At 59.6% G+C, this 192,078-nt stretch carries 164 protein-coding genes, 2 tRNA genes and 1 pseudogene (1 of these 167 only partly in view); 84 read left to right on the top strand and 83 right to left on the bottom strand.

From position 1 onward, the window contains the following. The first annotated feature begins 18 nt into the window (after positions 1-18). Positions 19-95 (top strand) — tRNA-Met (locus ACQZ5M_RS18335). Here the strand turns inward: ACQZ5M_RS18335 and ACQZ5M_RS18330 are convergent. The 3 genes from ACQZ5M_RS18330 to ACQZ5M_RS18320 all read right to left on the bottom strand — a co-directional run bounded on the left by ACQZ5M_RS18330 (position 52) and on the right by ACQZ5M_RS18320 (position 3,834). After that, on the bottom strand, positions 52-1,899 hold the full coding sequence (locus tag ACQZ5M_RS18330; protein ID WP_449080471.1) for a recombinase family protein: 1,848 nt from the start codon (positions 1,897-1,899) through the stop codon (positions 52-54). The genes ACQZ5M_RS18335 and ACQZ5M_RS18330 overlap by 44 nt on opposite strands. A gap of 157 nt (positions 1,900-2,056) precedes the next feature. After that, positions 2,057-2,854 (bottom strand): hypothetical protein, encoded by a 798-nt coding sequence (locus ACQZ5M_RS18325; protein WP_449080465.1) that lies wholly within the window; start codon positions 2,852-2,854, stop codon positions 2,057-2,059. A gap of 644 nt (positions 2,855-3,498) precedes the next feature. Further along, positions 3,499-3,834 carry a hypothetical protein gene (locus ACQZ5M_RS18320; RefSeq protein ID WP_449080464.1) on the bottom strand — a complete coding sequence of 112 codons (336 nt, stop codon included), beginning with the start codon at positions 3,832-3,834 and terminating at the stop codon, positions 3,499-3,501. Between the two features lie 833 nt (positions 3,835-4,667). Between ACQZ5M_RS18320 and ACQZ5M_RS18315 the strand changes: the two genes are divergently transcribed. The 11 genes and pseudogenes from ACQZ5M_RS18315 to ACQZ5M_RS18265 all read left to right on the top strand — a co-directional run bounded on the left by ACQZ5M_RS18315 (position 4,668) and on the right by ACQZ5M_RS18265 (position 21,201). Next, on the top strand, positions 4,668-5,840 hold the full coding sequence (locus ACQZ5M_RS18315; RefSeq protein ID WP_449080463.1) for a hypothetical protein: 1,173 nt from the start codon (positions 4,668-4,670) through the stop codon (positions 5,838-5,840). Positions 5,841-6,139: 299 nt separating this feature from the next. Then, on the top strand, positions 6,140-7,210 hold the full coding sequence (locus tag ACQZ5M_RS18310) for a hypothetical protein (protein ID WP_449080462.1): 1,071 nt from the start codon (positions 6,140-6,142) through the stop codon (positions 7,208-7,210). A 116-nt stretch (positions 7,211-7,326) separates the two neighbouring features. Next, positions 7,327-7,863, top strand: coding sequence for a hypothetical protein (locus tag ACQZ5M_RS18305; RefSeq protein ID WP_449080461.1), 537 nt, complete (start codon positions 7,327-7,329; stop codon positions 7,861-7,863). Next, positions 7,856-9,826: an AAA family ATPase gene (locus ACQZ5M_RS18300; RefSeq protein ID WP_449080460.1), complete on the top strand. Its 1,971-nt coding sequence runs from the start codon at positions 7,856-7,858 to the stop codon at positions 9,824-9,826. The genes ACQZ5M_RS18305 and ACQZ5M_RS18300 overlap by 8 nt, the downstream gene beginning before the upstream one ends. After that, positions 9,823-10,593 (top strand): ATP-dependent Zn protease, encoded by a 771-nt coding sequence (locus tag ACQZ5M_RS18295; RefSeq protein WP_449080459.1) that lies wholly within the window; start codon positions 9,823-9,825, stop codon positions 10,591-10,593. The genes ACQZ5M_RS18300 and ACQZ5M_RS18295 overlap by 4 nt, the downstream gene beginning before the upstream one ends. 42 nt (positions 10,594-10,635) lie before the next feature. Continuing rightward, the gene (locus tag ACQZ5M_RS18290; RefSeq protein WP_449080458.1) at positions 10,636-11,574 is read left to right on the top strand and encodes a DUF429 domain-containing protein; all 939 of its coding nucleotides are present in this window, start codon (positions 10,636-10,638) and stop codon (positions 11,572-11,574) included. A 319-nt stretch (positions 11,575-11,893) separates the two neighbouring features. Beyond that, on the top strand, positions 11,894-12,208 hold the full coding sequence (locus tag ACQZ5M_RS18285) for a hypothetical protein (protein WP_449080457.1): 315 nt from the start codon (positions 11,894-11,896) through the stop codon (positions 12,206-12,208). 238 nt (positions 12,209-12,446) lie between these two features. Continuing rightward, positions 12,447-14,784 (top strand): annotated as a pseudogene (locus ACQZ5M_RS18280) (hypothetical protein). Between the two features lie 173 nt (positions 14,785-14,957). Further along, positions 14,958-16,169: a DUF6361 family protein gene (locus ACQZ5M_RS18275; RefSeq protein WP_449080456.1), complete on the top strand. Its 1,212-nt coding sequence runs from the start codon at positions 14,958-14,960 to the stop codon at positions 16,167-16,169. Further along, entirely contained in the window at positions 16,166-18,019 is a 1,854-nt protein-coding gene (locus ACQZ5M_RS18270; RefSeq protein ID WP_449080455.1) for a hypothetical protein, read from the top strand. Before ACQZ5M_RS18275 ends, ACQZ5M_RS18270 begins: the two co-directional genes overlap by 4 nt. Further along, positions 18,016-21,201 carry a helicase-related protein gene (locus ACQZ5M_RS18265; RefSeq protein ID WP_449080454.1) on the top strand — a complete coding sequence of 1,062 codons (3,186 nt, stop codon included), beginning with the start codon at positions 18,016-18,018 and terminating at the stop codon, positions 21,199-21,201. The genes ACQZ5M_RS18270 and ACQZ5M_RS18265 overlap by 4 nt, the downstream gene beginning before the upstream one ends. Positions 21,202-21,267: 66 nt before the next feature. Here ACQZ5M_RS18265 and ACQZ5M_RS18260 read toward each other — a convergent pair whose 3' ends face one another. From ACQZ5M_RS18260 to ACQZ5M_RS18245, 4 genes are read right to left on the bottom strand one after another with little or no spacing between them, the layout of a single operon-like run. Then, positions 21,268-24,609 (bottom strand): DEAD/DEAH box helicase, encoded by a 3,342-nt coding sequence (locus ACQZ5M_RS18260; protein WP_449080453.1) that lies wholly within the window; start codon positions 24,607-24,609, stop codon positions 21,268-21,270. A 14-nt stretch (positions 24,610-24,623) separates the two neighbouring features. Next, entirely contained in the window at positions 24,624-28,019 is a 3,396-nt protein-coding gene (locus tag ACQZ5M_RS18255) for a UvrD-helicase domain-containing protein (RefSeq protein ID WP_449080470.1), read from the bottom strand. Further along, positions 28,019-30,673, bottom strand: coding sequence for a PD-(D/E)XK nuclease family protein (locus ACQZ5M_RS18250; protein WP_449080469.1), 2,655 nt, complete (start codon positions 30,671-30,673; stop codon positions 28,019-28,021). Before ACQZ5M_RS18250 ends, ACQZ5M_RS18255 begins: the two co-directional genes overlap by 1 nt. A 22-nt stretch (positions 30,674-30,695) precedes the next feature. After that, on the bottom strand, positions 30,696-30,839 hold the full coding sequence (locus tag ACQZ5M_RS18245; RefSeq protein WP_021240092.1) for a hypothetical protein: 144 nt from the start codon (positions 30,837-30,839) through the stop codon (positions 30,696-30,698). A 129-nt stretch (positions 30,840-30,968) separates the two neighbouring features. Here ACQZ5M_RS18245 and ACQZ5M_RS18240 point away from each other — a divergent pair, with 129 nt between their 5' ends. Genes ACQZ5M_RS18240 through brxL form a run of 9 tightly spaced genes read left to right on the top strand, consistent with a single transcriptional unit; the run spans position 30,969 to position 46,475 of the window. Then, a complete protein-coding gene (locus ACQZ5M_RS18240; protein WP_449080452.1) occupies positions 30,969-31,892 on the top strand; it encodes a helix-turn-helix transcriptional regulator in 924 nt (307 codons plus the stop codon). Between the two features lie 29 nt (positions 31,893-31,921). Next, positions 31,922-32,512 carry a DUF1819 family protein gene (locus ACQZ5M_RS18235; RefSeq protein ID WP_449080451.1) on the top strand — a complete coding sequence of 197 codons (591 nt, stop codon included), beginning with the start codon at positions 31,922-31,924 and terminating at the stop codon, positions 32,510-32,512. Continuing rightward, entirely contained in the window at positions 32,512-33,123 is a 612-nt protein-coding gene (locus ACQZ5M_RS18230; protein ID WP_449080450.1) for a DUF1788 domain-containing protein, read from the top strand. Before ACQZ5M_RS18235 ends, ACQZ5M_RS18230 begins: the two co-directional genes overlap by 1 nt. Before the next feature lie 7 nt (positions 33,124-33,130). Next, on the top strand, positions 33,131-36,661 hold the full coding sequence (brxC, locus tag ACQZ5M_RS18225; protein ID WP_449080448.1) for a BREX system P-loop protein BrxC: 3,531 nt from the start codon (positions 33,131-33,133) through the stop codon (positions 36,659-36,661). After that, positions 36,661-37,833 (top strand): AAA family ATPase, encoded by a 1,173-nt coding sequence (locus tag ACQZ5M_RS18220; protein ID WP_449080447.1) that lies wholly within the window; start codon positions 36,661-36,663, stop codon positions 37,831-37,833. The genes brxC and ACQZ5M_RS18220 overlap by 1 nt, the downstream gene beginning before the upstream one ends. Next, on the top strand, positions 37,830-38,381 hold the full coding sequence (locus tag ACQZ5M_RS18215) for a hypothetical protein (protein WP_449080446.1): 552 nt from the start codon (positions 37,830-37,832) through the stop codon (positions 38,379-38,381). The genes ACQZ5M_RS18220 and ACQZ5M_RS18215 overlap by 4 nt, the downstream gene beginning before the upstream one ends. Next, complete coding sequence (gene pglX, locus ACQZ5M_RS18210) at positions 38,327-41,893, top strand: BREX-1 system adenine-specific DNA-methyltransferase PglX (RefSeq protein ID WP_449080445.1); 3,567 nt, start codon at positions 38,327-38,329, stop codon at positions 41,891-41,893. The genes ACQZ5M_RS18215 and pglX overlap by 55 nt, the downstream gene beginning before the upstream one ends. Positions 41,894-41,895: 2 nt before the next feature. Next, complete coding sequence (gene pglZ / locus ACQZ5M_RS18205; protein WP_449080444.1) at positions 41,896-44,397, top strand: BREX-1 system phosphatase PglZ type A; 2,502 nt, start codon at positions 41,896-41,898, stop codon at positions 44,395-44,397. Between the two features lie 11 nt (positions 44,398-44,408). Beyond that, a complete protein-coding gene (gene brxL / locus ACQZ5M_RS18200; protein WP_449080443.1) occupies positions 44,409-46,475 on the top strand; it encodes a BREX system Lon protease-like protein BrxL in 2,067 nt (688 codons plus the stop codon). Between the two features lie 115 nt (positions 46,476-46,590). Here the strand turns inward: brxL and ACQZ5M_RS18195 are convergent, their stop codons facing one another. The 4 genes from ACQZ5M_RS18195 to ACQZ5M_RS18180 all read right to left on the bottom strand — a co-directional run bounded on the left by ACQZ5M_RS18195 (position 46,591) and on the right by ACQZ5M_RS18180 (position 49,978). Further along, positions 46,591-46,788 carry a hypothetical protein gene (locus ACQZ5M_RS18195; RefSeq protein WP_449080442.1) on the bottom strand — a complete coding sequence of 66 codons (198 nt, stop codon included), beginning with the start codon at positions 46,786-46,788 and terminating at the stop codon, positions 46,591-46,593. Between the two features lie 219 nt (positions 46,789-47,007). Next, complete coding sequence (locus ACQZ5M_RS18190) at positions 47,008-47,541, bottom strand: lipocalin family protein (RefSeq protein WP_449080441.1); 534 nt, start codon at positions 47,539-47,541, stop codon at positions 47,008-47,010. A 477-nt stretch (positions 47,542-48,018) separates the two neighbouring features. Then, complete coding sequence (locus ACQZ5M_RS18185) at positions 48,019-48,594, bottom strand: DUF6030 family protein (protein ID WP_296077940.1); 576 nt, start codon at positions 48,592-48,594, stop codon at positions 48,019-48,021. A gap of 562 nt (positions 48,595-49,156) precedes the next feature. Beyond that, a complete protein-coding gene (locus ACQZ5M_RS18180) occupies positions 49,157-49,978 on the bottom strand; it encodes a MurR/RpiR family transcriptional regulator (RefSeq protein WP_296077942.1) in 822 nt (273 codons plus the stop codon). 271 nt (positions 49,979-50,249) lie between these two features. Between ACQZ5M_RS18180 and ACQZ5M_RS18175 the strand changes: the two genes are divergently transcribed. Next, complete coding sequence (locus tag ACQZ5M_RS18175) at positions 50,250-51,005, top strand: sulfate transporter family protein (RefSeq protein ID WP_296014461.1); 756 nt, start codon at positions 50,250-50,252, stop codon at positions 51,003-51,005. Here the strand turns inward: ACQZ5M_RS18175 and nth are convergent. Then, positions 50,979-51,749, bottom strand: coding sequence for an endonuclease III (gene nth / locus ACQZ5M_RS18170; protein ID WP_449080440.1), 771 nt, complete (start codon positions 51,747-51,749; stop codon positions 50,979-50,981). The genes ACQZ5M_RS18175 and nth overlap by 27 nt on opposite strands. A gap of 44 nt (positions 51,750-51,793) precedes the next feature. Between nth and ACQZ5M_RS18165 the strand changes: the two genes are divergently transcribed. Next, positions 51,794-52,276, top strand: a complete 483-nt coding sequence (locus ACQZ5M_RS18165; protein ID WP_296014458.1) for a DUF2244 domain-containing protein — start codon at positions 51,794-51,796, stop codon at positions 52,274-52,276. A 73-nt stretch (positions 52,277-52,349) separates the two neighbouring features. Next, positions 52,350-53,222: a bifunctional helix-turn-helix domain-containing protein/methylated-DNA--[protein]-cysteine S-methyltransferase gene (locus ACQZ5M_RS18160; RefSeq protein ID WP_296039413.1), complete on the top strand. Its 873-nt coding sequence runs from the start codon at positions 52,350-52,352 to the stop codon at positions 53,220-53,222. Here the strand turns inward: ACQZ5M_RS18160 and ACQZ5M_RS18155 are convergent, their stop codons facing one another. Beyond that, positions 53,223-54,221 carry a sugar-binding transcriptional regulator gene (locus tag ACQZ5M_RS18155; RefSeq protein ID WP_449080439.1) on the bottom strand — a complete coding sequence of 333 codons (999 nt, stop codon included), beginning with the start codon at positions 54,219-54,221 and terminating at the stop codon, positions 53,223-53,225. A gap of 51 nt (positions 54,222-54,272) precedes the next feature. Next, positions 54,273-55,310 carry a hypothetical protein gene (locus ACQZ5M_RS18150; protein WP_449080438.1) on the bottom strand — a complete coding sequence of 346 codons (1,038 nt, stop codon included), beginning with the start codon at positions 55,308-55,310 and terminating at the stop codon, positions 54,273-54,275. Positions 55,311-55,596: 286 nt separating this feature from the next. On the opposite strand from ACQZ5M_RS18150, the gene tal reads away from it, so the two are divergent. Then, complete coding sequence (tal, locus tag ACQZ5M_RS18145) at positions 55,597-56,556, top strand: transaldolase (RefSeq protein WP_449080437.1); 960 nt, start codon at positions 55,597-55,599, stop codon at positions 56,554-56,556. 119 nt (positions 56,557-56,675) lie between these two features. Here the strand turns inward: tal and ACQZ5M_RS18140 are convergent, their stop codons facing one another. Continuing rightward, positions 56,676-57,440 carry an IclR family transcriptional regulator gene (locus tag ACQZ5M_RS18140; RefSeq protein ID WP_449080436.1) on the bottom strand — a complete coding sequence of 255 codons (765 nt, stop codon included), beginning with the start codon at positions 57,438-57,440 and terminating at the stop codon, positions 56,676-56,678. Between the two features lie 113 nt (positions 57,441-57,553). On the opposite strand from ACQZ5M_RS18140, the gene ACQZ5M_RS18135 reads away from it, so the two are divergent. Continuing rightward, the gene (locus ACQZ5M_RS18135; protein ID WP_296014449.1) at positions 57,554-58,285 is read left to right on the top strand and encodes an SDR family oxidoreductase; all 732 of its coding nucleotides are present in this window, start codon (positions 57,554-57,556) and stop codon (positions 58,283-58,285) included. A gap of 155 nt (positions 58,286-58,440) precedes the next feature. On the opposite strand, the gene ACQZ5M_RS18130 is transcribed toward ACQZ5M_RS18135, so the two are convergent. The 5 genes from ACQZ5M_RS18130 to ACQZ5M_RS18110 all read right to left on the bottom strand — a co-directional run bounded on the left by ACQZ5M_RS18130 (position 58,441) and on the right by ACQZ5M_RS18110 (position 62,338). Next, positions 58,441-58,614 (bottom strand): DUF1328 domain-containing protein, encoded by a 174-nt coding sequence (locus ACQZ5M_RS18130; RefSeq protein WP_296014448.1) that lies wholly within the window; start codon positions 58,612-58,614, stop codon positions 58,441-58,443. A gap of 169 nt (positions 58,615-58,783) precedes the next feature. Beyond that, a complete protein-coding gene (locus tag ACQZ5M_RS18125; protein WP_449080435.1) occupies positions 58,784-59,647 on the bottom strand; it encodes a metal ABC transporter permease in 864 nt (287 codons plus the stop codon). After that, the gene (locus ACQZ5M_RS18120) at positions 59,644-60,504 is read right to left on the bottom strand and encodes a metal ABC transporter permease (RefSeq protein ID WP_449080434.1); all 861 of its coding nucleotides are present in this window, start codon (positions 60,502-60,504) and stop codon (positions 59,644-59,646) included. The genes ACQZ5M_RS18125 and ACQZ5M_RS18120 overlap by 4 nt, the downstream gene beginning before the upstream one ends. Beyond that, positions 60,501-61,394, bottom strand: coding sequence for a manganese/iron ABC transporter ATP-binding protein (locus ACQZ5M_RS18115; RefSeq protein ID WP_449080468.1), 894 nt, complete (start codon positions 61,392-61,394; stop codon positions 60,501-60,503). Before ACQZ5M_RS18115 ends, ACQZ5M_RS18120 begins: the two co-directional genes overlap by 4 nt. A 53-nt stretch (positions 61,395-61,447) precedes the next feature. Continuing rightward, a complete protein-coding gene (locus ACQZ5M_RS18110) occupies positions 61,448-62,338 on the bottom strand; it encodes a metal ABC transporter substrate-binding protein (protein WP_449080433.1) in 891 nt (296 codons plus the stop codon). 382 nt (positions 62,339-62,720) lie between these two features. On the opposite strand from ACQZ5M_RS18110, the gene ACQZ5M_RS18105 reads away from it, so the two are divergent. After that, positions 62,721-63,836, top strand: coding sequence for a hypothetical protein (locus ACQZ5M_RS18105; RefSeq protein ID WP_449080432.1), 1,116 nt, complete (start codon positions 62,721-62,723; stop codon positions 63,834-63,836). A gap of 195 nt (positions 63,837-64,031) precedes the next feature. Here the strand turns inward: ACQZ5M_RS18105 and lysS are convergent, their stop codons facing one another. The 5 genes from lysS to ACQZ5M_RS18080 all read right to left on the bottom strand — a co-directional run bounded on the left by lysS (position 64,032) and on the right by ACQZ5M_RS18080 (position 70,907). Next, on the bottom strand, positions 64,032-65,534 hold the full coding sequence (gene lysS / locus ACQZ5M_RS18100) for a lysine--tRNA ligase (protein ID WP_449080431.1): 1,503 nt from the start codon (positions 65,532-65,534) through the stop codon (positions 64,032-64,034). Positions 65,535-65,606: 72 nt separating this feature from the next. After that, complete coding sequence (gene gltX / locus ACQZ5M_RS18095) at positions 65,607-67,064, bottom strand: glutamate--tRNA ligase (protein ID WP_296078443.1); 1,458 nt, start codon at positions 67,062-67,064, stop codon at positions 65,607-65,609. 222 nt (positions 67,065-67,286) lie between these two features. Next, positions 67,287-69,059 carry an SLC13 family permease gene (locus ACQZ5M_RS18090; protein WP_449080430.1) on the bottom strand — a complete coding sequence of 591 codons (1,773 nt, stop codon included), beginning with the start codon at positions 69,057-69,059 and terminating at the stop codon, positions 67,287-67,289. Positions 69,060-69,322: 263 nt separating this feature from the next. Further along, positions 69,323-70,075: a TerC family protein gene (locus ACQZ5M_RS18085; protein WP_449080429.1), complete on the bottom strand. Its 753-nt coding sequence runs from the start codon at positions 70,073-70,075 to the stop codon at positions 69,323-69,325. A 160-nt stretch (positions 70,076-70,235) separates the two neighbouring features. After that, on the bottom strand, positions 70,236-70,907 hold the full coding sequence (locus tag ACQZ5M_RS18080) for a TetR/AcrR family transcriptional regulator (RefSeq protein ID WP_296014435.1): 672 nt from the start codon (positions 70,905-70,907) through the stop codon (positions 70,236-70,238). A gap of 145 nt (positions 70,908-71,052) precedes the next feature. On the opposite strand from ACQZ5M_RS18080, the gene ACQZ5M_RS18075 reads away from it, so the two are divergent. The 5 genes from ACQZ5M_RS18075 to xylA all read left to right on the top strand — a co-directional run bounded on the left by ACQZ5M_RS18075 (position 71,053) and on the right by xylA (position 78,200). Then, positions 71,053-72,279, top strand: a complete 1,227-nt coding sequence (locus ACQZ5M_RS18075; RefSeq protein ID WP_296082536.1) for an HlyD family secretion protein — start codon at positions 71,053-71,055, stop codon at positions 72,277-72,279. 33 nt (positions 72,280-72,312) lie between these two features. Further along, the gene (locus tag ACQZ5M_RS18070) at positions 72,313-73,896 is read left to right on the top strand and encodes a DHA2 family efflux MFS transporter permease subunit (protein ID WP_449080428.1); all 1,584 of its coding nucleotides are present in this window, start codon (positions 72,313-72,315) and stop codon (positions 73,894-73,896) included. A 390-nt stretch (positions 73,897-74,286) separates the two neighbouring features. Continuing rightward, positions 74,287-75,309, top strand: a complete 1,023-nt coding sequence (locus ACQZ5M_RS18065; RefSeq protein WP_296014431.1) for a LacI family DNA-binding transcriptional regulator — start codon at positions 74,287-74,289, stop codon at positions 75,307-75,309. Positions 75,310-75,390: 81 nt separating this feature from the next. Continuing rightward, positions 75,391-76,845, top strand: coding sequence for a xylulokinase (gene xylB, locus ACQZ5M_RS18060; RefSeq protein WP_449080427.1), 1,455 nt, complete (start codon positions 75,391-75,393; stop codon positions 76,843-76,845). 44 nt (positions 76,846-76,889) lie between these two features. Next, on the top strand, positions 76,890-78,200 hold the full coding sequence (xylA, locus tag ACQZ5M_RS18055; RefSeq protein ID WP_296014428.1) for a xylose isomerase: 1,311 nt from the start codon (positions 76,890-76,892) through the stop codon (positions 78,198-78,200). A gap of 296 nt (positions 78,201-78,496) precedes the next feature. Here xylA and ACQZ5M_RS18050 read toward each other — a convergent pair whose 3' ends face one another. Further along, positions 78,497-79,513 (bottom strand): GlxA family transcriptional regulator, encoded by a 1,017-nt coding sequence (locus ACQZ5M_RS18050; RefSeq protein WP_449080426.1) that lies wholly within the window; start codon positions 79,511-79,513, stop codon positions 78,497-78,499. A gap of 268 nt (positions 79,514-79,781) precedes the next feature. On the opposite strand from ACQZ5M_RS18050, the gene ACQZ5M_RS18045 reads away from it, so the two are divergent. The 6 genes from ACQZ5M_RS18045 (at position 79,782) to ACQZ5M_RS18020 (ending at position 86,734) form a co-directional block, all read left to right on the top strand. After that, positions 79,782-80,618 (top strand): alpha/beta fold hydrolase, encoded by an 837-nt coding sequence (locus ACQZ5M_RS18045; protein ID WP_296014484.1) that lies wholly within the window; start codon positions 79,782-79,784, stop codon positions 80,616-80,618. 203 nt (positions 80,619-80,821) lie between these two features. Further along, positions 80,822-81,454: an NAD(P)H-dependent oxidoreductase gene (locus tag ACQZ5M_RS18040; protein WP_111849305.1), complete on the top strand. Its 633-nt coding sequence runs from the start codon at positions 80,822-80,824 to the stop codon at positions 81,452-81,454. 337 nt (positions 81,455-81,791) lie between these two features. Beyond that, complete coding sequence (locus ACQZ5M_RS18035) at positions 81,792-82,835, top strand: methionine ABC transporter ATP-binding protein (protein WP_449080467.1); 1,044 nt, start codon at positions 81,792-81,794, stop codon at positions 82,833-82,835. Further along, positions 82,825-83,493 carry a methionine ABC transporter permease gene (locus ACQZ5M_RS18030; RefSeq protein WP_111849307.1) on the top strand — a complete coding sequence of 223 codons (669 nt, stop codon included), beginning with the start codon at positions 82,825-82,827 and terminating at the stop codon, positions 83,491-83,493. The genes ACQZ5M_RS18035 and ACQZ5M_RS18030 overlap by 11 nt, the downstream gene beginning before the upstream one ends. Before the next feature lie 60 nt (positions 83,494-83,553). Then, positions 83,554-84,330 (top strand): MetQ/NlpA family ABC transporter substrate-binding protein, encoded by a 777-nt coding sequence (locus tag ACQZ5M_RS18025; RefSeq protein ID WP_111849309.1) that lies wholly within the window; start codon positions 83,554-83,556, stop codon positions 84,328-84,330. 169 nt (positions 84,331-84,499) lie between these two features. After that, a complete protein-coding gene (locus ACQZ5M_RS18020) occupies positions 84,500-86,734 on the top strand; it encodes a putative bifunctional diguanylate cyclase/phosphodiesterase (protein ID WP_449080425.1) in 2,235 nt (744 codons plus the stop codon). 75 nt (positions 86,735-86,809) lie between these two features. Here ACQZ5M_RS18020 and trhO read toward each other — a convergent pair whose 3' ends face one another. Further along, positions 86,810-87,796 (bottom strand): oxygen-dependent tRNA uridine(34) hydroxylase TrhO, encoded by a 987-nt coding sequence (gene trhO, locus ACQZ5M_RS18015; protein ID WP_296078462.1) that lies wholly within the window; start codon positions 87,794-87,796, stop codon positions 86,810-86,812. A 230-nt stretch (positions 87,797-88,026) separates the two neighbouring features. On the opposite strand from trhO, the gene ACQZ5M_RS18010 reads away from it, so the two are divergent. Together ACQZ5M_RS18010 and ACQZ5M_RS18005 are read left to right on the top strand one after the other, a co-directional pair. Next, a complete protein-coding gene (locus ACQZ5M_RS18010) occupies positions 88,027-88,221 on the top strand; it encodes a hypothetical protein (RefSeq protein WP_296078464.1) in 195 nt (64 codons plus the stop codon). A 48-nt stretch (positions 88,222-88,269) separates the two neighbouring features. Further along, a complete protein-coding gene (locus ACQZ5M_RS18005; RefSeq protein WP_296078466.1) occupies positions 88,270-88,695 on the top strand; it encodes a type II toxin-antitoxin system HicB family antitoxin in 426 nt (141 codons plus the stop codon). 81 nt (positions 88,696-88,776) lie between these two features. On the opposite strand, the gene ACQZ5M_RS18000 is transcribed toward ACQZ5M_RS18005, so the two are convergent. Then, positions 88,777-89,685 (bottom strand): CHAD domain-containing protein, encoded by a 909-nt coding sequence (locus tag ACQZ5M_RS18000; RefSeq protein WP_296078468.1) that lies wholly within the window; start codon positions 89,683-89,685, stop codon positions 88,777-88,779. After that, positions 89,669-90,157, bottom strand: coding sequence for a CYTH domain-containing protein (locus ACQZ5M_RS17995; protein WP_296014416.1), 489 nt, complete (start codon positions 90,155-90,157; stop codon positions 89,669-89,671). Before ACQZ5M_RS17995 ends, ACQZ5M_RS18000 begins: the two co-directional genes overlap by 17 nt. A 154-nt stretch (positions 90,158-90,311) precedes the next feature. Here ACQZ5M_RS17995 and ACQZ5M_RS17990 point away from each other — a divergent pair, with 154 nt between their 5' ends. From ACQZ5M_RS17990 to ACQZ5M_RS17965, 6 genes are all read left to right on the top strand, one after another. Next, on the top strand, positions 90,312-90,950 hold the full coding sequence (locus ACQZ5M_RS17990; protein WP_296014414.1) for a 2-dehydro-3-deoxy-phosphogluconate aldolase: 639 nt from the start codon (positions 90,312-90,314) through the stop codon (positions 90,948-90,950). Between the two features lie 105 nt (positions 90,951-91,055). Continuing rightward, positions 91,056-91,757, top strand: coding sequence for a tellurite resistance TerB family protein (locus tag ACQZ5M_RS17985; RefSeq protein ID WP_296078474.1), 702 nt, complete (start codon positions 91,056-91,058; stop codon positions 91,755-91,757). A gap of 86 nt (positions 91,758-91,843) precedes the next feature. Next, positions 91,844-92,539: a GNAT family N-acetyltransferase gene (locus ACQZ5M_RS17980; RefSeq protein ID WP_296078476.1), complete on the top strand. Its 696-nt coding sequence runs from the start codon at positions 91,844-91,846 to the stop codon at positions 92,537-92,539. After that, positions 92,536-92,742 carry a hypothetical protein gene (locus ACQZ5M_RS17975; RefSeq protein WP_296014411.1) on the top strand — a complete coding sequence of 69 codons (207 nt, stop codon included), beginning with the start codon at positions 92,536-92,538 and terminating at the stop codon, positions 92,740-92,742. The genes ACQZ5M_RS17980 and ACQZ5M_RS17975 overlap by 4 nt, the downstream gene beginning before the upstream one ends. Positions 92,743-92,877: 135 nt before the next feature. Continuing rightward, a complete protein-coding gene (locus ACQZ5M_RS17970) occupies positions 92,878-96,894 on the top strand; it encodes a Pls/PosA family non-ribosomal peptide synthetase (RefSeq protein ID WP_296078478.1) in 4,017 nt (1,338 codons plus the stop codon). After that, entirely contained in the window at positions 96,891-97,547 is a 657-nt protein-coding gene (locus ACQZ5M_RS17965) for a 4'-phosphopantetheinyl transferase family protein (RefSeq protein WP_449080424.1), read from the top strand. Before ACQZ5M_RS17970 ends, ACQZ5M_RS17965 begins: the two co-directional genes overlap by 4 nt. Positions 97,548-97,576: 29 nt before the next feature. Here ACQZ5M_RS17965 and ACQZ5M_RS17960 read toward each other — a convergent pair whose 3' ends face one another. Further along, the gene (locus ACQZ5M_RS17960) at positions 97,577-98,422 is read right to left on the bottom strand and encodes a diguanylate cyclase (RefSeq protein WP_296014407.1); all 846 of its coding nucleotides are present in this window, start codon (positions 98,420-98,422) and stop codon (positions 97,577-97,579) included. 385 nt (positions 98,423-98,807) lie between these two features. On the opposite strand from ACQZ5M_RS17960, the gene ACQZ5M_RS17955 reads away from it, so the two are divergent. Next, positions 98,808-100,199, top strand: coding sequence for a histidine kinase dimerization/phosphoacceptor domain -containing protein (locus ACQZ5M_RS17955; RefSeq protein WP_449080423.1), 1,392 nt, complete (start codon positions 98,808-98,810; stop codon positions 100,197-100,199). Next, a complete protein-coding gene (locus ACQZ5M_RS17950) occupies positions 100,166-100,567 on the top strand; it encodes a response regulator (RefSeq protein WP_296078484.1) in 402 nt (133 codons plus the stop codon). Before ACQZ5M_RS17955 ends, ACQZ5M_RS17950 begins: the two co-directional genes overlap by 34 nt. Before the next feature lie 39 nt (positions 100,568-100,606). On the opposite strand, the gene ACQZ5M_RS17945 is transcribed toward ACQZ5M_RS17950, so the two are convergent. Further along, on the bottom strand, positions 100,607-101,110 hold the full coding sequence (locus tag ACQZ5M_RS17945) for a PAS domain-containing protein (protein WP_449080422.1): 504 nt from the start codon (positions 101,108-101,110) through the stop codon (positions 100,607-100,609). 205 nt (positions 101,111-101,315) lie between these two features. On the opposite strand from ACQZ5M_RS17945, the gene ACQZ5M_RS17940 reads away from it, so the two are divergent. Beyond that, a complete protein-coding gene (locus tag ACQZ5M_RS17940) occupies positions 101,316-101,519 on the top strand; it encodes a DUF4287 domain-containing protein (protein ID WP_296014400.1) in 204 nt (67 codons plus the stop codon). Between the two features lie 183 nt (positions 101,520-101,702). Continuing rightward, complete coding sequence (locus ACQZ5M_RS17935) at positions 101,703-102,053, top strand: HNH endonuclease (protein WP_296014399.1); 351 nt, start codon at positions 101,703-101,705, stop codon at positions 102,051-102,053. Between the two features lie 58 nt (positions 102,054-102,111). Here ACQZ5M_RS17935 and ACQZ5M_RS17930 read toward each other — a convergent pair whose 3' ends face one another. Together ACQZ5M_RS17930 and ACQZ5M_RS17925 are read right to left on the bottom strand one after the other, a co-directional pair. Continuing rightward, positions 102,112-102,582 carry a hypothetical protein gene (locus tag ACQZ5M_RS17930; protein ID WP_449080421.1) on the bottom strand — a complete coding sequence of 157 codons (471 nt, stop codon included), beginning with the start codon at positions 102,580-102,582 and terminating at the stop codon, positions 102,112-102,114. A 178-nt stretch (positions 102,583-102,760) separates the two neighbouring features. Beyond that, positions 102,761-103,153, bottom strand: coding sequence for a winged helix-turn-helix transcriptional regulator (locus ACQZ5M_RS17925; protein ID WP_449080420.1), 393 nt, complete (start codon positions 103,151-103,153; stop codon positions 102,761-102,763). A gap of 81 nt (positions 103,154-103,234) precedes the next feature. On the opposite strand from ACQZ5M_RS17925, the gene ACQZ5M_RS17920 reads away from it, so the two are divergent. Beyond that, positions 103,235-103,966 carry an SDR family oxidoreductase gene (locus ACQZ5M_RS17920; protein ID WP_112360736.1) on the top strand — a complete coding sequence of 244 codons (732 nt, stop codon included), beginning with the start codon at positions 103,235-103,237 and terminating at the stop codon, positions 103,964-103,966. 96 nt (positions 103,967-104,062) lie between these two features. Here ACQZ5M_RS17920 and nhaA read toward each other — a convergent pair whose 3' ends face one another. After that, the gene (gene nhaA / locus ACQZ5M_RS17915) at positions 104,063-105,277 is read right to left on the bottom strand and encodes a Na+/H+ antiporter NhaA (protein WP_449080419.1); all 1,215 of its coding nucleotides are present in this window, start codon (positions 105,275-105,277) and stop codon (positions 104,063-104,065) included. Positions 105,278-105,453: 176 nt separating this feature from the next. Further along, entirely contained in the window at positions 105,454-106,398 is a 945-nt protein-coding gene (locus ACQZ5M_RS17910) for a bile acid:sodium symporter family protein (protein WP_449080418.1), read from the bottom strand. 119 nt (positions 106,399-106,517) lie between these two features. Here ACQZ5M_RS17910 and ACQZ5M_RS17905 point away from each other — a divergent pair, with 119 nt between their 5' ends. After that, positions 106,518-106,691 carry an SDR family oxidoreductase gene (locus ACQZ5M_RS17905; protein ID WP_449080417.1) on the top strand — a complete coding sequence of 58 codons (174 nt, stop codon included), beginning with the start codon at positions 106,518-106,520 and terminating at the stop codon, positions 106,689-106,691. A gap of 132 nt (positions 106,692-106,823) precedes the next feature. On the opposite strand, the gene ACQZ5M_RS17900 is transcribed toward ACQZ5M_RS17905, so the two are convergent. Then, entirely contained in the window at positions 106,824-107,624 is an 801-nt protein-coding gene (locus tag ACQZ5M_RS17900; RefSeq protein WP_343107673.1) for a hypothetical protein, read from the bottom strand. Between the two features lie 410 nt (positions 107,625-108,034). On the opposite strand from ACQZ5M_RS17900, the gene ACQZ5M_RS17895 reads away from it, so the two are divergent. Continuing rightward, positions 108,035-108,739, top strand: coding sequence for a hypothetical protein (locus ACQZ5M_RS17895; RefSeq protein WP_313058170.1), 705 nt, complete (start codon positions 108,035-108,037; stop codon positions 108,737-108,739). 50 nt (positions 108,740-108,789) lie between these two features. After that, positions 108,790-108,930, top strand: a complete 141-nt coding sequence (locus ACQZ5M_RS17890; protein ID WP_162743375.1) for a hypothetical protein — start codon at positions 108,790-108,792, stop codon at positions 108,928-108,930. Between the two features lie 107 nt (positions 108,931-109,037). Here ACQZ5M_RS17890 and ACQZ5M_RS17885 read toward each other — a convergent pair whose 3' ends face one another. The 3 genes from ACQZ5M_RS17885 to ACQZ5M_RS17875 form a co-directional block, all read right to left on the bottom strand. After that, positions 109,038-110,186 carry a nickel/cobalt transporter gene (locus ACQZ5M_RS17885; protein WP_449080466.1) on the bottom strand — a complete coding sequence of 383 codons (1,149 nt, stop codon included), beginning with the start codon at positions 110,184-110,186 and terminating at the stop codon, positions 109,038-109,040. Positions 110,187-110,455: 269 nt separating this feature from the next. Next, a complete protein-coding gene (locus ACQZ5M_RS17880) occupies positions 110,456-111,103 on the bottom strand; it encodes a DUF1007 family protein (RefSeq protein ID WP_296101247.1) in 648 nt (215 codons plus the stop codon). Between the two features lie 75 nt (positions 111,104-111,178). Beyond that, positions 111,179-112,072 (bottom strand): LysR family transcriptional regulator, encoded by an 894-nt coding sequence (locus ACQZ5M_RS17875; protein WP_296080937.1) that lies wholly within the window; start codon positions 112,070-112,072, stop codon positions 111,179-111,181. 542 nt (positions 112,073-112,614) lie between these two features. Between ACQZ5M_RS17875 and odc2 the strand changes: the two genes are divergently transcribed. Both odc2 and ACQZ5M_RS17865 read left to right on the top strand, forming a co-directional pair. Further along, positions 112,615-113,748, top strand: a complete 1,134-nt coding sequence (gene odc2, locus ACQZ5M_RS17870; protein WP_113180914.1) for an ornithine/lysine decarboxylase — start codon at positions 112,615-112,617, stop codon at positions 113,746-113,748. 286 nt (positions 113,749-114,034) lie between these two features. Next, positions 114,035-114,601 carry a GNAT family N-acetyltransferase gene (locus ACQZ5M_RS17865; protein WP_113180913.1) on the top strand — a complete coding sequence of 189 codons (567 nt, stop codon included), beginning with the start codon at positions 114,035-114,037 and terminating at the stop codon, positions 114,599-114,601. 123 nt (positions 114,602-114,724) lie between these two features. On the opposite strand, the gene ACQZ5M_RS17860 is transcribed toward ACQZ5M_RS17865, so the two are convergent. From ACQZ5M_RS17860 to ACQZ5M_RS17850, 3 genes are all read right to left on the bottom strand, one after another. Beyond that, the gene (locus tag ACQZ5M_RS17860) at positions 114,725-114,943 is read right to left on the bottom strand and encodes a GyrI-like domain-containing protein (protein ID WP_449080416.1); all 219 of its coding nucleotides are present in this window, start codon (positions 114,941-114,943) and stop codon (positions 114,725-114,727) included. Beyond that, entirely contained in the window at positions 114,894-115,550 is a 657-nt protein-coding gene (locus ACQZ5M_RS17855) for an AraC family transcriptional regulator (protein ID WP_449080415.1), read from the bottom strand. Before ACQZ5M_RS17855 ends, ACQZ5M_RS17860 begins: the two co-directional genes overlap by 50 nt. 225 nt (positions 115,551-115,775) lie before the next feature. After that, the gene (locus ACQZ5M_RS17850; protein ID WP_449080414.1) at positions 115,776-117,590 is read right to left on the bottom strand and encodes a methyl-accepting chemotaxis protein; all 1,815 of its coding nucleotides are present in this window, start codon (positions 117,588-117,590) and stop codon (positions 115,776-115,778) included. Positions 117,591-117,929: 339 nt separating this feature from the next. Here ACQZ5M_RS17850 and ACQZ5M_RS17845 point away from each other — a divergent pair, with 339 nt between their 5' ends. Both ACQZ5M_RS17845 and ACQZ5M_RS17840 read left to right on the top strand, forming a co-directional pair. Then, the gene (locus tag ACQZ5M_RS17845; RefSeq protein ID WP_449080413.1) at positions 117,930-118,613 is read left to right on the top strand and encodes an OmpW/AlkL family protein; all 684 of its coding nucleotides are present in this window, start codon (positions 117,930-117,932) and stop codon (positions 118,611-118,613) included. Positions 118,614-118,864: 251 nt separating this feature from the next. Beyond that, a complete protein-coding gene (locus ACQZ5M_RS17840; RefSeq protein ID WP_449080412.1) occupies positions 118,865-119,311 on the top strand; it encodes a glyoxalase superfamily protein in 447 nt (148 codons plus the stop codon). 56 nt (positions 119,312-119,367) lie between these two features. On the opposite strand, the gene ACQZ5M_RS17835 is transcribed toward ACQZ5M_RS17840, so the two are convergent. From ACQZ5M_RS17835 to ACQZ5M_RS17825, 3 genes are all read right to left on the bottom strand, one after another. Further along, entirely contained in the window at positions 119,368-120,357 is a 990-nt protein-coding gene (locus ACQZ5M_RS17835) for a WD40 repeat domain-containing protein (RefSeq protein ID WP_449080411.1), read from the bottom strand. 200 nt (positions 120,358-120,557) lie between these two features. After that, positions 120,558-121,709 (bottom strand): CobW family GTP-binding protein, encoded by a 1,152-nt coding sequence (locus ACQZ5M_RS17830; protein WP_449080410.1) that lies wholly within the window; start codon positions 121,707-121,709, stop codon positions 120,558-120,560. A 310-nt stretch (positions 121,710-122,019) separates the two neighbouring features. Continuing rightward, positions 122,020-122,811, bottom strand: a complete 792-nt coding sequence (locus tag ACQZ5M_RS17825) for a creatininase family protein (RefSeq protein WP_449080409.1) — start codon at positions 122,809-122,811, stop codon at positions 122,020-122,022. Positions 122,812-122,890: 79 nt separating this feature from the next. Between ACQZ5M_RS17825 and ACQZ5M_RS17820 the strand changes: the two genes are divergently transcribed. The 3 genes from ACQZ5M_RS17820 (at position 122,891) to ACQZ5M_RS17810 (ending at position 125,675) form a co-directional block, all read left to right on the top strand. Beyond that, positions 122,891-123,400, top strand: coding sequence for a MarR family winged helix-turn-helix transcriptional regulator (locus ACQZ5M_RS17820; protein WP_296040103.1), 510 nt, complete (start codon positions 122,891-122,893; stop codon positions 123,398-123,400). 122 nt (positions 123,401-123,522) lie between these two features. Further along, positions 123,523-124,545: a LacI family DNA-binding transcriptional regulator gene (locus ACQZ5M_RS17815; protein ID WP_296014373.1), complete on the top strand. Its 1,023-nt coding sequence runs from the start codon at positions 123,523-123,525 to the stop codon at positions 124,543-124,545. Between the two features lie 167 nt (positions 124,546-124,712). Beyond that, the gene (locus ACQZ5M_RS17810) at positions 124,713-125,675 is read left to right on the top strand and encodes a 2-hydroxyacid dehydrogenase (protein ID WP_296074979.1); all 963 of its coding nucleotides are present in this window, start codon (positions 124,713-124,715) and stop codon (positions 125,673-125,675) included. 23 nt (positions 125,676-125,698) lie between these two features. Here ACQZ5M_RS17810 and ACQZ5M_RS17805 read toward each other — a convergent pair whose 3' ends face one another. Further along, positions 125,699-126,454: a gamma-glutamyl-gamma-aminobutyrate hydrolase family protein gene (locus ACQZ5M_RS17805; protein ID WP_296040108.1), complete on the bottom strand. Its 756-nt coding sequence runs from the start codon at positions 126,452-126,454 to the stop codon at positions 125,699-125,701. A 413-nt stretch (positions 126,455-126,867) separates the two neighbouring features. Between ACQZ5M_RS17805 and ACQZ5M_RS17800 the strand changes: the two genes are divergently transcribed. Further along, on the top strand, positions 126,868-127,974 hold the full coding sequence (locus tag ACQZ5M_RS17800) for a TRAP transporter substrate-binding protein (RefSeq protein WP_449080408.1): 1,107 nt from the start codon (positions 126,868-126,870) through the stop codon (positions 127,972-127,974). Between the two features lie 637 nt (positions 127,975-128,611). On the opposite strand, the gene ACQZ5M_RS17795 is transcribed toward ACQZ5M_RS17800, so the two are convergent. Then, on the bottom strand, positions 128,612-130,114 hold the full coding sequence (locus ACQZ5M_RS17795) for a TRAP transporter large permease (RefSeq protein WP_449080407.1): 1,503 nt from the start codon (positions 130,112-130,114) through the stop codon (positions 128,612-128,614). 27 nt (positions 130,115-130,141) lie between these two features. After that, complete coding sequence (locus tag ACQZ5M_RS17790) at positions 130,142-130,681, bottom strand: TRAP transporter small permease subunit (protein ID WP_113327415.1); 540 nt, start codon at positions 130,679-130,681, stop codon at positions 130,142-130,144. Between the two features lie 429 nt (positions 130,682-131,110). Between ACQZ5M_RS17790 and ACQZ5M_RS17785 the strand changes: the two genes are divergently transcribed. Both ACQZ5M_RS17785 and ACQZ5M_RS17780 read left to right on the top strand, forming a co-directional pair. Further along, positions 131,111-131,332, top strand: coding sequence for an aa3-type cytochrome c oxidase subunit IV (locus tag ACQZ5M_RS17785; protein WP_296014365.1), 222 nt, complete (start codon positions 131,111-131,113; stop codon positions 131,330-131,332). Between the two features lie 84 nt (positions 131,333-131,416). After that, positions 131,417-131,950, top strand: coding sequence for a hypothetical protein (locus ACQZ5M_RS17780; RefSeq protein WP_296080952.1), 534 nt, complete (start codon positions 131,417-131,419; stop codon positions 131,948-131,950). 39 nt (positions 131,951-131,989) lie between these two features. On the opposite strand, the gene ACQZ5M_RS17775 is transcribed toward ACQZ5M_RS17780, so the two are convergent. Together ACQZ5M_RS17775 and ACQZ5M_RS17770 are read right to left on the bottom strand one after the other, a co-directional pair. Then, on the bottom strand, positions 131,990-132,145 hold the full coding sequence (locus tag ACQZ5M_RS17775) for a hypothetical protein (RefSeq protein ID WP_296014362.1): 156 nt from the start codon (positions 132,143-132,145) through the stop codon (positions 131,990-131,992). Then, positions 132,146-132,649 carry a hypothetical protein gene (locus ACQZ5M_RS17770; protein WP_449080406.1) on the bottom strand — a complete coding sequence of 168 codons (504 nt, stop codon included), beginning with the start codon at positions 132,647-132,649 and terminating at the stop codon, positions 132,146-132,148. Positions 132,650-132,867: 218 nt separating this feature from the next. Here ACQZ5M_RS17770 and ACQZ5M_RS17765 point away from each other — a divergent pair, with 218 nt between their 5' ends. Continuing rightward, the gene (locus ACQZ5M_RS17765) at positions 132,868-133,080 is read left to right on the top strand and encodes a hypothetical protein (RefSeq protein WP_449080405.1); all 213 of its coding nucleotides are present in this window, start codon (positions 132,868-132,870) and stop codon (positions 133,078-133,080) included. Next, positions 133,052-134,050, top strand: coding sequence for a GGDEF domain-containing protein (locus tag ACQZ5M_RS17760; protein ID WP_449080404.1), 999 nt, complete (start codon positions 133,052-133,054; stop codon positions 134,048-134,050). Before ACQZ5M_RS17765 ends, ACQZ5M_RS17760 begins: the two co-directional genes overlap by 29 nt. 23 nt (positions 134,051-134,073) lie before the next feature. Here the strand turns inward: ACQZ5M_RS17760 and ACQZ5M_RS17755 are convergent, their stop codons facing one another. Continuing rightward, positions 134,074-134,736, bottom strand: coding sequence for a TetR/AcrR family transcriptional regulator (locus ACQZ5M_RS17755; protein ID WP_449080403.1), 663 nt, complete (start codon positions 134,734-134,736; stop codon positions 134,074-134,076). Between the two features lie 206 nt (positions 134,737-134,942). On the opposite strand from ACQZ5M_RS17755, the gene ACQZ5M_RS17750 reads away from it, so the two are divergent. From ACQZ5M_RS17750 to ACQZ5M_RS17740, 3 genes are read left to right on the top strand one after another with little or no spacing between them, the layout of a single operon-like run. After that, the gene (locus ACQZ5M_RS17750) at positions 134,943-136,019 is read left to right on the top strand and encodes an efflux RND transporter periplasmic adaptor subunit (protein ID WP_296014355.1); all 1,077 of its coding nucleotides are present in this window, start codon (positions 134,943-134,945) and stop codon (positions 136,017-136,019) included. After that, a complete protein-coding gene (locus ACQZ5M_RS17745; protein WP_296014353.1) occupies positions 136,016-137,098 on the top strand; it encodes an efflux RND transporter periplasmic adaptor subunit in 1,083 nt (360 codons plus the stop codon). Before ACQZ5M_RS17750 ends, ACQZ5M_RS17745 begins: the two co-directional genes overlap by 4 nt. Then, positions 137,095-140,184: an efflux RND transporter permease subunit gene (locus tag ACQZ5M_RS17740; protein WP_449080402.1), complete on the top strand. Its 3,090-nt coding sequence runs from the start codon at positions 137,095-137,097 to the stop codon at positions 140,182-140,184. Before ACQZ5M_RS17745 ends, ACQZ5M_RS17740 begins: the two co-directional genes overlap by 4 nt. A 579-nt stretch (positions 140,185-140,763) precedes the next feature. On the opposite strand, the gene ACQZ5M_RS17735 is transcribed toward ACQZ5M_RS17740, so the two are convergent. Beyond that, positions 140,764-141,588, bottom strand: coding sequence for a tetratricopeptide repeat protein (locus tag ACQZ5M_RS17735; RefSeq protein WP_296014480.1), 825 nt, complete (start codon positions 141,586-141,588; stop codon positions 140,764-140,766). A gap of 183 nt (positions 141,589-141,771) precedes the next feature. Next, on the bottom strand, positions 141,772-141,999 hold the full coding sequence (gene rpsU, locus ACQZ5M_RS17730; RefSeq protein ID WP_296014350.1) for a 30S ribosomal protein S21: 228 nt from the start codon (positions 141,997-141,999) through the stop codon (positions 141,772-141,774). Between the two features lie 305 nt (positions 142,000-142,304). Between rpsU and ACQZ5M_RS17725 the strand changes: the two genes are divergently transcribed. From ACQZ5M_RS17725 to ACQZ5M_RS17705, 5 genes are read left to right on the top strand one after another with little or no spacing between them, the layout of a single operon-like run. Continuing rightward, entirely contained in the window at positions 142,305-143,558 is a 1,254-nt protein-coding gene (locus ACQZ5M_RS17725) for a sarcosine oxidase subunit beta family protein (RefSeq protein WP_449080401.1), read from the top strand. Continuing rightward, positions 143,555-143,962 (top strand): hypothetical protein, encoded by a 408-nt coding sequence (locus ACQZ5M_RS17720; protein WP_296074460.1) that lies wholly within the window; start codon positions 143,555-143,557, stop codon positions 143,960-143,962. The genes ACQZ5M_RS17725 and ACQZ5M_RS17720 overlap by 4 nt, the downstream gene beginning before the upstream one ends. Positions 143,963-143,971: 9 nt before the next feature. Continuing rightward, positions 143,972-144,286, top strand: a complete 315-nt coding sequence (locus tag ACQZ5M_RS17715) for a sarcosine oxidase subunit delta (RefSeq protein ID WP_062439490.1) — start codon at positions 143,972-143,974, stop codon at positions 144,284-144,286. Next, a complete protein-coding gene (locus tag ACQZ5M_RS17710) occupies positions 144,283-147,243 on the top strand; it encodes a sarcosine oxidase subunit alpha (protein ID WP_449080400.1) in 2,961 nt (986 codons plus the stop codon). The genes ACQZ5M_RS17715 and ACQZ5M_RS17710 overlap by 4 nt, the downstream gene beginning before the upstream one ends. Continuing rightward, a complete protein-coding gene (locus ACQZ5M_RS17705) occupies positions 147,236-147,784 on the top strand; it encodes a sarcosine oxidase subunit gamma (protein ID WP_449080399.1) in 549 nt (182 codons plus the stop codon). The genes ACQZ5M_RS17710 and ACQZ5M_RS17705 overlap by 8 nt, the downstream gene beginning before the upstream one ends. 110 nt (positions 147,785-147,894) lie before the next feature. Here ACQZ5M_RS17705 and ACQZ5M_RS17700 read toward each other — a convergent pair whose 3' ends face one another. From ACQZ5M_RS17700 to ACQZ5M_RS17635, 14 genes are all read right to left on the bottom strand, one after another. Further along, the gene (locus tag ACQZ5M_RS17700; protein ID WP_449080398.1) at positions 147,895-148,527 is read right to left on the bottom strand and encodes a LysE family translocator; all 633 of its coding nucleotides are present in this window, start codon (positions 148,525-148,527) and stop codon (positions 147,895-147,897) included. A 76-nt stretch (positions 148,528-148,603) separates the two neighbouring features. Continuing rightward, the gene (locus ACQZ5M_RS17695) at positions 148,604-149,974 is read right to left on the bottom strand and encodes an APC family permease (RefSeq protein ID WP_449080397.1); all 1,371 of its coding nucleotides are present in this window, start codon (positions 149,972-149,974) and stop codon (positions 148,604-148,606) included. Positions 149,975-150,272: 298 nt separating this feature from the next. Further along, positions 150,273-151,310: a DUF2332 domain-containing protein gene (locus ACQZ5M_RS17690; protein ID WP_449080396.1), complete on the bottom strand. Its 1,038-nt coding sequence runs from the start codon at positions 151,308-151,310 to the stop codon at positions 150,273-150,275. Positions 151,311-151,334: 24 nt separating this feature from the next. Further along, entirely contained in the window at positions 151,335-151,817 is a 483-nt protein-coding gene (locus tag ACQZ5M_RS17685; protein WP_296014335.1) for a MaoC family dehydratase, read from the bottom strand. Positions 151,818-151,874: 57 nt separating this feature from the next. After that, positions 151,875-153,833, bottom strand: coding sequence for a glycogen debranching protein GlgX (gene glgX / locus ACQZ5M_RS17680; protein ID WP_449080395.1), 1,959 nt, complete (start codon positions 153,831-153,833; stop codon positions 151,875-151,877). Positions 153,834-154,124: 291 nt separating this feature from the next. Beyond that, positions 154,125-155,756 (bottom strand): alpha-D-glucose phosphate-specific phosphoglucomutase, encoded by a 1,632-nt coding sequence (locus ACQZ5M_RS17675; RefSeq protein ID WP_296101222.1) that lies wholly within the window; start codon positions 155,754-155,756, stop codon positions 154,125-154,127. Then, entirely contained in the window at positions 155,757-157,199 is a 1,443-nt protein-coding gene (gene glgA / locus ACQZ5M_RS17670; RefSeq protein ID WP_296014331.1) for a glycogen synthase GlgA, read from the bottom strand. A gap of 5 nt (positions 157,200-157,204) precedes the next feature. Then, on the bottom strand, positions 157,205-158,467 hold the full coding sequence (gene glgC / locus ACQZ5M_RS17665; protein ID WP_296014330.1) for a glucose-1-phosphate adenylyltransferase: 1,263 nt from the start codon (positions 158,465-158,467) through the stop codon (positions 157,205-157,207). 120 nt (positions 158,468-158,587) lie between these two features. Continuing rightward, the gene (glgB, locus tag ACQZ5M_RS17660; RefSeq protein WP_449080394.1) at positions 158,588-160,795 is read right to left on the bottom strand and encodes a 1,4-alpha-glucan branching protein GlgB; all 2,208 of its coding nucleotides are present in this window, start codon (positions 160,793-160,795) and stop codon (positions 158,588-158,590) included. Continuing rightward, entirely contained in the window at positions 160,795-163,257 is a 2,463-nt protein-coding gene (locus ACQZ5M_RS17655) for a glycogen/starch/alpha-glucan phosphorylase (protein WP_296085928.1), read from the bottom strand. Before ACQZ5M_RS17655 ends, glgB begins: the two co-directional genes overlap by 1 nt. Positions 163,258-163,589: 332 nt before the next feature. Beyond that, a complete protein-coding gene (locus ACQZ5M_RS17650) occupies positions 163,590-164,831 on the bottom strand; it encodes a vWA domain-containing protein (protein ID WP_296014325.1) in 1,242 nt (413 codons plus the stop codon). Positions 164,832-164,992: 161 nt separating this feature from the next. Next, the gene (locus ACQZ5M_RS17645) at positions 164,993-165,874 is read right to left on the bottom strand and encodes a transglutaminase family protein (protein WP_296101219.1); all 882 of its coding nucleotides are present in this window, start codon (positions 165,872-165,874) and stop codon (positions 164,993-164,995) included. Positions 165,875-165,876: 2 nt separating this feature from the next. After that, positions 165,877-168,294 carry a circularly permuted type 2 ATP-grasp protein gene (locus ACQZ5M_RS17640; RefSeq protein ID WP_296014322.1) on the bottom strand — a complete coding sequence of 806 codons (2,418 nt, stop codon included), beginning with the start codon at positions 168,292-168,294 and terminating at the stop codon, positions 165,877-165,879. A 1-nt stretch (position 168,295) separates the two neighbouring features. After that, positions 168,296-171,625, bottom strand: a complete 3,330-nt coding sequence (locus tag ACQZ5M_RS17635) for a transglutaminase family protein (RefSeq protein ID WP_449080393.1) — start codon at positions 171,623-171,625, stop codon at positions 168,296-168,298. A 408-nt stretch (positions 171,626-172,033) separates the two neighbouring features. Here ACQZ5M_RS17635 and ACQZ5M_RS17630 point away from each other — a divergent pair, with 408 nt between their 5' ends. Continuing rightward, positions 172,034-173,800: an ABC transporter ATP-binding protein/permease gene (locus tag ACQZ5M_RS17630; RefSeq protein WP_449080392.1), complete on the top strand. Its 1,767-nt coding sequence runs from the start codon at positions 172,034-172,036 to the stop codon at positions 173,798-173,800. 63 nt (positions 173,801-173,863) lie between these two features. Here ACQZ5M_RS17630 and ACQZ5M_RS17625 read toward each other — a convergent pair whose 3' ends face one another. Continuing rightward, on the bottom strand, positions 173,864-174,070 hold the full coding sequence (locus ACQZ5M_RS17625) for a hypothetical protein (RefSeq protein ID WP_296014319.1): 207 nt from the start codon (positions 174,068-174,070) through the stop codon (positions 173,864-173,866). 342 nt (positions 174,071-174,412) lie between these two features. Between ACQZ5M_RS17625 and ACQZ5M_RS17620 the strand changes: the two genes are divergently transcribed. Continuing rightward, on the top strand, positions 174,413-174,796 hold the full coding sequence (locus tag ACQZ5M_RS17620; protein WP_296014318.1) for an acyl-CoA thioesterase: 384 nt from the start codon (positions 174,413-174,415) through the stop codon (positions 174,794-174,796). 67 nt (positions 174,797-174,863) lie between these two features. On the opposite strand, the gene ACQZ5M_RS17615 is transcribed toward ACQZ5M_RS17620, so the two are convergent. Both ACQZ5M_RS17615 and ACQZ5M_RS17610 read right to left on the bottom strand, forming a co-directional pair. After that, on the bottom strand, positions 174,864-175,232 hold the full coding sequence (locus tag ACQZ5M_RS17615) for a hypothetical protein (RefSeq protein WP_449080391.1): 369 nt from the start codon (positions 175,230-175,232) through the stop codon (positions 174,864-174,866). 233 nt (positions 175,233-175,465) lie between these two features. Further along, on the bottom strand, positions 175,466-176,065 hold the full coding sequence (locus tag ACQZ5M_RS17610; RefSeq protein ID WP_448746489.1) for an XRE family transcriptional regulator: 600 nt from the start codon (positions 176,063-176,065) through the stop codon (positions 175,466-175,468). A gap of 84 nt (positions 176,066-176,149) precedes the next feature. Here ACQZ5M_RS17610 and ACQZ5M_RS17605 point away from each other — a divergent pair, with 84 nt between their 5' ends. The 5 genes from ACQZ5M_RS17605 to ACQZ5M_RS17585 are packed head-to-tail and all read left to right on the top strand — an operon-like array spanning position 176,150 to position 178,438. Then, on the top strand, positions 176,150-176,638 hold the full coding sequence (locus ACQZ5M_RS17605; protein WP_449080390.1) for a hypothetical protein: 489 nt from the start codon (positions 176,150-176,152) through the stop codon (positions 176,636-176,638). Next, positions 176,601-177,188 (top strand): lysozyme, encoded by a 588-nt coding sequence (locus ACQZ5M_RS17600; RefSeq protein WP_296075358.1) that lies wholly within the window; start codon positions 176,601-176,603, stop codon positions 177,186-177,188. Before ACQZ5M_RS17605 ends, ACQZ5M_RS17600 begins: the two co-directional genes overlap by 38 nt. Beyond that, positions 177,185-177,619, top strand: a complete 435-nt coding sequence (locus ACQZ5M_RS17595) for a hypothetical protein (RefSeq protein WP_296075356.1) — start codon at positions 177,185-177,187, stop codon at positions 177,617-177,619. The genes ACQZ5M_RS17600 and ACQZ5M_RS17595 overlap by 4 nt, the downstream gene beginning before the upstream one ends. Continuing rightward, the gene (locus tag ACQZ5M_RS17590; RefSeq protein WP_296040267.1) at positions 177,582-177,812 is read left to right on the top strand and encodes a hypothetical protein; all 231 of its coding nucleotides are present in this window, start codon (positions 177,582-177,584) and stop codon (positions 177,810-177,812) included. Before ACQZ5M_RS17595 ends, ACQZ5M_RS17590 begins: the two co-directional genes overlap by 38 nt. A gap of 14 nt (positions 177,813-177,826) precedes the next feature. Beyond that, the gene (locus tag ACQZ5M_RS17585) at positions 177,827-178,438 is read left to right on the top strand and encodes a hypothetical protein (RefSeq protein WP_449080389.1); all 612 of its coding nucleotides are present in this window, start codon (positions 177,827-177,829) and stop codon (positions 178,436-178,438) included. A gap of 33 nt (positions 178,439-178,471) precedes the next feature. Here ACQZ5M_RS17585 and ACQZ5M_RS17580 read toward each other — a convergent pair whose 3' ends face one another. Next, a complete protein-coding gene (locus ACQZ5M_RS17580; RefSeq protein ID WP_449080388.1) occupies positions 178,472-179,044 on the bottom strand; it encodes a DedA family protein in 573 nt (190 codons plus the stop codon). A 187-nt stretch (positions 179,045-179,231) separates the two neighbouring features. Between ACQZ5M_RS17580 and ACQZ5M_RS17575 the strand changes: the two genes are divergently transcribed. Then, entirely contained in the window at positions 179,232-179,372 is a 141-nt protein-coding gene (locus tag ACQZ5M_RS17575) for a DUF2256 domain-containing protein (RefSeq protein WP_296013939.1), read from the top strand. A 42-nt stretch (positions 179,373-179,414) separates the two neighbouring features. On the opposite strand, the gene ACQZ5M_RS17570 is transcribed toward ACQZ5M_RS17575, so the two are convergent. From ACQZ5M_RS17570 to cpdR, 11 genes are all read right to left on the bottom strand, one after another. Then, positions 179,415-179,801 carry an ACT domain-containing protein gene (locus ACQZ5M_RS17570; RefSeq protein WP_449080387.1) on the bottom strand — a complete coding sequence of 129 codons (387 nt, stop codon included), beginning with the start codon at positions 179,799-179,801 and terminating at the stop codon, positions 179,415-179,417. A 14-nt stretch (positions 179,802-179,815) separates the two neighbouring features. After that, positions 179,816-181,069 carry an acetylglutamate kinase gene (locus tag ACQZ5M_RS17565; protein ID WP_449080386.1) on the bottom strand — a complete coding sequence of 418 codons (1,254 nt, stop codon included), beginning with the start codon at positions 181,067-181,069 and terminating at the stop codon, positions 179,816-179,818. 193 nt (positions 181,070-181,262) lie between these two features. Further along, positions 181,263-182,582 carry an ABC transporter substrate-binding protein gene (locus tag ACQZ5M_RS17560; RefSeq protein WP_449080385.1) on the bottom strand — a complete coding sequence of 440 codons (1,320 nt, stop codon included), beginning with the start codon at positions 182,580-182,582 and terminating at the stop codon, positions 181,263-181,265. Positions 182,583-182,677: 95 nt separating this feature from the next. Beyond that, positions 182,678-183,526 carry a carbohydrate ABC transporter permease gene (locus ACQZ5M_RS17555; RefSeq protein WP_296076324.1) on the bottom strand — a complete coding sequence of 283 codons (849 nt, stop codon included), beginning with the start codon at positions 183,524-183,526 and terminating at the stop codon, positions 182,678-182,680. Next, positions 183,526-184,449, bottom strand: coding sequence for a carbohydrate ABC transporter permease (locus ACQZ5M_RS17550; RefSeq protein ID WP_449080384.1), 924 nt, complete (start codon positions 184,447-184,449; stop codon positions 183,526-183,528). The genes ACQZ5M_RS17555 and ACQZ5M_RS17550 overlap by 1 nt, the downstream gene beginning before the upstream one ends. Continuing rightward, positions 184,442-185,542 carry an ABC transporter ATP-binding protein gene (locus tag ACQZ5M_RS17545; protein ID WP_449080383.1) on the bottom strand — a complete coding sequence of 367 codons (1,101 nt, stop codon included), beginning with the start codon at positions 185,540-185,542 and terminating at the stop codon, positions 184,442-184,444. Before ACQZ5M_RS17545 ends, ACQZ5M_RS17550 begins: the two co-directional genes overlap by 8 nt. 44 nt (positions 185,543-185,586) lie before the next feature. Beyond that, positions 185,587-187,098 carry an arabinosylfuranosidase ArfA gene (arfA, locus tag ACQZ5M_RS17540; protein ID WP_449080382.1) on the bottom strand — a complete coding sequence of 504 codons (1,512 nt, stop codon included), beginning with the start codon at positions 187,096-187,098 and terminating at the stop codon, positions 185,587-185,589. A gap of 172 nt (positions 187,099-187,270) precedes the next feature. Next, positions 187,271-188,197 (bottom strand): ArsR/SmtB family transcription factor, encoded by a 927-nt coding sequence (locus tag ACQZ5M_RS17535; RefSeq protein WP_449080381.1) that lies wholly within the window; start codon positions 188,195-188,197, stop codon positions 187,271-187,273. A gap of 59 nt (positions 188,198-188,256) precedes the next feature. After that, on the bottom strand, positions 188,257-188,517 hold the full coding sequence (locus ACQZ5M_RS17530; protein ID WP_296102138.1) for a hypothetical protein: 261 nt from the start codon (positions 188,515-188,517) through the stop codon (positions 188,257-188,259). Between the two features lie 227 nt (positions 188,518-188,744). Next, positions 188,745-188,819, bottom strand: a tRNA-Val gene (locus ACQZ5M_RS17525). Positions 188,820-188,900: 81 nt separating this feature from the next. Next, positions 188,901-189,263, bottom strand: coding sequence for a cell cycle two-component system response regulator CpdR (gene cpdR / locus ACQZ5M_RS17520; RefSeq protein WP_027675545.1), 363 nt, complete (start codon positions 189,261-189,263; stop codon positions 188,901-188,903). Between the two features lie 180 nt (positions 189,264-189,443). Between cpdR and ACQZ5M_RS17515 the strand changes: the two genes are divergently transcribed. Together ACQZ5M_RS17515 and hisN are read left to right on the top strand one after the other, a co-directional pair. After that, positions 189,444-190,328, top strand: coding sequence for an N-formylglutamate amidohydrolase (locus ACQZ5M_RS17515; protein ID WP_296040327.1), 885 nt, complete (start codon positions 189,444-189,446; stop codon positions 190,326-190,328). Between the two features lie 348 nt (positions 190,329-190,676). Then, complete coding sequence (gene hisN / locus ACQZ5M_RS17510; RefSeq protein ID WP_449080380.1) at positions 190,677-191,453, top strand: histidinol-phosphatase; 777 nt, start codon at positions 190,677-190,679, stop codon at positions 191,451-191,453. An 18-nt stretch (positions 191,454-191,471) separates the two neighbouring features. On the opposite strand, the gene ACQZ5M_RS17505 is transcribed toward hisN, so the two are convergent. Next, positions 191,472-192,078, bottom strand: the 3' portion of a protein-coding gene (locus ACQZ5M_RS17505) for an alpha/beta fold hydrolase (RefSeq protein WP_449080379.1). It continues 335 nt past the right edge of the window; the window shows 607 of its 942 coding nt (coding positions 336-942); its start codon lies beyond the right edge, outside the window; the stop codon is at positions 191,472-191,474.

The raw sequence follows: 192,078 nt of genomic DNA, 5'->3' as shown, positions 1-192,078 counted from the left end.
GACATCGCTCAAAATCAACGCGGGGTGGAGCAGCCCGGTAGCTCGTCAGGCTCATAACCTGAAGGCCGCAGGTTCAAATCCTGCCCCCGCAACCACTGAGACTTGAATGTTTTGCCATTCAAGTCGTCTCTCAGAAAGCTCCTCCGCGTAAGCGTCGAGGAGCTTTTTGCGTTTCGGCTCCGTCTCAAGCTCGCCAGCGCGCAGCTTCTCCAGATAATCGTGCTGCTTCAGCGTCTCGAACTGCTTCTCCAGGATCGTTGCCGCTTCCATCGCCGCGAGGATACTGGCGATCCGGCCGTGGACTTCAAGCGATGCCGGCTGGTGGCCTGGGGTCTTGCCGATGACCACCTTCTGGATGAACTGGCGGACGATGTTGATGAAGGGCTGCTTGGTCTCGGTATCGGCGTGCTCGCGTATGTAATAGAAGGCCGAATTGATGACCCGCTCCACGGCCTCGGGACTGACCTCCGCCTTCAGCTTCCTGATCCTCCCCCCGAAATCCTCCTCCGCCGGCTCTTGCTTCAGCCGGGCCTCGAGGCCGGCCCGGCGCTCTTCAAGATTGTCGAGCATATCGTCGAGCGCAGCCAGACGTGGGCGGCCCTCGGCGGCACGGTCGCTGATCTGCCGAATAATCTGGCGCTGTTCCTGCTCGGCGGCCTTCAACGCCCCGGCAATCTGCTGGCGTTCGTCGGGTTCGTTGCGGATCGAGGCTGCGATAGTCCGGCGAACCTCCTCGGCGATATCGTCGAACACGCCCATCCCGAAAAAGGCAGCGGGGAGGCAGGACAGAACCCGATCCTCCAGATTCTTGCGCAGAATGGTCTTCTGGTTGGAGCAGCAGGCGCCGCCGAGGCCGTCGACCGGCAGCTTGCTCTTGTGGTTCGAGCAGCCGTAGCGCTCCTTGGCCATGATGGCGTAGGAGCCGCCGCACTCGGCGCATTCCAGCATGCCGCTCAGCAGGTAGCTCGGTCGATGCGTCCGGTTCAGCCGGTTGGTGGTCGTGCGGGAGAAGTTCTCGAGCGTCGTCAGTTGCCGTTCCTTTACGCGCGCCCAGAGTTCGTCGCTGACGATGCGCATGGCGGGAACTTCCGTCACGACCCAGTCGCTTTTGTCGTTGAGACGGGCGGTTCGTCGTTCAGTCTCCGGGTTCTTGCGGTAGTTCTGCTTGTTCCAGACGATCCGGCCGACATAGAGTTCGTTGTGAAGAATGCCGGTCTGGCGTTTGCCGTCGCCGCGGATCGTGTCGTCGCGCCAGTATTTGTGCTGCGGCGCGGGCACGCCGCGGGCATTGAGGCTCTGGGCAATTGCGGCCGGGCTGACCCCGTTTGCATATTGCTCGAAGATCCAGCGCACGATCTCTGCCTCGGCCGGTTCGATCTCGCGCAGGCCCCTGATCCGGTCGCCGTTGGCGTCGCGCTGCTGGCCGAGGCGGTAGCCGTAGCACAGGCGGGTCGTCGCCTTGCCCTTGCGCGCCGCCGTCTTCATGCCTTCGCGGGTGCGATAGCGGATCTGTTCGACCAGTTCATGGCTGAGCGTGGAGCGCATATGCAGCTCGATATGGCTGATCGGCTGGCCGGCCTGCACCGTCCAGATCGCCGTGTCGTGGTAGTTGAGTTCCTTCAGGATCTTCGAGCTGTGCTCGACGTCGCGCGACAGGCGATCGACGGTGACACAGAGCACGACATCGATCCGCTCGCGCTTCACATGGGCCAGGAGCTGCTGGATGCCGGGGCGTGATGTGAAGGAAGTTCCGCTGATCGCGGAATCGGCATAGGTCTCGACCAGCTTCCAGCCCCTGTCGGCGACAAACGTCTTGCCGAGCTCGACCTGGGTCTCGATCGACACTTCGTTCTGGCGGTCGGTTGAATAGCGCGCGTAAAACAGGACGGTCTTGGCCATGGAGTGATCTCCGTTCGAATGGGCGAAGTGGGGGACATGGTAGCCGGCAGCGGGGGACTTGAGAGCCCCCGCTGCGATACCGGGCCGTCATGGCCGCTGGTCCACTGGGGCTGGCGGCAATTATTGCCGCCAATGAAGAGCTGTTCGTGAGCGCTGGCTAGTAGCCCATCGCGGTGCGATAGGCGGCGGCCGCATCGGTGTTGCCGCGAATCCAGCCATGCTCCTGAAGCTTGAGCAGGCTGTCGGCGACGCCATCGCGCGCGCCGCACCACGTCCAGCCGGTATCCGCGGGGCGGATAATGAAGACTTCGGTGGAGGTCACCATGATCCGCGTTGCACCGGTCTCCGCCTTGACGGCTTCGCGAAACAGGCGGTCCCGTTCCTTGATCATGCGCTTCTCCTCTGCCGTATGATGGTCCGGCTTTTTGCGTGAGGGCACTTTCGAAGGGATGTGGGCCGCGCCGATGCGGTGGGTGACGACGAAGACGCCGTTCACCCGCTTGCGACGCTCCGGAGCCCTGTCGATGTCGACCATCACGCCATTATTGGCAGGGCCGCAAAACAGGCCGCCGCAAACGGCGACGCAGTGCGTGGTCAGGAAAACGATACAGGGGTGGCTCTTCTGAATGCCCGTGCGATGCTTCAGATAGGCCGCAAGGGTCGGATAGCCGGCAACGTCGTGCCACTCGCCGACATAGCCCAGGGCCCGCATCGTCTCCTCGATGTCGGTATCCGACATATAGTTGATGATCGGAGACCGCGAACGGTGCACCCAGCCTGCACCGAAGCGAACAAGCCGGACGGCGTCTCGTACGCGCGAAAGCGGCTCGCCGGTAATCGAGGCGATCGCGCTCGGGGCAGCATACGGGTAGGTCCTGGTGTCGTTATCGACGTCGTGGAGGTGGTGGGTCTTGATCGCACCGAGTGCGGACGGGAGGTAGATGATGTTGGGCACGTTCGGATCCTTCGTATCCAGGGTGGAGTTGAAGGAATGCGCTTACCACTCTGGATCCCTCAGGCGTCCGTTCGCCCTCGATCCCATCTCTTTGTGCCTGTAAAGCCACCACACGGATAAGGTGACACAGGCTGGGCAATGCTCTGCAGGACGGTCCGCACCGGCCAGAGCCTCTGTAAAAAATCGGTACGCCACTCGATCATCGGTGTCACGAGCGCGCCAGGAGTCCTCCCTTGCAAGATTGTCCCGGTTAGCAAAAAGCAAATCAAAAACCAGTTTCCGCCATGCAAGGGCTTCCGCTGGTGCGCATTCCGGCCGAGGCGTTCACCTCAGCCGCCGGCGACATTATCCATACCCTTTGCGAAATCAACGCGGCGGCCTGGAGGGAGCCAAGTTTATTTCAAAATCTGGCTGACCAGAGCTTAATCAGATCGATAGCATTTTAGCTAATCGGATGGATGCTGGTGAGCTGATCTTGGGCGATCTGTCCCCCCCAGCACTCTGTAAATCCGATTCAGCAATCAAACGGCGTTTAACCGAGTAATGGGGGGAGAAGTCGTAAACTGTGCAAACGCCGTCAGGCGTTCCATCGGCAGCGTGGGATAGCGAAGGCCGGAACCCGCAGGCAGGTAGAGCGGAACTGCTCAGTCGCCTTGATCGGCGCCATCAGGATAGAGCAGGTGGAGCTTGCGCCGGAACGGCCAGTCGCCATCCCGGTACTTCTCGACAAGCCCATCGAAGACGGTGTGGGATTCGTGCTCGTCGAAGCCCTGCTTGACCAGCATCCTGACCACCCGTTTTTTAAACTTTCCCAGCGTTTCCGTTGCTCCCTCGGCTGCCATGGCGGAGATCGCCATGAACAGTGCCGTCCGTGCAACGTCGTCGCGTCCGGGGCGTTTGGCCTTGCGATCCGCGTCGCGCAACTTCTGCTGCCGCTCGCGCTGCTTGCGGTTGCGGATCTCCTCGGACTTGGCTGGCATAAACTCTTCCCTATCAATCCCCGCCACCGATGCCAGACCACCGTCCGCCCGGCAACGCCGTTTGCAAGGAATCGGAAATCCCGGTTTATGAATCGTTTGTCCGCGGTTCTGAGCGAATGAGCGCAACTTGAGATGCATTGCGGGCACGTTGAGACACGTCGAGGTGACTTGGCGAGGGGCAAACGGCGTTCGTGAATCAAATGACCAGCGTTCGGAATCAAAAATCTCGAAGCCGGAATCAAATGACCGCAATTTGTTTTAACGTGCGGATACGTTGAGATGACGTGTGCGCAACCTGACTGGACTTGCCAGCCGTTTCCGGCTGCGGGTGCCCGCCGCGGGGCATGTCCGCCATCTTGGCTACCGGCCACGGTCCATCCGCGGAGACGGGTTCCGTCTATCCTCCGCGCGGGTGTGCCGCGGCGTGATCGGCTTCGCGGATGACGGAGAACGGACGTTGCACATGGGCGAGGTGGAGATAGCCATATTTACTTGGCGCTCCGTTTTTTGTCCCCGACACGTCTTCGGCAAAGCCGTTCAGGCAGGTGGTCGCGTGATCCCGCTTCGCGCTTTGATTTGAGATATAAGTAATATTGTTCATTTATAATTAATAAATCTCCGAAATAATAAATGAAATAAGTTTATATCGGTAAATGTTTAGATAACTGGAAACGATAATCGCTTAAGCGCAGTCAATTATAAAGAATTAATGCGGCTCTATATTGAGTTCTGTTTTTACTTGAATTTGCATGGCGGTAATATTGGCGCGATAATAGTGTAATTCGATGAGTAGTTCATCGGATATTATAGTATCTCGTCACCCGGAGACTTCCATGCATAGAAAGACCAACAAGACGACCGCGACCGCCGCCTTCTCCTATGAAGACAACGGCATCGGGCAGACGCTGCGCGATCAACTCGAAACCAGCGCTGCCCATATCTTCGACCTCGGCCGCCGTACGACCGAGCAGACTTTCGAGCTTGGCGATCATCTGGCCCAGGCCGCGGACCTCCTGGCCGACGGCCGGTTCGACACGTGGGTGAAGATGCGCTGCGGCCTCGCACCGCGCAGCGCCCGCAATTACACGGCGGTGTTCCGCAATCTCACGCCCTACCGTGACGAACTGGTCGATCTGTCGGTCGGGGCGACGGTGCTGTTCCATCTGAGTTCGGCAACGGACGACCAGGTTAAGGCGGCCATCTCCTTCGCGGAGGAGAACGGGCGTCTGCAGGTCGCCGATGTGAAGGCCATTCTGGCCGGCGGCGAGGAGGGCGGCGACAAGCCGGAGACGGGCGACCAATACCGCGTCGGCGGTGTTGGCGGACTGAAGGCACTGATCGCCACCAAGGTCCGCGAGGGTCTGAAGGCGTTCATCGCCCATGTCGTCGCGATCTGCCAGGCGATCGAGACTGCGTTGGCCAAGAGCCGGGTGATCAAGGAAGCGCTGGCGAAGGAAATCCAGGACATCGCCCGCGTCGCCCGTCAGGAGCTCGAAAGCCTGGCCCTGTTCATCGAGCCGGATCTCGATTGGGGCCGCAACACCAAGCCAACGAAGTTCCCGAAGAAGACCGGCTGGGCCGAGGTCAATGACACGCTCTACACATTGGGCGGGGTCGATGCCTGGCCGAAGTCGAAGGAGATGCGGGACTGGCTTGCGCTGCATGTGCTTCCGGTCCTCGGCTGGGCGGTGTCGAAGGAGCGGGCGCCGGATTGGCCGCTCGCGGCGCCGGCTGTTCCGGTTTCCGAGCCGATGGTTTTGGAAGAGGCGGACGGCGCCGGCGATCGTCAGGATGCAGAACCTGCAATGCCGGACGCGGTCTGGAATGATGCCGATGTCCCGGATGAGGCGATCGAGCGGTTCGGCGCGGCGCTGGAAGAGGCGACTGGTGGCTTCATGACGGTCAGCCGTGAGGCGCCTCGGGGACGCAAGCCGTTTGCCAAGGTGCCGTCGCTTGCGGAGGACGCTGTCGTCGAGATTGAACCGGCGCCGGCGCTCGTCCGGTAGGATGCAGCTTGCTCGAAGGCCTCGGCCTCCCGAACTCAAGAGGGCCGCGTTGCGGCCCTTTTCCTTTTGGCTTCGGATGCCGAGGCTCGTCGGAGCCGACTGTCGGCAATGGGCCGTGTGAGCCCGGCGTTAACCTTGTACCGGCTTTGTTTTGATTTTGCGCTCCGGGTCCTTGAGCCCGCCCGCCGGTCCTGCCAGGTTGGGGCCGTTCGGAAGACCGGACACGAAACGGCCCAAGCCAGTGTTTGCACCACTGACAAGGGCCTGACCCTCAGCCTTCTCGTAAAAGGAATCGGGCTATGACCACGCATACTCTCTCTGTCCCCGCCGGGGAAGTTCTCCGTTCGACCGCAGCAGCGGTACCCATGTTCTCGCAGCGCTCGTTCGGCCTTGCCGCCCGGAGCAACATCAGCGAACCGGCGGTGCTGCGCCGCCATCCCCACATCGTTCGCTTCGCCGAGGTCGAGGCCGATCTCGATCTGCTGATCGATCGCGCCATCGCGGCTATCGCCGACGGCGAACCGGTCGAGGACGAAATCCTCGGGCACTATGTTCACATCGCCTCGCTCGTCCGTGCCGTGTCCTTCCGCGAAGGCAAGCTGCTCGAGCAGGCGGTCGAGCGGCTGGCGAAAGCCAATTCCAACATCGTTGTCCTGACCCAGTCGCTGAAACTGCCGCTGGTCAAGGCGGCGCTCGAAGCCGTCTCCGGAAACGACTGGCAGAGTCTTGATGGTGTCAAGCTCGACTGCGAGGCATCTGCCAAAGGCAGCTATACGCCGGACCTGATTCTTGTGAACCGGGTGCGGCACACCGCCTACATCCTCGACCTGAAGCGTTCGCTTGCCTCATACGGCGACACCAGCCGCCTCGAGGAGTTGAAGCTGAAGATGATGGCCTCGGCGATGGTGCTGCCGGACTGGCTGTACAAGAACCACAAACGCCTGATGGTCGACACCGTCGAAGTGGCGATTGTCGATGGCGCCAGCCGCCCGAGCGATCATGCCACCGGCATCTGGGCCCTGTCCGAGATCGACGACCTCTTGGAAATCGATGGTGTCGCCGTCTGCATGGCGGAACTGCGTCTCCGCTTCGGCCGCCGCGTGCAGCAACTTCTTGAGGCGGAAGCCCGTAAGGCGCTCGGTGTTCTGGCGGCGGTTGCGTCGGGGGCGATGCGTGCATCAACCGTTTCCGGTAAGCCGCTGGTCGCGCTGAACGGCCCGTCTCGCGCTTACGAGGAAGAGCAGGCGATGGCCGCGCTGGACGATGACGATGGTCACTATGATCTCGGCTGCTTCGACGAGGATCAGGGCGACGAACCGGAACCGGTCCGTATCCGGATCGGCTTCGCCCGCCGTCCGCGCCGGCACTAATGAGCCGCTAGCCCGACGGCACTGACAGCGGCCGCGCCGATGTGCGTGGCCGGCTTCCCTCATCCTTTCCATTCCACGAACGCCGGATGCCGATGCGCTCCGGCGAGGAGACAGTCATGTCCATCGATAACTACAGCCCGTCTGTGGTCGGCTTCCGTTGCGAGCCAATCACGACCGATACCGTTGCGTTGCCCTGCGTTCGCAACAGGCTGATGTCCGGTACTGAACCCTCTGCCGTGAGCCGTCGCGGCGATCCTAGGGGCGATCCAGCCGTTCTCATCGGCCTGGCGCTCGCCTGCGTCCAGCAAGGTTCTCTGCTGGGTGGTCTTGTACCGGAACCGCTTATGCTGCGGCTGAATGCGCTTGCCGACGGCGGCAATGCGGCGTGCCGCCTGCTGCTCGATTGGCTGCGGAACCGCAATCAGGATTTTGTTCGGTCAGGCAACGCGCGGCTGACTCTGCCGACGACTGTCAGTGTTCCGGCTGACATCCATCGGCCACGCCGCTCACCGCGCGAACGTGTGTTGGCGACGATCCCGAAACCCGGTCCCATCGACGGGCTGCGGCGTGGTCGGACGCGGCCGCGCGATCCGGTACAGAGCGCCAAAACGGCAATTATTGCCGCGGAGACTGGAGGCCGGATTGATGGATAAGCTCGCTCATCTGTTCGTTCGCCGGCTTCGGCATCTTGCCCGTCGCGATGCGCGCCGGGCCGCACTGCGCAATGGTCTGCTCGAGGCCAGGACGGTCGATGTCGATGGTCACATGCTCTGCCGCTACAGCCCTGCCTTCGACACGACAAGGCTGACCGGCGACCCGGTACGGGATGATGCCTGGTTCCGGCGGAATTTTGGTGACTGGCTTATCCCACCGAAGGAGACCAGCAATCCGACGACCGGCTCTGGTGGCGATGGTGTCCAGACCGCCGGGATCATTCATCCGCCGTTCGCTTCGCAACTCATGGTCTTGCCTCGGGCGCGTCGCGGCGCAATCGCGCAAGACGCAGTGCTGAGTAACGGAGTTGATCGGCGCACCTATGCCGTCGGTCTTGTGGATCGGGCAACGGCGATGCCGCTGGTCAGTCATGTCGTGTCTGCCCTGGTACTGGCACGCGCAGCCGAGAATGGAAGCCTATCTCTTCGCGAGATCGTATATGCGCTGACCCGTGTGACGCCGGTCGTCACCCTCCATGCGCCACTTGCAGGCTTCGAGCGGGAGGTGCTGCGGCTCCTGGAGAAATCCCGGCTGGTGCCTAGTGGCCCATTCGCGATCCTTCAGTCGGATCACATGTACGACGACAATCACTTCGATGTCGTGGAAGGAGAGACACGCCGGCGTCTTATGACGTTCTCGGGCGCCGGCGTGCATCGCGTCACCGGCAATGCCTTGCGGCGACGAATGATCAGCGCGCTGTCGCGCGACTTTCCGATCCTCGCCATCGCGGAAAAGCGCTCGGACATTCCCTCGCTGCTGCGCATCTCCGCCGATCTGTCGCTGGAAACGGGAAAGCTTGATCGGAGGTTCGTCGCTGATCTGGTCGAGGTGCTCCATCCGGACGCGGCAATCGAGACGGTGGGCTTGCCGGCGGATTCCGATGCGCGATGGCTGTCGCTGGAGGATCTGGTTCTTGCCTTCCGTCCTGGGCGGCATCTTCGCGACGTGCTGCATGTTCTTGCAGTGCTCATTGAGCGCAATCGCGGTGACTTCGAGGAAGAGGAGGGCGGTGGTGGCGACAAGGCATCCGGATCGGCATCCTCCAGCACATCCACCGAGAAACCCCAAGGCTCGCACGAGAAACCGAAATCGACCGACACTGATAGCAACGGCCGCTGGAAGAAGGACAAGCCGTCCGGCGCTGAAGTGGTCCAGCCGGAGGCTTTGCCGACGGTGGGCGAGATCGGCCATAAGCCGCCATTGACCGTCGAAACGCTATCCGGATATGGCCGAGCGAAAGACTGGGCGCTCGATCTGAAGGCAGACCTGGATGATTACCGCGCCAGCATCCTGGCTTGGTCGGAGATGAGCACCAAGCTGCTGCTGTCCGGTCCGCCCGGAACCGGCAAGACGACCTTTGCCCGTGCGCTCTGCAACAGCCTGCAAATCCCGTTGGTCGTCACGTCCGTTTCTACCTGGCTGCAGGGCGGACATTTGAACGACGTCATCGACAGGATGAGCAAGACATTTGTCGAAGCGCGGGCCATGACGCCGGCGATCCTGTTCGTCGACGAGATCGACGGCATCGGCAAGCGGCAGCCGGCTGAGCGGGAACATGCCGACTACTGGAATACCGTCGTCAACAAGGCGCTGGAACTGCTTGATGGCGCTATCAAAAACGAAGGGCTGATCATCGTCGGCGCCACCAACCGACCTGATCATATCGACGAGGCCATCAAACGATCCGGACGATTGGAGACCCATATCGAAATCCCGAAGCCGGATGTGCCGACGCTGGCCGAAATCCTGGCTCATCATCTCGGCAACGATGTGATGGCGCTGGTTTCCAAGCCGGCAACGGACGTCCAGTCAGAAGACGATGCCGGGTTCTCGCTGATGAAGATGGTCGCCGATCATCTGGAGCGAGAGGCGGAAGAGGAACGAAAAGGAGCCAGCCGATGACCGAGCCGCAGAATGGCAACACGGCGGTAGCCGACGGCCACCATGCCCACTCCGTCAACGAAATTCTGAAGCGTCTCGCCACGCGGGCTATGGGGCTGACCGGCGCTGATATCGAGCGCATCGTCCGGGAGGCGCGACTGAAGGCACGCCGCGGCAAGCGGGCGATCCGCTATGAGGATATCGAAGACGGCATCCGCGGCAATCGTCCGCCGGTGCCTTATAATCTGCGCTGGCGCTTCGCGTTTCACGAGGCGGGTCACGCTGTCGTCCATCATGCGCTTGATCTCGGACCTGTCCGCGGCCTCAATATCGATACCGGGCAGGGCGGCTACAATCTCGTCGGCTTCCACGTCTGGGCCACCGATGCCCATGACTGGTACGAAAACATGCTCACCATGCTCATGGCCGGGCGGTCTGCCGAGCAACTGATGCTCAAGCGTGTCTCGAGCGGTTCTGCCGGCACCGACGATAGCGATCTGGCGCGGGCCACGCGGCTTGCCTTCGACATGGAGCGGACGCTCGGCTTCGGAACCGAGCATCCGTTGCTCTATCGACCCCATCGCGACCCGGGCACGGTTCTCGACCGTGACGCCGACCTGGCCTCTCGCGTTCACGCCAAGCTGGAAGGGGCACTCGACCGGGCGGCGGCAATCCTCAGGAGGCGCAGACCTACCTTCAATGCCCTCGCCAAGGCGCTGTTCGATGCCCTGGCCCTGGATGAGACGGCGGTGCTGCAAATTCTGACAGACGGTGATCTGCCGCCCTAAGCCTGATAGTCATGCGGCCGATGAGGAGAAGAGGAGTGCAGGATGAGCGTCACGGTTGTCGCCCATTGTGATTGGAGCATGGAGCAGAAAAAGCGCTGGATGGCTGTGGCCATCAAGCGTGGCGGACAATGGCATTTTCAGCCTCCGGAACTCGTCGGTGACGCGTCCAGCTTGTTCGACCGGCTGCTGCGTCGCGCCGTCGATCCTGGCGCGCTTCTCATCGGCTTCGACTTCCCGATCGGCCTGCCGGAGGCCTATGCACGAGCAGCCGGCATCGGTTCTTTCCGGGAGGCACTCACGTCATTCGGCTCCGGGATCTGGTCGGATTGGTACAACGTCGCTGATCATCGCAACCATATCTCGCTGCAGCGCCCGTTCTATCCCGTCCGCCCAGGTGGCACGGCACGTATCCATCTCTTCGATGCCCTTGGGATTTCTGGTGCGTCATCGCTCCTGCGTGTCTGCGAACGGGCGACCGCCGATCGGCAGGCTGCCTGCATTTTGTTCTGGACGCTTGGCGGCAATCAGGTCGGCAAAGGCGCAATCTCGGGATGGCGGGAAATCATCGTCCCGAGACTGGACGAGATTGGGCTGTGGCCGTTCGATGGAAGCTTGGCGGAGCTCTCCAACAGAAAGCCTGTCATCGTTGCAGAAACCTATCCTGGTGACGTGTACAGGCAGATCGGTATGCCCAGGAGTGGCTGGAGCAAGCGGCGTCAGGCAGACCGGACACGGATGGGACAGAGTATATTGGCTTGGCTTGCAGGGCGACCGAACCTCGATATCGGTCTGCTTCAGCCGTTCATCGACGATGGCTTCGGCTCGGACAAGTCAGGCGAGGATCGCTTCGATGCCGTGGTTGGACTGCTGGGGATGCTCGATGTAGTCGATAGGCGGCGCGGTGAAGGCATCGCTGCAATCGATGCCGTTCAGAAATGGGAAGGCTGGATCCTCGGACACCATCGCGATGAAGTGACGTGATTTGAGATGTGGTGTGGCACGTTGTCGGCAACTCAAAGCAAGTCTCCGGCAAACTGAAACAAATTGCGCTCATTTGATTCCGAATACCGGATTTTTGATTTGGAATTCGAATACGACGATTCATCAACGCCGTTCGAGACCGATTGTGTTGTCTCGGGTTGAGATAACGTGCCCGCAACTCGAAACAATTTGCGATCATTTGATTCATTGTTCGGCGCCGCCGATTCAAAGGTCGATATTTCCGATTCCGCCGAACACGGCTTGCGCCGGCACGCCGGTCCCCTGACCATTGAAGTGGTCGAGGATCGGGAGGAGCGGTATGAACCTAAAGGCAGCAAGGCAGCGACAGAAGGCGCTTCGCGACGCCAACAGAAGGGCGAAGCGGCCTGACCGAGATGATGTGGCTCGGGTGGCGCTCTTCTGGCTGATCCGGCGTGCGATTGAGAAGGGGCAGCAGATGGAACTGGAGAAGTTCCAGAACAAGATCGTCTCGATGCTGACGGATCAGGGTTTCGATGAGCGCGAATGCGACGTAGTGTTCGACGATCTGGTCGCCAAGTGCCGGATGGGCGGCTCGCCATTTCGCAGGAAAATCCACCTGATCTATCCCGACGGTCCCGTCCATGAGGTCTGAGCGCGTCCGTGTCCACTTGGTCTGTTGTTACCGGATCTGCTTGCTCGACGAGGCCGACCAACGCCTAACGGCGTTTGCTTCTTTTACGACTTCTCCCCCCATTACTCCCGAAAACGCCGTTTGATTCTGAATCGGATTTCTGAAGATGCAGACGGCTCCAATCCTTCGTTAATCCGCTTCGCTTAGCTCGGCCGGCCCCTCGCATAGAGGGGCCGAGCAACGAACATGATGAAGTGAAATGACCAAGCTAACTGCAATCAAAGCCTTCCAACGTAAGATCGACGCCTATTGCGAACTGCGTCTCTCGACCACCTTCTCCAGCGGCGAAGCCGAAGCCCTCAGGGCCTACATGCGGCGGCTTATCGAGCGGAGGTGTGGGCCGCCTAGGACGGGAGGCCGCACCGAATGGAATGTCGTTGCCTGCATGACCGGGATCGATGCTCGATCGCTTGCATTGCATCGCCGTTTGATCGACCCCGGTTTTGATGCCATCGTTCGTTGGAACAGAGACGGCGGGAAAACTGCTGGAGCGACGCAAGAGGGTTCTCGGAAGCCCGGAGGCTCGACGAGAACAAAAAACGCCAGCGCCGAGAAAACGAAACCGACAATCAAGTCGGCGCATCCGAAAATTGCGCGTTCCCAGGTTGCCCCCGCGGTGGATAAGGCTGGCGTGACAGTCGAGTTTCCGGAGCCTTTGTTTCGCGAGTGGGATGATCCCGCGGATTTCGCCGAGGCACTCCATCTCCACATGCGTCGCCACGGTGAGACCTACTGGGTTCTCTATCGATCGGTCGTGCGACCTGATGAGCCAATGGACAAGAATACGCTGCTGAGTTGGATCGAAGGCCGGCGCGTGCCGCGGAGCACTGATAGCTTCGACGTGCTTGGACGTATCGAGCGCCGTTACCGCCTCCCGGAAGGCTATTTCAAAGCGAAGCTGCCACATCAGGCGCGATCGGCGTCCGGGTTCAATCTCTCGGGCATCGAGCCTGCGGAGCGACGCAGGATCGCGTGGCATCTACCCGATGACTTCAATTCGCTTCCCTTCGCCAAGCGCGAGGAGATTTTGGATTGGGTCCGGCGTGTCATCATTAGTGGGTCGACAGACTACCGCAAGTTCCAGGCTGCCGCGGCGAAGCAGCGGTACGCCATCCGGTTTCCCGGCGTATCCTATGGTGGACGCGCGCCGCGTGATGGAAAGATCGCGGTACCGGCGAATTTTGAAGAAACCTGGATTGAGGATCCCGACCTCCTGTCCGGCGTTATCGATGCGCCGCCGACGCTTGCCATGGAGATGGCTGATCTAGTCCGCTTCAAGACATCCGCACTGACCTCGATTGGATTTCAGCGAAACGGTGTCTGGGGCGAGGAAACCACCTCCCAAAAGATTGAGCATCTCGGCCTGATGTTTGGCGCACTTGCGGCGTCAAAGGCGGGAGAGATCAGGGGATATGGGGTGCCGCTGCGCCAACTGACCTTCGGACTGCTTATCTTTCCGGGCGTCTGGGACTGGTATCTGCAATGGCGCGAAAACCGCCGGGGTTTCTATACGGCGTGGGAAGTCGACATGCTGCGGATCGCCTTGGCAATCACTAAGGAAAGCACCGGGTGGCTTCGGCAGCATCCGGAACTCCTGGCGCGTGTGCAGCCTATTGCCGGTCTCGTCTCGCAGAACGAGATCGATTATGCCCGGGAGGATTGGCACGGCGCCTGCGAGGATTTTCACAAACACGCATCCCACCGCGTGAAAGAGATCCAGCGCATCGCCCGGGTCCATCGTGATCCCTTCGAGCCGATCATGCCGGTGCTTGAAGCCGACAGCCCGGTCGGCGAATACCGGAAGATTACCGAAGAGATCATCAGGCTGATGCCTGACGAGGAGCGCTATCCGCGTCCGGCTGCCGAGGCGGTTCGCTCGTTCCTCATGCTGCGGCTAGGGCTGCATCTCGGGCTTCGCCAGAAAAATCTGCGGCAGTTGATGCTATGCCCACGGGGACAGATGCCGCGTCCAGAACGGGTGCTCGAAAAGCTCAAGCGCGGAGAAATCCGCTGGAGTGACCGAGACGGTGGCTGGGAGGTGTTGATCCCGGCGGTGGCTTTCAAGAACGCCCATTCGTCGTTCTTCGGAGACAAACCATTCAGGCTGGTGCTCCCCGATCTGCTCGATCTGTACCGCCGCATTGATGATTACGTCGAGCGCCACCGCTCGGTCCTTCTTTAAAGGTGCTGCCGATCCCGGAACGTTTTTCGTGAAGACGGTCAAGACGACGAGTACCGACGCAGCCTACGACATCACGAGCTTCTATGAGGCATGGCGGCTCACTATCCAGCGCTACGGCATCTACAATCCATACACAGGTCGTGGGGCGATCAAAGGCCTGCTGCCCCATGGTCCTCACAACGTTCGTGATGTTCTCGCAACCCATATCCTGAAGCAGACCGGCTCATACGAACAGGCAAGCTACGCCGTCCAGGATACAGCGGACATGGTGGCCAAGCACTATGGCCGTTTCCTTCCGCAGGACAAGGCGGCGCTGGCGGCCCGTATTCTCAATCAAGTCTGGGAAGCGGCGTAAGCTATAAATAGACGCCGGAAATTATTTCCGGCGTCCACTCCATTACGGGTTGTCAACCGGTCTTGGTTAAATCAATAATTGATTAACTGCTTTGAAACGTTTGGGGTAATCAGTGGAATCAGTCGAGATTTTGGAAACCGCCCTAGTTTACCGATCGGTATGAGGGCTGGTGCTTGCTTCCTGCCGTTAAGAAGGCATCTGTTGAGCCCGCGCTGGGCTGGACCTATCTCTCGCGCGAGGCGCTCGCCCGCGCGAAGGCGCAAATGGACGAAGAATCCATGGGCGTGCGCGATGAGATCGGATTTCTGACTATCCATCAGCGTTATGCCGATCGCTTCTTTCCGGGAACGTCGGTGTTGCACACGCGCGCCCGCTACGTCCTGTTCGTGCCCTGGCTGTTCGAGGATCTGGCAGGCCTGACGGGACCGGCGGCCGTGCGCGCTCTGCGCGAACGTGAAAGAGAGCTTGCAGGCCGGCTCAAGGACGCGGGCGAATCCCAAGTGATCGGAGGGCGCGTGTTTCCCAAGCCGTCGAGCCAGCCACCGTCGATTGTTTATTGGAATGCGCTCGCGGTCTGGGGAATATTGCGTCCGCGCATCAACGGGCGAACCATTTCGCGAGCGCAGGCGCATCGGCTTTTGAAGAACGCAGGCGCGGCGACCGACGACGATGGTCATCCGCTTGTCAATATCGACCCGCCGTTCGTGCCACTCCTCGATCGACCGGATAATTGGCGTGGCGGCCACATCACACTTCGGATGGCGACCGCAGAGGCGGTTTTTCTGCGCGAGCATCTCGCACAGTTGCGTCGCAATGGTAGTCATGAGCTGTCCCTGCTTGCGAGACTAGCGCGTACCGAGGCTGCGGCGCCATCCGGGATGTGGGGAGCCGAGGTTCGCGCGGTCGCCGGTCCCGATCATACCGCGCTTGCCAGGGCGCGACAGGCCGCAAGTCTCGCGGGTATCGGCCGGGCCATCTATGACGCACTTTTGGAACGTGTCGTCGAGACCGACGACAAGCGGGAGATATCGACTCGACATCGTGATCATCTCGTCGCGCTCATCGAAGAGCACGGTTCCGTCGCGGCCAAGCTTGATGTCGATGCGATCGAAACGGACATTGGCACGCTGCCGTCGAAGTTGCGCGCTGTTTTGACGGGCACGAAGGATTGGATAGCATCCAAGTCGGACAATCCCGCCCCGCTCTTTAACGTCTATGCTGCGGCTGAAGCCCGCAAGGGACCGCGCGCACGGCTTGCTTTGACTGCCAATGGACGTGCGCGGCGCCTCGAATGGTCGAGTGACGAACATGGTCTTGCTGGACCGCTTCACTATCGATGGGGGCAAGTCAGTACGCTCCTCGCAGATCTGGCGGACGCCGAATGAGCGAGGTGGTCGAAAGCTGGCCGGCGCTCTCGTTCCTCGAGGGGTTGCGTCCTGGCCCCGATGAGAGCGTCGAGCTTGCCTTGCTGGCGTCCTATTCGGCGGATCTGGGATCGATCGGCGCAACCTTGCTCGCGCTGGCGGGCAAGGACACCGATGCTGGCCGAGGCACTCCGTCCGATTTCGCCGATGCGGTCGAGAGGTTGCGCGGGAAAGTGCGCATTGTGATCCAGCGCGGCCGTCTCGCAAGAATGCGGCGTACCCCGCGCATCGCGGCCGTGCTGGATCAGTTCGTTCGCGAAGTCGATTTCGATGAGGCGACGCATAGCTGGCACCCCAAGGCCGCTCTGGTGCGAACGTGCGGCGCGGACGGCGAGATTGGCTGGCGGCTTTGGGTCGGGAGCCGGAACCTGACCGAATGCGTAAATCGCGACATTGGGCTGCTGCTTGTTTCTGGTGGCAAAGGTGGTGCTCGGATCCCTGGTGCGGAAGATCTGGCGCGTGGACTGGCCGAGAAGGCCGAGCTGAAAGGCGCGCGTACCGCTTCCCTTGCGGCGACGATTGCGAAGGTGGCCTGGCGTGCGCCAGCGGGCGTGCGCGTCGAGCGGATTCGCTGGTCGGCCGGGACGGGAGACCAGGCCGTTCCTGTCCCGCCACCGGGGACTGACGAGGTTGTAGTGGTGAGCCCCTTTGTCGACAAGAACTTTCTCGCCAGACAGACACTGAAGGGAACGAACTCATCACGAAGCGTACTGCTGACGACAATGCGGGAGATCGAACGGGTTGGCCCGTCACTGGCGGCTTTCGACGATCTGCTCGCACTCGATGCGCCCGACTATCCCATTGGTGATCCCGAACCTGCATCACAGCCTGCGGCGCTGGCGGTCGATGCTGGCGCGGCCGACGATGAGGAGGAGGAAGTCGGGCGTGGCCTTCATGCTAAGCTGTTGTTCATGCGGTCCGGGCGCAAGCGGACGCTGTGGCTGGGCAGCGCGAACGCAACGCTGCGGGCCTGGACCGGGCGCAACGCCGAGGTTACCGCCGAGCTGGCGGTTTCCGAGCCGGTCGAGAAAGGTTTGAGGGCGCTTCTCGGTTCGGCCCGTCCTGTCGCCGCCCCCGGCATGGAGTATTCGCCCGACGCGGCGGCCCTGGAGGAGGAGGCGCTTGAACTGGCGCGCGCCCAAGTGGCGGCGCGATGGGCGGCAGAACTCAGCATCGACGATGAACGGATGCGCCTCACCCATCACTCCGATCTCCATCCCGGCGGGCCGCATCCTGACGAAGCCGACATCTTGCTTGAAGTGGGGGCGCTTCATGGCGAGCTTTTGGTCTGGCCGGCACAGCAAACCGACATGCTTCTGGGGCCTGTCGCGGCCGCGGAGCGAAGCGAGTTCGTGCGCTTGCGAGTGAGCCGTGGAGACAAGGGGCTTTCGTGGCTTCAACGTGCGCCTGCCGAGCCGCCATTCGGAGAGGATCGCGACCGCGCTGCATTCGTGCGCTTTCTTGGCGCCAGAGGGTTCCTCCTTTGGGTGGCCGGGTTGCTCGCCGATGACGATCGGAAGGGCGAGGGCGACTGGACGAGTGACGAGGCGCAGGAACGGGCTGGCTTGGCAGCGAACCCGGCGGCCGACGATTCGCTGCCGACCTTGGAAGAGATGTTGGCGGCATGGGCGCGCGACCCGGAGAGGTTCCGTGAAATTGAGCGACGGGTCTCTCAATATCTGCCAGCCGTCCTTGAGCAGGCTGGACAGGAAGACCCGCAAACCGTGGAGATGCTGAGGCGCTTCGATGCGTTGTGGGGCAAGCTTCGAAGCGGGCTCGGCGCGTCTGCAATCAAAGGCGGACGCCAATGAGCGCGCCCAAGCCTTTTCAGGAAGCCGCCGTGAATGCGGCGCTTGCGGCCTTCACGGACCAGACGGGCCGCCGCCGTTTTCTTGTGGCTGATGAAGTCGGTCTCGGAAAGACGGTCGTGGCGAAGGAATTGGCTCGCCGCATGTCCGGGGACGGCTCCCAGCCTTTGGTGATCTATTACATCGCCAACGGCCATGCGGTTTCGCATCAGAACAAGGGGCGCGTTGTCGGTTTCCTGGGCGATTCACAACGCAAGGCCGCAACCGCGACACCGGACCGACTCTCGCTGATCGCGATCACCAAGCGACCGGACAATCCCGTTCTAATCTATGCGCTGACACCAGCGACCTCCTTTCCAGGAGCGCGTGCGCGCCTCACGGGAGGACGCAAGGAAGAGCGAGCATTCCTCAAGGTGCTGCTCGAACAGACCTATCCCGCATTCGCCCGCAATCTTGATCCGGCCATATTGCGGCTGAGCGCGCGAGGTTCGTGGGACTGGGCCGTCAAGGACGCGGAAGCCAAATTCGCGGTTTCGCCGTCGCACCTCCGCCAGCGGTTTCGCGAGGCCCTGGCGGCAGAATTCGGTGAGCCGGTGCGCGCGATGCTCGATTTGGCGGTTGATGGTGATGCGAACCGAAAGATCCATCCCCTCAAACCGACCACCTTCGTTGGTCGCCTCCGGCGCGCCCTTGCGCTGGCGACGTTGCGCCATCAGCCGCCCGATCTGGTCGTTCTCGACGAGTTTCAGCGCTACCGGCAGATTCTTGATGAAAAGGCCACCGATCCGCTTCTTCAGGCGCTTCTGGAGCCTGAAGACTCCGTTGCTCCGCCGGCGATCCTCCTGCTCAGCGCGACGCCTTATCGGCTTCTGAGCACACGCTGGGAGGAGGCGCGCGGCACGCTTGCCCATGCGGAACTCCTAGAACTGATCGAGTTCCTTGCCGGCCCAGTCGTTCGTGAACGGGCGAAGACGCTCTTTTCCGATTTCGGTGACAAGCTGCGAGACATCGCGGCGCATTCCGATGCGAGCCATCCTGAGTTGGAGCGTGACGTGGCGGACGCTGCCAGGATCAGGGATGAGCTTCGCACATTATTGATCCCGGTAATGTCGCGGACAGAGCGGGACAGTGTGGCGCTGGCCGATCCGCTCGCGGCAACGCAATTTCTTGATGCGGACCCGTCGCCCGAGGATTTTCAGGTCTATCGGCATCTTGTGGAGAGTTTCTCCGTGCAGATGCGTTATGAGGCGCTGCCATATTGGTCCTCAGTTCCACTGCCCGCACAGGCCCTTGGTCCTCGCTATGCGGCCTGGAAGCGCGCTAAGATCAAGGCAGCGCCGAAGCTCACGCGAATGACGCGCGATCGTCGCAATAAACTCGATGCGCCAGCCGCATGGCCCGACGCGAAGCTTCGGGCGCTCAGCAGCGTCGCTCCGCCGAAGCTGCTGTCGCTTCCCTGGGTGGCGCCATCGTTCCCTTGGTGGCCGCTCGACGGTGGTTGGAAAAGCACTACGGCTGACCCCAAACTCCTGATGTTCAGTCGTTTTCGGGCAACTCCGCCCAGCGTGGCGGCACTCCTGAGCTTTGGTGTAGAGGCGCACTGCCTTCCCAAGAAGCATGGCGGCTATGAGAAGGCGTACCGACGGCGGCGCTTCAAGTTGGCGGCCGCCCCCGGCCCTGTGATGGCGGCGTTCCATCCGTCACCATGGCTGATCCGCAATACGGACCCGCTCGTGAAGGCTGGGATGACGATCGGCGCCGTTCGCAAGGAGGTTCGGCGGCAGATTCTCGCCGCTTTGCCCAAAGGCATCATTGAGCGGGATACCGTGAAGGCCAGGCGACGGCACAGGTCAATTGCAAGGACGATGGCGGCGATCGAACGGATGGCAGGTGTTGCCGACCTGTCCGCCGCGGGCTGGAGCAGCGCGATCGGTGACGACCGTGCCGCGCAGTCCGCTGTCCGGAAGTGGCGTCAGGCGCAGCCGATCGACCGGCTGTCCCCAATCGAGCTTTCGGACCTCGTGGATTATGCGATTGGGGCGCCGGGCGTCGCGCTCGGCCGAGCGTTGCTGCGGCATGACCCGACGATCCTTGACCCGGCACGCTATCCGGAACTGGTCCAACTCAGTTGGCAGGGACTGCGCGCCTATCTCGACAATCCGGTGATCCTGTCATCGTTGTCGGGGAAGAGCGCGGTCGAGCAAGTCATGGGCGCGGTCGTGGATGGTGGCTTCGAGAGTGTTCTTGACGAGCATTGTTGGCTACGTGCTCAAAACCTCCATGAAGGCGTCGCGGGTCTCGCCAAGGATTTGCAATCGTCGCTCGGGCTACGCGCGGGCAGCTTCAGCTTTCACGGAATTGGCGGGGCGCCGCACAAGATCCCTGTTCGTTGCCATGTCGCCGTGCCGTTTGGCGATGCCGAGACCGAGCCTGTCGTCAAGGTGGAGGGCGGCGTGGCACAAACCGCTCCAGCCCGACCTGATGAAGTTCGCAGGAGTTTCAACACGCCTTTCTGGCCGCATGTCCTGGCGACGACATCCGTTGGGCAGGAGGGCCTGGATTTTCACCCGTGGTGTTCGCATGTGGTTCATTGGGATCTCTCGTCCAATCCGCTCGATCTCGAGCAACGTGAAGGGCGCATCCAGCGCTATGCTGGTTTGGCTGTCCGACGCCGGCTTGCCGCAACATTGCGAGACGAAGTGCTGAGGGATTCTACGATGGCGGAAGGCTCACCTTGGCGATGCGTGCAGAGACATGCGGAGCGTTCCGTCGATGCGAGCGGCCTTCGTCCATGGTGGGTGCTCGATGGCGCCGAAATCAGCCGCCATGTTTTCGAGCGTCCCTTTGGAAGGGATGTCGCGCGCTTTGCCCAACTTCGAGAGCAGCGCATGATTTATCGTCTGGCTCTTGGACAGCCCAATCAGGAAGATTTCATTGATGTGTTGTCGCGGGGCGGCGAGGCAACGCGCAGGCTGCTGCAACCGCTCGTTCTCGATCTTTCCGCAATGGGCCTGCGCCAGACCCCGATGACTGCCCGTGCAGCACCGACCGATGGCGACGGGCGACCGATGGCGATTGCCCCTTCGATAATGAATGGCGGGGATATGTTGGCGGCGACGACTGAGGGGATGCCGATTGATCCCAGACCAGCCGACCCGATCCCTCCCGGCGCTGATCCGGGCTGATCGGCGAGGGGCGACGATCGCCCTTCATTTCGAACGGAGCACCGGGGGTGAAGGCTTGCCGGGAGATCACGCGCTGTCGATAATCCGCAACTTCATCGCCCGGGTTTCCAGCAAATACGTCTCGACTCCGGCCAACAGGTGCAAGCCTTCTTCGGTGACGGCCGCGCGGGAGAGGCCGGGCTGCACTATCCTGACATCGAATTCGTAGCGATAGTCCTGCCAACTCGCTTTTAGCTTTTTGAGAAACGCTGCCGTCCCTTGCTCGAAGCGCGAAGTCTGGCCTTTATCCAGACGCAGCTTCTCTCGCTTCAGCATGTGCGTGAGCATGCGATTGGGACGGTCGCGCCGCCGGGCGGATTTCTGGGCCTGGCCGCAGACCTCGTAGAGATCCTTGACGCGGGCTCCGGGCGTGTCCGCGCTGGAATATTTGCAGTGATGCAGGGTTACCTGCACAAGGCCTTCCGTCACCCGCAGGGTGACGACGTCAGCGATTTCGCCGGCGCCGTCGTCGTCGAAGATGAGGTCATAGGCATTCTCGTCGGCGAGCAGCACGTCGATCACCCGCCGTTGCACCGAGTCCGGGCGCTTATCATGTCCTTGCGCCTCGGCCCTGATATTTGTCCGGGACCAGTCCCAGATCTCGATCTGATCTGAGGGGTAGGGGGCGGAAGCAACACCATCTGGCAAAGCGTAGAGGTGGCTGTAGATCAGCAGTGATCCGTCCCCGAAATCGATCTGCGGGGAATCCTCGCCGAAGGATTCCGACAGGGTCTTCACTTTGCCGCCAACCTTGATGGTCGTTTTCGCTCCCGACCGCTGGGGATAGCGGGCGCCGCCCTCGGCGAACACGATCTCGAACTCAGCGGCATCAACATCGCTGCGTACCGAGAAGCGCAGCGGTCCGGTACGTTCATGATCGAGCAGTTCGATGTCACATTCGGCAAATGGCACGGCCCGGTCGCCGAAACTGATCTCTACACGGTCTTCGATCTGCGTGAGCAGCGACTCCGGCCAATGGATCGCGACTGGCGGTACGGCTGGCCGCTCGCTGATCTGTCGGGGTCGCATGGCGCTCTTGAACACGCCATCGGTAGTGATTCCAGGATCATTCACAGCCTTGCCGATATCGGCGCACCATTCGACCCAGTCGGTGAGATCGCGAACTGGAGAGATCGACCAGAATTTGCCTTTGGCCGAACAGCCGCGCGAGGCGGGCACCCCATCCAGGAAGCCGGTGGCGAAGACATTGTTCTTGATGCGGGACTGCGACTTGGCGGTATCGAGACCGTCGGCGACGTCGACGCCCATATACATCGAGTAGCGAACGCCGCGGCCCTGATGATGGGTCAGGCCAAGATTGCGCAAGATGAGACGGTTGAATCCGTGCAGGCTGCGGAAGACTTCCTCGCCTTCGACGCGGCGCGCCGTGTCGCCACATATGGCTTTGGCGAGCCGGTCGTAGGGGCCTTTGGCCGAACTGCTGATATAGAGAAGCTGTCGGTCGGGATCCCAGTGCATCATGTGCAGATCCCAGATGACGTTGGTTGCGTGTTGCGCGGTCGTCCAGCCGGCCTGCTCCTCAGAGCGCGTGACGAAGATGGCAACGCGTTGGTGCAGGTTGATCTTCATGCCGAGATAGACGCCGGGATTGTATAGATCTTCGGCCCGGAGCGGTTCCCAGGCGTCGCACGACGTCCGATAGACCACGGCGTTCATCTTCGGTTCGAGTGTCTGAAGAGGGATGTTGCTGAGATCGCCGACGAAGCCCTTGAACATTTCGGCGCGCCGAACCTGCCGGTCGATCTTCGCGGTGCTGAGCGCCTCGACCAGCGCGTTCCAATCGGCGTCCTCTGCGTAGAGCTTGGCAAGCGACCGATCAATGTCGTCCACGCCGGTATTCGCGATGACGGTGGCATCGCCCAGGCGCGGATCTTGCCGGGTGAAGCGGCCGACGAACTGGATGGTGACGGCGATGCTCTTGTGCGGATCATGCAGGCCCGCGATCTTCAACTCCGGGAGATCGAAACCTTCGCCCAGCATATCGACGCAGATGATAACCCGGCTGTCGAAGCGCCTGAGTGCAGCGAGGTTCGCACGGCGCTCGCGGATAGACTGCTGGCTGTGAACGATAACCGGCCGGAATTCCGGGAACATCGCGCTGTAGAGCTGGTGGAGGTCCTTGGCGCGGTCGATCGTCTGGCAACGTGCCATTGCAAGGTGATTCAGGCCCGCATTCAGATCGCCCTGCAGGACCTCGCCGAGCTTTTCGGCGATGGCCAGGTCAGCATCGGCCTGGTCGAGTCCGAACACAGCCTCGAAACGGATCGGTTTGAAATAGCCTTCGGCCTGCGCCTTTTTCAGCGGATAGGTGTAGATGAATTCGCCATCGACGCGCCGGCCGTCCTCACGGAAGGGGGTGGCCGTGAACTGGACGATGGGTAAGGGCGGTTCCCGATCGATAAAGAGGCCGCGGAAGCGAGCCCAAGTCGGAGCGCCGATATGATGCGCCTCGTCGATGAAGAGCGCCGAAGCGCGCGCCGCCATCTGCTCCTGAACGGCCGCGTCCGCACGCCCGGCGATCTGCATCGTGGTGACGACGACATTGGCGCTGTCGAAGATTTCATCGACCTCCGCCGGGCTCGTTGGAATATGGGACAGCCGCATGACAAGCGGAAAGGCTGCTGCATCAGCGAGACATTGCTGTTGCCTGAGAACGCCGAAGGTCTCGAACTTGCCGGCGATCTGCTCGCGCAAAGCGTCGGTCGGCACCACCACCAGCAGCCGCTCGAAATTCTGGTGGGCGTTGAGCGCGAGCATGGTCTCGGTCTTGCCCGTGCCGGTCGGCATGACCACGGTTGCCGGATCGGTTGACCTGGTTGCGTGGGCCAGCGCGGCGTGAAGCGCGCCGATCTGAGGACGCCGCAAACCCGGTCGCGCCGGCTCGCCAGTCTCGGCGGCACGTCCTTCGCGCAAGTAAACTGCGTCCGTCCAGGAGGCGGAGACGGCAGCTAGTCGAACGGAACGCTCGGCACGATCCAGCGTGGCGATATTGGCCGGCAACACGTTGACCCATTGGCCTTCGGGCAGTTCCAGCGCTTCGGCGATTTGCACTGCCTCCGTTGCGCCGGGCACAAGGAGAATGAGATCGGCCTCCAATGGTGTTGCCGTCTTCGCACTGATGATCTTCAGCGTCTCGCCCGATTTGAGGGTGGCCTCATAGCCGGTGACACGGCGGATCGCGAAAGGACGTAGTTTGCAGCGCACGCGGTGCGCTGGAACCGCCAACTGACGCACGGGGCTTCCCAGCACCTTGCCGTCTACGGCAAGGCGAGGAGGCAGTAGCAGCTCGACCTCGGGATTGAAGAGATCGTCCTGGCTGGAATTGGTGGCACGCTTGCGGGTGGCCATCGGGGCGTCCTCCGTCAGGCCGCCATCGTCTGCAGCGAGGGCGAAACGGAGATCACCGTCGCGCTCGTCATCAGGACGATCAGGCCCTGCTCGGCACCGGTCATGTCGAGATAGGCACGCACCTGCGCGCGGTAGTGGTCGAGCGTCTGCGGATCGGGGGCCACGTCGCTCTTCCAGTCGACGACGACGACCGGCCGGCCTTCCGCACTGACTGTCAGCGCGTCGGCAATGCCTGCCGTCGCTGCCAAGTCGGTTTCTTCGCCACGAAGGGCATAGATGGGGAACTCCGCGAGTAGCGCGGGCCGGAGGGCCGCGATTTCCGGCAACGCCAGCGTCCGCGTGACACAGCCAGTCAGTTCTTCCGGGGCGAGCCCAGCCGCCGGATCAGTGACGGGAACCTTGCCGAGCGCACGGATAAGTTCCTCGGCGCGCCTCGTGAGTGCCACAGAGGCGTCGTCGGTCTCGCCGGTCAGCACCTCTTCCATGAGCTTGTGCAAGACGAGCCCGCGCTCACGTCCACCTTGGACGGCCAAGGGCACCTCCAATTCGCTCGGATTGTCGTCGTCCGACCCTGCCCAGATGTCGGCTTCCTCTTCCTGCAATACCGTGCCGGTCGCATTCTCGTCGCGGCTCGGGGCGAGCCAAGTCAGTCGCATCTGCCTGTCCGCGATTGCGCCGGCCTCCGCGGCAAAACCCTCGCGGGTCTGATTATTGGTGGCGCTGCCGGCTGTGACGATCGCATCGAGCGGCAAGTGCGATGCATCAAAAGCCGGAAGTGCCGCCAGCGTCAGGTCAACAAGGCCAATCCAGGCGGACTTGGAGGGCGTCACATCGAGCCGTGGTAGAAGCAGCAATTCCCGGGCGCGTGTTGCTGCGACATACCAGAGGCGCACGCGTTCGCGATCCAGTTCATCCTTTTCGGCCTGGCGCGCAACGTCGTAGCCAGACGGCGCGACGCCGAGAACGGGGCAATAGAAGGTGTCGGTCTGGCGATCGATCACCGCGCTATCGGGCGCCATCACACCGGTCATGGTGTTGATGGGAATGACCACCGGCCATTCGAGGCCCTTGGCGGCGTGCATCGTGAAGAGCGCGACGGCTTCCTCCTGAGCGTCGGGCCGACCTTCGACCGCGCGAGCTTCATCGGTCCAAGCCGCTGTCATCGCCTCGGAGAACGCCCGCAGGCCACGCACCGCGTAGCTCGTCGAGAGGCTGATATAGAGATCGACATTGGCGAGCGCGCGTTCGGCCTGACCGCGATGCCGATCGAGCAGAATGGGACGCAACCGCAGGACATCCACGGCTTGCGAAAGCAGTTCGTGCGGCGTCGTACTGTTGCCGCGCCGATAAAGCGCCTGCAGCTTTTCGACCACATCGCGCGCGAGCGGATGGACGATCGCCGTCGGGTCGACGCCGAGATCGAGGCGGGGGATCCGGTCAGGCTCGTCCTCGGTGCGCGGAAGCGCCCAGACGATGTCCAGCAGCTCCTCTTCGCTGAGCCCGACCAGCGGGCCGCGCAGCAGTGCGCCGAGCGCCAGGGTGTCACGGCGATCGGCCAACACCCGGGTCAGCGCAATGAGGTCCTGAACCTCCTGTCGGCGAAACAGGCCCTTGCCGGCCTGCGTCGCCACCGGAATGCCGCGCCGCTCGAGGGCTTCCTCATAGCGCCAGAGATCCGCGCCAGTCGGCGCAAGGAGAGCAATGTCGCCCGGCTGGCAGGGGCGTTCGGTGCCGGCTTTGCGATCCAGAACCGGATGGCTGCCGATCAACCGGGCGCACAGGTCGGCCACGGCATCGGCTTCAGCGTCGCGTTGCCGTTCGGCGCTGGCCTTGCCATTGTCATCGGCGACAGCAATGTCGATCGCGGCGACGCAGATGCCTTCGCCGCGATCGTCATGGAAGGGATCAAGCGACGTAAAGCCGGGTTGGCCATCCGCCGACAGGATCGCCTCGAAACGCTCGTTGACGAAGGTGAGGATCGAGGCGCAGGAGCGGAAATTGGTCGAGATCGACACGAGGCCGTCTGCATCCTGCACCGTGAAGGCGGTGCGGGCCTGAACATAGGCACCGACGTCGGCACCGCGGAATCGATACACGGCTTGTTTAGGATCGCCCACGAGGAAGAGTGCGCCCGGCCGAATCCCGAAGCCTGTCCAATCCTGCGGATCGTCCCCGGGCTCGCCGCACAAGCGCCAGAAGATTTCAGCCTGAAGCGGGTCGGTGTCCTGAAACTCGTCGACGAGGACCTTCGCGAACCGCTGGCCAAGCGCCTGCCGTACCGCCTCATGATCCCGCAGCAGATCGCGGGCTGCATAGATGAGGTCGTCGAAGTCAAGCTGGGCACTGGCGCGCTTGTGTTCGTGATAACGCTCCAGGATCGGCCTGGCTTCGCCGATCAGCGCCGCGAGAACCTGACCGGAAACTGCCTGGAAAAGGGCGTCCCAGGCCGAGCAGCACGCTTCGAAATGGGCTTGAGCAGCATCGTTCAGTCGCTCGCCGTCCGCCTTGGACAGACCCGCCTGCTTGGCCGCGGCGGCCCATTTGCCCTTCTTTCGATAGGAGGAAAAGGTGCCGGCCTTGGTGCAGAGATCAGGATGGGGGCGCGAGACGAGCAGTCCGACCAGGACTGCAGGCGCGGCAGCGTCTGTAGCGGTCGGCAGCATTGTTGCCATTTCGGAGAACCGTGCCGCGTAGACTTCCGTTTCCGGTTCGCTTGCGGTGGTTGCCTGCATGAAAGCGGAGAAGTCGTCGGCCGTCTGCCGAAATGCCAGAAGATGGCCGGCGAGCGGTGACACCGCTGGGGCCACGAGGCTCCGGCGACGGCGCAGAGCCTCGGCGATCTTGTGCATCAGTGCCACGGTCTCGCCGGGGCTGTGCAGCACCATCTCAGCCAGGATTCCACCTTGGCCGCCTGACAGGCGCTCGCGCAGCCAGCCATCGACGATTTCGAGAAAGGCGAGATCGGCCTGGTTGCGGTCCATAACGGCCGCGCCCGGATCGATATCGGCCTCGGCGGGATAGGGTTTGATGAGACGCTGACAGAAACCATGGATGGTCGAGCAGGTGATCTCGTCGATGGCGGTGGTCGCTGCGATCAGATTATCGCGCTGCGCTTGCGACAAACCATCGGGTAGCCCGACTGCAAGCTCGGGTGCGATGTGACCTGCAGCGAGGTCGGCGACGAAATCCCGGACGCGGGAGAGGAGCTCGCTCGCAGCCAGTTCGGTGAAGGTGACAGCGGCGATCGCGCGTGGTGCAACGCCCTGCGCCAGCATGAGGGCGATTCGCCCGGCCATAACCGCGGTCTTGCCCGACCCAGCACCGGCCTCGACGAGGATGGAACGATGGTGATGGCTGATCGCGTCACGCCGAGCGCCATCGTCCTTAAGAGTCTTCGACATCATGTTCATCATTCCGCCTCCCAGACCTGAGCGACATCGCCGAGCCGCTCGGTTGCGGCGGCTTGTTTACGTTTGCAGTAGGTGGCGCCGGCATTGGCCGGCAGCGCAAAAGCGAGATCGTCATAGTCACCGCCTGTATCCGGACCCGGCAGTGCCGCGCCGCTCGACAACGCAATCCGTGCGGCCTGTAGATAGCCCGTGATTTCCGCCAGCACTGCCGCTGGATCGTTGAGTTGAAGGTCCAGCGGTTCGCGCGGGTAGAGCAGGGAGGCCCTGATCGCGACATGGTCGCCCAGGAGCGCCTTGACCGCGAAGGCGTAGAGACAGCGCTGAAGCTCACGCCCTCCGTTCAGGCGGATATCGCTCTTTGGGGGCTTCCCGGTTTTATAGTCGCGCACCAGTGCGCGGCTGCCGTCGCCGGCGATGTCGAGCCGGTCGATGTAGCCAGCGATCTGGAAGTCTGTGCCCGGGATAGTTACGGGCAAGCTTGCATCCCAGGGGAGTTCCGCCTGCGATTTGGGTTCGGACCCGCCGAAGGGCACTTCGCCATAGGAACGGCAGCCGGGCAAATGGTCGTCGCCGTATGCGAGAGCTTGGCTGGAGAGAAGACGTGCATCGCCAAGGGTCCGGCCCCAGATGACGTTGGGCGGGACGGGTCGTTCGCTTTCCCATTCGGCAGCTACCGCATCCGCAGCTTCGGCCACGGCAGCGTCAATGGCGGACGCGTCGGCGGAAGCCAGCCCTCCGGCCGCTTCGAGATTCCGCAACGCGCGATCGAGCACCAGATGGATGAGATCGCCTGCCGCAAGCGCGTCGAGCACGAGGGGGTCGGCGCTACTTTGCGGGGATTTCCATCCGAAGGCATAGCGCCAGAGGAAGCCGAGCGGGCTGCGCAGCAACGTCTTGAGCGAGCTGGCCGACTGAGTTCGCGCAAGAATCGCGAGAACGAGCGGATGGTCGGGCCGGATGAGGCCGTCATGCGGTGTGACCTCGGCCTGGCGCCACTCGCTCCAGCAAGTACGTGCGCTGATAGCCTGGGGATCGCTGGCGAACTCCTGCGGTCGGGCCATAAGCCGATCGGTTTCGCTGAAGGCGTGGGTGGGGATCGCGTTGCGGCGCAAATAGATTTCGTCGCCATGGCCGGCGAGCAAGGGGCTCCGGCCCAGCAGCCGTCCGTCACTGTCGCGCCGGGCGCGTGACAGGACCACCTCGCCAGAGGTTGTCGTGAGGATCGTTTCGAAATCACGGCGGTCGGCCAGGCTCACGGGAAGCGGGTCGAGTTCGCCGGTCGGGACAATATGGTCCGGGATCAGCCGGTCCTCGGCGATTCCGCGTGGCCAGCGCGAGGAGTTGAGGCCGACCAACCGGACGAAACGACGAGGCCAGGCCGCAAGGGCGCTGGCCGGCATCCAGGCGACCGACACGCAGGCTTCCAGCCCGTCATCCTGTTTCAGCGTTTCGAGCGTGACATCGATCGAGGCGGCAGGCCCGGCGAGCAGCGCCTTGCGCCAGATCGACAAGGCACGTCCCTTGAGAAAAGCTTCCCCGATGTCCTGCGCGGCATCAGGCCCCTTCACCAGAAGGTCGACCGCCGCGCGCAATGCTGGGGCATGGTCCATGCCATCGGGCCAGTCGTCCGGTTTGAGGCGTGTCAGCAGGCGGTTCCAAGCCGTAGAGGTGGACAACGGCGCATCGCTCGGGAGGACACGCAACCACCCGTCGGGAAGCGAGACTAATGGTGCCGAATCCCGGCACAAAGCTGAAAGGCGGCGCAGGCGCGATTGCGAGAGGCCGCGCACGACGATATCCGCAAGTGCTGCGGCGGCCTGTCCTTCGCGGGTCGCGGCGGTCCGGACGCCGTGAACGAAATGCAGATTGACATTGGCGTCGGCGCGCAACGCCAGGAAATGGTCATCATAATCGGCCGGCGACGCCGTGGCGATCGCGACGTCGGAAGGTGCGACGCCTGACGCAAGCAACGCGCGCGCCCAGCGCATCGCCTCAATGGCTTCGTGATAGGCGGTCGCGGCGCTGACGGAACTAATCGTCGGCCCTTCGGCCTTCGTTTGCACGACAACGACGCCGCTATCGCGGAGCCAGTCTGGGACGAAACGGGGGCCTGCGGTCCATTGCACCGGAATGCGCGCGGCGAGTTCCTTCACCAGAGGGCGCCAGCACGGAGAAAGTTCGGTCAGCCCGGCGATTTCCATTGTGCCGAGAACGGCTGGCGCGTGGGCGATACGGTTGCTGGCTGCAGCGACAATATCGACCGGACGCATCATCCCGTCGGGAAGTTGGGTGAGAACGGCCGCTTCCAAGCGAGCGATAGCGTCGAGACGGGGATGATATGTCGACCGGGCAGCCAAATCGATGCCCGAACGCCAAGCCTTATGCAGCGTGTCCGAGGCCGCGCCAATCATGCCCGGCAGCATCTTGATGCCTTCCAGTTCCCCCATAGGCGTGGCGGGAAGAACGGCCTGGATCGCCGCGCGGAGGCTTTCCTCATCGATCGGCCGGACGAACCCGCCCGCGAGCCGCACGGCGGCTTGCTCGAAAGACATGATCTGGAGGCCATGGCGGCTGCTGCGCGCGGCTGCGAGGCGGGCCTCCCGCATCGCGAGGCGACCATGGACGATAAGAGTGGATCGACTCGCGGCTGTCATCGCCATTCCCCCTTTTTCCGGACTACTTCTTGTTCGGGCGCTGGGTTAGCGCCGAGGCTGCCGCGGTTTTCGCGGCCTTGCTACTCTTGGGATCCCGCAAAACCTTCGACGCGGCGCTTGCCGCTTTCTTGCTGGTCACTTCGCGGTTGGGACTACGCTTGGGCATTGCCGTTCCTCACGAATTGCGCGCTCGCCGCCATTGACGAGTTGTGCAGATGAGAATAATAGTTACACGGATAGATCGGATATGTCCATATACTTTTTATTCCCATCTTGGATTTTAGGGTGAGCGGCGATGAAAGAAGGCTTTACGGCGTTGAAATGGGGTGTGGGGCGCCGGCTCGAATTCATTGAGTTCCGGTTGTTCTGGGAGGGCGGCGTCAACCGCTCGGACATCATCGAGATGTTTGATGTCTCCGTGCCGCAGGCATCGAAAGACCTGACACTCTATCAGGAGCGCGCTCCGCAGAACGCGATCTATGACAAGAGTGCGAAGCGCTATGTCGCTGCGCCTGATTTCTCGCCAATTTTCCTGAGGCCTGATCCCGATAGTTATCTTTCCCGGCTACGGTCATTGGCGGAAGGGCTTGCCGATCCAAGCGAGTCGTGGATCTCGCATGCTCCTGAGATTGACGTTGCGCTGACGCCCCACCGGGCGGTGGACTCAGATGTGTTGAAGGCCGTTCTTGAGGCGGTGCGAGAAAGACGCTCTATCGAGGTCTACTACCAATCAATGGGAAGCCGTCGGACCGATCCGGTGTGGCGGCGTATGACGCCGCACGCTTTTGGGTATGATGGTTTCCGCTGGCATGTCCGCGGCTATTGTCACATTGATGAAAAGTTCAAAGACTTTCTGCTGCCGCGCATTCTCCAGGTTCGAAACTTGGATGCGCCCGGGCCTGCTGGTGATCAGGATACACTTTGGAAGAAGACGTTTGACATCGAAATCGGCCCTCATCCGGGGCTAACCCCAAGTCAGCGCACAGTCGTAGCCAAGGATTACGGGATGACAAATGAGCGGGTGGTTCTGACTGTCCGGTACGCGATGCTGTTTTACGTGCTGAAGCGGCTAGGACTTCTCGGGGATGCGAGCCAGCAGAACCCGCGCACTCAGCACATCGTTGCGCTCAATCCGCATGAGACGGAACGAGCGTTGAGGCGTGCAGATTTCGAATTTGGGGAAGTTGAGAAGGCCCCCAGCGATTCTGGGAGCGCGTGATGCCGGATTCGCGGGATCAGCCCTACCTTATGTCCTTCGGAACCGGTGGGCTGTACATCAACGAAAGTGCTGCCGTTGCCGAATTGCACGATGACGTCGGAGACTGGGATGCGACGCTCGGTGCCGCGCTGCAGCGCGGCGTGTTTCCGGTGCGGAAAGCGAGCTCAGCGCGGCGTTCCGTTCGGGAAATCGTGAACCGCCTGAGATGTCTGACGCCGGCAGAGTTGACTTTACTGATTGAAGGAGAGCGCAACGAGCAATGCGCTCTCCTCTGGCTAGCCATCTGTCGAGCCTACAGGTTCATCCGCGAATTTGCGATCGAAGTGCTGAGCGACAGATTTCTGACGTTGAGGACAGAACTCACCTACGATGATTTCGATACGTTCCTGTCGGCGAAGGAGGAATGGTCCCCTAAGCTTGCGACACTATCGGCCTCGACCCGTGCCAAGCTTCGCACGGTGCTATTTCGCCTGATGCGCGAGTCAGAGATCCTGTCGCAGGATGACCGGATACGCGCGGCAATGTTGTCGCCGCGCGTATTGGCTATAATCCAGGCCGAAAATCCCAATGAATTACGATACTTCCCTGGTGCCGAGCGGCAGGGGGGAGGGAAGAGATAATGGCGCGTTTGAGTAAGACGACAACCCCCAATGACCGCTTCGACCACCTTCTCAAGGTTATCATGAGCGAGAGATTCCTCAAGAAGCAGGGTCTCGGGAACGAAGTGCCATTCTTTATCTTCCCCTATCCGGCCGAGGAAGCGGTCGGCATCGATGCGATGCGCACCAGCCTAGTGAAACAACTCGAGAATCGCGGCGTGCGCGTGGTTGAAATCAACCTCTACGACCTCAGCATCTCCCTGCTGCACGATCGCGGCATTTGGGATGACGTTCTCGTGGCTGAGCCAAGCATCGGAAAGGACGAGCTCAAAGAGCTTTTGCAAGGGGTTCTCGATCCAGAAACCCATCTTATCCCCGCTATTGGGGCGATTCTCGCGGGCCAGCAGTTCGATGTCTTGTTCCTGTCGGGTGTCGGTGAGGTTTACCCCTACATCCGGTCCCACAATGTGTTGAATAACCTTCAGAGCACCGCCAAAGAAAAGCCGACGGTGATGTTCTTTCCAGGAAAATATACGCACAGTCTGGCTAGCGGTGCGTCGCTCGATTTGTTTGGAACCATGCATGACGACAAATACTACCGAGCGTTCGATATAACGCACTATGAGATCTGAGGGGGCCATGACCACATTTCGTGATATCTTCGAAAAACCTGTCGATCGTGCGATTGAAGGGGTTATCAAGGCCGATGATGAGGCCAGCCTCCGGGTCGAACTCGAGGAGTATGTCATCACAAATGAGATCGAGCGTCAGCTCGAGAAGTTCCTTGATGCTTACAATAATTACGGCTCGGCCAACGGGGTCTGGATCTCCGGCTTCTTCGGCTCGGGCAAATCGCATCTGCTGAAAATGCTGGCGCTCCTTCTGGAGAATCGGGATATCGGCGGAAGCCCAGCCTATGAGCTTTTCAAACAGAAATGCGCGCACAATGAGATCCTCGCGGCCGATCTGCGCAAGGCCGTGTCGATCTCGTCGAAGAGCATCCTGTTTAATATCGACCAGAAGGCCGACGTCATTTCGAAGGGGCAAACCGACGCGCTGCTTTCGGTTTTCCAGAAAGTCTTCGACGAAATGGGAGGCTACTATGGCAAGCAGCCGCACATCGCGCAGTTCGAGCGCGATCTGGACAGTCGCGGGGTGCTCGAGGCGTTCAGGAAGGCGTATCAGTCTGTCGCCGGGAAGCCTTGGGAGCGCGGACGCGAGCAGGCGCTGTTGGAGAATGCGAATGTCGCCAAGGCCTATGCCCAGACCACGGGCGCCAATCCCTCCGAGGGCGAAGGCATCCTGACGCGGTATCGTCAGGATTTCCGGTCATCGATCGAGGACTTCGCCGAGAAGGTCAAGGCCTACATCGAAACGCAGAAGCCGGGCTTCCGCCTGAATTTTTTCGTCGATGAGGTGGGCCAGTACATCGCGGACAACGTCAAGCTTATGACGAATCTCCAGACCATCGCGGAGAGCTTGAATACCAAGTGCCGCGGCCGGGCCTGGATCATCGTCACGGCGCAGCAGGATATGGCGTCCGTCATCGGCGATATGAACCAGCGGCAGGAGAACGACTTCTCAAAGATTCAGGCGCGCTTCGCCAATCGCATGCCGCTCAACAGCGCCGATGTCGCCGAAGTGATCCAGAAGCGGCTGCTCAAAAAGACCGAGTCCGGCATCGGTAGCCTGTCCGATCTCTACCATCGCGAATCGAATAGCCTGAAGACGCTTTTCGACTTCACGGATGGCTCAATCCGGTTGGAGAACTTCCGCGACCGCGATCATTTCATCCACAGCTATCCCTTTGTTCCCTACCAGTATCCGCTGTTCCAGTTGGCGATCCAGAACCTGTCCCAGCATAACGCTTTCGAGGGAAAGCACAGCTCGGTCGGCGAACGGTCCATGCTGGGGGTTTTTCAGGAAGTTGCGGTGCGGCTCGCCGATATGCCGGTCGGCGGACTTGCGACCTTCGATCAGATGTTCGAGGGCATCCGCACCGCGCTCAAATCGAATGTCCAGCAATCGATCCTGATTGCCGAGAAGAACCTCGGCGACGAATTCGCCACACGGATTCTGAAGGCGCTGTTTCTGGTCAAATACGTCAAGGGCTTCAAGTCCACGGCCCGCAATGTCGCCGTCCTGATGCTGGAAAGGTTCGACATCGACCTGACCAAGCATAAGCGGCGGATTGATGAGGCGCTGAGCCTGCTTGAGCAGAACACCTACATCCAGCGCAATGGCGAGTTGTTCGAGTTCCTGACCGACGAGGAGAAGGACGTCGAACAGGAAATAAAGGCGATCGAAGTTGACACTGCTGAAATCGCCAAGGAACTAGAGACGCTGATTTTCGATGGCGTCATAAAGAGCCGCAAGATTCGGCACGAAGCGTCCTCGCAGGACTACGCCTTTGCGCGGTATCTCGATGATCGGCTGCTCGGTCGCGACTACGAACTGGCGATCAACGTCATCACGCCCTTTCACGAGCAAAGCGGTAATGCCGAGGCGACCGCGATGCGTACGATGTCGAGGGACGAACTCGCCATTGTGCTGAATGCCGACAACCGCTTCGTCAGCGATCTGATGACGTACAAGCGGACGGACAAATACGTTCGCCAGGCGCGTTCAGTGACGCAGCAGCCGAGCATTGAGCGTATCGTCCGCGAAAAGGGTGAGCAGAACAACGGTCGGCAGCGCGATCTTACCCTCAAGGCCCGTGCTCTGGTGGGCGATGCCCGTCTTTTCGTGCGCGGCGCGGAAATTGAGGTTCGCTCAGAAGACGCTCAAATGCGGATCGAGCGTGCGTTCCAGACTCTTGTCGACAAGGTTCACGTCAATCTCGGGATGCTGCGCGGCTTCGCCTATTCCGAAAGCGAGATTGGCAGGTTCCTGACACATGGCAACGACAGCCTGTTCGGTGAGGACGGAGCTAATATCACTGAGGTTGAGCAGGAAATCCTCAACTTTGCGCAGTCGAACGCGCGCAATGGCATCAGGACGACCGTGAAGGCCGTTATCGAGCGCTTTGAGCGTAAGCCTTACGGCTGGTCTTATGCCGCGATCCTCTGCACCGCAGCCGGCCTTCTCGGCCGCGGCAAGATCGAAGCGCGTTCGGACGGCAGCCCGTTGGAAGGTGATGCCTTGCTGCGGGGGCTCCAAAATGCCCACGCTCTCGGCAATATCGTGCTCGAGCTTCAAGTGGAGTTCACGCCAGCCCAGGCGCGCAAGCTCAAGGAATTTTACCGCGAGTTTTTCGATGCGCAGCCGGCAGGCGCCGAGGGCAAAGCTCTCGGAATTGAGACAGCCGAAGCCTTTGGCGCGCTCAAGACAGAACTCGCGATCCTTGAAGGACAAGAGGCGCGTTATCCATTTCTGTCCGCGTTGGGCCAACTCCAGGGCGCGCTCCATGAGGTCACGGGCAAATCCTATGCCTGGTATCTTCAGGATCTCGGCCGCCACGAGGATCGGCTGTTCGACCTGAAGGAGAGCGTTCTCGATCCGATCCGTCGCTTCATGGGGGGGGCGCAGAAGGCGATCTACGACGAGGCGCGAGGCTATCTGGCCGATCAACACGCCAATTTCGGATATGGCGGCGAAGATCAGGCCCGAGTCATCCAAGAGGTCTTGGACGATCCCAATTGCTTCAAGGGCAACGCCATTCAGCAGATCAAAGGCGCTCTTGACGCATTGAGGGCGGAGGTCGAAGAGCGGATTGCTGCAGAACGCAAGACGGCGATTGCCGATGTCGAGGCGATTCGCTCCAAGCTGCGGGGGCTTCCCGAATTTCCCTCCTTGGGAGAGCCTGACCGCCGCGAAATTGAAGCCGCCTTCTCGACGCTTGTGAATGCCATCGAGACCAGCAAACTGATCGCGGTGATCCGGGAGCGTGTGAGCGGATTCCGGGCGACGGGCTATCCTGCGTTGCTCGGTCGGGTAACGGCGCCGCGCCCCGTCAAGACGGACGGTGGGCCCGGCGAGTCGGATCGCTCCGGAGACCGCGTGAGCAGAACGCCGCCGCCGGCTCAGCCGGTATATGTGGCTGCCAGTGCGCTGCGCGTCACCTACGCAAAACCATATCTGGCCGACGAGCAGGACGTTGACGCCTATCTGGAAACCCTGCGCGAGACGCTGGTCGCTGAAATCGTAGCGGGAAAACGGGTGACTGTGTGATGATCGCTGGCGTCGAGATCGAAAATTTCACAGTGTTCGGGAGCCTGCAGCTATCGCTGTCTCCACGGCTGAACGTCATCATAGGCTCTAACGGAACTGGGAAAACCCACCTGCTGAAGGCAATCTATGGCCTGGCGCTGGCGGGCCTGCCACCATCCGAGGAGCATCCGGCCAACGAGATCGCCGCCGACGTATCGAAGAAACTGCTGCGACTCTTCTCGCCTGAAGAAGGCCGTATAGGCGCTCTGCGTGCCAATGGCGCGGAGGCTCCAACGCGGCTCAGCCTGGTGAGTAGCGATGACACCCGCGTGACGATCTCGTTCGGAGGCCGCTCTCAATCCGTGCAGATCAAGGTTGATGCCGGGGGCGCGGGGCATGAACTGCAACCCGTGTTTATCCCGACGAAGGAGGTGCTGTCGCTCGTCCGCGGCATGCGTCACCCGCGCCACGACCGCGCCACCGTCGAGATGATCTTCGATGATGGCTATGTCGACCTCGCTGAACTCCTCGTCCGTCCGGGATTCGAGGACGAGGCTTCAAGTCTTATTGAAGATCCGAGGCTCTCGAGCGTAGTCCGCGAATTGGTCGACCTTGTCGGCGGGCGGTATCGCTGGACGAGCGAGGGCGCTTTCCGTTTCGAACCTGGTCACTACGAGGAAAAAGCGGATCCGGGGAGGTCGAAGTCAAAGGCAGCGCAGGCCTACCAGGATTCGACCGTCACCCGTTTTGTCCCTAAAGACGGGCATTCGCTGTCAAGCGGCATGACCGCCGAGGGGTACAGGAAGATCGGCGTACTGCATCGCTTGCTTTGCAACGGCTCGATCAGTCCCGGCACCACCGGTCTTCTGCTGTGGGACGAGCCCGAGGCGAACCTCAATCCGAAGCTGATGAAGAAGCTGGTGCAGGTTCTTTTGGAGCTGTCGCGCAACGGCCAGCAGATCGTCTTGGCCACGCATGACTATGTCCTTCTGAAATGGCTGGACCTGCTGATTGACAAGGGCAAGGAGGACCATGTCCGGTTTCACGCCCTCTATCGCGACGCAGAAACTCAGAAATTGGCGGCGGAGAGTACTGACAGCTACTCGCTGATTTCAAAGTCTGCGATCTCCGACACTTTTGCAGAGCTGTTCGATGAGGATATGGCGCGGGCTCTCGGCGGTGCAAAACCATGAAGTCTTACAAGGCTGAACCAAACGCCGATTTGGAATTCTCTTTTCCAGACGAGCTCGTTTGGGAGGAACTGGACCGCCAAGGCGTTAAGCTACCGATACAAATGAAGTTCGTAGATCTCGTGATCGAGAGAGACGAGGACATCCTGCTGGTTGAGATCAAGGACCCGTCCAACAAACGGGCTCCAACTGAGGAACAGCAGGCGTATTTCAAGCGTCTGTCGGACAATTCAATTTTGACGCAGGAACTGACGCCTAAGGCGCGCAGCTCCTACACGTTTCTTCACCTGATGGAGCGTGACGCCAAGCCGTTCATATATGTGGTCCTGCTGGGTTTGGATGCCTTCGATCCAGAGCAACAGAAGGCGCTCCTGACCGGCTTCAAGGATCGACTGCTGGCCGACATCCGATGCGAAACGGACACGCCTTGGAGGCGACAGCACATTGCGGACTGCGTCGTGCTTTCCGTGGATATCTGGAACAAGAAATTTGCCGAATGGCCCGTGACCAGGGTTACTGCGGCGGCGGCAAATGGGGAGGCAGGCGCCTGATGGATACCTCGAAGCTTAAGAAATTCGCACAGTTCGCCCGCCGCAACCTAATGGGACAGGTGAGTGCCAAGCTGGACTCTGTGCTCGCGCCGGGCGCCGCTGCGCGCCGCGAGCATCCGGAGGCGATCAAGAAACTCGAGGCGGCCATCGCGCGTGACAGCAAAGGCCAGGTAATCGAGCGCGTGGCCTATATCTGGTTCAACCGCTTTTCGGCCTTGCGCTACATGGACGTCAACGACATCAATCCCGTCCGCGTGGTCTCGCCCTTGTCGGGCCAGTTCCAGCCGGAAATTCTGGCTGAGGCGAAAGCGGGGAACATCGACGAGGACCGCGTCCCGAAGAGGATACGCGCTGAGGTTCAGGCGTTGCTCGATGGCCGAACTCCGAGCCCCGACGCTCAGGCCGAGGCCTATCGGCTATTGCTCGTCGCAATCTGTAATGACTGGCATCGGAACATGCCGTTCCTGTTCGAGCGGATCGACGACTATACCGAGCTGCTGCTCCCCGAGGACCTGCTTTCGAATGCCTCGATCCTCTCCTATTTGCGCGAAGCGATGACACCTGACGTCTGCGAGGATGTCGAGGTCATCGGCTGGCTCTACCAGTTTTACATTTCGGAGAAGAAGGACCAGGTTTTTGCGGGGCTGAAGAAGAACCAGAAGATCACGACCGAAAACATCCCGGCGGCCACGCAGCTTTTCACCCCGCACTGGATCGTCCGCTACCTGGTCGATAACTCGCTGGGGCGGCTGTGGCTGCTCAATCGGCCGGGATCGAAATTGGCCGAGCGGATGGACTATTACCTCGCGCCGGAAGAGTCCGAGACGGACTTCCTGAAGATCACCAATCCCGAAGAGATCAAGGTCTGCGATCCGGCCTGCGGATCGGGGCACATGCTGACCTATGCCTTCGACCTGCTCTACGCGATATACGAGGAAGAAGGGTACGAGACCGAGAAGATCCCGGCGCTGATCCTGGCCAACAACCTGACGGGAGTGGAGATCGACGACCGCGCGGGGGCGCTGGCAGGTTTTGCGCTCGCGATGAAGGCGGCGGCAAAGCTGGGGCGGCGGCGGTTCCTGCGGATGGAGGCCAAGCCCGACATCTGCGTGTTGCAGGACGTGAAGTTCACCGAAGCAGAGTTGCGAGACGTGGCCGCCGTGGTGGGCAAGGAACTGTTCACCGAGGAGCTGCGCGAGACTCTGGGACAGTTCGAGCAAGCCAAGAACTTCGGCTCGCTGATCGTGCCGAAGCTGCGTGATCCGGCCGAAACGCTGCGGGTTGTCAGGGCGAGGGATTTTGACGCCGACCTGCTGCTGCGCCCGGTTCTGGAGCGCCTCGCGACTGTCCTGCGCTTGGCCGAGGCGCTGTCGCCGAAGTATCATGTGGTGGTGGCCAATCCGCCTTATGCAGGAGCCAAAGGCCTGAACAGTGCGCTTGGTTCTTGGATTAAGGAGAATTTTCCGCGCAGCAAATCAGACCTGATGACGTGCTTTATGGAGCGCTCGAGTAGGCTAACGGTTTCAAATGGCTTTTGGGGGATGATAAACTTGCCCTCTTGGATGTTCCTGGGGTCATTTCAATTGTGCCGGGCTTGGCTCCTTGAAGAACACAAGATTGACACGCTACTACAGCTTGGACGAGGTATTTTTGGCTCTGACTTTGGTTCCGTTGCCTTCACAGTGCAGAAGCGTATAGCCAAAAGCAGCGATGTCGGGATCTATCGACGCCTATTTGAACAGCATGTCCAAGTGCGAAAGCCGGATGAAATTGAGTGCCTGTTCCGAGATCGTGAATATGGGGCTTTCAGATTTCTCCAGAAAGATTTTGAGAAGATACCCGGCTATCCAATTGCGTTTTCGTTGAGCAAATCCGTAATTGAAGATTTCGCGAATATGCCTTCGTTAGCTGAATATGTTGAGCTGAAAGCAGGTCTCCTAACGGGTGATAACGTTCGGTTTCAGCGCGAATGGTTTGAGGTCTCATTCGAGAACTCCGATTACGATTGCGCTTCTTCTGGAGAGAGCGACGCGCGTTGGTTTCCCTGCCACAGCGGCGGCGATTTCAGAAAGTGGTACGGAAACCATGAAGTTGTCGTGAACTGGGAGAATGATGGTCAAGAAATTCGGAACTTTAAAGATGGTGCCGGGAAGTTGCGCTCGCGACCTCAGAATATCCAGTATTTCTTTCGCGAAGGCATTACCTACTCAAAGATCAGCGCTGGCAAATTCGACACCCGATACCGGCCGCCAGGTTTCGTTTTTGATGATACAGGAAGGTCAGGGTTTAGTTCTAGCGCAGCGACTGAAAAATCGGCCTTGGCGTTTTTGTGCTCGAACGTTGCCGACAGCTTGCTCGCAGTTCTCTGCCCCACCCTAAGTTTTAATACTGCCGAGCTGAATAGCCTGCCTTTCGATGCTGAAGCGATCAATCGCTCTCCAATAGCTGTGGAAGAGCTGATCAATCTCGGAAAATCGGACTGGGACGCCTACGAAACCTCTTGGGATTTCACCAGCCTCCCGCTGCTCTCGCACGACCATCGGGCTGGAACACTGAGGGCCACCTATGCCCGCCTGCGCACCCATTGGCAGGGCATGACGGACGAAACGCAGCGGCTGGAGGAAGAGAACAACCGCATCTTAATCGACGTTTATGGTCTGCAGGACGAGCTGACCCCCGAGGTGCCGATCGAGGAGATCACGCTGACCTGCAACCCCGCCTATTCCATCGGAACGGGCAAGACCGACGCAGACCGAGAGAAGGCGCTGCTGGAACGGACGCTGGCCGAGTTCCTCAGTTATTCCGTGGGCTGCATGTTCGGCCGCTACAGCCTCGACGCGCCGGGCCTGATCCTCGCCAACCAGGGCGAGACGCTGGCCGATTACCTTGCTCGCGTGCCGGAGCCGAGCTTCCTGCCCGACGAAGACAACGTCATCCCCGTGCTGTCGGAGAAATTCGAGAACTGGTTCCCCGATGACATCGCTGACCGCTTCCGCAAGTTCCTGCGCGTGACTTTCGGCGAGGCGCATTTCCGCGAGAACCTCACCTTTATCGAGGCGCAGATCGGTGACATCCGCAAGTACTTTGCCAAGGGGTTCTACGACGATCACGTCAAACGCTACAAGAAGCGCCCGATCTACTGGATGTTCTCCAGTCCCAGGAGCACGTTCCAGGCGCTGATCTACATGCACCGCTACCGCCCCGACACGGTGAGCGTCGTGTTGAATGACTATCTACGCGAGTTCCGATCCAAGCTTGAGGCTCACCGCCGGGCGCAGGAAGCGCTTAGCATCAGTGGGGATGCTTCGCCTGCGCAGAAAACCAAGGCTTTGAAGGAGATCGAAGCCACAGCTAAGGAAATTGAGGAGCTTGATGCCTGGGAGCGTGATGTCTTATTCCCGCTAGCGACCCAAAAGAATGAGATCGACCTCGATGACGGGGTGAAGGCCAATTATCCGAAGTTCGGCGCAGCTTTGAAGCCCATTAAGGGCCTCAGTGACTCGGATGATTGAGCATGGAGGATCGGATCGTTAAAGGGCTTGAAGCCCAGTTCGACAAGCAGCGGATCGTCTTTTGGTACGATCCTGCGCATGAATTCCGGCAGGCGTTCGAGGCGTTGTTTATCCAGGGTGTGGAAAAGATTGAGGTCGCGAACACTGAGTTCGCGGTTAAGCATCGTGTCCTGCGGGAGGAGCCGAAGCAACGCTTTCTGCTCTATCGGGACGGCCCGCGTCCGGCCGACATAGACAACTGGCTGCTCGACGTTGAGCTGGCGCATGGAGTGTTCAAAAGCGACCAGGTCGCGATCTGGCTTGCGGAGCTAGGGTTGCCTATTGGTTTCGAGGACGTCATTCGGGAGCATCAGGAATTCTTTCGTTCCGGGCGCAGGCTGGAGAAGCTTAAGGCAGCCGTTCGTGGTGATGACACGAAGACAAAGCTGCGCCTACGGATGCTCAGCGTATGCGCAGCCGCCGACGGCGATTTCGATACCGTCGTCGAAGTGCTGTTGGGAGAGCTGGCAGCCGGGAAGGATGACAGCCTACGGTTGATCGACCGCGTTGGCCTGAGTGGCTTCCTCTGGGATCAGATGGAGCGGTTCTTCGGCTATCGCGCAAACAAGGCGAGTATCGGCGACTTTGCTATCGCCCTGTTCAAGTCCTGTTACCAGAGCGCGGTCGGCGGCGAAGCGATCCTGGCTCCGGAAGCCGTGGTGTTCTTCCGTCGCTGGAAGAACAACCGGAATGCGGAGGAGGCGTTCGCTACACTCTCGGCCGAATTTGCCGAGGCGTTAGGCGTTGCCCACGATCTCACTAAACGCGACTTCCGGACCTTGATCGAAGTGGATTTCTTCGAGGAAGTCGACCGGGCAATCATACGAGCATTGGTCCGCGAGGTAGGCAATCAGACGGTGGCGCAGGGCGAAGTCCCGAACTGGATCCGTCAGCGTCGGCAGAGCCATTGGTACAGCTCTTATCGCGACCTCTACGAAGCGATCGGGTTCGCCGCCGAATTCCAGCAAGCGATGGCACAGGTCACGCTCGGTATGACCAGCCTCACCGAAGGCGTGGAACGTTATGCGAAGAGCTGGTTCAGGATCGATCAACTCTACCGGAAATTCATCTGGCGCATGCAGAAGTCTGGGCAGGCGACGCTGATGCGCGAGCTGTTCGAGCAGGTCGAGAACCACTACGTCAACAGCTACCTGATGCGCCTGAACGATGCCTGGCAGACTCATGTCGACGGGGCTGAAACCTGGTCGGCGACTCCGATCCCCGCGCAGCGTACTTTCTACAGGGAGCATGTGGGCGAATTTCGCCGGCGCGATCAGAAGGTGTGCGTCATTATTTCCGACGCGCTTCGCTACGAGGTGGCGGAGGAGCTGCGGGGACGCATTCTCAGCCTTGACCGCTACGAGGCCGGCATCGATCCGATGTTTGGCTGCCTTCCGAGCTACACCCAGTTAGGGATGGCGGCACTTCTGCCCAATGGTGAGTTGCAGATTGCGGACAACGACAGCGGCACCGTGCTGGTGGATGGCCAGAGTTCACAGGGAATAGAGAACCGCAAGAAAATCCTGGCGACCGGAAGGACGGGAGACAGGACAACGGCCGTAAAGGCGGAGGATCTCATGGCATTGGACAAGGATGAGGCACGAGCGCTCGTCCGCGATCATGATGTCGTTTATGTCTATCACAATTTGATCGACGCGATCGGCGACAAGCGGGATTCAGAAGAGCGCGTTTTCGAAGCCGCCGAAGACACGATCGAGGAGATCGTGCGGGTCGTAAAAAAGCTCAATGGCGCGAACGCTAACAACATGATCGTGACGTCCGATCATGGCTTCATCTACCAGCACCGGCCGATCGAAGAGAGCGACTTCTCTTCTGCGCAGGTCGAGGGAGACGTGATCCTTTTCCGAGACCGGCGTTTTATCCTCGGACACGGTCTGAAGGACAATCATGGCCTGCGACACTTCGCGCCGGGGCAGGCTGGTCTCGAAGGTTCGGTGGAATTTCTCATCCCCAAATCCATCAACCGGCTTCGTCGGCAAGGATCGGGGAGCCGGTTCGTGCATGGCGGCGTGACCCTTCAGGAGATTGTCATTCCCGTCGTCAAGATCAACAAGAAGCGGCAGAGCGACACAACTGCGGTTGAGGTGGAGATGATCGGAAGCTCCAACCAGTTGATCACGTCTAGCCAGATCTCGGTCCGCTTCTACCAAGTGGAGGCCGTCACGGAGAAAACCCAGGCGCGCACGCTTAAAGCAGGGATTTATGCACAATCGGGCGAATTGATCTCGGACAGCCACGAGCTTGTGTTCGACTTCAGATCTGAAAACGCGCGCGAGCGCGAAGTTCCGGTCCGGTTCCTTCTGCTCCGCCAAGCTGACGAATTCAACGGCCAGGAGGTGATCCTGAAGCTGGAAGAGCGGCACGGTGATACGTCCCACTTCAGGGAGTACCGCACAGCTCGCTACACGCTGCGCCGCAGCTTCTCGATTGATTTCGATTTTTGACGGGGGGAGCGATGACCGCGCTGGATGATAAGATCAATGAATGCTTCCCGGGCCTCGTAGTTCGCAAGGACCTGGTCAAGGCGGTAAAGGGCAATGCCATTGTCCCGTCCTACGTGTTGGAGTTCCTGCTCGGCCAATACTGCGCCACCAATGACGAGAGCTCGATCCAGTCAGGGATTGAGACCGTTAAAGAAATCCTCCGCAAGCACTACGTCCATCGCAATGAGGCGGGGCTGATCCGCTCGAACATCCGGGAAAAGGGCCGATGGAAGGTGATCGACAAAGTCAGCGTTGATCTCAACACTGACAAAGATGCCTATGAGGCGACCTTCGCCAACCTGAGCATCAAGAAGGTAATCATCGACTCCGACACTGTGAAGGCTCATCCCAAGCTGCTGGTTAGCGGCGTCTGGTGTATCGCCGACGTCGAGTACGAGCACAGCGAAGACAAGAGCGTCGAACCGTGGATACTAGGGGGCATCAAGCCGATCCAGCTATCAAAGTTTGACTATGAGGCATTTCTCGGCGCGCGCGCGCGATTTACGACCGATGAATGGATCGACCTGTTATTCCAAACGGTCGGCTTCGATCCCGAGATGTTCGGTCGCCGTAGCAAGCTCCTGCAATTGATGCGTCTCGTGCCCTTCGTCGAGCGAAACTACAATTTGATCGAGCTGGGACCGAAGGGCACTGGCAAGTCGCATATCTTCTCGGAGTTCTCGCCGCATGGCATCCTGATATCAGGGGGCGAAGTGACGGTGCCCAAGCTGTTTGTCAACAACAGCTCGGGAAAGATCGGATTGGTCGGCTACTGGGATGTCGTCGCCTTCGACGAGTTTGCCGGTCGGCAGAAGCGTGTCGACAAGGCACTTGTCGACATTATGAAAAACTACATGGCCAACAAGAGCTTCTCGCGAGGAGTGGAGACGCTTGGCGCCGAGGCGTCGATGGTCTTTGTCGGGAACACCAAGCACAACGTTCCATACATGCTGAAGCACACCGACTTATTTGAGGAGCTTCCCGAGAAATACTATGATTCTGCCTTTATCGACCGGCTTCACACCTATGTCCCGGGCTGGGAGATCGACGTTATCCGTGGGGAGATGTTTGCGTCCGGTTATGGTTTTGTCGTTGACTACCTCGCCGAAATCCTTCGGCACATGCGTAATGACGACTACTCCAATCGCTATCAGGCCCTTTTTACGCTTTCAGCGGATATTTCGACTCGTGATCGCGACGGCGTGAATAAGACCTTTTCGGGCATGATGAAACTGCTCTTTCCAGCGGACAACGCAACCGAGGTTGAAGTCGAAGAGATCCTGCACTTGGCTGTGGAAGGGCGGAAACGGGTAAAGGACCAACTCCTTCGGATAGACAGCACATATCCGGAGACGGACTTCTCGTTCATGGCGCAAGATGGGCGGAAGGTCGTCGTCAAGACGCTCGAAGAGACAGAGTACCCACAATATTATCACAAGCGTGCGGCGGCCCACGACGGCTCAACGCCCGAGAGCGCAGGTGATGTCAAAGGTGCGTCCACCTCAAACGTCGTGCAGTACGCGGGTGAAGCAGAAACAGATGTCGTTGGTCCGCGTGAAGGACACAAAGTCTTTAGTGAGAACCAAAAAGGGGTCACGTTCGCCGATATCTTCTGGCCCTGGCTTAAAGGGGCCACAAATATCGTCCTCACTGATCCCTACATCCGAATGTTCCATCAGCTAAGGAACTTGATGGAATTCATAGAAATGATCGCTCAGCATAAAGCGCCGGAAGATGAGGTGACAGTTCACCTGGTAACCTGTGCAGACGAGGCTTATCCAGAAAAGCAACAAACTAACTTAATTGCCATTGAGGCTGCGGCGGGCGCGGCAGGAATCAAATTTTCTTGGGAGTTCGACGGGACCAACAGGATTCACGCTCGGCATCTTGTGACGGATCGAGGTTGGAAGATCAGCCTAGATCGGGGCCTCGACATATTTCAGAAATTTGAGATGAACGATGCGTTTAGTCTTGCGAACCGATTGCAAACGTATCGGCAAGTAAAGGCGTTCGAGATTACTTATCTACGGTCCGTATGAGAATTACGCTTTCCGTTGCACCCGAGATTCTCGTTCTTCGATGTCGTTCGATCGTTGAAAAGACACTTTCTCTCCTCCAGAGCGCGGAGTATCAAATAGGCAAGCCTCGGTGCCATCAGGCCCCCGCAACCAAAAATACAATATGCAAAAGCCCCTTGGCATAAGCCTTGGGGCTTTTTTTGTATTTAGGCCTGCGCCGAGCGCTGTGGAAGCTGAATTGTACAAATGGCGCCTTGATAGGCTCTTTCGATTCACAGAGATCGTTAAATCGGAGCAGGCAGGCGATGCGGAGTGCAATTTGGGTAGCGGCCATGGACGCGTCTTCGTAATTGCTCGAAAAGCAGTCCACGCGCCGGGTGGCTGAAAAAGACGGGCGTTCGTGAGGCGTCATAGGAACGGCTACGGGTTCCTATGTCAGCAATGCTCGGGATGTTTGTCGTCATAGCTTGGCTGAGGCGGGGCCGCGATCGACGCCTAACGGATGAGCCTCAGCCTGATATATCTCGGCTGAGGCTAAGATTTTGCGGCGCTACTAGTGCTTGGTCCAGCGGAGCAGGCCCACGTCGTAGCCCAGAGCCTTTGCTTTGTTGACGAGCATCTTGCGCGTTTGCTCGGAAGGCTTGGGTGTACGCGTGAGGATCCAGAGATACCTGCCGGAGGGTTCGCCTACGATCGACCATGAGTAGTCGTTCGCGTGGTCGAGGACCCAGTAGTCGCCATAGAATGGACCGAAGAACGACACTTTGAGTTTGGCATTGCCGCTGTCAGGAACGATTTTTGCGCGGCCCTCAATGTCTTTCTTGCTGCCCTCAGGGCTGCCTTTCCGGCACGTGTTGATGACCTTGATCATCCCGTCATCTCGAAGAGAGTATCGCGCTGTGACGCCCTCGCAATTCGTTTCGAAGGCGTTTTCATAACGGGCGAGTTCGAACCAGTCGCCGAGATACCGGTTCAGCTGAACCGTTTTGCTCGGCTGGGGGACGGATGCATTGCCGACCGGGCCAACCGTGGTGCAGGCTGCCAACAATCCGCTAGCGATGATGGGGAGAAAGAGTCTGAGTTTCATGCTCGTTTAATGAGGCTTCGCGCTGATAGTTCCCAGGCGCATGTCGGTCGGTCTCAACATTTTTCACCAGCGTCGAGTTATAAGCGAAAAGCGACTTAGCTCTCGGGTCGCTTCGCTGTTTGCGCAAACATAGTTGCGTTTGTACGGGGAGGGTGGCTTCGACCCAGGCCAGCGGTAGCCATCATTTCTCTCTTTCAGAGTCCATGCGTCGCTGCAGCTTGTGCCGCAGGTGATAAGTTCGACCATGGCGCGGTCCAGACATTGCTCCTCAAATTTGGGGCATGGCTCTCTGCGGTCCGATGGTCGTCAGACATGGCGGCTTCAAGCGTAGGATCGGTCCAAGCTTAAAAGCAGCGTGGTAAGCGAAACTAAAGAAGCTTTGGCGGATCCTCGGATGTCAACGCGCTTCGACGCATTGAAGGCATGACCGCAAACTTCCACGGCTCCCCTAACGTTGCGCATCGGCAGGGAGAACCGTCACTGTCTCGCCGACGACCGAGCAGGTAACGTTCCTCGCAGAGGCGGAATGTTGTTACCAAAAAGGTTGAAGCGTGTCGGGTCCATGCCTTCCTGCCGGTAGCGAAGGCCGATGCCAGCAATGGAGGACTCAAACTCCTGGCGGGCCGCAAGCCTTATCCTCAACTCTTCCAACTGCGTCCTGTCGCCTATGAGCGACTCGATGATGGCAACGGCTCTTTCGCTCAGCGACTGGCGTGAGAGCGGCGAACCGAAGTTAAGTTTCAGGCGAAACGTGCTCCAGCTCTCTCCTTTGGCACCTCGTATCTGGATAAAGATCGATGGGTCGTGACTGGTCTCGGGGAACTCAAGAAAGCTTGTGCACTCCCACTCCCCGTTCGCGCCCTCCTGAAACACCGGCGGATTTTTCTGCGACAGGTCCGACATTCCCCGGCAGCGGCCTGCATCAAACGTCTTTGCCGGAAGTCGAGCGCCCTTCGACACAGCCTGAATATGGGGAGGGGAAGCGATCCGGAGCGTTGCCTTCACCGTGTCTATCGGCATCAGCGCGAAGGACAGGATTGAGATCATGAGCATCCCGGAAAGCTCCGCTTCAAGATCAGTTCGACGACGATTGGCTGCCGTTCATGGTTCGGTATTGGTACAGCGACAGTTCTATCATTGATGCCTCAACAATCCGTATAGATGAGACTGGTCATAGCGAGAGCATGTCGCATGAAGCGTAATTGCTTTAGCGTTCAGACAATGGGTCAAAAAACAAAGGCATAAAGCATCGCAGGCGGTCCGGTGATCGGCACGAATGCTCTGGGGATATGAAGACGCATGTCCTCAGTTTCCCCGCAACGTAATAACACGTTTCCCTGACAGTCTTAAGGTCTGTTGCGCTGGCTCTTGGACTGTGATGAACAGCTTCGAACCAGTCCTTTCTCTCTAGGAAGACATTCCAGTTAAGCGCGGCTTGCCAGGCGCAAAGATCCTGGCGCAGACAGGACAAGCGCATCGATATCCGCAAGAGGCATTCACAGCGCCCAGGTCTGCGTTCTATTGTAGATCCGCGTCACGTCTTGGCACGATATAGCGAATGGACAGTGCATAGCCCCATGAAGCAGCACGCAGCGCTGATCGTCATTGCTTACGCTTACCCGGTCAAACCGCGTTGCAGCTCGCCTATGCGCTTGAACCGTTGCCTGCGGGCGGAGCCGGTATTTTCTGACAGCGACTGAAGCATGAACTCGGTCATGGCGACCAGGTGCAGCATGCTTTCGCCGCCATTCTGGTTCAGCGGGATGGTGAGGCAGATATCTGCGCTTTCCGGGCCCCATTCATAGAAGCGGGTGGTGATCAACAGGGTCTTGTAGCTGCCCTGTTTCGCCATCTTGGCAAGACGCTGGAGAGCAGGAAGGTCGCCGCCGCAATCGATCAAAATCAGCAGGGTATTGTCCGGCTCCTCATCCATCAGCTCGATGTAGGTCGAACCGTCGCTCTGGAGATAATGCACGCGCTCGCGGCACTCCAGCAGCTTCATATAGAAGTAGCGACAGAGCCCGAAGGTTTCGGCGGAGGAGGCAACAAAGACGTTACGGCTTTGGGCGATGGCATCCAGTGCGGTCTTCCAGACCGCCTGGCCTGCCAGATCATAGACCGCCTGGACTGCCTGTATCTGTTGCAGCATCAGCGCCGAGAGCGGGGATTGGCGCGGATCCCTGCTTTCAGGTACAGCCGCTGCAGGCGCGGGATTTCTTTCGCGCAGGTGTTCGCGAATATCGCTCAATTGCCGATAGCCGAGAGATCGCAGAAATCTGCCGACCGTCATCGGGCTCAGCCCCAGTTTTTCCGCAAGCGTCGCAGCTGTCTCGAATGGCAACTCGGTCAAGTGCTCCATGAGATACTTGGCGATGCGCCGCTCCGCAGGCGTACCGGACTTTATCAATCGAGAAAGATCGATCAGTAGCTTTTCCAACAATGCCTCTTCACGTTTCTATCCGGTGACGCTTCGAAGCCTTCTATCTTCGAACGCCAAGAGAGTGATTTGCGACACACCTTATCGCTTTTGAGAGGAAAATACTATTTCTCCCCCGTTCTTTTTAATAGTTTAGGCATGCCTTTTATGTCAGGTAAAGATGGCCGCAATCACATTATTCAGAAAAATGTCATAAAATGGTGTCCTTGTGGAAGGTGCATCGTCGCCCTATGTCTCCATCTCCAACATATTGGAGTGGATGGAGAGTCTTTTGATCCTGAACGCAGCTAGACGCGCATTTGAAAACCTTTTCGCGTCTCAGACACGCTCCGTGTTCTGGAAGGTGCTGGGGCTTACCATTCTTGTTTTGATCGGTCTGTGGTTTGCCATTCGTGGGCTTTTCCTCTGGCTTGCCCTGCCGTGGCTCGATTCTCTTGTTCCGGGCATGCCGGATTGGGCAGGGTGGATGAGTGTCGTGCTGGCGGTGCTGGCAGGCATCGGCCTGGCGCTGGCGCTTGCTCTGTTGATCTCGCCCGTCACGGCGGTCATCGCCGGATTGTTTCTCGACGATGTGGCAGAGGTTATCGAGCAACGGGACTATGCGACCGAGCCTGCCGGTCGCGCCATGCCGCTTGGGGAGGCGGTGGTGTCCTCCGTCAAGTTCTTCGGCATCGTCATTCTCGGCAATGCCATCGCGCTTCTTCTGCTTCTCGTGCCGGGCGTGAACCTGATCGCCTTCTTCATGGTCAATGGATATCTGCTGGGGCGAGAGTTCTTCGAATTCGCGGCGATGCGTTTTCGCTCGCCGGCCGAGGCGCGCGCTTTCCGCTCCAAGCACGCGTCCACCGTTTTCATGGCGGGGCTCGTCATCGCGGCCTTTCTCGCGGTTCCGTTCCTCAACCTGCTGACACCGCTGTTTGCCGCATCCTTCATGGTGCATCTGCATAAATCGATCAGCCGGAAAGACCCGTCATTTACGGCGGTGTCTACAGGGGCTCGTTCAGGCACCAATCAGCTGGGCCGGTAGCTCCACCAAAGGCGCCGGTACATCCCAGGTCTTTTCGGGCGATTTGCAGATATCGGCGATCACACATCGCTCGCATTCGGGTTTTCGCGCTTTGCAGCAATAGCGCCCATGCAGGATCAGCCAATGGTGGGCGTGGAAGAGGTACGGCTCTGGAATGATCCGCACCAGCCTGTCCTCGACCTCGTCCGGGGTTTTGCCAGGTGCGAGCAGAATGCGGTTGGCGATGCGGAAGACGTGCGTATCGACGGCGAGCGTGGGAATGCCAAACGCCATGGACATGACCACATTCGCAGTCTTTCGGCCAACACCGGGCAGCATCATCAGCTCTTCGCGGCTTTTGGGAACCTCACCGCCGAAATTATCGATCAGCATCTGAGACAAGGCGATGACGTTCTTGGCCTTGTTTCGGTAAAGTCCGATGGTCTTGATATGATCGATCAGCCGCTCTTCGCCGAGCGCCAGCATTTTTTGCGGTGTATCGGCAATGGCAAACAGCGCTCGTGTCGCCCGGTTGACGCCGACATCGGTGGCCTGGGCAGAAAGCGCTACGGCCACCACCAACGTGAAGGGATTGGTATGTTCCAGCTCACCCTTCGGCTCCGGCCGCTGGATGGAGAAGCGGCGAAAAATCTCGTTCAGTTCCTCTTGCGAATAGGCGGTCTTCACGCGTTTTTGCCTTGGCTTCGCCGTCGAAATTGACTTTTTCAACGTTTGGGTGCTGGATCGTTTCTTGTCGATTGTCATAACAGATCTACATGCGCGTTGATCAGCCGTATCGAGGAAGGCAGATGGAAATGCTCAACGATCAGCCGGTTTTTTCTGCCGAACTCATTCCCTATCGCTCGTTGGGGCGCAAGGGTTTTCGTGTGTTGCTGCTGATCAGCGCGCTGGTGGCGGTCTTGTATGGTGGCTTTTTCCTCGTGACCGGCGCCTGGCCGATCGGCTTTTTCCTGGGGCTCGATTTTCTGCTGCTCTACGTGGCGTTCCGGGCAAATTACCGTGCGGGGCAGGTCAAGGAACAGGTCGTTGTGTCGCGCACCAGCCTGTCGATCCGCAAATTTTCCCCCAAAGGCGATATGGTGGAACATCGATTCAACCCGTTCTGGGCGCGCTTTCGTGTGCGCCGGCACGAGGAATTCGGCATATTGTCCATGCATGTTTCCGGGGAAGGACGCGTGACCGATATCGGCTCCTTCCTCAATCCCGATGATCGCGAGAGTTTCGCCAAAGCCTTTCGCAACGCACTTGCCACTGTGCGGCTGAAAATCTGATAGGGACTGGCGCAAGAAACGGGTGGAGACGGGCGACGTGTCATGGTCTTGTGCTCACCAAGGAGACACGCCCATGACTGCCAATATCATGCTGAAAGAAGATATCACGCCGGTCGGCAGCGATTACGACACTGTGCGACAGGTGATCGAGATTCTGACGCTGGATTATCGTGACCAGCCATCGCTTGAAGAAATCGCTGCCCGCCTCGACCAGTCGCCCACGCAGTTGCAGAAGACCTTTACCCGTTGGGCCGGACTTTCACCGAAAGCCTTTTTGCAAGCGGTGACACTGGATCATGCCAAGCGGCTGCTGCGCGAAGAGAACCTTCCTCTCCTGGAGACTGCCATCGAAGTGGGCATGTCCGGACCAAGCCGACTGCACGATCTGTTCGTGACGCATGAAGCCATGTCGCCCGGCGAATGGAAGATGAAGGGCCGCGGGTTGCAGATCCGCTATGGGTATCATCCATCACCCTTTGGTCTTGCGCTGGTGATGATCACCGATCGCGGACTTGCAGGCTGTGCCTTTGCCGATCCAGGTGAAGAAACCGCCTGCTTCGAGGACATGGCGAGACGCTGGCCGAACGCCATCTATGTGGAAGACCAGGCGGCGACTGCGCCCTATGCGGAGCGCATCTTCGATCCCGCCCGCTGGACCAGCGATAAGCCCTTGCGCGTCGTGCTGCTTGGCACGGATTTTCAGGTGCGGGTGTGGCAGAGCCTGTTGAAAATCCCGATGGGCCGGGCAGTGACCTACTCGCATGTAGCCCAAGATATCGGCCAGCCGACGGCATCGCGTGCGGTGGGTGCCGCTATCGGCGCCAACCCCATTTCCTTTGTCGTGCCCTGCCACCGCGCGCTTGGCAAAAGTGGCGCGCTGACCGGCTACCATTGGGGGATTACCCGTAAGCGTGCGATGCTGGGTTGGGAGACAGGGCGGGTGTGATCAGTCCTGTCTGGCAGTAGCCTGTGCACTCTCCAAGTCCATCAACGCCCGTGCCGCTGCCTCGTCAGTAATCAGCGTGTTGCAGCCAATGCGTTTGATCGTGGCGCGGATGGCGGTGGCGCGGTGGGCGCCGCCGGAGGCCAGCACGATGTGTTTGGCCTTTTTCAGCGTGTCGAGATCGATCGCCATGGCGTGATTGTTGATCGGATGATCGACGGAGCGGCCTTCGGCATCGATGAAGTTGAACATGGTGTCGCAGACGCAGCCTGCCGCCACCAGCTCTTCCAGCGTCTGTTTGGAAATGAAGCCCTCCGATAGCGAGGTGGAGTGCGGGCCGATATCGCCGCAGCTGACGATGGCGAGATCGAGGTTTTCGGCGAGCGCGTAGAGTGTGCTCAGTCCGCATTTCTCAATCAGCGCCCGCTTGGTTTCACTGGAGTCGACCAGAAGCGGGGCGAGAAACATGTAACATTCCGCACCGAGTGCGCTTGCCAGCCGCCATGTGTAATCAAGCGGATTGGTCTGATGTACGGCGACAATCCCGCCGAGCAGCGAGACGACCTTGCAGTTTTCCCGCCGCGGCGGGCGAAAGCTGGAGAGAGAGGCGGTCATGGTGCGGCCCCAGCCGACGCCGATGGTGGCATTGTCCGGCACGACCTCAGAGAGAAATTGGCCGAGCGCCAGGCCCACCCCCTTGGCGATATCCTCGGCTTTGTTCGAGCCTGTCGGAATGATCACCGCCTCATCCAGGCCATAGGCTTTTTCGAGCGCGATCGAAAGTTCGACGTAATCCTCGATGCCTTCATTGATCCAGATCTGCACGTCGGAGCGCTTCATCGCCTCATCGAGCAGGCGGATGACAGTGGAGCGGCTGATCCCAAGTTTCTCGGCCACATCCTTCTGCGTCATGCCCTGATTGTAATACAGCCATGCGGCGCGCAACCGTAGTGAGGCAGCTTCGGAATAGGCCGTATGGGTTTCTCTACGCAGTTTTACCACTGTCTTATGCCATGTCCTGGTCTGAGTGTGCTTTAAATACGGGTGTGGCGCTCAAGGCTCTCTAGGTTGAAGCAGAGCCTGTAGAGAGGCGCGCGTTTTATCGCTGCATTTTTCCGCCTTAAGCATGGCCAGGCGGAGGGTTTGTCTGTCCTTATCGGATATCACGGGAGATGCTACCTCTATAAGCGAGGTCAGCGGCGCTAAGCGAGCCTCGCACCAGCGCTGCTCCATGCCATCCAAGCCGATCGCCTCCAAGCCGCCCTCGATGACCGTGGCGACGTTCGAATATGTTCGCACACGTATTGCCGTCGCCTCTGGATCGTTGGAGAGCGCAGGTGTCGCAGAGAAGATTTTATGCATGTTGGCCAAGACAGCGCGCGTAGACCACAGCGCTGCGTCCAGACAAGCACCGAGTTCTCGCATGTTGACGTTGATATCCTTCTGCGTGCCTCCGGCAGAAATGGCGTCATAGACGTCCATGACGACGCTGACCGAGCGTGTATAGCTGGAGAGTGCTCGATAGTCTTCAGCGGAGAGTTCTACCAGCTTTTCCGCCTCCTTCGGGCGGCAGAGAATATCGAGCATGGTCGAAATCTCTGGCTTGGTGGGCCTCATAGCTGCCTGCGAGCGACCATTGCGCGCAGCAAAATCCTTCAAGCTTCGTGCAGCGTTGTGCATATCCTCCAGTCGCTCGGAAGACGGTACCGATGCCGGGTCCTCCATCGCGTCTGACGGCGGCGGCGCAAATCTAAACCGGACCTCGCCTTTGATGCCCATGGCGGCAAGTTGCGGCTGGCATCGAAGGATTGCCCTTATTCCCGCAGTGGCGAATGCTTCATTCAGCGCCCCTTCGCCTTTTTCGATGACGGCTGGCCTTTGATCGAGCGATCCATCCGAAAGGAACGTTGCGGAAATGACGACCGGACCGGTTGCCCCCATGGGCGGAGCGAAACACGCCTCGACTGCACGCTGAAGCTCGGAAGGATCGACAGGTTTTTGCGCATCCGCCAGCGCTTCCTGATGGAAAACCGCCAGGGCGAGCATCGTCCCGGCAATCCGCAGCAGGCTTTTGGGTCTTAGTCTTTGCATCCGCGCTGGGCTCATCAGTCAGAGGTCTACAGAACGATCGTCTTCACGGTCATTTGTCGCTTGCCGGATGCACGACAGCGTCATGACTTTGTCCGGCCTCATGGTGTTCGAGTATTGCAGGGTTGAAACTTATGTCAATTGCGATGGGCAAATGTCTTGACTTTCGTCCGTCGCCTGCGCGATACTCAGGGTGAACAAACGCCCTTGTCGCCGTCTGTATGCTCACCCGTGCGGAACGAAATTCGATAGCGATGGTTTCCGAAAAAAATCACAAGGATTATACGGCATGACTTCCAAGCTTGATCAACTTCGCGCCATCACCACTGTGGTTGCCGATACCGGCGATATTGAAGCGGTGGCCCGTCTGAAGCCGGTGGATTGCACCACCAACCCTTCCATCGTGCTCAAGGCGCTTGGTACGCCGGCCTTTGCCGACACGGTGAAGGAAGCGGTGTCCTGGGGCCGCAAGCAGGGCGGAAGCTCCGAAGGTGTAATTGCCGCCGTGGCCGATCGTCTGGCGATTTCGGTCGGTGCAGCCCTTGTCGATCTCGTTCCCGGTCGCGTTTCGACCGAAGTGGATGCCGATCTCTCCTTCGATACGCAGGCATCGATCGCCAAGGCGCACAGCATCATTGCTGCCTATAAGGAGCGCGGCATCGAGCGTGAGCGTATTCTCATCAAGCTGGCCTCCACTTGGGAAGGCATCAAGGCGGCGGAAGTGCTGCAGGCTGAAGGTATCGACTGCAATCTGACGCTTCTCTTCTCCCAGGCCCAGGCGATCGCCTGCGCCGAGGCGAAGGCCTTCCTCATCTCGCCCTTCGTCGGCCGCATTCTCGACTGGTACAAGAAGTCGACCGGTGAAACCTACACGGCTGAGACCGATCCGGGCGTCATCTCGGTGCGCCAGATCTACAATTACTACAAGGCGAACGGCATTTCGACCGTCGTCATGGGCGCATCCTTCCGCAATGTCGGCGAAATCGAAGCGCTTGCTGGCTGCGACCGCCTGACGATCAGCCCCGCACTTCTGGAAGAGCTGCACAAGGACACGGGCACGCTGGAGCGCAAGCTTTCTCCGGATCATGCCAAGGCAGAGCCGCTGCAGTCGCTCGACGAGAAGAGCTTCCGCTGGCAGCTCAACGAAGACGCCATGGCGACGGAAAAGCTGTCCGAGGGCATCCGCCTGTTTGCCAAGGATCTGGTGTCGCTACGCGAAATCGTCCGCAAGGAACTGGCAGCCGCGTAACGGCAAAAAGCCGGGAACTGAATGGGCGCCCGGTCGTTTTATTCTCATAAGATCTCCAGTCTTGAAGCGCGGCTGCTCCCCCTGGCAGTCGCGCTTTCCCTTTCCTACATCGTCTGTCGTTACTGTCCGGCCACGACCTCGGAAATCGCTTTTGCAGTCTGACGGATCAAGTCCAGACAGTCGTCTTCCTTTGGCGCCGCTTCGTTGAGTGAACCGATGAAGGGGCAGGTGACGACAGCGAGCGCCGTACCATCAAGCGTCAGGATGGGCGCGGAAATGTTGCGTACGCCTGCCGTCTGCAGGCTGTTCATGCTCTCATAGCCTTGGGCCTTTACCTGTTGGAGTCGTTCGCGCAGGCCTTTAGGCAGTTCCCTCTCGTTGCCGCGCAACTGTTCGGCAATCATCAACTCTCGTTGCGTCTCGTTCTGGAAGGCCAGAAGGACGTGGCCGGAGCCGGTGTTGAACAGGCTCATCTGGGCGCCGACGCGAATGGAGAGCGCCCAATAGGTTGATGAATCCTGCTGCGCAATGACGACGACCGATCCGCGGTCATAGACTGCCAGGTGGCAGGCCTGCTGCGCCTTTGCGGAGAAATCGCGCATCATTGGTGCTGCAAAGGAAACGAGACGCCTGATCGGCTGATGGAAGTGGGCAAGGCCAAACATCTTCAGGGTCAGGGCAAAGCGATCGCCGTCCTGACGCTGCACATAGCCGCGGCGCACCAAGCGATCTAGCATCCGATAGAACTCGTTCGGGCTCTTGCCGAGCGCCTTGGCGATCTCCACCTGCGTCAGGCCGCCATCGGTGCGTGCCAGAAGCTCAAGGATATCCAGACCCTTGTCGAGCGCGGGAGCGCGGTATCTGTCGCTATCGTCGTCCGTCATAGGGCCTCTATCGATTGCATGCTGGCTTGACGGTCTGTGAATACACCGTTTACATATGAATTGTCGATGCATATTTGAGATATAGCGCATAGAGCGCCGGGAGGAGAGCCATCATGGCCCAGGATTTTTCAGGACAGACCGTTGTCATTACCGCAGCGGCGCAGGGTATCGGCCGGGCAACGGCGGAACGCTTCATCGCGCTCGGTGCGCGCGTTATCGCCACCGATATCAACGAAGCTGCGCTCGCAACCCTTGAAAATGCCGAGACCCGCGTTCTCAACGTTCTCGATGGCGCTGCCGTCCAAGCCTTTGCCGCCGAGATCGGCTCTGCGGATGTGCTCTTCAACTGCGCAGGCTTCGTGCATGCCGGCACCATCCTCGACTGCGAGGAAAAGGACTGGGATTTCTCCTTCGATCTGAATGCCAAGGCCATGTATCGCACTTGCCGCGCCTTCTTGCCCGCCATGTTGGAAAAGGGCAAGGGCGCGATTGTCAACATGTCGTCAGTGGCCTCCAGCGTGAAAGGCGTGCCAAACCGCTTCGCCTATACGGCTTCCAAGGCTGCAGTCGTCGGCCTGACCAAGTCGATTGCCTCTGATTTTGTCACCAAGGGTATCCGCTGCAATGCGATCTGCCCGGGTACCGTGGACAGTCCCTCGCTGCATGAGCGTCTGCGCGCCACGGGCGATTACGAGAAGGCGCTCTCCGACTTCATCGCGCGCCAGCCTATGGGCCGTATCGCCAAGCCGGAAGAGATCGCAGCGCTGGTCACTTATCTCGCTTCGGACGAGGCAGGGTTCACCACCGGTCAGATTCACGTGATCGATGGTGGCTGGACGGCTTAAGTCCGGATATTGCGTCTTTCTCGACTTAAAGGTCGAGGAGGGCGGTGAAAGCGGATAGGCCGATCTTTGCCAATCTCCACTGGTCATTGATATCAGCAAACAAAAACGGTCGGGGGCGGCCCGACCGTTTCTGCATTAAAGGGATCGCATGATCCTTAGAGGATAGCCTGGCCGGCCATCAGCGCCAGCACCAGGAAGATGACGAAGACAACGACCGCGATGAAGAACAGAATTCGGGCGATGCCTGAAGCTGCCGCGGAAATTCCGGTGAAGCCGAAAACACCGGCGATGATCGAGATCACGAAAAATATCAGGGCCCACTTCAGCATGGTCGTTCCTCTTACGTCAGATTTGAAACGGGCAAACGCTTGAGGGTCTGGACTCACTCGTTTGTCATCAGGTCGTTGTCGTAAGAGCGATTTTAACGCTCGCGCGACATGCAATAATGACGCGAAAGTGAGGGAAGAGGTTCCAGGGTACCGAAAATCTTTTTGAGGTTCACGGTCCGAAGCCTTCTGCCGCGGTGGAGGCGGAGATCTTTCTCGCTGCCATCGTCGTGCGCAGGAAGGCGAGGACGAAGAGGCCGCTCATGATCATGACGATGGTGGGTGCCGGTGCGCTATCGATCATGAAACTCAGCCAGATGCCGAGCGTGGCGGAAATAAGCGCTATCGACATTGCAGCGACCAGCATGGCAGAGAAGCGTCGCGTGATGAGGAAAGCGATGGCGCCGGGGGCTACGAGCATGGCGACGGACAGGATGATGCCGATCGCCTGAAGCGCGCCGACGACCGTCAGCGACAGCACGGCAAGCAGACCGTAATGCAGGATGCGGACCGGCAGGCCGATGGCCTTGGCGTGCTGCGGATCGAAGGCATGCACCAGCAAGTCCTTTCTCAAGATGGCGAGAAAGAGCGTTGCCGCAAGCGCGATTGCGCCCGTCTCGATGATATCCGCCACCGAAACGCCGAGCATATCGCCGAAGAGAATATGATCGAGATGCACGTCGCTTTGCACCTTGACGTAGAGCACCAGTCCCAGCCCGAACATGCCGGAGAAGACGATGCCGAGCACCGTGTCCTCCTTGATGCGGCTGTTCTCCTTTAAGAATCCGGTGCCGAGCGCGCAGATCATGCCGGCGATAAAAGCGCCGATGGAGAAGGGGATGCCGACGATGTAGGCGACGACGACGCCGGGCAGCACGGCATGGGAGACCGCATCGCCCATCAGCGACCAGCCTTTGAGCACCAGCAAACAGGAAAGCATCGCCATCGGCACGGCAATCATCAGCGTGATGATGAAGGCGTATTGCATGAAGGGCACCTGGAAAGGCAGGAATGCCAGCTCGAGAAACGCGCTCATGCGGGCTCCTCGAGTGCGGCGCGGGCCTTGGCGCGCGACGCCAGATAGCCGTGCTTCGGGGCAAGCAGGAAGGCGGTGAGGAAGATCAGGGTTTGCAGCACCACGATGATGCCACCGGTTGCGCCGTCCAGGAAGTAGCTCAGATACGCGCCAACGAAGCTGGTGATGGCGCCGATGCCGAAGCTCATGCCGATCAGCCGCTCGAACCGGTCGGTCAGAAGATAGGCGGTGGCGCCCGGCGTCACCACCATGGCGACGACCAGAAAGGCGCCGACGGTTTGCAGCGCCGCGACGGTAGAGGCGGCAAGCAGGGTGAAGAAGATGACCTTCAGCACGTCCGGCTTCAGGCCGATGGTGCGGGCGTGGTTCTCATCGAAGAAGACGACCATGAAGTCCCGCCATTTCAGCGAAAGGACCAGAAGGCTGATGCCGCCGATCAGCGCCAGTTGGATCGTGTCCTCCGTGGTGATGGCAAGGATATTGCCGAGAACGATGGTCTGGATGTTGATGGAGGTGGGCGAAAGCGACACCATGAAGAGGCCGAGACCGAAAAAGGAAGTGAAGATCAGGCCGATAATGGCGTCTTCCTTCAGCTTTGTCTTCTGGTTGAGAAAAAGCATCGATGCCGCTGCCAGGCCGCCGGAAAAGAATGCGCCGAGTGCGAAGGGCAGACCCAGCATATAGGCGCCGGCCACACCCGGAACGATGGCGTGGGACAGCGCGTCGCCGATCAGCGACCAGCCCTTCAGCATAAGATAGGCGGAGAGAAACCCGCAGACGCCGCCGACAAGGGCACTGACCCAGATGGCGTTCAGCATATAGGAATAGGTGAATGGCTCCAGAAGGGTGGAGATCATCGCTCCTCGTCTCCAGCCTTGGCCTCATGAGTGGTGTCTGCACCATTCTGGCCGTAGATGACGAAGGGACGCTCGTCATCGGTGATAACTTTCAGATGCCGCGGATCGGCATCGTCATGCAGATCGGCCCCACCAAGAATGAAGTGGCGCAAGCTGCCGCCAAAGGCGGCCTGGAGATTAGCTTCGGTGAAGGTGTCTTTCGTCTTGCCCGAGGCAATGACCGTGCCCTTGACGAAGACGGCGCGATCGCAGAAATCCGGAACGCTGCCGAGATTATGGGTGGAGACCAGCATGATGCGGCCTTCGTCGCGCAAGGCCTTCAGGAGCGCGATGATCTGCTCCTCGGTCGTTACATCGACGCCGGTAAAGGGTTCGTCGAGCAGGATGACCTTGCCTTCCTGGGCGAGCGCGCGAGCGAGAAAGACGCGCTTCTTCTGTCCGCCGGAAAGCTCGCCGATCTGGCGCTTGCGATAATCCAGCATGTTGACGCGGGCAAGCGCCTCTTCCACCATACGGTGGTCGCGTTTGGTCGGAATGCGAAAGAAGTTCATGTGGCCGTAACGGCCCATCATCACCACATCTTCGACGAGAACGGGAAAGCTCCAGTCCACTTCTTCTGCCTGCGGCACATAGGCGACGAGGTTCTTTTTCAGCGCGGCGGAAGCGGGTTCTCCGAAGATGGAGACGGTGCCGGCGGCAAGCGGCACGAAGCCCATGATGGCTTTGAAGATGGTGGATTTGCCCGCACCATTGATGCCGACAAGGGCCGTGATCGTGCCCTTCGGGATGGAGAAGCTGGCGTTGCGAAGTGCTGTGTGGCCATTGCGGTAGGTGACGGTCACACCGTTGACGGTCAGACCCTTCTCGTCATTCGGGAGCATCCGGTCCATTTGGCCGAGGCTGACAGTTGGCGCTTTCGCCGCGCTTCTCTTGCTGCCCATCATCATTGGCTCAGACCTTTCACGATCGTACTGGTCGTGGTGCGCAAGAGATCGAGATAGGTCGGCACTGGACCGTCTGCCTCGCTCAGAGAATCTACGTAGAGCACGCCGCCATAGGCAGCGCCCGTTTCCTTCGCCACCTGCTTTGCCGGATCGGGAGAGACGGTGCTTTCGCTGAAGATCACGCGGACATCGTTGGCACGCATCGCGTCGATCACGCTACGCACCTGCTGCGGTGTACCTTGGCTATCGGCATTGACCGGCCAGAGGAACAGCTCCTTCAAGCCAAAATCGCGCGCGAGATAGGAGAACGCGCCCTCGCTCGTGACCAGCCAGCGCTTGTTCTCGGGCAGTGCTACGATGGCATCGCGCATCGGCTGGATTTCCTCCCTGATCTTGTCGGAATAGGCCTTGGCATTGGCGGCGTAAACGTCGGCATGATCGGGATCGATCTGGGTGAGTGCTTTGCGAATATTCTCCACATAGATCAGCGCATTGTCTGGCGACATCCAGGCATGTGGATTTGGCTTGCCGCTATAGGCGCCGCCGCTGATCGAGATCGGGTTTACGCCATCACTGACGACGACATTGGGAACACCGGAGAGGTTGGCAAGAAACTTCTGAAACCAGAGTTCGAGATTTAGCCCGTTCCACAAGACCAGATTGGCATCGCGGGCTTTGAGAATATCGCGCGGGGTGGGCTGGTAATTGTGGATTTCAGCACCCGGCTTGGTGATGCTCTCGACGTCGGCGGCGTCCCCGGCCACGTTGCGGGCCATATCGGCAATGATGGTGAAGGTTGTAATCACCTTCGGTTTTTGCGCCGCGACAGCGGAGAAGGGCAGCAAGGCTGCGACACAAAGGGCGAGAAACGTCGAGTGGGTCAACTTCATGACGATGATCAAACCTTTTTTGCGATTAATTCGCAATAGCAATGTGGGAGACCTCGCCCTGATTGTCAATGCTATTGCAAATCGTTCGCATTAAAAGGAAAGCGGGACGCAAGCTCGAACGCCCGCCCTCTCTTTTAGAGGTGTCGCAAAGCTGCGACGCTTGAAGCCTTTCGATGGAAGCGGAAGAGCGTTAGCCCAAAAATGGTCCAGGTGCGGACCGGCGTTTCCGTTGGTGATTAAACCTTCCTCAATAACAAACCTCCAGAATTGGACCCTGCATGGATGGGGCATATCGCCATCCGGCCTTTTGCTCCGGTTGCGCGACGAGGCGCAGCGGGAGGAAAAGGCGTTTGACGAGGTTGTCGATGTCGGGACGTTTGACGTGAAAGCAGTGTTCAAAAGAATACGGTTTTCCCGCAAATTGGTGTTGATTGGCGGTGGTATTCTCCTCTTGGGAGGTGCTTCCGGCGTCGCGGCTATTATTGTCGGCAAGGATCAGCTCTTCGGGCCCTCCGAGGTCGTGCTGAATGGTCTTGAGTGCAAGACGGCACAAACGGTCAAGATCAAGAAGAATGGCTCGGTCTGGATTCGCAAATTCGTCCGGACAGAGGGCGGCGACGGGCAGGAGCGGGTAAAAACGGCGCTTCGCGTCGCCAAAGCTATCTACGACAAGGAGCATCCCGATCTCGTTCAGGTTTCGGTGCTTGACCAAAAGGGTCCTCAGATGCGCGCCGACATGCGCGGTCGCTCGATTGCCGCTCAGGCGATCTACATTGCCGATCTCGCAAAGCTGCCGGAAGGTGCCGCGAGCGAGAATTATTCCGCCTATTATTACGATAGCAATGCTGCCGATGATGGCCAGTTCTACGGGCTGCGGATCGATCTGCCGGCTGAAGACGCCAAGGCAATGACTGCATCGCTGACTGAGTTTACCGATTGCGCCGATCCCGTTGCGGCAGTTCCTGCGGATGGCCATGGTGCGCCTGCCGGTGGCCATGGTGCGCCTGCGGGTCATGATGCGCCTGCGGGTCATGGAGCCGAGGCCTCGGGCGGGCACGGGTCGGACGCACATGGAGGCGATGCCAAGCCATCCGACGGGCACGGTTCCGAAGGTGGCGTGAGCGACGGGCATGGCGGTGGCGAGACGCCCGCCGAAGGTGGCCACGACGCGCCTGCGAGCGCGCAGGGAGAGGGTCACGGTACGAGCGAGCCTCTGCTGACGTCGACGCCCGAAGGCAAGAGCGAAAGCATGTTCAGCTTCGGCTACATCAAGTCGCTGCTGTTCGGCAAGGGTGAGACCAACGCCCAAGCTGCGGAACAGCCTGCGGCAGCAGGCCACAGCGCGCCAGCCGTGGCGGAAGAGCCTGCGGACGCACATGGCAAGCCTGCCAGCGAGGCGACTGGTGGACATGACGCGCATGCCGCACCAAGCGCGGATGGACATGAGGCTGCTTCTGGTGGCGAGCACGCGGCAGAGACGCCAAAGCCTGAGCACTGATTGGCTTGTCCGAGCGAGATAGGTCTTCAGACCGAGATCGAAGCTTGCCACGAAAGGCAGGCACCATCATCCCCTCATTCCTGTCCTCGGTCCACGTTCGAGGACAGGAATGAGGGGGAATGAGAAGGCGGCTCCAAACAAACCACCGTTCCTAGACCGCCGCTCACCGCGACGGTCTTTCGCGCATCTCAGACCTTAGTCAGCCTTCTGGCGACGGGCCGGGAAGAGGATGACGTCGCGGATGGAAGGGGCGTTGGTGAGCAGCATCACCAGTCGGTCTACCCCGATGCCGAGGCCACCTGCTGGCGGCATGCCCTGGTCGATGGCATCGAGGAACTCGTCGTCCAGCTGCTTGTCCTTTTCGCCGCGGGCGTGGGCCTGTTCCAGCTGCTCCACCATGCGGCGGCGCTGTTCTTCCGGGTCGTTGAGTTCGGAGAAGGCGTTGCCCACTTCCCAGGCATTGCAGTAGCTCTCGAAACGCTCCACGAGGCGCGGTTCGCCCGGCACTTCCTTGGCAAAGGGCGAGATGTCCTTTGGGAAATGCGTCACATGGCTTGGCTGGATCAGTGTGCCTTCGACCTTTTCTTCGAAGATGAAGGCGAGGCACTCGCCCCAGGTCCAGTCCTTCTCGACTTCGAAACCGGCAGCCTTGGCGGCGGCGCGGGCTTCTTCGTCAGTCTTGATCGCCAAGAAGTCGATGCCGGTCGCTTCCTTGACGGCATCTGGCATCGGCACGCGCTTGAACGGACCCTTGAAGGAAATCGTCTGGCCCTGGAAGTCCAGCTCGGTGGTGCCGTGGATAGCGATTGCCAGCGTTTCGAACATACGCTCGACGAGGCTCATAATGTCCTCGTAGTCGGCATAGGCCCAGTAGCATTCCAGCATGGTGAATTCGGGATTATGCCGGGTCGACACGCCCTCATTGCGGAAGTTGCGGTTGACTTCGAAGACCTTGTCGGACAGGCCGGACACCAGCGTGCGCTTCAGGAACAGTTCCGGCGCGATGCGCAGATACATGTCCATCTTCAGCGTGTTGTGGAAGGTCTTGAACGGATCGGCGGTGGCGCCGCCATAGACCGTCTGCAGCATCGGCGTTTCGACTTCGAGGAAGCCTTCGGCCTCCATGAAGCGGCGGATACCGGAAATGATCTTGGAGCGCTGCTGGAAGCGCAGCTTGGATTCCTCGTTGGAGAGGATGTCCAGATGGCGCTTGCGATAGCGGATTTCGACGTCGGAAATACCGTTCCACTTCTCCGGCATCGGCAGAAGCGACTTGGTGAGCATGGTGATCTCTTCGGCATTGATCGTCAGCTCGCCACGCTTGGTGCGGCGCACCTTGCCGGTAACGCCGATGATGTCGCCAATGTCGATCATCGGCAGCATCTCGCGTGCCACTTCCGGCGTCGTATCCTTGTGGGAGAAGATCTGCACCTTGCCCGACGCATCATGGATATCCATGAACATGCCGGAATTGCGCGAGGAATAGACGCGACCGGCAACCGTGACCGTATCGCCCGTTTCGACATCCGGCTCGATATCGGCATATTTTTCCGCAAGCTCGGCATTGGTCAGCGTGCGGTGGAAATGGGCCGGGTAAACGTCGCCGATCTTGTCGCGCAGGATCGCCAGCTTCTGGCGACGCACTTCGGTGGCGTCGGAGGACAGGGCAGTGGTTTCGGTCGTCTTGGTGTCGGTCATGGTCTCAAAGCCTTTTTCGGGCGTGTTGTTCTTGTGTCTGTGGCGGCCACCTCTTGTGCCCGCACTGTCCTGTCAGCCCGCAGCGCCGACCATCGTCGTGACGACGGCAATGGCTGCCTTCAGGCGCTGGCGCACGACGGAGCGGCCGAGCAGCGCCATGGAATCGAAGAGCGGCAGCGAGCGCGAGGAGCCAGACATGGCGACGAAGAGCGGCGGGGTGACGACGCGCAGCTTCTTGCCGGTGCGTTCGGCCACATCGCGCAATTCCGCCTCGATGGCTTCGACGTTCCAATCCGGCATCTTTTCCAGATCGGTGGCGACCGTCGTCAGGATCTCGAGGATCTCTTCCGGCTTGCTCTTCAGCCCGGCGAAGGAGGCCGGTGTCAGGCCGACATCGCCGGAGAGCAGGAAGCCTGCGAGATTGGGCAATTCGCCGAGCTTGGAGACGCGGCTTTGGGAGAGCTTCAGGCCTTCGGTCAGGCGCTGGTTTTCCATCGCCCATTCCAGCGTGCGGGCAATGAACTCTTCCGGCGAAAGCTTTTCGCGCAGCCAGCGACCGTTCAGCCAGTCGAGCTTCTGAATGTCGAAGATCGCGCCCGCCTTGGAGAGTGCTTCCGGGTCGAACTTGGCGGCGAGCTCGTCCATCGACAGCAGCTCTTCGCCTTCAGCGATCTGGATGAAGAACAGGCCGAGGAAGTTCATCAGCGCCTCCGGCAGATAGCCCAGCGCGGAATAATAGGAGATCGAGGTCGGGTTCTTGCGCTTGGAAAGCTTGGACTTGTCGGCGTTGCGCATCAGGGACAGATGCATGAACACCGGCTCCTGCCAGCCGAAGTAGCGATAGAGCAGGATGTGCTTGGGCACCGATGCCAGCCACTCTTCGCCGCGCGCCACATGGGTAATCTTCATCAGATGGTCGTCGATGACGTTAGCCATGTGATAGGTCGGCATGCCGTCGGCCTTGATCAGCACCTGCATGTCGACCGATTCCCATGGGATCGAGACATCGCCATAGACGCCGTCATGGAAATCGCACGAACCTTCGGTCGGGATCTTCATGCGCACGACGGAAGGCTCGCCCGCTTCCATCTTGGCGGTGACTTCTTCCGCCTTCAGATGCAGGCAGAGACCGTCATAGCCCGGCGGCTTGCCAGCCGCGCGCTGGGCTTCGCGCATTTCTTCCAGCCGCTGCGGCGTGCAGAAGCAGCGGAAGGCGTGGCCCTTGTCGAGAAGTTCCTGCGCGTAAGGCCAGTACATGTCCTTGCGCTCGGACTGGCGGTAGGGGCCGTAAGGACCGCCGACATCCGGGCCTTCCGACCATTTCAGGCCGGTCCATTTCAGCGCTTCCAGAACCTTCTCTTCATATTCGCGCGTGGAGCGCGTGGCATCGGTATCTTCGATGCGCAAAATGAACTCGCCGCCATGCTTCTGGGCGAAGAGATAGTTGAAGAGGGCGATATAGGCTGTGCCGACATGCGGCTCGCCGGTGGGGGAAGGGGCAATACGGACGCGGACGCCGGAAGTGGTCATTGGAATTCACTCGTCGTGACGTTGCAGCGACGCAAGGCTCAAAATCAGCCTGTTGTCAGCGAAATTGACGTTGGATGCGAAAGAAAGGGTGAAAAGAGACGCAGGCTCAAGCGCCATTTCACACCATCCCATTGGGCATGGCTTAGGCCATATTCCACCGCAGGCGTCAAGGAAATTAGGACAGGATACGCTCTGGGTGGGCCTCTCCCGCCGAGCGAGCGGTCAGGAAACGGGCCAGACGTAAAGCAGCATGGGGATGCTGACGATGACGATCATGATGGAGAGCGGAAATCCAAGGCGCGGGTAGTCGCTGAAGCGATAGCCGCCCGGTCCCATGACCAGCGTATTGCACTGGTGGCCGATGGGGGTGAGGAAATCGCAACCCGCGCCGATCGCCACAGCCATCAGGAAGGCTTCCGGTCGAAAGCCGAGCGTGGTGGCAAAGCCCGCTGCGATCGGCCCCATGACCAGCACGGTCGCAGCATTGTTGAGGAAGGGGGTTACGGCCATCGCCGTCAACAGGATCAGCCCGAGCGCTGCAAATGGCGGCAGGCCCTGTGCCACGCCTCCGAGCCAGTGGGAGATCAACTCGCTCGCACCACTGGTTCTGAGACTATCGCTCACGGGAATGAGGGCAGCCAGCATGACGAGGATCGGCCCATCGACGGATTTGTAAACCTCCGTCAGAGGAATGGCGCCCGCGACGATCATCATGAAGGCAGCGGCGAAGAAGGCGACGGAAACCGGCACCAGTCCGCTGCCGGCCGCCGCCATGGCCGCAGCAAGCACGAGGAGCGGCACGAAGGCCCGGCGCTGGACACCGAGCAGGATCTCGCGCTGCGCCAAGGGCAGCAGCGAGAATTCCTGCAGCATCAAGGGCACGTTCTTGCGGTTGCCCTGCAACAGAAGCACATCTCCGGTCTGGAGCGTCAGATCGCTCAAGCGCTCGCTGACGCGGTGGCCGCGACGCGACACGGCGATAAGGTTGACGCCGCGGGTATAAGACAGCGCCAGTTCACGCGCCGACATGCCGTTGAGCGGAGAGACGTTGCTGATGACGGCTTCCATGGAAACGAGATCGACGACCTTCTCGCCCCTTTCGGTAAGCGGTTTGCCGGACAGGATGAGCTTTGCCTGAGACACCATGCGGTCGAGCCCTTCCGGGCTCCCTTCCAGCATCACCGTATCGCCGCTCTTCAGCTTCACATCGGGAAAGGGTGAGATGCGGCGCGGACCGCGCAGAATGGTCCTGGCAATCACGTCGCCATCGCCAAGTCTCAGGAGTTCGCGCAGCGGCTTGTCGACGAGCACGCTGTCAGATGCCAGCGTGGCTTCGGCGGTGTAGCTTGCCTGGTCGAGAATATCTTCAACAGACGCCTGCTGCTTTGCCCGGACCGGCAGAAGACGATAGCCAAAGGTGAGGAAGAGAATGCCGACCACGGTCAGCGCAAGACCGACAGGGGTGAAATCGAACATGGAGAAGCTCTGCCCGGTCATTTCCTCGCGAAGGCGCGAGACGACGATATTGGGAGAGGTGCCGATCTGCGTCATCAACCCGCCGAGCAGGGCGGAGAAGGCCATCGGCATCAGATAGTAGGAGACGGGGCTGCCGGATTTGCGGGCGAACTGAAACGCCACCGGCATCATGATGGCAAGCGCGCCGATATTCTTGATGAAGGCCGACATGACGGCAACGGTCAACATCAGGAAGGCGAGCTGCAAACCCTTGGAGCGCATTTCCGGCAGGTAGCGCTTGATGACGAAATCGACGATGCCGGAGCGCGCCACGGCGGAGCTGACGATGAGCGCGCTGCCGACAATGATGACGATGTCGTCGGAGAAACCGGAAAAGGCCTTGTCGAAGGGAACGACGCCGACCGCGACGGCCACAAGAAGTGCGCTGCATGCCACGATATCGTAGCGGAACCTGTCCCACATGAAGGCCACCATCATCCCTGCGATCACGGTGAAGGCGAGGATCTGCTCTGTGGTCATGCGGGGCACTTTCAGGAGGGCATTGCTGTTTCGCAATGACGGGATGACCCGGGAAGGGGTGCATCAAGAACGCTGGCGATATGACACTTGTTCCTGCCGCCGCGACGGGTTTTACGGCATGTGGCTCAGACGCCATCCGGGGCTGGCATGGGCAAGTGGTTGAGGTTGCTTGCCCTTCAGCTGTCGCGAGGCAGCGCCTTGCGAGAGCTTCAGGCTTTGCCGGAGCCCGCAGCGATTGCGGGCTCCAGCCAGTCTTCAAAGCGTCAGTGCAGGGTGCCGCTCTTCTTGCGCCTGGAGTTGCGCGCAACGATGTTGAGCACTTCCACCAGCGCCGAGAAGGCCATGGCGGCATAGACGTAGCCCTTCGGCACGTGGAAGCCCATGCCTTCTGCAATCAGCGTGGTGCCGATCATCAAAAGGAAGGCGAGCGCCAGCATGACGACGGTCGGGTTGCGCTCGATGAAATTGGCAAGCGGTGTTGCTGCCAGCAGCATGACCGTAACAGCGACGATGACGGCAACCACCATGATCGGCACATGCGGGGTCATGCCGACGGCGGTGATGATGCTATCCACCGAGAAGACCAGATCGAGCAGCAGAATCTGGACGATGGCCGACGAGAAGCTGCCAATTGCGGCCTTGCCGCCGACCATGTCTTCCTTGTGGTCGATCGGATCGACATTGTGGTGAATTTCCTTGGTGGCCTTCCAGACGAGGAAGAGACCGCCGACGATGAGGATGATGTCCTTCCAGGAGAAGGGCTGGCCGAAGACTTCGAAGACCGGTTCTGTCAGCTGTACGATCCAGGCAACGGTTCCGAGCAGACCAAGACGCATGATCAGCGCCAGGCCAATGCCGATGCGACGCGCCTTTTCGCGCTGGTTCTCCGGCAACTTGTTGGTCAGGATCGAGATGAAGATCAGGTTGTCGATACCAAGCACCACCTCCATGACGATGAGGGTGACGAGCGCCACCCATGCGGTGGGATCTGACAAGAGAGGGACGATGGACTCCATCGGGCCGGACTTCCTTTTCAACTAAGGGTTATTTTTCCACGTAATTAGCGCAGATAATGGCGATTTATAACTAAAAAGTTGCGACGCCGGTATGTCAAAAGCGCCGTCGGAACCAAGGTCCAGCGGCGCTCATGACAATAGTGCGGAAGAATGAATGGTCTCAGGCGGCTTTGGTTCCATAGGCGGCCATGAAGACGCGGATGGCGCTGGATATCACGCGCTCCAGTTCCTCGTCGGGCACCGGACCTTCAAGCTCACCGAACAGGCGATATTTGAAAAAGGTACCAGTGGAGAGTTCGATAAACTGGCGTGCGGCCAGTTCCACATCATCGATCTCGAGACTGCCATTGGAAATATGGTGGCGGATGAACTCTTCCAGAACGATGCGGACATTGTTTGGCGCCGAGCTGAAGAAACGGCGCGAAAGTTTCGGCATGCGGTCGATTACGCCAAGCAGTGAGCGCATGGCTGGTATCATGTCAGTACATACCAGGCGATTGGCAAAGGCCGTTCCAAACTGCCTCAAGCCTTCGCGCACCTCTTCGGTGCCGGCGAGAATATCGCGCATGGAATCGGCAAATTCGCGTCTGTGGCGATCGATGAGCGCTTCGAACAGTTCTTCCTTGTTGGAAAAGTAGACATAGATCGTACCCTTGGAAACGCCTGCTTCCCGGGTAATATCGTTCATGCTGGCGGCATCGAAGCCCTTCTGCCGGAACATGCGCCACGCGCCGTCGAGAATCTGTTCGCGCTTGGAGGGGTCCTCGCCCGCTGCAAAGCGCCCACCCGCTGCAGCGGTCGAACATGCGTCCTCGATAGCTCTCTCCGTCATCGTCTTCCGTCCGGTTGCGATTAACACTCAATTCAACATATCGAACCGGGTGGTTCGATGGCTCTTGATATGTGCGTTAGAACGGACTATGTCAATCGAACCGAACGGTTCAGTTCAATAAATTTCATATAACCAGGTGTCTACCATGTCGTCTCAAAAGAGTGGCGCAGTGCGAGCGATCAATTCGTCCGATGCAGCAGAAGCCCAGACAACAGTTCAGGCTGAAGCCCGCACTGAAGAAAACCGTCCAGCAGATGCCGCAAAGGCCGCAGCGCCGGTGCAGCCGCCAGTCCAGAAGAAAAAGGGCAAGTCCTTCCTTCTTCCGATCATTGGACTTGCGCTGTTGGCCGGTGCCGCCTGGTATGGATACGACTACTGGACGACGGGCCGCTTCATGGTGTCGACCGACGACGCCTATATACATGGCGATATCGCTGTCATTTCGCCGAAGGTTTCGGGCTATGTCGCGAAGGTGGATATCGTCGCCAACCAGCAGGTAAAGGCTGGCGATCCGCTGGTGACGCTGGACGATGGCGATTACCGCAATGCGCTGGAACAGGCTGAGGCGCAGCTTGCCACCCAGCAACTGTCCCTGAACCGCATCGACGCGCAGATATCAGGCGGTGAAGCCGCATTGGCGCAGGCCGTGGCCCAGAAGGGCGCGCTTGACGCAGCGCTTCAGGGTGCCGAGATCAACAACAAGCGCGCTACCGAGCTCCAGTCCAAGGATGTCGGCACCGCCGCATCCGCCGACAATGCCCGCATCGCGCTGGAGCAGGCCAAGGCCAACCTTGCCGCCGGTCAGGCGAATGTGGTTGCGGCTCAGGCCAATATCGAACTTTTGAAGGCGCAGCGCAAAGAGGCCGAAGGCTCGATCCGCACGCTGGAACTGGCGCGCGACAAGGCCGCCCGCGATCTCTCTTTCACCGTTCTGCGTGCGCCTTATGATGGTGTGATCGGCAATCTCTCGGTTCAGACGGGCGATCTGGTTTCGGCCGGCAAGCGCCTGGCCTCTCTGGTGCCGATGAACCAGCTTTATGTCGATGCCAATTTCAAGGAAACGCAGCTCGCGCGCATCGTTCCCGGTTCCAAGGTGACGGTGCATGTGGATGCCTTCGACGACGACCCCATCGAAGGCACGGTGCAGTCGATCTCGCCAGCATCCGGCTCGGTCTTCTCCATGCTGCCGCCGGAAAACGCCACGGGCAACTTCACCAAGGTGATCCAGCGCGTGCCGGTGCGTGTCGTTCTGTCCAAGGAAGATATCGACAAGCATCATCTGCGCGCGGGCTTGAGCGTCGTTGTCGATGTCGACACCCGCACGGCGCCCAAGGCGACCGATACGGCCGCAGCGCAGAACCAGTCCAAGTAACCGGCGGCCCGGATCAAAGTAAGGATCACTACGATGGCGGCTACAGCCAGCATGAGCGGCGGCACCACAGCCGCCGTCGATCCGCCGATGGACCGCAGACGCCTGATCGCGTTCTTCGCCATGGTCTTCGGCATGTTCATGTCGATCCTCGACATTCAGATCGTCTCGGCCTCGCTGGCTGAAATTCAGGCGGGTCTGGGTGCCGGGTCTGATGAGATTGCCTGGGTGCAGACATCCTACCTGATTGCGGAGGTCATCATGATCCCGCTGTCTGGTACACTTGCGCGCATTCTCTCTACCCGCGTGCTGTTTGCCACCTGTGCGGCTGGCTTCACCATTTCCAGTGCGCTTTGCGCCACCGCGACGAATATCGACCAGATGATCGTCTACCGCGCCATTCAGGGCTTTATCGGTGGCGGCATGATCCCCTCGGTTTTCGCTGCAGCCTTCACCATCTTCCCGCCGTCCAAGCGCCCGATCGTTTCACCCATTATCGGCCTTGTCGCAACGCTTGCGCCCACCATCGGTCCGACGGTCGGCGGTTATCTTTCCAACGCCTTTTCCTGGCACTGGCTGTTCCTCGTCAACATCATTCCCGGCATCATCGTCACCATCCTGACCTGGAGCCTGATCGATTTCGACAAGCCGGAAACCTCGCTTTGGAAGAAGTTCGACTGGTGGGGCCTGATCTCCATGGGTGTCTTCCTCGGCTCGCTGGAATATGTGCTGGAAGAGGGTAACAATAACGACTGGTTCAATGACGAGAATATCGTCATTGCCGCGATCGCCATGACGATTGGCGCGGTGGTGTTCTTCTGGCGGGCCTTCAAGGTGGATTTCCCGGTGGTGGATCTGCGCGCCTTTGCAGACCGGAATTTCTCCATCGGCTCGCTGTTTTCCTTCGTCATGGGCATCGGTCTTTATGGACTGACCTATCTCTACCCGCTCTATCTGGGGCGCGTGCGCGGCTACGATGCGCTGATGATCGGCGAGACGATGTTCGTCTCGGGTCTCACAATGTTCTTCACCGCGCCGATTGCAGGACGGCTTTCGGCCAAGCTCGATCCGCGCGTGATGATGGCGATCGGCTTCATCAGCTTTGCATCCGGCACCTGGATCATGACCCATGTCACGGCGGATTGGGATTTCAACGAACTCCTGATCCCGCAGATCCTGCGCGGTTTCGGCCTTATGATGTGCATGGTGCCGATCAACAATATCGCGCTTGGAACCCTTCCGCCCGCCCGCATCAAGAACGCATCCGGTCTCTTCAACCTCACGCGTAACTTGGGCGGTGCGGTCGGTCTTGCCATCATCAACACCGTGCTCAGCCAGCGCACCGACGACCACTATTTCCGCATTGCCGACCATGTGAATTACGGCAATCCGGCAGCGCTGGACTGGCTGAGCAGCGTTGGCGGCAACTACGATTCCTACGGGCTCGACGGCTCGTCGGTCGCGATCAAGAAGCTTGTCGGCATCGTTTCGCAGCAGGCGTGGATACTGGCGTTTGCCGATGTGTTCCTGCTTTTGACCTTCCTGTTCAGCGGCCTGATTTTCCTCACGCTGTTGATCAACAAGCCCAAAGCGGCGGCGCCGCCAGACGCCGCGCACTGAGTTTCATCCATCCACCGCAGCGCATGCAGGGGTCACCGGAAACGGTGGCCCCTTCTTGGTTTCGTGTGGGTGTTTTCTTCGGGGCAGCGACACGCTTGAGATATTGCCGCGGCTCTGTCCCTGCAAGCGCTCCACACTCTGCCGTCATCCTCGGGCTTGACCCGAGGATCCACGATTTTCCAACAGCGTCAATGGTTTATGGATCCTCGGGTCAAGCCCGAGGATGACGCAGAGTGTGTGGCAAGCTGCCTGCAACGAACCGAAACGCAGCAGAACAAAGAACGCCGGCCGCTCAAGCGACCAACCCGCAACCCCTTCATGAGGTACGTACATCATTTTATGATTTACGTACCTCAGAAACTCCTCTATGACGTTGCGCCGGGAGGAAGCATGAAGCCGACAGTTCACGATATCGCATCGAAGGCAGGGGTCAGTTTGGCGACCGTCGACCGGGTAATCAACCTGCGTCCGGGCGTGCATCAGTTGACCCGCGCCAAGGTGGAGGCCGCAATTTCCGAGCTTGGCTATGTGCGCGATATCGCGGCCGCCAATCTTGCCAAGGGGCGCAGCTATGCGCTGGTCTTCATTCTTCCCAATAACGACAATTCCTTCATGGCCGGGCTTCGCAACGAGGTTCGGTGTGCGGCCTCGCGCTCCTATGTGGAGCGCACGTCGATCCGCATCATCGAGGTGCCGCCTTTCGATCCGGCAGCGCTGACCCAGGCGCTCGATGTGGCGCGGCTGGAAAAGCCGTCCGGCGTTGCCTTTGTCGCCATCGATTCCGAGGATGTGTTGGAGGCGACCGATCGGCTCACCCATAGCGGGATTGCAGTCGCAACGCTGGTGTCGGATCTGACAGGCTCGAAGCGCGATCATTTCGCCGGCATCGACAATCATGCTGCGGGGCGTACGGCGGCGAGCCTGATGGGGCGTTTCTTGCCGAAGCAGAAGGCAGAGATCGCGGTTCTGGCGGGCTCCATGCTGGTGCAGGATCACCGCCAGCGTCTTGCCGGTTTTGAAAGCGTGATCGAAGCCGAATTTGCGCATCTCTCCATCCGTCCGGTTCTGGAAGGGCGAGACGATGCCGAGAGGGTCGAAGCGCTCGTCGCAGACACTCTGCGCGACAATCCAAAGCTTGCCGGGCTCTATAGCCTCGGTGCGGGAAACCGCGGTCTGATCCGGGCGCTGAAAGCGCATGATGGTCTGCGGCCCTGCGTCATCGCGCACGAGCTGAACGACACGACCGCCGCAGCCCTTCGCGATGGCACGCTGGATGCCGTGCTGAACCAGGATTCCGGCCATGAGGTGCGTAGCGCAATCCGCGTGCTGAAAGCCCGCGCCGATGGGCTTGCCGTCATCGAGGCGCAAGAGCGTATCCGTATCGACATATTCTTGAGGGACAATCTCCCTTGAGCGCCTATCGCTTCAACTTCATTCGGGCGCTGCCCGGCTGGAACTGCTCCAGCACAATCACATCCAATCGTGGAGGACGACATGTATCTCGGTCTTGATCTTGGAACATCCGGCGTGAAAGCGCTGCTGATCGATGGCGATCAGACGGTCGTCGGTTCGGCCAATGGCGCGCTCGACGTTTCGCGCCCGCATCACGGCTGGTCGGAGCAGGACCCGGCCCACTGGATCAAGGCGACTGAAACAGCCATTGCCGGATTGAAGGCGAAGTTTCCCGCCGAGCTTTCGGCAGTCAAGGGCATCGGCCTCTCCGGCCAGATGCATGGTGCCACGCTGATCGATGCGGGCGGCAACGTTCTTCGTCCTTCTATCCTGTGGAACGACACCCGCTCTTACGCCGAAGCCGCCAAGCTCGATGCGGACCCACGCTTTCGCCAGATTACCGGCAATATCGTCTTTCCAGGCTTTACCGCGCCAAAGCTCGTCTGGGTGAAGAACAATGAGCCGGAGATTTTTGCCAAGGTGGCCAAGGTGCTGCTGCCGAAGGATTATCTGCGGCTTTGGCTGACGGGCGAATACATCTCCGAAATGTCCGACTCTGCCGGAACCTCCTGGCTGGATACGGGCGCGCGCAAGTGGTCTTCCGAGCTGCTTGCGGCAACCGATCTCGGCGAAGACCATATGCCTTCGCTGGTGGAAGGCACGGATGAGGCGGGCGTGCTGCGCGCCGAACTGGCGTCTGCCTGGGGTCTCTCCGGCAAGGTCGTCGTGGCCGGTGGTGCTGGGGACAATGCAGCGTCGGCCTGCGGCATGGGCACGGTTGCCGAAGGCCATGCCTTCGTGTCGCTTGGCACCTCCGGCGTACTCTTTGCTGCCAATGCCTCCTATTTGCCGAAGCCGGAGAGTGCCGTTCACGCCTTCTGCCACGCGCTGCCCAACACCTGGCACCAAATGGGCGTCATCCTGTCGGCCACCGACGCGCTCAACTGGTATTCCGGCATTGCCGGTAAATCCGCGTCTGAACTTTCGAGCGAGTTGGGCGACAACCTGCAAGCGCCGACCGGCGTCACCTTTGCGCCCTATCTTTCCGGCGAACGCACCCCACACAATGACGCGGCCATTCGCGGCTCCTTCATCGGCCTTTCCCACGAAAGCGACCGCAAGGCGCTGACGCAGGCCGTGCTGGAAGGCGTGACCTTCGCCATCCGCGACAATCTGGAGGCGCTGAAATCGGCTGGCACCTCGATCTCACGCGTCACTGCCATCGGTGGCGGCTCGCGCTCGCGCTATTGGCTCGCCTCGATCGCCACCTCGCTTGGCGTGCCGGTGGATATTCCGGCGGAGGGCGATTTCGGCGCGGCCTTTGGCGCGGCTCGTCTCGGCCTGATTGCCGCGACCGGCGCCGATCCGCTTGAGGTCTGCACCCAGCCGGAAACGGAAGAAACCATCGAGCCGGTGGCAGCGCTCAGCGGTTCCTACGAGGAAGCTTATGCGCGATACCGCGCGCTTTATCCGGCCATCAAGCCGCTGTCGCACTGACAAACTTTCGAACACCATTTTCGATCATCAAGGGAGAAGAAATCATGAGCACTGGATTTTTCGGCAATATCGCCAAGGTCAAATATGAAGGCCCGGACAGCACCAATCCGCTGGCCTTCCGCCACTATAACCCGGATGAAGTCGTTCTCGGCAAGCGCATGGAAGACCATCTGCGCTTTGCTGTCGCCTACTGGCATTCCTTTGCCTGGGAGGGTAGCGATCCCTTCGGCGGTCGTACCTTCGATCGTCCGTGGTTTGGCGATGACATGCAGAAGGCCAAGCTGAAGGCCGATGTGGCGTTTGAAATGTTCAGCCTGCTCGGCGCGCCATACTACTGCTTCCACGATGCGGATGCGCGTCCTGAAGGCCAGACATTTGCCGAGAGCACCAAGAACCTCAACGAGATCGTCGATTACCTGCAGAAGAAGCAGGAAGAGACCGGCGTCAAGCTGCTGTGGGGCACGGCGAACCTCTTCTCCAACCGTCGCTTCATGTCGGGCGCTTCCACCAATCCGGATCCGGATGTGTTTGCCTATTCGGCAGCCACCATCAAGACCTGCATGGACGCCACGATGAAGCTCGGCGGCGAGAACTATGTTCTGTGGGGTGGTCGCGAAGGTTACGAGACGCTGCTCAACACCGATCTCTCCAGAGAATTCGACCAGATGGCGCGCATGCTGCATATGGTGGTGGAGTACAAGTACAAGATTGGCTTCAAGGGCACGATCCTTGTCGAGCCGAAGCCGCAGGAGCCGACCAAGCACCAGTATGATTACGACGTCGCAACCGTCTATGGCTTCCTGAAGAAGTACGGCCTCGAAAACGAAGTGAAGATGAACATCGAGCAGGGCCATGCGATCCTGGCTGGCCATACCTTCGAGCATGAGCTGGCGCTTGCCAACACGCTCGGCATCTTCGGCTCGATCGACATGAACCGCAACGACTACCAGTCCGGCTGGGATACCGACCAGTTCCCCAACAATGTGCCTGAAATGGCGCTGGCCTATTACCAGGTTCTGCAGGCGGGCGGCTTTACCACCGGTGGCACGAACTTCGATTCCAAGCTGCGTCGCCAGTCGCTCGACCCGGAAGACCTGCTGATCGGCCACATCGGCGGCATGGATTGCTGCGCTCGTGGCCTGAAGGCTGCGGCAAAGATGGTGGAAGACGGCGCGCTTTCGAAGCCGCTCGCAGAACGCTACGCCAAGTGGGACCAGCCGGAAGCGCAGAAGATGCTGCGCGGCGAAATGAAGCTGGAAGAGATTGCGGCCAAGGTGGAGCGGGAGAATATCAACCCGCAGCCGAAGTCCGGCCGCCAGGAATATCTCGAAAACGTGGTCAATCGCTACGTCTGAGGCGTTGTGCCGGTGAGAGCCGGCTGTTGCGACTGTTTCACCCCGGACTTGCGTTCGGGGTGAAGTGCTTAGGAGAATGTTTAGTGCCTGTGGCTGTCTTCCAAAGGGCTCAGTTATTGCGCACTAACCTCTCCTCCGTCATCCTCGGGCTTGACCCGAGGATCCATAACCCCTTGAAAACATGGATCCTCGGGTCAAGCCCGAGGATGACGGAGATTGGGGTGGGCTTGCCGCCCTATAACTAAGCTCAGGCGTGCGCCGAACCAATCTCTTCACGCAAAAAGCTGTCCACCCTGTTACACCCGCACATCCCCCCGATAGACATTCGGCGTCGTCCCGGTCAGCCGCCCGAAAATCTTGCGGAAGGCGGCGGGGTCGGTATAGCCGACGGACCAGGCGATGGATTCAATCGAGCCGTTGGTGGTTTCGAGCAACTGCCGCGCCTTCATGATGCGGACATTCTGATGATACTCTGTCAGCTTCAGTTTTGTGGCGCGGAAGAAGCGGCGTTGCAGGGTACGCTCGGAGAGGTTGACGCTGTCGGCCAGTTCGCTGACGCTCTTTTGCAGTTCCGGCGTGGCGTGGAACTGGTGCTGGATTTGCAGCACCTCGCGGTCGCCATGATCGAAGCGCGGCAGGAAGGCCTTGTAGCGGGCTTGGCTGGCACGCGGCGGATCGACGATCAGGAAGCGGGCCGTCTCCAGCATCACCGTCTGGCCGAGAAGCTTTTCGACCAGCAGCAGTCCAAGATCGGCCCAGGCGAGAATCCCGCCCGCGGTGATCACGTCGCCATCATCGATGATCATGTTGTCAGGCGCCACATCGATCCCCGGGAAGCGCTCCGACAGCGTATCGGCAAAGGCCCAGTGGGTGGTGGCGCGCCGTCCGTTGATGAGGCCGGTTTCGGCCAGCACGAAAGCGCCCGCGCAGATCGAGCAGACCGTGACACCCTGCGCGTGTTGCTCTGACAGCCACTGCGAGGCAGGCGTCATGCTCTGCATCTTCTCCGGCATGACGATGCTGGGCGGTGCGATGACGTAGCGCAGCGCATGGGGTTCGCCCGGATGGGAGTCCCAGATGCAAGCGACCGTCTCATCGTCCATCTTCCAGTGGCTGATACGGATGCTACCTTCACCGGCGCGGCCTTCCAGCCTCATGGCCCAACTGGAGGCGATGCTGAAGAGATCGGTCAGTCCGTAGATCGCGGCCAACTGACAGTCGGGATAGATGAGTAGCGCAATTTCGATTGTGCTGATATTCGTATCGACGGTCTTCGGCGCCTCCGTCTCATCACCCATTTCCAGTTTTTGCATTCTTGTCACTTTTGCCTTTTATAAAGTCATTTGCGCCACGTGTTTTGTGTAGAGCATGGCGCTAGGTTGTTCAAGTCAACAGCAACAAGACAGGCACTGACAGGAGAGTGTGATGACGGACTTGAAGACGACCACCGATGCCCACCGCCTTTCTGTGTCAAGACGTTCGGTCTTGATCGGAAGCGCGGTCCTTGCAGGTGCCGCACTCTCGCCATTCGCTTTTTCACCCGCTTATGCAGCAACCAATACAGCACAAGGAGATATCACCATGGGTTATGTTACCACCAAAGACGGCGTGCAGATCTTCTACAAGGACTGGGGTCCGAAGGACGCGCAGCCGATCGTTTTCCACCACGGCTGGCCGCTGTCTTCCGACGACTGGGACGCGCAGATGCTTTTCTTCCTCTCCAAGGGTTACCGCGTCGTGGCGCATGACCGTCGCGGGCATGGCCGCTCCGAGCAGGTGTCCGAGGGTCACGATATGGACCACTATGCAGCCGACGCCTTTGCCGTCGTCGAAGCGCTGGACCTGAAGAACGCCATCCATATCGGCCATTCCACCGGCGGCGGCGAAGTTGCCCGTTACGTTGCCAAGCATGGCGAACCGGCAGGGCGCGTTGCCAAGGCGGTTCTGGTTTCCGCAGTTCCGCCGATCATGGTCAAGACCGCCGCCAACCCGGAAGGTCTGCCGATGGAGGTCTTCGATGGTTTCCGTTCCGCGCTTGCCGCCAACCGCGCGCAGTTCTTCCGCGATGTTCCGGCTGGTCCCTTCTACGGCTTCAACCGCGACGGTGCCGAGGTGCATGAAGGCGTGATCCAGAACTGGTGGCGTCAAGGCATGATGGGTGGCTCGAAGGCCCATTACGATGGCATCAAGGCTTTCTCCGAAACCGATCAGACGGAAGACTTGAAAAACATCAGCGTCCCGACGCTGGTTCTGCATGGTGAAGACGACCAGATCGTTCCGATTGCGGATTCGGCCCACAAGTCGATCAAGCTTCTGAAGAACGGTGAATTGAAGACCTATCCTGGCTTCTCGCATGGCATGCTGACGGTGAACGCCGATGTCTTGAATGCCGATCTTCTGGCATTCGCCAAGAAGTAAACAAGCTCAAAAGCCGCTGGCCGGGCGCAAACGCTCGGCCAGCGGCTTTTTCACTCATGGGCTGTCTGCCACAGAAAGATTTCCGATAGTTACATTTCTGTGCCTTCTTGTGTGCGCCGCAACAAAACCTATCTGTGTTGGCGTTTCAAAAGGGGCTTCAGACCGCGCAGTGACGCGCATGGCTGGCCCGCCAAGGAGTTTTTATGCTGATCGATAAATTGAACTGGCGTTATGCCACGAAGAAGATGGACCCTGCCAAGGCTGTGTCCGAGGACAAGGTGGACCGCATCATCGAGGCGGCGCGTCTGGCTCCGACGTCCAGCGGCCTGCAGCCCTTCGAAATCATCGTCGTCACCAATCCGGACGTTCGCGCCAAAATCCAGGAGATCGCCTGGAACCAGGCGCAGATCACCGATGGTTCGCATCTCTTGGTCTTCGCCGCCTGGGACAATTACACGCCAGAGCGCATCAACCACATGTTCGATCTGACGAACGAAGAGCGCGGCTTCAAGAACGAAGGCTGGGAGAAGTACCGTCAGTCCCTTCTCGACAGCTATCCGAAACGCGACCCCGAGGTTAATTTCGAGCACGCCGCTCGTCAGGCCTATATCGGCTTCGGCATGGCCGTCGCACAGGCTGCCTTCGAAGGTGTGGATGCAACGCCGATGGAAGGCTTCGATCCCGCCAAGCTGGACGAGATCCTCGGTCTTCGCGAAAAGGGTCTGCGCTCGGTGACGATCCTGCCGCTCGGCTATCGTCAGGAAGAGGGCGACTGGCTGGTCAATCTGAAGAAGATCCGCCGTCCGCTGGATCAGTTCGTCTCGAAGGTAGAGTGACCGGATTTCGGCTTTTCGGGCAGATTTTTCCGCCATTCGCGGATAATTGAAATATCCTGCCTATAAAATGGTATCGCATACGGGCATGTATGCGATACACAAATGGCTTACACGCTATGTCCTCCACGGACTTCGGCGGAAAGCCATCACCCTTGGAAAGTCGACCATGCTCTCAGATGTCTTTCATTGTCGAATGTGCCAGATGGCGGCATGACCGGTTGTGGCCCGATGGGCCGTTTGCCGCAATGAAAAGACGCAACTCCTCAAGAGCAATGGCATGAATTCCGAAATTTCAAAGAGCGCAGAGCGCTCGGTCCCGACATCGACAGCCGACCCGATGGTGGTCTTCGATGCCGTCACCAAGACCTTTGGTGGCAGCGGCAGCCAGCCTGCCTTTACGGCGCTGGCGGGCGTCGATTTCATCGTTCCGCGCGGTGGCATATCCGGCATTATCGGCCGTTCGGGTGCCGGCAAATCCACCATGATCCGCCTCGTCAACGGGCTGGAACGCCCGACGTCGGGCAAGGTGGTGGTGGATGGCGTCGATGTCGGCGCGCTGGACGAGAGCGGCTTGCGCACCCTTCGCCGTTCCGTCGGCATGATCTTCCAGCATTTCAACCTGCTGTCGTCGCGTACCGCTTATGACAATGTCGCGCTGCCGCTGGAAATTTCCGGCGTCTCGAAGGAGGACATCAAGCGCAAGGTCGGGCCGCTGCTCGATCTGGTCGGGCTGGGTGACAAGGCAAAGCGCTATCCGGCGGAGCTTTCCGGCGGGCAGAAGCAGCGTGTGGGCATAGCGCGTGCGCTTGCCACCGAGCCGAAGCTGCTGCTCTCCGACGAGGCGACGTCCGCGCTCGACCCTGAGACGACACAATCGATCCTGGAACTGTTGAAGCGCATCAATGCCGAACTCGGACTGACCGTGCTGCTCATCACCCATGAGATGGAAGTGGTGAAGACCATTGCCTCGCAGGTTGCCGTCATCGACAAGGGCCTGATCGTCGAGCAGGGCTCCACCTTCGATATCTTCACGAACCCGCGCCATGAAACGACCCGCAGCCTGTTGTCGTCCGCCGTCGGCGTCAAGCTGCCGCATTGGGTGACCTCCGGCCTGAAGAGCGAACCGGGGGGCCTCAGTGACCGCATTCTGGTGCGCCTCGTTTTCTTCGGCGATACGGCCTTCCAGCCGCTTACCGCCCGTCTCGTCAACGAGATCGGCCCGGATGTGAATATTCTGGCCGGAACCATCGAAGAGATCGCCGGTGCGCCCTTCGGCTCGCTGGTCGTCTCTTATCCCGCAAGGCCGGATGTGCTGGCGCGGGCCAAACGCGTCTACGACGAAACGGGTCTGACGACGGAGGTGCTTGGCTATGTCGCCTGATATGCTGTTCAACATTCTCCTCAAGGGCCTGATCCAGACGCTGCATATGGTGGCGGTGTCCGGCATCGTCGGTTCGCTGCTTGGTTTGCCCATCGGCATCTTCCTTGCCACCAGCGGCAAGGGCGAACTGTTCGAAGCGCCGATGGCAAACCGCATCATCGGCTTCATCGTCAATGCGGCGCGCTCCACACCCTTCATCATTCTGGTGGTGGCGATCATTCCCTTCACCCGACTGGTCGCCGGAACCTCGATCGGTACCAATGCCGCCATCGTGCCGCTGACAGTGGCCACCGTGCCCTTCATAGCACGACTGGTGGAAGCGGCCATCCGCGAGGTGGACAAGGGGCTGATCGAGGCAGCGCGTGCCATGGGAGCCACACCGCTCCAGATCGTCACCAAGGTGCTTCTGGCCGAAGCCAAGCCCGGCATCACGCTGGCGCTGACGCTGACACTCGTCAGCCTCATCGGTTACTCGGCGATGGTCGGTGCGGTCGGCGGCGGCGGGCTTGGGGACCTCGGCATTCGCTACGGCTACCAGCGCTTCATGCCGGATGTGATGCTGGCGGTGGTCGTCGTTCTCATCGTGCTGGTGCAGCTGGTGCAGAGCGCCGGTGACGCGCTCGCCCGCAGCTTCGACAAACGCAACCGCAAGAATTGACATTCAACATGCGGGGGTTCGCCCCACGCTCAAGAGATAACAAACTAAAGGAGACACCTCATGAAAAAGCTTATCATCGCTGCTTCTCTCGCAGCACTGTTTGCCGGCAGCGCGCTGGCGGAAACCATCAAGATCGGCGTCACGCCTGCCGAACATGCGCAGATCATGGAGCAGGTGAAGAAGGTTGCCGCGGCCAAGGGTCTCGACATCGACATCCTCGAATTCTCCGACTACGTCGTGCCGAACCAGGCGCTGGCCGATGGCGAGCTGCAGGCCAACTCCTTCCAGCACCAGCCTTACCTCGACAATCAGATCGCTGATCGCAAGTTCGATCTCGTCAGCGTCGGCACCACCATCACCACGCCGATGGGCGTCTACTCCAAGAAGGTGAAGAGCCTCGACGAGCTGAAGGATGGCGCGACCGTCGGCATTCCCAACGACCCGACCAATGGCGGCCGCGCACTTCTGGTGCTGGCGTCCAAGGGGTTGATCAAGGTGAATGAAGCTGTTGGCCTCAAGGTCACGCCAGCCGACATTACCGAGAACCCGAAGAACATCCAGATCGTCGAACTGGATGCCGCACAGCTGCCGCGCTCGCTGGATGATACCGATGCATCGGTGATCAACACCAACTACGCAACGGCTGCCGGTCTGAACCCGAAGAAGGATTCGATCGCCATCGAAAGCGAAAAGTCTCCCTATGCGAATGTGATTGCCGTGCGCGCGGAAGACAAGGACAAGCCTTGGGTCAAGACGCTGGTCGAATCCTACCACAGCCCGGAAGTGAAGAGCTTCATTCTTGAGAAGTATAACGGCACCGTCATCCCGTCCTGGTAACAGGCTGTCCTAAGGTCGCGATCAGTCGATTGCTGATGGCATGGCCGCCCTTGCGATGACGTGTAGAAAATCGCCCCTTCCGCAACCGCCGAAGGGGCTTTTTCTTGCGCAGGTGGCAGAATTGTACGTTTTGTACCAAGTTTCTGCGCGCGCCCTTAATCTCTTTTGAATGTTTCGCCCGCACCATGGCCTTTTAAGAGAGTGTGCAAGTACGTTTAGTGTGGGGCAGGGCAGCATGAGGATGATCGGCAGGAGATCTGCGGTTGCAGGTGTTCTTTTCGCCTTTGCGCTGATCGTCATCCTGATCACAGCGCTCGTTCTATCGGCGCTCACCAATGTCACACAGATGGCCAACCGGCTCGACGAGGAACGGTCTCTCCAGACGGCACGCGGTGCGCTGTCCACGTTTGTGCAGCAGCTCGGTGCGACGCTGAATGATTACGCTGCCTGGGACGATGCCGCCCGTTTTGTGTATGCGGCCGATGGCGCTGACTGGATCATCAGCAATTACGGCAACATGACCGTCAATAGCGAGCTATTCGATACCGCGGTCGTTCTGGACGATCGGGACGGCGTGCTGCTGGCCTATCAGAATGGCGCGCCTGCACCCTGGAGCGTCGGCTCCTATTTCGGTGCCAGCATTTCTGAAATGATCAACCGGATCCGCAATGCTGGACCCGGAACCAAGCCCGAAATGGCTGGCTTCATCCGCACGCGTGATGGCATTGCCGCCGCCGGTGTGGCGCTGGTGCGCAAGAAATCCGGTGAGCTCGATCCCGCGCTCGGCAAGCGCTATCTGGTTTTCGTTCGCCATCTGACAAATGAGAAGGTTGGTAAGCTCGGCCAGACCTATCTGGTCAACGGGCTGTCGCTCAATACTGGCCTTGCGGCCACGCCCTATTACGTCGATATCGTCGATGCGCACGGCGAAATCCTCGGCAAGCTCACCTGGACATCGATCATGCCCGGCGATGTCAGCCTCAATGAGGTGCGCCCGCGGGTGTTGACTGCCTTTGCCATTGTCGGCGTCTTCTTCCTGGTGCTCTTCGTTTTTGGCCTTGCCGTCATCCGCAGGCTCAGACGGGAGGAAGCGGTCATGCGCGAAGAGCTTCTGGTCGATCGCTTGAGCGGGCTCCATAATCGCCCCGGCCTATTTGACGGTCTGAAGCGCATGACCGAGATGGCGAGTGCGGACGGCTCCTATGTGAAGCTCATCTATCTCGACCTTGATGGCTTCAAGGATGTGAACGATTCCTTCGGCCACGAGGTGGGCGACCTCCTTATCAAGGCCTTTGCCGCAGCACTCAGGGTTCTTGCCCCCCGCGACGCTCTGCTGGCGCGCCTTGGCGGTGATGAGTTTGCGATTGCCTTTCAAGGTCCCAACGCCCGCATCGAGGGACGCATGTTCTGCGAAGCGCTTCTGGAACTCGTTTCCGAACCCTTCATGCTGGGCGATCGCGTCGCCGCAATCGGCTGCAGCATCGGCATGTCCGTCTCCAAGGGTGGCGATATCAATGGCGAAGAACTGCTGCGGCGGGCAGATATGGCCATGTATGAGGCGAAGGAAGGTGGCGGCGGACGCTACTTTGCCTACCAGGCCGATCTCGACGCGCGCCGCGAAGAGCGCAAGCAGCTGGAAGCTGACCTGAAATACGGCATCGACAATCACGAAATCCGCGTCGCCTTCCAACCTGTGGTCAACACGCTGACCCGCCGCATCGTCGGGGTGGAGGCACTCGCCCGCTGGGATCGCCCAGGCTACGGCCCGGTCTCCCCGGATCTGTTCATTGCCGCTGCGGAATCGAGTGGGCTGATCGACAAGCTCGGCATACAGGTCATGCGCACGGCGCTCAAAGAAGCGGCCGCATGGCCGGACCTGAAGATCGCCGTCAACATCTCCCCCGTCCAGTTCCGCAATCCCGCCTTTGCCGGACACGTGGTGCAGCTGCTGGAAGAAACGGGCATTGCTCCCGAGCGGGTGATGCTGGAAATGACCGAAGGCTATTTCATCCACCACCCGGAGCGTGCGCAGGCGGCTATCGAAAAGCTGCAGCAGATCGGGGTCAGCATCGCGCTTGACGATTTCGGCTCGGGCTTTGCCAGCACCGGCTATCTACGCCGCTTCGGCTTCGACCGCATGAAGATCGACAAGTCGCTGGTCGAGGCGCTCGACGAAGGCGGGCGATCCTTGGAAATGCTCACCGCCACCGTGGCGCTCGCCCGCTCACTCGGCATTCCGGTGACGGCAGAAGGTATCGAAACCGAAGACCAGGCCGTGATTCTGCAGATCTGCGGCTGTGACGAGCTTCAGGGCTATCTCTTCTCCAAGCCGCTCTATGCCGCAGGCATTCACCAATTGCTCGCACAGCAGAATGCGCCGCTGGAGCAACTAAAGGCGTCCTAAAGCGTGTCTTCTTATGCCGTTGTGGCAAGATCGCTAAACAGTTTCGCGCTCACCGAGCTTCAAGCTGGTTGGTGACTATCGTCCCAGATGCTTTTCGCCACGCTTCTTGGCGATATCGATCTGCTTCTGGCGGTCGCGGAAGCGTTGGCGGTCTTCTTCGGTGCGGTCGTGGTAGCAGCTCGGGCAGGACACGCCTTCTTCGAAGAGCGGCGACAGGCGCACCTCTTCGGTGATCGGGTTGCGGCAGGCATGGCAAAGCTGATGGTCGCCTTCGGCAAGGCCGTGGACGACGGAGACACGCTCATCGAAGACGAAGCAGGCGCCTTCCCACAGGCTTTCTTCTTCCGGCACCTCTTCCAGATATTTCAGAATGCCGCCTTTGAGGTGGAAGACATCTTCAAAACCCTGTTCCTTCATGAAGGCCGTGGCCTTTTCGCAGCGAATGCCGCCGGTGCAATACATGGCGATCTTCGGCTTGTTGTGCAGGCCGGGATTGTTCTTCACCCAATCGGGAAACTCGCGAAACGTCTTGGTCTGCGGATCGACCGCGCCCTTGAAGAGGCCAATCGCCGTTTCGTAATCATTGCGCGTATCGATGACGATGGTGTCGGGGTCGGAGATCAGCGCGTTCCAGTCTTTCGGATCGACATAGGTCCCGACGATCCGGTTGGGATCGATATCCGGCACACCCATGGTGACGATTTCCTTCTTCAGCTTCACCTTCATGCGCACGAAAGGCATTTTCGACGCGCGGCTTTCCTTGTGCTCCAGGCTCGCAAATTCCGGCTGGGCGCGAAGATAGGCAAGCACGGTCTTCACACCTGCATCCGTGCCGGCAATCGTGCCGTTGATGCCTTCCGCCGCCAGAAGCAGCGTGCCCTTCACACCCTGTTCCTGGCAGAGCTTGAAGAGCGGATCGCGCACGCTCTCAAACCGCGGGAAGCGGGCGAAGTGGTACAGCGCTGCCACGAGGAAATCGCCAGCGGCACCGGAGAGGGGGGAACTGGAGGACGTCGCCTCGGCGGTAGCGTCCGGGCGGAAGGATGTCGTGTTGTCGGTCATGGGCGCTGAAATACAGCCATCCGGGCGTTGTTGCAATCCTGATTGCGCCCGATTTGCTTGGGGTCCGCGCAAGTTCACAGAGCTGGTCAAGAAAGCCATGGGTCGGACTCTGGCAAGTATCCAATCTCTTTGCTCCATTGATGTGGCCGAAAAATTCGTACCTTCTGTACGATTTCGATTGAATCTCGGACAAAAATGTCCGAAAATCGAAATCCACACAGGGAGCAAAAATGAAGCGCGAGCAGTTTCTTCGAGAGCTTCGCAAGATCGCCAAAGACAGGCAACTCCACTTGGAGATTTTCGAAGACAAGGGAAAAGGTTCGCACTATCGGGTAAAGCTCAATGGCAAGATGACAACCATCAAGTCCGGTGAACTCACGCCCACTTATGTGCGACTGGTGAGAAAGCAGCTTGGCATCGATTGATGCAGCGCCCCGTCAGTCGGACTGCGCACGAAGGAAGTTGAGGAACGCATGTTGTTCAAATACATAGCGACTATCGAAGACGATCCGGATGGCGGTTTCGTTGTGACCTTCGCAGATGTGCCGGAAGCCATCACCGCGGGTGAGACGAGAGAGGAAGCGCTGACCAATGCGCGGGAAGCGCTGGGTCTTGCCCTTCGTGGCATCCTTCAGGACGGTGGCAACCTTCCTGAGCCGGCGGTAAAGCAAGGAACGCCGGTGTCTGTCGAAGCGGATGTTGCGCTCAAGCTGGGCGTGATCCAGGCATTCAAGTCGTCGGGTATATCCAAAAGCGAGTTGGCGCGCCGCATCGGCAGGGAAGAGAAGGAAGCACGCAGAATTCTCGATCCCGATCACGCCACCAAGATCGGTCTGCTTCAAGAGGCCTTGCACGTGCTGGGTATGGAAGTGACCGTTTCCGTTCAGCGTGCGGCATAAATCAACCGGATCGCCATCTTCGGTAGCGAAGGTCGAAAGCATTTGCGAGTGCTGGGTTCAGGCCTGGAAGCATCCGCCGCCCTATCGCGCCGCATGCTTCCACAAAAGCGCAACGATCTCCGCCTCGCGGCCTGCACTTTCGGCAAATACGTGATCGGCGAGTTTCAGGCTCTCTTCGCGCAGTGCCTGCTGCCGGTCGATGATGGCGTCAAGCAGCAAAGCGAGCGTTTCGCCACCTGCGAAGCTGTCCGGTTCTCGGTCGGCGAAGGCGGCGAGCACCGAGAGATCGTGTTCGTGGCCGAGCAGCTTTACCAGTTGCTTAGCCTCCGCCCTCTTGGCGCGCATGGCCGAAGGCCAGAGCTTTTGTAACAGCGCCAGATGCATCCAGTAGACCTGGCCGCTTTTGCGCAGGTCGTGAAAATACTCGTCATGGGCCTGTCCGTGACAGAGGCCAAGAGCGTCCAGCGCCTTTCGACGTTGCTTGCGCCAGGTCTTGCGGATCATCTTCAGCGCGGTTTTTTCGCTGTGGGAGAGCGACAGGGCCGAGAGCGCATCCCTGCCTTCTTTGCAGGATTGGATTGCGGCTTCGATCCGCTTTGGCAGATCGCCGTCTTCACCGGTCGTGGCATCGCGACGCTTGCTCAGCACCTCATGGGCGGCGGCCAGTGCATCGCGCTCGGCATCGGAGCGAGCGAAATCTTGCAGATAGGTGATGGTTTCCACCAGTGCCGCTGCGTCTCGCGCGGCTGACAGGGAGCGGGCGATATCGCGGAAGCGGGCGTTTTCCGTTTTGCGGAAATCCGTCGCCTCCTTTTCCAGGAAGCGATAGAGCGCCCGGATGCGCTTGAACCTCTTTCGCGCATCATGCACCGCACGGTCCGTTCCATCCGGCTGATCCTTCAACAGGGCGATGGCGTCGTCGATGAGTTCAAGTCCGGTGCGTTTGATCTCCTCGACGAAGGAGCGTGTCGGATCAATCCTGAAGGACATGGCGCAGCTCCAAGCTTAAATCTTCCATGGCCATGTGCTGGTTCGAATAGCGCCGGTCGCCGGTCACTTCCGGGCCGAGCCATGCGGGAAGGGCAGGGCGGTCGGTTTCCTGTTTCATCTCGACTTCTGCAACCACGAGGCCGTGATAGATGCCGTCAAAGACATCGACTTCCCAGACGAAGCCTTCGTGATCGACCGTGTAGCGGGTCTTTTCGATGACGATGCCGAGCGCTGCGGTGATCAGTTCGCGGGCGTCTTCGACGGTGATGGGGTATTCGTATTCGTCGCGCACAAGCGCACTGGTGCCGATCTTGATGGTGAGGCGGGCGTCGGTGTCGTCCATGATCCTGACGCGCACCGAGCGGTCTTCCATGGAGGCGACATAGGCTTGCTGGAAGGATTTCCGAGACGTCGTTTTGTGCCGCCACTCATCGCTGCGGACCAGAAACTTGCGTTCGATTTCTTTTGCCATTCAACACCCTGTGCTGTTTTGCCGGGACGGTAGACCAAGTGGTTGTCATGAAAAAGCAATAAATGAGAAATCGTTGCCTCGGCCTCGACAGGGGAGAATCGGCAGGTTATTTGAAAGCCCAATTTCAATCGGTTCAATCGCGGGAGATATCGCCATGGCCCAGGACTCCGAGAAACTTCTTTCCATCCTGAAACTTCAACCCGTGGTGCCGGTACTAATCGTGGAAGACGTGGCGTCTGCCGTGCCGCTGGCCCGCGCGCTTGTCGAAGGTGGCCTGAAGGCGATCGAGATTACCATGCGCACCCCCGTCGCACTCGATGCCATCCGCGCCGTTGCAAACGAAGTGGAAGGCGCGCATGTGGGCGCTGGCACCATTTTGAACGCCAAGGATTTCGATGCTGCGGCCAAGGCGGGCTCGACCTTCATCGTCAGCCCCGGCGTCAACAAGAGCGTGCTGGACGCGGCAGAGGGCTCAGACGTGCCGTTGCTTCCCGGTGCTGCCACCGCCAGCGAAGTCATGGTGCTGCGCGACGCGGGCTACAAGGTGCTGAAATTCTTCCCCGCCGAGCAGGCCGGTGGCGCGCCTTACTTGAAGGCGCTTTCCTCTCCGCTCGCTGGTACCGTGTTCTGCCCAACCGGCAGCGTCTCGCTGAAGAACGCCAAGGACTATCTGTCATTGCCGAACGTCGTCTGTGTCGGCGGCTCCTGGGTTGCGCCGAAGGAACTGATTGCGGCAGGTGACTGGGCAGGCATCACCAAGCTTGCAGCCGAAGCGGCAGCGCTTCGCGGCTGATCCTTAACCTATGCCGTTCACGACGGCGTGATGACTGGCGCCAATTGCATTGGGCCGTACACTTCCTATCTCCTGTTTCGACATTGACGCAAACAGGAGATTTTGATGTTCGACGCGAAGAAGCTTCTCGACCAGTTTTTGGGTTCGCAGGTGCCTGGACTGTCCGGAAGCGTGCGGGACCGGGCAGGCCAAGCCGCAGAGATTGCGAAGAACAATCCGATGAAGGCCGGTGCGCTTGCTGCCGCCATTCTCGGCACCAAGACGGGGCGCAAGCTTGCGGGTAATGCTGCAGCCGTCGGGGGCCTTGCCGCCATTGCCGGTCTTGGTTATCTCGCTTACCGCAACTACCAGTCCGGCAAGTCGCCGCAGGCCGTGACCCAGCCGCAGCCCACGCAGGAGCTTTTGCCGCCGCCGGTCGATTCGCCCTTTCACCCACAATCGCCCGCTCTGTCCAACAGCTTTGCGTTGACGCTGGTTCAGGCGATGATTGCCGCCGCCAAGGCCGACGGTCATATCGACGCGAGCGAGCGGGCCAATATCATGGAGAAGGTCAAGATCTCCGGTCTCGACAATGAGGCGGAAGCCTTTATCGAGATGGAACTGGCCAATCCCCTGGATATCGATGCGCTGGTGGCTGCGGCAAGGACTGAAGAGCAGAAGGTGGAAATCTATACCGCCTCGCGTCTCACCATCGAGCCTGACAGCCGGGCAGAGCGCGGCTATCTAGATCTTCTCGCCGGTCGTCTCGGCCTGCCGGATGCGCTAGTGGAGCATATCGAAGCGACCGTCTCCGCCGCCAAGGTCTGATCGATCAAAATATTCCATATCAGAGGTCGGTTGTCTTTGATGGACAGCTGACCTATTCCTCTGGGTAGAACCGCTCAGGAGGAAACATGCGCGATCTCGGCCAGTTCAAAGGATGTCCAGCACCGCAGCCGGTGACGCTTGAAGGCCGGTTCGTGACAGCCGTCCCCTTTGATCGGGCAGCGCACCAGCAGGCGCTGTGGGATGCGCTTGGCGGGCTCGGCACCAATGAGCTGATCAAGTATTTTCCGAATGAGCCCTTTGCCGATGCGGCTGCCTTCAGCGACTGGATCGAGGGGATGGCGACGAGCTTCCAATGGGTGACGCTGGTTTTCATCGAGAACGCCACGAAGGAGGTCGTCGGCATGGCGACCTATATGCGCCCCGATCCGAAGAATGGCGTGGTCGAAGTGGGCTCGGTGGCGCACGGACCGAAGATGAAGCGCTCGCCGCTTGCCACCGAAGCCCATTACCTGATGGCGCGGCATGTTTTCGACGATCTCGGCTATCGCCGCTACGAGTGGAAGTGCCACAATGAAAACGAGCCATCCAAGATCACGGCCAAACGCTATGGCTTCACCTTCGAGGGCGTCTTCCGCCAGCACATGATCTCAAAGGGCAAGAACCGCGATACGGCATGGTTCTCGATGATCGACAGCGAATGGCCGGTGATCCGTGAGGCCTTCGAGGCATGGCTTTCGCCCGACAACTTCAACGAGGACGGAACGCAAAAGCGCAAGCTCGAGGATATTCGCGCAACGTTTGCTGCCGGGGTTGTCCTATGAGCGGGAACGATACGAAGTCTGCGGCCATCGCCGCCCTCGCCATCATTCTTGGCTTTGGATTTCTGTTCTACATCATGCCCAAGATCACCTTGTGGCTGGCAAACACCTATTCGGTCTGGGTGGCAGCGGCCTTCGATATCGCCGCGGTGCTCGCCTTCTTCCTGGTATTCTGGCTTCGGGCGCGACACCAGCGCCGGGGCTGAGCGACTGGCGCGACCGCGCCGTCATTGCCTAAAAAATCTGCTCTCAGCTTCTTTTTTGCACCTTCTTTCGGCGCAATTCCAAATGATATATAGCGGCGGCATTTCAGATGCCGCCTTATATCCTTTGGTGATTTTATGGATCAGAATGTGGCCGCCAGGCCGTTGGAACTGACTGTCTATGCGCCGATTGCCCCGTCGCTCCCCATTCGAGAAGATGAGCCTTACGCCCGCGACGAGATGCTGCACGAGATTTTCGAGCAGACCGCCAAACGATATTCGTCCAAATGCGCCGTCAGGCTGCTGGGCAACGATCCGGAAAACAGCCGCCGCAAGGAACTGACCTATGCGCAGCTGTCCGAACGCGCCACGCGCTTTGCCCGCCAGCTTCAAGCCATGGGTGTGAAGCGCGGCGACCGCGTCGTCATCTGTCTGCCGCGCGGCCTCGACCAATATATGGCCATCCTCGGCACATTGTGGGCCGGTGCCTGCTATGTGCCGGTGGACTGGACCTACCCCCAGGACCGTATCGACTTCATTGCCGAGGATAGCGGTGCGACCTTGATCGTGACGGACGCCGAGCGCGCTAGCGCCATGCGGGTGCAAACCCTGGTGGTCAACGAAACGCTGGGCGATCTTGCGGCGCAGGACGCCATGGTGATCACACGCGAGGAGACCGGCGCCTCTCCGGAAGACCTTGCCTATATCATCTACACATCGGGGACGACCGGTCGCCCCAAAGGCGTGATGATCTCGCACCGCAGCGCCTGCCATTTTCTGCGCTCCGAGGGCGCGATCCTTGCCGTCGAAGATACGGACAAGGTTTTCGGCGGCTTCAGCGTCGCGTTCGACATGTCGATCGAAACGATGTGGAGCGCCTTTTCGGCCGGTGCGGAACTGCTCGTCGCCACCGAGGCGCTCCACAAGGCAGGCCCGGATGTGGCAATCACGCTTGCAGAGGAAGGCGTCACCGTCTGGCACGTCGTGCCGTCGCTGTTCACGCTCGTCGAGGCGCAGCTTCCGACGCTGCGCATCGTCAATCTCGGCGGGGAAGCCTGCCCGCCCGATCTCGTCAACCGCTGGGCGCGTCCTGGCCTTCGCATCCTCAACACCTATGGCCCGACCGAGACAACGGTGACGGCAACCTGGACCGAGGTTCAGCCCGGCCGCCGTGTTACCATCGGGCGCCCGTTGCCCGGCTATACGGCCTGGATCGTCGACGACAAGCTCTGGCCGGTGAATGCCGGCACTGAGGGCGAGCTCGTGATCGGCGGGCCGGGAGTGAGCTCCGGCTATGTGAACCGCCCCGACCTGACCGCAGACAAATTTGTCATGACGCCGTTCAACGGGCCGGATGGCAAGCCTGCCCGGATCTACCGTTCCGGCGATCTGGTGCGGCTCGATTCCGTCGGCGATATCGAATTCATGGGCCGCATCGACACGCAGGTGAAAATCCGTGGTTTCCGCGTCGAGCTGGCGGAAATCGAGGCGGTAATTGCCGAGGATAGCGCCGTGGCGCAGGCTGTCGTGCATCTCTTCCGCGATGATGACGGGTCGGAGTTGCTGGCCGCCTTCCTGGTGGCGCGCGGCAGTGGGGCGATCGACATCGACGCGGCTCGCAAGCGCGTCAATGACCGCTTGCCGAACTATATGCGGCCCGCCGCCTATCAGGTGCTGGAGGCGCTGCCGACACTTCCCGCTTCCGGCAAGGTGGATCGCAAGGCGCTTCAGCGTCCGCTGGTGGTCGCCACGTCGGACCGCGAAACTGTTGCGCCGGAAACGCCGCTGGAAATTCAGCTGCATGCCATCTGGTCGGACGCTTTCGCGCCGCAGAAGGTGTCGGTCGAGGACGATCTGTTTGAAGATCTCGGCGGACATTCGCTGAAAGCTGCAAGACTTGCTTCCGCGCTGCGCAAATCGCCGGGCCTTGCCGGCGTCTCCATTCAGGATCTTTATGCCGCGCCTACAATCCGGCGGCTTGCGGAGCGGCTGCGCGACCGGGTGATGGCCGACAGCGCTGTGCTGGAACCCTTCCACCGGGTCAGCACGTTCCAGAAGCGGCTCTGCTTTGTGCTCCAGACGCTTGCGCTGGTGCCGATCTATGCGGTGGCGGGATTGCAGTGGTTTTTCCCTTATCTCGCCTACACCTATCTGGTCGAGGATCTGGGCCGCGTCTCGGCGCTTTTGATGAGCGGTCTCAGCTTCATCTTCATTCCGCCGCTCGGCATGGTGTTTGCCATCCTCAGCAAATGGCTGATCATCGGTCGCTACAGGGCGGGCGATTATCCGCTCTGGGGAAGCTATTACCTGCGCTGGTGGTTCGTGCGGCGTCTTTCCGACACGATCGCGACACCCTATCTCAGCGGCACGCCTATGATCCGGCTCTATTACCGGCTGCTCGGTGCCAAGATCGGCCGCCGTGCCTTTATCGGCACCGTCGCGATCGATACGGCCGATCTCGTGAGCATTGGCGACGACGCCATTCTCAGCGATTATGCGATGCTGGCCACGAGCTCGGTGGAGCGCGGCCTGCTACGTCTGGGGTACGCTCGCATCGGCAATAGCGCGTCTATCGGCACCATGGCGGTTGTCGGGCGCAACAGCGTGGTGGGTGACGCGGCATCGCTTGAGGATCTGTCGTCGCTGCCGATGAACCAGTCGATCCCGGCTGGCGAAATCTGGAACGGCTCTCCAGCCAAATGCATCGCGACCGGGCGCGTGGCCAAGCGCGATGAGGAGGCGGGGCTCGTGCGCCGCCTGCTGGTCGGCATCGGACTTTTCATCGCCGCCGCCATTCTTCCCATCGTCGCCATCCTGCCGATTGCGCCGGGCCTGATTGCGATGATCGAAATCGACTGGAATACCGACGGGTACTCCTATCTGCTGCTCTCTCCGATCCTGGCACTCACCTATATCGTCCTGATGTGCGTTTTGACGGTTGCAGCCAAGCGTCTCATTCTCGGGCCGGTGCGGCCAGGGCGTTACTCGATCCATAGCTGGTTTTACCTGCGCTTCTGGTTCGTCCAGCAGGTGACGGATATGGCGCTGGCGCTGCTGCACCCGATTTATGCTACGCTTTACGTGCTTCCCTGGTACCGCGCACTCGGGGTCAGGATCGGCAAACGTGCCGAGATTTCCACTGCCGCGAAAATCGTGCCGGATCTCGTCGATATCGGGCCGGAAAGCTTCATCGCCGATGGCGTGGTCTTTGGCGCGGCGCGCCACGAGCCGGGCATCATCGAGCTTGCGCATACCCGTATCGGCCGCCGCTCCTTCATCGGCAACTCAGCCGTGCTGCCAACCGGCGCCAGGATTGCCGACGGCACGCTGATCGGCGTGCTTTCCAAGCCACCGGCGGACGGAGGCGCCGAACAGCCGGATGGCACATGGTTCGGTTCTCCGCCGATTTCGCTGCCTGTGCGCCAAGCCGTCGGCCTGTTCGATGAGGGATCGCGTTTCAATCCTCGTCCGCGGCTCGTTGCGACACGCCTTGCCATCGAAGCGATCCGCGTGATCTTGCCGCTGACCCTGTTCCTCGCCTTCTTCAGCATTCTCTTTTCCATTGTCGGAGACATTCAGGATTATGACGACAGCCATTTGCTGATCGCCATTGTCTTTCCCTTTCTCTACATCGCTTTCGCGCTCGCCTGCGGCTTCTCCGTCGTTGCGCTGAAATGGGTGGTGATGGGGCGATACAAGCCGACGACCAAGCCGCTGTGGAGCACCTTCGTCTGGCGCACCGAGCTGGTGACCGCAACGTATGAAAACCTGGCGGTGCCGAACCTCTTGCAACCCTTGCGGGGAACGCCGTGGCTTTCCGTCTATCTGCGACTTCTCGGCTCGAAGATCGGCCGGGACTGCTTCATCGACACGACCGATATCACCGAGCATGATCTGGTGCATATTGGCGACGAGGTGGCGCTGAACGAATTTTCCGGTCTGCAAACGCATCTGTTCGAAGACCGGGTGATGAAGGTCAGCAGCGTGACGGTGGGCGATCGTGCGGTGATCGGCTCCTATGCCATCGTGCTCTATGATGCCGAAATCGGCGATGACGCCCAGCTCGGCGATCTCTCGGTCGTGATGAAGGGCGAGACGCTGCCGACTGGAACCTCCTGGGAAGGCTCTCCAGCGCAACCCGTGCGCAGCGCATGAGCGAGATCGTCTGGCTTTCCGGCTCGGATGATTTCACGATAGCCACCGGCGATGCGCCGGTGGTTTGGTATCTGCGGCTCGACGAGCCTGAGACTGAAAGACTGGCGGGAGGAGCGATGCTCTCTGCCGCCGATTTGCAGGATCTGGCGGCCAAGCCGGAGGCCGGCATGCGCGCTCTGCGCCGACGCCTGGCCAAGCTGCTTCTGGCCCGGTTCTCCGGTCTGCACCCGGATGAGATCACCATCGGCAGAACCGGGATCGGCGCGCCGCAGGTTCTCCAGCCAGAAGGCTGGCACATCAGCCTCGCTGGCCGCTTCCCCCATTGCCTGATCGGCCTCAGCCGCTTGCCCATCGGTGTCGATGTTGAGCCCTTGGACGCCGAGCCACCACCAGAGGACAGCTTCACGCGCACCGAGCGACTGGCCCTCCAGGGCGTCACGGACACAACCCTCATTACGCGCTGGACGGCAAAGGAGGCCCACGCCAAGTGCCTCGGTATCGCATCTCGCATCGATGCGGACGAGATGGAGACGGTGGAGTTGGAGGACGGCTTGAGGGTTGTTTCCCACCAAGGGGAAACGCGGGTGCACGTGCGTTTGGAGAATGGGACGGTTCAGGCGGTTGCGCGTTTAGCTGGCTCAGACGCGCCATAGATCGAGCGTATCACCCAGCGCGTTGCTCCTTATGGCTGCGCCCGAACCACAACGTTTCTGCCCTGATCCTTTGCAGTGTAGAGCGCGGCGTCGGCGCGCAAAAGCAGTTCCTGCAGCCTCTCGTTCGGGCGGGCCTGGGCAACGCCGAAGCTGCAGGTGATGCGGCCTTTGGGTAGTGGCTCGACCACGCGGCTTTCGACGGCAAGGCGCAGGCGTTCTGCCACGGACTCAGCGGCCGCGAGGTCGGCGCCGGGCAGGACGATGCAGAACTCTTCGCCACCCATGCGTGCGGCATAATCGTACGGGCGCAGGTGATCCTTCACCGCTTCGCCGATTGCCATCAAAACGCTGTCGCCAGCATCGTGGCCGTACTCATCGTTGATGCGCTTGAAGTGATCGAGATCGAACAGGATGAGCGACACCGCTTCCTCCGGCCGTGCGGCCTTGGCGCGAATGATCGGCATCTGTTCCATCAGCGCCCGGCGGTTTCCAAGCCCTGTCAGAAAATCCGTCGTTGCCTGATGCGTCAACTGCCTGGTCAAGCTCTCGACTTGCAGGAGCGTCGAACGCGCGATGTCTGTCACGGTGCCGATTTCGTCATGGGACTTCGGATAAAGCCGCAAGATCCCCTTGTCCTCCGGATACCGCTTCATGGCGTCTGCCAGCAGGTTGAGGGGTCGGATCAGCCGCCAGATGGCGAACAGGCAAAGCGCCGTCCCAACCAGGGTTGCCCCAAGGACGAGAAGGAAGACCGGTAAAGTCCCGAGCTCAAACCCCATCGATAGATAGGCGACAAGCGCTATCAGCGGCACGTGGACGCTGACGAAGCAGACGAGGAAGGTTTTCGCGACGAGGGACGATTTGATCTTCTTCAATGACACCTCCGCATGCCGCTTATTTTTTCCCGGCCTCATTTAGAAGCTGAAAGACGAAATTCCTACACTCTATTCTGGTGGGCGACATCTTGCAGCCGAGGCGCTTGCGCTCACGTAATAAACGCGATGGCATCCTTCAAGGATGTCATCCCGATCGCGAACGGACCGGTCTTAGGCCTACGCCGTCAATCATAGAGACCGCAAAGGGGACCTGCGACAAACACGGCGTCAAGGCAGAGCAAATAGTTCAAATCCAGGATGCGTTCTGATGAAACCTTTTTGCATGCCGCGTGTTAATTGCGTTGGATTTCGTCAAGTCTCAGGACTGGAACCCTTTAGATAATCGTCATCGAACTACGACAACCATTCTGGAGAACCACTCCCCTTGCGCAGTCTGACATCCACCGATCTCGTCGCAATCGTGCAAGGGATGCCGCAGCCCTATCTGATCCTCGATCCCGATCTCGTTATCGTTGCTGCCAGTAATGCCTATCTGGCACTGGCGGACCGCACGCTCGATGATATCGTCGGTCGCTCCATTCTCGAGGCGTTTCCGGAAAATCCCGATGCCGCCGGAACCGTCGAGCAAGGTCCGCTGGAAGTGTCTCTCCGCCATGTGCTTGCAACCGGAAAGCCGCATGAGATGGCGGTCATTCAGTACGATATTCCGCAGCCGGGTGGTGGTTTCTTGCAGAAGTTCTGGACACCTGTCCACACGCCCGTCCCCGGGCCTGACGGAAAGACGGCATTCATCATCCAGAATCCGATGGACGTCACGAAAAGCGTTCTGAAGGCGCGCGAGGCCGATGCCCGTCTGCGCGTCGCCCTCCATGCCGCCGACCTCGCGTCCTGGGAATACGAACCGGAGACAGACCTCTGGCGCCGCAGTGGCGCTGTCGATGTGATGTTCGGTTTCGAGCCGGGGGAGGGTGGACCGGTGGCCGCCCCGTTCTTTGCGAAGATGCATCCAGAGGATCTGGTGCGTGTTCGTGAGGCCCTCGCCTCGACCATCGCCTCACCCGACCATACCGTAACGAATTTCGACTATCGCATTGTCGATTCAGGCACTGTGCGGCACGTTTCCTCGCGCGGCGAAGTCTTAAGAACATCGACGGGCAAGGTGAGGATGATCGGCGTCCTGATGGACGTGACGGCAGACCGCGAGCGCGAGGCGGCACTGTCTGCGGCGCTCGAAGAGAAGAGCGAACTGGTCGCTCAAAAGGATCTCCTGCTGGCCGAGGTGAACCACCGCGTCAAGAACAGCCTGCAACTGGTTATCAGCACCTTGCGCCTTCAGGCGCGCCGCCTGGAGGAGCCTGCGGTTGCCCAAGCTTTCGATCGGGCGATCGCGCGCGTGCGCGCGATCATCTCCGTGCATGAAGGTCTCTACCGCGATCAGAACTCGCTGTCGGTGAACATGGCAGAGCATCTCGACAAGCTTTGCAGAGACATGAACCTTGCCGGGGGAGCCGAGATCGAAGTCGATGTCGATGATATCGCCCTTCCCACGGAGCGCGCGATCCCGGTTTCGGTGATTGTCAGCGAACTGGTGCATGATTTGCCGCGTGACCGTTCGAGCAGCGGTCCGATTCAGGTGAGCTTGAAACGCAATTCGCCTGATGAGTGCGTGCTCAGCATCACTGGCGATGAAAGTGCATCATCCAGTGAGCTGTCAGAACGCCTGACCGCCAGCATGGCAAGCCAGATCGACGGCACGATCTCGCGCCCGGATGGCCGTGGCCCGTGGACGATAACATTCCCGGCGGGGGCACGTTGATGCCGCTGCGTGTGATGATCGTCGAGGATGAGATGCTTCTGGCGTTGGACCTGGAGGACATGCTGATCGACGCCGGCCACACCGTCGTCGGGCAGGCATCCGACATGGTGCAGGCAATTGCGCTTGCCGAAAAGGTCGATGGAGCCGTCGACGTCGCCATCATGGATGTCAATCTTGCGCGCGGAACGAACGGCGTGGAGACAGCCGCAGTGCTGCGCGACCGTTTCGACGTGCCATCTCTCTTCGTCAGCGCCAACCTGGATGAGCGAACCCGCGCGCAGGCGCAGGCGTCCAGGCCGTTAGGGTTCGTCGGTAAGCCTTACTCCGAGCGGGAGGTGTTGTCTTCTCTCGTGAAGCTTCTGAACTGACGAAAGCGTTGGTGGTTGGCCACGAGTTCACCGGAGCGTTTATGAAAGGCCAACCGAGAGCGATCTGAGGGCGGACGACAGGTAGCGTTCCGTCAGTTCGAAATTCTTCGCCTTCGCCAGTTCGATCGCAGCGCCGATATGCGTTTCGAGGCCCATGGCGTCCAAACTCGCATCGACCTCCCTTTCAACAAGCACGACGCCAGAATAGATCGAGGGCACGCCGTCGGCATCCTTTGCGCAGGATCCCATGCTCAGAAGTGATTTCACCTTTCCACCTGCGCAATAGATCCGATAGGCCGAAACGAGCGGTGGGCCGCCCAGAATGACATCATGGATACGCTCGGCCAGACGCGGCCGGTCCTCCTCGACAATCTTCTCGAGGATTGCTTCCACCGGAATACCCTTCGCCAGTTCGTCTTGATCGATCTCGTAGATTTGCGCGAAAGCCCCATCGGCGGTCAGAAGGTTCGTTGACAAGGACCAGGAATAAAATCCCCCGCCTTCCAAAAGGTTCTTGATCAAGTCTCTTTGCATCGAGCCCATGGCGCCCCTTCCATTCCCCATCGGCCATTTAAACCACGAGATCGGCTTCGCCAATGGCCTGCACCGACTGGTCGTTGGAAGTTGCCCATGTTCGGTCGATCACATTTGTGTGTTAGCATGTTCTAAATCACGATCGATAAAAGGTTACGGAAGCTGAACGCTGTGCTATTCTTGGTTGGGACATGTATCGAGTATCAGATCAGCCATGACGAAAGAACCTGTGAAAGGTCCAGCCTCCTATTTCCCGTCCATCGAAGCCAAGTACGGCCGACCGATCGCAGAGTGGAAAGAACTCATTCGCAGTCAGAGCGGCAAGAAGCACATGGAGCTGGTTGCCTGGCTGAAGCAGGAGCATGGCTTGGGCCACGGGCACGCCAATGCTCTCGTTGCGGATACGTTAAAGGAGTGAAGACGACGTCGTCCGATTGAGATGGCGTCGGAACAAGCCACGTGGTTTTGATCTTTTCGTGCGAAAGCATGTCTCTACTGCAAAACCGCAGCACACCTGTGCGCGATATGCTTTAGGACCAAGGTCATACGCTTACCCACGCAAGTAACCGGTATCCGTGCGCAGAACAGGAAAGATCAAGCCATGGCGCGAAAGAACAGGGACGAGCTGGAATCATGGGACGAGCCGACGCCAGAGCCGGTGATCTGCCCATTGTGCGAGCGCGTCATTCCGGATGACCAGCAAGTCCAGCATCATCTCGTTCCCAAGAGCAAGGGCGGAAAGAAGACGGTGTGCCTTCACCGGGTCTGCCACGATCAGATCCATTCGATCTTCACCGACGCGCAACTTGCCAAGAAATTCTCGACGATCGAGGCGATTCTGGAAGACCCTGCGGTGCAGACCTTCGTTACGTGGGTGAAGAACAAGCCGCCAGGCTTTGCGGACTCCGCCAAAGACTCGCGGCAGTCATTCGGCCGAGGGCGCAAATCCTAAGCGGCGAGGTTCTCCGGAAACAAATGTGCGGTCGCCAGGCGCGCGTTCAGCGAAGCTTTCAGACAGACTGATCGAACAGATCCGCTTCGGCCTGGCTGGAGAATGTGAAGGTCACCAACTCGCTGTCATCGCTCTGGCGCAGGCCGATGGCCGTGACGATCAGCCGGGCGATTTCGTCCTGCGCTTCGCTGCCTGAGCGGGTTGAAGCCACTGCCTTTTCGATGGCGGGGGCAAAGAGTTCGCTGATGACGCCGAGGCGCATATTGTAGCGCATGATGATATCCCGGTCCTCGATGATCGCGGCCTGTTCTTCCTTCGGGATCCCGGCATTGTCCATCGCGGTGATCGTGGCATTGGTCGCGAGCCTGATCGGACCTTCGGCCAGCCAGCGATCGACCATCTGATCGAACTGGTGCATGCGCTGCGCGGGAATTGTCTTCTGTACCGTGATCGACATCTCAGTTCCTTTGTTCGCGTCCATGGCTGCGGCGTGCTTGCCTTGATCGGAGAGAGCGGTTGCTGCCAGCATCGAGACATTTTCCGAGCAGGCTTTATGGGGTCAGGCGTCAGGCTTCAACGCTTTTCTGCCTCCACTCAGGTTGATCGGGACGGGAGATGCCGAAGGACGATGATGGTTTGCCCGCGCATGGTTTGTCGCGCCGTACTCACCCAAGGCCCATGCATTGTCGGACGCGCGTCCCAGGGCGTCAACGGCAATCCCGTGCCTCGTCATAGGTCTTCGCCGCCGCATCGATCTTTTCACCATTGGTCATCGCCCAGGCGCAGAGCGCCTCGAATGGCTCGCGCAGGGAATGGCCGAGCGGCGTGATGGCATATTCCACGCCAATCGGCTGGGTGGGCAGAACCGTGCGCGTCACGAGGCCGTTGCGCTCCAGCCTCTTCAAGGCGTCTGCCAGCGCCTTGTGAGTGATACCATCCAGACGTCGCTTGATCTCGTTGAAGCGCGATGGTTTTGGGCAGATCACGGTCAGGATCAGGATCGTCCATTTGTCGGCGATCTTGTCCAGCACCGGGCGGACTTTTGGCATATCGCAGAGCGCCTGCTGAGAGAGGGTTTCCAGGTCGGTATACTCGTCCATATCTAGGCTATCCAAGGTGCGTAATTGATATCAGATATCCACCGTATATCATGGCGGGACCATTGAGTGAAAGGAATTACGATGGCTCGCATGAACAACAAGGTGGCTCTGGTCGTGGGCGGCGCGAAGGGCATCGGCCTCGCCATAGCAGAGCGGCTTTCTGCCGAAGGCGCAAAGGTTTTCCTCACCAGCCGCAAGGGGGAGGAGGCCGAAAAGGCAGCCCAGAGGATTGGCAATGGCGCGGTCGGCATTGCCGCCGATGCAAGATCTCCCGAAGATATGCTCGCGGTTGTCGAAGCCGTCCGCCAAGCCCATGGCCATATCGACGCGCTGGTCTTGAATGCCGGTCTTTCCGAACCGTCACACATCGCCGAGATCACGCCGGAGCATTTCGACCGCCACTTCGACGTCAACGTTAGAGGGATGGTCTTCGGCTTTCAGGCCGCTCTGCCTGCCATGAGAGAAGGAGGCTCAGCTGTCCTTATCGGGTCGATTGCCGGTAGCGCAGGCTACGCAGGTTACGGAACCTATTGCGCCACCAAAGCGGCCGTCCGCTCCTATGCAAGAACCTGGACGGCCGAACTCGCCCCCAAAGGCATCCGCGTCAACGTGGTTGCGCCCGGCCCGACGGATACGGACATGATGGCCTCCGTCGCAGACGACGTGCGCGCGGCCATCGTCGCGCCAATCCCGATGGGCCGCATGGGGCGGCCCGCGGAAGTGGCCGCGGCGACGCTGTTTCTGCTGAGCGATGAGGCAAGCTATATCGCCGGCGCCGAGCTCTGCGTCGATGGCGGGTTGCTGCAGGCTTAAGGGCGGATGGAAGATGCTGCCCGATCGCGAAGGGGTCGGGCAGCCACGATCACCATCCTGAGCCCGCGGCTCACGATGGTTGGCGACGTGGAGCCGTCAGGCTGTCGTGTGGACTGGACGCTGCGATGTCATCTGCCGCCGGCTGGTCAGTGTCAGGATAACGGCTCCGCTCAAACCGGACACGAGCGATCCCATCAAAATCCCGATCTTGACGTGATCCTGCACCGCCGGATCGTTGAATGCCAGCAAGCCGATGAATAGCGACATCGTAAACCCGATGCCACATAGAAGTGCCGTGCCTGCCACCTGTCCCCAGCTTGCCTGCGCGGGAAGTTGCGCCAGACCGAGCTTCACGAGCACGGCGACGATGCCAAACACGCCGATGAGCTTGCCGAAGAAAAGGCCTCCCGCCACACCCATTGTCAGCGGCTCGGTAAACACCGACAGGCTCAGACCCGAAAGGGAGACGCCTGCATTGGCGAAGCCGAAGATTGGCACGATGATGAAGGCAACAGGCTTGTGCAGCGCATGCTCGAGGCGATGAAGCGGCGACTCGTCCGGCGTCGCTTCCGGTGTGCCGGGCGTCAACTTGAGCGGGATCGTCAGCGCCAGCATCACGCCAGCCAGTGTTGCGTGAACGCCGGACGCAAAGACGAGCACCCAGAGCACAGCGCCAAGGAGGAGATAGGGCCACAGCACCTTTACCTTCATCCTGTTGAAGATGAAGAGATTGCCCCAAACGAGAGCGGCGCCGATAAGAGCGACCAGGTTCAGGTCTGCCGTGTAGAACACAGCGATGACGATGACCGCACCGAGATCGTCGATGATGGCGAGGGCTGCAAGAAAGATCTTCAGCGAGGTCGGGACGCGCGATCCGAACAGGGAGAGCACGCCAAGGGCAAAAGCGATGTCCGTCGCGGTCGGTATGGCCCATCCTTGCAAGGCGGCTGGATTGTCGCGGTTCAGCAGGACGTAGAAGAGTGCCGGACATATCATGCCGCCCGCTGCGGCAGCACCCGGCAGAACCCTGCGGCTCCAGCTGGAGAGTTGTCCGTCAAGCATTTCGCGTTTGATTTCCAAACCCACCATCAGGAAGAACACCGCCATCAGGGCGTCGTTGATCCAGTGCTGGATGCTCAGCGGTCCGATATAGACGTGGAGGATATGGAAATAATCTTCAGCCAGAGGCGAGTTGGCCGTGATGATGGCAAGAAGTGCGACGGCCATGAGCACGAGGCCACCAGAGGCCCCGTTGTCGAGAAACTTGCGAAGTGTGGAATTGATGCGACCTGGATTTGATGTCGAAGACACAGGCTCACCCTCCCTTTGTTGGAAGTTGATCTTAGTCTCCGTCGATTTCGGGGGAACCCGCAGCGCACGCAGCACGCGCTGTGAGCTTCAATCATAGCGCAGTTTGGTGCGTTTTTCCACCAAAACCGGCATCTTGCGCGTCCGTTTTAAGCTTTTTTGCCGGGGAGGCCGACGTTTCAGCGCAGCCCTTCTTCGTCCTCCACCCGTCCGGCAAACCAGTTGGCGAGCAGTGCGCCGGATATGTTGTGCCACACGCTGAAAATGGCGCTGGGCACGGCGGCAAGCGGCGAGAAATAGGCCGTGGCAAGTGCGGCGCCGAGGCCGGAATTCTGCATGCCGACCTCGATGGCAATGGCTTTGCGCTTGGCAAGCGTCAGGCCGAAGGCCTTCGCCGCAAAGAAGCCCAGCAGGTAGCCGAGGCCGTTGTGAAGGATAACGACGGCGAAGATCATCAGGCCGGATTGCACGATGGACGCTTTGGACGCGCCGACAACCGCCGAGACGATCAGCACGATGCCGATGACGCTGACGAGCGGCAGAGCGGGGACGGCGGCCTTGACGAAAGCGGGCAGAAGCTTCTGCAGGATTGCGCCGAGCGCCAGCGGTATCAGCACCACCTTGATGATGCTCATGAACATCGCCCAACCGTCGACGGGCAGGTACTGGCTGGCAAACAGCCAGACGAGGAAGGGCGTGACGATGGGAGCCACAAGCGTGGTGACCGACGTGCAGGCAACAGAGAGCGCCACGTCTCCCTTGGACAGATAGGTCATGACGTTGGAGGATGTGCCACCGGGGCAGCAGCCCACCAGGATCACGCCTGCCGCCACTTCCGGCGGCATTGGAATGAACTTGGTCAAAAGAACCGCCAGAAGCGGCATGATCAGGAATTGGCCGAGCACGCCGATCGTCACATCGAAAGGCCGCTTCACCACCTCGCGGAAGTCATCAAGCGAAAGGGTAAGACCCATGCCGAACATGATGATGGACAGCAACGTCACGATCCACGGACCGATCTGCTTGAACGTATCGGGAAAGAAGAAGCCGAGGACCGCAAACAGCACCACCCAGGCCGCGAATGTCTTGCCAACGAACGACGATATCTGCGCCAGTGCCTTCATGTCTGTCCCTCCAACGAAATGCTAGCGGGACGTCTAGATGCGTCAGCTTGACTGTCAAGGTCAGTTTGGCTGGGTTATTGCGTGTCTGCTAATATTACCGTTGCCTGCTTTCAGCAGGGATGTGGACGACAGCTGCAGTCGACGTGCGTACACCCAGTGGTGAGCCTATTCCAATGCAACGCATGGCAAAACCCTCGGAAGTGGCCGCGAACACGCTGTTTCTGTTGAGCGATGATGCGAGCTACATTGCCGCGGCTGAAATCGGAGTTGATGGTGGGTTGGGGCAGGTTTAACGCTTAAGGTGAGATGCCGTGCCTGACCTTGAAGGGGCCGGGTGCTGCAAAATTTACGTCACCTTAACCCAACGAACTGGTAGGCATTGCATTGCAGGGAAATGGAAGGGGAACAAATCGCAGCACATAGTTTTAGGGAACTACGAGATACTGTTGCGGCTGGATCTTTGTATCCGGGCCGTAGTTGACGAGATAAGGATTAATCCAAATTCTCTTGCGCTCCTGTCGATTGCGACCGACGGCTTGATTCCTGTAGTGGCCCGCACGGACGTGCGGTTTGACGTGGCCACGACCTTCTTCGTAAGCATGATTTTGGCCTTGCTTATCTGTAGCGTAGCCGATGTGCACCGTTACATAATCTTTGGTGATAGGCGGTTTGCCGCTTTTAGTCCGCGCGGCATCTAGCTTAGGACTGATCGGAGCGGGCTCTCGCGTGACGATACCACGTACATGAAGCGTCATCGCAAGGCAGAGGGCTATCCCGGCTGTTGGGGCGTACGAATCGATAAATGAGCGCAGAAGAGGCGTGGGTACTGACCCGCGGTACCTTTTAACAAATGCTTCGCCTTTCGAAGTAAATGACGCTGGAAAGTAGTCTCCAAAAACCATACTGCGCTTGGCGCGACGATAGTGAAAGGCGGGCCATATTTGGTAGCTGTTGCCTCCTCCGCCTTCAATCATCCAGAATATCCGCTCATCGGGATTATCATTCCATTCAATGAGCATGGTCCCGTATGGAAGCTCTGTTCTCCCTGCTTCGATAGCAACTGCAACCGCATGCGAATAATCCTCGGAATGCTCCGTAAGCCATTCGATCACGTCACGCGAAAACACGAATTTGGGCGCAGACCGCATACGATCGAATACTTCTTCCGCACCAGGAAAATTGTGGTGCGGTAGAAAGCGTAGATCGTGGAACCGGCTAACTGACATTTCTCTCGCGTCTCCCGATAATCAAAGTGCTCGTTTTAAAGCAAACACACACCTCACAGTAACCCAAACTTGTGGATCGAGAATATATTCGAGCGAACCTCACGCCGGGCGAAGGCCAAAGTTATTGGCAGTGATACAGCGAACGGTGCGCTACTTCTCGCATTAGCCGTTCAAGCAGTGCCTTTATCAGCCTAATTTGATCGTCTTCATTCCTAGACTCGTTGCTAACGGCGAGCTGCTCTCAGGGGTCGACTAAACTGCAAACCGTCCTTACCTTTCAGGCGCATCCATTTAGATCTGCTTTACGAGAGGGTTTCTCTGTGCTCCTCTAACGTTTGCAGTTCGCGCTTGAGCTAGTCGACACGGTTCAACTCGAATATAGTGAAACAAATCCCGGCCTTAGGGTAAACATGTCAGACGAACATCGACAGTGGGGCGTGGAAGAGGACGGCAGCTTCAACGAGCTATCCCTTGCGTATAAGCGCAATCCAACGATGGAGACGTATCTTGCTTTGCGAAGAGCTCATCCGGATGCCGAAATAGAGATTTCCGCTTCGGGAGGCTTGGATACCCTTTTCCAAATTGAACCAGAACTGCGCAAGTACGGTTTTGACCCTGCCGATATCGCTGGGATTCTTGATGCGAATCCAGACGCGATCAGCAAAGTTGCTTTGCAATGCATGGAAAAGCTAATCGTTGCAAAGGAACTCGTAGCGAAGGGCGAGACTCACTTGGTTGGCCGAGGAATGGCGCTCCCGCCGAGCCTTGTTGACTGGATAATCGTGGTCGCTCTCGATGGAATGAGTTGGACGGACCAGCTTGAAATTCCTCGCGACCTGATGGTTCTAATCCAAAATCGCTTGGGAGGGGTTCGAGGGAAATACTTTCGAAATTTTGAGTTACATGAGCGGAAGCAAACCGCCCTCATGATTGCAGGTCAGATGCTTGCTCGAGGTGACAAGCCTAGCATTCGCGGCCTTGCCCGTATCCTCGGATTGGAGGCAAGCAGCGTGTCTCGCTGGTTTGAAGAGGGTGAGTTTGAGCGTGAGTCTAAGGATTTCGCGGCGTGGTTCGATGAAAATGGACGCTTAAAGCCGCTGTTGCATCCTAAATGACGTGCGCAACACGGGCGCTGTCATGTAGTCTTCTCCTAATGGAGAAATTTATGAACAAAAAAGAACTGGCGACAGATAAGCATGTCGAAAAGCTTCACGTCCGGGTTAATAATTTCGAAGTTTCGGCGAGTGGGCGCTTCACTATATTGGTTGTCGTCAGCGCTCTTTTATTAGCGTTTCTGCTAGTTTAAATTCCTAATATTACTATTATTACAGAGGGGTCACTTCTCTAAAGTGTCCTGTTCCAATTGATATTGGCGAACTCGCATCGGACCGAGATTTCGTGAAGCTGAACATCCTAAGCCTGCAACGACGCCCCCAACAGCGCCAGCCCCATCAACAGCACCACCAGCGCACCGGTAATCTCGATCCCATTGGCGATCCTTGAAGCCCGGCGGCTGCCGGTTCCGGCGTAGCGGATGGCGGCGTCCTTGGCGGTGACGGCGAGGATGGCGAGGAGCGAGACGGTGATGGCGGTGCCGATGGACATGGCGAGCACCGAGAGCATGCCGCCGAGCAGCAGGCCGTTCAGCATGGAAAAGCTCATGACGATGATGGCGCCGGAGCAGGGGCGAAGACCGACCGCGACGATGGCCGACCAGGCTTCGGTGAGGCTGAAGGTGCGGGACTGGAAGAGCAGGGGGTCGGGCGCATGCGCCTTGCCGCAGGCATCGCAGAGATCACCGCTGCCGCTTTGGGCGTGATCGGCAAAGACCGGCTGGCCCTGGAAGCGCAAGCCGCTGCCCATGCCGGTGCGGCGGGGTGCTGAGCCTGCGGGCTCTCCGAAGCCGGTCGTTCCGTTTTCGGCTGCCTTGAACGAGAGCACGGGGCTGGCGGACAGGCTGGCGCTTGCGACAGGTGAGGCCGATGACGATGGGGCAAGCGCCGGTGCGGGCGTTTGCGGGGATGCGAGCGCGTGATGATCAGAGCGCCGATGCAGCATGCTCCAGATCTTGCGCGCCAAGAGCCATGCGCCGAAGAGCGCGACCATGGCGAAGCTGGCAATTTCCATCGCCTGCGTTGCTTTCGTCATGGTGATGGAGGTGCCGCGCAGCAGAAAGTAAGCCGCGACGACGAGGCCGATGGCGACGACGCCTTGAATCAGCGCCGAAACGAAGGAGATCAGGATGCCGCGTTTCAGCTGCGTCTCGTTGGCGATCATGTAGGAGGAAATCACCGCCTTGCCATGGCCGGGGCCAGCCGCGTGGAACACGCCATAGGCAAAGGAGAGGCCGATCAGCGAGGTCAGCGCCCATGGGTCTTCGCGCATGGCTTTCAGCGCGCCGGTCAGGGCGCGGTAGAAACTCTGCTGGTGGACATTGATCCACTGGAAGAAGGGTGCCAGCGGCCCGCCGACGGAAATGGAGGGTTCCGCCGAGCCGATGCCGAGCGGCGACTGGGCGTGGGCGATGCTGAGCGAGGCGAAGAGCAGGGTGAGGGTGGTCAGCGCGAGGAGAAGCTTGCTTCCCTCATTCCTGTCCTTGTGACAGGAATCCAGTCGTCGCGCGTCTGCGCGGCGGGAGGAGTCTTGCCAACCCAACGACCTCTCCGGCGTCATGGTCGGCCCCCAGGTCACTTCCGAGGGTGACCTGACCATCCATGAGCCGTTGAAAACATGGATCCTCGGGTCAAGCCCGAGGATGACCCAAAGCGAGCGTTTCAGGGTAATCATCAATCCCTCAGCCTGCCGGGCTCCCTGCGGTGAAACGCCATCCTCTAGCATTGCAGTTCCAGTCTTGTCGCAAAGAGCTTGGTCATGTCGGTGCCGGTCGGGTCGTTGAAGAAGGCGTCGGTGAGGCTGCTCTGGTTCTGGGCAATGATTTCATCCGGGTCCGGGCGCACCACCTTGTGCTTGCAGGCGGCCAGGTGCGGACCCTTCACCACGATGTCGGTGTCCTTGGCAAAATCGATGGCCGTATACATGGTCGGGTCCCAGGCGCCGAAGGAGAGCTTGCCCTTTACCGGTAGCGGGTTCTTCGGCTTGACCGAGAAGAACATCAGGATCTGGCCGTCCTTGTAATCCACATGGATGACGTCCGGCTTGTTGAAGTCGATGTTCTTTCCGTTCACCGCGATGAAGGTGTAGTAGGAATATTCCGCCAGCGATTCATGCACCGTATTGCCGATTTCGGCGAGCTCTTCCTTGTCGAGCTTGGCGTCGCTGTTCTTGTCGTAGTCCAGGACCACGCTTGCGGAAAACATCTCGTCGAAGCGCCAGATGTTGCGCACTTCTTGCACATTGCCATCCGCGCCTTCGATGATTTCCATGCGCGCTTCGGCAAAGATATGCGGATGGGCGAAAGCGTTAAGCGGCGCAAGACAGGCAGCGGCGCAGGCGGCCATTGGTAGAATGAGTTTTTTCATGGGCCGCGTTTTATCCTCGGGCGAATCTGCGGTTACTCTATAACAAATTGGGTCTGAATTTCGGCGGAGCGCCGATCAACCGTTCTTTCGGAACCAGTTGGAGAGATAATCGACGAAGCTGCGCACCTTGGCGGGCAGGTAGCGCCGGTGCGGATAGACGGCGTAGATGCCGCGATCGCGGGAAATATACTCATCGAAAAGCGTCACCAGTTCGCCCGACTGGATATGCGGGCGAGCGATGAAATCCGGCACGATGGCAACGCCGAGCCCAGAGCGTGCGGCGCGCAGCGTCGCCTGCGGGCTGTTGACTTCGATCGGTCCTCGCGTCGCAACCGAATTGGTGCCGCCGCCGGGCTCGAAATAACGGATGTGATTCTGGAAGCGGGAATTGGTGTCGATGATGCAGGGCACTTTTCCGAGATCCTGCGGGGTTTCCAATGGTCCGTGGCGGTTGACGAAATCGGGTGTCGCCACCGCATGAACGCGGAAATCCGACAGCTTGCGGGCAATGAGGCCCGAATCCTCCAGCTTGGTGATGCGGATTGCCAGATCGAAGCCTTCCTCGATCAGATCGACGAAGCGGTCGTCGGCCACGATCTCCATGGAAAGCTCCGGGTTTTCTCGGGCGAAATCGATGAGGCTCTGGCCGACATCGGCATCGATGAAGGTGCGCGGCACGGAAAGGCGTAGCTTGCCTTTCAGGTCGGAGTTCTTCTCGCGCACCAGGTCGGCGAGATTGTCGATCTCTTTCAGAATATCGGAGGCGGTGCGGTAATAGGTATGGCCGGCCTCCGTCAGCGAAAACTGCCGCGTGGTGCGGTTGAGAAGCAGTGCGCCGAGATCGTCTTCCAGCTCGCGCACATATTTGGACAGCAGCGCCTTGGAGCGTCCTGTCTTGCGCGCGGCGGCGGAGAAACCTTCCGCCTCGACCACGTCGATAAAGGCGCGAATGCGGGTCAGCGTATCCATCCAAAAACTCCTGTTTGTTCCATATATTTGAACGATCGGGACGGACTGTCCAATAACAAAATAGCTGCCGAAAAAATTCGCGATGTGGTGAAAAATTCCTCTTGATTATGACGGCGAATATTCTTATCTCCCGGTCTGCCCAAAGTCGCACGTGCCCATGTGTGTCCGCCGACCCTCGATGTGGTGAGGAGTTCGGTAAGGTACCTGGAATTAACCCCTCCAGTCGCTGTTCCGGCCAACCGGATATGCGAGGACATACGAAGCAACGACGGTGCGGGCCTTTCTGGTTCTCTGCCGGCTTTCCATCAGCCGGGGTACTGAAGAGGCACACCATCATTGCCGTAAGTGCGGTTGGGTATGATTCCCTCCAATCCCATGGCAGACAAAGCCGAATAATGCTCCTGGCAGGGCGTTGTTCACATTTGCGCCTTGAGCGTATGCGAATGAATCTGCGCCTCCACCGGCTGATTCGTCTTGCATATCTCGAGCGTTCTTTGTCCTCCGGAATTTTCCGGAGCCGGATCAAGTTAGGGAACACAACGATGACGACTGCTCGCATCCTCGACTTCATCAATACCCGCCGTCCCGAAGGTCCCTGCCTTGTGGTCGATCTCGACGTCGTGCGCGATAATTTCCACGCGTTCCGTCACGCCCTGCCGAACAGCGCGATCTATTACGCCGTCAAGGCCAACCCGGCTCCAGAAATTCTGAAGCTGCTCGCTTCCATGGGCTCCAACTTCGATTGCGCCTCCGTGGCTGAAATCCAGATGGCGCTCGATGCCGGTGCGACCTCCGACCGCATCTCCTTCGGCAACACCATCAAGAAGGAACGCGATGTTGCACGCGCTCACGCGCTCGGCATCGATCTCTTCGCCGTGGACAGCCATGAGGAAGTCGAGAAGGTTGCCCGCGCAGCCCCAGGTGCCCGCGTATTCTGCCGCGTTTTGACCGATGGCGAAGGTGCCGAATGGCCGCTGTCTCGCAAGTTCGGCTGCGTGCCGCAGATGGCTGTCGACGTTCTGGTCTATGCACACCAGCTGGGTCTCGAATCCTACGGCGTGTCCTTCCATGTCGGTTCGCAGATGATGAACCTCGACGCATGGGATGCAGCCGTTGGCGATGCCAAGCGCGTTTTCGCCTCTCTTGCCAAGCAGGGAATCCACCTGCAGATGGTCAATATGGGCGGCGGTTTCCCGACCAAGTATCTTCGCGACGTTCCCGCCGCTGAAGAATACGGCCAGGCGATCGACACGGCGCTGCGCAAGCACTTCGGCAACCAGATCCCGAAGACCATCATCGAGCCGGGCCGCGGCATGGTTGGCAATGCGGGCGTGATCAAGGCGGAAGTCGTTCTCGTCTCTCGCAAGTCCGACAATGACAACCATCGCTGGGTGTTCCTCGACATCGGCAAGTTCGGCGGTCTGGCCGAAACCATGGACGAAGCCATTCGTTACCCCATCCGCACCACGCGCGATGAGGACACGATGGAGCCTTGCGTTCTGGCCGGTCCGACCTGCGATAGCGCCGATGTGCTCTACGAGAAGAACATGTACCCGCTGCCGGTCTCGCTGACCATCGGCGACGAAGTTCTGATCGAAGGAACGGGCGCCTACACGACCACCTATTCGGCGGTCGCTTTCAACGGCTTCGAGCCTTTGAAGGCCTATGTGATCTAAACCCGTCTCAGGGTTTTTACTGATCCAAAGCAATGTGATCTGCGCGAGACGCCGCCCGTTGGGGCGGGTGGCGTTTTCCCGGATCTTCCCGTTCCGGCCCGGCTGACGCCCGGGCCTGGCGCAAACCCTGCTTGCCAAGCCCTCTGTCCAGCCGAGGGAAAGCTTGCGGCGCGCGCCGGGCCGGAACGGTTCAATCCTTGTCGTTGCAGGTTTTGATCAAAAACGGGCGCGACATGTTCTTTCGCAGGTGCCGCTTTCGTGGGCGGCTTGGTAACGGGAGGCCGGGATGGCCGCTGTTCTCAATTCGGTTCGTGCATTCTTCACGCCGCAGACATTCTTCATCGATACCGAAAACGCCAGCGACGTCGTCGCGCGCGAAAACCTGCTGGACCGCGCCATGGGCCCTGGCCGCCGCCGCAAGTCTTCCGAGAAGCTGCGTGCTGGCCGTGTGCCTGCTGAAGGTCTGGCGCTGGTTGCCCGTGATGAGGATGGCCATGTCATCGGCACCGTGCGCCTGTGGAACGTCGAGGCGGGCGTGACCCGCGAAGGCCGCCCGGTTGCCGCCCTGCTGCTCGGACCGCTCGCCGTCGATGCCGCGCATGAGGGCAAGGGTATCGGCTCGGGGCTGATGCGCGCGGCAATCGCTGAAGCTGCCCGCCGCGGCCACGGCGCAATCCTGCTTGTCGGTGACGCGCCGTACTACGAACGCTTCGGCTTCTTCGCGAACAAGACCCAGCACCTCGTCATGCCAGGCCCCTTCGAGCGCAACCGCTTTCTGGCGCTGGAACTGAAGGCGGGTTGGCTGGATGGTGCCGCTGGCATGCTGGTGGCGAGCGGTCGTCGCTTTTCCTGATGGACAGGCAGTCTTTTGGGTCTGCCATGTAACTCTGTGAACCAAGAGAGCCGTTCCCGGTATGGGGGCGGCTCTTCTTATTTGCGGGTGGGCTGCTGCTTTCCGGCCAATCCTGCAATCTACTCACGAAACGATCGGTATCCAGATTTCCACCTCGCCGCGACCGGTGCGCCCATCGAAGCGGTGATCGTAGCGTTCGAAGTCCGGGGCCTGTGCGCTGTTCAGGCCAGCGTCGGGCAGTGCCTTGTTCCAGATCGTATAGACTGTCTTGGCAAAGTCCGAGATATGGCCGCTATGGGTGAAGACGGCATATCGGTGTGCGGGGATATCGATATGCTCCATCCCGGATGTCGAGTCTTTTTGCCTCTACTCCCGCGATATAGCGGAAATTGCCGGCGCCGTCCCCCATGCAGCAGACCCCGTATAAGGCTCCCGGCACGGCGTTTTCCACCTCGTTTTCGCGGGCGTTGAAGGCCTGCCAGAGTGCCGGTATCGCGCCGGTGTTGCCAAAGGCGCAGTCGATGCCAAGTCCCACCACCCGCATCGCGCCGCGTTCTTCCAGGCGGGGGGCTGCAACCGGAACAATCATATCCTTGTTCATTTCAAAAGGCTCCATGAGATCGAGAGTGGCGATGGATCGATGGCTTCGCAGAGCGCTTGGCGTGATGCCGAAGCAATGTGCGAAGGCACGTGTGAATGCCTCGTGAGAACCATAGCCAGCATCGAGTGAGATGGCGATGATGTTGTCCTGACCATGGGCGACGGCGCGTGCCGCCTTGGATAATCTGCGGGCGCGCGCGTAGCTCATGATCGACATGCCTGTGGCCAGTTGAAAGATCCGGCACATGTGATGGACATTGACCGCGCAACGCTCAGACAGCGAGGTCAGGGACAGGTCTGTGTGCAGATCCGTTTCGATCTGCCAGATCAGTCTTTCAACAACGGCCATGGGCTCTCCCGTGCTTCACCCGGTCCTTATCGCGGATCGGAGGCTGGTGCGCTTGATCGTATTTGACTTTGCGATGACGGCAAGGGTGCGTCGAGAGCGTGCTTTATGGGACGCAGAAAAGGCTGAAGCGTGTTGCGGTGCTTCAAAACCGCTCCACGCTTCAGGTCGATATCTCACTTGTGGGGGCAGGGCGGAGGGTGCCGCCATGCCATCATACCGTCCGGGTTACGCGGCGCGCTGGACCTGCGCCTGGTCGTTGCCGGAGATATGGAACCGGCCTGCGAGCGAGGCGAGCGTGTGGGCGGCATCTGCCAGCGTCTGGGTGGCGGCGTTGGTTTCTTCCACCATGGCGGCATTGTGCTGCGTCATCTGGTCCAGCGTGTTGACGCTGGTGTTGATCTCGGCAAGACCGACGGATTGTTCGCGAGCGGCGGTTGCGATGGCGTCGATGTTGAGATCGATGCGCGATACCACGGCCTGGATTTCGGCCAGAACCGAACCGGTCGACTGAACGAGATCGACGCCGCCTGCCACTTCCTGGCTGGATCTGGCGACCAGCTGCTTGATTTCCTTGGCGGCGGCGGCAGCGCGTTGCGCCAGATCGCGCACCTCCTGCGCCACGACGGCAAAGCCCTTTCCGGCATCGCCCGCACGCGCCGCTTCAACACCGGCATTCAGCGCCAGAAGATTGGTCTGGAAGGCAATGCCTTCGATGACGCCGATAATGGAGCCGATTTCACCCGATGCCGTCTCGATGCGGCTCATGGCCGAAATCGCCTCACCAACGACGGCGGAGGAATGGACGGCGGAGTTGCGCGCATCCTTGACCAGATTGCGCATGTCTTCCACGCGCGATACCGAGGCCTTGCCGGTAGAGGTGACCTGCTCCAAAGCTGCGGCGGTTTCTTCCAGCGCGGCTGCCTGCTGCTCGGTGCGGCGCGCCAGATTGTCGGCGCCGCCACGCAGTTCCTGCCCCTGTCGGTTCAATTGAACGGTCTCCGACAGAACCTCCCGAAGCGTCGAACGCAACGTTGCGACCGACTCGTTGAAATTCTGTCGCAGGGTTTCGAAGCGCGGATGGAAGGGCTGCTCGAGATTGCGGCTGAGATCGCCATTTGCGAGCTTGCTCAAGCCACCGCCCAGTTGCTCGACGGCAAAACGAAGCGCGTCGGCATCGGCAAGACGCTCCCGTTCGCGCTCCTGGCGTTCGGCATCGCTTGCCTGGCGCGCTTCCTCGGCTTGCGCTTCCAGCCGTCTTTTCTCCAACCCCGCATCGCGGAAGATGGCAAGCGCCTTTGCAATGGCGCCGATCTCGTCCTTGCGGCCAAGGTGCGGCGGAGCGTCCGTCAGGTCGCCGCCTGCCATCGTCGTCATGGCGTGGGTCATGTCGCCCAGCGGGCGGATGGCGCGGCGCCTGGTAAAGAGCGTGGAGGCGATGCACAGAAGAATGAGGAAGAACCCAAGGCCATAGCTTGCGCCCTGTAGCAGGGTGGTCTGGGAGGCAGCATAGGCTTCCTTTTCCGCGCCGAAGACATTTCCCATCTCCACCAGTTGGTTGACGGCAGCTTCATGCAGATGGAATTTCGCCCGCAGCGCGCTCAAGGATGCGGTAATGGCTGCACGATCATTGGCAAAAAGGGCAGGGAGCGTTGTGGTTTCCATTTCGCGCCAGAAATCGTCACCCTTGACCAGCACGTCATCGAAAAGCTTGGCCTTCAGGGCATCTGGCAGGGTGGTCGTCTTCCAGTATTGGCGACGGTCTTCATATTGGTCTTTCAGAACCTTCATGCGTGCTGCGTTGGTGTTCAGCGTATCGGTATGCAAGGCGCTTTCATTGGCAAGCGCATAGCTTTCGATGACATATAGCGGCGGCGGCAGAATATCGGCGATCAGGTCCTTGCTGTAGATGATGTCCTGATAGATCGGGCCATTCACCTTCAACCTGTTTAGCGCCCCAGCGCCTGTCAGAAGTGTCAGAAGCACGCCTGCAATCAGGGCAATGCCTGTGGCTGTAATGGCCGCTGAAATGGAAACTCGCATGGTTGTCTTTCTCCGGGCCCTCATCGCCAGATGCGGCATTAGGGTCATAGCTTGAGTCCGGGAAATAACGTCGCAAAGATAGGTTTAGATCGAACTAATTATAGTTAATAATAAAAATCTGTTTTGGCGTGGTTAAGGTTTCGTAAATCTCTGGCCTCCCAGAGCAAAAGGCGCCAGGGCTTGAGCCTTTCCATGCGATTTGATCCACCTCAAATGCCTCAGTCGTTCGAAGAGATAGGAAAGGCGCGACACACCTTCTCCGCTCTTTTGCGCCGAATCCAAACCTTGCGGGCGCGAAGCGAAGACGCGTGTTCATCGATCTGATCAAGGAGAGAAAACGTGTTTGCGACCATCCGAAAAGCCATCCTTCCGCTTTTGTGCTGCGCTCTGCCCGGCATTGCCTTCGCGGCGGACCTGGCACAAATTGCGCCGGCCCCCACGGCTGAAGAAGCGATCGCTGCGGCAAGCCCGTGGATGATCCGCGTTCGAGCGCTCGGTGTTCTCACCCATGACAGCGGCACGATCAACGGCGTGCCGGGTGCTGGGCTCTCTTATTCGGACACGGTGATCCCGGAATTCGATATCAGCTACTTCTTCACCGACAACATCGCCGCCGAACTCATTCTCGGCACGACCTTTTCCAGGATCAAAACGACGGGGTCGCTTAGCGAGATCGATGTCGGCAAGACCTGGCTCTTGCCGCCAACGCTGACGCTGCAATATCACTTTACAGATTTCGGCGCCTTCAAACCCTATGTGGGTGCCGGCGTGAACTACTCGCTCTTCTATCACCAGAGCGAAAAGCCGGGCTTCAGCAATCTCGATGTGAAGAACGATTTCGGTGCGGCCGTGCAGGTCGGCTTCGACTATATGGTGACGAAGAACTGGGGCGTGAACTTCGACGTAAAGAAGATATTCCTCGATACGAAGTGGACGGCAACGAGCGACGCTTTCGGCGACATCAACGGCAAGGCCAAGCTCGATCCGTGGCTTGTCGGTGCCGGTGTGACCTACCGGTTCTAGGGAGGAGGGCGCTGCGGGCAGCCGCGGCGCCCTTTTTCAAAGCGCGGGAGCTCTGGGGCGTCCTGTTTGACCGTCACCCCGAAATCCGCTAAAGACGGCGTCAGGGCGAGAGTCCCTGCCGTCCGCAAGCGTCACAGCTTTGGTGAAACTCTCTTTCAAACCTCCGATACGGTCATTCCTTTTTCAGGCATGCAGACGGTGGCAATGCGGACCCCTCCTCAAACGACGTATGCCGATGCAGGAGAACCGCCATGCGGAACACGACACTACCTCTACCCAGTCTCGATACGCTGAAAGATCAGGCGAAGCGCCTTCGCGCCCGGCTTGCCGGCGAAGGCACGGCGATCGGCCATTCGCGCGCGCTGGAGTTGATTGCGGCGCAATATGGCTATCGCGACTGGAACACGCTTCATGCCGCCGTCGGCAATCGGCCGCCCTTCAATCCCTATATGCTGGGCTCGCGGGTCAGCGGCTATTATCTCGGCCAGCCTTTTACCGGCGCCATCCTCGGCGTGCAGTCACTCGGTGGCGATCCGGAGCGCTATCGTCTGACGATGCATTTCGACGATCCGGTCGATGTCGTCACCTTCGACAGCTTCTCGGCCTTGCGCCAGCGGGTTCACTGCAATGTGGATGTGAGTGGCCGCACCGTGGAGCGCACCTCCGACGGTCGGGCACAGGTGGAACTGACGTGGTGAGGGTGGCGGGAACCCTTTAAGGTCGAGCCGGATGGCTGGCTGGTGCCAGCCGCCGGTCAGGCCGAGATATCGACGATGCCGCAATCGCCAGCTTCGGACGCGAAGGCCAGCAGCTTGCCGTTGGCGCTCCAGGAGAGGCCGGAGATTGCGCCCTTGCCGGGGCGGCGCAGCAAGGCTTCCTTGCCGTCTGCCATCCGCACGCCAAGAATCATGCCATCGATGAAGCCGATGGCCAGCACGTCGTCAGCCGGATGGAATGCGACCTGGGCTGCCATGATATTGCCGCGGGTACCGAGTTCTTCCGGCGCCTTGCCCATCGGGCCATCCTTGCCGGAAAACGGCCAGACGATTGCCGCAGGAGCGCCCGACGAGGCCAGCCATTTGCCTTTGGGCGACCAGGAGAGCGATTTCACCTTGCCGGGATAGCCGGTCATGCGCATGTGGCGGGCGTCGGCACCCTTCGGGGCATCGAGTTTCCAGCCATGAAGAGCGTTTTCCTGCATGCTTGTCACGAGGAAGCGGCCATCGGGAGAGAAGGTGACGCTGGTATGAGCGCCTTTCCATTCCAGATCGACCGGATCGCCAGCGGTTGCCACCCAGTGCAGGGTCACGCCATTGTAGCGGGCAGCGGCGATGCGCAGACCCTTTGGCGCAAAGGCAATGCCTTCCACCGTGCGGTCTTCCTTGAACTCCTTGGTGGTGCCGTCGGAGAGGCGCACGAAGCTTGACTTGCCCACGCCATATGCCACGGCCTTCTGCGGGCCTCCCGCCACCACGTTGATCCACTTGCGCGGCACATGGGCAAGCTCGGTTACGGTACCGTCATGGCCGACGCGAAGCACCTTTCCATCTTCGCCGCCGGTTAGAAGCGTGGCGCTGTGGGGATCGCGGATGCAGGTGAGCAGGCCCTGGTGGGCCTCGGTCACCTTCTCGCCGCCGTCCAGGCGGTGAATGGTGCCGGCGGAGGTGGCAAATAGCGGAATATCGCCCAGAAAATGCGCCGCGACGACGTGGCCTTCAAGGTCAAGAGGAGCAACGGTTGGCATGGGCGATGAGTCTTTCGTCTGTATGTGTTTTGGCTGCGGTATGGGGTGGGGTGGTTTGTTTTCGTCCACCCTGTGCGGCGTGGAGCCTCGGGTCACCATCGGGCTTGACCAGAGGGCCGAGGAGGACGCAGGAGGAGATGGCGGGGCCAAAGCTGCCTGTGCCGGCCCGACTTGCGCTGGGCCGGCATCAAGTGAGCAGTTTACGCCTTCGCTTCACACGCATGAAAGCTGGCTTCCAGCTTTGCGCGATCGAGTTCGCGGCCGATGAAGACGAGGCGGCTTTCGCGCTTTTCGCCTTCCTTCCACGGACGCTGGTGATCGCCCTCGATAATCATGTGGACACCCTGCACCACGTAACGCTCGGCATCGCCCTTGAAGGCGATGATCCCTTTCAGACGCAGAATGTTCGGACCGTCGGTCTGCGTCACCTTCTGAATCCAGGGGAAGAAGCGCTCGGGATTCATCTCGCCGCCGCGCAGCGAAATGGACTGGACCGTCACATCATGGATGGGCGACGGCGCGTGATGGTCATGATCATGGCCGTGATGATGGTCGTGATCATGGTCGTGACCGTGGTGGTCATGCCCGTGATGATCGTGATCATGCCCATGATGGTGGTGGTCGTGATCGTGGTGATGGTGGTCGCAATCGGGGCCGCAGACGTGATCCTCATGGCCGTGCTCGAGGAAGTGCGGGTCGTTTTCCAGCGCGCGTTCCAGGTTGAAGGCGCCCTGATCCAGCACGCGGGCAAGATCGACGCCGGAGCGTTCGGTCCTGTAGATGCGCGCCGACGGGTTGATGGCGCGCACGATGTCTTCGATGCGGGCCAGTTCTTCCTTGGTCACGAGATCGCTTTTGTTGATCACGACGACATCGGCAAAGGCGATCTGGTCCTCGGCCTCGCGGCTGTCCTTCAGGCGCAGCGGCAGGTGCTTGGCATCGACCAGCGCCACGACCGCATCGAGTTCTGTCTTGGCGCGCACATCGTCATCCATGAAGAAGGTCTGGGCGACGGGAACGGGATCTGCAAGGCCGGTGGTTTCGACGATGATGCCGTCGAAACGGTCGGGACGGCGCATCAGTCCTTCGACGACGCGGATCAGGTCACCGCGCACCGTGCAGCAAATGCAGCCATTGTTCATCTCGTAGATTTCTTCGTCAGATTCCACGATCAGGTCGTTGTCGATGCCGATTTCACCGAACTCGTTGACGATGACGGCATATTTCTTGCCGTGGTTCTCGGTCAGAATGCGGTTCAGCAACGTGGTCTTGCCGGCACCCAGATACCCGGTCAGCACGGTGACGGGGATGGGCTTTGGCGCTGCGGGGGAGGCGGTGTTTGCTTCGGTCATGAAAAACCTCGAATATGCGGCCGGTTGGCGCGACAGACAAAATGTTGCCGTTCATATAGGCTTGCGAAGAAGGCAGTTCAAAGAAATTCTGTTCAAGAATTTTGATGGTAGAGTGTCGCGAGCTTTCGGATCTGTTCGAAGACGCTCTACGCCATTGTGCCGCCTGGCGTTGTCGCAAAACCGACTTCCAGTTCGCACGAACGGCCAAATGGCGTCGCGATCTTTCAGGTTCATTCCCGACGCGTCAGGTCCTCCTCTTGTCGCATGTCCTGATCGCAAAACCGCCGTACGGTTTTGCGTGGACCACGCTTCAGGCATCGAATGCCCTCATATCAAAGGCACGAACGTCGTCCAGAAGCGCAACCAAGCCGCGCACCGAATGAGCAATGATCGCCTCGCCCTTTTCAGCGCTCGCAGCGGCGGCATTTCCGGCCACGCCTTGGCGGTTCAGGTCGCTCATCATCCAGCCGAACGCATGCGGGCCATAGGCGCGCAGATGGGTGAAGCGGCTCGCAAATTCACTCTGGCGCGAGGGGAAATTCGCGGCCTTGTCGATGGCGACTTCGTTCGGAGCGAATGCGAGCATCACCGAGGTTTCGATATCGCCGCCATGGATGTCGATGGCCTTGTCTTGTGGCGCAATCAGCCCCTCGGGCAGGCCGAACCGCGTCCAGCTGGTGGCAACGGCCAGCATGTTGAAGCGCCTGCGCGCTTCGGTGGCGACGATTGTGAGGAGCGGCGAATTGCCACCATGGGCGTTTAGCATGACGAATTTGACGATGCCCTTTTCATGCTGTGCGCGTGCGATGTCGAGCCAGCGGTTGACGGCCTCATCGAAGGCAAGCGTCTTGGTGCCTTCCACATCCATATGTTCGATGGAATAGCCTATGGGTTCGACAGGCAGGAATGTGACGGGAAAATCCTGCGGCAGCGCTGCCTTCAGGCGCGTGACGATGCCTTTTGCGATCAGCGTGTCCGTCTCGAAGGGCAGATGCGGACCATGCTGCTCATGCGCGCCGAGCGGCAGCACCGCGATCGTCTCCCGAGGGTGAAATCCGTCTGTTATCGTTTCGTCGTCAAATTGCGTGTATGTGTGTGGCATATGGCGATCTGCGCCTATATTCGTTAAAAGTTACAACATCATATAGTCGTTTCGCGATCTGGCAAAAGGCACGGGCTGAATGAGCAAGGACAAGGTCTCGAAGAAGGACAAGGCATCCAAGAAAGACAAGTCGCAGAAGAAGAAGGACATAGCCTTCAACCCGGAAGAGCTTGCGCAATCCATCACGCAGGCCGCACGCTCCATGCGCACCGCGCTCAGCCACAATCTGGCAGCGAGCGGCCTTTACGCCGGGCAGGACGGCGTGATCCTGGCGCTGGCGCAGGAAGGCAGCATGACGCCAGGCCAGATTGCCCAGAAGCTTGGCGTCAAGGCTCCTACCATGACGCGCACGATTGGCCGCATGGAAGCACAGGGCTTCGTGGAGCGCAGCGCCGGTGAAGGAGATGGCCGGCTGACCATGGTGAAGCTGACGGAATCGGGCCAGAAAAGCGTCGATCATATCAACGCCTCACTTGCCGCCTGCAGCGCCCGCGCCGTGGACGGGCTATCGGCCAAGGAGGTGAAGACGGTGGTCAAACTGCTGCGCGCCATCGATTCCAACCTGCAAGCTTTCGATATAATCGATTAAATAATTTAAGCGTCCTTTTTAACAGTTTGTGCAAATATTAAACCTCTTGCGCGTTTTGTTTAAATTGTTTAGTCACAATTTAAACGTCGCCGGGAGGCGATGCGCAATCTCGGGGAGGGGACATGGCGCAAAAGGTCAAGCTTTCAACCATTGCCGAAAGCCTGGGGCTTTCGACAGCCACCATTTCTCTTGCACTGCGCGACAGTCCGCTTGTGGCTGCCGACACGCGCGAGAAGATCAAGGACCAGGCCCGTGCGCTCGGCTATATCTATAACCGCCGTGCCGCCAGCCTTCGCACCTCCCGCTCCGGCATTATCGGCGTCGTCTTCCATGATGTGATGAACCCGTTCTACGGGGAAATTCTCAAAGCCATCGAAAGCGAACTGGACCGCAGCCGCCAGACCTTCATTCTGTCCAACCATTACGACTCGGTCGAAAAGCAGCGCACGTTTCTGGAAACGCTGCTTCAGCTTGGCAGCGACGGCGTGATCATGTCTCCGGCCATCGGTACGCCGACCGAGGATTTGAAGCTTGCGGAAGAAAACGGCATGCCCGCCATTCTGGTGGCGCGCTCCATGGATGGTGTCGACATGCCGACATTTCGCGGCGATGACAGCTATGGCATTTCGCTTGCCACCAACCACCTGATCAGCCTTGGCCACCGGACCATTGCCATGGTGGGCGGCACGGACCAGACATCGACCGGGCGCGATCGCTATCAGGGCTATGTGAATGCGCTGCGCAAGGCGGGGATCGATGTCGATCCGAACCTGCGCATTCCAGGCGCACGCTCCAAGCAGGGCGGCTTCGAGGCGGCTGTCAACTTCCTGTCGCTACCGCAAAAGCCGACGGCTGCGGTGTGCTGGAACGACCTTGTCGCCATCGGCCTGATGAACGGCATTTCGCGAGCAGGCTTCGTTCCGGGCAAGGATATTTCCGTCACCGGCTATGACGATCTGGAAGAAGCGTCGATCTCCACGCCATCGCTGACGACCGTATCCAACGGCCAGGCGGAAGTCGGGCGGCTTGCGGCGCGTGCCCTGCTCGACAGGCTGGCGGGCAGCCATGAGCCGGACGGCATTCACCTGATCAAGCCGGAAATGCGCATCCGCCAATCCACCGGACCCTGCATTCCACGACATTGATGAACGACAGTACCGTTCTCGTTCATTAGCGGGTTTTGATTTTGACGCGCATCGGTTAGCCTTTTCCCATCGCAGAGCGGTATCGCCGCTTTGAGGCTTCATGCATGTCCCGTGAGAGCATCGTTCGCTGTCCTTGGAGATGCGCATTGCAAGAGGAATCATCGCCCATGTCAGATCAAAAGCCCGTCGTTCTCGTTCCGGGAAAAATCCATCCGCGCGTTCTGGAACGCTTCGAAGGCAAGGTAGAGGTCGTGACCGCACCTGCGGGCGCGACCCCCACCATTTCCGCCGATGTGGCGAACCGCGTTCGCGCAGTGGCCGTCTCCGGCAGCGTCAACGCGGCCTGGATCGATGCGCTTCCCAATCTGGAAGTGATCGCCAATTTCGGCGTGGGCTATGATGGCGTCGATGCCAAGCATGCGGCCAAGCGTGGCATCATCGTTACCAACACGCCGGATGTGCTGAACGACGAAGTGGCCGATACGACGATTGCGCTTCTGATCAACACCGTGCGGCGCCTTTATCAGGCAGAGACCTATCTGCGTAAGGGCAAGTGGGTGAAGGAAGGGCCGTTCGCTCTCTCGCCGTTTTCGCTGCGCGGTCGCAAGGTGGGCCTGTTCGGCATGGGCCGCATTGGCCAGGAGATCGCCAAGCGGCTGGAGCCCTTCAAGGTGGAGATCGGCTATCACACCCGCAGCAAGCGTGATGAACTCTCCTACACCTATCATGCCTCGTTGAAGGAGATGGCGAGCGCGGTCGATATTCTGATCTGCATCGTGCCCGGCACGCCGGAAACGCATAAGGCCATCAATGGTGAGATCCTGTCCGCTCTTGGCCCGAACGGCGTGTTCATCAATGTCGGGCGCGGCTCAAGCGTCGATGAAGATGCGTTGATACAGGCCTTGCAGGACGGCACGCTGGGCGCTGCCGGTCTGGATGTGTTCTATGCGGAACCGAAGGTGCCGGAAGCGCTCTTGGCCTTCGACAACGTCTCGCTCTTGCCGCATGTGGCATCCGCATCAGTACCGACGCGCAATGCCATGGCCGATCTGGTGGCCGATAATGTTCTCGGCTGGCTGTCTGAGCGAAAGGTCATCACACCCGTGCCGGAAACACCGGTCAAGGAATAATCGCATAAGGTGAGCGAGGCGCTTTACGCCTTGCTCGCCTGATAGTCCCGCACCGCCTTGCCGAAGGCTTCGAACAGTGCTCGCGACGGGCCATCGGTTTCGGCCCAATATTCCGGGTGCCACTGCACGCCGATGGCAAAGCCTTTGGCGTCGATGACGGAGACGGCTTCAATGGTGCCGTCTTCGGCAGTGGCTTCCACCTGTAGCCTTGGTGCCGTCTGCGCAATCGCCTGGCGATGAACCGAGTTGATCTGGATTTCGCCGGAAAGCCCCAGATGCTGGGCGATGCAGGAGCCCTCGCGCACATGAACCGGCTGGCGGATGCCAAACATCACGTCGCGCTCTGTCGTTTCCGGCTTGCGGTGGTCCCAGCGTCCCGGCAGTTCCTGAATTTCGCTGGCAAGCGTGCCGCCAAGCGCCACGTTCAGCTCCTGAATGCCGCGGCATATGGCCAGCATCGGAATGCCGCGATCGATCGCGCGGCGGATGAGATCGAGGCTGGTCGCATCGCGCCCGGCATCGAAGGGGCCATCGGCATCGGTTGCTTGCTCGCCGTAAAGCGAAGGGTGGACATTACTGGCCGAGCCTGAAACGAGCAGCCCGTCTACACGGTCGAGAATGGCATCGATCTCATTGCCACTCTCGAAGGCCGGCACGATCAGGGACATGACGCCTGCGACCTTCAGCGCGGCGGCGAGATATTGCGTCTGCGCCGCATGCCACTCGGCACCGTCTACCTGTTTGATATCGGCAGGGATGGCGATGATGGGCTTGGACATGGTGGCTCCGAACGTGATGCGGTCTTCAAATGCAATGCCGTCAGTGAAACCGAAGGTGCGGATTCGTCAAGCTTTCTCTTTTTGTAAAGCATGGTTTCCGCAATAGGGTGCAGCGCTTTTGCGACCACGACGTGCGGCAGAAGAGGAGCTAAAGCGTGAGGCAGCGTATGAAAGATCGCGACACGCTTTAAGTGACGGGATTTATTCGTCTAAAGTATAATGCCCGGATGTTTTGAGACAGCGCATGCGATAATCTTTTCCTATGCGCAGAGGAAATCCCGCCCTCCAAGCATGTCCCACCGTTTATTCTTTGCCGCGCCGCTTGTCAGTTGCCATGACCCATGCTTTTCTCAAGCCATCTCGTGTGGGGGAGGAAGCCGCACGGTGACTTGGTTCGTATCTGGGAGGATAATATGGATCGACGCTCATTCATCAAAAAAGGCGCGCTTGCGGGCTCGGGTGCTGCGGCAGCAACTGTTCTGGCAGCACCGGCCATCGCGCAGGAAAATGCCAAGATCACCTGGAGGCTGACCTCCTCCTTCCCCAAATCGCTCGATACGATTTTTGGCGGCGCGCAGGATATCGCCAACCATGTGAAGGCCGCGACCGACGGCAATTTCAACATTCAGGTGTTTGCGGCAGGCGAAATCGTGCCCGGGCTGCAGGCGGCGGACGCCGTATCCTCCGGCACGGTGGAAATGTGCCACACCTGCTCCTATTACTATGTCGGCAAGGACCCGACATTCGCGATCGGTACCGCTATTCCCTTCGGCCTGAATGCGCGCCTGACCAATTCCTGGTTCTACGAGGGCAATGGCAACACGCTCTTGAACGAGTTCTACGCCAAGCACAAGCTCTATGGCATGATCTCCGGCAATACCGGCGTGCAGATGGGCGGCTGGTTCCGCAAGGAAATCAACACCGTCGACGATTTCAAGGGCGTGAAGATGCGCATTGCTGGTCTGGCCGGCAAGGTGGTTGAAAAGCTGGGCGTCGTGCCGCAGCAGATCGCCGGCGGCGATATCTATCCGGCACTGGAAAAGGGCACGATCGACGCGGCGGAATGGGTCGGTCCCTATGACGATCACAAGCTCGGCTTCCAGAAGGTGGCGAAATATTACTACTATCCGGCCTTCTGGGAAGGCGGCCCGGTCATCCACTCCTTCGTCAATCTGGACAAGTGGAACGATCTGCCGAAGAACTATCAGGCCGTGCTGCAGGACGCCTGCTCGTTCGCCAACACCAACATGTTGGCGAAATACGACGCCAAGAACCCCAAGGCGATCAAGCAGATCGTGTCCGAGGGAGCCACGCTGCGCCCCTTCAGCCAGGATATTCTCGACGCCTGCTACAAGGCCGCCCTCGAAGTCTACGCGGAAATCTCTGCCGTCAATCCGGACTTCAAGAAGGTCTATGAAGATCAGGTCGCTTTCAAGCGTGAAGGGTATCTGTGGATGCAGCTGGCGGAGTACACCTACGATACGTTCATGATGATACAGCAGCGTAACGGCAAGCTCTGACAGTCTATTCCATAATCGCCGTTGGTCGCCTGCAAATGGCAATTTCTGCGCTTCCGGTGCTCACGTACTTCAGTACGCTCCGCTCCGGTTCTCGAAATCACCATTTTCGGCAGACCAACGCCAATTCTTGAACAGACTGTGACACTATCCAGACCGTTCTATTGGAGCCCGGATCGAAAGGTCCGGGCTTTTGCTTGAGCTGCCTCCAACTCACCCGCGTTTATGGACCAGTAAAGACACTCGACTATGATCGCCCGCGTTGAACGGCGAAGCAGCACACTTCGGAGACCAGCCGGAGTATCGGCGAGGATAGGCCACGCCGACCTTGGCAAAGGCCTTGCTGTTCAACTGTGGAGGTACAGCATCGGCCCGAAAATCGAATTCGATTTTCGGAAAAGCACGATGCGTACATTCAAAGAGTTAGAGCGTCCTTTGCGCGTCCTAAAGGACGCGCGGCGCTCTAATGTGATGCGCAAACCGCTGAGCATTGCGTTTATCGTGAAGAAAAACCGGACAGGCTGGTCAATGACTGTCCGGTTCACATTCTTCAGATAAGCAAACCGGAAGGCAGGGTTGCCGCCCTGTCTTCCACTCCCTCAATATAGCGCTTTCGCGCGCGCCAAACAAGTATTCCCGATCACGGATTGATCTTCGGTGGTTCGTTGAGGTTCGGCATCCCGGGCAGGCCGTTGCCGCCGCCCTGGCCTGGCGCGACGTCCATTGGGGGCAGGCCGAAATTCGGCATGGTGTTGCCGCCCTGATTGCCGAAGGCGGGGACCTCGATCTTGATGGTGTTGGGATCGACCTCCGGTGTTTTGTCCAGCCAGTAGGTCACGGATTCCGGCCAGAAGATGACGATCGCGACGAGGATCAGCTGCATGCCGAGCCAGGGGATTGCGCCCATATAGATGTCCGATGTCTTGACCGTACGCGGCGCAATCGAGCGCAGGTAGAAAAGCGCAAAGCCGAAGGGCGGATGCATGAAGCTCGTCTGCATGTTGATGCAAAGCAGCACGCCGAACCAGATGAGATCGATGCCGAGAGCTTGCGCGATCGGGGCCAGCATCGGCACGACGATGAAGGCGATTTCGAAGAAATCGAGGAAGAAGGCGAGGAAGAAGATGAAGATGTTGACGAAGATCAGGAAGCCGATGGGGCCGCCTGGAATGCCCGACAGCATGTGCTCGATCCACAGCGATCCGTCCATCCCCTGAAACACCAGCGAGAAGCAGGTGGCACCGACCAGAATGAACACCACCATCGAGGTGATGTGCATGGTGGAATGCATGCCCTGCTTGATGAGATCCCAGGTCAGGCGGCGGTGAGCGGCGGCAAGCGCCATCGCGCCGACGACGCCGAGCGCGCCGGCTTCGGTTGGCGTGGCAAGGCCAAGGAAGATGGTGCCGAGAACGAGGAAGATCAGCACGATGGAAGGGATCATGCCGCCCAGAACCTTCAGCACCAGCGCCCGGTTCAGCTCCCCGCGTGCTTCCGGCGGCAGGGCCGGAACATCCTTCGGCCGGAAGACCGAGAGGAAGAGGATGAAGAGCATGAAAATGGCGACCTGCAGGAAGGACGGGCCGATTGCGCCGAGATACATATCGCCAACGGAGCGACCGAGCTGGTCTGCCAGAACGATGAGGACGAGAGAGGGCGGAATGACCTGCGTAATCGTGCCGGAGGCGGCAATGACGCCGGTGGCGACACGCGGATTATAGCCGTATTTCAACATGATCGGCAGCGAAATGACGCCCATGGTGATGACGGAGGCCGCCACCGTTCCGGTGATTGCGCCTAGAATGGCGCCGACCAGAATGACCGCATAGGCAAGGCCGCCGGGAATGGCGCCGAAGAGCTTGCCGGTTCCCTCCAGCAAATCTTCCGCCAAACCGCATCTCTCCAGAATGGCCCCCATGAAGGTGAAGAAAGGAATGGCGAGCAGCAGATCGTTGGAGATGATACCGAAGATGCGCAGCGGCAGCGCCTGCATGAAGGCGGGCGAGAAGTGCTCTGTGAAGATGCCGATGACGCCGAAGAGAAGGCCGACGGTGGCGAGCGAGAAGGCGACCGGAAAACCATAGAGCATGAAGATGATCATGCCCACGAACATCGCCGGTGGAAGAATACCGTATTCGAACATCAGAATATCCTTAAAATGGCGCCGGCGTTACTGGAGCGGTTTTTCGTATTTGGTGTCGAGCTGATAGAGCCCGTTCAGCGCACCGATGCGCTTCACCAGTTCGGATATTCCCTGAAGGACGAGGAGCGCGAAGCCCGCGAAGATGATGAGCTTGACCGGCCAGCGGATAAGGCCGCCAGCATTGGAGGACATTTCATTCTGTTGCCAGGAGAGCAGGAACATCGGCCAGCTCAGCCAGGCGAGATAAAAACAGGCGGGAAGCAGGAAGAAAACGATGCCGATAATATCCACCCAGATGCGGGTGCGCGGTGCAATCGCGCCGTAGATGATATCGACACGCACATGTTCGTTCATGCGCAGCGTGTAGGACGCGCCGATGAGAACGATGAAGCCGAACATGTACCACTGGATTTCCAGAAGGCCGTTCGAACTGTAATTGAAAAGATAACGCACGATGGCGTTGCCGGCGCTGACGAGGCAGCAGATGAGAACCAGATAGCCTGAAAATTTCCCCAGTGACTCGCTCAACAGGTCGATGGCGCGGCTGAGTTTCAAAAGCGCGTGCATTGTTTTCCCCTTTCGATCCCTTTGCGGGTTTTCGAGGAGGAATTTTTTATGGCGGAAAACCCCAGGCGAAACGTCCTCCCACGCCTGTCGCTCCCAACCAGAAATCCTCCCTCAATCCATCGTTATGGGCAGGTTTTGCCAAATGCAACTAGGAAGAAGGTCGTGCACCGACCATCCAGGGCTTTCCTTGGCGCAGGTGGCGTCGATGTGACAAATGCTCCAGCTTTCCAGGGCCAAGAGCCTTGCGCGACCCGCCCAAAGACCAAGCGTTTTTGCCGGGCAAACAGTGCGTTACCCGCGTTGCGTCGGTGCCGAATTTTGTGTAGGTCTTGACACGGAGCGTTCTGTCGCTTGCTTCGTTATCAGGGAAGACGTCATCTCTAGATGGAACGATGACGGTAAGCGCAGATCAATAGAGGGGAAACAAGTATGAGCGAACACCATAGCGGACCGGTCGAACTCGGCGCGAAAATGGAATATTCCGAGCACGAGAAAACTTATAACGGTTTCCTGCTGGCGTCGAAATACGGCACCATGCTTGTCTGCATGCTGATGATCGCCATGGCCGTCGGCTTCTTCACTACGGGCGGCTTCTTCGGCGGATTGCTCGTCTTCCTCATCTTGTCGGCCGCAGGCTTCTTCATTCTTTAAGCCAATTACCGTCATTGACGACAGCGCGGCATCTGTCGCGCTTTATCTCACTCAACGTCATTAGACCGATGAGAGGCGTGTGTCATGAAGGCTCTGTTCCTGTCAGTGTTTCTGGCGCTCTGCTTTTGGCAGGGTGCTTCGGCGCGTGAAATCACGGCCGAGGAAAAAGCCGACCTCCAGGCGCAGATCGCGCGCTTCGAGACAGCGCTGAAGCAGGGCGACTTCGACCTTGTCGGCGCATCCGTGCCGCCCAAGGTTCTTCAGCATATTGCCACGAAGGCCGGTGTCGACGTGACGACGCTTCGAAGCGCGATGCAGACGCAGATGCAGATCGCGCTGGCCTCGGTCAAGTTTCTCGATTTCGATATGGATGTCGACAAGGCGGCTTACAAGCAAGCCCCTGACGGCACGCCCTATGTGCTGGTGCCGTCGCGCAGCCTGATGGAAACCCAAGGCCAGAAGATTGAGGCCAGGACCTCGACGCTGGCGCTGATCGATGACGGTAAGTGGTATCTGGTCAGGATCGACGATGCGCAGCAGATCAATATCGTGCGCGAGGTCTATCCTTCGCTTGCCACTGCCACCTTTCCGACGGGAACGATGACGCCGGTGGAGTAAGCCGTCGTCTTATTTCCCGCCGCCTCATGCCCGCATTCTTTAGCGGTCTTTGGCAGCCGATCTGCAGGTTGAGATGAGCATGGGGATACCCAACATGATCAAGCTCCAGGGGGCGAGCGCGATGACGAAGCCAAGGAGGCTTACGAGAAACATGATGGCGGCAAAGATGAGAAGATAGGGGACAGCTCTTTTCATCTAACGCTCCACCCGAGACTTGAGAACCTGGAGACCGAGTGGCTGCGGGGAAGGCCACAGCTGTAGGAGGTATCGGTCGTTTCCTTCCAGGCCGTCCTCGCTGATCGTGTCCAGGCCCGACATATTTGCACGGACACCCAGTCGTCCCGGTTCAACCGCAAGCCTTGATGCACTCGGCTCATAGTCCGTCAAGCCAGCCACGATCAAGATGCCTGAGGGGCAGTCGAAGCTTGCTTCCGCCACATGCTGGTAGCGCTCCACATCCGGCTGCGGCCGTGCATCATACCACTCCACGCTGACCGGCACGATCATATTGCGCGCAGTGTGAACGATGGCAGCGTGCGGACCGATCATCAAACGCTTGCCAATGGTCTCTTCCGTATAATCGGACGGAAGGTCCGGGTGGCTTTGATCTCTTAGATAGATCTGGAAATAGTCGGCCAGAAGGTTGCCGTCGAATAGCAATCTGGATGAGATTTGCCCGCAGGCTGCCGAAGCCGTCATTGTCCATCCTCCCAGAAGCAACAGAGTACGACGATTGAGAAGCATCATGTTCCCTTGTCTGCTCGGGGTCTAGCCGTGGAGCCTGAAAAGTTTGTCTCTGCTGCAGGTGGATATCGGTAACGCGAAATCGACAAAGACGGCCTGTTCCACGGCTTCCATCTTCTAGCCGGGAAGGAAACGATGGCAACGCACGGATAGACCTCGCGCAGGAGGTCGACATGCCGTTCATCGTCGAGCCTGACCAAATAGCAATTGCCTTCATGCATCAGCGCCAACGCCGTGTTCTTGATCTCTATCTCTGGCCCAGCCCTTCCATAATGCCGCATCCGTTATTGATGCGGCTTGGCCTCTCGGCGCTCCCAGAGGACGATGCAGCCGAAGTGGCGCATGAGGCAAATGTAATTGAACATTCACCTTCGTTGTTCACGTGATTTCAAAACATCCCATGCAACAGTCATGCCGGTCGGGGGCGACGACAGCATCGGCAAGCCCATGCGCAGATTTAAACACTATAAAGCACCGTGCGGCCAAACAGGACACACACACGGGGCTCAATCGCTCAAACAAGGAACCCGAAGGTCGATGCTTGCATTTGTCGAACGCCATATACAGCAGGCTTGCGCCACGGACCGATTTGAAACGAAGGACAAGGTCTTGTCCTTTGCTCTTCGCACGGCTGTTGCCGTTACGCTGATTGCCGACGTTTTGAATATCGTCGCCCATCATCTGATGAACACATTCGGCTTGCTGCCTTACAACGTCTGGCAAGGGGCGACAGTGGGCGTGATCATATCGACGGTGGTGGCCTCGTCGCTGACATTTTCGATCGTCTATCTCGTCGGTCTTGCCATTCATCATCTGTCCATCTCGCGTGCGACATTCGAACGGCTGAGCCGCACCGACATGCTGTCGGGGCTCCTCAATCGTCGTGCCTTCATGGAAGAGGTGGCCAAAGCGGACGACGATGCTTCGCTCATCCTGTTCGATATCGACCGCTTCAAGCGCATCAACGACGAGTTCGGCCACGATGTCGGAGACCATGCGATCGTGACCGTGGCACGACACCTGATGGCTGCTTTTCCGCAGCCTCATGTGGTTGCAAGAATTGGTGGTGAGGAATTCGCCGTTCTGGCGGTCCAGCTCACCGCACAAAAACGTCTCGCGCTCGCCCAAAGATGCAATGAGATGCTGGCAGCCCGGCCCGTGGACATCAAAGACAGGCTTGTCCACATTACTCTGTCCGGCGGGGTGGCCGACAAGGAGTCCCACGCCTCCTTCGAGGATCTGTTCAATGCCTGCGACCGGGCGCTCTACCTGGCCAAATCATCAGGCCGCAACCAGATCCTGCACAGTGACCTGTTGCCGGAGGATTTCAAGGTGAAAGCCGGCGTGGCTGTATAGCTGCGCAAGTGCCTGGCTTTTTTTTAAAGCGCTCGGTTCGGCGAGCCCTTATTCACCAAAAGCCCGTTCATCAACAGGTCGAGATGGGCGTTGAGATAGGCGTCCACATCGATATCCAGGCGCTCGTCGAAGATGATCCTGAGAACGGTGAGCGTCATCAGTGGCGAAATGATCAGTTCGGGGAAGGCGAGATGGTCGCCTCTGAATTCGCCTGCGGCGACGCCCTCCCTGACGAGTTCGGTGATCCGGTCGATCAGTGGCTGGAAGACGCATTGTTCATGGCGGGCGACGATATCGGGAAATTTCTGGCCTTCGGAAATGATCAGCTTCAGCACTTCGCGGTTTTCACTGTCGCTGCCAAGATGGGCGTAAAGCGCTAAAAGCAGGGATCGCAGCCGCTCGGTCGGCGTGCCTTCATGGGTGTCGGCATGTTTGACGATGTCGGCGAAGGATGTGGAGGCGTGGCGGATGGTGGCTTCGAAGAGGATTTCCTTGGTCTCGAAATACACATAGACCGTGCCCTTGGTGACGCCGACATGTTTGGCGATGTCTTCGACGCGGGTTGCGGCGTATCCGTGTCTGACGAACTCGGTAAAGGCCGCGTCCAGAATTTGAGCGGGGCGGAGCTGCTTCTGCTCCGCACGCGTCAGTTTTTTCCCCACCTTGGATTGGCACAGCTTGAACATCGGTGGTTGGCATTCCCTTCATTCGGCATCGACAGTTTCAACGCGGGTTACGATCACATCGATCCGTTCCTGCGCTATATCCCGTATTCCATCGCGCGTCGTTCTCTCAAATGACAGCACTTGCGCAACATGTATCCGAAGTTATCATTGACTTTCCGGTCAGTCAAATATACGCATTCACGATATTTCCATCATAGGGTTCTGCCATGAAGCATATTGTGAGCGTTCTCCTGATTGCAGGCGCGGGTTTCCTGACGTCGTGCAGCCAACAGGAAGGCGAGCGGGAGGCGGAGTCGCGCCAGGTGCGGGTCGTTACCGTCAAGAGCGAACAGCTGACGACGGGCGGCGCGGTGACCGGTGAAATTCGCGCGCGTGTCGAAACCGATCTCTCCTTCCGCGTGGGCGGCAAGATCATCGATCGCAAGGTCGATGTGGGCGATCACGTCATGGCGGGGCAGGTGCTGGCGCGTATCGATGCGCAGGAGCAGCAGGCCGATCTGGCCGTCGCGCAGGCCAATCTGGAGGCTGCGACCGCACAGCGCATCCAGGCGGAACTGGCCTTTGCCCGCCAGCAGAAGCTTTTCGATACGCAGGTGACGGCACGCTCCGCTCTCGATCAGGCGCAGGAGGCTTTATCCACCGCGCAAGGCAGCGAACGTTCTGCCGAAGCGCAGCTCGGCACGGCCAAGGAAGCGCTGTCCTATACCGAGTTGAAGGCCGAGCGCGACGGCGTGATCACGGCGCGCAATGCGGAGGTGGGGCAGGTGGCGCAAGCGGCGTCCGCCATCTTCACGCTGGCGCAGGACGGACCAAGGGATGCGATTTTCGAAGTTGTGGAAACGCTGTTTCTCGGACGCCCGATCAAGCACGTGGTGACGATTACGCTTCTGTCGGATCCAACCAAGCAGGTGACGGCGAAGGTGCGCGAGATTTCGCCGACCATCGATTCTTCCACGGGCACGGTGCGGGTGAAGGTCGGGCTTCCAGGCGATGGGCAGATGCCGCTCGGCGCCGCGGTCAAGGGTGAATTCCAGTATGAGCCGCAGGCGGCGATCGTTCTGCCATGGTCTGCCATGTCCTCGAAGGATGGGAGGCCTGCTGTCTGGGTTGTCGATCCTGCCTCCTCAAAGGTCGCGTTGCGCGTCATCGAAGTCGAGGACTACGAGACAGGACATTTCATTGTGAAGCAGGGTCTGAAGGAAGGTGAGATTGTGGTTTTCGAAGGCGCCAAATTCCTTCGCCCGGATGAAAAGGTCGCTCCCAAAGAGGTGGCATCGCGATGAACAAGGCTCATATTCTTACAGTGCTTCTGTCCGGTCTGATGCTTGCAGCCTGCAGCGAGGACAAGCAGGACGAGGCCGCGCCGCCGCGCCCGGTTTTGTCCATCGTGGCCAAGGAAATGCCCGCCCATCCCTTGAGCTTCGCCGGCACGGTTTCTCCGCGCTTCGAAGCACAACTCGGTTTTCGCGCACTTGGCCGTTTGACGTCGCGCACCGTTTCGGTTGGCGATATCGTCAAGCAGGGTGACGTGATCGCGACAATCGACCCGACCTCGCTGGAGCTTGCGGTGCGCAGCGCACAGTCGGATCTTTCCAACGCGCAGGCGCAGCTTCGCAATGCACAGAGCACGCAGCAGCGCCAGTTGCAGCTTGCCGAAACCCGCTCCGGCACCCGCGCCGCACTCGAAGAGGCGGAGCAGGGGCTAAAGACGGCGGTCGCTTCTGTCGCGCGTGCCGAGGCCAATCTCAACAAGGCCAATGAGCAGCTCGGTTACGCACAGCTGACGGCGGAGTTCGATGGTGTGGTGACGGCAACATCCGCCGAGTTGGGGCAGGTCGTGACCGTCGGCCAGGTGATTGTCACGATTGCCAAGCCGGATGAGCGGGATGCAGTCATCGACGTACCGCAGTCGGTGGCCGAGCAGCTGAAGCCCGGAATGCCCTTTCAGGTGGCATTGCAGCTGGACCCGAAGGTGCGCGTGCCCGGCACGGTGCGCGAAATCGCCCCACAGGCGGATGCGGCGACGCGCACGCGCAGAACCAAGATCGCGCTCAGCAATCCGGGTGAAGCTTTTCGTCTCGGTGCTGTCGTCACGGCCTCTGCCAGCGCTGCCGATCAACCCACGCTGATGCTCCCCGCAACTGCGATCCGCAGCCGCGACAACCAGACGGCTGTATGGATCGTCGATGAAGCTGCGGCCAAGGTTACGCTTCGTCCCGTCGTGGTGGACGGCGAACCCAATGCCTATGGCTATGTCACTATCAAACAAGGCGTTTCGCCGGGCGACCGCGTCGTGGTGGCCGGTGTCAACACGCTTGAGGACGGACAGTCGATCCGCGTCGATCAGGAGCTCGCACAGTGAAAAAGTTCAATCTCTCCGACTGGGCGCTCGAGCACCGCTCGCTTGTCTGGTACTTCATGATCGTCTTCCTGATCGCAGGCGTGTTCTCCTATCTCAATCTGGGCCGCGAAGAAGATCCGAACTTCACCATCAAGACGATGGTGATCTCGGCAGCGTGGCCGGGCGCCACGGCCGAAGAGGTCAGCCGCCAGGTGACCGACCGGATCGAGAAGAAGCTGCAGGAGCTGGAATCGCTCGATTATACCCGCAGCGAAACGACCGCCGGCAAGACAACCGTTTTCCTCGAGCTGCTGCCCACGACGAAAGCCAGGGACGTGGAGCCGACATGGCGTCGCGTCCGCAACATGATTTCCGACATTCGCGGCGATTTTCCCTCCGGCGTGCAGGGGCCGTTCTTCAACGACCGCTTCGGCGATGTTTTCGGCAACATCTTCGCCTTTACCAGTGACGGTCTCTCCCAGCGCCAGCTGCGCGATCTGGTCGAGGATGCGCGCTCCAAGATCCTGACCATTCCCAATGTCGGCAAGGTGGACATTATCGGGGCGCAGGACGAGGCGATCTATCTGGAGTTTTCGACCCGCAAGATCGCAGCGCTCGGCATCGATCGCCAGTCGATCATCACGACACTTCAGGCGCAGAATGCGGTGACCCAATCCGGCTTCGTCACCGCGGGGCCTGAGCGCATCGCCATTCGCGTCGGCGGGCAATTCGCCTCGGAAAATGCGCTGGAGTCCATCAATCTGCGCGTCAATGACCGCTTCTTCCCGCTGACAGACGTGGCCACCATCCGCCGTGGTTATGTCGATCCGCCAACCGCGTTGTTCCGCTATAACGGCACGCCCGCCATCGGACTTGCGATCGGCATGCGCGCGGGCGCAAACCTTCTGGAGTTCGGCGCGGCGGTGGACGAGCATATCAAGGCCATCGTCGCAGATCTGCCCATCGGCGTGGATGTTCACCGCGTTTCCGATCAGCCTGCCGTGGTGGAAGAGGCGGTGTCCGGCTTCACCCGTGCGCTGTTCGAAGCGGTCGCCATCGTTCTCGTCATCAGCTTCATCAGCCTTGGTTTTCGCGCCGGTCTGGTGGTGGCGGTGTCCATTCCGCTCGTGCTGGCCATCACCTTCGTCTATATGGAGTTCAGCGGTATTTCGCTGCAACGCATCTCTCTCGGCGCCTTGATCATCGCACTCGGGCTTCTGGTCGACGATGCGATGATTGCAGTGGAGATGATGGTGGCGCGGCTGGAGGCCGGGGATAATCTGCGAAAGGCCGCCACATACGTTTACACCTCGACTGCCTTTCCGATGCTCACGGGTACGCTCGTCACCGTCGCGGGCTTCATCCCGATCGGTCTGAACAGCAGTGCGGCGGGCGAGTTCACCTTCACGCTCTTCGTCGTCATAGCGGTGTCGCTGCTTGTCTCGTGGATCGTCGCGGTTCTCTTCACCCCGCTTCTCGGCGTCGTCATGCTGCCCAAGCAGATGAAGGGGCATCATGAGGGCAAGGGCAGGTTTGCGCGGATCTTCTCCAGCCTGCTGCAAACGGCCATGCGTTGGCGCTGGGTGACCATTTTGCTCACCATCGCCATCTTCGGCGTGTCGGTGGGCGGCATGGGCCTGGTGCAGCAGCAGTTCTTCCCAAGCTCCGACCGGCCCGAACTGATCGTCGACTGGAACTTGCCGCAGAACAGTTCGATTGCAGAAACCAACCGCCAGATAGCGCAGTTCGAGCGCGAGAAGCTCGCCAATAACGCGGATATCGACCACTGGACGACCTATGTCGGTCAGGGTGCGCCCCGCTTCATTCTGTCCTTCGACGTGCAGAGCCAGAATGCGTTTTTCGGCCAGACCATCATCGTGTCGAAAAGCCTCGAGGCACGCGACCGCATTCGAGCCGATTTCCAGAAATATCTGAATGAGACGTTCCCCGGCACCGACGCCTTTGTGAAGCTGCTCGATATCGGCCCGCCGGTCGGAAAGCCGGTTCAGTATCGCATCAGCGGCCCCGACATCCAAAAAGTGCGCGATATCTCGATGCGGTTTGCAGGCGTCGTCGGCCAGCATCCGTTGCTCACCAACATGATCTATGACTGGAACGAGCCGTCCCGCGTGGTCAAGGTGGATGTGTTGCAGGACAAGGCCCGGCAGCTCGGCGTCAGTTCCGAAGATATCGCCACCGTGCTGAACTCCATCGTGGAAGGGGCAAGCGCCACGCAGGTGCGCGACGACATCTACCTCGTCGATGTGATCGGGCGTGCGGCAGCCGATGAGCGTGGCTCCATCGAGACGCTGCAGAACCTGCAAATTCCAGGTTCCGGCGGAAAGCTCATTCCGCTCTCGGCGGTGGCAAATCTGCGCTACGATGTGGAGCAGGCCATGATCGCATCACGCGATCGCATTCCGACGATCACCCTGAAGGCGGCGATCAAGGGTCCAACGCAGCCGGCCACAATCGTGACCGCGCTTCAGCCGCAGGTCGATGCCTTCATCAAGACGCTGCCGGTGGGCTACCAGATCGAGATCGGCGGGTCGGTGGAATCGAGTGCGGAGGCGCAGGGGCCGATTGCAGCCGTCGCGCCCTTCATGCTCTTTGCCATGGCGACGATCCTGATGATCCAGTTGCAGAGCTTCAGCCGTCTGTTCCTGGTCTTTGCGGTGGCGCCCACCGCACTCATCGGCGTGGTGGCGGCGCTGCTTCTCAGCAACGCACCGATGGGCTTCGTCGCGATCCTCGGCATCTTGGCGCTGATCGGTATCCTCATTCGAAACTCGGTCATTCTCGTGGTGCAGATCGAAGACCTGCGCAAGGAGGGCGTGCCCGCCTGGCAGGCGGTGATCGAGGCGACGGAACACCGCATGCGCCCGATCATGCTGACGGCGGCGGCAGCGACCTTGGCGTTGATCCCGATCTCGCGCGAGGTGTTCTGGGGCCCGATGGCCTATGCGATGATGGGTGGTATCGTGGTCGGCACGGTGCTGACGCTGCTCTTCCTGCCTGCACTCTACGTGGCCTGGTTCCGGATCAAGCCGGAGGAGAAGAAGGCTGAGCCGGATGCGACGGCAGAAGGCGACGCCAAGCCTGCATGACGAAAGAGCCCTGCCAGCGATCGACTGGCGGGGCTTTCAGTATTATTTTTGCAAATCGTGAAAAGCTGGCAAGTGATTAGCCCAGCGAAAGCCCTAAAACTACAGGTTTATTTGGGGTGATTATGTTTATCTGATAAATCATCGCGGGATAACCTGGCGACACGCAAGTCACGATCTTGCGCGACTCGGTGTCGCGTGATTACCGTTAAATTACTTTGATTTGTGGATTCAGCGGCTTCCACACCCGCTGACTAATCGGGTCCACACCGACTAGGTCATCGCTACAGATCCTAGAAGCTGAGTGAAGGAAACTCGGTGTCCAAACCTGAGTTCCTTCCCTCGGCGTCTCCAATCCCTGCGGGATAGTTTAAAGTGCCGCGCTTCGTTGCTTATGGCAATGCTCTTAGCCCGTCATACAAATTTTTTGTTACGCGATTTTAAAAGCGCTGTCGGATCATAATCTCGACGCCGCCAATGCACATACAGAACCTAAAGCAGAGGCTGTACCACGACCTACACGTGACGGTCATTCTATCCAAAGGAATAGACGCCAAGCGCTTCCTTTAATTTATAAGGTTATTATGAGGCGCCAGCGCCGCGCAGGCGGGCAGCGCCGTCGACGCCGGGTTTGTATTTGGGGTCCAGGCGGGCGGCGTGGCTGTAGGATTTATACGCCTTGTCTCTTTCGCCACGTCGCTCATAGACCAGTGCCTGGTTTGCCCAGGACTCCGCCAGATCGCCGTCCAGCGCGATGGCGTGGTTGAAATCGGCAAAGGCGTTTTCGTCGTCGTTCAGCGCAATGTAGGAAATGCCGCGGCCATTATAGGGCTCGGGCGAATTGGGCGAGAGCGAGATGGCCTTGGAAAAATCTTCGATGGCCTGGCTGTGCTGATTGCGCAGCTGATAGATCAGGCCACGGTTGTGATAGGCGCGGCCATCGGTGGTGTCTGTGTTGATGGCGGCGGTGAAATCATTGAAGGCTTCGTTGGTGCGGCCTGACTGGCGGTAGAGATTGCCACGACCGATCAGCGCCACGTCATAGTTCGGGTTGATCTGCAGCGCGCTGTTGTAATCCTGAAGCGCCTGCTGCTGCTGGCCCATATTGCGGTAGACGAGCGCGCGGTTGGCATAGGCCTGATAGAAGCGCGGGTTAATCTGGAGGGCCTGATTGAAATCGGCAATGGCGCGCTTGGAGTCACCGGCGCGGCCGTAAGCCGATCCGCGAACGTTATAGCCTTCCGGGTCCTGCGGGTTCGCATTGATGACCGAAGTCAGCGAGGCGATGTTCTGCTCGGAGCCTTGAGCGCGGTCGATCTGGAAGACGTCGCTCGTGGGGGAGGTGGTGGCGCAGCCGGCAAGAGCCGCAACCATGCCGCAGAGGATGAGGGTGGAGGAGAGCCGCATGGTTTTTCTCTGAGATACGCCGTGGAAGAGGGCGAAAGGACGTCTGGATTCACGGATATCAACAGCGTTCATACGATATGGGTTCCCTCTCAAGGCCATTCATGCATCCACAAACTCAAAGAGCGGCGGCGAATAAATCGCCCCCGCCCCATAAGCATTCAAAAACGTCGAAAAGACGGCCTATCAGCGGCCAGTGCGCGGACCGGCGATCAGACCTTCACGCTGCATGCGCTTGCGAGCCAGCTTGCGAACGCGGCGAACGGCTTCAGCCTTTTCGCGAGCGCGCTTCTGCGAAGGCTTCTCGTAGTAATCGCGCATCTTCATTTCGCGGAAGATACCTTCGCGCTGCATTTTCTTCTTGAGAGCGCGAAGCGCCTGATCAACGTTGTTATCGCGGACTAGTACCTGCACGTGAATCCCGTTCCTTTAGCTTGGTTATCTTGCCATGCGAATAAAGGCATTCGCAGGCAAATAAAAAATCGTTCGTGTGGCCGGCTGGCCGCGCGATTGGTGAGGTGCAATATCAGATCGTTTCCCTGAAGTCCAGCCGTTAACTGTATCTCCAAACGAAAATACAAGGGGTGTCGCGAAAGTTATGACCCATGTCAAAACATTCATGTCGCACGTCGCAAAAGGAACACTGTCATGTTCTTTGATTTGTCATGTTCGGGCCTCAGCCGGAATAATCCAGCCTGTCTTCAGGGAGTTGCTTGCGAATGCGCAAATTTTCTGTTTTTGCCGTGGCTCGCGAGGCAATGCGAGCCCACAAGGGATGGGATGCTCAATGGGCTTCTCCCGAGCCGCGCAAGGAATATGACGTCATCATCATCGGTGGCGGCGGCCACGGTCTCGGTGCCGCTTATTATCTGGCCAAGGAACATGGCATCACCAACATCGCCGTTCTGGAAAAAGGCTGGCTCGGCGGCGGCAATACTGGCCGCAACACCACCATTATCCGCTCGAACTATCTCTATGAAGAGAGCATGGATATGTACGAGCATTCCCTCAAATTGTGGGAAGGCTTGAGCCAGGATCTGAACTACAACGTCATGTATTCGGCGCGCGGCGTGATGATGCTGTCGCACAATGTGCATGACCAGCAGTCCTTCAAGCGCCATATCAATGCCAACCGTCTCTACGGCATCGACAATGAATGGCTGACGCCGGAACAGGCCAAGGCCTATTGCCCGCCGCTCGATATTTCGGCGAAAGCGCGCTACGCCATCAATGGTGCTGCCCTGCAGCGTCGCGGCGGTACGGCCCGTCACGATGCGGTGGCCTGGGGTTATGCCCGTGCGGCATCCGATCGCGGCGTCCACATTATCCAGAACTGCGAAGTGACCGCGATCCGTCGTGGTCCGGATGGCGCAGTGACGGGTGTGGAAACCAATCGCGGCTTCATCGGTGCGAAGAAGATCGGCGTATCGGCTGCCGGCCATTCCTCCGTCATCATGAAGATGGCCGATGTGCGCGTGCCGCTTGCCTCCAACCCGTTGCAGGCGCTGGTCTCCGAGCCGTTGAAGCCTATCTTCCCCTGCGTGGTGATGTCCAACACCGTGCATGCCTATATCTCGCAGTCCGACAAGGGCGAGCTGGTCATCGGTGCCGGTACCGACCAGTACAACTCCTACTCGCAGACCGGCGGCTTGCAGATCATCACCCATACGCTGGATGCGATTTGCGAGCTCTTCCCGATCTTCCGCCGTGTGAAGATGATGCGCCAGTGGGGCGGCATTACCGACAACACACCGGACCGCTCGGCGATCCAGAGTGTCACGCCGGTTCCGAACCTCTTCGTCAATTGCGGATGGGGTACTGGCGGCTTTAAGGCGACCCCTGGTTCGGCGCATCTCTTTGCGCATCTGATTGCGCGTGGCGAGCCGCACCGGCTGGCGGCGGGGCTGAACCTCGACCGCTTCCGCACCGGACGCTTGATCGATGAAGCGGCAGCTGCGGCGGTTGCCCATTGAAGATACCAGCCGCTCTTCTTGCTGCTGCGTCTATGGCCTCTGCGGCCGATGCCGGTCCGGTTCTTCCAGAGGCTGGCGATTTTCGGGTGCAGACCATTCGCAAGGTGCAGGGAGAGGAGAACTGGCCGTTTTTGGCGCAGGAGGGCTTTTTGATGTGCGCTCCAAGCCTTGGCCAGAGGCTCGTCTATTTCGTGCCGAAAGGCCCGGACGGCGAGAATGAATATCCCGTCGCGCTCGACAGCAATCTCATGTCGATGGCGGTGGTCAATATGGGGCGCGGCAATGCGTTTCGTCCCTATGCGAATTTTGAAGAACTAACGAACAGGCTCTCCCCCTACATCACCATGGGAAAGCGCCTGTGTGACCAACCCGCCGGAACGGTGATTCCGGAAAGCTCTCTTTGAGGGAACATTATGCTGCTGATCCGTTGTCCATATTGCGAAGAAGAACGCTCTGAACTGGAGTTCCGCTGGGCTGGTGAGGCGCACATCGCCCGCCCTGAAAACATTGCCGGAATTTCCGATGAGGAATTTTCTGAATATTTCTTCATGCGCGATAACGACAAGGGCATGGTTTATGAGCGCTGGCGCCATATCCATGGCTGCGGTCGCTTCTTCAACGCGGCGCGCCATTCCGTGACCGACAAGTTCCACCTGACTTACAAGGCGGGCGAGCCGAAGCCGGATGAGGCTTCGCTTCTCTCCTCCAGCGAAGGAGCAGCCCGATGAGCGGCGCTTACCGTATCAAGGGCGCTGGCCGCCTGACGCCCGCCCGCACCGCCCGCTTCAACTTCGACGGCAAAAGCTATACAGCGCTTCAGGGCGACACGGTCGCCTCCGCACTGCTGGCAAATGGCGTGCATCTGATCGGTCGCTCGTTCAAGTATCACCGTCCACGCGGCTTTCTCTCCGCCGGTCCGGAAGAGCCGAATGCGCTGATCGACGTGTCGCGCGATGCATCGCGCCGCCAGCCGAACGTGCGCGCCACGGTGCAGGAGGTGTTCGACGGCGCGATCGTCTCGTCGCAGAACCGCTATCCGTCGCTCTCCTTCGATGTTGGCGCGATCAACGATTTCTTCTCGCCCTTCTTTGCGGCGGGCTTCTACTACAAGACCTTCATGTGGCCGAAGGCGGCATGGCACAAGCTTTATGAGCCCATCATCCGCCGCGCCGCCGGTCTCGGCAGTGCGCCGAAGCAGAGCGATACCGATCAATATGCCAGCCGTTATGCTCATTGCGACGTGCTGGTGGCGGGCGGCGGTGCTGCCGGTCTGACGGCGGCTCTGTCTGCCGCGAAGACCGGTGCCAAGGTGATCCTGGTCGATGAAAACCCGACGGTTGGCGGCGCGCTGCGCTTTGAAAGCGGCACCGTGATCGACGGCAAGAATGGTTATGAGTGGGCGCAGTCGGTGCTGGCCGAGCTGAAGGCCATGCCGAATGTGGAAGTTCTGACCCGCACCACCGTCTTCGGTTACTACAACCACAACTTCATCGGCCTTGCCGAGCGCGTGACCGATCATCTGGCAAGCCCTGCGCTGCATGAGCCGCGCGAGCGCCTTTGGCAGGTGCGCACCAAAAAGGTGATCATGGCAACCGGTGCCATCGAGCGCCACATGGTGTTTGCCAATAACGACCGCCCCGGCATCATGCTGGCCTCTGCGGCACGCACCTATCTCAACCAGTATGGCGTGGCCGTTGGACACAATGTCGGCGTCTATACCGCGCATGACAGCGCCTATGAGGCGGCCTTCGACTTGAAGCGTGCCGGTGTGAAGATCGCAGCCATCGTCGATTGCCGTCCGAACCCGGACCAGAAGCTTCTGGATGAGGCGCGTGCGCTTGGCATCGAAGTGCTTGCCGGTCACAGCGTCTACGATACGGCGGGCCGTCTTCGCGTCACCTCCATGACGGTTGGCCGCAATGGCGGTTCGGGCAAGCGAAAGATCGCTGTCGATGCGCTGATCGTGTCTGCCGGCTGGACGCCATCGGTCCATCTCTTCTCGCAGTCTCGCGGCAAGCTGAAATATGATGCGGCCAACCAGCGCTTCCTGCCGGATGTGCACGTGCAGGATGGCGTTTCCATCGGCGCCTGCAACGGCACCGACGATCTCTCCGCGCTGCTTGCCGAAGCGGCTGCGTCTGGCGGCGGCGAGGTTGCCATCTCCGGCAGCAACGCCAACACCTGGACGGGCGGCATGATCGGCGCTGCCGAAGGTGCGGGTGCCGACCACAGCGTCAAAGCCTTTATCGATTTCCAGCACGATGTCTGCGCCAAGGATATCCGCCTTGCGGTGCGCGAAGGCATGCACTCCATCGAGCATATCAAGCGCTTCACCACCAACGGCATGGCCTCCGACCAGGGCAAGATGTCCAACATGCACGGTCTTGCCATTGCATCGGAAGCGCTTGGACGCGATCTGCCGAAGGTCGGTCTCACCACCTTCCGCGCGCCTTACACGCCGGTGACCTTCGGTACGCTGGTCGGCCATTCGCGTGGCAAGCTGTTCGACCCGGCCCGCAAGACGCCGATGCATGCCCTGGAAGAAGCAGAAGGTGCGGCCTTCGAGGATGTCGGCAACTGGAAGCGCGCCTGGTACTATCCGCGTGCGGGCGAAGACATGCATGAGGCGGTCAACCGCGAGTGCAAGACGGTGCGCGAAAGCGTTGGCGTCTTCGATGCCTCCACGCTCGGCAAGATCGAGGTTGTCGGCCCGGATGCGGCGAAGTTCCTCAACCTGCTCTACACCAATGCCTGGGATACGCTCAAACCCGGTCGCTGCCGCTATGGCATCATGACCCGCGAAGATGGCTTCGTCTATGATGACGGCGTTGTCGGTCGCATGGCGGAAGATCGCTTCCACGTGACGACGACGACGGGCGGTGCGCCCCGCGTGCTGCACCACATGGAAGACTATCTGCAGACGGAATTCCCGCATCTCAACGTCTGGCTGACATCGGCCACCGAACAATGGGCGGTGATCGCGGTGCAGGGACCGAAGGCGCGCGACGTGATTGCGCCGCTGGTCGAGGGTATCGATCTGTCGCCCGAAGCCTTCCCGCATATGGCGGTGGCGGAAGGCAAGATCTGCGGTGTGCCGACGCGTCTTTTCCGCGTGTCGTTTACCGGCGAACTCGGCTTCGAAGTCAACGTGCCGGCCGATTTCGGCCCGGCGGTGTGGCAGGCGATTGCCGAGCGGGCGAAAGCCGTTGGCGGCTGCCTCTACGGCACCGAGACCATGCACGTGCTTCGCGCCGAAAAGGGCTACATCATCGTCGGCCAGGATACAGACGGCACGGTGACGCCGGACGATGCGGGCCTCGGCTGGGCCGTCTCCAAGAAGAAGACGGACTTCGTCGGTATTCGCGGCCTGCAGCGCCCGGATCTGACCCGCAGCGGCCGCAAGCAGCTCGTCGGACTTCTGCCGAAGAACGCGCACGAGGTACCGGAGGAGGGCGGCCAGATCGTCGTCGATCCGAATGCGCCGAAGCCTATGACGATGCTTGGTCACGTCACATCGTCCTACTGGTCCGAAAATCTCGGCCGCTCCATCGCCTTCGGTCTGGTGGCCGATGGCCGGGCGCGGATGGGTGAGACCCTTTACATTCCGCTTGCCGACAGGACGATTGCAGTCGAGGTGACGGACATGGTGTTCTTCGACAAGGAAGGAGGCCGGATCAATGGCTGATTTGGCGACAGCAAAGCGTACATTCGTTCTCGATGGCGTCCATGGCGGCTCCGCCGGAACCTCCATCAAGCCCGCGGCCCCGGCCTATCGCGTCGCGCTGCGCGCCCGGCCAGAGGCGATCGAAGCGGTATCTCAGGCGCTCGAACTTGCCCTGCCGACACGCCCGAAAACGTCTGCGACTTCGGGGCTGCGCTCGGCCTTGTGGATCGGCCCGGATGAGTGGCTGGTCATCGACCAGGGCGAAGCAGACCTGATGGCAGCACTTTCCGGCACCACGGGCCTCTTCTCCGCCACCGACGTCTCGCATCGCAACCTCGCAATCATCGTTTCCGGCCCCGGCGCGGAAACGACGATCAATGCTGGCTGCCCGCAGGACCTGTCGCTCGCCGCTTTTCCTGTGGGTGCCTGCACCCGCACGGTGTTCGGCAAGGCGGAAGTCATTCTGCTGCGCGTGACCGATGACACGTTCCGCGTCGAGTGCTGGCGTTCCTTTGCCGAATATGTGTTCGGTTTGCTGGACGAGGGCTCGCGGGACGCTTGAGTTTCGCGCCGCCTATCACGTCACCTAGACATGGATCCTCGGGTTAAACCCGAGGATGACGAGATTGGGTTTGGATGTCCCATCCAGGCAGCCCTTCGGTGTTGCTTCTCCTATTGTCTCGTTCCAAGCGCCAGACGGCAGGCGAGCCCCGCAAAGACTGTCGCGAGCAAATATTGCGGCAGCTTGGGAAAGCGGCGGATGCCGGAGAGACGCTGCCGGATATTGCTGCCAAGCAGGATCACAGCACCATTTACCACAAAACCGACGCCGTTCAGGATCGTGGCGAGGATCAGCATCTGGAGAATGAGCGCACTGCCATCCGGACTGATGAACTGCGGGAAGAGCGCGAGCACAAAGAGCGCCATTTTCGGGTTGAGGATGTTGGTGGCGAGCCCTTCCAGGAAGATGCGTCTGGAAGAAAGCCGCTTCAGCCCGGCAGACGGCGCAAAGGCAGCTCCTTGTGAGCGCAAGGTTTTAACCGCCAGGTAAAGCAGATAGGCGCAGCCTGCCCAGCGGACGATTTCGTAGGCGACCGGTACCGTCAGAAACAATTGAGAGAGGCCCAGGGCCGCAGCAATCGCGTGGCAATAGGTCCCCGCAGCTATTCCGGCGTAGGTCAAAAAGCCTGCGGACCGGCCCTGGCTGACGCTGCGAGAAGCGATCAGCAGCATATCGGGACCGGGTGTTGCCGTCAGCACCAGGGCTGCGGCGGAAAAGAGCATAAGGGTTGGGAATTCCGGCATGGTATTTTCCTTTTGAAAATGAGGCCGGAATTCCGATCTATCATGGGCGGCGCAGATAGCAAGTGCCGTTGCAAGGTCAGGTGGATTTCGCCTGCACCCGCATGAGGCCGACGGTCGCTGCCCAGAGCACGACACCGATCAGGAGCAGCACGGCGGCAATCGAATATTGCACCGGATCGCGACCCGTCCATGGGCCGACGAGGAAGAAGCAGCTGATGGCGCCGAGCACCGGCAGGATGGTCGGTGTGCGGAAGTGCTTGTGCGCCACCTTGTCCTTGCGCAGCACCAGCACCGCAACATTGACGATGGTGAAGACGCCCAGCAGCAGGAGTGCCGTTGTGCCGCCAAGGGCTGGCACGCCGCCTGCAAACGCGATGAGGCCAACGGCAATCAGTGAAGTGAAGATGATGGCCACATACGGCGTGCGGCGACCGGAATGGACCTTGCCGAGGGTTGGCGGCAGTACGCCTTCGCGGCTCATGCCGTAGATCAGGCGGCTTGCCATCATCATGTTGATCAGCGCGGAATTAGCGACAGCGAACATGGTGATCACAGCAAAGATGCCGATCGGGAAGTTCGGTGCGCCTGCTTGCACCACCTTCAACAGCGGCGTTTCGCCCTCGCCGAGTTCGGCAGCGGGCACGAGGGTGATGGCGGAAATGGCGACCAGAATATAGATCATGCCCGTGATGACGAGGCCGCCAAGCAAGACTTTCGGGAAGATGCGGGAAGGCTGCTTGCACTCTTCCGCCATGTTGACCGAATCCTCGAAGCCGACCATGGCGAAAAAGGCAAGCGTGGTGGCGGCCACCACCGACCAGATGACGCCGTGTTCTCCGGCGGGCTCAAACGTCCAGGCGCGGGAGACATCACCCTGACCGTTGCCGATGGCCCAGAAGCCGATGCAGATGATCATGAGCAGGCCGGTCAGTTCCACGACGGTCAGCACCACATTCATCTTCACGCTTTCGCCCACGCCGCGAAAGTTGATAAGCGCGACTGCGACGATGAAGGCGATGGCAATGCCTGTCACGCCGAAGCCGCCAAAATCGAAGCCGGTGACGGTGGCGAAGTTTGCGGCAAAGGCGCGGGATGCAGTCGAGGCAGAGGTGACGCCGGACGACATGACGGTGAAGGCGACGAGAAAAGTGATGAAGTGAACGCCGAAGGCTTTGTGCGTATAAAGCGCTGCACCCGCGGCGCGCGGATACTTTGTCACCAGCTCCAGATAGCTGCAGGCCGTCAGAAGCGCCACCGCAAAGGCGATGAGGAAGGGTAGCCAGACGACGCCGCCCACTTCGGCTGCGACCTGTCCCGTCAGCGCATAGATGCCGGTTCCGAGGATGTCGCCGACGATGAAGAGAAGCAGCAGCCCCGGCCCCATGACGCGCTTGAGCTCCGTCTTGTGCTCGCCTGCATCATCCGGTTGTGTGATGTTATTCGCCATGTAGAGTTCCCCCGAACAATATGTCTTTTAACGCGAGCAAAAGGGGAAGGTTCCCGCGCGACAAGAGCAAATGGGGTCAAGCGCTTAAGCCGAACTGACATAGCGGGAATGGCTTATAGTGTCCGATAAAGAGGTACAGCTTGTGGGCGAGGGGCTGAGCCTGCGCCTGCTCTGTCCGGGCTGGCTCTTCGGGCTATCCGGCATCCGCCATAGGGTGGATCTCCGGCATACCTGGCCTGCTCCCTGCAGCATGGAGCTCTCGTGTGAGCGATTTGCGGCAACGATCAGTCGGCATCACTCACGGCACCCACCCGCGCCATTCCACCCAGCGCCCGTGAAAATCCGCTCGACCAATCTCCTGTTTTTCGCTGGCCGGCCAGATTTGCAGGGTCAGCGCTGCCCCTTGCGGTTGGCCGTCGCCTTCCATCTGGAGGCGGGCGAGAGGGGCGTCTGCTGTGGCGCAAGCGCCGGCCTCGGCGATCAGGGCTTCGCCCTTCTGTTTGAGGGCGTCGGGGAAATATTGCCAGGCGACGGAGTGGAAGATGACATGGGCGGCATGTGGTTTCGGGTCTTTCAGCCGCTTTGCCAGCCAGTCGATCGCGTCTGCCTTTTCCACCTGCAAATGATTGTCCGCCGCGATGCTGAGCGCGTTTCGCGTCCGCTCCAGGCGGTCTGTCTGATCGGCCCAGATATAGGAGAGCTGGCGCAGGCGATCCTCGGCAGAGGAGGGGTTCAAGGGGGTGAGGTCGCAGCCTGCCCGATCAAGAACTGTGAAGGTGTCGGGTATTTCGGGCGCTTCGCCGCGCCATTCGGGAGAAAGGAGGACGGGGCTCTGCGGTCCCCACTCGGTTTGGCCAAGCCGGTAGCGATAACGGTCCAGCTGGAGGTTGAGACCGGCACTGGCGCCGACTTCGGAAAGGATCAGCGGTTTGCCGGTTTGCTTGGCTACGATGAAGAGACCGGGCAGCAGGGCTGCGGAGCGGCGGACCTCGTTGGTCTGGGGTGGCGATGTCAGACGGTCGAGGATGAAGGTTTCGTGTTGCCGGAATGCTTGTTGCACTGCCGGCCAGAGGAGAACATCTTCGAGTTCGGTGAGCGGGTCGATCCTGTCAGAAAGAACCAGCGCATGCAGTGCGCCCGCAATGCGCAGCGGCACGGAATCGTCGCTGGGGCCGGGTGGGCCGGGCCAGTGAAGAATGGTTCGGGCCACAGCGCCTTGTGTCGTTTGGAGCTTGTCGGCGAGCAGCCGGCAGAGCCTTGCGGTGAAGGGAGAGCCGAGCGCATCGCAAGCCGCGGCCTGCGTTTGGAATGCCTCTCTGACGATTGCTTCCGGCATGGCGACCTCCGTTTAACCTGTTGATCAGTCTTCGGGCCGGTCCTTCGGATCGAACTGAGCGATGGTGATCCAGCGGGCGGTCAGTGCGGGTTTCTTTTCGTTTTCGATCTCGACCGCCACGTCATAGGTCATCATCAGCATGGCGCCGCCGCGAAAGCGCGCCTCGGCCAGCGTGAAGCGTCCGCGAACCCGCGCGCCACTCTTGACCGGAGAAACGAAGGTGACTTTCTCAAAGCCGTAATTGATGCCCATGGTCTGTTCGCGAATTTTTGGCAGGGCGCTGTAATTCATGGCAGATAGGAGCGAAAGCGTCAGGAAGCCGTGCGCGATGGTGCCGCCGAAAGGGCTTTCGGCCTTGGCGCGTTCCGGGTCTGTGTGGATGAACTGGTCATCCAGCGTGGCCTGCGCAAAGGCATCGATCATTGCCTGATCGACCGTGATCCAGTCGGACAGGCCAACTTCCGTACCGATCAGACCCTTTACCTCGGCAAGCGAAACGTCTTTCACGGCAACCCTTTCTTTTGAACAGTCGAACCCCGTTATAGGGCGGTGACCGCTACCCGATCAATCGCCAAGATAGAATACGACGGAGCGAGGCGGGAGCCAGACCGGTACGCCGAAGTCGACACCGAGCGGCCTCCAGCCTTCACCCTTCAAGGTGAAGGGAATGGCGTTGCGGCTGCGGTTGAAGAGCGTCGCCAGGCGCACAGTCTTGCCGGTCTCCTTGTCCAGTGTTTTGAGCACCATGGCGAAGGTCGTCGCATCCGGCCGGTTCCAGTCCTCTTCGCACATGGGCTCGCCCAGAGGGGACAGCCATTCGATCTCGCCGCTGTCGGTCGAGAAGAAGGTGCTTTCGCCGAGGGCTGAAAAGCGCTGGCGAAGTTTCGCCAGAAAGGCTGTGTGGTCGATCAGGTCAAGCGAGAGTGCTGCCCAGTCAACCCAGGTGATGGCGTTGTCTTGGGCGTAAGCATTGTTGTTGCCGCGCTGGCTGCGCCCGCCTTCGTCACCCGCGGTCAGCATGACCGTGCCACGGGTGACGAAGAGAGTGGCGAGCAGCGCCTTGATATCGGCGATGCGGGCGGCATTCACCGCCGCGTCGTCCGTCAGTCCCTCGATGCCGTTGTTCCAGGAGTGGTTGTCATTGTGGCCATCGCGGTTGTCTTCGCCATTCGCCTCATTGTGCTTGTGAGCATGGGAGACGAGATCGAAGAGGGTGAAACCATCATGGGCGGCGATGAAGTTGACGCTTCGGGTTTCAGTCTGTCCGTTGCGCGAAAAGAGTGGCGCCGAACCGGCCAGCGCATCGGCAAGTGCTCCGATCGTGTGATCGTCGCCGCGCCAGTAGCGGCGGATATCGTCGCGCGCCCGGTCGTTCCATTCGAGGAAGGACGCGGGGAAATTGCCGAGTTGGTAGCCGCCGGGGCCGATATCCCAGGGTTCAGCGATCAAGATGCGATCGGCAAGCAGAGGGTCTTCATGCATCTGGCGCAAGGTTTCGCTGTGTGGATCGAAGCCCTCAGGCCCACGGCCAAGCACGGGGGCAAGGTCGAAGCGGAAGCCGTCGACGCCTGCTTGGCTGACGAAATGGCGCAGCGTTTCGATGACGAGATGGCGCACTTGGGGGTGATCGCAGGCGAGCGTGTTGCCGGTGCCGGTATCGTTGATCAGCGTGCCGGGATCGTTCGGTAGATGGCGGTAATAGGTGCGGTTGTCGAGCCCGCGCAGCGACAGTGTCGAGCCGAAGCGATCGCTCTCGCCGGTGTGGTTGAAGACGAGATCGAGAATGACCCCAATGTCGGCTGCATGCAGAGCGGCGACGGTATCGCGCAGTTCCTTCATGCCGCCGGGGCAGAGGCGCGGATCGAGCGCCATGAAGCCGACGGGGTTATAGCCCCAGCCATTGGTGAGACCCAGCGGCGGCAGATGCCGCTCGTCTATCCAGGCGGTGATGGGCATAAGTTCTACGGCGCTGACGCCGATCTTCTGCAAATGCCCGATGATGGCCGGATGGGCGAGAGCCGCCACCGTGCCGCGGATGGCTTCCGGTACCTCTGGATGCAGCATGGTGAAGGGTTTGACGGCGACCTCGTAGATCAGGCCGCCTCGGGTAAAGCGGGGAGGCGTGAGGCTGACCGGCGTGTCACTTGAAACAATCGCCTTCGGCATGATGGAGGCGGTGTCTTCGCCAAAAGTGAAGAGGCTTGGATGGTTTTCGAAGGGTCGGTCGATAGTCGTGGCGTAGGGGTCGAGCAGCAGCTTTGCCGGGTCGAACCACAGACCCTGTTCAGGGGTGTAAGAGCCGTGGGCGCGGTAGCCATAGCGGGTGCCGACTTTCGCCTGCGGGACGGTGAGACGGTGGATGCCATTGCCGACGGGTTGCATGGCGAGGCGGGCAGTCTCTGTGTTGCCGTCTGTCTCGAAGAGGCAAAGTTCGATCTTTGTGGCGTCGCGAGAGTAGACAGAGAACTCGGTGCCGGTTGAGGCGGGGACTGCGCCTTGGGGAAATGCTGCTTTGGTTGGCATGGGCTGGTCCCTCTGGTGATGGGTGGGTTTGGAGCTTGCGCCGTTTTTTTTAAAGGCCCGCTATGTCCTGTCGGACATCTTCCGCTCAATGCGGCAAGCAAATTGAGGTTGGCCGCTTGCCTTTCCTGCCACACCTGCTGAGAGGCTTCTCCACTTTTGAAGCTTTACGAGACGCGATACCTCATCGGATATCGATCTCCCCCTGGAGGGGGAGATGCCCGGCGGGCCAGAGAAGGGCGGCCCACCCACAAAAGCGGATGAGGGGCGCCCATCCCAATCATCGACTCTAGATCAGGTAATCACCGTCGGCGCATCACGGCCGGTGTGCTTCTTGATCCCCGCAATCGTATCCGCCACAGCGATCAGGTCGGCGAGCGCTTCCTGCGTTTCGATGTTGTGGCGGGCCGCATCGGCCTCGTAGCGCTCTACATAGAGGCGCAGCGTGGCGCCCGATGTGCCGGTGCCGGAGAGGCGCAGCACGATGCGGGAGCCGCCTTCGAAGAGGATGCGGATGCCCTGGTTCTTGCTGACCGACTGATCGACCGGATCGTGATAGGCGAAGTCGTCGGCCTTTTCGACCTTCAGATTGCCATAGGTGGTGCCGGGCAGTGTGGCCAGTTTTTCGCGCAGCGTTGCGACCAGCGTGTTGGCGGCGTCGCTGTCGACTTCTTCATAGTCGTGGCGCGAATAGTAGTTGCGGCCATATTCGGCCCAGTGCTTGGTGACGATGTCTTTAACGCTTTCCTTGCGGGCGGCGACGATGTTCAGCCAGAAGAGCACGGCCCAGAGGCCGTCCTTTTCGCGCACATGGTTGGAGCCGGTGCCGAAGCTTTCCTCACCGCAGACGGTGACCTTGCCGGCATCGAGCAGGTTGCCGAAGAACTTCCAGCCGGTTGGCGTTTCATACATGCCGATGCCGAGCTTTTCGGCCACACGATCGGCTGCCGCACTGGTCGGCATGGAGCGGGCGATGCCGGAGATGCCCGATGCATAGCCGGGAGCGAGTTTGGCATTGGCGGCGATGATCGCAAGCGAGTCCGACGGGGTGACGAACATGCCCTTGCCGACCACCATGTTGCGGTCGCCATCGCCATCGGAAGCAGCACCGAAGTCGGGGCCTTGCGGGCTCATCACGTCATCATAGAGTTCCTTGGCGTGAACGAGGTTCGGGTCCGGGTGATGGCCGCCGAAATCCGGCAGCGGCACGGAGTTGCGGACAGAGCCTGCCGGTGCGCCGAGGCGTTTTTCGATGATTTCGACCGCGTAGGGGCCGGTCACCGCACTCATGGAATCGACCACGACCTTGAAGCCGCCGGCGATCAGATCGCGGATCGCGCCAAAATCGAAGAGCTCTTCCATCAGCGTGGCGTAATCGGCCACCGGGTCGATGACTTCCACCTGCATGCCGGCAACGTCGCTTGTGCCGATCCGGTCGAGATCGATATCGGCGACATCGGCGATGCGGTAGGTTTCGATTGACTTGGTGCGGGCGAAGATGGCGTCGGTGATCTTTTCAGGGGCCGGGCCGCCATTGCCGATATTGTACTTGATGCCGAAATCTTCGTTCGGGCCGCCGGGATTGTGGCTGGCCGACAGAACAATGCCGCCGAAGGCCTTGTACTTGCGGATGACGTTGGAGGCGGCGGGCGTGGAGAGAATGCCGCCCTGGCCGACCAGAACCTTGCCGAAGCCTGCGGCTGCGGCCATCTTGATCGCCTTCTGGATGACCTCGCGGTTGTAGTAGCGGCCGTCGCCGCCGATCACCAGTGCCTGACCCTCGAAGCCCTCGAGGCTATCGAAGATCGACTGGATGAAATTCTCTGCGTAGTTCTCCTGCGCAAAAACCGGCACCTTCTTTCGCAGACCCGAGGTTCCGGGCTTCTGATCCTGAAATGGCGTGGTCTGGACGGTCTTGATCGACATTCAATGGCCTTTCGACGTAAGTTGGGTGTAAAGCGCGGCGTAAAGTCCTGCGCTCTTTTCCCAGGAAACATCCGATTTCATCCCCTGCTTCTGCATCTGCGTCCACAGCTTCGGGTCTCGGTAATATCGCATTGTGCGACGTAGCGCCTGGCGCAGCCCATCCGGCGTGACGGAAGAGAACTGAACGCCCGTTGCCACTTTCGCGGAAACAGCAGCATGATTGGCATCGATCACGGTATCGTTCAAGCCACCATTGCGCGCCACCACCGGTACGCAGCCATATCGCAGCGCATAAAGCTGGGTGAGGCCGCAAGGCTCGAAGCGCGACGGAATGATGATGGCGTCACAACCGGCCTGCATGAGGTGCGAGAGCGGCTCGTTATAGCCGACCGCCACGCCGACCCGTCCGGGATGACGGGTGGCCGCTGCCATCAGCGCGCCTTCCAGACCGATTTCGCCCGCGCCCAGCACGACGAGGCGACCGCCCATGGCCACGATATCATCGGCAACCTCGGCGATCAGGTCGATGCCCTTTTGCCAGGTGAGGCGGGAGATGACGCAGAAAAGTGGGCCGTTATCGTGGTCCACCCGGAAGTGGCTGGCCACCGCTGCCTTGTTGAGCGCACGCAGCTTGAGGTTGGCGGAGGTGTAGTTCTCCTGGATTAGATGGTCGATGGCCGGGTTCCAGACCTCGGCGTCAATGCCATTGACGATGCCGTGCAGCACGTGGGCGCGGGAGCGAATGACGCCATCCAGGCCCATGCCGTAATCTGGCGTCAGGATTTCGTCGGCGTAGGATGGGCTGACGGTGGAGAGTGCGGTTGCCGTCTGCAAGCCGCCCTTCAGGAAGCTGATATCGTTATAATATTCGATGCTTTCGGTGGAGAAGGCGTGTGCGGGCAAGCGAAGCTCGGAAAAGATATTGGCGCCGAACTGACCCTGGAAGGCAATATTGTGGATGGTCAGCAGGCTTGGAATTTCCGGCGTCTCGGCATAGCGCATATAGACCGGAGCCATGGCCGACTGCCAGTCATGCGCGTGAAGAACGTCGGGCTGCCAGCCTTCCAGCTTTCCCGCGGCGATCTCGGCAGCCGCCAGCGAAAGGGCGGCATAGCGCTTCCAGTTATCCTCGAAGTCCTTGCCCGTCGAATCCAGATAGGGGCCGGCAGGGCGATTATAGAGCGAGGGTATGTCGAGGATCAGCAGATCCAGCCCCTCGTGTTCTCCGGCCAGAATATCGGCATGTTCTCCCAGAATGTCGGGAAACGCGCCGACCTTATGGGCGTCCTTCACCGCAGATGTGACGGCGGGATAGCCGGGGATCAGCGTGCGGGTGCGGATGCCGCTCGCCTTCAGCGCGATGGGAAGCGCGCCGGCAACGTCGGCGAGCCCCCCTGTCTTGATCAGCGGATAGATTTCGGACGCGACCGAAAGAACATTCATGAGGCTCACAGATCCAGCTTGTCGATCATCGATTGGGTTATCAGGCAGATTCCGTTTTCGCTGCGGCGGAAGCGCTTTGCATCGAGAACCGGATCGTCTCCAACGACCAGCCCTTCCGGAATGACCACGCCATGGTCGATCACGACGTTGCTCAGTTGCGCGTGACGGCCGATCTTGACGCTCGGCAGCACGACCGCATTTTCAAGCCGCGAATAGGAATTGGCGCGCACGCCGGTAAAGAGCAGGCTGCGGTTGAGCGACGCGCCGGAAATGATGCAGTCGCCGGACACGACGGAGGAGACTGCCGAACCACGACGGTTTTCGTCGTCATGGACGAATTTTGCCGGCGGCGTGATTTCCGCATAGGTCCAGATCGGCCAGGACTTGTCGTAAATATCGAGATCCGGAACGATATCGGTGAGGTCGATATTGGCCTGCCAGTAGGCATCGATGGTGCCGACGTCGCGCCAGTATGGACCATGCTCGAAATCGGAGCGGACGCAGGACGAGGCGAAGCGGTGGGCGACGGCTTTTCCATGTTCGACGATATAAGGAATGATGTCCTTGCCGAAGTCGCGGCTGGAACTGGGGTCGGTGGCGTCGCGGCGCAGGCATTCCATCAGGAACTTGGTGTGGAACACGTAGATGCCCATGGAGGCGAGCGCGTTTTCTTCATCGCCCGGAATGCCTGGCGGATCGGCAGGCTTTTCGATGAAGGCGATGATCTCGTCCTTGTCGTTCACATGCATCACACCGAAGCCGGTTGCATCCATGCGCGGCACTTCCAGACAGCCGATGGTAACATCCGCGCCCGAATCCACATGCTGCTGGAGCATGTATTCGTAATCCATCTTGTAGATATGGTCGCCAGCCAGGATGACCATATATTCCGGGCCGTGAGCCTCGATGATGTCGATGTTCTGATAGACGGCGTCGGCTGTGCCTTCATACCATTGCGTTTCCGACACGCGCTGGGAGGCGGGCAGAATATCGAAGCTTTCGTTCCGCTCAGGGCGGAAGAAGTCCCAGCCGCGTTGCAGGTGGCGTATCAACGAGTGCGCCTTGTACTGCGTGGCCACACCGATGCGGCGGATGCCGGAGTTCAGCGCGTTCGACAGCGCGAAATCGATGATGCGCGCCTTGCCGCCGAAATAGACGGCTGGCTTTGCCCGCCGGTCGGTCAGCTCCTTCAGGCGGCTGCCGCGCCCGCCTGCGAGGACATAGGCCATTGCATCACGTGCCAGAGGCTGAATTCTCTTTTCACTCATCGCTCGAGTCCTCCCATAAAATTCCACTCTTGCCTTAGTCTGTAACGCGACTGGAGTTTTTAATGCTTCCCGTCACGTTTTCATTCTTGTCTGCCTCATGTCCCTGCGACGAGAGGAAGATCAGTTCTCAAGCTCCAGCATGATGACGGCAAGCGGCGGAAGTGTGAGCGTTGCGCCGATACTGCCACCGGCATCCACCGCCTGAACGCGTCCGCCATTACCCTTGCCGGTGCCGCCATAGATCTCGGCATCGGTGTTGAGAATTTCGCGCCAGCGCCCGGCAGCCGGAAGCGGCACATAGTAGTTCTCGCGATAGACCGGCGTGAGATTGGAGATCACCGCCACCGGCTTTTCGCCCGGTGCGCGGCGCAGCCATGCCAGCACGGAATTGTCGTGATCGTCGGCCACCAGCCATTCGAAGCCTTCCGGCTCGCAATCACGCGCATGGAGAGCGGCCTTGGAGCGGTAGGTGAAGTTGAGGTCGCGCACCAGGCGGCGCATGCCCTCGTGCATGTGGTACTGGAGGAGGTTCCAATCGAGCGAAACCTTCTCGCTCCATTCGCTCCACTGCGCAAATTCCTGGCCCATGAACAGCAGCTTCTTGCCTGGATAACCCCACATGAACGCATAATAGGCGCGAAGGTTGGCGAATTTCTGCCAGTCGTCACCCGGCATCTTGGCAATCATCGAGCCTTTGCCGTGCACCACTTCGTCATGCGAGATTGGAAGCACGAAGTTTTCGCTATACGCGTAGAGAAGGCCGAAGGTCAGTTCTTGATGATGGAACTTGCGATGCACCGGTTCGCGGGCAAAATAGCTCAGCGTGTCATGCATGAAGCCCATGTTCCACTTGAAGCCGAAGCCCAAGCCCCCCTCATGCACGGGCTGCGAGACTTTCGGCCAGGAGGTGGATTCTTCGGCAATGGTCATCACGCCCGGATGGTTGCCGTAGATCAGCGTGTTCATCTTCTGCAGGAAGCGAACAGACTCCAGGTTTTCGCGCCCGCCATATTCATTGGGGATCCACTCGCCTTCCTTGCGGGAATAATCGAGATAGAGCATGGAGGCGACCGCATCGACGCGCAGGCCATCGAGATGGAATTTCTCGGCCCAATAGAGCGCATTGTTGATGAGGTAGGACATGACCTCGACGCGACCGAAATTGTAGATCGCGGTGTTCCAGTCCGGATGGAAGCCCTGGCGCGGATCGGCATGTTCGTAAAGGGCCGTGCCGTCGAACCATTTCAGACCATGCTCGTCGGTCGGGAAGTGAGCGGGCACCCAGTCGAGAATGACGCCGATGCCGACCTTGTGGGCGCCATTGACGAAGCGGGCAAACCCTTCCGGCTCGCCGAAGCGGGCGGTCGGTGCATAAAGGCCGGTCGTCTGGTAACCCCAAGAGGGGTCATAGGGATGTTCGGTGACAGGCAGGAACTCGATATGGGTGAAGCCCATGTCAGCACAGTAAGGAATAAGCTCCGCGGCCATCTCGTCCCAGGTCAGCATCGAGCCGTCCTGACGCTTGCGCCAGGACGCAGCGTGGACTTCGTAAATGCTTATCGGCTGACGGCGCTGATCGATGCTGGCCCAATGCTTGCGGTGGGTTTCATCCTCCCATTGCTGCACGAGTTCGGGCGTGGTGACGGAAGCGTTCTTGGGACGAAGCTCTGCGCGCCGCGCATAGGGGTCGGCTTTGAGCGGCAGAAGCTCGCCATGGGGACCGATGATTTCGAACTTGTAGGCGCAGCCGGCATAGACATCCGGTGCGAAGATTTCCCAGATGCCGGTGTCCTTGCGAAAGCGCATCACATGGCGGCGGCCATCCCAATTGTTGAAATCGCCGACGACGGAAACGCGGCGCGCATTCGGCGCCCAGACGGCAAAATGAAAACCTTCGACACCTTCGAGCTTGAGGGGATGTGCGCCCATTTTGTCGAAGAGGCGAAGATGGGAGCCTTCTCGGACGAGATAATCGTCCATGGGCCCAAGAACCGGGCCGAAGCTGTACGGATCGGTAACCGCCCACTCGGCGTCGTCGCGAAGCGCGCGGTAGCGCACCGGCTGGCGCTTGGTAATGTCGATCACGCCTTCGAAGAAGCCGTCATCGTCGGTGCGCGCCAACTCTCCGGCAACGTTGCCGTCAAGTGTCATCACCGTCACCTCTTCGGCCCCGGGGATGAAACAGCGCGCCACGAAGCCGCCCGGCGTCTGGTGGACGCCAAGCACTGCAAAAGGATTGGAATGCAAACCGCTCTTGATTGCCTCGATTTCGGCCGTGGGTATGGGATTGAAGGTCTTGTCTTCGGCCGAATTGAGCGGTTTTTTCATCAGGCTCTCCAGATTTCCGTGGCGTATTGGCGGATCGTCCTGTCGGACGAGAACCAGCCCATGCGCGCGGTATTGCGAACGGTTTTTTCATACCAGCTGGAAGGGTTGCTCCAGATGGCGTCGACATCGCGCTGGGCTTGCGCATATGCATCGAAATCGGCGGCGACCATGAACCAGTCATTGTTGTAGAGGCCGTCCATCAGCCCGGTGAAGCGCGAGCGATCATCGGGAGAGAAGACGCCGGATGCAATCGACGAAACGGCCTGGGCAAGCTCTGCCGAGTTTTCGATGATTGCGCGGGGATTGTGGCCTTCGGCGCGGGCCTTTGCCACTTCGTCTGCCGTCTTGCCGAAGATGACGATGTTGTCTGCCCCGACATGTTCCAGCATCTCGACATTGGCGCCATCGAGCGTGCCGATGGTGAGTGCGCCGTTGAGAGCAAATTTCATGTTGCCTGTGCCGGACGCTTCCATGCCTGCGGTGGAAATCTGCTCCGACAGGTCGGCTGCCGGCACCATGATTTCGGCCAGCGAGACGTTATAATTCGGAACAAATACCACTTTCAGAAGCCCACGCACTGCCGGATCGTTATTGATGACGCGGGCGATATCGTTGGCGAGCTTAATGATAAGCTTGGCATTGTGATAGCTCGGCGCGGCCTTACCGGCAAAGAACTTAACGCGTGGAACCCAATCGAGTTCCGGGTGCGAACGAATTTGGTCGTATAAAGCGACAGCCTCGATCAGATTGAGGAGCTGACGCTTATATTCATGGATGCGCTTGATCTGGATATCGAAGAGCGCGGACGGATCGATGCGGATGCCCATGCGCTGCGCCACCGTGTTGGCCAAACGCACCTTGTTCTGCCGCTTGATCTCGGCGAACTTGTCGCGGAAGCTCGAATCTTCGGCAAAACGATCGAGATCGAGAAGCTTTTCGGCGTCGTCCAGGAAGGCATCGCCGATGGCATCGCGGATCAGGCTTGTGAGGCCCGGATTGCACTGCATCAGCCAGCGGCGCGGGGTAATGCCGTTGGTCTTGTTGTTGATGCGGGTTGGAAACAGCATGTGCAGGTCGGAGAAGACCGTTTCCTTCATCAGTTCGGTATGGAGTGCCGAGACGCCATTGATGGAGTGCGAGCCGATGAAAGCCAGATTGCCCATGCGAACCCGGCGCTCGCCGCCTTCGTCGATCAGCGAGATCGAACGGATCTGGCCATCCGAGAGCTTCTTTTCCTTGCGGGCGAAAATCAGCGTGTTGGCATTGATCGCGTAAATGATCTGCATGTGGCGCGGCAGAAGACGCTCTAGCAGCGGCACCGGCCAGCTTTCCAGCGCTTCGGGCAGAAGCGTGTGGTTGGTGTAGGAGAAGGTACCGCGGGTGATCGTCCAGGCCTCTTCGAAATCCAGGCCGTGTACGTCGCACAGAAGGCGCATCATTTCGGCGATCGAAATGGCCGGGTGGGTGTCGTTGAGCTGGATGGAGACCTTGTCCGGAAGGTTGGTGAAATCCGGATATTGCTGCAGGTGACGGCGCAAAATGTCCTGCAAGGAGGCCGACGAGAAGAAGTACTCCTGGCGAAGGCGCAGTTCCTGTCCGGCGGGATTGGCATCCGCCGGGTAGAGAACGCGGGTCAGCGCCTCGGCCTTGTTGCTTTCGCGCAGTGCGCCGATATGGTCGCCGGCATTGAAGGCATCGAGCAGGATCGGGTCGATCGGCTGGGCAGACCAGAGGCGCAGCGTGTTGACGCGGGTGCCGCGCCAGCCCACGACCGGCGTGTCATAGGCCATGGCGATCATGCGTTCGGCAGGCTTCCAGACGAAACGCTGTGGCTCCTCATAGCCGCCGACGGTTTCCACCGATCCGCCGAAGCCGATTTCGTAGGCGCTTTCACGCCGTTCGAATTCCCATGGGTTGCCATGGGCAAGCCAGGTTTCCGGCAATTCTACCTGCCATCCATCGGCCATCTGCTGGCGGAAGAGCCCGTGAACATAGCGGATGCCATAACCATAGGCCGGAATATCGACGGTGGCCATGGATTCCATGAAACAGGCGGCAAGACGGCCAAGACCACCATTGCCAAGGGCGGCGTCCGGCTCAAGCGCTGCGATCACATCGAACTCGACGCCAAGCGAGGTCAGCGCCTGACGGATTTCCTCCATCAGCTCCATATTGGTGATGGCGTCGCGCATCAGGCGACCGATCAGGAACTCCAGCGACAGGTAATAGACGCGCTTGGAATCGTTCTGATAGGCCTTGCGGGTGGATTCCATCCACTTGTCGATGATGCGGTCGCGCACGACCAGAATGGTTGCCGTCAGCCAGTCATGCGGTTTGGCGACCTTCACATCCTTGCCGATACGATAGGTCAGACGCTCGATGATTTCGGAGGCAAGCACGTCCGGGTCGGAACTGCGCGGGGCGGGGCGGGGAAGATCGTTGGTAGCCAGTTTATTGATCATTGGTCGGTCAGCACCTTGATGGGAGGGGAGGGGCCTGATTGTGTCGATCCGTTAAAGCGTTGCGCTATCCGTCAGATACGCTCTTCACGCCTTGAATCCTTTCTTTGTCGCATGCCGCTGTCACAAAACCTCGGGACAGGTTCGGGCGTCATGCCGTCGTGGTTCGCTTGCAGTTTATGCATCGATAAGCGGCTGTGGCAACAGCCGTTTTCGCTGGAAGAGCGATTGCCCGAAAAGGGTCAGTAAGGACGTGGTGAGACGGATGGCAGCAACGCAAAGTGCGCGCGGCTTTCGCCACGCGCACGTGCAGAACAAAGGACTGAAATTCGCTGTCAGTTCATCAGACGGGTGGGGGTGCTCGCCGCCTTGCGGGCGATTTCGCCGAAGGCCGCGACGATTTCCTCCATGTTTTCCGGATCGTAGTAATTGTCCGGACTGCTGGCGCAATATTGCAGCAGCGACTTGCCCTTGGCGGGCGCCATGAAAGCCACGGTGAAGATCTGGATGCCGTCTGCCTTGACCGCCGAGCAGGTGGAGCGCACCTGACTGTCGATGGCGCTGCTTGTCATTTCGCCGTCGGTCATCAGCACGATGTAGCGCTGAAACGTGTCGCTACCCTTGTCCGCGTGCTGTTGCTTTTCGTAGGAATTGTCGCTTCGTAGCGCAGCGAAAGCGGTTTTGAGCGCCAAAGACGCGTCCGTTCCCCCCTGTGGATATTTGTCGATGGCGTTGACGTAGGATCCGGCCTGGGAGGTTCCCCAGCTCAAATTACGCGGCGGGAAGGGGGCAGAGTTGTAAGCGATGGCGCCGGTGCGCACGAGTTCCGATTCCGGCGAACCGCGGTCCTGATAGGATGGATCGGCCTTGTTCAACGTGTCCGTCAGGTAGGAGACGGCCTCTTTGAGCGACTGGATCTTGGTGACGTAGCACGGGCTGGTAAAGGCCACTTTCGGCCAGCTCTTTTCCGTGTAGTTCGGGCAGGCGTTCTTGCTGTTGTCGACCGTATCGGTCTTGAAGGACATGGAGCCGGAGCGGTCCAGCACAAGATAGAGCGATAGCGCCGCACCCTTGCTGAAGGCGCTTTGGGCGGTGCTGCTGACACCGACCTTGACGGTTCGGATGCCGATGAAGCTGATAAGTGGAGCCAGCGGTATTTCCGCGTTAAGCGTTGCGGAGATCTTGAAGCTCATTCCTCTTTTGGAGTCCGAGCGTTCGGCTATCGTATCGAGGTCGGGTTTCTTTTTCCCTTGATCGCCATCGCTGCCGGTTGCGCCGTCCTTGCCCTTGCTTAGTTCGCCCGTATAGGCTGCCATGCGCCGGTTGACTTCGTCGGCGTAGTCCTTGTTGGACCTTTTACCTTCCTCGACGCGTGCGGCGGTCGCTGCGGCAAGTGTTGCGCTGTCGAGTGCGGCTTGCATCTCCTGCTTGACCTGCATCACGCGGGTGGCTTCCATGCCAGCACCGGCCGTTCCGAGCAGAATTGGCAAGAGCAGGCCTGTCATCAGCCCGAAGTTGCCGCGCCTGTCACGCAGCAGAGCTTCGCCATTACGTAGTACGGCAAACCGCTTTCCCATGATTATCTCACCCAATTTTTATGAGTCAGAAGTAGAATGGGAAAATTGAATTTTTCCTAACTCATCATATTCAATTCTAACGAAGTTAAGTAATTCTAAGTGTTATCAAGTTTCGAACACTTAGACGCTGCGGCCAACGTCTACTCCAAACGCGCTCACATTCACGCTTTGACGGGAACAACGTCCACGGCCTGCGTGATCTTCTGGTTGCCGTAGCTCTTCAAAACGCCGATGACTGGAGCGACATCGGCATAGTCGCGGCCATAGCCGACGACGATATGATCGCTGCCGGCGACGATATCATTGGTCGGGTCGAGCTCGATGTAACCGTCCGCCTCACCGCACCACACACGCACCCAGGCGTGCATGGCATCCGCGCCTTCCAGCCGCTCCTTGCCGGGTGGCGGAATGGTGCGCAGGAAGCCGCTGACATAGCCTGCCGGAATGCCGAGGCTGCGCAGCGCTGAAATCATGATGTGGGAAAAATCCTGGCAGACTCCGCGTTTCAGCTTGAAGGCCTGAATAGGCGTCGTATCCACCGTGGTGGCCTCGCTGTCATATTTGAAATCCGCATAGATGCGCTTGCATAGCGCAAAGGCGATTTCGCGCACCGTCATGCCCGGTCTGGCCGTATCGCGGGCATAGGCCGCGATTGCCGCATCCTCGCCGATGCGCGGGCTGGCACCCGCCAGATGGTGCGGTGCATGCGCATCGAGCGAATTGATGCTGGCCAGTTCCGCCTGGAGCTTGTTGAGCTGCGGAGACAGATCGGCGGTCGGTGAGGGGCTGTCCACAGCCACGCGGGCCTGCATGCGAATGTCCAGCTTGTCATGCGGTGCTCTGAGATAGATCGAGGTGGCAGTCTGCTGGAAGAAATCGGCAAAGACGGTGCGCTCATCCGGCGTGGGCGACACGGTCAGGGCGGAAGCGACCAGTTTCTGTCTGCCAGGTATGGAGAGCGGCGTGACGCGGATCATGTGGCGCGCACCCGACGCCAGAGTGTCGTAGATATAGCCCATATGCAGCGTAAGATCGTAGAGCATGACTATCCGAGATAGGTTTGCGCGAGAATGTCGGAGAGCCGCTCCAGATCCTTCTCCAGCTGGCGGAAGACATCGCCGTCGAGATTTTCCGACGTCATGACCGCGAGCGTGGAATGAATGCGCATCGCTTCCCGGTAGAAGGGCGACATCTGGCCATTGACGAAAGCGTTCGGCAACTGCTCCACCTCGGCGCGGATTTCGTTCAGCTGAAAGAGGATCGAGCGCGGGTTGAGCGGATCGAGCGCCAGAAGATCCATGACGGTGAGAGCCGCCGTGTTCACATTGTAGCGGCGGCGGTGGGTCATGACGCTGTCGCCGATTTCGAGCAGCATATCATAGGAGCCGTCCGGCGCGTCCGGGCCACCCATATGGGCAAGCAGCCGCGTCATGTGCAGGCCGCGCTCCAGATAGCGACCGATGGCCAAGAAGCGCCAGCCGGTGAAGCGATACATGTTTTCATGCACGAGACCGGCAAAGCCTGCGACCTTGCGCAGCAGAATGGTCGTGGCATGAGTCGCGTCGTCGCCCGCGTGGATCTTGCTCTGGAAGCGGCGGGCGGTCTTTGCCAGATCGTTGAGCGCCAGCCAGCCATCGGGCGAGAAACGGTCGCGAATGTTGCTGGCGGAATAAATGGAGCTGTTGATATTGGCGATCAGGCTGGAGGGAATGGCCTCCTTCACGTCGATATCGACCGTCTTGAGATAGTCCGTCACATGCGCGAGCAGAGGCTGCTTTGGGTCGGCGGATTCGGCGTAGCGTGCGTGCCAGGCGCGCAGGATGCGCAGCGCCCCTTCGGACCGCTCGATGTAGCGGCCAAGCCAGAAGAGATTGTCGGCTGCACGGCTTGGCAGGCTACCCGGCATGTTGCGAGTGAAGTTTTCTTCCGGCGGCAGAAGCGTGGTGCGCTCCACCGGCTTGTCGCTGACGATCCAGACATCCGCTGCCCGGCCACCGGCCTGCATGGCAATCGCCGCGACATCGTTGCTGCGTCCGATACGGGCAAAGCCGCCCGGCATGACCTGCCAGCCGTCCTGGGTGCGGGCCACGAAGACACGAAGGCTCATGGGCCGTGGCACGAGCTTGCCATCGACGAAGGCAGGCGTGGTGGAAAGGGTCACGACCTCCTGGCCGACGAGCTTGTGGCCGTCACTTGCCAGCCAGTCGCTGATCGAATCCTTGGCGGTTTCGCGTAGGCTCGAGCCGAGCACCGACTGGCCGTTATCGTCGAAGAAGGGCAGGCGCGAGTATGCCGGGCCGATGACCATTCGCTCGATATTGCGGGCCACCTGCTGACGTTCGGTCGGTTGGCCGCACCACCATGTGGCAATCGAGGGCATGGCGAGGTCTTCGCCGAGGATGTGGCGACAGATGGCGGGCATGAAGGCGAGCAGCGCACGGGTTTCGAGAATGCCGCTGCCGAGCGCATTGACCATGCTCAGCGCGCCTGCCCGCAGCGCCTGCACCATGCCGGGTGTGCCGATATGGGAGTTCTGGTCGAGTTCCAGCGGATCGGCGTAAGACGCATCCAGACGCCGCCAGAGCACGCCGACGGGTTTGAGACCGGCAACGGTGCGCACCATGACGCGGTTGTTGACGACGGTCAGATCCTCGCCTTCCAGCAGCATGACGCCGAGATAGCGGGCAATATAAGCGTGCTCGAAATAGGTTTCGCTGGCGGGGCCAGGGGTGAGAACCGCAATGCGGTCGTCAGGGTGCTGGCGGTGCGACTGCAATGTATCGCGAAACGCGCCGAAGAAGGAGGCGAGCCGATGGACGTGGGCCTCGGCATAGATATCGGAAAAGGCGCGGGTGGTGGCCACGCGGTTTTCCAGTGCAAAGCCCGCTCCTGACGGGGCTTGCGCCCGGTCTGCCAGAACCCACCAGTTGCCGTCCGGGCCGCGGCCGATCTCGAAGGAGCAGAAATGCAGATAGTGGCCGTTGGCGGGCTTGATGCCGACCATGGGTCGCAGAAATTCCGGATTGGAGGCTATGAGGGCTGGCGGCACATAGCCCTGCTTCACCAGCCGGCCTTCTCCATAAATATCGGCCACCACGGCTTCGAGAAGATTGGCGCGCTGGATCAGCCCCCTGGAGACGACCTGCCATTCGGCATCGTCGATGAGGACCGGGACGTGGGAGATAGGCCAGTTGCGTTCGCTGCTGCCGCCGCCGCTTTGAGCGCTGTAATCGCGATAGAAGACGCCGGCATCGCGCAGGTAACGGTCCGTGCGGGAAAAGCGGTCGTGCAACTCGCGCTCATCCATGCGTGAGAGTGCATCGACGAAAGGCTGCCAGACCGGGCGAATTCGCCCCTCTATGTCCAGCATTTCATCGGCAACGCCCGGCAGGGCGCGGTAGCCCAGCAGGGGGTCCGTGCTGGTCTCTCCGGTCTTGCGTTCCGTTGCAGGTGCCTTCGCCACCTTATACTCCTTGCGGGCGTCGCAGATCGAGTGTCAGCGGAAATTCCGGCGACACCCTTTCCGGCCAGACCGTGTACTGGCCGCCTGTATGTCCCCACGGTTCGAAACGCGCCAGGCGACGCGCTTCCGCCTCGTTTCCATTGACGGGAAAGGTGTCATAGTTGCGCCCGCCCGGATGGGCAACATGATAGATGCAGCCGCCAATCGACCTGTTCGACCACGTATCATAAATGTCGAATGTTAAGGGCGAGTTGACCGGCAGCACCGGATGCAGTCCGGACGCCGGCTGCCACGCCTTGAAGCGCACGCCCGCGACCGAGACGCCTGAGGTTTCCGTCTGCTTCAGCGGCACGGAGCGACCATTGCAGGACACGGTGTAGCGAGCGGGATTGGCGGTTTCGAGACGCACCTGAAGGCGCTCGACGGAAGAATCCACGTAGCGGACCGTACCGCCAATCGCACCCTGTTCGCCCATCACATGCCATGGCTCCAGCGCCTGGCGCAGTTCGAGCTTGGAGCCCTCATATTCCACCTCGCCGAAGAACGGGAAACGGAATTCCAGCTGTGCTGCAAACCATTCGGGTTTGAGGTCGAAGCCATGTTCGCGAAGATCGGCCAGAACGTCGAGGAAATCGCTCCAGACGTAATGCGGCAGCATGAAGCGATCGGCAAGGGCGGTGCCCCAGCGCACGAAGCTGCCACCGATTGGGTTCTTCCAGAAACGGGCAATCAGCGCGCGCACCAGCAATTGCTGGGCCAGCGACATGCGCGCATTCGGCGGCATTTCGAAGCCACGGAACTCGACCAGCCCAAGACGACCCGTCGGGCCATCCGGCGAAAACAGCTTGTCGATGCAGATTTCCGAGCGATGGGTGTTGCCGGTGACATCGACGAGCAGATTGCGGAACAGGCGGTCGACCAGCCAGGGGAGCGGGGGAACGCCTTCACCTGGAGCCGGGACCTGCGCCATTGCGATTTCCAACTCGTACATGCTGTCATGGCGCGCTTCATCGATGCGCGGCGCCTGGCTGGTAGGGCCGATGAAAAGGCCGGAGAAGAGATAGGAGAGCGAGGGGTGGCGCTGCCAGTGCAGCACGAGGCTCTTCAAAAGATCAGGGCGGCGCAGGAAGGGGCTGTCATTGGGGTTCGCGCCGCCGACAACGACATGGTTGCCACCGCCGGTACCGGTGTGGCGACCGTCGATCATGAATTTGTCGGCGCCGAGCCTCGACTGGCGTGCGTCCTCGTAAATGGCGGTGGTGATATCGACGCAGTCCTTCCAGCTTGCCGCCGGATGGATATTGACCTCGATGACGCCCGGATCTGGGGCGACGCGGATGACATTCATGCGCTCGTCATGCGGTGGCGCATAGCCTTCGATATGGACGGGCAGGCCGAGATCGGTGGCGGCGGCTTCGGCGGATGCGATGAGATCGAGATAATCCTCGATGCGCTCGACCGGCGGCATGAAGACGCAAAGGCGTCCATCGCGGGCTTCGACGGAAAGGGCGGTGCGCACCGTTCCGGCTATATCGCTGATGACCTGTTCGTTGCGGCCAAGGTTTGGCGCATCGCCCGCCTGGAAGGAGGCTTCCGGCATGCTACGCGCCGAAGGCGGCACGTGATCGGGCAGCGGGCCGCGTGGAATGGAAGGGTCTGCCTCGTGAATATAGGGGAACTGCGATGGCGGGACGTAGGGGAGCGTTCCAAGCGGCAGGCGGTAGCCGACAGCGCTATCGCCAGGTACGAGGAAGATCTTGCCGCGGCGTGTCTTCCACCGCTCGCTGACCCAGCGCCGATGACCGGAGCTTTGCGCGTTCCACGCCTGGACGGGCAGAATATAGCCGGTCGGTTCCGTCAGGCCGCGTTCGAAGACGCGTGCGATACGGTTACGCTCTTCCGGGTCCTTGAGCTTGGAGTTCGACGGATCGACATTGTCGGGAAGATTGGCTTCCTTGATCAGCCATTCCGCCGGATCCTCATAGGCCGGAAGCACCAGATCGGGCTCGATTCCCAGATGGCCGGCAATCGAGGTGAGGAGCCGTTCGGCATCGACGGCGCTGACGCCGGTATCCTTGCCCTCCTCAGCCACGAGATCGGCATTGCGCCAGACGGGGTTGCCGTCTTTGCGCCAATAGAGCGAAAAGGTCCAGCGCGGCAGGCTTTCGCCCGGATACCACTTGCCCTGGCCGTAATGCAGGAAGCCATTGGGGGCAAAGCGCTCGCGCAGCTTGCGGATCAGAATATCCGCCTTTTGCCGTTTGGTGGGGCCGACGGCGCCGGTGTTCCATTCTTCCGATTCAAAATCATCGATGGAGACGAAGGTCGGCTCGCCGCCCATGGTGAGGCGCACGTCCTGCGCGGTCAGCACCCGGTCCACGGTCTCGCCCAGCGCGTTCAGTTCTTCCCAGCTTTCATCCGAAAACGGCTTGGTGATGCGCGGATGTTCCGCTACCCGCGTGACCTTCATGTCAAAGTCGAATGCGGTATTGGCCTCACCGAAATAGCCACCGGATATGGGAGCGGCATTGCGATAATGCGGGGTAGCCGACAGCGGAATATGGCTTTCGCCGGTGAGAAGCCCGGACGTCGGATCAAGCCCGACCCAGCCAGCGCCCGGCAGATAAACTTCCGCCCATGCGTGCAGATCGGTGAAATCCACTTCCGTGCCCGATGGTCCGTCAAGCGCCTTCAGATCCGGTGCCAGCTGGATAAGATAGCCCGACACGAAGCGGGCGGCGAGACCCAAGCGGCGCAGCACCTGCACCAGAAGCCAGCTGGTATCGCGGCAGGAGCCCTTGCCAGACAGAAGCGTTTCTTCCGGTGTCTGGACGCCTGGCTCCATGCGGATGACGTAACCGATCTCCTGCTGGAGCCTTGCATTGATGCCGACGACCATATCGACGGTCGTCTGGCCGGGGGTCTTGTCGATGGTCGCCATCAGCGCATCGAACAGTGGGCCTGTCTCTTCCGGCTTGCGGTAGATCGACAGGTCGTCCTTCAACGTCTCGGGATAATCGAAGGGCCATTTGGTAGCGCTTTCCTCGACGAAGAAATCGAAAGGATTGTAGACCGTCATATCCGCGACGAGATCGACCTCGATCTTGAACTCGGTGACCGGATCGGGGAAGACGAACCGAGCCTGGAAGTTGCCGTAAGGATCCTGCTGCAGATTGACGAAATGATTGGAGGGCGTGACCTTCAGCGAGTGGCTGATGACCTTGGTGCGCGAATGGGGCGCGGGCTTCAGCCGGATGATCTGCGGTCCCAGCCGAACCGGGCGGTCGTATTTGTAATGCGTCAGGTGATAGATGCTGGCCTTGATCGACATGAGGGCGAGGTCCCGATTATGATACTGAAATGGCGTGGCCGGTTTGGCGGGTGACTTCGTTAAAAAGCCTCGGCGATACTGACCGTATCGTCTGCGTGTTTCGCCCAGTCCCACATCCAGATCGTCTCACGCCATTTCAAAACTATCATCGCGTACTCGCCCTTCGCCTTTATTTACCGGCATTTGCGGATTGTTCCGCCCCCTCTGTTGCATCGACTTTGTGCAATGCACGCAAATAATGCAAGGAACATTTCGACCCGGTAGCGCATTCGATGCGGCGGTATTTCTGGCAACACTTCGGGGTTGTGTGGACAAGGGCGGGCGGAGTGATATTGCTGTCATCCGAGAGGTCGACAGTTGATTGCTGTAAGCTGTTGTGATTCGACGATTTCAGAAAGTGGCGGTCCATTGACAGTGCAGGGAAATTCTCCGGAAGAGAAAGCCGCTTATGCGCTTTTCGATCTCAATTTCCGCTCGCAATTGCGCATGATGGGCAATGCGTTCTGGGGCTCTCCCGTGCGCGGACGGCTTATCCTGCTGGCCTGCGGATTGCTGACCATCATTCTGGTGACCGCCTATGGGCAGGTGAAGCTGAACGAGTGGAATGCGCCCTTCTACAACGCGCTGGAGCGGCGCGATATCAATGCCTTCATCCACCAGCTGGAAGTGTTCGCCATCATTGCCGGTTGCCTGCTGCTGCTCAACGTGTTCCAGACCTGGTTGAACCAGATGACGGCGCTGAACATGCGCGAGGGCCTGGCGAAAGACATGGTGGATCAGTGGCTGAAGCCCGGCCGCGCCGCCAAGCTTGCAAGCTTCGGCACCATTGCCATCAACCCAGACCAGCGCCTGCATGACGATGTGCGCAACCTGGCCGAAAGCAGCACGGCACTTGCCATCGGTCTCGTCAACGCCACCATCATCCTCGTCAGCTTCATTGGCGTTCTCTGGGGGCTTTCCGCTGGCTTTGCGCTGGAAATCGGCGGAAAGATGGTGGCGATCCCGGGCTATATGGTCTGGGCGGCGCTGCTTTATGCGGGCTCTGCCTCGCTGCTTTCCAACCTTGTCGGCTACCGGCTGGTGCCACTGAATGCCGAGCGCTACTCGAAGGAAGCCGAGCTTCGCTTCTCCTTGATGCGCGCCAGCGAAAACCTTACCGCCATCACGCTCTCGCGTGGTGAAAAGAACGAGCGCCACCGCATTCGCGGCGATATCGATGCGGTGCTGGGCGTGATCCGTGGGCTTGCCATGGCGCTCACGCATCTGACCTGGGTGTCTGCCGGTTATGGCTGGCTTGCCATCGTCGCGCCGATCCTGATTGCCGCGCCTGTCTATTTTTCCGGCAACCTGACCTTCGGTGGGCTGATGATGGCGGTGGGCGCCTTCAACCAGGTGAATGTGGCGCTGCGCTGGTATATCGACAATTTCGGCCCGATCGCCAGCTGGAAGGCAACGCTGCAGCGCGTTTCGATCTTCCGTCACGCGCTGATCCAGATGGACAGTGTGGAGCGTCATGGCAATGCCATCGAGGTGGAGCGCGTGGCCACCGATATCGTGCGGCTTTCGGCCATCGAGATCATTCCCGATGCCGGAGGGCAGGATGGACGGCGCACCTTCCGTCTGCGCGAAGACCCGGTGGAAATTGCGGTTGGCGACCGGGTGATGATCAATGGCGACCAAGGCGTGAACCGGCGGCTGTTCTTTGCCGCGATTGCCGGGCTATGGCCCTGGGGGCGCGGCAAGATCACCGTACCGCCGCGCGAAGAGATACTGTTCATTGCCCAGCACGGCTACATGCCGGCGGCACCCTTGCGCGAGATCCTGTCCTATCCGCGTGCGCCGCAGAAGTTCAAGGAAGACGAGTTTCTGGCCGCCATGGAAGCCTGTGGCCTTGGCCACATCATTCCGAAGATGAACGACGCGATCCGCTGGGACCAGAAGTTCGATTCCGACGAGCAAGCCTGTGTCCGGGTGGCCAATGCATTGCTGTTGAAGCCGCGCTGGCTGTTCATCGACGATCTTCTGGAAGGTTTGGAGAAGCACACGATCGACCGGCTGGTGGCGGTTCTGAATGGCATGCGCGACACGGCGGTCGTCTATATCGGGCGATCGGAAGCCTTTATGGAAACGATGTCGCCGCGAACGCTCCATCTGGATCTGGAGCAACAGCTGTAAAGACGGGCTCGACCTATTGTCCGAACCCGCTGTCTGAGCGCTTTCTTGCTGTCAATACTCGCGTTAAGACCGCGCGAGGCGAATAGTCCGGGCCTCTTCGATGATGATCGGCGCGCGGTTTTCGGCCTGCGCTTTCGCCGTCATGTCGGTTTCGAAATGCAGCATGAAAGGTGCCGTGACCGCAATCGATACGAGGGTAAGCAAGGCAGCCACGATCACGCGGTCATAATGCCTTTGCTTGATGTCATTCCCACTCCAGTCATATGCCATTTTTAGAGCCCCGCCCTGCATCTGGAAGTATGTGAACACACGCTAATTCATTAAGAGATTGACCCACTATAGTTAATGAAGCGTTACCGAAACTTGTGCGCCCCAGTATTAATGCGATTCGGCGGAATGTGACATGCGGCTCTATTTCGATGCGCGCATAGCAACATCCGCACACGAGGCTTGTTATTGGCGCGGATCGATTTCAACATGCGGTGTTGTTGAGGCGTGCCAAGGCCGGCATGCCGGAAACGAAAACCAGCCACGACGAAATGGCTCTTTTCGGGGGGCGGGCGAATAGGGTATCGCGGCACTGGGAGGTGCGCGATCAAGAGGTTTAAGCTCATGGATACCCAACCCCCTACCGATATGGAACTGACACTGCGGACGCTTGCCATGCCGGCCGACGCCAATCCCGCAGGGGATATTTTTGGCGGCTGGGTCATGTCGCAGATGGACCTTGCCGCATTCGTTCGCGCCAATGACGCTGCAGGCGGGCGCACCGTGACCGTTGCCGTCAACGAGATCATCTTCAAGAAGCCGGTCAAGATCGGCGATACGCTGTGCGTCTACACCCGTATCGAAAAGATCGGCCGCACATCGATCACGCTGAAGATCGAGGCCTGGACGCGCCGCCACTCGCAGCAATCCCGCGACAAGGTGACGGAAGCGATCTTCATCATGGTGGCGGTGGACGAGGCGGGCAACCCGAGGCCGGTGAAGGGGTGAGGGTTTTGCCTTCGATGTGCTTGGCTGCGTGTGTTGGCGATGTCGGTCAGTGGTAGGGGCGTCCTGATTACGCCCGCGACTGGATGTCCTGCTGCACGTGGTTCAGCGTATTGTAGAGGCCGGTGCCGTGGCGCAGGCGGCGGTGTCGAGCGATCTCGTCGCGTGCCTCTTCTTCCCTGCGGTCTTCCTCCCGCTCGGTGAAGGAGCGGAGATCGAAATCCTCGGCGATGGACATGCCCTTCTTGGCCTTGAAGTCGTAAAGATCGACGCCAATTACCGTGCAGTTTTCGGAGGTTGTTTCATCGATGAGGGCCTGGATTTCTTGCGCCTTATAAAGGCGCGCCGGCATTTCCAGAAGAACCGTATCGCCATCGCGCCAGCGGGTGGCAATGAGCAGCATCTCGTCTTTTCCGATGATGTAGCCAGGTGCGGTCATGGGAGAACCTCCTCGTCATCGCTGTCTCGCTGGAGGATTGACTGCTCGATCCCCGAGTCGTTTCATCCCTAGTGAGTGAGCAACGTCTACTATAATACTAGTATCTCTGTCAACAAGAAAACTAGTAAATATGAGAACAAAGAGAGAATCGCGTTGGGAACGCAGGGCCGTGCGTGGTAGCCGCCGTCAGGCGGGGGTGGTCCAAGATCGGGAGGGCAGTCCTCCCAAATGGTTTACATGTTGATGATCGAGCGGCGGACGCGACCGACAATGATGGGATCGTTATCCGGGAAGATCGGCTCATGCTGCGGGTTGGTCGAAACCGGCTCGAAGCGCATGGGGCCGGAGCGGTAGCGCTTATATGTGGCGTTGCCTTCCACGTCTGAAATGACATAGCAGCCATTGGGCACGAGGTTACGGTCGCTGCGATCGACGAAGATGATGGAATCGGGCGGAGAGATCCGATCCATGGAATCTCCTATGACTTTCAAAGCGATCCAGTCTCCGGAGGCCGGCAAATCCGCCACGCGGATGAGGCCAAGCGCTTCATCGGCAATGTCATCGCGGATCATGGCGCCGGCGCTGACCCAGGCGAGATAGGGCACGCTTAACGTGGGAATGCCCTCCGCATCCGGCGTGTAGGATGGGTCGAGCTCATGGACGCCGACGCCGAGCGCCTGGGCGAGAGCAGGAAGCTCTGTGGTCTTTTCGGTCAAGCCGGTCTCGAGCTGCGAGATGAGCTGCTGGCTGACGCCCGACAGTTCCGCAACTTTCGCCTGCGAAAGATTTTTGATCTTCCTGATCGACTTCAGATTTTCGCCAATAATTCCCATGGCTTAGTTATTACCAGAACGCTTGTGGAAAAGCACACAAGGAAACTAGTTGACGGACGCCCGAATTTTTACTAGTTTTCTTGTATGAGCAGATTTCGTCATCACATCATCCATGCCGCTGAGGCTGGCGGCTTTCAAGCCGGGCTTGCTGCGGCAAGCAGCTGTGACAAGCCGTTGCTTTTGCCGCCGCTGCCCGACGCCGGGCACGTCTGCGTGACGCCAGCGGTTGCGGGTGAGGCGGTGTCTGCTTTGCGAATGGCGGGGGATGGGTTTGTCCCTCGTCTGGACCTGCGCCCCGATGTCTTTGGTGAGCGGCACGCGCTGAGGCGAAAGGCGGAAGCGTCTTTTGCCGGGCCGTCTGCTCTCAGGCATCGGGGCGGGCTCGTGCTTGCCGGGCTTCTGTCCGGCCTCGAAGTGTTTCTGCCGATCATCGATGAAAATCTCGATATTCCGCGCGGCGTTTTTGCCGCGCTTTCAGGGGCCGCGACCTGCGCGGCCTTTATTTCCCGTATTCTTGCTCAGAAAGGTATTGTCGATGCCGATCAACAGGATCACGCCGACACGGCGGGGTAAGGCTGCGCTTGCGGCGGTGCTCGCCAGTATCGCTGCCGGTGGCTATACGGCCTATGACCGTTATGCCACGACGGCGAAAATGGATCCTGCCGTCATTCTGGCAGTGGAGAAGGCCATCATCCCCTGGGAGGGGCTGGTGCTGAAGTCCCATTGGGACCCTTACGCGAAAATCTGGGACATCTGTTATGGCGAGACGAAAGGTGTCGGTCCCGGCATGACGAAGACGAAGGCGCAGTGTCGCGACATGCTTCTGCGCCGCGTCCATGATGACTATCACCAGGCGATCATGACATGCTCTCCGAACCTGGCGAAAGCACCTTTGAGCGTTCGTGCGTCGATGATCTCCGGCGCCTATAATTTTGGTGTCGGTGCCTGGTGCCGGTCGACGGCGAAGGCGCGCGTTGAGGCAGGGCAGTGGCGGGCGGCCTGTGAGGCGCAGACGGCCTTCAATCGTGCCGGTGGCCAGATCGTGCGCGGCCTCGTCAACCGTCGGGAAATGGGCGACGCGCGGCGCATTGGCGAAGCCGAACTCTGCGTGAGCGGCCTATGAACATGCTTTTTCCGACTTCGCTTCTGGCGCGCTTTGCAGCCCTTATCATCGTGGCCCTGCTGGCCTTTGGCGGCTTTCGGCTGTGGCTGGCGTCGCATGATGCGACACTGCTAAAAGGTTATGTGCTTCTCTCGGAAAAGACCGCCGCCGAGGCAAAGGCTACGGAACTGGAGCGCCAGCGCAATGCGAGCGCCCAGGCGCTTGAAGACTATCGCAAGCGTGCGGTGGCCGATGCTCTTACCCAACGAAAACGCCAGGCTGAACTCGAAGAGGCGATCCGCAATGACAACCAGACGATGGATGATGGCGATTACCGCTGGAGCGATGCTGATCGTCTCTGGCTGTGCCGGCAAAGAGGCGCGGCTGATTGCAGCCGCGGACGCGCGGGGCAGGATGGCCGCAGGAATCCGCCTTCCGGATCTGCCCGATGAGTGCCGTCAGACGATGGACAGGGTCGTGCCGAAATACGGGATCGAGAAGCCGCGCAATACGCAATTGCGATGGGAAGTTGCGGCCGATCTCGCTGACCGACGCACCGGGCGATGCGCCTCCTTTTACGATGGCGTGAAAACACGTTTCGACCCGACCACGCCGCAGGGCGTGGAGCGTGGTATCAGGCAATGACAGGACTTGAAGACATGAACGGCCATGAAACCCACCGCGCCTATAGCGATGCCGCCACCGCACAGCTTGGCGAGCGCGTCACCAACCTGGGGCGCAGGCAGAGCGATCTTGAAACGGAAATGCGCTCCGGTTTCAAGCAGGTGGAAAACGCCATGGGGGTAATTGCCAATGAGATGCGCACGTCGATCTCCGGCCTGTCTGCCAGCCTTGCGGAGCGCAGCCGTACCCAATGGCCTGTCGTCTGGTCGGCGGTTGGCGTGTCGTTCACGATCCTGGCGGCGCTCAGCGCCTTCGTTTATGGCACGCTCAGCAAGGACCAGAGCCGTCTCGATGCCGCGATCCTGAAAAATTCCGAATTGGCACAGATGGCTGTCGCCAGATTGGCCGAAACCACGCAGCAGAGCATCGTGGCCATGACCGAGCGGATGGTGACGCGCCAGGAAATGGAGTGGCGACAACAGCGCGGCTCCGAGGACCGCATTCGACTGGAAACAGAAATCAAGGATTTGCGCGACGCGCAGGTTCCACGTCCCGAGGTCGATCGCGCTTTTGCCGATTACGATCAACGCTTCAGCGCTCAGCAGCGCCAGATCGACGAGCAGAAGAGGCGAGCTCAGCCTCAATAAGCCTTTAAGCTCACGTTCGGCATGTGGTGCCGATCATGTCTTTTCCGAAGATCTGGCGAAATGATGCACGCCGAAAGCGACTGCCGCGATGATGAGGATGCAGGGGATCAAAACGAGCGCCATATGATGGCCGAGCGCAAGTCTGCCCAATAGCGTTTCGACAGCCTGTCCCAAACCATAGCCGACAGCGGTGATGACGGTGCCCCAAGTGGCGGCGGAAATCATGTTGATGAAGAAGAAGCGAGTGGCCGCAATGGAGGATAGGCCGATTGCGACCGGGCTGATGGTGCGAATGCCATAGACGAAGCGGAAGAAAAAGATGAAGGCGTTGGGATGCTGTTCCAGCCAGGAGGTGACGCGCCTCATTGCGGGCTTTGCCGTCAGCCGCTTCACCGCTTTAAAATCGCTGGCATAGCGTCCGAGAAAAAACAGGATCTGGTCTGCCAGGAATGAGCCAATTGCGGCTGCCATGGCGGCCTGCGAATAGGGAAACAGACCCTTGTGGGCCAAGACCCCGCCGAGAAATACGACGGTCTCTCCCTCGACGCCGGAGCCAATGAGAACGGCGGCAACGCCGTAATCGGTTATGAAGTGTTCAAAGGCCATGATGTGTTCCGGATGATTGGTCGATGGTAAGACTGTCGTGGGGCACAAATGGTTGCTACCGCATCCTGGTTTCGCGCCTGTCGTCTTCGGTATTTTCGTGGTGCCGGCGCGTAAAGGGATCCATCGCCTTATCGTTTCGTGATCCAGCCGGCGAGTGATGCCGTAAGGCGTGGGACTGGAGGAGCGGATGGCGAAACATCGGAAAAAATCGGACCTGCCTTCGAAGATCTGCCCGGTCTGCGGCAGGCCTTTCGTCTGGCGCAAGAAATGGGCTAAGGACTGGGAGACTGTAAAATTCTGCTCCCAGCGATGCCGCGAAGCGAAATAAGGGTTCGCTCCCGCCCGTCCTGACGAAGTGATGAGAGCGCCACTACGAAACGAAGACGTGCCCTGCCTCTTCAAGAAGACGTTCTGCGCGGTCCCAATCCCTGTCCGGCACGAGAATATGCTCGCCGTCAAAGGTGCAGAGAACGAATACGCCTATGCCATTTTCGGAGATCGGTTGGATCAGTGCCTGAAGGATGCCGGTCGCATTAAAGGGAATGGGGCCGAGGCTGCGCAGACAGCGCCAGTTCGGCTCGGCTTCGATGTCCCCCGGCACGCGGTCTTGCAGGCAGATCAGAGTGAGTTCATCATCGCTTCTCACCAGGGCGGAGAAGCCGGGCCCATTGAACCAGTCCGGGACGGATGCGCTAGCTGCAAGTCGTGCGACGCCGTAGAGACCGGGAACAATGCGCAGATTGATCGAATGTGGCATGGCGCCTCGTCCCTCTACTGTCTGGTTTCAGCGTCGATCAAGGTCGTGGGACGTACCGCGCAATGGGCCACGCATTTTTCGATCTGTGAGAAATCCGTCAGGCCGCACCAGAACACTTTCCAGCGCTCCTGTTTGAAACAGCCATCGGACTGGGCGTAGTAGAATATGTTGACCTGGTTGTTATGGCGCGAGCGCCAGAACAATTGCGGTGTCTCTTCGCGCATGACCTTCCAGACCGCACGTCCCAGGCCCTCGCCCTGCGCCTCATCCAGCACGGCGAACTTGTCGAGATAGGGCACGCCATCTTCTTCAGTCATGATGATGGCGGCGCGGTAATGCTCGCTGATATAGGCCCGCAGCAGGCGGGTGCGCTGGAAATAATCCGCCACCACCGGCCGCCCGAAGCTGGATTCGATCAGTGCTCTCAACCGGGTCAGGTCCAGCTCCTCCCAGGAGGTGGCGCGCAGCACGCGCTCGCCGCGGCGGATCAGCGTGCCGGAGCCCTTATGGGTAAAAAGCTCCTGCGCCAGATTGGCCGGGTTGGTGATCGAGATCGAAGACTCCATCGGCAAGACGTCCAGCAACTCTCTCATCTGCTCGATCTTGAAGGTGAAGCCGCCGTCGCCATAGGTTTTGCCGACGAACTGGTCGTATTCGGTAGACAGGTTGATCGAATCGATCCGGCGGCCAGTGTCATGGCGCAAGCCGCCCTGGCTTGTCAGAAAAATGACCTTGAACGGTTGCAACGACCGTACCATCTCGCTGGTCGCGTCATCGCTGCCGATCTCGATGACCTGGCCCGATGGTGTCTCTCCGACGCTGCTGATGACAGGGATCGATCCAGCATGGAAGCTGGCTTCGATCGGTGCCAGTTCGACGGCGCTGATGGTTGCAACAGGATTGGCAGTATTGCCTGTCGACGTTTGCGCCATGAAGATGCCTGCCGCAATCGAAGTGGCGCGCGCGCCTTGCTGCTCAAGCAGTTCGACAAGCTTGAGATTCAAAGCTTCTGCCGAAAACTCAAATCGATTGCCAGCGGCTGCCCCCAACAGGACGATAGGCGTCAGGCCGACCTGTTGCAGAAACGACAGCGACGAGGCTGTTGCCTCCGCTTCGCGCGCATCGTGCAGGATCGCGCCATCGATGTTGACCACCGCGAAGCGCTTGGCATCGAGCTGGGAAAAGCGTTTCAGATACTGGTCGATCTCCTTGGCGCTTGCCATGGTGGAGAGAAGACGCACGATTGTCTGGCGGGTGTCGCTTTGCATTTTAGGCACGGTCGTTGATTGTTTCGGGCGATGGAGTGGTTTCACCCATAGGACCAAGATTGTCCATTTCCAAATCATATCGACCATGAAGGCGAAAAAGAGAGCGGTGCGCTCATCAAAATCTCGCGCCTCGCCCCCGGGAGGGTAGGCGAGGCGCGAGAGACCGCAGCAAAGGGGGGCTGCGGTCTACTGATCAGAGGTTGGCGAGAAGCTCGTTGACGCGGCTTTCCATATCGGCCAGCGCGGAATCAACGTCCTTCTGCCCGGTGATGGCCGCACTCATTTCCTCGCCGACAATGTCCTGAATGGCGAACTGGCGCTGGACGGCAGAGGGCAGCGGCTTGCCAAGCGTGGCGATCGGCGCAATCGTGTCGCGATGCGGCAGCGCCTTGAACTCGGCGGATTCGATGACCGCCTTGTAAGCCGGCAGGTGGCCGGTGCGCGACCATTCAAAATCATTATCGGCAAAGAATTTCAGGAACTTGGCAATCGCCGCTTCCTGCTCCGGCGTGCGATCCTTCTTGGAAACCGCCCAGCTGTGGCCATCGGCATATTGCGCCTTGGCACCAGGGAAGAGCTGCGGATAGGGATAGACCGCATAGCCGCCCTTGTTCAGCGCAGTGCCCGGCTTTTCAGATTGGGCATTGTAGTCGCCGACCATCCAGGTGCCGTTCAGGTGTACGCCGCCTTCACCACCGAGGAACGCGTTGATGGAGCCGCCGTAATCGAGGTCCTTCGTCGTGTCGTCCTTTTCGAAGATGGTCTTGTACATCTCCACGATCTTGCGGGCTTCCGGCGTGTTGAACTTCACCTTTTTCGGATCGGCGAAGAAATCGGAATCCTGCTGGAAGAGATAGGTGTAGAGATTGCGGGCATAGAGCGCCGTCTCATTGGCAAGGTTCTGGACGAAATAGGGCTTGCCGGTCTTCTGCTTGAACTGCTCGGCCTGGGCCAACAGCTCTTCCGGCGACTTTGGCAGGATCGGCGTGCCATCGGCATTGACGAGGCCAGCGGTTTTGAACAGGTCCATGTTGATATGATAGAGCATGGTCCAGTTGTCGATCGGCAGGCCGTAGATCTTGCCGTTCTTGGTGACACCTTCCTTGGCGGCGTCGGTAAATTTGTCCGGCGTCACGCCGACCGTCTTTAACATGTCGTCGAGCGGTACCAGCAGATCCTTGGACTGATAGTCGGACAGGACAGATTCATGGATGGTAACGATGTCCGGTGCGTCGCCCGAGGCGAACTGAGCGGTCAACTGGTCGTAGCCCGGCCATTCCACCGTGGTGACATTGATCTTGATATCGGGATTGTCGGCAGCGAATTTGTTGATCATCGAGGTGATGATGCCGCATTCGCCCACCGCCTTGCTGATATCGGTGTTCTTGCCAAAGTCTGCATCGCAAGCGCCGAAGAAGCGCTGCACCTGCAATTCGGTCTCGGCAAAGCTTGGTGATGCGACCAGAACCGCGGCTGCGGATATGGTGGCGAGAAACAATGTCCTCAAAGTCATGATAGTCTCCTCCTCCTCAGGTTTCGCCGTCGCTGGGCGAGCGGCGTCTTTTCCTCATTCGTTCAGGCCTTGCATCTTGGCCGGAGCGTCATGCATCACCGCACCGCCGCGCCAGAGACGGCGGTGACGATATATTTCTGGAAAAACAGATAGATGATCAGGATCGGTGCGCCGGCGAACACCGCCTGCGCCATCAGAAAGCCGATGCCCTGCGACTGGGCAAAGTTCATTTGCGTCGAGGCAATGCCGACGGTGAGCGTGAACATTTCCTTCTTCGTCGCAGAGATCAGCGGCCAGAAGTAATCGTTCCAGGCGCCGAGAAAGGTGAAGATGCCAAGTGTCGCTTGGGCCGGAACGGTCAGTGGCAGAAGCACCTTCCAGAAGACGCGGAAGCGGCTGGCATTGTCGAGGATCGCCGCCTCATCCAGCTCCTTTGGAATGGCGCGGAAATATTGCGTCATCAGGAATACGCCGAAGGCGGACGACAGACCGGGCAGGATCAAGCCCGGATAGGAATTGTGCAGGCCAAGCCAGCTGAAGATCTGATGGCGGGCAATGAGCACCGCCTGTTCCGGCACGGCGAGACCCAATAGCACGAGGACGAATAGCACGTCGCGACCGGGGAAGTTCAGCCGGGCGAAGCCATAGCCCGCAAGCGAGGATAGGATCAGCGTCATGATCGTCATGCCGCCCGCCACCACGATGCTGTTGAACACCCAGAGGAACACGCTGGAGGTGCCGATCGTGTCGATATAGTTCTTGATCGTGTAGGGCAGATGGAAGACCGAATGCGGATCGACCATCAGCGCATTGTTGTCTTTCAAGGACAGCGCGATGACGTAAATGACAGGCGCTGCCATGACGATGGCCAGAAGGATGACGAGGCCGTAGAGAACGCGGTCGCCGAAGGATCTGCCGATGATGTTGGAGTTTTGCGAAGCCATCACACATCTGCCTTTCTGCGGGACACCAGAAATTGCACCATGGCCGCGATCAGGATCAGCACGAAAAGCACTTCGGACGCGGCGGCACCGAGGCCAAGATCCCAGCGGCGGAAGGCGGTTTCGTAGATATAGAAGACGATCGGCTTGGTGAGGTTGTTCGGGCCACCGCGCGTCATCAACAGCGCCTGGCCGAAGAGCTGGAACTGAAAGACGATCTGGATGATGACGACGAGCACGAAGGTGCGCTTGATCGAGGGCAGGGTGATGGACCGCAGCGTCTGCCAGCGGTTGGCATTATCGAGGGCTGCGGCCTCGTAGATATCCTGCGGGATCTGTTGAAGGGCCGAGAGAAACAGCATCATCGGCAGGCCGATGCACCACCAGACGGTGGCGATAGCGATGCCGATCATCGCAAGGCTCGGGTCCGACAGGAAGGCAGGGGCACGAGCACCGAACAGGCCGAAAATCATCGACAGAAGGCCGATATCGGGAATGTAGACGATCCGCCAGATCAGCGTGACGATGGTGACGGAGAGAACCGACGACGAAAAGAACAGGCCTCTGAGAACGGCGGCGCTGCGGGTGCGCTTGTTAAGGCAGAGCGCCAGAAACAGGCCGAGCAAGGCCAGCGACGGGACGGTCAAGAGTACGAAATAGAAGGTGTTCCAGATCGACTGCAGAAAGATCTTATCATTGAACAGGCGGACATAATTTCCGAGGCCGATGAAGCGGCCGGAGGAGAATGTATCCGCCTTGTGGAAGGAAAGCCAGATTCCCCAGAAGAGCGGAACGACAAGCAGCGTGACGAAGAAGACGAGATAGGGCGCGACGAAGAGGAAGTTTCGCCATTGAGGCGCGTAGATATCGACGCTCTTTCTTCGCTTGATTGGGACTGTATTTGGTGCAGTCAGTGCTTCAGCCATGACCCACCTCCCGCGCATGCCAGGCGCGGCCTGACGCAGCGAAGAGATGCGCCTTGGCGCTATCGAAGGAGAGGCCCACCCGGTCGCCGACCGTAACACGGCTATCGCCGCTATCAGAGCCGACAAGCTGTTGGCCGTCGGCAAGGCGCACATAGACCAGCGTGCGCTCTCCCAGCCGCTCCACCACATCCACAATGCCTTCGGCAGAGCCGGTGCCGGGTGTGGTGATGCGCATGTCTTCCGAACGCAGGCCGAGTTCGAATGCGCCGGGCGCGATGCCTGCGGCCGGAATGGCGGTTGCGATCTTGATGCCGGAGGCGGTTTCGACGCTCACCAAGCCAGCATCCGTGCCGATGGTGACGGGCAGGAAATTCATTGCCGGGGCACCGACGAAGCCGGCGACGAAGCGGCTGGCGGGACGATTGTAGATCTCCATCGGCGTGCCGATCTGCTCGATCTGCCGATTGTTCATGACGACGATCCGGTCTGCCAGCGTCATGGCTTCGATCTGGTCATGGGTGACGAAGATCATCGTCGATTTTAGCCGCTGGTGCAGTTGGGCAAGCTCGATGCGGGTGCGGGTACGCAATGCCGCATCGAGATTGGACAGCGGCTCGTCGAAGAGGAAGGCTTTCGGCTCCTTCACTACCGCACGACCGATGGCGACACGCTGCCTCTGGCCGCCGGACAATTGCCCGGGCTTGCGCTCCAGCAGATGGCCGATCTCCAGCATGCGTGCGGCTTCGGCAATACGGGCATCGATGACGGAGCTGTCGACGGCGATGTTCTTCAGCCCGAAGGCCATGTTGTCGCGCACCGTCATATGCGGATAGAGCGCATAGGACTGGAAGACCATGGCGACGCCGCGTTTGCCCGGTGGCTGGTCGTCGATGCGTTCGCCATTGATGCGGATTTCGCCGTCATCCACACTTTCCAGCCCGGCAATCATGCGTAAAAGCGTGGACTTGCCGCAGCCGGAAGGGCCGAGGAAGACGACGAATTCATGCGCCGGAATGGAAAGCGACAGCCCTTCGAAAACGGTCAGCCCGCCGAAGTGCTTGCTCACATTGTTGATATCGATACTTGCCGTCATTGTCTCTCCTCCCATGACCCGTCTGGCATTCCCGGCTCAGCCGGTCAGACCTTGATGCGGAGCATCTGGTAGGAGTAGGGAGCGCAACGCGCCGAAAGCCGCCCGTTGGCAAGCGTTGCAGTATCGGCCTTTTTTGGCGCGACATTGTCCATATTCGCTTGCGTGTTGACGGCCTTCAGATCGGCATGGGTCATGACCTGGTGATCGGTGATGCTGCTTTCGCTGCCGAAGGCTGCGACGTCGAAGTCGGCCTCGATCTCCTTGTCGGAGCGGTTGACAATGAAGAAGCTGACGAAGCGGCCTTCCTCGTCATGCACGGCGGATACGTCGAGGCAGGATACCTCGCCCGCCACATCGCTCTTATAGGTGGGGCTGTCGACCTTCAGATCCAGCGCCTTGCCGCGACCGTAGCGGGAGGCAAACAGGAAGGGATAGAAGATCGTCTGGCGCCAGGCCGGTCCGTTCGGCGCGGTCATGATCGGCGCAATGACGTTCACGAGCTGCGCCAGGCAGGCAATGCGCACCACATGCGAGCGGCGGATAAAGGTGTTGAGGATCAGGCCGACCTGCAGCACATCCTCGAAATTGTAAATATCCTCAAGGAGCGGTGGGGCAAATGGCCAGCCATCGGCGCCGGCAAGCGTTTTCTTGTCCTGTTCCTTCGAGTGATACCAGACGTTCCACTCGTCGAAAGAGATATAGACCTGGCGCGACGAGCGCTTCTTGGCCTTGATGTAATCGATGACGCCTGCGACCGACATGATATAGTCATCGAGCTTCTGGTTCATCGCCAGATAGTTGCCCACATCATTGGCATGGTTTTCGAAATACATGTGAAGCGAGATGTAATCGACCTCGTTATAGGTGTGGTCGAGAACGGTCGCTTCCCACTCCGGATAGGTCGGCATCTTGGCATTGGACGAGCCACAGACGACAAGTTCGAGCGAGCTGTCGAAGGCGCGCATGGCCTTGGCGGTCTCATGGGCCAGGCGGCCATACTCATCGGCTGTCTTGTGGCCGATCTGCCAGGGGCCATCCATCTCATTGCCGAGGCACCAGAGCTTGACGTCGAAGGGCTCCTTGCGCCCATTGGCAATGCGCTTGTCGCTCCACTCGCTGCCGCCGGTATGATTGGCATATTCCAGCATATTGCGCGCTTCATCCAGACCACGTGAGCCAAGATTGACGGCCAGCATCATTTCGGTGTTGGCGGATACGCACCAGTCGGCAAATTCATGCAGGCCGACTTCGTTGCTCTCAGAAGTATGCCAGGCAAGATCGAGGCGTACGGGACGTTCTTCCTTCGGGCCAACACCATCTTCCCAATTGTAGGCGGAAACGAAGTTGCCGCCGGGATAGCGCACGATCGGAACATCCAGTTCCTTGACGAGATCGATGACATCCTGACGCATGCCGTTCTGATCGGCCGCTTCGTGGGCTGGCTCGTAGATGCCGGTATAGACCGCGCGACCGAGATGCTCGATGAAAGACCCGTAGAGTCTTGGATCAATATCCGCCACGACAAATTGCGGATGCGCCACAACCGACACCTTCATGCATTCCTCCCATTAATATCATAAAAAACGATATGTATCGCCATTGCTGATAATAAATCGGAAAATCCGGTAAGGGTCAACCGGAAGAGCGCTGATACCGCGTGAAGAAGCTACCCGTAATTTCTAACAGCTTGATGTCGCATTCTTATTTTAAATATCGGAATTCTTGATATTATTCGATTTTCAGGCGCAGAACGATGTCCTGATCGTAATTGCCGAAGCCCTTGCCGAAGATATTGATGCCGCCTGGATGGGAAGCGTCGTCCTCGATACCGATGCGCACGCGAATGGAGTGATGGCTGGCAAGATCGAGATCGGCCAGCGTCACATCGGAAATCTGCACGCCATCGACGAAGGTGCCGTCCGGTCCGACGCGCCAGTTCTTCAGCTTGCCATATTGCGAGCCCTTGAGCTTCCACCAGTCTGGCGTATAGACGCCACGCTTATCGCCGAAATCTCCGGGCGAGGTCCACACGCCGACCTTCTTGCCGTTGATGGTCAGCGTTATGTCAGACGGCCAGTCGGCGCTGGTTCCTGGCACTTCCGAGCTCAGCTCCACCGCCACTTCAAGCTCGCGAATTGCGGTGTTGGAAAGTTTGGCATTGTTGGGGAACTGATATTCCACATGGCCACGGGTAAACCAGATCAGCCCCGCCTTCATCCGGTCCGGATCCAGAAGTGCATTCGGAACATCGAGAAGGCCGATGATACCATCTGGTGAACAGAGCCCGCAGGGTGCCGTCACCTCGAAGCCGGTGTAAAGACCCACTGGCATGGCCACCTCGATCATGTCCTTGCGCGGCTCTCGCACCTCGCTTTTGAAGACGACAACAACCTCTTCCACCGTGGCGCGACAGATTTTCTGGCTTCCCTTGCGCGCTTTCTGCGTCTCGCTCTGCAGCAGACCGGCATCTTCCAGAATCTGGATGTGGGTGGAAACCGTCGATTGCGGCAGGTCCAAAGCCGCCGCCATGTCGTTGACATTCATAGGGCCGCGATCGTGCAGCATTTTCAGCATGATCGCTCGCGTCGGCGAGGCAATGCCCTTCAACACGGCGTGGTCGGTCTCGGGATCGATGATCAGGAATTTTTTCGTCATGGCGCTTTTACATTCGGATTTTCCGATTTGTATCGCGCTTTCTGATAATTGAAAAGTCGCTACTTCCTGTCTGCCCGATCCCGTTTAGAGGCGGTAAGGCTGAAATAGGCTTGCAGGAGCACGGATACGAAAAATCCGACGGCAGCGAGAGCGGTATAGGCTACGAGGCGATTGGAGAGCGTGTACCATCCGCACAGGATCGCTACGGCATTCATTCCCATCAGAGCTGCAACGACGCCAAAAAAGCAGATTGCTGCTTTCCACGGACCTGAGGCGGCGCTGACGAAGCGCCTCAGCCCAGATGAGGTGCGATTGCTCATTCGTCTACCTTTATTACATAGTCCTGTTTCTATCGCGCCCGAACTCATCCTCGGAGCGAAGGGAACTCATGCCGCACTGGCTCTTCGCCACGGTGCATCCTGGCTTGCTGCTTCGAACGCCAGCGACGTGGTCCTGTCTGAGGTATATTGCGGTCTGGCGCAGGGCGGGACAATAAAGAAAAAGGCCCTGCAATATTTTGCAAGGCCTTGATTTCTTTGAATTCGGATGGTGGGCGTGACAGGGATTGAACCTGTGACCCCTACGATGTCAACGTAGTGCTCTCCCGCTGAGCTACACGCCCTCCGTTGCGGCGCATAAATCACATAACCGAATGAAGCGTCAACTGCCTTTTTCGATTTTGTGACAGGTTTTTTTGAAACCCTTACGCCACAAGGAGTTTGTTGACCTCGTCGACGAGGTCGCGAAGGTGGAATGGCTTGGAAAGCACCTTGGCATCCTTCGGCGCCTTCGAATCAGCATTCAAAGCAACCGCTGCGAAACCGGTGATGAACATGACCTTGAGGTCGGGATCGAGTTCGGTGGCGCGGCGCGCAAGCTCGATGCCGTCCATTTCCGGCATGACGATATCGGTCAAAAGCAGTGAGAAAGGCTCTTCGCGAAGCCGATCATAGGCGCTTGCACCATTATCGAAGGACGAGACCTTGTATCCGGCCTTTTCAAGCGCCTTCACCAGGAAGCGGCGCATGTCATTGTCGTCTTCGGCGAGAAGAATTTTCTGAACCATATAAGTGACCGTAACTACAGAATTATTGGGATACCCTATCGCGATTGTACCATTGTCGGAGTAAATATCATGTGAATGGTAGAATCACGAGAGGGTGACTGCCTGCCAGTATGGACTTGCACTGGCGCAACTGGCAACATGATGCGTCTGGCAGAATTATGACATGGTAAACGGGACGGCATGGACTGGGTGACGGGCGAATATGAGCTGTTCGAGGTGTGCGAGCCAGCGGTGCACAGCATTCCCTTCGTCTATAATTCACCCCATAGCGGCCGCTGTTACCCCGTTTCCTTTCTTGAATCCTCGCGGCTCGATTCCTACGAAATCCGCCGCTCGGAAGATTGCTTCGTCGATGAGCTTTTTGCGTGCGCTCCTGATATCGGCGCGCCGCTGCTGAAGGCCAATTTCCCCCGCGCCTATCTGGATGTCAACCGCGAGCCCTATGAGCTCGATCCTCGCATGTTCGACGGCGCACTGCCATCTTACGCCAATATCGGCTCCATGCGCGTTGCAGGCGGTCTTGGCACCGTGCCGCGCATCGTGGCGGAGAACATGGATATCTACGCGCACCGCCTATCGGTGGAGGAGGGGTTGTCGCGTGTCGAGGGCATCTACAAGCCCTACCATGCGTGCCTGCGCCGCCTCGTCTCGCGCACCCATGCCACGCATGGCATGGCGGTGCTGATCGACTGCCATTCCATGCCTGGCAATATCCGCCTTGCCGGATCGAACATCCGCCCCGACATCATCATCGGCGATCGTTACGGCACCAGCGCCTCTGCGGAGATTTCCCGTGCGGCCCTGCATTTCCTTGAAGAGCTTGGCTTCAACGCCGTGTGCAACAAGCCCTATGCCGGCGGTTTCATCACCGAGCATTACGGCCGGCCGATCCGCTCGCTGCATGCGTTGCAGATCGAGGTAAATCGCGCACTCTATGTGGACGAAAAGACCTTTCTGAAGGCGGCGGATTTCCCGGCCATGCAATCGGCCCTGGGAATCTTCATGCGTCAGATGGCGGGTTTCGTCTCGGAATATGTGATCGATATGGCCTTTGCGGCCGAATAAAGCTTTTTTCATCCTGAACAGGACGCCTGGACGTCTCGCGCCGCTCTGGGCTGAGCGCAAAAAAAACCGCGCCTTCGCGCGGTTAAGTCTAGGGAGGAAACACCCAAGGAGGGTATTTACAGTCAAAGACTGTGCTCCCCATCCTAGATAAAAATGCACAATTGTCAATCATTATAATTACTTGTATAAATTATAGGCAATATTTAGGTGTTTGCATGTATGGTGGACTGGCATTTCTTGGGCATGCCTATTCTGCAGGCAATAGGTGCCTCACGTAAGTGGAGTGGACGAGTCGCGCAGAACCGCGCTATGTGATTCTCCAGCCAATTACAGATGCCGGGGATTTTCATGCTGCCAGATCGCGACTTCTTCTTCCGCCTCGCCGATGCCGCCAAGGAGGAGACGCTGCCCCGGTTTCGCACCGGTATCGCTGTCGATAACAAGCAGGCTGGCGGTTACGATCCCGTAACTGAGGGCGACCAGGCAGCCGAAGCGGCAATCCGCGCACTGATCACCGAGCGTTTTCCCGATCACGGCATCCTTGGCGAGGAGCATGGCAGCATCGGGCTCGACCGCGAGCATGTCTGGGTGATCGATCCGATCGACGGCACCCGCGCCTTCATCTCCGGCGTGCCGGTCTGGGGAACGCTGATCGGTTTCCAATCCGGCGGTCGCGCCAGAATGGGCCTAATGGACCAGCCCTTTACCGGCGAGCGCTATTACGCCGATGGGGAGAAGGCATGGTACAAGGGGCCGGAGGGCGAAAAAGAGATCAGGACGCGGGCCTGCAGCTCGCTTTCGGATGCCATTCTCTTTACCACCTCGCCCCATATCTTCACGCCAATGGAGGCCGAACGTTACGGCAAGGTGCAGGACAAGGTTCGCCTGTTCCGCTATGGCGTGGATTGCTATGCCTATGCTTTGCTGGCTGCCGGCCATGTGGATCTCGTCATCGAATCCGGCCTGAAGCCCTATGATGTCGGTGCGCTGATCCCGATCATCGAACAGGCAGGCGGCATCATCACCACCTGGGATGGCGCACGGCCAGAAGAGGCAGGGCGGATCATCGCTGCAGGCAGCAAGGCCGTGCATGAAGAGGCGCTCGCGCTGCTTTCCGGGCTCTGATCTTCTGTCCAGTCCGGTTTATTCCTCCGGCGCGAAAAAGGCGTCGATCGCCGCAAGCGCCTGAGCACGATAGATGTCGCGTTCCTGGAAGAGTTCGTGGCGCGCGCCGATCACCGGGATGAGTTGCGCTGCCCGGAAATTGCGCGACAATTCCTCCTGCGCCGCATAGGGCGTGATGGTATCGAGAACCGGCGCCAACAACAAAGTTGGAATGGTGATGTGGGTAAGGTGATCCTGCCGCGTCACTTTCGGCATGATCTTCATCACCTCATAGACCCAGCGAGCGGTCGGCCTGCCGATGAAAAGCTCCGGGTGGCTACCGATCATGGCGATGTTGCGGGCGAAGCGCTCGGCATCGGATGTCAGCGGGTTGCCGTCGAAATCCCGCTCTCGCTGGTCTTTGCCCAATTGCTTGCCGCCGAAGCCCGTCAGGGTCAGCGCTGTTGCAATCGCCTTGACCCATCGTGGCGAAACGGACTGGCCGCTAAGGGCGATAAAGGGCGAGCAGAGCGCCATGCGCTCGATGCGATTGGAGAGTTGCGGGGCCATGGACAAGGCGATCAAGCCGCCCGTGGAATGCGCCATGAGGAAGAATGGCAGCCGCGTGTCCGGTAGCACGACCTGT

This window comes from Rhizobium sp. 22-785-1 (genome assembly GCF_053521965.1).
Note: the sequence above shows the minus strand (reverse complement) of the source record. Positions and strands in the feature narration are given on the sequence as shown.

Excerpts from the sequence above, each read along its gene's own strand:
- ACQZ5M_RS18330 (WP_449080471.1), bottom strand. The coding sequence starts at position 1,899 with ATGGCCAAGACCGTCCTGTTTTACGCGCGCTATTCAACCGACCGCCAG.
- ACQZ5M_RS18320 (WP_449080464.1), bottom strand. The coding sequence starts at position 3,834 with ATGCCAGCCAAGTCCGAGGAGATCCGCAACCGCAAGCAGCGCGAGCGG.
- ACQZ5M_RS18315 (WP_449080463.1), top strand. The coding sequence starts at position 4,668 with ATGCATAGAAAGACCAACAAGACGACCGCGACCGCCGCCTTCTCCTAT.
- ACQZ5M_RS18310 (WP_449080462.1), top strand. The coding sequence starts at position 6,140 with ATGACCACGCATACTCTCTCTGTCCCCGCCGGGGAAGTTCTCCGTTCG.
- ACQZ5M_RS18305 (WP_449080461.1), top strand. The coding sequence starts at position 7,327 with ATGTCCATCGATAACTACAGCCCGTCTGTGGTCGGCTTCCGTTGCGAG.
- ACQZ5M_RS18300 (WP_449080460.1), top strand. The coding sequence starts at position 7,856 with ATGGATAAGCTCGCTCATCTGTTCGTTCGCCGGCTTCGGCATCTTGCC.
- ACQZ5M_RS18295 (WP_449080459.1), top strand. The coding sequence starts at position 9,823 with ATGACCGAGCCGCAGAATGGCAACACGGCGGTAGCCGACGGCCACCAT.
- ACQZ5M_RS18290 (WP_449080458.1), top strand. The coding sequence starts at position 10,636 with ATGAGCGTCACGGTTGTCGCCCATTGTGATTGGAGCATGGAGCAGAAA.
- ACQZ5M_RS18285 (WP_449080457.1), top strand. The coding sequence starts at position 11,894 with ATGAACCTAAAGGCAGCAAGGCAGCGACAGAAGGCGCTTCGCGACGCC.
- ACQZ5M_RS18270 (WP_449080455.1), top strand. The coding sequence starts at position 16,166 with ATGAGCGAGGTGGTCGAAAGCTGGCCGGCGCTCTCGTTCCTCGAGGGG.
- ACQZ5M_RS18265 (WP_449080454.1), top strand. The coding sequence starts at position 18,016 with ATGAGCGCGCCCAAGCCTTTTCAGGAAGCCGCCGTGAATGCGGCGCTT.
- ACQZ5M_RS18260 (WP_449080453.1), bottom strand. The coding sequence starts at position 24,609 with ATGGCCACCCGCAAGCGTGCCACCAATTCCAGCCAGGACGATCTCTTC.
- ACQZ5M_RS18255 (WP_449080470.1), bottom strand. The coding sequence starts at position 28,019 with ATGAACATGATGTCGAAGACTCTTAAGGACGATGGCGCTCGGCGTGAC.
- ACQZ5M_RS18250 (WP_449080469.1), bottom strand. The coding sequence starts at position 30,673 with ATGACAGCCGCGAGTCGATCCACTCTTATCGTCCATGGTCGCCTCGCG.
- ACQZ5M_RS18245 (WP_021240092.1), bottom strand. The coding sequence starts at position 30,839 with ATGCCCAAGCGTAGTCCCAACCGCGAAGTGACCAGCAAGAAAGCGGCA.
- ACQZ5M_RS18240 (WP_449080452.1), top strand. The coding sequence starts at position 30,969 with ATGAAAGAAGGCTTTACGGCGTTGAAATGGGGTGTGGGGCGCCGGCTC.
- ACQZ5M_RS18235 (WP_449080451.1), top strand. The coding sequence starts at position 31,922 with ATGTCCTTCGGAACCGGTGGGCTGTACATCAACGAAAGTGCTGCCGTT.
- ACQZ5M_RS18230 (WP_449080450.1), top strand. The coding sequence starts at position 32,512 with ATGGCGCGTTTGAGTAAGACGACAACCCCCAATGACCGCTTCGACCAC.
- brxC (WP_449080448.1), top strand. The coding sequence starts at position 33,131 with ATGACCACATTTCGTGATATCTTCGAAAAACCTGTCGATCGTGCGATT.
- ACQZ5M_RS18220 (WP_449080447.1), top strand. The coding sequence starts at position 36,661 with ATGATCGCTGGCGTCGAGATCGAAAATTTCACAGTGTTCGGGAGCCTG.
- ACQZ5M_RS18215 (WP_449080446.1), top strand. The coding sequence starts at position 37,830 with ATGAAGTCTTACAAGGCTGAACCAAACGCCGATTTGGAATTCTCTTTT.
- pglX (WP_449080445.1), top strand. The coding sequence starts at position 38,327 with ATGGCCCGTGACCAGGGTTACTGCGGCGGCGGCAAATGGGGAGGCAGG.
- pglZ (WP_449080444.1), top strand. The coding sequence starts at position 41,896 with ATGGAGGATCGGATCGTTAAAGGGCTTGAAGCCCAGTTCGACAAGCAG.
- brxL (WP_449080443.1), top strand. The coding sequence starts at position 44,409 with ATGACCGCGCTGGATGATAAGATCAATGAATGCTTCCCGGGCCTCGTA.
- ACQZ5M_RS18195 (WP_449080442.1), bottom strand. The coding sequence starts at position 46,788 with ATGGCCGCTACCCAAATTGCACTCCGCATCGCCTGCCTGCTCCGATTT.
- ACQZ5M_RS18190 (WP_449080441.1), bottom strand. The coding sequence starts at position 47,541 with ATGAAACTCAGACTCTTTCTCCCCATCATCGCTAGCGGATTGTTGGCA.
- ACQZ5M_RS18185 (WP_296077940.1), bottom strand. The coding sequence starts at position 48,594 with ATGCTCATGATCTCAATCCTGTCCTTCGCGCTGATGCCGATAGACACG.
- nth (WP_449080440.1), bottom strand. The coding sequence starts at position 51,749 with ATGACAATCGACAAGAAACGATCCAGCACCCAAACGTTGAAAAAGTCA.
- ACQZ5M_RS18165 (WP_296014458.1), top strand. The coding sequence starts at position 51,794 with ATGGAAATGCTCAACGATCAGCCGGTTTTTTCTGCCGAACTCATTCCC.
- ACQZ5M_RS18160 (WP_296039413.1), top strand. The coding sequence starts at position 52,350 with ATGACTGCCAATATCATGCTGAAAGAAGATATCACGCCGGTCGGCAGC.
- ACQZ5M_RS18150 (WP_449080438.1), bottom strand. The coding sequence starts at position 55,310 with ATGCAAAGACTAAGACCCAAAAGCCTGCTGCGGATTGCCGGGACGATG.
- tal (WP_449080437.1), top strand. The coding sequence starts at position 55,597 with ATGACTTCCAAGCTTGATCAACTTCGCGCCATCACCACTGTGGTTGCC.
- ACQZ5M_RS18140 (WP_449080436.1), bottom strand. The coding sequence starts at position 57,440 with ATGACGGACGACGATAGCGACAGATACCGCGCTCCCGCGCTCGACAAG.
- ACQZ5M_RS18135 (WP_296014449.1), top strand. The coding sequence starts at position 57,554 with ATGGCCCAGGATTTTTCAGGACAGACCGTTGTCATTACCGCAGCGGCG.
- ACQZ5M_RS18130 (WP_296014448.1), bottom strand. The coding sequence starts at position 58,614 with ATGCTGAAGTGGGCCCTGATATTTTTCGTGATCTCGATCATCGCCGGT.
- ACQZ5M_RS18125 (WP_449080435.1), bottom strand. The coding sequence starts at position 59,647 with ATGAGCGCGTTTCTCGAGCTGGCATTCCTGCCTTTCCAGGTGCCCTTC.
- ACQZ5M_RS18120 (WP_449080434.1), bottom strand. The coding sequence starts at position 60,504 with ATGATCTCCACCCTTCTGGAGCCATTCACCTATTCCTATATGCTGAAC.
- ACQZ5M_RS18115 (WP_449080468.1), bottom strand. The coding sequence starts at position 61,394 with ATGGACCGGATGCTCCCGAATGACGAGAAGGGTCTGACCGTCAACGGT.
- ACQZ5M_RS18110 (WP_449080433.1), bottom strand. The coding sequence starts at position 62,338 with ATGAAGTTGACCCACTCGACGTTTCTCGCCCTTTGTGTCGCAGCCTTG.
- lysS (WP_449080431.1), bottom strand. The coding sequence starts at position 65,534 with ATGACCGACACCAAGACGACCGAAACCACTGCCCTGTCCTCCGACGCC.
- gltX (WP_296078443.1), bottom strand. The coding sequence starts at position 67,064 with ATGACCACTTCCGGCGTCCGCGTCCGTATTGCCCCTTCCCCCACCGGC.
- ACQZ5M_RS18090 (WP_449080430.1), bottom strand. The coding sequence starts at position 69,059 with ATGACCACAGAGCAGATCCTCGCCTTCACCGTGATCGCAGGGATGATG.
- ACQZ5M_RS18085 (WP_449080429.1), bottom strand. The coding sequence starts at position 70,075 with ATGGAGTCCATCGTCCCTCTCTTGTCAGATCCCACCGCATGGGTGGCG.
- ACQZ5M_RS18080 (WP_296014435.1), bottom strand. The coding sequence starts at position 70,907 with ATGACGGAGAGAGCTATCGAGGACGCATGTTCGACCGCTGCAGCGGGT.
- ACQZ5M_RS18075 (WP_296082536.1), top strand. The coding sequence starts at position 71,053 with ATGTCGTCTCAAAAGAGTGGCGCAGTGCGAGCGATCAATTCGTCCGAT.
- ACQZ5M_RS18070 (WP_449080428.1), top strand. The coding sequence starts at position 72,313 with ATGGCGGCTACAGCCAGCATGAGCGGCGGCACCACAGCCGCCGTCGAT.
- ACQZ5M_RS18065 (WP_296014431.1), top strand. The coding sequence starts at position 74,287 with ATGAAGCCGACAGTTCACGATATCGCATCGAAGGCAGGGGTCAGTTTG.
- xylB (WP_449080427.1), top strand. The coding sequence starts at position 75,391 with ATGTATCTCGGTCTTGATCTTGGAACATCCGGCGTGAAAGCGCTGCTG.
- xylA (WP_296014428.1), top strand. The coding sequence starts at position 76,890 with ATGAGCACTGGATTTTTCGGCAATATCGCCAAGGTCAAATATGAAGGC.
- ACQZ5M_RS18050 (WP_449080426.1), bottom strand. The coding sequence starts at position 79,513 with ATGCAAAAACTGGAAATGGGTGATGAGACGGAGGCGCCGAAGACCGTC.
- ACQZ5M_RS18045 (WP_296014484.1), top strand. The coding sequence starts at position 79,782 with ATGGGTTATGTTACCACCAAAGACGGCGTGCAGATCTTCTACAAGGAC.
- ACQZ5M_RS18040 (WP_111849305.1), top strand. The coding sequence starts at position 80,822 with ATGCTGATCGATAAATTGAACTGGCGTTATGCCACGAAGAAGATGGAC.
- ACQZ5M_RS18035 (WP_449080467.1), top strand. The coding sequence starts at position 81,792 with ATGGTGGTCTTCGATGCCGTCACCAAGACCTTTGGTGGCAGCGGCAGC.
- ACQZ5M_RS18030 (WP_111849307.1), top strand. The coding sequence starts at position 82,825 with ATGTCGCCTGATATGCTGTTCAACATTCTCCTCAAGGGCCTGATCCAG.
- ACQZ5M_RS18025 (WP_111849309.1), top strand. The coding sequence starts at position 83,554 with ATGAAAAAGCTTATCATCGCTGCTTCTCTCGCAGCACTGTTTGCCGGC.
- ACQZ5M_RS18020 (WP_449080425.1), top strand. The coding sequence starts at position 84,500 with ATGTTTCGCCCGCACCATGGCCTTTTAAGAGAGTGTGCAAGTACGTTT.
- trhO (WP_296078462.1), bottom strand. The coding sequence starts at position 87,796 with ATGACCGACAACACGACATCCTTCCGCCCGGACGCTACCGCCGAGGCG.
- ACQZ5M_RS18010 (WP_296078464.1), top strand. The coding sequence starts at position 88,027 with ATGAAGCGCGAGCAGTTTCTTCGAGAGCTTCGCAAGATCGCCAAAGAC.
- ACQZ5M_RS18005 (WP_296078466.1), top strand. The coding sequence starts at position 88,270 with ATGTTGTTCAAATACATAGCGACTATCGAAGACGATCCGGATGGCGGT.
- ACQZ5M_RS18000 (WP_296078468.1), bottom strand. The coding sequence starts at position 89,685 with ATGTCCTTCAGGATTGATCCGACACGCTCCTTCGTCGAGGAGATCAAA.
- ACQZ5M_RS17995 (WP_296014416.1), bottom strand. The coding sequence starts at position 90,157 with ATGGCAAAAGAAATCGAACGCAAGTTTCTGGTCCGCAGCGATGAGTGG.
- ACQZ5M_RS17990 (WP_296014414.1), top strand. The coding sequence starts at position 90,312 with ATGGCCCAGGACTCCGAGAAACTTCTTTCCATCCTGAAACTTCAACCC.
- ACQZ5M_RS17985 (WP_296078474.1), top strand. The coding sequence starts at position 91,056 with ATGTTCGACGCGAAGAAGCTTCTCGACCAGTTTTTGGGTTCGCAGGTG.
- ACQZ5M_RS17980 (WP_296078476.1), top strand. The coding sequence starts at position 91,844 with ATGCGCGATCTCGGCCAGTTCAAAGGATGTCCAGCACCGCAGCCGGTG.
- ACQZ5M_RS17975 (WP_296014411.1), top strand. The coding sequence starts at position 92,536 with ATGAGCGGGAACGATACGAAGTCTGCGGCCATCGCCGCCCTCGCCATC.
- ACQZ5M_RS17970 (WP_296078478.1), top strand. The coding sequence starts at position 92,878 with ATGGATCAGAATGTGGCCGCCAGGCCGTTGGAACTGACTGTCTATGCG.
- ACQZ5M_RS17965 (WP_449080424.1), top strand. The coding sequence starts at position 96,891 with ATGAGCGAGATCGTCTGGCTTTCCGGCTCGGATGATTTCACGATAGCC.
- ACQZ5M_RS17945 (WP_449080422.1), bottom strand. The coding sequence starts at position 101,110 with ATGGGCTCGATGCAAAGAGACTTGATCAAGAACCTTTTGGAAGGCGGG.
- ACQZ5M_RS17940 (WP_296014400.1), top strand. The coding sequence starts at position 101,316 with ATGACGAAAGAACCTGTGAAAGGTCCAGCCTCCTATTTCCCGTCCATC.
- ACQZ5M_RS17935 (WP_296014399.1), top strand. The coding sequence starts at position 101,703 with ATGGCGCGAAAGAACAGGGACGAGCTGGAATCATGGGACGAGCCGACG.
- ACQZ5M_RS17930 (WP_449080421.1), bottom strand. The coding sequence starts at position 102,582 with ATGCTGGCAGCAACCGCTCTCTCCGATCAAGGCAAGCACGCCGCAGCC.
- ACQZ5M_RS17925 (WP_449080420.1), bottom strand. The coding sequence starts at position 103,153 with ATGGACGAGTATACCGACCTGGAAACCCTCTCTCAGCAGGCGCTCTGC.
- ACQZ5M_RS17920 (WP_112360736.1), top strand. The coding sequence starts at position 103,235 with ATGGCTCGCATGAACAACAAGGTGGCTCTGGTCGTGGGCGGCGCGAAG.
- ACQZ5M_RS17910 (WP_449080418.1), bottom strand. The coding sequence starts at position 106,398 with ATGAAGGCACTGGCGCAGATATCGTCGTTCGTTGGCAAGACATTCGCG.
- ACQZ5M_RS17905 (WP_449080417.1), top strand. The coding sequence starts at position 106,518 with ATGTGGACGACAGCTGCAGTCGACGTGCGTACACCCAGTGGTGAGCCT.
- ACQZ5M_RS17900 (WP_343107673.1), bottom strand. The coding sequence starts at position 107,624 with ATGTCAGTTAGCCGGTTCCACGATCTACGCTTTCTACCGCACCACAAT.
- ACQZ5M_RS17895 (WP_313058170.1), top strand. The coding sequence starts at position 108,035 with ATGTCAGACGAACATCGACAGTGGGGCGTGGAAGAGGACGGCAGCTTC.
- ACQZ5M_RS17890 (WP_162743375.1), top strand. The coding sequence starts at position 108,790 with ATGAACAAAAAAGAACTGGCGACAGATAAGCATGTCGAAAAGCTTCAC.
- ACQZ5M_RS17880 (WP_296101247.1), bottom strand. The coding sequence starts at position 111,103 with ATGAAAAAACTCATTCTACCAATGGCCGCCTGCGCCGCTGCCTGTCTT.
- ACQZ5M_RS17875 (WP_296080937.1), bottom strand. The coding sequence starts at position 112,072 with ATGGATACGCTGACCCGCATTCGCGCCTTTATCGACGTGGTCGAGGCG.
- odc2 (WP_113180914.1), top strand. The coding sequence starts at position 112,615 with ATGACGACTGCTCGCATCCTCGACTTCATCAATACCCGCCGTCCCGAA.
- ACQZ5M_RS17865 (WP_113180913.1), top strand. The coding sequence starts at position 114,035 with ATGGCCGCTGTTCTCAATTCGGTTCGTGCATTCTTCACGCCGCAGACA.
- ACQZ5M_RS17860 (WP_449080416.1), bottom strand. The coding sequence starts at position 114,943 with ATGGAGCATATCGATATCCCCGCACACCGATATGCCGTCTTCACCCAT.
- ACQZ5M_RS17855 (WP_449080415.1), bottom strand. The coding sequence starts at position 115,550 with ATGGCCGTTGTTGAAAGACTGATCTGGCAGATCGAAACGGATCTGCAC.
- ACQZ5M_RS17850 (WP_449080414.1), bottom strand. The coding sequence starts at position 117,590 with ATGCGAGTTTCCATTTCAGCGGCCATTACAGCCACAGGCATTGCCCTG.
- ACQZ5M_RS17840 (WP_449080412.1), top strand. The coding sequence starts at position 118,865 with ATGCGGAACACGACACTACCTCTACCCAGTCTCGATACGCTGAAAGAT.
- ACQZ5M_RS17835 (WP_449080411.1), bottom strand. The coding sequence starts at position 120,357 with ATGCCAACCGTTGCTCCTCTTGACCTTGAAGGCCACGTCGTCGCGGCG.
- ACQZ5M_RS17830 (WP_449080410.1), bottom strand. The coding sequence starts at position 121,709 with ATGACCGAAGCAAACACCGCCTCCCCCGCAGCGCCAAAGCCCATCCCC.
- ACQZ5M_RS17825 (WP_449080409.1), bottom strand. The coding sequence starts at position 122,811 with ATGCCACACACATACACGCAATTTGACGACGAAACGATAACAGACGGA.
- ACQZ5M_RS17820 (WP_296040103.1), top strand. The coding sequence starts at position 122,891 with ATGAGCAAGGACAAGGTCTCGAAGAAGGACAAGGCATCCAAGAAAGAC.
- ACQZ5M_RS17815 (WP_296014373.1), top strand. The coding sequence starts at position 123,523 with ATGGCGCAAAAGGTCAAGCTTTCAACCATTGCCGAAAGCCTGGGGCTT.
- ACQZ5M_RS17810 (WP_296074979.1), top strand. The coding sequence starts at position 124,713 with ATGTCAGATCAAAAGCCCGTCGTTCTCGTTCCGGGAAAAATCCATCCG.
- ACQZ5M_RS17805 (WP_296040108.1), bottom strand. The coding sequence starts at position 126,454 with ATGTCCAAGCCCATCATCGCCATCCCTGCCGATATCAAACAGGTAGAC.
- ACQZ5M_RS17800 (WP_449080408.1), top strand. The coding sequence starts at position 126,868 with ATGGATCGACGCTCATTCATCAAAAAAGGCGCGCTTGCGGGCTCGGGT.
- ACQZ5M_RS17795 (WP_449080407.1), bottom strand. The coding sequence starts at position 130,114 with ATGTTCGAATACGGTATTCTTCCACCGGCGATGTTCGTGGGCATGATC.
- ACQZ5M_RS17790 (WP_113327415.1), bottom strand. The coding sequence starts at position 130,681 with ATGCACGCGCTTTTGAAACTCAGCCGCGCCATCGACCTGTTGAGCGAG.
- ACQZ5M_RS17785 (WP_296014365.1), top strand. The coding sequence starts at position 131,111 with ATGAGCGAACACCATAGCGGACCGGTCGAACTCGGCGCGAAAATGGAA.
- ACQZ5M_RS17780 (WP_296080952.1), top strand. The coding sequence starts at position 131,417 with ATGAAGGCTCTGTTCCTGTCAGTGTTTCTGGCGCTCTGCTTTTGGCAG.
- ACQZ5M_RS17775 (WP_296014362.1), bottom strand. The coding sequence starts at position 132,145 with ATGAAAAGAGCTGTCCCCTATCTTCTCATCTTTGCCGCCATCATGTTT.
- ACQZ5M_RS17770 (WP_449080406.1), bottom strand. The coding sequence starts at position 132,649 with ATGACGGCTTCGGCAGCCTGCGGGCAAATCTCATCCAGATTGCTATTC.
- ACQZ5M_RS17765 (WP_449080405.1), top strand. The coding sequence starts at position 132,868 with ATGCCGTTCATCGTCGAGCCTGACCAAATAGCAATTGCCTTCATGCAT.
- ACQZ5M_RS17755 (WP_449080403.1), bottom strand. The coding sequence starts at position 134,736 with ATGTTCAAGCTGTGCCAATCCAAGGTGGGGAAAAAACTGACGCGTGCG.
- ACQZ5M_RS17750 (WP_296014355.1), top strand. The coding sequence starts at position 134,943 with ATGAAGCATATTGTGAGCGTTCTCCTGATTGCAGGCGCGGGTTTCCTG.
- ACQZ5M_RS17745 (WP_296014353.1), top strand. The coding sequence starts at position 136,016 with ATGAACAAGGCTCATATTCTTACAGTGCTTCTGTCCGGTCTGATGCTT.
- ACQZ5M_RS17735 (WP_296014480.1), bottom strand. The coding sequence starts at position 141,588 with ATGCGGCTCTCCTCCACCCTCATCCTCTGCGGCATGGTTGCGGCTCTT.
- ACQZ5M_RS17725 (WP_449080401.1), top strand. The coding sequence starts at position 142,305 with ATGCGCAAATTTTCTGTTTTTGCCGTGGCTCGCGAGGCAATGCGAGCC.
- ACQZ5M_RS17715 (WP_062439490.1), top strand. The coding sequence starts at position 143,972 with ATGCTGCTGATCCGTTGTCCATATTGCGAAGAAGAACGCTCTGAACTG.
- ACQZ5M_RS17710 (WP_449080400.1), top strand. The coding sequence starts at position 144,283 with ATGAGCGGCGCTTACCGTATCAAGGGCGCTGGCCGCCTGACGCCCGCC.
- ACQZ5M_RS17705 (WP_449080399.1), top strand. The coding sequence starts at position 147,236 with ATGGCTGATTTGGCGACAGCAAAGCGTACATTCGTTCTCGATGGCGTC.
- ACQZ5M_RS17700 (WP_449080398.1), bottom strand. The coding sequence starts at position 148,527 with ATGCCGGAATTCCCAACCCTTATGCTCTTTTCCGCCGCAGCCCTGGTG.
- ACQZ5M_RS17695 (WP_449080397.1), bottom strand. The coding sequence starts at position 149,974 with ATGGCGAATAACATCACACAACCGGATGATGCAGGCGAGCACAAGACG.
- ACQZ5M_RS17690 (WP_449080396.1), bottom strand. The coding sequence starts at position 151,310 with ATGCCGGAAGCAATCGTCAGAGAGGCATTCCAAACGCAGGCCGCGGCT.
- glgX (WP_449080395.1), bottom strand. The coding sequence starts at position 153,833 with ATGCCAACCAAAGCAGCATTTCCCCAAGGCGCAGTCCCCGCCTCAACC.
- ACQZ5M_RS17675 (WP_296101222.1), bottom strand. The coding sequence starts at position 155,756 with ATGTCGATCAAGACCGTCCAGACCACGCCATTTCAGGATCAGAAGCCC.
- glgA (WP_296014331.1), bottom strand. The coding sequence starts at position 157,199 with ATGAATGTTCTTTCGGTCGCGTCCGAAATCTATCCGCTGATCAAGACA.
- glgC (WP_296014330.1), bottom strand. The coding sequence starts at position 158,467 with ATGAGTGAAAAGAGAATTCAGCCTCTGGCACGTGATGCAATGGCCTAT.
- glgB (WP_449080394.1), bottom strand. The coding sequence starts at position 160,795 with ATGAAAAAACCGCTCAATTCGGCCGAAGACAAGACCTTCAATCCCATA.
- ACQZ5M_RS17655 (WP_296085928.1), bottom strand. The coding sequence starts at position 163,257 with ATGATCAATAAACTGGCTACCAACGATCTTCCCCGCCCCGCCCCGCGC.
- ACQZ5M_RS17650 (WP_296014325.1), bottom strand. The coding sequence starts at position 164,831 with ATGGGAAAGCGGTTTGCCGTACTACGTAATGGCGAAGCTCTGCTGCGT.
- ACQZ5M_RS17645 (WP_296101219.1), bottom strand. The coding sequence starts at position 165,874 with ATGCTCTACGATCTTACGCTGCATATGGGCTATATCTACGACACTCTG.
- ACQZ5M_RS17635 (WP_449080393.1), bottom strand. The coding sequence starts at position 171,625 with ATGTCGATCAAGGCCAGCATCTATCACCTGACGCATTACAAATACGAC.
- ACQZ5M_RS17625 (WP_296014319.1), bottom strand. The coding sequence starts at position 174,070 with ATGGCATATGACTGGAGTGGGAATGACATCAAGCAAAGGCATTATGAC.
- ACQZ5M_RS17620 (WP_296014318.1), top strand. The coding sequence starts at position 174,413 with ATGGATACCCAACCCCCTACCGATATGGAACTGACACTGCGGACGCTT.
- ACQZ5M_RS17615 (WP_449080391.1), bottom strand. The coding sequence starts at position 175,232 with ATGACCGCACCTGGCTACATCATCGGAAAAGACGAGATGCTGCTCATT.
- ACQZ5M_RS17610 (WP_448746489.1), bottom strand. The coding sequence starts at position 176,065 with ATGGGAATTATTGGCGAAAATCTGAAGTCGATCAGGAAGATCAAAAAT.
- ACQZ5M_RS17605 (WP_449080390.1), top strand. The coding sequence starts at position 176,150 with ATGAGCAGATTTCGTCATCACATCATCCATGCCGCTGAGGCTGGCGGC.
- ACQZ5M_RS17600 (WP_296075358.1), top strand. The coding sequence starts at position 176,601 with ATGCCGATCAACAGGATCACGCCGACACGGCGGGGTAAGGCTGCGCTT.
- ACQZ5M_RS17595 (WP_296075356.1), top strand. The coding sequence starts at position 177,185 with ATGAACATGCTTTTTCCGACTTCGCTTCTGGCGCGCTTTGCAGCCCTT.
- ACQZ5M_RS17590 (WP_296040267.1), top strand. The coding sequence starts at position 177,582 with ATGGCCGCAGGAATCCGCCTTCCGGATCTGCCCGATGAGTGCCGTCAG.
- ACQZ5M_RS17585 (WP_449080389.1), top strand. The coding sequence starts at position 177,827 with ATGAACGGCCATGAAACCCACCGCGCCTATAGCGATGCCGCCACCGCA.
- ACQZ5M_RS17580 (WP_449080388.1), bottom strand. The coding sequence starts at position 179,044 with ATGGCCTTTGAACACTTCATAACCGATTACGGCGTTGCCGCCGTTCTC.
- ACQZ5M_RS17575 (WP_296013939.1), top strand. The coding sequence starts at position 179,232 with ATGGCGAAACATCGGAAAAAATCGGACCTGCCTTCGAAGATCTGCCCG.
- ACQZ5M_RS17570 (WP_449080387.1), bottom strand. The coding sequence starts at position 179,801 with ATGCCACATTCGATCAATCTGCGCATTGTTCCCGGTCTCTACGGCGTC.
- ACQZ5M_RS17565 (WP_449080386.1), bottom strand. The coding sequence starts at position 181,069 with ATGCAAAGCGACACCCGCCAGACAATCGTGCGTCTTCTCTCCACCATG.
- ACQZ5M_RS17560 (WP_449080385.1), bottom strand. The coding sequence starts at position 182,582 with ATGACTTTGAGGACATTGTTTCTCGCCACCATATCCGCAGCCGCGGTT.
- ACQZ5M_RS17555 (WP_296076324.1), bottom strand. The coding sequence starts at position 183,526 with ATGGCTTCGCAAAACTCCAACATCATCGGCAGATCCTTCGGCGACCGC.
- ACQZ5M_RS17550 (WP_449080384.1), bottom strand. The coding sequence starts at position 184,449 with ATGGCTGAAGCACTGACTGCACCAAATACAGTCCCAATCAAGCGAAGA.
- ACQZ5M_RS17545 (WP_449080383.1), bottom strand. The coding sequence starts at position 185,542 with ATGACGGCAAGTATCGATATCAACAATGTGAGCAAGCACTTCGGCGGG.
- arfA (WP_449080382.1), bottom strand. The coding sequence starts at position 187,098 with ATGAAGGTGTCGGTTGTGGCGCATCCGCAATTTGTCGTGGCGGATATT.
- ACQZ5M_RS17535 (WP_449080381.1), bottom strand. The coding sequence starts at position 188,197 with ATGACGAAAAAATTCCTGATCATCGATCCCGAGACCGACCACGCCGTG.
- ACQZ5M_RS17530 (WP_296102138.1), bottom strand. The coding sequence starts at position 188,517 with ATGAGCAATCGCACCTCATCTGGGCTGAGGCGCTTCGTCAGCGCCGCC.
- cpdR (WP_027675545.1), bottom strand. The coding sequence starts at position 189,263 with ATGGTTCAGAAAATTCTTCTCGCCGAAGACGACAATGACATGCGCCGC.
- ACQZ5M_RS17515 (WP_296040327.1), top strand. The coding sequence starts at position 189,444 with ATGGACTGGGTGACGGGCGAATATGAGCTGTTCGAGGTGTGCGAGCCA.
- hisN (WP_449080380.1), top strand. The coding sequence starts at position 190,677 with ATGCTGCCAGATCGCGACTTCTTCTTCCGCCTCGCCGATGCCGCCAAG.